General features: G+C 68.1%; 200 protein-coding genes and 3 tRNA genes. 97 read left to right on the top strand and 106 right to left on the bottom strand.

Annotated features, from left to right (window positions below):
• Positions 1-472 precede the first annotated feature (472 nt).
• Genes ACSGC5_RS10075 through ACSGC5_RS10065 form a run of 3 tightly spaced genes read right to left on the bottom strand, consistent with a single transcriptional unit; the run spans position 473 to position 2,947 of the window.
• A complete protein-coding gene (locus tag ACSGC5_RS10075) occupies positions 473-1,168 on the bottom strand; it encodes a hypothetical protein (RefSeq protein WP_434970488.1) in 696 nt (231 codons plus the stop codon).
• A gap of 22 nt (positions 1,169-1,190) precedes the next feature.
• Positions 1,191-2,705: a cardiolipin synthase gene (gene cls / locus ACSGC5_RS10070; protein WP_434970487.1), complete on the bottom strand. Its 1,515-nt coding sequence runs from the start codon at positions 2,703-2,705 to the stop codon at positions 1,191-1,193.
• Between the two features lie 53 nt (positions 2,706-2,758).
• On the bottom strand, positions 2,759-2,947 hold the full coding sequence (locus tag ACSGC5_RS10065; protein ID WP_434970486.1) for a hypothetical protein: 189 nt from the start codon (positions 2,945-2,947) through the stop codon (positions 2,759-2,761).
• 109 nt (positions 2,948-3,056) lie between these two features.
• Here ACSGC5_RS10065 and ACSGC5_RS10060 point away from each other — a divergent pair, with 109 nt between their 5' ends.
• On the top strand, positions 3,057-4,166 hold the full coding sequence (locus ACSGC5_RS10060; RefSeq protein ID WP_434970485.1) for a DUF4192 domain-containing protein: 1,110 nt from the start codon (positions 3,057-3,059) through the stop codon (positions 4,164-4,166).
• Between the two features lie 16 nt (positions 4,167-4,182).
• Here the strand turns inward: ACSGC5_RS10060 and lysS are convergent, their stop codons facing one another.
• From lysS to tilS, 12 genes are all read right to left on the bottom strand, one after another.
• Positions 4,183-5,742, bottom strand: coding sequence for a lysine--tRNA ligase (gene lysS, locus ACSGC5_RS10055; RefSeq protein ID WP_434970484.1), 1,560 nt, complete (start codon positions 5,740-5,742; stop codon positions 4,183-4,185).
• 76 nt (positions 5,743-5,818) lie between these two features.
• Entirely contained in the window at positions 5,819-6,529 is a 711-nt protein-coding gene (locus ACSGC5_RS10050) for a DUF2520 domain-containing protein (protein ID WP_434970483.1), read from the bottom strand.
• Entirely contained in the window at positions 6,511-8,067 is a 1,557-nt protein-coding gene (locus tag ACSGC5_RS10045) for a PH domain-containing protein (protein WP_434970482.1), read from the bottom strand. Before ACSGC5_RS10045 ends, ACSGC5_RS10050 begins: the two co-directional genes overlap by 19 nt.
• Positions 8,064-8,591: a PH domain-containing protein gene (locus tag ACSGC5_RS10040; protein ID WP_434970499.1), complete on the bottom strand. Its 528-nt coding sequence runs from the start codon at positions 8,589-8,591 to the stop codon at positions 8,064-8,066. The genes ACSGC5_RS10045 and ACSGC5_RS10040 overlap by 4 nt, the downstream gene beginning before the upstream one ends.
• 100 nt (positions 8,592-8,691) lie before the next feature.
• On the bottom strand, positions 8,692-9,183 hold the full coding sequence (locus ACSGC5_RS10035; protein WP_434970481.1) for a DUF3180 domain-containing protein: 492 nt from the start codon (positions 9,181-9,183) through the stop codon (positions 8,692-8,694).
• Entirely contained in the window at positions 9,180-9,713 is a 534-nt protein-coding gene (gene folK, locus ACSGC5_RS10030) for a 2-amino-4-hydroxy-6-hydroxymethyldihydropteridine diphosphokinase (protein ID WP_434970480.1), read from the bottom strand. The genes ACSGC5_RS10035 and folK overlap by 4 nt, the downstream gene beginning before the upstream one ends.
• Entirely contained in the window at positions 9,710-10,090 is a 381-nt protein-coding gene (gene folB / locus ACSGC5_RS10025) for a dihydroneopterin aldolase (protein ID WP_434970479.1), read from the bottom strand. Before folB ends, folK begins: the two co-directional genes overlap by 4 nt.
• The gene (folP, locus tag ACSGC5_RS10020; protein ID WP_434970478.1) at positions 10,074-11,039 is read right to left on the bottom strand and encodes a dihydropteroate synthase; all 966 of its coding nucleotides are present in this window, start codon (positions 11,037-11,039) and stop codon (positions 10,074-10,076) included. The genes folB and folP overlap by 17 nt, the downstream gene beginning before the upstream one ends.
• 1 nt (position 11,040) lies before the next feature.
• Positions 11,041-11,625: a GTP cyclohydrolase I gene (gene folE / locus ACSGC5_RS10015; protein WP_434970477.1), complete on the bottom strand. Its 585-nt coding sequence runs from the start codon at positions 11,623-11,625 to the stop codon at positions 11,041-11,043.
• A gap of 9 nt (positions 11,626-11,634) precedes the next feature.
• A complete protein-coding gene (gene ftsH / locus ACSGC5_RS10010) occupies positions 11,635-13,641 on the bottom strand; it encodes an ATP-dependent zinc metalloprotease FtsH (protein ID WP_434970476.1) in 2,007 nt (668 codons plus the stop codon).
• 148 nt (positions 13,642-13,789) lie between these two features.
• The gene (hpt, locus tag ACSGC5_RS10005; RefSeq protein ID WP_300590955.1) at positions 13,790-14,341 is read right to left on the bottom strand and encodes a hypoxanthine phosphoribosyltransferase; all 552 of its coding nucleotides are present in this window, start codon (positions 14,339-14,341) and stop codon (positions 13,790-13,792) included.
• Between the two features lie 22 nt (positions 14,342-14,363).
• On the bottom strand, positions 14,364-15,359 hold the full coding sequence (gene tilS / locus ACSGC5_RS10000; RefSeq protein ID WP_434970475.1) for a tRNA lysidine(34) synthetase TilS: 996 nt from the start codon (positions 15,357-15,359) through the stop codon (positions 14,364-14,366).
• Positions 15,360-15,551: 192 nt separating this feature from the next.
• On the opposite strand from tilS, the gene ppa reads away from it, so the two are divergent.
• Positions 15,552-16,085, top strand: a complete 534-nt coding sequence (gene ppa, locus ACSGC5_RS09995) for an inorganic diphosphatase (protein WP_300590953.1) — start codon at positions 15,552-15,554, stop codon at positions 16,083-16,085.
• A gap of 94 nt (positions 16,086-16,179) precedes the next feature.
• On the opposite strand, the gene ACSGC5_RS09990 is transcribed toward ppa, so the two are convergent.
• Positions 16,180-17,514: a peptidoglycan DD-metalloendopeptidase family protein gene (locus tag ACSGC5_RS09990; RefSeq protein ID WP_434970474.1), complete on the bottom strand. Its 1,335-nt coding sequence runs from the start codon at positions 17,512-17,514 to the stop codon at positions 16,180-16,182.
• A gap of 127 nt (positions 17,515-17,641) precedes the next feature.
• Positions 17,642-19,393, bottom strand: a complete 1,752-nt coding sequence (locus tag ACSGC5_RS09985) for a CocE/NonD family hydrolase (protein WP_434970473.1) — start codon at positions 19,391-19,393, stop codon at positions 17,642-17,644.
• A gap of 174 nt (positions 19,394-19,567) precedes the next feature.
• On the opposite strand from ACSGC5_RS09985, the gene ACSGC5_RS09980 reads away from it, so the two are divergent.
• From ACSGC5_RS09980 to ACSGC5_RS09965, 4 genes are all read left to right on the top strand, one after another.
• Positions 19,568-19,640, top strand: a tRNA-Glu gene (locus ACSGC5_RS09980).
• A 20-nt stretch (positions 19,641-19,660) separates the two neighbouring features.
• Positions 19,661-19,734 (top strand) — tRNA-Asp (locus ACSGC5_RS09975).
• Between the two features lie 67 nt (positions 19,735-19,801).
• Positions 19,802-19,874, top strand: a tRNA-Phe gene (locus tag ACSGC5_RS09970).
• A 269-nt stretch (positions 19,875-20,143) separates the two neighbouring features.
• On the top strand, positions 20,144-20,458 hold the full coding sequence (locus tag ACSGC5_RS09965; RefSeq protein ID WP_434970472.1) for a hypothetical protein: 315 nt from the start codon (positions 20,144-20,146) through the stop codon (positions 20,456-20,458).
• Between the two features lie 352 nt (positions 20,459-20,810).
• Here ACSGC5_RS09965 and ACSGC5_RS09960 read toward each other — a convergent pair whose 3' ends face one another.
• From ACSGC5_RS09960 to ACSGC5_RS09905, 12 genes are all read right to left on the bottom strand, one after another.
• A complete protein-coding gene (locus ACSGC5_RS09960; protein WP_434970471.1) occupies positions 20,811-21,329 on the bottom strand; it encodes a hypothetical protein in 519 nt (172 codons plus the stop codon).
• Between the two features lie 483 nt (positions 21,330-21,812).
• A complete protein-coding gene (locus ACSGC5_RS09955; protein ID WP_434970470.1) occupies positions 21,813-22,943 on the bottom strand; it encodes a hypothetical protein in 1,131 nt (376 codons plus the stop codon).
• 18 nt (positions 22,944-22,961) lie between these two features.
• Positions 22,962-23,195, bottom strand: a complete 234-nt coding sequence (locus tag ACSGC5_RS09950; protein ID WP_434970469.1) for a hypothetical protein — start codon at positions 23,193-23,195, stop codon at positions 22,962-22,964.
• Between the two features lie 73 nt (positions 23,196-23,268).
• Positions 23,269-23,586, bottom strand: coding sequence for a hypothetical protein (locus tag ACSGC5_RS09945; protein WP_434970468.1), 318 nt, complete (start codon positions 23,584-23,586; stop codon positions 23,269-23,271).
• Positions 23,583-24,335, bottom strand: a complete 753-nt coding sequence (locus tag ACSGC5_RS09940; RefSeq protein WP_434970467.1) for a hypothetical protein — start codon at positions 24,333-24,335, stop codon at positions 23,583-23,585. Before ACSGC5_RS09940 ends, ACSGC5_RS09945 begins: the two co-directional genes overlap by 4 nt.
• An 87-nt stretch (positions 24,336-24,422) precedes the next feature.
• On the bottom strand, positions 24,423-24,620 hold the full coding sequence (locus ACSGC5_RS09935; protein ID WP_434970466.1) for a hypothetical protein: 198 nt from the start codon (positions 24,618-24,620) through the stop codon (positions 24,423-24,425).
• Positions 24,620-25,741, bottom strand: coding sequence for a tyrosine-type recombinase/integrase (locus tag ACSGC5_RS09930; RefSeq protein WP_434970465.1), 1,122 nt, complete (start codon positions 25,739-25,741; stop codon positions 24,620-24,622). Before ACSGC5_RS09930 ends, ACSGC5_RS09935 begins: the two co-directional genes overlap by 1 nt.
• Positions 25,731-25,973: a helix-turn-helix transcriptional regulator gene (locus tag ACSGC5_RS09925; protein ID WP_434970464.1), complete on the bottom strand. Its 243-nt coding sequence runs from the start codon at positions 25,971-25,973 to the stop codon at positions 25,731-25,733. The genes ACSGC5_RS09930 and ACSGC5_RS09925 overlap by 11 nt, the downstream gene beginning before the upstream one ends.
• The gene (locus ACSGC5_RS09920) at positions 25,970-27,337 is read right to left on the bottom strand and encodes a replication initiator (RefSeq protein ID WP_434970463.1); all 1,368 of its coding nucleotides are present in this window, start codon (positions 27,335-27,337) and stop codon (positions 25,970-25,972) included. Before ACSGC5_RS09920 ends, ACSGC5_RS09925 begins: the two co-directional genes overlap by 4 nt.
• Entirely contained in the window at positions 27,324-27,746 is a 423-nt protein-coding gene (locus ACSGC5_RS09915) for a hypothetical protein (RefSeq protein ID WP_434970462.1), read from the bottom strand. Before ACSGC5_RS09915 ends, ACSGC5_RS09920 begins: the two co-directional genes overlap by 14 nt.
• Complete coding sequence (locus ACSGC5_RS09910) at positions 27,743-29,161, bottom strand: FtsK/SpoIIIE domain-containing protein (RefSeq protein WP_434970461.1); 1,419 nt, start codon at positions 29,159-29,161, stop codon at positions 27,743-27,745. The genes ACSGC5_RS09915 and ACSGC5_RS09910 overlap by 4 nt, the downstream gene beginning before the upstream one ends.
• Positions 29,161-29,559: a hypothetical protein gene (locus tag ACSGC5_RS09905; RefSeq protein ID WP_058623021.1), complete on the bottom strand. Its 399-nt coding sequence runs from the start codon at positions 29,557-29,559 to the stop codon at positions 29,161-29,163. The genes ACSGC5_RS09910 and ACSGC5_RS09905 overlap by 1 nt, the downstream gene beginning before the upstream one ends.
• Before the next feature lie 153 nt (positions 29,560-29,712).
• Here ACSGC5_RS09905 and ACSGC5_RS09900 point away from each other — a divergent pair, with 153 nt between their 5' ends.
• The 5 genes from ACSGC5_RS09900 to ACSGC5_RS09880 all read left to right on the top strand — a co-directional run bounded on the left by ACSGC5_RS09900 (position 29,713) and on the right by ACSGC5_RS09880 (position 38,534).
• On the top strand, positions 29,713-30,264 hold the full coding sequence (locus tag ACSGC5_RS09900; protein ID WP_137418271.1) for a hypothetical protein: 552 nt from the start codon (positions 29,713-29,715) through the stop codon (positions 30,262-30,264).
• Positions 30,265-30,424: 160 nt separating this feature from the next.
• Positions 30,425-32,392, top strand: coding sequence for a type I restriction-modification system subunit M (locus tag ACSGC5_RS09895; protein WP_434970460.1), 1,968 nt, complete (start codon positions 30,425-30,427; stop codon positions 32,390-32,392).
• Complete coding sequence (locus ACSGC5_RS09890; RefSeq protein WP_434970459.1) at positions 32,389-34,248, top strand: DUF262 domain-containing protein; 1,860 nt, start codon at positions 32,389-32,391, stop codon at positions 34,246-34,248. The genes ACSGC5_RS09895 and ACSGC5_RS09890 overlap by 4 nt, the downstream gene beginning before the upstream one ends.
• On the top strand, positions 34,248-35,597 hold the full coding sequence (locus ACSGC5_RS09885; protein ID WP_434970458.1) for a restriction endonuclease subunit S: 1,350 nt from the start codon (positions 34,248-34,250) through the stop codon (positions 35,595-35,597). The genes ACSGC5_RS09890 and ACSGC5_RS09885 overlap by 1 nt, the downstream gene beginning before the upstream one ends.
• Before the next feature lie 3 nt (positions 35,598-35,600).
• The gene (locus ACSGC5_RS09880) at positions 35,601-38,534 is read left to right on the top strand and encodes a type I restriction endonuclease subunit R (protein ID WP_434970457.1); all 2,934 of its coding nucleotides are present in this window, start codon (positions 35,601-35,603) and stop codon (positions 38,532-38,534) included.
• Between the two features lie 114 nt (positions 38,535-38,648).
• Here the strand turns inward: ACSGC5_RS09880 and ACSGC5_RS09875 are convergent, their stop codons facing one another.
• Positions 38,649-39,200: a nucleotide-binding protein gene (locus ACSGC5_RS09875; protein ID WP_434970456.1), complete on the bottom strand. Its 552-nt coding sequence runs from the start codon at positions 39,198-39,200 to the stop codon at positions 38,649-38,651.
• Positions 39,200-40,342 (bottom strand): helix-turn-helix domain-containing protein, encoded by a 1,143-nt coding sequence (locus tag ACSGC5_RS09870; protein ID WP_434970455.1) that lies wholly within the window; start codon positions 40,340-40,342, stop codon positions 39,200-39,202. The genes ACSGC5_RS09875 and ACSGC5_RS09870 overlap by 1 nt, the downstream gene beginning before the upstream one ends.
• Positions 40,343-40,722: 380 nt before the next feature.
• Here ACSGC5_RS09870 and ACSGC5_RS09865 point away from each other — a divergent pair, with 380 nt between their 5' ends.
• Together ACSGC5_RS09865 and ACSGC5_RS09860 are read left to right on the top strand one after the other, a co-directional pair.
• Positions 40,723-41,262 (top strand): YaeQ family protein, encoded by a 540-nt coding sequence (locus ACSGC5_RS09865; RefSeq protein ID WP_434970454.1) that lies wholly within the window; start codon positions 40,723-40,725, stop codon positions 41,260-41,262.
• Between the two features lie 96 nt (positions 41,263-41,358).
• A complete protein-coding gene (locus ACSGC5_RS09860) occupies positions 41,359-42,360 on the top strand; it encodes an IS481 family transposase (RefSeq protein ID WP_434970453.1) in 1,002 nt (333 codons plus the stop codon).
• A 16-nt stretch (positions 42,361-42,376) separates the two neighbouring features.
• On the opposite strand, the gene ACSGC5_RS09855 is transcribed toward ACSGC5_RS09860, so the two are convergent.
• On the bottom strand, positions 42,377-42,574 hold the full coding sequence (locus ACSGC5_RS09855; protein ID WP_434970452.1) for a hypothetical protein: 198 nt from the start codon (positions 42,572-42,574) through the stop codon (positions 42,377-42,379).
• 94 nt (positions 42,575-42,668) lie between these two features.
• On the bottom strand, positions 42,669-43,097 hold the full coding sequence (locus tag ACSGC5_RS09850) for a helix-turn-helix domain-containing protein (protein WP_434970451.1): 429 nt from the start codon (positions 43,095-43,097) through the stop codon (positions 42,669-42,671).
• 102 nt (positions 43,098-43,199) lie between these two features.
• Here ACSGC5_RS09850 and ACSGC5_RS09845 point away from each other — a divergent pair, with 102 nt between their 5' ends.
• Complete coding sequence (locus ACSGC5_RS09845; RefSeq protein ID WP_434970450.1) at positions 43,200-43,652, top strand: ribonucleotide reductase stimulatory protein; 453 nt, start codon at positions 43,200-43,202, stop codon at positions 43,650-43,652.
• 102 nt (positions 43,653-43,754) lie between these two features.
• On the top strand, positions 43,755-44,615 hold the full coding sequence (locus tag ACSGC5_RS09840; protein ID WP_434970498.1) for an oxygenase MpaB family protein: 861 nt from the start codon (positions 43,755-43,757) through the stop codon (positions 44,613-44,615).
• A gap of 14 nt (positions 44,616-44,629) precedes the next feature.
• On the opposite strand, the gene ACSGC5_RS09835 is transcribed toward ACSGC5_RS09840, so the two are convergent.
• Positions 44,630-46,510, bottom strand: coding sequence for a thiamine pyrophosphate-requiring protein (locus tag ACSGC5_RS09835; RefSeq protein ID WP_434970449.1), 1,881 nt, complete (start codon positions 46,508-46,510; stop codon positions 44,630-44,632).
• A 137-nt stretch (positions 46,511-46,647) separates the two neighbouring features.
• Here ACSGC5_RS09835 and ACSGC5_RS09830 point away from each other — a divergent pair, with 137 nt between their 5' ends.
• Positions 46,648-46,953, top strand: coding sequence for a hypothetical protein (locus ACSGC5_RS09830; RefSeq protein ID WP_434970448.1), 306 nt, complete (start codon positions 46,648-46,650; stop codon positions 46,951-46,953).
• Positions 46,954-46,977: 24 nt separating this feature from the next.
• On the opposite strand, the gene ACSGC5_RS09825 is transcribed toward ACSGC5_RS09830, so the two are convergent.
• Together ACSGC5_RS09825 and ACSGC5_RS09820 are read right to left on the bottom strand one after the other, a co-directional pair.
• Positions 46,978-47,496, bottom strand: coding sequence for a glycine cleavage system protein R (locus tag ACSGC5_RS09825; protein ID WP_434970447.1), 519 nt, complete (start codon positions 47,494-47,496; stop codon positions 46,978-46,980).
• Between the two features lie 9 nt (positions 47,497-47,505).
• Positions 47,506-47,904, bottom strand: a complete 399-nt coding sequence (locus tag ACSGC5_RS09820; protein ID WP_434970446.1) for a (deoxy)nucleoside triphosphate pyrophosphohydrolase — start codon at positions 47,902-47,904, stop codon at positions 47,506-47,508.
• A gap of 96 nt (positions 47,905-48,000) precedes the next feature.
• Here ACSGC5_RS09820 and ACSGC5_RS09815 point away from each other — a divergent pair, with 96 nt between their 5' ends.
• Positions 48,001-49,152: a polysaccharide deacetylase family protein gene (locus ACSGC5_RS09815; protein WP_434970445.1), complete on the top strand. Its 1,152-nt coding sequence runs from the start codon at positions 48,001-48,003 to the stop codon at positions 49,150-49,152.
• A gap of 30 nt (positions 49,153-49,182) precedes the next feature.
• Here the strand turns inward: ACSGC5_RS09815 and ACSGC5_RS09810 are convergent, their stop codons facing one another.
• Positions 49,183-50,334 (bottom strand): glycosyltransferase, encoded by a 1,152-nt coding sequence (locus tag ACSGC5_RS09810; protein WP_434970444.1) that lies wholly within the window; start codon positions 50,332-50,334, stop codon positions 49,183-49,185.
• 118 nt (positions 50,335-50,452) lie between these two features.
• Here ACSGC5_RS09810 and ACSGC5_RS09805 point away from each other — a divergent pair, with 118 nt between their 5' ends.
• The 6 genes from ACSGC5_RS09805 to ACSGC5_RS09780 all read left to right on the top strand — a co-directional run bounded on the left by ACSGC5_RS09805 (position 50,453) and on the right by ACSGC5_RS09780 (position 57,654).
• Positions 50,453-50,719, top strand: a complete 267-nt coding sequence (locus tag ACSGC5_RS09805) for a glutaredoxin domain-containing protein (RefSeq protein ID WP_434970443.1) — start codon at positions 50,453-50,455, stop codon at positions 50,717-50,719.
• Positions 50,720-50,811: 92 nt separating this feature from the next.
• Positions 50,812-52,569: an aldehyde dehydrogenase family protein gene (locus tag ACSGC5_RS09800; protein ID WP_434970442.1), complete on the top strand. Its 1,758-nt coding sequence runs from the start codon at positions 50,812-50,814 to the stop codon at positions 52,567-52,569.
• Between the two features lie 14 nt (positions 52,570-52,583).
• Positions 52,584-54,296 carry a GMC family oxidoreductase gene (locus tag ACSGC5_RS09795; protein ID WP_434970497.1) on the top strand — a complete coding sequence of 571 codons (1,713 nt, stop codon included), beginning with the start codon at positions 52,584-52,586 and terminating at the stop codon, positions 54,294-54,296.
• 48 nt (positions 54,297-54,344) lie between these two features.
• Complete coding sequence (locus ACSGC5_RS09790; RefSeq protein WP_434970441.1) at positions 54,345-55,355, top strand: malate dehydrogenase; 1,011 nt, start codon at positions 54,345-54,347, stop codon at positions 55,353-55,355.
• Entirely contained in the window at positions 55,352-57,106 is a 1,755-nt protein-coding gene (locus ACSGC5_RS09785; protein WP_434970440.1) for a cation:proton antiporter, read from the top strand. The genes ACSGC5_RS09790 and ACSGC5_RS09785 overlap by 4 nt, the downstream gene beginning before the upstream one ends.
• A 53-nt stretch (positions 57,107-57,159) precedes the next feature.
• Positions 57,160-57,654, top strand: a complete 495-nt coding sequence (locus ACSGC5_RS09780; RefSeq protein WP_434970439.1) for a recombinase family protein — start codon at positions 57,160-57,162, stop codon at positions 57,652-57,654.
• Positions 57,655-57,732: 78 nt separating this feature from the next.
• Here ACSGC5_RS09780 and ACSGC5_RS09775 read toward each other — a convergent pair whose 3' ends face one another.
• From ACSGC5_RS09775 to ACSGC5_RS09765, 3 genes are all read right to left on the bottom strand, one after another.
• Positions 57,733-58,308 (bottom strand): DNA-3-methyladenine glycosylase I, encoded by a 576-nt coding sequence (locus ACSGC5_RS09775; RefSeq protein WP_434970496.1) that lies wholly within the window; start codon positions 58,306-58,308, stop codon positions 57,733-57,735.
• Between the two features lie 42 nt (positions 58,309-58,350).
• Complete coding sequence (locus ACSGC5_RS09770) at positions 58,351-59,316, bottom strand: NAD(P)-dependent alcohol dehydrogenase (RefSeq protein ID WP_434970438.1); 966 nt, start codon at positions 59,314-59,316, stop codon at positions 58,351-58,353.
• A 94-nt stretch (positions 59,317-59,410) separates the two neighbouring features.
• Complete coding sequence (locus ACSGC5_RS09765) at positions 59,411-60,337, bottom strand: AraC family transcriptional regulator (RefSeq protein WP_434970437.1); 927 nt, start codon at positions 60,335-60,337, stop codon at positions 59,411-59,413.
• 93 nt (positions 60,338-60,430) lie between these two features.
• On the opposite strand from ACSGC5_RS09765, the gene ACSGC5_RS09760 reads away from it, so the two are divergent.
• Positions 60,431-61,129: an alpha/beta hydrolase gene (locus ACSGC5_RS09760; RefSeq protein ID WP_434970436.1), complete on the top strand. Its 699-nt coding sequence runs from the start codon at positions 60,431-60,433 to the stop codon at positions 61,127-61,129.
• Positions 61,130-61,185: 56 nt separating this feature from the next.
• On the opposite strand, the gene ACSGC5_RS09755 is transcribed toward ACSGC5_RS09760, so the two are convergent.
• The 4 genes from ACSGC5_RS09755 to ACSGC5_RS09740 form a co-directional block, all read right to left on the bottom strand.
• Positions 61,186-63,237: an acyl-CoA dehydrogenase family protein gene (locus ACSGC5_RS09755; protein ID WP_434970435.1), complete on the bottom strand. Its 2,052-nt coding sequence runs from the start codon at positions 63,235-63,237 to the stop codon at positions 61,186-61,188.
• A gap of 167 nt (positions 63,238-63,404) precedes the next feature.
• A complete protein-coding gene (locus ACSGC5_RS09750) occupies positions 63,405-63,956 on the bottom strand; it encodes a gluconokinase (protein WP_434970434.1) in 552 nt (183 codons plus the stop codon).
• A gap of 43 nt (positions 63,957-63,999) precedes the next feature.
• Positions 64,000-65,955: a DNA helicase RecQ gene (gene recQ / locus ACSGC5_RS09745; protein ID WP_434970433.1), complete on the bottom strand. Its 1,956-nt coding sequence runs from the start codon at positions 65,953-65,955 to the stop codon at positions 64,000-64,002.
• 53 nt (positions 65,956-66,008) lie between these two features.
• The gene (locus ACSGC5_RS09740; protein WP_434970432.1) at positions 66,009-68,633 is read right to left on the bottom strand and encodes a DEAD/DEAH box helicase; all 2,625 of its coding nucleotides are present in this window, start codon (positions 68,631-68,633) and stop codon (positions 66,009-66,011) included.
• A gap of 13 nt (positions 68,634-68,646) precedes the next feature.
• On the opposite strand from ACSGC5_RS09740, the gene ACSGC5_RS09735 reads away from it, so the two are divergent.
• The 5 genes from ACSGC5_RS09735 (at position 68,647) to ACSGC5_RS09715 (ending at position 73,492) form a co-directional block, all read left to right on the top strand.
• Positions 68,647-69,060 (top strand): GNAT family N-acetyltransferase, encoded by a 414-nt coding sequence (locus tag ACSGC5_RS09735; protein WP_434970495.1) that lies wholly within the window; start codon positions 68,647-68,649, stop codon positions 69,058-69,060.
• A complete protein-coding gene (locus ACSGC5_RS09730) occupies positions 69,060-70,091 on the top strand; it encodes a pirin family protein (protein WP_434970431.1) in 1,032 nt (343 codons plus the stop codon). The genes ACSGC5_RS09735 and ACSGC5_RS09730 overlap by 1 nt, the downstream gene beginning before the upstream one ends.
• A gap of 39 nt (positions 70,092-70,130) precedes the next feature.
• A complete protein-coding gene (locus ACSGC5_RS09725) occupies positions 70,131-70,676 on the top strand; it encodes an ECF transporter S component (protein ID WP_434970430.1) in 546 nt (181 codons plus the stop codon).
• A gap of 159 nt (positions 70,677-70,835) precedes the next feature.
• A complete protein-coding gene (locus ACSGC5_RS09720; RefSeq protein WP_434970494.1) occupies positions 70,836-72,650 on the top strand; it encodes an ABC transporter ATP-binding protein in 1,815 nt (604 codons plus the stop codon).
• On the top strand, positions 72,647-73,492 hold the full coding sequence (locus tag ACSGC5_RS09715) for an energy-coupling factor transporter transmembrane component T (RefSeq protein WP_434970429.1): 846 nt from the start codon (positions 72,647-72,649) through the stop codon (positions 73,490-73,492). The genes ACSGC5_RS09720 and ACSGC5_RS09715 overlap by 4 nt, the downstream gene beginning before the upstream one ends.
• Positions 73,493-73,585: 93 nt before the next feature.
• Here ACSGC5_RS09715 and ACSGC5_RS09710 read toward each other — a convergent pair whose 3' ends face one another.
• Complete coding sequence (locus tag ACSGC5_RS09710; protein WP_434970428.1) at positions 73,586-74,749, bottom strand: acyl-CoA dehydrogenase family protein; 1,164 nt, start codon at positions 74,747-74,749, stop codon at positions 73,586-73,588.
• A gap of 238 nt (positions 74,750-74,987) precedes the next feature.
• Between ACSGC5_RS09710 and ACSGC5_RS09705 the strand changes: the two genes are divergently transcribed.
• Positions 74,988-76,061 carry an Rv2578c family radical SAM protein gene (locus ACSGC5_RS09705; RefSeq protein WP_434970427.1) on the top strand — a complete coding sequence of 358 codons (1,074 nt, stop codon included), beginning with the start codon at positions 74,988-74,990 and terminating at the stop codon, positions 76,059-76,061.
• Between the two features lie 175 nt (positions 76,062-76,236).
• The gene (locus ACSGC5_RS09700) at positions 76,237-77,637 is read left to right on the top strand and encodes a DUF222 domain-containing protein (RefSeq protein ID WP_434970426.1); all 1,401 of its coding nucleotides are present in this window, start codon (positions 76,237-76,239) and stop codon (positions 77,635-77,637) included.
• A 115-nt stretch (positions 77,638-77,752) separates the two neighbouring features.
• On the opposite strand, the gene ACSGC5_RS09695 is transcribed toward ACSGC5_RS09700, so the two are convergent.
• Entirely contained in the window at positions 77,753-79,870 is a 2,118-nt protein-coding gene (locus ACSGC5_RS09695) for a DEAD/DEAH box helicase (RefSeq protein WP_434970425.1), read from the bottom strand.
• 266 nt (positions 79,871-80,136) lie between these two features.
• On the opposite strand from ACSGC5_RS09695, the gene ACSGC5_RS09690 reads away from it, so the two are divergent.
• Complete coding sequence (locus ACSGC5_RS09690; protein WP_434970424.1) at positions 80,137-81,057, top strand: aldose 1-epimerase family protein; 921 nt, start codon at positions 80,137-80,139, stop codon at positions 81,055-81,057.
• Here ACSGC5_RS09690 and ACSGC5_RS09685 read toward each other — a convergent pair.
• The 3 genes from ACSGC5_RS09685 to ACSGC5_RS09675 all read right to left on the bottom strand — a co-directional run bounded on the left by ACSGC5_RS09685 (position 81,045) and on the right by ACSGC5_RS09675 (position 85,606).
• Positions 81,045-84,731, bottom strand: a complete 3,687-nt coding sequence (locus tag ACSGC5_RS09685; protein WP_434970423.1) for an efflux RND transporter permease subunit — start codon at positions 84,729-84,731, stop codon at positions 81,045-81,047. The genes ACSGC5_RS09690 and ACSGC5_RS09685 overlap by 13 nt on opposite strands.
• Positions 84,732-84,833: 102 nt before the next feature.
• Positions 84,834-85,208: a fluoride efflux transporter FluC gene (locus ACSGC5_RS09680; protein ID WP_434970422.1), complete on the bottom strand. Its 375-nt coding sequence runs from the start codon at positions 85,206-85,208 to the stop codon at positions 84,834-84,836.
• Positions 85,205-85,606, bottom strand: a complete 402-nt coding sequence (locus tag ACSGC5_RS09675; RefSeq protein WP_434970421.1) for a fluoride efflux transporter FluC — start codon at positions 85,604-85,606, stop codon at positions 85,205-85,207. The genes ACSGC5_RS09680 and ACSGC5_RS09675 overlap by 4 nt, the downstream gene beginning before the upstream one ends.
• A 175-nt stretch (positions 85,607-85,781) precedes the next feature.
• Here ACSGC5_RS09675 and ACSGC5_RS09670 point away from each other — a divergent pair, with 175 nt between their 5' ends.
• Positions 85,782-85,943: a hypothetical protein gene (locus tag ACSGC5_RS09670; protein WP_434970420.1), complete on the top strand. Its 162-nt coding sequence runs from the start codon at positions 85,782-85,784 to the stop codon at positions 85,941-85,943.
• A 58-nt stretch (positions 85,944-86,001) separates the two neighbouring features.
• Here ACSGC5_RS09670 and ACSGC5_RS09665 read toward each other — a convergent pair whose 3' ends face one another.
• A complete protein-coding gene (locus ACSGC5_RS09665) occupies positions 86,002-86,775 on the bottom strand; it encodes a MerR family transcriptional regulator (RefSeq protein ID WP_434970419.1) in 774 nt (257 codons plus the stop codon).
• Between the two features lie 134 nt (positions 86,776-86,909).
• Here ACSGC5_RS09665 and ACSGC5_RS09660 point away from each other — a divergent pair, with 134 nt between their 5' ends.
• Entirely contained in the window at positions 86,910-87,761 is an 852-nt protein-coding gene (locus tag ACSGC5_RS09660; RefSeq protein WP_434970418.1) for a DUF4097 family beta strand repeat-containing protein, read from the top strand.
• Entirely contained in the window at positions 87,761-88,375 is a 615-nt protein-coding gene (locus ACSGC5_RS09655; protein WP_434970417.1) for a PadR family transcriptional regulator, read from the top strand. Before ACSGC5_RS09660 ends, ACSGC5_RS09655 begins: the two co-directional genes overlap by 1 nt.
• A gap of 51 nt (positions 88,376-88,426) precedes the next feature.
• Here ACSGC5_RS09655 and ACSGC5_RS09650 read toward each other — a convergent pair whose 3' ends face one another.
• Positions 88,427-88,969 carry a universal stress protein gene (locus tag ACSGC5_RS09650; RefSeq protein ID WP_434970416.1) on the bottom strand — a complete coding sequence of 181 codons (543 nt, stop codon included), beginning with the start codon at positions 88,967-88,969 and terminating at the stop codon, positions 88,427-88,429.
• A 176-nt stretch (positions 88,970-89,145) separates the two neighbouring features.
• On the opposite strand from ACSGC5_RS09650, the gene ACSGC5_RS09645 reads away from it, so the two are divergent.
• On the top strand, positions 89,146-89,331 hold the full coding sequence (locus ACSGC5_RS09645; RefSeq protein ID WP_434970415.1) for a DUF3073 domain-containing protein: 186 nt from the start codon (positions 89,146-89,148) through the stop codon (positions 89,329-89,331).
• A gap of 28 nt (positions 89,332-89,359) precedes the next feature.
• Here ACSGC5_RS09645 and purF read toward each other — a convergent pair whose 3' ends face one another.
• The 5 genes from purF to ACSGC5_RS09620 all read right to left on the bottom strand — a co-directional run bounded on the left by purF (position 89,360) and on the right by ACSGC5_RS09620 (position 96,638).
• Positions 89,360-90,820 carry an amidophosphoribosyltransferase gene (purF, locus tag ACSGC5_RS09640; protein WP_434970414.1) on the bottom strand — a complete coding sequence of 487 codons (1,461 nt, stop codon included), beginning with the start codon at positions 90,818-90,820 and terminating at the stop codon, positions 89,360-89,362.
• 6 nt (positions 90,821-90,826) lie between these two features.
• Positions 90,827-91,939: a phosphoribosylformylglycinamidine cyclo-ligase gene (gene purM / locus ACSGC5_RS09635; protein WP_434970413.1), complete on the bottom strand. Its 1,113-nt coding sequence runs from the start codon at positions 91,937-91,939 to the stop codon at positions 90,827-90,829.
• Positions 91,940-91,962: 23 nt separating this feature from the next.
• The gene (locus tag ACSGC5_RS09630) at positions 91,963-92,367 is read right to left on the bottom strand and encodes a hypothetical protein (RefSeq protein ID WP_434970412.1); all 405 of its coding nucleotides are present in this window, start codon (positions 92,365-92,367) and stop codon (positions 91,963-91,965) included.
• 25 nt (positions 92,368-92,392) lie between these two features.
• Entirely contained in the window at positions 92,393-92,713 is a 321-nt protein-coding gene (locus ACSGC5_RS09625; RefSeq protein ID WP_434970411.1) for a potassium transporter Trk, read from the bottom strand.
• A 67-nt stretch (positions 92,714-92,780) separates the two neighbouring features.
• Positions 92,781-96,638 (bottom strand): HtaA domain-containing protein, encoded by a 3,858-nt coding sequence (locus ACSGC5_RS09620; RefSeq protein WP_434970410.1) that lies wholly within the window; start codon positions 96,636-96,638, stop codon positions 92,781-92,783.
• Between the two features lie 149 nt (positions 96,639-96,787).
• Between ACSGC5_RS09620 and ACSGC5_RS09615 the strand changes: the two genes are divergently transcribed.
• From ACSGC5_RS09615 to ACSGC5_RS09605, 3 genes are read left to right on the top strand one after another with little or no spacing between them, the layout of a single operon-like run.
• Positions 96,788-97,921, top strand: coding sequence for a heme/hemin ABC transporter substrate-binding protein (locus tag ACSGC5_RS09615; protein ID WP_434970409.1), 1,134 nt, complete (start codon positions 96,788-96,790; stop codon positions 97,919-97,921).
• Positions 97,918-98,991, top strand: a complete 1,074-nt coding sequence (locus ACSGC5_RS09610; RefSeq protein ID WP_434970408.1) for a FecCD family ABC transporter permease — start codon at positions 97,918-97,920, stop codon at positions 98,989-98,991. The genes ACSGC5_RS09615 and ACSGC5_RS09610 overlap by 4 nt, the downstream gene beginning before the upstream one ends.
• Positions 98,988-99,764, top strand: a complete 777-nt coding sequence (locus ACSGC5_RS09605; protein WP_434970407.1) for a heme ABC transporter ATP-binding protein — start codon at positions 98,988-98,990, stop codon at positions 99,762-99,764. The genes ACSGC5_RS09610 and ACSGC5_RS09605 overlap by 4 nt, the downstream gene beginning before the upstream one ends.
• Positions 99,765-99,812: 48 nt before the next feature.
• Here the strand turns inward: ACSGC5_RS09605 and ACSGC5_RS09600 are convergent, their stop codons facing one another.
• Positions 99,813-100,166, bottom strand: a complete 354-nt coding sequence (locus tag ACSGC5_RS09600; protein ID WP_434970406.1) for a sterol carrier family protein — start codon at positions 100,164-100,166, stop codon at positions 99,813-99,815.
• Between the two features lie 34 nt (positions 100,167-100,200).
• Between ACSGC5_RS09600 and purD the strand changes: the two genes are divergently transcribed.
• A complete protein-coding gene (purD, locus tag ACSGC5_RS09595) occupies positions 100,201-101,466 on the top strand; it encodes a phosphoribosylamine--glycine ligase (RefSeq protein WP_434970405.1) in 1,266 nt (421 codons plus the stop codon).
• Here purD and ACSGC5_RS09590 read toward each other — a convergent pair.
• Both ACSGC5_RS09590 and ACSGC5_RS09585 read right to left on the bottom strand, forming a co-directional pair.
• The gene (locus ACSGC5_RS09590; RefSeq protein WP_434970404.1) at positions 101,459-102,958 is read right to left on the bottom strand and encodes a DHA2 family efflux MFS transporter permease subunit; all 1,500 of its coding nucleotides are present in this window, start codon (positions 102,956-102,958) and stop codon (positions 101,459-101,461) included. The two genes, purD and ACSGC5_RS09590, sit on opposite strands and share 8 nt — an antisense overlap.
• Positions 102,955-103,578 carry a PadR family transcriptional regulator gene (locus ACSGC5_RS09585; protein WP_434970403.1) on the bottom strand — a complete coding sequence of 208 codons (624 nt, stop codon included), beginning with the start codon at positions 103,576-103,578 and terminating at the stop codon, positions 102,955-102,957. Before ACSGC5_RS09585 ends, ACSGC5_RS09590 begins: the two co-directional genes overlap by 4 nt.
• 187 nt (positions 103,579-103,765) lie before the next feature.
• On the opposite strand from ACSGC5_RS09585, the gene ACSGC5_RS09580 reads away from it, so the two are divergent.
• Both ACSGC5_RS09580 and ACSGC5_RS09575 read left to right on the top strand, forming a co-directional pair.
• The gene (locus ACSGC5_RS09580; protein WP_434970402.1) at positions 103,766-105,049 is read left to right on the top strand and encodes an ATP-binding protein; all 1,284 of its coding nucleotides are present in this window, start codon (positions 103,766-103,768) and stop codon (positions 105,047-105,049) included.
• Between the two features lie 49 nt (positions 105,050-105,098).
• Positions 105,099-105,995, top strand: coding sequence for a phosphoribosylaminoimidazolesuccinocarboxamide synthase (locus ACSGC5_RS09575; protein WP_434970401.1), 897 nt, complete (start codon positions 105,099-105,101; stop codon positions 105,993-105,995).
• Between the two features lie 48 nt (positions 105,996-106,043).
• On the opposite strand, the gene ACSGC5_RS09570 is transcribed toward ACSGC5_RS09575, so the two are convergent.
• From ACSGC5_RS09570 to ACSGC5_RS09550, 5 genes are all read right to left on the bottom strand, one after another.
• The gene (locus ACSGC5_RS09570) at positions 106,044-107,117 is read right to left on the bottom strand and encodes a LacI family DNA-binding transcriptional regulator (protein WP_434970400.1); all 1,074 of its coding nucleotides are present in this window, start codon (positions 107,115-107,117) and stop codon (positions 106,044-106,046) included.
• Positions 107,118-107,163: 46 nt separating this feature from the next.
• Positions 107,164-108,669, bottom strand: coding sequence for a GH1 family beta-glucosidase (locus ACSGC5_RS09565; RefSeq protein ID WP_434970399.1), 1,506 nt, complete (start codon positions 108,667-108,669; stop codon positions 107,164-107,166).
• 1 nt (position 108,670) lies between these two features.
• Positions 108,671-109,579: a carbohydrate ABC transporter permease gene (locus ACSGC5_RS09560; protein ID WP_434970398.1), complete on the bottom strand. Its 909-nt coding sequence runs from the start codon at positions 109,577-109,579 to the stop codon at positions 108,671-108,673.
• On the bottom strand, positions 109,576-110,658 hold the full coding sequence (locus ACSGC5_RS09555) for a carbohydrate ABC transporter permease (protein ID WP_434970397.1): 1,083 nt from the start codon (positions 110,656-110,658) through the stop codon (positions 109,576-109,578). Before ACSGC5_RS09555 ends, ACSGC5_RS09560 begins: the two co-directional genes overlap by 4 nt.
• Positions 110,659-110,727: 69 nt before the next feature.
• Positions 110,728-112,008 (bottom strand): ABC transporter substrate-binding protein, encoded by a 1,281-nt coding sequence (locus ACSGC5_RS09550; protein WP_434970396.1) that lies wholly within the window; start codon positions 112,006-112,008, stop codon positions 110,728-110,730.
• Between the two features lie 251 nt (positions 112,009-112,259).
• Here ACSGC5_RS09550 and purS point away from each other — a divergent pair, with 251 nt between their 5' ends.
• The 3 genes from purS (at position 112,260) to ACSGC5_RS09535 (ending at position 114,285) form a co-directional block, all read left to right on the top strand.
• The gene (gene purS / locus ACSGC5_RS09545) at positions 112,260-112,508 is read left to right on the top strand and encodes a phosphoribosylformylglycinamidine synthase subunit PurS (protein WP_434970395.1); all 249 of its coding nucleotides are present in this window, start codon (positions 112,260-112,262) and stop codon (positions 112,506-112,508) included.
• Entirely contained in the window at positions 112,505-113,212 is a 708-nt protein-coding gene (purQ, locus tag ACSGC5_RS09540) for a phosphoribosylformylglycinamidine synthase subunit PurQ (protein WP_434970394.1), read from the top strand. The genes purS and purQ overlap by 4 nt, the downstream gene beginning before the upstream one ends.
• A 128-nt stretch (positions 113,213-113,340) precedes the next feature.
• Positions 113,341-114,285, top strand: coding sequence for a 2-hydroxyacid dehydrogenase (locus ACSGC5_RS09535; protein ID WP_434970393.1), 945 nt, complete (start codon positions 113,341-113,343; stop codon positions 114,283-114,285).
• A 9-nt stretch (positions 114,286-114,294) separates the two neighbouring features.
• On the opposite strand, the gene ACSGC5_RS09530 is transcribed toward ACSGC5_RS09535, so the two are convergent.
• Positions 114,295-114,858, bottom strand: a complete 564-nt coding sequence (locus ACSGC5_RS09530) for a nucleotidyltransferase family protein (protein WP_434970392.1) — start codon at positions 114,856-114,858, stop codon at positions 114,295-114,297.
• Positions 114,859-115,014: 156 nt separating this feature from the next.
• On the opposite strand from ACSGC5_RS09530, the gene ACSGC5_RS09525 reads away from it, so the two are divergent.
• From ACSGC5_RS09525 to ACSGC5_RS09510, 4 genes are all read left to right on the top strand, one after another.
• Positions 115,015-115,782 carry a nucleoside phosphorylase gene (locus ACSGC5_RS09525; protein ID WP_434970391.1) on the top strand — a complete coding sequence of 256 codons (768 nt, stop codon included), beginning with the start codon at positions 115,015-115,017 and terminating at the stop codon, positions 115,780-115,782.
• A gap of 181 nt (positions 115,783-115,963) precedes the next feature.
• A complete protein-coding gene (locus ACSGC5_RS09520; RefSeq protein WP_434970390.1) occupies positions 115,964-116,797 on the top strand; it encodes an FAD binding domain-containing protein in 834 nt (277 codons plus the stop codon).
• Complete coding sequence (locus tag ACSGC5_RS09515; protein WP_434970389.1) at positions 116,794-119,598, top strand: molybdopterin-dependent oxidoreductase; 2,805 nt, start codon at positions 116,794-116,796, stop codon at positions 119,596-119,598. Before ACSGC5_RS09520 ends, ACSGC5_RS09515 begins: the two co-directional genes overlap by 4 nt.
• Before the next feature lie 2 nt (positions 119,599-119,600).
• Complete coding sequence (locus tag ACSGC5_RS09510; RefSeq protein WP_434970388.1) at positions 119,601-120,185, top strand: nucleoside deaminase; 585 nt, start codon at positions 119,601-119,603, stop codon at positions 120,183-120,185.
• A gap of 28 nt (positions 120,186-120,213) precedes the next feature.
• Here the strand turns inward: ACSGC5_RS09510 and ACSGC5_RS09505 are convergent, their stop codons facing one another.
• Complete coding sequence (locus tag ACSGC5_RS09505; RefSeq protein WP_434970387.1) at positions 120,214-120,927, bottom strand: MBL fold metallo-hydrolase; 714 nt, start codon at positions 120,925-120,927, stop codon at positions 120,214-120,216.
• 70 nt (positions 120,928-120,997) lie between these two features.
• Between ACSGC5_RS09505 and ACSGC5_RS09500 the strand changes: the two genes are divergently transcribed.
• From ACSGC5_RS09500 to ACSGC5_RS09475, 6 genes are all read left to right on the top strand, one after another.
• Positions 120,998-121,522: a TetR/AcrR family transcriptional regulator gene (locus tag ACSGC5_RS09500; RefSeq protein WP_434970386.1), complete on the top strand. Its 525-nt coding sequence runs from the start codon at positions 120,998-121,000 to the stop codon at positions 121,520-121,522.
• 40 nt (positions 121,523-121,562) lie between these two features.
• Positions 121,563-122,168 carry a helix-turn-helix domain-containing protein gene (locus tag ACSGC5_RS09495; protein ID WP_434970385.1) on the top strand — a complete coding sequence of 202 codons (606 nt, stop codon included), beginning with the start codon at positions 121,563-121,565 and terminating at the stop codon, positions 122,166-122,168.
• 114 nt (positions 122,169-122,282) lie between these two features.
• Positions 122,283-122,930 carry a type IV toxin-antitoxin system AbiEi family antitoxin gene (locus ACSGC5_RS09490; protein WP_434970384.1) on the top strand — a complete coding sequence of 216 codons (648 nt, stop codon included), beginning with the start codon at positions 122,283-122,285 and terminating at the stop codon, positions 122,928-122,930.
• On the top strand, positions 122,923-123,684 hold the full coding sequence (locus tag ACSGC5_RS09485; protein ID WP_434970383.1) for a nucleotidyl transferase AbiEii/AbiGii toxin family protein: 762 nt from the start codon (positions 122,923-122,925) through the stop codon (positions 123,682-123,684). The genes ACSGC5_RS09490 and ACSGC5_RS09485 overlap by 8 nt, the downstream gene beginning before the upstream one ends.
• 160 nt (positions 123,685-123,844) lie before the next feature.
• Complete coding sequence (locus tag ACSGC5_RS09480) at positions 123,845-124,408, top strand: hypothetical protein (RefSeq protein WP_434970382.1); 564 nt, start codon at positions 123,845-123,847, stop codon at positions 124,406-124,408.
• A gap of 246 nt (positions 124,409-124,654) precedes the next feature.
• Positions 124,655-125,026 (top strand): hypothetical protein, encoded by a 372-nt coding sequence (locus tag ACSGC5_RS09475; protein ID WP_434970381.1) that lies wholly within the window; start codon positions 124,655-124,657, stop codon positions 125,024-125,026.
• 180 nt (positions 125,027-125,206) lie between these two features.
• Here the strand turns inward: ACSGC5_RS09475 and ACSGC5_RS09470 are convergent, their stop codons facing one another.
• Positions 125,207-125,644, bottom strand: coding sequence for a hypothetical protein (locus ACSGC5_RS09470; protein WP_434970380.1), 438 nt, complete (start codon positions 125,642-125,644; stop codon positions 125,207-125,209).
• Positions 125,645-125,861: 217 nt separating this feature from the next.
• Between ACSGC5_RS09470 and ACSGC5_RS09465 the strand changes: the two genes are divergently transcribed.
• The 8 genes from ACSGC5_RS09465 to ACSGC5_RS09430 all read left to right on the top strand — a co-directional run bounded on the left by ACSGC5_RS09465 (position 125,862) and on the right by ACSGC5_RS09430 (position 135,576).
• Positions 125,862-127,070 (top strand): hypothetical protein, encoded by a 1,209-nt coding sequence (locus ACSGC5_RS09465; RefSeq protein ID WP_434970379.1) that lies wholly within the window; start codon positions 125,862-125,864, stop codon positions 127,068-127,070.
• Between the two features lie 405 nt (positions 127,071-127,475).
• Entirely contained in the window at positions 127,476-128,024 is a 549-nt protein-coding gene (locus ACSGC5_RS09460) for a hypothetical protein (RefSeq protein ID WP_434970378.1), read from the top strand.
• A gap of 317 nt (positions 128,025-128,341) precedes the next feature.
• Entirely contained in the window at positions 128,342-129,193 is an 852-nt protein-coding gene (locus ACSGC5_RS09455) for a hypothetical protein (RefSeq protein WP_434970377.1), read from the top strand.
• Between the two features lie 455 nt (positions 129,194-129,648).
• Entirely contained in the window at positions 129,649-131,151 is a 1,503-nt protein-coding gene (locus ACSGC5_RS09450; protein WP_434970376.1) for an aldehyde dehydrogenase family protein, read from the top strand.
• Positions 131,148-132,575, top strand: a complete 1,428-nt coding sequence (locus ACSGC5_RS09445; RefSeq protein ID WP_434970375.1) for an NtaA/DmoA family FMN-dependent monooxygenase — start codon at positions 131,148-131,150, stop codon at positions 132,573-132,575. Before ACSGC5_RS09450 ends, ACSGC5_RS09445 begins: the two co-directional genes overlap by 4 nt.
• A gap of 324 nt (positions 132,576-132,899) precedes the next feature.
• On the top strand, positions 132,900-133,400 hold the full coding sequence (locus ACSGC5_RS09440) for a thiamine pyrophosphate-binding protein (protein ID WP_434970374.1): 501 nt from the start codon (positions 132,900-132,902) through the stop codon (positions 133,398-133,400).
• Positions 133,397-134,014: a thiamine pyrophosphate-dependent enzyme gene (locus ACSGC5_RS09435; protein WP_434970373.1), complete on the top strand. Its 618-nt coding sequence runs from the start codon at positions 133,397-133,399 to the stop codon at positions 134,012-134,014. The genes ACSGC5_RS09440 and ACSGC5_RS09435 overlap by 4 nt, the downstream gene beginning before the upstream one ends.
• Positions 134,014-135,576, top strand: coding sequence for a GMC family oxidoreductase (locus ACSGC5_RS09430; RefSeq protein ID WP_434970372.1), 1,563 nt, complete (start codon positions 134,014-134,016; stop codon positions 135,574-135,576). The genes ACSGC5_RS09435 and ACSGC5_RS09430 overlap by 1 nt, the downstream gene beginning before the upstream one ends.
• A gap of 117 nt (positions 135,577-135,693) precedes the next feature.
• On the opposite strand, the gene ACSGC5_RS09425 is transcribed toward ACSGC5_RS09430, so the two are convergent.
• A complete protein-coding gene (locus tag ACSGC5_RS09425) occupies positions 135,694-136,161 on the bottom strand; it encodes a hypothetical protein (RefSeq protein WP_434970371.1) in 468 nt (155 codons plus the stop codon).
• Positions 136,158-136,706 carry an RNA polymerase sigma factor gene (locus ACSGC5_RS09420; protein ID WP_434970370.1) on the bottom strand — a complete coding sequence of 183 codons (549 nt, stop codon included), beginning with the start codon at positions 136,704-136,706 and terminating at the stop codon, positions 136,158-136,160. Before ACSGC5_RS09420 ends, ACSGC5_RS09425 begins: the two co-directional genes overlap by 4 nt.
• 116 nt (positions 136,707-136,822) lie before the next feature.
• Here ACSGC5_RS09420 and ACSGC5_RS09415 point away from each other — a divergent pair, with 116 nt between their 5' ends.
• Positions 136,823-136,957 (top strand): hypothetical protein, encoded by a 135-nt coding sequence (locus ACSGC5_RS09415; RefSeq protein WP_434970369.1) that lies wholly within the window; start codon positions 136,823-136,825, stop codon positions 136,955-136,957.
• Positions 136,958-136,973: 16 nt separating this feature from the next.
• Here ACSGC5_RS09415 and add read toward each other — a convergent pair whose 3' ends face one another.
• From add to ACSGC5_RS09375, 8 genes are all read right to left on the bottom strand, one after another.
• Positions 136,974-138,029, bottom strand: coding sequence for an adenosine deaminase (gene add / locus ACSGC5_RS09410; protein WP_434970368.1), 1,056 nt, complete (start codon positions 138,027-138,029; stop codon positions 136,974-136,976).
• Positions 138,026-138,643, bottom strand: a complete 618-nt coding sequence (locus ACSGC5_RS09405) for a helix-turn-helix domain-containing protein (protein WP_434970367.1) — start codon at positions 138,641-138,643, stop codon at positions 138,026-138,028. The genes add and ACSGC5_RS09405 overlap by 4 nt, the downstream gene beginning before the upstream one ends.
• Entirely contained in the window at positions 138,640-139,674 is a 1,035-nt protein-coding gene (locus ACSGC5_RS09400; RefSeq protein ID WP_434970366.1) for an adenosine deaminase, read from the bottom strand. The genes ACSGC5_RS09405 and ACSGC5_RS09400 overlap by 4 nt, the downstream gene beginning before the upstream one ends.
• Before the next feature lie 7 nt (positions 139,675-139,681).
• Complete coding sequence (locus ACSGC5_RS09395; protein WP_434970365.1) at positions 139,682-140,575, bottom strand: ABC transporter permease; 894 nt, start codon at positions 140,573-140,575, stop codon at positions 139,682-139,684.
• Positions 140,576-140,577: 2 nt separating this feature from the next.
• Positions 140,578-141,408: an ABC transporter permease gene (locus ACSGC5_RS09390; protein WP_434970364.1), complete on the bottom strand. Its 831-nt coding sequence runs from the start codon at positions 141,406-141,408 to the stop codon at positions 140,578-140,580.
• Entirely contained in the window at positions 141,398-142,180 is a 783-nt protein-coding gene (locus ACSGC5_RS09385) for an ABC transporter ATP-binding protein (RefSeq protein WP_434970493.1), read from the bottom strand. The genes ACSGC5_RS09390 and ACSGC5_RS09385 overlap by 11 nt, the downstream gene beginning before the upstream one ends.
• Positions 142,181-142,277: 97 nt before the next feature.
• Positions 142,278-143,360 carry an ABC transporter substrate-binding protein gene (locus tag ACSGC5_RS09380; protein ID WP_434970363.1) on the bottom strand — a complete coding sequence of 361 codons (1,083 nt, stop codon included), beginning with the start codon at positions 143,358-143,360 and terminating at the stop codon, positions 142,278-142,280.
• 132 nt (positions 143,361-143,492) lie between these two features.
• Positions 143,493-144,653: an XdhC family protein gene (locus ACSGC5_RS09375; protein WP_434970362.1), complete on the bottom strand. Its 1,161-nt coding sequence runs from the start codon at positions 144,651-144,653 to the stop codon at positions 143,493-143,495.
• Positions 144,654-144,765: 112 nt separating this feature from the next.
• Here ACSGC5_RS09375 and ACSGC5_RS09370 point away from each other — a divergent pair, with 112 nt between their 5' ends.
• Positions 144,766-145,098: a TraR/DksA family transcriptional regulator gene (locus ACSGC5_RS09370; protein ID WP_434970361.1), complete on the top strand. Its 333-nt coding sequence runs from the start codon at positions 144,766-144,768 to the stop codon at positions 145,096-145,098.
• 11 nt (positions 145,099-145,109) lie between these two features.
• Here ACSGC5_RS09370 and ACSGC5_RS09365 read toward each other — a convergent pair whose 3' ends face one another.
• Genes ACSGC5_RS09365 through allB form a run of 6 tightly spaced genes read right to left on the bottom strand, consistent with a single transcriptional unit; the run spans position 145,110 to position 153,194 of the window.
• Complete coding sequence (locus tag ACSGC5_RS09365) at positions 145,110-146,489, bottom strand: amidohydrolase family protein (protein ID WP_434970360.1); 1,380 nt, start codon at positions 146,487-146,489, stop codon at positions 145,110-145,112.
• A gap of 12 nt (positions 146,490-146,501) precedes the next feature.
• Positions 146,502-147,824 (bottom strand): allantoate amidohydrolase, encoded by a 1,323-nt coding sequence (locus ACSGC5_RS09360; protein ID WP_434970359.1) that lies wholly within the window; start codon positions 147,822-147,824, stop codon positions 146,502-146,504.
• 1 nt (position 147,825) lies between these two features.
• Positions 147,826-149,058 carry a pyridoxal-phosphate-dependent aminotransferase family protein gene (locus ACSGC5_RS09355; protein WP_434970358.1) on the bottom strand — a complete coding sequence of 411 codons (1,233 nt, stop codon included), beginning with the start codon at positions 149,056-149,058 and terminating at the stop codon, positions 147,826-147,828.
• The gene (locus ACSGC5_RS09350) at positions 149,055-150,710 is read right to left on the bottom strand and encodes an AtzH-like domain-containing protein (protein ID WP_434970357.1); all 1,656 of its coding nucleotides are present in this window, start codon (positions 150,708-150,710) and stop codon (positions 149,055-149,057) included. Before ACSGC5_RS09350 ends, ACSGC5_RS09355 begins: the two co-directional genes overlap by 4 nt.
• Positions 150,703-151,794: an acetamidase/formamidase family protein gene (locus tag ACSGC5_RS09345; RefSeq protein WP_434970356.1), complete on the bottom strand. Its 1,092-nt coding sequence runs from the start codon at positions 151,792-151,794 to the stop codon at positions 150,703-150,705. Before ACSGC5_RS09345 ends, ACSGC5_RS09350 begins: the two co-directional genes overlap by 8 nt.
• Positions 151,791-153,194: an allantoinase AllB gene (gene allB, locus ACSGC5_RS09340; protein ID WP_434970355.1), complete on the bottom strand. Its 1,404-nt coding sequence runs from the start codon at positions 153,192-153,194 to the stop codon at positions 151,791-151,793. The genes ACSGC5_RS09345 and allB overlap by 4 nt, the downstream gene beginning before the upstream one ends.
• 83 nt (positions 153,195-153,277) lie before the next feature.
• Between allB and uraD the strand changes: the two genes are divergently transcribed.
• Genes uraD through hpxO form a run of 3 tightly spaced genes read left to right on the top strand, consistent with a single transcriptional unit; the run spans position 153,278 to position 155,363 of the window.
• The gene (gene uraD / locus ACSGC5_RS09335; RefSeq protein WP_434970354.1) at positions 153,278-153,808 is read left to right on the top strand and encodes a 2-oxo-4-hydroxy-4-carboxy-5-ureidoimidazoline decarboxylase; all 531 of its coding nucleotides are present in this window, start codon (positions 153,278-153,280) and stop codon (positions 153,806-153,808) included.
• Positions 153,805-154,125 carry a hydroxyisourate hydrolase gene (gene uraH / locus ACSGC5_RS09330; protein ID WP_434970353.1) on the top strand — a complete coding sequence of 107 codons (321 nt, stop codon included), beginning with the start codon at positions 153,805-153,807 and terminating at the stop codon, positions 154,123-154,125. The genes uraD and uraH overlap by 4 nt, the downstream gene beginning before the upstream one ends.
• Positions 154,126-154,184: 59 nt before the next feature.
• The gene (gene hpxO, locus ACSGC5_RS09325) at positions 154,185-155,363 is read left to right on the top strand and encodes an FAD-dependent urate hydroxylase HpxO (protein ID WP_434970352.1); all 1,179 of its coding nucleotides are present in this window, start codon (positions 154,185-154,187) and stop codon (positions 155,361-155,363) included.
• A gap of 17 nt (positions 155,364-155,380) precedes the next feature.
• Here hpxO and ACSGC5_RS09320 read toward each other — a convergent pair whose 3' ends face one another.
• A complete protein-coding gene (locus ACSGC5_RS09320; protein WP_434970351.1) occupies positions 155,381-155,902 on the bottom strand; it encodes an adenine phosphoribosyltransferase in 522 nt (173 codons plus the stop codon).
• 23 nt (positions 155,903-155,925) lie between these two features.
• Here ACSGC5_RS09320 and ACSGC5_RS09315 point away from each other — a divergent pair, with 23 nt between their 5' ends.
• From ACSGC5_RS09315 to ACSGC5_RS09295, 5 genes are all read left to right on the top strand, one after another.
• Entirely contained in the window at positions 155,926-157,578 is a 1,653-nt protein-coding gene (locus ACSGC5_RS09315) for a glycoside hydrolase family 13 protein (RefSeq protein WP_434970350.1), read from the top strand.
• 65 nt (positions 157,579-157,643) lie between these two features.
• Complete coding sequence (locus ACSGC5_RS09310) at positions 157,644-159,740, top strand: APC family permease (RefSeq protein ID WP_434970492.1); 2,097 nt, start codon at positions 157,644-157,646, stop codon at positions 159,738-159,740.
• Between the two features lie 54 nt (positions 159,741-159,794).
• Positions 159,795-161,078 carry a SufS family cysteine desulfurase gene (locus ACSGC5_RS09305; protein ID WP_434970349.1) on the top strand — a complete coding sequence of 428 codons (1,284 nt, stop codon included), beginning with the start codon at positions 159,795-159,797 and terminating at the stop codon, positions 161,076-161,078.
• Positions 161,078-161,527, top strand: coding sequence for a Fe-S cluster assembly sulfur transfer protein SufU (gene sufU / locus ACSGC5_RS09300; RefSeq protein ID WP_434970348.1), 450 nt, complete (start codon positions 161,078-161,080; stop codon positions 161,525-161,527). Before ACSGC5_RS09305 ends, sufU begins: the two co-directional genes overlap by 1 nt.
• Positions 161,528-161,685: 158 nt before the next feature.
• Entirely contained in the window at positions 161,686-162,522 is an 837-nt protein-coding gene (locus tag ACSGC5_RS09295; RefSeq protein WP_434970347.1) for an alpha/beta fold hydrolase, read from the top strand.
• Positions 162,523-162,596: 74 nt separating this feature from the next.
• Here ACSGC5_RS09295 and ACSGC5_RS09290 read toward each other — a convergent pair whose 3' ends face one another.
• The 6 genes from ACSGC5_RS09290 to ACSGC5_RS09265 all read right to left on the bottom strand — a co-directional run bounded on the left by ACSGC5_RS09290 (position 162,597) and on the right by ACSGC5_RS09265 (position 166,389).
• The gene (locus ACSGC5_RS09290) at positions 162,597-163,358 is read right to left on the bottom strand and encodes an ABC transporter permease (RefSeq protein WP_434970346.1); all 762 of its coding nucleotides are present in this window, start codon (positions 163,356-163,358) and stop codon (positions 162,597-162,599) included.
• Complete coding sequence (locus ACSGC5_RS09285) at positions 163,355-164,152, bottom strand: ABC transporter ATP-binding protein (RefSeq protein ID WP_434970345.1); 798 nt, start codon at positions 164,150-164,152, stop codon at positions 163,355-163,357. The genes ACSGC5_RS09290 and ACSGC5_RS09285 overlap by 4 nt, the downstream gene beginning before the upstream one ends.
• On the bottom strand, positions 164,149-164,538 hold the full coding sequence (locus ACSGC5_RS09280) for a DUF1048 domain-containing protein (protein ID WP_434970344.1): 390 nt from the start codon (positions 164,536-164,538) through the stop codon (positions 164,149-164,151). Before ACSGC5_RS09280 ends, ACSGC5_RS09285 begins: the two co-directional genes overlap by 4 nt.
• 2 nt (positions 164,539-164,540) lie before the next feature.
• The gene (locus ACSGC5_RS09275; protein WP_434970343.1) at positions 164,541-164,888 is read right to left on the bottom strand and encodes a PadR family transcriptional regulator; all 348 of its coding nucleotides are present in this window, start codon (positions 164,886-164,888) and stop codon (positions 164,541-164,543) included.
• Between the two features lie 149 nt (positions 164,889-165,037).
• Entirely contained in the window at positions 165,038-166,018 is a 981-nt protein-coding gene (locus ACSGC5_RS09270) for an SRPBCC family protein (RefSeq protein WP_434970342.1), read from the bottom strand.
• A gap of 2 nt (positions 166,019-166,020) precedes the next feature.
• A complete protein-coding gene (locus ACSGC5_RS09265; RefSeq protein ID WP_434970341.1) occupies positions 166,021-166,389 on the bottom strand; it encodes an ArsR/SmtB family transcription factor in 369 nt (122 codons plus the stop codon).
• A 185-nt stretch (positions 166,390-166,574) separates the two neighbouring features.
• Here ACSGC5_RS09265 and ACSGC5_RS09260 point away from each other — a divergent pair, with 185 nt between their 5' ends.
• Genes ACSGC5_RS09260 through ACSGC5_RS09250 form a run of 3 tightly spaced genes read left to right on the top strand, consistent with a single transcriptional unit; the run spans position 166,575 to position 169,598 of the window.
• Positions 166,575-167,399, top strand: coding sequence for a TnsA-like heteromeric transposase endonuclease subunit (locus ACSGC5_RS09260; RefSeq protein ID WP_036294967.1), 825 nt, complete (start codon positions 166,575-166,577; stop codon positions 167,397-167,399).
• Entirely contained in the window at positions 167,392-169,428 is a 2,037-nt protein-coding gene (locus ACSGC5_RS09255) for a Mu transposase C-terminal domain-containing protein (RefSeq protein WP_036294965.1), read from the top strand. The genes ACSGC5_RS09260 and ACSGC5_RS09255 overlap by 8 nt, the downstream gene beginning before the upstream one ends.
• Positions 169,429-169,430: 2 nt before the next feature.
• Positions 169,431-169,598 carry a hypothetical protein gene (locus ACSGC5_RS09250; RefSeq protein ID WP_228179297.1) on the top strand — a complete coding sequence of 56 codons (168 nt, stop codon included), beginning with the start codon at positions 169,431-169,433 and terminating at the stop codon, positions 169,596-169,598.
• On the opposite strand, the gene ACSGC5_RS09245 is transcribed toward ACSGC5_RS09250, so the two are convergent.
• Positions 169,595-170,287 (bottom strand): AMP-binding protein, encoded by a 693-nt coding sequence (locus ACSGC5_RS09245; RefSeq protein WP_228179298.1) that lies wholly within the window; start codon positions 170,285-170,287, stop codon positions 169,595-169,597. The genes ACSGC5_RS09250 and ACSGC5_RS09245 overlap by 4 nt on opposite strands.
• Positions 170,288-170,395: 108 nt before the next feature.
• Between ACSGC5_RS09245 and ACSGC5_RS09240 the strand changes: the two genes are divergently transcribed.
• On the top strand, positions 170,396-171,226 hold the full coding sequence (locus tag ACSGC5_RS09240) for a helix-turn-helix transcriptional regulator (RefSeq protein ID WP_195692599.1): 831 nt from the start codon (positions 170,396-170,398) through the stop codon (positions 171,224-171,226).
• A 232-nt stretch (positions 171,227-171,458) separates the two neighbouring features.
• On the opposite strand, the gene ACSGC5_RS09235 is transcribed toward ACSGC5_RS09240, so the two are convergent.
• From ACSGC5_RS09235 to ACSGC5_RS09215, 5 genes are all read right to left on the bottom strand, one after another.
• The gene (locus tag ACSGC5_RS09235; RefSeq protein WP_228179299.1) at positions 171,459-172,388 is read right to left on the bottom strand and encodes an alpha/beta hydrolase; all 930 of its coding nucleotides are present in this window, start codon (positions 172,386-172,388) and stop codon (positions 171,459-171,461) included.
• A gap of 142 nt (positions 172,389-172,530) precedes the next feature.
• Complete coding sequence (locus ACSGC5_RS09230) at positions 172,531-172,917, bottom strand: RidA family protein (RefSeq protein WP_195692601.1); 387 nt, start codon at positions 172,915-172,917, stop codon at positions 172,531-172,533.
• Positions 172,918-172,972: 55 nt separating this feature from the next.
• The gene (locus ACSGC5_RS09225) at positions 172,973-173,548 is read right to left on the bottom strand and encodes a flavin reductase family protein (protein ID WP_228179300.1); all 576 of its coding nucleotides are present in this window, start codon (positions 173,546-173,548) and stop codon (positions 172,973-172,975) included.
• Between the two features lie 32 nt (positions 173,549-173,580).
• Positions 173,581-174,873 (bottom strand): acyl-CoA dehydrogenase family protein, encoded by a 1,293-nt coding sequence (locus ACSGC5_RS09220; RefSeq protein ID WP_434970340.1) that lies wholly within the window; start codon positions 174,871-174,873, stop codon positions 173,581-173,583.
• Positions 174,874-175,145: 272 nt separating this feature from the next.
• A complete protein-coding gene (locus ACSGC5_RS09215; RefSeq protein WP_195692603.1) occupies positions 175,146-175,802 on the bottom strand; it encodes a TetR/AcrR family transcriptional regulator C-terminal domain-containing protein in 657 nt (218 codons plus the stop codon).
• An 86-nt stretch (positions 175,803-175,888) separates the two neighbouring features.
• On the opposite strand from ACSGC5_RS09215, the gene ACSGC5_RS09210 reads away from it, so the two are divergent.
• The 11 genes from ACSGC5_RS09210 (at position 175,889) to ACSGC5_RS09160 (ending at position 187,815) form a co-directional block, all read left to right on the top strand.
• Positions 175,889-176,356, top strand: coding sequence for a DUF6326 family protein (locus ACSGC5_RS09210; RefSeq protein WP_195692604.1), 468 nt, complete (start codon positions 175,889-175,891; stop codon positions 176,354-176,356).
• An 8-nt stretch (positions 176,357-176,364) separates the two neighbouring features.
• Positions 176,365-177,570 carry a CPBP family glutamic-type intramembrane protease gene (locus ACSGC5_RS09205; RefSeq protein ID WP_228179302.1) on the top strand — a complete coding sequence of 402 codons (1,206 nt, stop codon included), beginning with the start codon at positions 176,365-176,367 and terminating at the stop codon, positions 177,568-177,570.
• The gene (locus tag ACSGC5_RS09200; RefSeq protein ID WP_133177950.1) at positions 177,567-177,749 is read left to right on the top strand and encodes a hypothetical protein; all 183 of its coding nucleotides are present in this window, start codon (positions 177,567-177,569) and stop codon (positions 177,747-177,749) included. Before ACSGC5_RS09205 ends, ACSGC5_RS09200 begins: the two co-directional genes overlap by 4 nt.
• Before the next feature lie 536 nt (positions 177,750-178,285).
• Positions 178,286-178,426, top strand: coding sequence for a hypothetical protein (locus ACSGC5_RS09195; protein ID WP_434970339.1), 141 nt, complete (start codon positions 178,286-178,288; stop codon positions 178,424-178,426).
• Positions 178,423-178,512: a potassium-transporting ATPase subunit F gene (locus tag ACSGC5_RS09190; RefSeq protein WP_434970338.1), complete on the top strand. Its 90-nt coding sequence runs from the start codon at positions 178,423-178,425 to the stop codon at positions 178,510-178,512. Before ACSGC5_RS09195 ends, ACSGC5_RS09190 begins: the two co-directional genes overlap by 4 nt.
• Positions 178,512-180,194 (top strand): potassium-transporting ATPase subunit KdpA, encoded by a 1,683-nt coding sequence (kdpA, locus tag ACSGC5_RS09185; RefSeq protein ID WP_434970337.1) that lies wholly within the window; start codon positions 178,512-178,514, stop codon positions 180,192-180,194. The genes ACSGC5_RS09190 and kdpA overlap by 1 nt, the downstream gene beginning before the upstream one ends.
• A gap of 1 nt (position 180,195) precedes the next feature.
• Complete coding sequence (gene kdpB / locus ACSGC5_RS09180) at positions 180,196-182,352, top strand: potassium-transporting ATPase subunit KdpB (RefSeq protein WP_434970336.1); 2,157 nt, start codon at positions 180,196-180,198, stop codon at positions 182,350-182,352.
• A 21-nt stretch (positions 182,353-182,373) separates the two neighbouring features.
• Complete coding sequence (gene kdpC / locus ACSGC5_RS09175) at positions 182,374-182,982, top strand: potassium-transporting ATPase subunit KdpC (protein ID WP_434970335.1); 609 nt, start codon at positions 182,374-182,376, stop codon at positions 182,980-182,982.
• Between the two features lie 2 nt (positions 182,983-182,984).
• Positions 182,985-185,498 (top strand): DUF4118 domain-containing protein, encoded by a 2,514-nt coding sequence (locus tag ACSGC5_RS09170; protein WP_434970334.1) that lies wholly within the window; start codon positions 182,985-182,987, stop codon positions 185,496-185,498.
• Positions 185,495-186,187, top strand: a complete 693-nt coding sequence (locus ACSGC5_RS09165; protein ID WP_434970333.1) for a response regulator — start codon at positions 185,495-185,497, stop codon at positions 186,185-186,187. The genes ACSGC5_RS09170 and ACSGC5_RS09165 overlap by 4 nt, the downstream gene beginning before the upstream one ends.
• 218 nt (positions 186,188-186,405) lie before the next feature.
• On the top strand, positions 186,406-187,815 hold the full coding sequence (locus tag ACSGC5_RS09160) for a cytochrome ubiquinol oxidase subunit I (RefSeq protein WP_434970332.1): 1,410 nt from the start codon (positions 186,406-186,408) through the stop codon (positions 187,813-187,815).
• A 78-nt stretch (positions 187,816-187,893) separates the two neighbouring features.
• Here ACSGC5_RS09160 and ACSGC5_RS09155 read toward each other — a convergent pair whose 3' ends face one another.
• The 4 genes from ACSGC5_RS09155 to ACSGC5_RS09140 all read right to left on the bottom strand — a co-directional run bounded on the left by ACSGC5_RS09155 (position 187,894) and on the right by ACSGC5_RS09140 (position 190,646).
• On the bottom strand, positions 187,894-188,733 hold the full coding sequence (locus ACSGC5_RS09155) for a F510_1955 family glycosylhydrolase (protein ID WP_434970331.1): 840 nt from the start codon (positions 188,731-188,733) through the stop codon (positions 187,894-187,896).
• 66 nt (positions 188,734-188,799) lie between these two features.
• The gene (locus tag ACSGC5_RS09150; protein ID WP_434970491.1) at positions 188,800-189,504 is read right to left on the bottom strand and encodes a DUF305 domain-containing protein; all 705 of its coding nucleotides are present in this window, start codon (positions 189,502-189,504) and stop codon (positions 188,800-188,802) included.
• A complete protein-coding gene (locus ACSGC5_RS09145; protein ID WP_434970490.1) occupies positions 189,504-189,827 on the bottom strand; it encodes a DUF6153 family protein in 324 nt (107 codons plus the stop codon). Before ACSGC5_RS09145 ends, ACSGC5_RS09150 begins: the two co-directional genes overlap by 1 nt.
• A gap of 180 nt (positions 189,828-190,007) precedes the next feature.
• On the bottom strand, positions 190,008-190,646 hold the full coding sequence (locus tag ACSGC5_RS09140) for a PadR family transcriptional regulator (protein WP_434970330.1): 639 nt from the start codon (positions 190,644-190,646) through the stop codon (positions 190,008-190,010).
• 198 nt (positions 190,647-190,844) lie between these two features.
• On the opposite strand from ACSGC5_RS09140, the gene ACSGC5_RS09135 reads away from it, so the two are divergent.
• Positions 190,845-191,525, top strand: coding sequence for a DsbA family protein (locus ACSGC5_RS09135; protein WP_434970329.1), 681 nt, complete (start codon positions 190,845-190,847; stop codon positions 191,523-191,525).
• Between the two features lies 1 nt (position 191,526).
• Here the strand turns inward: ACSGC5_RS09135 and ACSGC5_RS09130 are convergent, their stop codons facing one another.
• Positions 191,527-192,435, bottom strand: coding sequence for a TerC family protein (locus tag ACSGC5_RS09130; RefSeq protein ID WP_434970328.1), 909 nt, complete (start codon positions 192,433-192,435; stop codon positions 191,527-191,529).
• 73 nt (positions 192,436-192,508) lie between these two features.
• Between ACSGC5_RS09130 and ACSGC5_RS09125 the strand changes: the two genes are divergently transcribed.
• The 7 genes from ACSGC5_RS09125 (at position 192,509) to ACSGC5_RS09095 (ending at position 198,850) form a co-directional block, all read left to right on the top strand.
• Positions 192,509-193,072 (top strand): DUF4395 domain-containing protein, encoded by a 564-nt coding sequence (locus ACSGC5_RS09125; protein WP_434970327.1) that lies wholly within the window; start codon positions 192,509-192,511, stop codon positions 193,070-193,072.
• Positions 193,073-193,183: 111 nt separating this feature from the next.
• The gene (gene purL / locus ACSGC5_RS09120; protein ID WP_434970326.1) at positions 193,184-195,523 is read left to right on the top strand and encodes a phosphoribosylformylglycinamidine synthase subunit PurL; all 2,340 of its coding nucleotides are present in this window, start codon (positions 193,184-193,186) and stop codon (positions 195,521-195,523) included.
• Between the two features lie 9 nt (positions 195,524-195,532).
• A complete protein-coding gene (locus tag ACSGC5_RS09115) occupies positions 195,533-195,664 on the top strand; it encodes a hypothetical protein (RefSeq protein ID WP_267189853.1) in 132 nt (43 codons plus the stop codon).
• Between the two features lie 58 nt (positions 195,665-195,722).
• Entirely contained in the window at positions 195,723-196,658 is a 936-nt protein-coding gene (locus ACSGC5_RS09110; RefSeq protein WP_434970325.1) for a hypothetical protein, read from the top strand.
• A gap of 178 nt (positions 196,659-196,836) precedes the next feature.
• A complete protein-coding gene (locus ACSGC5_RS09105; RefSeq protein WP_434970324.1) occupies positions 196,837-197,217 on the top strand; it encodes a GntR family transcriptional regulator in 381 nt (126 codons plus the stop codon).
• Complete coding sequence (locus ACSGC5_RS09100; protein ID WP_434970323.1) at positions 197,214-198,167, top strand: ABC transporter ATP-binding protein; 954 nt, start codon at positions 197,214-197,216, stop codon at positions 198,165-198,167. Before ACSGC5_RS09105 ends, ACSGC5_RS09100 begins: the two co-directional genes overlap by 4 nt.
• Positions 198,164-198,850: a hypothetical protein gene (locus ACSGC5_RS09095; protein WP_434970322.1), complete on the top strand. Its 687-nt coding sequence runs from the start codon at positions 198,164-198,166 to the stop codon at positions 198,848-198,850. The genes ACSGC5_RS09100 and ACSGC5_RS09095 overlap by 4 nt, the downstream gene beginning before the upstream one ends.
• Before the next feature lie 79 nt (positions 198,851-198,929).
• On the opposite strand, the gene ACSGC5_RS09090 is transcribed toward ACSGC5_RS09095, so the two are convergent.
• From ACSGC5_RS09090 to ACSGC5_RS09075, 4 genes are all read right to left on the bottom strand, one after another.
• Complete coding sequence (locus ACSGC5_RS09090; RefSeq protein ID WP_434970321.1) at positions 198,930-199,847, bottom strand: glycine betaine ABC transporter substrate-binding protein; 918 nt, start codon at positions 199,845-199,847, stop codon at positions 198,930-198,932.
• 94 nt (positions 199,848-199,941) lie between these two features.
• Positions 199,942-200,901, bottom strand: coding sequence for an ABC transporter permease (locus ACSGC5_RS09085; protein ID WP_434970489.1), 960 nt, complete (start codon positions 200,899-200,901; stop codon positions 199,942-199,944).
• A complete protein-coding gene (locus ACSGC5_RS09080; RefSeq protein WP_434970320.1) occupies positions 200,898-202,199 on the bottom strand; it encodes a quaternary amine ABC transporter ATP-binding protein in 1,302 nt (433 codons plus the stop codon). The genes ACSGC5_RS09085 and ACSGC5_RS09080 overlap by 4 nt, the downstream gene beginning before the upstream one ends.
• A 236-nt stretch (positions 202,200-202,435) precedes the next feature.
• Positions 202,436-202,735, bottom strand: coding sequence for a chorismate mutase (locus tag ACSGC5_RS09075; RefSeq protein WP_434970319.1), 300 nt, complete (start codon positions 202,733-202,735; stop codon positions 202,436-202,438).
• Positions 202,736-202,807: 72 nt separating this feature from the next.
• Here ACSGC5_RS09075 and ACSGC5_RS09070 point away from each other — a divergent pair, with 72 nt between their 5' ends.
• Complete coding sequence (locus ACSGC5_RS09070) at positions 202,808-203,971, top strand: AI-2E family transporter (protein WP_434970318.1); 1,164 nt, start codon at positions 202,808-202,810, stop codon at positions 203,969-203,971.
• On the opposite strand, the gene ACSGC5_RS09065 is transcribed toward ACSGC5_RS09070, so the two are convergent.
• The coding region (locus ACSGC5_RS09065; protein WP_434970317.1) for a response regulator transcription factor at positions 203,968-204,691 on the bottom strand (724 nt) is incomplete at its 5' end. The genes ACSGC5_RS09070 and ACSGC5_RS09065 overlap by 4 nt on opposite strands.

Here is a 204,691-nt window from a genome sequence, read left to right as displayed (position 1 = left end):
TGGTGTGAGCGCGTCGGGAAGCGGTGCGGGGCGAGGCATCTGAACACGGTCGCACCTGGTCCGCACGGCGGGCCGCATCGGGTCCCCGCCCACGAAAGGTGTGCACCCGCTGCCCGCTGGGGAGGACACGAACGCAGTCGGCGCGGGCCTGTTCAGTTGCCGCTATCTGCGCGAACGCGATCGGCCCCACGGCGTGTTGCGGCAATCGAACAGAACGCGCCGGACCGGTCAGACCGCTCCGTTGCCGCGAACCGCGCGGCTCGCACCGGCCCCACGGCGTGTTGCGGCAATCGAGCGGATGCGGCAAGACGCCCGTCCGCTCAGTTGCCGGAAACCGCGCGGCTCGCACCGGCCCCACGGCGTGTTGCGGCAATCGAGCGGATGCCGCAATCGAGCGGATGCCGCAATCGAGCGGATGCGGCAAGACGCCCGTCCGCTCCGTTGCCGCACACCGCGCGGGCGGTCGAGCCGGTCAGTCGCTGGTGCCGTAGATCGGGATCGTCGCGTCGATCGAGTCGCCACTGAGCACGAGCTGGACGTCCTCGACGCCCGAGAGGCCGTCGGCGAACGCGAAGTTCGTGCGCGGTGCCATATCGGCTGTGCAGACCTGGTCGGCCGGCGGCTCCTGGAAGGTCACGGTCACTTCCGCCTCGTCGGTGACCTCGCTAGTCTCGACGACCGGCACGCACCCCGAGGACCCCCACGTGAGGATGACGAACTGGCCCTGCTGCTGAGTCCAGCCCGCGGTGGGCTCGTAGTCGGTCGTGCCGCCGGGGCCTGCGAGACCCTCGACGCCCGCGAGAGACACATCGCCGTAGTAGCCGTCGCCGGTGACCCAGATCTCCAGGTCCTCAGAGGGGTCAACCCCGTCTGGCACGGTGACAAGAGTTGCGCGCGGCACGAGATCCCGTGTGCAGGCGGTGTCGGCATCCGGCTCGACCAGTTCCACCGCGAGGGCGCCGTCGGAGTTGATCTCCGCCGACTCCGCCGTGGGAACACACGTGCTGGAACCGGAGGTCACGACCGCGATGATCCGGCCGTCGTCGAGCCAGGCGGCCTCGACGTCGATCTGCTGACCGGAAGGGGCGTCCGAGCTGCTGAGGCATCCGGTGAGGCTGAGAGCGGCTGCGACGCCGAGGACCACGGATGCGAGAACACGGCGCTTCATGATGCTCCTTAGACGAGCGCTGCTACTGGAGTGCAGAGGTGAGACGGGCAAGGTTATCCAACACGGTAGACCTGAGCGGTTGCTTCAACCACTCGTCGAGGGTCAGTTCGCGGCTGAGCGCTCGGTACTCGGCCTCCACGCGGCGCATCTCGGCGACGAACTCCTCGCCACGCACCATCATCGAGATCTCCATGTTCAGCCCGAAGGAGCGCATGTCCATATTGCTCGAGCCGATGACGGCGACGTCGTCGTCGATCGTGAGGCTCTTGGAGTGCAGGATGTAGGGCTTCCGGTACATCCAGATCTTCACGCCCGCACGCAGCAGCGCCTCGTAATAGCTGCGCTGCGCGTGGTACACCATCGCCTGGTCGCCCTCTTCAGACACGAACAGCTCGACGTGGATTCCGCGCTGGCACGCGGTGACCAGCGACAGGAGCAACGACTCCTCGGGCACGAAGTACGGGCTGACGATGATGATCTTCTCGCGGGCGGCGAAGAGCAGCCCCATGAACAGCTTGAGGTTGTTCTGGTACTCGAACCCCGGCCCGGAAGGCACGATCTGGCAGTCGAGGTTGCCGTCCAAGGACGCAACGGATGCCAGGTCGACCTGATCGGCGAGCACCTCACCCGTCTCGGCATACCAGTCCGAGAGGAAGACCACATCGATCGACGAGACGACCGGGCCCTCGACGCGCGCCATCAGGTCGACCCAGTGCAGGCCACGCTTGATGTTCTTCTTCAGGTTGTAGGTGGAGTCGGTGACATTCTGCGAGCCGACGAACGCGACGTTGCCGTCGACCACCAGAAGCTTGCGGTGGTTACGCAGATCGGGCCGCTGCCACTTGCCCTTCAGCGGCTGCACCGGGAGCATGAGCTTCCACGCGGCGCCCATCCGATCCAGGCGCCGGAGAGTCTTCTTGTAGAACGGCTTGCCGCGGTTGGCCCAGTGGTCCAGCAGCACCCGCACCGTGACGCCGCGCGCCGAGACCTCCTCGAGGGCCGCGAAGAAGTTGTCGGTCGAGGCATCCGTCTGCAGGATGTAGAACTCGACGTGCACGTAGCGTTCGGCGAGCCGGATCGCATCGGCCATGGCGTCGAGGCTCGCCTGGTACTCGGAGATGAGGGTGGCCTGGTTGTCGCCCGTGAGCGGCATCGCCCCGAGGTTGGTGTTCAGAGCCACAAGGCTCGTGAACCACGGGGGCGCATCAGGCCGGAGGGTTCCGACCGAGACGCTCTCGCCGTTCTCACGCAGCGCGGTGTTGATCTGCTCCTGTTGCTGACGCCGTTTGCGCGGCAGCCGCGGGTTTCCGATCAGAAGGAACAGCAGGACGCCGACGATCGGGATGAAGTAGATCGCGAGCAGCCATGCCATCGCCGAGGTCGGGCGGCGGTTGCGCGGGATGACGATGATCGCCGTGACACGGATGGTGACGTCGAACAGGAAGACCGCGAGCAGCCACCAGAACGCCAGGTCGGGGAAGTCGATCGTGACGTCGATGTCACCGGAGGTGAACGGAACGAGCTCCGCAGGCCCCATGGGTCCGCTCCCTTCGCCGAGACGTTCTCACGCCAGCGTAGTGGGAAGGGGGGTCACTGCTCGGATGCGGCGGGCGCCGGCGGCAATCCGCGCGCGGCGCGCTCTTCGGCTTCGATGCGCGCGTACTCGCGCCGTTCGTTGCGGTCGGCGCGAATGATGCTGCGGAGCACCCAGAAGAACAGGGTCGTCACGACGATCGTGGGCAGAATCGCCCACAGCGCCGCCACCCAGAAGCTGTCCACCTCTCCAGGATACGCGGCCCTCTCTCCCCAGGCCGCGCCGAGCGCCGCCTATCCCCCTCCGCGGGGAGAGTCGACAGCCGGGGCGCCGCCGACGCGCAGGCTCGTGGCCATGACTCCGATCATCCACGCGACCTCACCCGCCGAGTTCCTCACCGTCGTCCCCCGCCTCCTCGGCTTCCTGCCGCAGCGCAGCGTCGTGCTCGTGCCGTTCCGGCGCGGCCGCAGCCGCGGGGCGCTGCGTCTGGACCTGCCTCCGAACGACGATCGCGCCGACGAGATCGCCGCGACGATGATCGGGCTGGTGTGCCGGGTACCGGAGGCGGATGGGTGCGCGATCGTCGTCTACGGCGACACGGATGCCCCGGCTCGCGCCCTGATCGCGGGGGTCGAACGGCGAGCCGAGGCCTGTGGCGTGCGGATCGTCGAAGCGCTGTGGGTGACCGGCGGTCGATGGGGATCGTACGCGACCGCCGAGACCGGCACGGTTCCGACCTCGGCGCAGCTTCCTCCCGGAATCGAGCAGACCGCGCCGCCCGAGGCCGATCAGTTCTCGGGCGCGGAGCTGGTCACCCTGGACGCGGGCCGATCGGCAGCGGTCGAGACCGCCTGCGAGTCCCTCGACCATGCCGTGCGAGCACTCGCGCTCACCGACCCGGAGAACACGGCCGCGCGTGTTCTCCGGGTCGATCCCCGGGGGTTCGCCGCGGTGTGTCTCCTCGATGATCTCCCGGCGTTCGTCGAGAGACTGCTGAGCGCGGATCCGGCCACGCTCGACCCGTTCGAGATCGCGGTCGCGGCCTGGACGCTGGGGCGACCGTCGCTGCGCGATATCGCGCTCATCTGCTGGGTCGACGGCATCGACGCCGGGGATGAGGCGGCGCAGGCACAGGCGCGGTGGGAAGACGGTGACCAGTACCCGAGCGAGATCGCGATGCGGCTGTGGGGCGAGGGCCCGCGACCGTCACCCGAGAGACTCGGCCGTGCACTGGCCCTGTCGCGCCACATCGCCAGTGCCGTGCCGTCGTCGTGGCGTCCGGGGCCGCTGGCAGTGTGCGCCTGGTTCTCGTGGGCACTGGGCAGATCGACGCACGCCGACCTGTTCGCCCGGCAGGCGAGCGAACTCGAACCCGAACACGGCCTGGCCGAGATCGTGCGATCGTTCGTGGGAGCCGGTCATCTGCCCGATTGGGCGTTCCAGCTGGGCGAGCCCGAGGACTGACCGCGTGCGGTCAGCGCTACTTGACGAGCGGGAACAGGATGGTCTCACGGATGCCGAGACCCGTGATCGCCATGAGGAGCCGGTCGATCCCCATCCCCATACCGCCGGTGGGAGGCATCCCGTGCTCGAGCGCACGCAGGAACTCTTCGTCGATGCGCATGGCCTCGTCGTCGCCTCGCGCGGCGAGCTTCGCCTGCTCCTCGAATCGCTGCCTCTGGATGACGGGGTCCACGAGCTCCGAGTATCCGGTGGCAAGCTCGAACCCGCGAACGTACAGGTCCCACTTCTCGACGACGCCGGGGATCGAGCGGTGCTCGCGCACAAGCGGGCTGGTGTCGAGGGGGAAGTCCATGACGAACGTCGGCCGCACGAGCGTGGGCTTGACGAAGTGCTCCCACAGCTCTTCGACGAGCTTGCCCGGGATCGGATGCGGCGGCAGGTCGACCTCGAACCGTTCAGCGATCGCGGTCAGCTCCTCGAGCGACGTCGACGCATCGACGCGGGGCGCCGCATCCGTTGCTCCCCAGGCAGCCTCGAGCGCGTCGTTGAGGGAGTCATACATCGACATCCGCTCCCACTGGCCGCCGAGATCGTAGACCGTGCCGTCGGCCCAGGTCACCTCGGTCGACCCGGTGACGGCGATCGCGGCGTTCTGGATGAGCTCCTGTGTGAGGTCGGCGATGCCGTGGTAGTCGGAGTAGGCCTGATAGGCCTCGAGCATCGCGAACTCGGGGCTGTGGGTCGAGTCGGCCCCCTCGTTGCGGAAGTTGCGGTTGATCTCGAACACGCGGTCGATGCCGCCGACCACGGCGCGCTTGAGGAAGAGCTCAGGCGCGATGCGCAGGTACAGCTCGGTGTCGAAGGCGTTGGAGTGGGTGATGAAGGGTCGAGCGGATGCGCCGCCGTGCTGCACCTGCAGCATCGGCGTCTCCACCTCGACGAACCCGTGGGCGGCGAACGTGTCACGCAGGCTTCGGTTGACTCCGGCGCGGGCGAGGACGGTCGCGCGGGCCTGGTCGCGAACGATCAGATCGAGGAACCGACTGCGGACGCGGCTTTCTTCACTGAGCTCTGAATACAGGTTCGGCAGCGGCAAGAGCGCCTTGGCGGCGATCTGCCACTGCGCCACCATGATCGACAGCTCGCCGCGCCGGCTGGAGATCACCTCGCCGGTCACCGAGACGTGATCGCCGAGGTCGACGAGTTCTTTCCATCGCTGCAGCGACTCTTCGCCGACAGCTCCCAGCGAGACCATCGCCTGGATGCGGCTGCCGTCCCCGGCCTGCAGCGCCGCGAAGCACAGCTTGCCGGTGTTGCGACTGAAGACAACGCGTCCCGCGACCGAGACGGTCTCGCCGGTCTCCTCGCCGGCCTCGAGGTGCGCGAACCGTTCCCGCACCTCGGCGATGGTTGCCGTCACCGGGACACTCACGGGGTAGGCGCCGCCGGCGGCATCCGCTCGCTCTGCCAGCAACCGCTCGCGCTTGGCCAGCCGCACCGCCTTCTGCTCGAAGACGTCGTCCTCGGGGGCTTCGGAGGAGGCGTCCGCGGGCGCGGCGGAGGGTGTGTCGGTCATGAGGGGGACTCCTTGAAAATCGTCGCCCAGTCTATCCGCGGGTCACCGCCGCCCCCGTCGGCGCCGGACGGAGGCGTCACTCGGCGGGTGGACGAACCGAGTCGGTCCCCGCCTCGACGAGGGCGTGGTCCACGGTGGTGTGCATGAGTGCCGCGAGGTAACGGCCGGGCTCGGTGACCCCGGCGGAGCGCAGCAGGTCGGTGGCCTGACGGATGATCGACCGTGAGAAGTCGGTGGCGGTGGCGATCCCTTCCGCGTAGGCAGCCCGATGCGCCTCCGCGACGACGACCGGTTCGCAGCCGAGCTCGACCGCGAGGGCCTGCGCGATCGGCAGCACGGGCGTGGGCGCAGTGACGGCGGCATACGCCCCGACCAGAGTCCGCAGGTCGATCGAGGTGCCCGTGAAGGCGATCGCCGGATGAATGGCCAGCGGGATCGCGCCGCGCGACATCGCGGGGGCCAGCACATCGGTGCCGAACCACGGGTCGGTGTGCAGGACGAGCTGCCCTGGCTGCCACGCGCCGAGTTCGGCAAGTCCCGCGACCAGCCCCTCGAGTTGATCGTGCGGGACCGCGATCACAACCAGCTGGCTCTCACGCACGACATCCTGCGGGTCCCGGGTGGGGACCCCCGGAAGGATCGCGGCCGTGCGATCGTCATCCGACCCGCCGGTGATCCCCACGATCGCGTGACCTGCTCCCGCGAGCGCCGCACCGATGACAGGGCCGACCCTGCCGGCTCCGATGATGCCGACGCGCAGCCGGTCGCTCACTGCGCCCCTGCCCATCGGTGTGAGCGGTCGGCGGCCGCGGCGTGGATCGCGCCACGCTCGGCGGCGTCGAAGAGCCGGAGCGCGTCATCGCGATCGAGGATGCCGAGGCTGCCCGAGACTCTGCCGACAACCGTGTGGGCGCGCACATTGGCCACCCGCAGCGACCGATCCAGCGGTCCTTGGCTGATCTCGAGACTCTGCATCCGTGCCAACGGGATGACGGCAAGTGTCCGCCAGATCCTGCCGCGACGCAGGAACAACGCATCGGTGCCGAGCCAGAACCCGTTGCGGCGCCACGAGAGCGGTCGCAGCAGGCGGGCGCGGCGCGGCGTCGTCGTGTACGGGTCGTCGGGAACGGGCCCGAGCGCGCCGTTCTCGACGATCATCGGCCAGTCCGCTTCGGCCAGGTCAGGCAGGATGAGCCGGAGCACGCGCTCGACATCTGCTCGGTCGCCCACCGGCAGCACGGTGCCGAACTGGTCGTTGGCGCTGTCGCTCGCGCTGCGTCCCGAGAGCCGGTTGATGCGAATCGCCCACCAGCCGAACGGTCGCCACATCAGCGGCTGCGTGACCTCCACGGCGTGGATGCGGCCCGGCGGGATGATCTCGGTGACCGTCGTCAGCAGGCCATAGGTGATCCGCACTCCGCTGGATGTCGGGGCGATCGAATACCGCAGAGACCGGGTGATCGAGCGGATCCAGTAGGCACCGAAACCGAGGACGGCGGGCACGACCGCGAACAGCAGCCAGCCCGTGGTGGTCACCGCGCCCGTCACGATGGCCGCGATCGCGACGACCAGGACGATCGTCGATCCGGTGAGGGTCTGCGAGGCCACGAGCCGGCCCACCGGGATCGAGACGACGGACTCGGGCTCGGCGACGGGAGCTTCGGCGCCCGCGATCAGGCCGGTGATCCCCGCCGACACCGTCTGGGATGCCGAGGGGCGCGTGCGCGTCTGTCCGGTGGCGGCGAGCTGCCTGCCCGATGCGAGTCGCAGGATGTCGGCGCGAACGGCTTCCGCGTTCGCCGTCGACAGGTACTCGAGCTTGACGTTCGAGTCGAGGCCGGCACCGACCACTTCGAGCTTGGCGAGTCCGAACAGGCGGGCGATCGTCGGGCGGGTCAGGTTCACCCCCTGCACACGGTCCAGCGGTGCGCGACGGTGGGAGCGGAAGACGACGCCGGTGCGCACTTCGACGTCGTCGTCGGTGATCCGGAAACTGTGGAAGCGCCATCCGAGGTAGAACAGTCCCACGAGCACGATCACGATCGCGATGACCCCGAGCGTCGCCACCAGGATCAGGTTGTGCGAGACGACGTAGTCGACGGGATCCCCGGGGATCGACCCGCCCTCGAAGCCGGGGGCGAGCCAGGGCAGGAAGATCGCGATCAGCCGGTCGCGCATGTTCGCGACGATCACGCCGGCGACGATGACGAGCACCAACCCGCCCCGGAACAGGGGCGTGAGGGGATGCATCCGGTGCCACTCGCCGTCGCTGAGCGGCGAGCGCACCTCCGCTGCCGGCGGCGGCGTGGGTGCGGCGTCGGTCACAGTCCGGTCCGTCGCGTCTCGGCGACCGCGATGAGAGTGTCGCGCAGTTGTTCGGCGGCTGCTTGCCGGATGCCGGGGATCGCCACTCCCGTCGTGGCTGCCGCCGTGACGAGCTTGAGCTGCGCGATACCGAATCCGCGATCGAGCGGTCCGTGGGTGATGTCGACGAGCTGCATCCGCCCGTACGGCACGGCGACCACCCGCTGCCAGAGAATGCCCTTGCGGAAGACGAGGTCGTCGTCCCGAAGCTGATAGCCGTATGCGCGAGCCTGTCGCGGGGTGACCGCAATCGTGATCGCGAGGACCACCAACAGGATGCCGGCCGGGATCCACACCCACCACATCCCGAACGCGAGCCAGCCGACCAGCGCCGCGCCGAGCACGAGGAGCAAGCCGATACCGGTGGAGATGAGCTGAACCCACACGTACTGCCGCGCAAGCTGATGCCACGTGCCATCCCCCAGCGGCAGCCGGTTCGGCGACCGGGGCTCGAGGACCTCCGAGAACGTGCCCTGATCGGAGATGGCGTCGTCGGCCGTGTGCGCCGGGCGGTCGGGGGTGTGAACCGGCTCGCTCTCGCCGTGTGCCGTACCGGCGGGCTCGCCGCCGGGGACGCCGGATGCCTCAGTGTTCGTGGGCTCCGAAGCCGGGGTCGACGCCTCCGGGCTGTTCGTCATCGTCGTCCTTCCGGATCGTGCACAGATACTCCGCCACCAGCCCCGCCGCGACCAGGAGGAGCCCGGCGCCCAGCGTTGCCAACTGGGTCGCCATCGAGCCTAACGGCGGGACGACCGGTCGCGTCAGGAGGAACGCCACCAATCCGCCCGCGAAGCCGACGGCAGCCGCGCCGAGCAGGCTTGACGCCTTGGCGAGCATCGCGATACGCAACGCGCGGAAGGGGTTGATGGGGGCGCGGGTGTGCCCGCGGGACGCGCGCCATACCGGGATGGCGAGCGCGACGACGATCGCGCCCAGCGCGATCAGCAGCACGGGAAGCGTGATGAGCGGGGTGAACGTCGCCCGCCCCGTCGCGGTGAGGACCTGGTTGACGAGGAAGCCGCCGCACAGGGCGATGACGGCGGCGACGATCAGGATGCCGGGACCGGTACGTTTCACGGGGTGTCCCGAAGTCGGTCCCGCAGCTCGGCGACGCGCCCCGCGCCGACCAGGTGCGCATCCGGATCGATGCTCAGCCACGGGGTGAGCACGAAGTCACGCGACGCGGCGCGGGGGTGGGGAAGGGTCAGGGTCGGGGTATCGCAGACCACGTCGCCGTACGCGATGAGATCGAGGTCGAGAGTGCGGTCACCCCACCGCTCGCGCCGGACGCGACCGTGCCGGTCCTCGATGGCCTGCAGATAGCTCAGCAGCACCGTCGGTGCGAGGCGTGTGGTGACGATGGCGACAGCGTTGAGATATCCGGGTGCGTCGGGATCGGGACCGTCCACAGTGACGGCGACCGACTCCATCGGCTCGGAGGCGCGGACCGCCGACACCAGCGGAAGCCGCTCCAGGTCGGCGAGCGCCGCCGCGAGGGTCGCGTGTCGGTCACCGAGGTTCGCGCCGAGGGCGATCACGGCCTCCGCGGCGGGCGCCGCCTCCGCGGGCGGGGGTCCCTCGGTCCCCTCGGCCAGCCGCCGACTCATGAGCCGGCCCCCGCATCACCGCGCGTGATCGTGACCGACACGTCCGCGAACTTCTGCGCGATCGGCGCCTGGGGCTTGTGCACCGTCACGCGCACGATCTGCACGCCCGAGAAGGCGAGCACACGGTCGGCGATCCGCTGCGCGAGGGTCTCGATGAGATTCACCGGCTCCCCGGCGACGATCTGGGCGACAGCTTCCGCCACCTCGCCGTAGTGCACCGTGTCCATGACGTCGTCCGAGCGCGCCGCGGTGTCGGCGCGGACGAACAACGTGAGGTCCACGACGAAGTCCTGGCCGTTCTCGCGCTCGTGCGCGAAGACGCCGTGGCGCCCGAACACCCGCAGCCCCTCGAGGCGGATCTCATCGAGCGGGTACATCGGGTCCCCCCCACAGCTCCGCGATCCGCAGGGCGTCGCGGGTCGCAGCGACGTCGTGCACGCGAACTGCCCACACTCCCGCGAGTGCGGCAAGCGCACTCGTCACAGCCGTCGCCGTGTCACGCCGCGCCTCGGTCACGGCACTGGTCTCGGTCGCGGCGCTGGCGTCAGCGCTCGACGGCTCCTGCGGATCGGCTTGTGCGCCCGCTCGTACGGCGCCGGCTTCCGTCCGCTCCGCGAACCGCCGCTGCGCGGTGCTCCGCTCGATGAAGCGCCGCTGCGCGTCGACGGATGCCTCGGCCAGAGCTTCCGCGAGGAACCGCTTCCGGCTCGTGCCGAGGAGGACGCGCTGCCCCGCCGCACCGAGGTGGGGAAGGGCGCGAAGAACGTCCCAGTTCTGCTCGGGGCGCTTTCCGAACCCGATGCCCGGGTCGACGATGATCCGATCGGCGGCGATGCCTGCGCTCCGGGCCGCCGCGACCCGCTCGGCGAGTTCGGCGGTCACTTCTGCGGCGACATCCGCGTACTGGGCAGGCGCGTACATCTCCCGAGACGGGCCGCGCCAGTGGCCCAGCACGATCTCGGCGTCCGTTTCGGCCACCGCCGGGAGCATCGCCGCATCCGCGAGACCGCCCGAGACGTCGTTGACGATCCTCGCCCCCGAGTCGACCGCCGCGAGCGCGGTGGACGCGTTCATCGTGTCGATGCTGATCCATGCGCCACGCTGCGCCAGGGCACGGATGACCGGCACGACCCGGTCCCGTTCGATCGACGGATCGACCCGCTCGGCGCCGGGGCGCGTCGACTCGCCGCCCACGTCGAGGATGTCGGCGCCCGCCGCCCACAGCGCCAGACCGTGCGAAATCGCGGCGCCCGTGTCGAGGTAGCGGCCACCGTCGCTGAACGAGTCCGTGGTGACATTCACCACTCCCATCACCAGCGTCGACATGTCAGCTCGCTCCGATGAGCGCGATCAGTTCCGCGCGCGCGACGGGTTCTTCGTAGGCGCCGCGCGCCGCGATCGTGACCGTTGAGGCATCCGTCTGGCGCCCGCCGCGCATCGTGACGCACTCGTGGGTGGCATCCAGCACGACGAGAACGCCTCGGGCGGCAAGGGATTCGAAGATGGTGTCGGCGATCTGTTCTGCCAGACGCTCTTGCACCTGCGGCCGCGCAGCGAGCACATCCACGACCTTGGGCAGCGCACCGAGCCCCACGACCTTCTCCCCCGGGAGGTAGGCGATGTGGGCGTGACCGCGAAACGGCAACAGGTGGTGCTCACAGACCGAGCGGAACAGGATGTCGCGCACCATGACCGCTCCCGAGGGCAGCGTTTCGGGCGCCGGACCTCGCGAGATCGAGATCGTGTGCGCCAGGGGCGCAGCGGGGTCTTCGCCGATACCGGCGAAGAACTCCGAGTAGGCATCCGCCACCCGCTCCGGGGTCAGCTTGAGACCGGGACGGTCGGGGTCTTCCCCGATCGCCCCGAGCAGTTCGCGCACCAGTGCGGCGACGCGTTCACGGTCAACGGCCACCAGGCGAGCCTACGCGGTCGCGGGACGCGCCTGTCCGGTCGGCCTGCGTCGCGGCGCCTTCTCGGCAGGGCCGGAGTCGGCCTCGGTCGATGCGGCGACGCTGGACGGCGCGGGACGACGCGGGACCTCCACGGGCGGGAGCACCGACACGGGACGCTGCTCGCTCGAGAGCCACTGCGGGCGCTCGGGCAGCTTCTTCACGTCCTTGAAGATCTCCTCGATCTCGAGGTGGTCGAGCGTCTCCTTCTCGAGCAGTTCGAGGGCGAGCTTGTCGAGGATCTCGCGGTTGTCGTTGATCACCTGGTAGGCCTCGTTGTGAGCCTGCTCGATGAGGGCGCGCACCTCGGCATCCACCCGCTCGGCGATCCGTTCGGAGTAGTCGCGACCGTGACCCATGTCACGACCCATGAAGACCTCGCCGGAGCTCTGGCCCAGCTTGACCGGACCGACATCCGTGGTCATGCCGTACTCCGTGACCATCTTGCGCGCGATGTTCGTCGCCTTCTCGATGTCGTTGGAGGCGCCGGTCGTCGGGTCGTGGAACACGATCTCTTCGGCGACACGGCCGCCCATGGCGTAGGTCAGCTGGTCCTGCAGTTCGTTGCGGGTCACGGAGTACTTGTCGTCAAGCGGCATGACCATCGTGTAGCCGAGGGCTCGCCCGCGCGGCAGGATCGTGATCTTGGTGACGGGGTCGGTGTAGTTCATCGCCGCCGCCGCGAGCGCGTGACCGCCCTCGTGGTAGGCCGTGATGAGCTTCTCTTTGTCTTTCATGACGCGCGTGCGGCGTTGCGGGCCGGCCAGTACGCGGTCGATCGCCTCGTCCAGCGCACGGTTGTCGATCAGCTGCGCGTTGGAGCGGGCGGTCAGCAGCGCCGCTTCGTTGAGAACGTTCGCGAGGTCGGCGCCGGTGAAGCCGGGCGTCTTGCGGGCGACGACTTCGAGGTCGACGCCGTCGGCGAGCGGCTTTCCGCGGCCGTGCACCTCGAGAATGCGCTTGCGTCCCTGCAGGTCCGGCGCGTCCACACCGATCTGGCGGTCGAAGCGTCCAGGGCGCAGCAGCGCGGGGTCGAGGATGTCGGGACGGTTGGTCGCGGCGATGACGATGACGTTGGCCTTGGGGTCGAAGCCGTCCATCTCGACGAGCATCTGGTTCAGCGTCTGCTCGCGCTCGTCGTGACCGCCGCCCATGCCGGCTCCGCGGTGACGGCCGACCGCGTCGATCTCGTCGATGAAGATGATGGCGGGGGCGTTCTCCTTGGCCTGGTTGAACAGGTCGCGCACGCGGCTCGCGCCGACGCCGACGAACATCTCGACGAAGTCCGAGCCCGAGATGGAGTAGAACGGCACGCCGGCCTCGCCGGCCACCGCACGGGCCAGCAGTGTCTTGCCGGTTCCGGGAGGGCCGTACAGCAGCACGCCCTTGGGGATGCGGGCGCCGACGGCTTGGAACTTGGCCGGCTCCTTGAGGAAGTCCTTGATCTCCTGCAGCTCTTCGATCGCCTCGTCGGATCCGGCGACGTCCTCGAAGGTGACGGTCGGGGTCTCCTTGGTCACGAGCTTGGCGCGCGAGCGACCGAACTGCATGACCTTGCTGCCGCCGCCCTGCGCGGACGAGAGCAGGAACCAGAACAGCACACCGAGCAGCAGGATCGGCAGGAACAGGGAGAGGAACCCGTCGAACCACGTGGCCCGCGGGACGACGTCGTTGTAGCCGTCGACGGGGTTGGCGGCGTCGATCGCGTTGACGACCTCCTCGGCGCGAGCTGTCACGTAGTAGAACTGCACGTCGGTCGCGCCCTCGTAGGGCTCCGAGAGCGTCATGTCGACACGCTGATCACCGTCGGTGTTCACGACCTCCGTCACGGTGTTTCCTGCCAGCAGGTCGAGTCCCTGCTGGGTCGTGATCTGCTTCGCGCCACCGAGGCTCGAGATGAGCGTGAATCCGATGATGAGGAACACCGCGATGAGCGCGACGTACAGCAGCGGGTTGCGAGTGAGCTTCTTGAAATCCATGGTTCGGGGTGAACCCGGTCCCTCCGTCGATCAGGCGCCGCGCCGCGCGGGAACGCGGGAACGGTGGACTCAGGGTATCGCGGGCTTGCTATGCCACGACTGAGCATTCGCCCACGGCGTACCGGGAACAGACCGCGCGAAGGGCCCGTCAGCTGTAGACGTGAGGGGCGAGGATTGCGACGTCGCGGAGGTTTCGGTACTTCTCCGCATAATCGAGACCGTAGCCGACGACGAACTCGTTCGGGATGTCGAATCCGATGTAGCGGCAGTCCACCTCGACCTTCGCGGCATCCGGTTTGCGCAGCAGCGCGAAGACCTCGACGGATGCCGCGCCGCGCGACGCGAAGTTCGTCAGCAGCCAGCTGAGCGTGAGGCCCGAGTCGATGATGTCTTCGACGATCAGGACGTGCTTGCCGTGCAGGTCGGTGTCGAGGTCCTTACGGATCTGCACGACACCGCTCGATCGCGTGCCGGTGCCGTAGGACGAGACCGCCATCCAGTCCATCGTCATGTGCGACGGCAGCGCGCGAGCGAAGTCGGCCATGACCATGACGGCGCCCTTGAGAACGCCGACGAGCAGGAGTTCCTTGCCCGCGTAGTCCGCCGTGACCTGCGCGGCGATCTCCTCGAGTTTGGCCTGGATCTGCTCCTCCGTGACCAGAACGCGGGTGATGTCGGACTGGACCTCCTCGGCACGCATGCCTCCGAGTGTACGGGGACGGTCAGCGGGCGGTGAACTCGATCCGTCCACTGACACGGGCCGCGCGGCATCCGGGCAGATCGATCGGTCCCTGCCCGCGCCAGCCGGTCACGAGGCGTGCGACATCGAGGGTCTGCGAACGCGTGAGGCTCTGGCCGAACTCGGCGGCGACGACATGACGGATGAGGCGATGCCGCAGCGCCGCGGGGTTGGCGGCCAGCGCGCCGACCGACAGCGAGATCCCCGCCTCGGCGTGCTCGACGACGTCTTCGATCATCTCGTCGATCATCTCCGCGAACGCCTCGGCGTCCTCGCGCAGCTGGCTCGCCGTGCGCGCGAGCGCCTCCGCAACCCCCGGTCCGAGCTCCCGTTCGAGCACGGGAAGCACCCGCTCGCGCACCCGCACGCGCGCGTAGCGGGGGTCGGTGTTGTGGGGGTCGGCCCAGGGTGCGAGGCGCTCCGCCGCGCACGCGGCCTGAGTTGTCGTGCGCCGCACCTCGAGGAGGGGACGCAGGATGACACATCCGTCGTCCCGTTCGCTGACGGGCGCCATGCCCTGCAGGCTCGCCGTCCCGGACCCGCGGGCAAGGCCCAGCAGCACCGTCTCGGCCTGATCGTCGAGAGTGTGGGCGACGAGGATCGCGGCTGCGCCGGCCTCTCGGGCGACGGCATCGAGGGCACCGTATCGCGCGTCACGAGCCGCAGCCTCAGGTCCTGCGCCGTCACGCACGACGACGCGCACGACGCGGGCGGGGAGGCCGAGCGCCTCGGCTGTCGCCGCGGCGCGGGCCGCGACCTCTGCCGACCCGTCTTGGAGGCCGTGATCGACCGTCACCGAGATCGCCGTGACACCTCGCTTCGGAGCCTCGAACGCCACCGCCGACGCGAGCGCCAGCGAGTCCGCTCCGCCCGAGAGCGCGACGATCACGGTCCCGCGCTCGGGAACAGTCTCGAGTGCGCCACGCACCGCCCGGCGCACCTCCGCGACGGCGGGATCCAAGCCCGGGCGAACGTCCACGCCGCAACGCTACCGGGCCGCCCGCGTCTGCTCACCCGTCACTTTCCGTCTCCCCCGACATCGGCGCGGCCGGGCACCCCGCCGAACCGGTCTGGCGAGGGGAGTCGGCTCCGTCGCGACAGGCGTGGGAGCGCGGAATCCGGCGCACTAGGCTGGTCGCGGCACCCCGTCACCGACAAAGGAGCACACAGTATGGGCGCGTACGACGCCGTCATCGAGATCCCCCGCGGCAGCCGCGTGAAGTACGAAGTCGACCACGGCACCGGACGGGTCTTCCTCGACCGCATCCTGTACACCGTCTTCGGCTACCCGGCCAACTACGGCTTCTTCGAGAACACCCTCGGCGAGGACGGCGACCCGCTCGACGTGCTCATCCTCCTCGACCGGGACCTCTACCCCGGCATCCTGGCGAAGGTCCGCCCCGTGGGCGTCCTCAAGATGAGCGACGAGGCCGGCGGTGACGACAAGGTCGTCGCGGTCCTCGCGAAGGACCCGCGCTGGGACCACATCCAGGACGTCGCCGACATCCCCGACTACACGAAGAAGGAGATCGCTCACTTCTTCGAGCACTACAAGGACCTCGAGCCCGGCAAGTGGGTCAAGGTCGATGACTGGGCCGATGCCGCCGAGGCGGAGCGCCTGATCGCCGAGGCCGTCGAGCGCTTCGACGAGCACGAGGGCGAAACCCGCACGCAGGGTGAGGGCGAAGCGCCCAACACGCTCTGACACCCGCGCCCCTTTTCACGGAAGCCGCGGTATCCGAGACGGATGCCGCGGCTTCCTTTGTTCTCGACCGGCGTGACGCGCGTGAGCGGCCGGATCAGAAGTACACGCCGCGGGCGGCCATGAACCCGGACGGGTTGACGGCGGCGCCGTTGACGTAGGTCTCGAAGTGCAGGTGGCAGCCGAAGGAGTTGCCGGTGTTGCCGACGCTCGCGATGACCTGACCGGCCGACACCTGCTGACCGTAGCCGACGAAGATGCCGCCCTGGCGGATGTGGGCGTAGCCGGTGCCGATGCCGCCGCCGTGGTCGATCTTGATGTAGTAGCCGTAGCCGCCGTTGTATCCCGCGTAGACGACGCGACCGGATCCGGCAGCGTAGATCGCGGCGGAGCATCCGGGGGCGAAGTCATAGCCGTAGTGCCAGCTCGAGGAGCAGTAGTTCGCGTTACAGACACTCGAACGGGGGCCATAGCCCGAGGAGACGTACCCGGAGGACGGGCGCGCCCATCCGCCACCCGTGACGGCGCCGCCGTTGCCGCCCCCCGCGGCTGCCTGCTCGCGCGCGATGCGCTCCGCTTCTTCACGCGCCTTGCGCTCTGCCTCTTCGCGCGCCTTGCGTGCCGCCTCCACGCCCGCCTGGTAACCGGCGACCGTCTTCGCGGTTTCGTCCTTCAGCGCAGACAGCTGAGCCTCGAGCTCGCCGAGGTGCGCGGTCTGATTGTCGAGTGCGACCTGTGCAGCTGCGGCGGCTTCTTGCGCTGCCACCATCTTCTGCTCGGCCTCCTGCTGCAGGCGGTCGCGCTCGTTGCGAGCCTGCACAGCCTGGTCGCTGAGGCTCTGCGCGGAATCCCGCGCCGTGACAGCCTCGGCATAGACCGTCTGGTTCCGCTCCAGGAGCTTGTCCATCGTTCCGAGCCGCGCCAGCAGCTCATCGGCGCCGACCGCCGAACCGGAGAAGAACAACTGCATCGCGGTGTCATCGCCGCCGTCGCGGTAGAGCTGCGCGGCGATGCGTCCCGCCTTCTGCGCGGCCTCATCGGCGGCAGCGGCCTGCGCGTCCGCCTGGGCCTGCAGGTCGTCGGCACGTTTGGCGGCGTCGAAGAAGGCCTGCTGGGCGACGTAGAACTCATCGGACAGCCGCTGGGCCTCGGCCTGGGTGCGCTCGACTTCGGCCGTGAGGTTCTGAATGAGCCCCTCGATGCGGGTGACTTCACGCGCCTTGGCGGCTTCGTTCGCCTTCGCGTTCTGCACGTCATCCCAGCTCGGATACGACTGGGCAAACGCCGGCGCGAGGCTGAACGCCGAGACACCGCCGAAGAGGGCCAACCCGCCCGCGATTCCGATTCCGAGGGCGGACCGGCGCGAGAGCACGCGGAGCTCACGCGGCGTGGGCGCGCAGCCGCACTCTTCCGGGCTCGAGTCGAGCTCCACCAGATCCTCCTGTCACGCGGGACGTCTTCACACTAACAACACCAGTCACAGAAGCAACAGGTTTCTCGCGGGTGTCGATACTGGGCATCCGTCGCCGCGACAACAGCGCGCCGCCCCGCGACGCCGCTCACGGGGCCTCCCCGAGCCACGGCTCGTCGAGCGATCCGGCCGGCGGGCGGTGCCCGAGCAGGAGCGCCGACGGATGCTCCGGGCCGGTGTGCACGATCGCAACGCCGCCCCGGCGGCGGGCGTATCCAGCGGGGAAGCTGCCGGTGACGGGATTGCGGCTATGGACCCACCGTCCCCGCAAGACGAGCCTCAACTCATCCCCGGCGCGGAAGCGGGTCGCCTGCTCGCGTAGCTCGATGTCGACCGGGCGAACCTCGCCGGGCCGCAGTGGCGAGAGCTGCGCGAACGTGTGCACGGGATGCAGGTCGCTCGACAGGTCGGCATCGAGGTCGCGGAATCCCACCCGCTGCCACCCGTACGACATCCAGGCGCTGTCGAAACCGTACGAGCCCTCGAACGGCACGACAGCGCCGTCCGAGACCTTCCGGATGCCGACGAACAGCGTGAGGTCGTCAGCCCCGCGCGCTGCCACATGAAGCCGCAGCGCCATCGGCCCGATGATGTCAGTGTCTTCAGGGATGCGCCACCTCCACTCGAGTCCGGGACCATCCACCGCGAACCCGGTCTGCACCGTCGCCCTCGGCACGGCGTCGGTGAGGCATCCGTCCATCCCGTCCAGGTGCAGTCTCCGCATCCGCAGATCCGGCGGCGGCCATTCCGGCTCCGCAGTCACCGCGACCGGCACCGGCCCGCGCTCGTAGACGGCCAGGCGGACCGGTGCGAGCGCGTCCCAGCCGTTGTCGATTCCCCGCAGCGTGTGATCGAAGAAGCGGGCACGGATGCGGGCAGCATCCGTGCTGTAGTAGGTCGACCACTTGCCGCCGCGGTGGGTATAGAGCCAGCGGGCGGGACGCTCCGGAAGCGCCCGCCCGGCTCTGCGGAAGACCTCGAAGGAGCCTCGCGTGTGGAGGTTGTGGTCGGAGAAGCTGCCGCAGACCAGTACCGGCACGCCGATGCGGTCGATGTCGGGGGTGCGGTCGCGGTACCACTGGCCGCGCGTCGCGTGCCTCGCCAGCTCGCGGCGCAGCGGCGGCGGGGCGAGTCGGGCGGCGCGGGATGTCATCGTCGTCCACAGCACCGCGAAGCCGTTCTCTCGGATGCCGCCGGGCCAGGCGAAGTCGCGGTAGAGGTCGCTGAACCCTTCCCACGGACAGATCGCCGCCAGGTGCTCCGGGCGACGGGCGGCCACGGCGTACTGCGAGATCGCCAGGTACGAGACGCCGTCGAGACCAACCCTGCCGCTTGACCACGGCTGCGTCCCGGCCCACGCGATCAGGTCTTCGTAGTCGTCGGCTTCCTGCGTCTCGAACAGACGCGCCACGCCTTCGGAGGTTCCGCCGCCCCGGGCATCCGCGTTCACGATCGCGTATCCGCGCGGCACCCAGAACGCGGGGTCCGGCGCCTCCCATCCGGTCCACGCGGAAATGCGGACGGGACTCGGCTGCGGGATGATGCGATGCTGCGGGTTGACGGCGCGGCGGTTCTTCGCCCGCGCCGGGATCTGGTCTTTCCCATAGGGATGGGCCGACACGATGACAGGCACCGGATCGTCGCTGCGCGGCCGGAAAACGTTGACCCGCAGCACTGTGCCGTCCCTAACGGTGACAGGGACGTCGTGTTCGATGATCCACTCGGGTTCGTCGGTCGCGATCTCGAGGCGGGGCTTGGCGAACAGACGGATGCGGCGCACGACGCGACCGAGGAACCACGCGGGCGAGTGGCGGAATCTCTGCGGGGACGGCACCGGCACGGGGCCGACGCTACCGCCGACGCCGCTCCGCTGAAGGCAGACCCGCGCGGGGAGGGCAAGGTCACCATCCGTGTGTCGCGCCGTCGATTGGCGCATCCCTCGGGTATTGCGTATGCTTGACCGTCGGTAAGCGTGAGCGCCCGCGGTCCTCTCGAAGGATGCTGGAGTTCATCCGGCCCCATCGTTTAGCGGCCTAGGACGCCGCCCTTTCACGGCGGTAGCACGGGTTCGAATCCCGTTGGGGTCACCCTACAATTGAATAAGCATGGCCCTGTAGCGCAGTTGGTTAGCGTGCCGCCCTGTCACGGCGGAGGTCGCGGGTTCAAGTCCCGTCAGGGTCGCTCCGAGCGACGGGCCCTTTTTCGAGAGGGCCTTTCGTCTAGGACGCGGCATTCACGGATGCCGTGAGGCTCTGTAGCTCAGTTGGTAGAGCGCACGACTGAAAATCGTGAGGTCACGGGATCGACGCCCGTCGGAGCCACTGGGACCCTCGTGTGGCTTCTACACACGGGGGTTTCTTCTTTCCCTGGTAGAACGTCGTTTCTCTCTAGGCCGTTTGACGAACGGAGCATTGAGGGAGAGCTGATGCCGGTGCCAGCTCGCGATTCCGCTCCGCAGCTGGGCCGGTCTGGGGCCGGTCAGGACAGAGTGGAGCACGGGCTGAAAGTTTGCAGGGTCAGCACATCCCCCAATAGATTCTCCCTCAATCGCGACAGCGCCCGCTCCGTTGGACTCCGGGAGAGGTTTCAAATGCCTAGGCCGTATCAGACGTGGACGCGAGCACAGATCGCGGATAGGACGCTGGAGATCGCCACTGCCAAGACAGAGCTCGACGCCCACATAGCCCGAGTCAAGTCCGGAGACATCGACGTAAGCGACCTAGCAGGCAGAGGACACTCCCCTGAGATGCTCGAGACGATCAAGAGTATGCGCCGGTCGAACATAATCATTGAGTTGACCAATCAGCACATCTCCTACTCGAAGGAGCAGCAGGCGTTGAACTTCGAGCTTCACGTTCGGGACAGTCCCGACCTCGTCCGAGAGTTCGGTCCCGGAGCGGACTGATCACACGCAGAGGAGCATTATGTCGACACCGAAAGAGCAAGCGCAGGCCACGCTAAGGCGGCTCGAAAGTGAGCTCGCGGCGGCGAAGCTCGTTCTCGAAGGCCATCTGCGCACGGAGAAGCAAGACCTCGAGCGAGGCTTCGATAAAGTCGGCCCAGCGCGGGCCGCGGTCAGAAATGCGGAACGCGCGGTCGACACGGCTAGAAACGACCTCAGAAGACTTAATTAGCCTGCCTATCCGGGTTTGAGGGGATCCCAGGCGCCACGAAGGGAGTCGCGCCCAGGCAATGAGATCCTCACACATTGGCTGCAGACGTCGGAGCACGCCGAAAAAGCCAAGGCGGCATAGATGTCAGCGGCGAAGTTCGGCATCGCGCGTGAAGATCGGCGGCAAGACGCCGCTCCCCACCGCGACTAGGCTTCGCGCTAGCACATCCACCATTGGTTCTTGACCTGAGGGTCCTTCCCAAGCTGGACGATCTATGACGAAGGATCCATCCGCCTCTCCACGAACGACCCATTGAACGAAGAACGACGGCCCGATGTCCGTCGATGTGGCGTCGGCATCCGGACCAAGGCGTGGCGTCTCGATTTCCATCTCGCCGTCCTCGTCGATCAGAAAGTGTGAGTAGGTGCCGTCTTCTTCAAGCATCAATGTCGATCTGTAGTCGCCAAGCTGTCCTTGGCCGACGCCATAAAAGGACAGTGGCCACGCGCCCAATCCCCGCGTTGAGCGGTATGGACCACCCTTTTGCCTGAGATGAGGATTCATTGTCCAGACTGCCTGCAGGAAGGTCCGTGTCAATGCTGCCTGTTCGCTTCCGCCCTCGAGCAGGAAGTCTCGCGCACTTTCATTCGTAAGACTAGCCACGTCACCTAACCCCGGTTCCGTAACCGCCGAGCAATGTCAGCTTCGATCTCTCGCTGCTGACTCACGCCGTACTCGCGGGCAAGGCTTGCGGCGGCCGACTGAATCTGCCCCTGCGTTACGTTAGTCGCGAGGCCTGCCGCGAAGATGAGCGCCTTGACTACCTCACTTATCTTGAAATCTGGAACGCTAGCCATCGGACCTCCCCCGGTCAAGGCAGCACACAGAGTTTCGGTGCCGCCAGATACTTTCACGGACTCGTTCACTCTTGAGACCGACACCCCAAAGCACGGGCGATTGTTACGATATCGAACCCATCCGACCGACGGTAGACCGAAGATAAACCTATCGATCAGCGTCGACGACCCGAAAAGGTCAACTTCGGTATCACGCCGTCCTGACATGAACACCGTAGAGTTGTGGCGCCTGACGAGCAGGCTGAGCCAGCGTGTGGTCGTTTCCTACGGCGGCCTCGTTGCGCGACGGTCAGCCTGTCCGAGAGTGAACGCACCCCGGCTCGGCGCATGCAGGAAGAGGTCCCGCCGGGCTGTTGAACGCGATCGTTCGATGTGCCCGCCAGACGTTTCCAAGATCCACTTTCGGGAGCGCCTCCTTGAGCGCTCGCAACGCGTTGTCGGAGTACCTACGGTGCTTCGACCTACCAAACACAAACTCGTGAGAGTAGGTGTCGTCGTCCGCATCGAGCCCAAGGTGACGACGCAACGCGAGTGCGTGATTCTGCTTGAGGCCGGCACGAGCAGCGAGGTCAAGTGGCCCCATATAGAACTTCTTCTGCAGGTCCACCGTCCGGATGGCCGCAGGCTCCATGGCGGGATCGGTCGTGTAGCTCACCGGCAGCCCGCCTGACCTCACGACCCGGACTTCAACCGTGAGGCCAGCACCGCTCGTACTCGTCGAGTAGCCGCTCAGTTTAGGGAACACCTGCTCCCTGGTCTTGCCCTCACGGATACCTCGTGCCACACGGCGCACGTCGGTTTCGCTAACTTCTGCCGCGCCTGGGTCAGCGAGCGCTTCGGTTGCGAGCAGCGCTCGAATGCGGGCGTCCGCTTCAGCCGAGGCTCGACGGCCCGGGCGCAAGAGGCTCGCTACCCGTTCATATTCACGATCAACCAGGATGCTCAGCTCCTGCGGGGGCTCCGCGCTGATCGGCAGCACCCTGCTTGGGAGGTGGTCAGACAACCGAACGTCGAACACCCGCATGAGGAGATCGTCGAACAACGTCACAGCAGCCCGAACGTACAGGTAGAGCATGCCCTCGTCCACGACGACATACCAATGTTGCTCGGCGTCGCGCAGCGCATCGAGCGCCCGTATCGTGCCGGCCTCGTCGTCCGTGAGCTTGATGCCGTCCGTCTGCTGAGCGAGATTGATTGCTCTTTCGAGGCCGATTGACTTGCCCGATCGACGGTCGAACACCTGGACCTTCTTGGAGTCGAGCGCGCCCTTCAAGAGCATTTCGAAGGCGTGCTGAAAACTGAGCAGCACGGTGGTCAAGCGGCCTGCGTCCTCAAGGCTGTTGAACGCCGTGACGCCGTTCTTGAGCGAGGCCACGGCTTTCCCCCGCAGCACCCGAACGTTGTAGGGCTCCCTCGGCATAGGAGCAGAGTACTGATGTCACCGTGCGGGGTGAACGTCGGGACAATCGGCGAGGCAGCAGCCGCACATCGGATGCTCGACGGATCCAGCGTCCGCGTCGTTCTCGCAGACGCAAACCGCACAGGTGCAACGCGTGCCGCGGGTGGGGAGATCGAGTTCGATGCGCTGCTCGTCGTCGATCTCGGACGCGAATACGATGTCGTACTCGATCCCGCCGAGCACCACCAAACGATCTTGTTCCTGATTTTTCATAACCTGCCAGGATAGCGCCACCCTGACCTGAGTGAATGAGCGGTCTGCGCCCGGTGGGGCACCTCAACTGAACTCAACGACTCCCGTCCGCTTCGTCCAGCCGTCGAGCGATCGCCTCGTAGGTGTCCTCGTCAATCAGGTCCGAAACGAAGGCGTGGTAAACGGCATCGAAGCTGTTGGGCCGGCGCTCTCCCCAGTCGTCCAACAGGCCCACCGTCCTGTGCTGCGGCTCGTACTCCCACGACTGCAAAATCCGGGCAAGCTCTCTGCGCGAGATGTCACCGCGCGCGGCGGCCCGAACCGCGTCCATCGCATTGGCGAACCGGTCATCCCCGTGGGCACGTGACGCCTCGGCACCCCTCCCGCTCGCCCCATCAGCTCGCTGATTCACGTCTCGCTCCGAAAGATGCTTAGTGCCCAGCCGGGAAGCTGAACGTCCTCCGCCAGAGAATCATGAATGGATGACAGCGGAGGAGGGACAAGCCAATCGCTCCACCTCTCTGTCTCCCCCCGATCGCCAAATGCAAACCTGTCAGGACGCTCCCACGCGTCCCATGCGAGATCGAGCACGTGATGCTCGATGACGAGTGCGGCCCATCTGTTCGCGAGGGTCATGCGGTCGACCACGACAGCGGCCGCGCCGCCCACCGCAGATATTCGCTTGCTGCCGACTCGGGTCAGACCCACCTTGTACTGCGCGAACTGAGGCAGATGGAGCAGGTAGACCTGATGCGGCTCCCACCACCCAAGCTCGACGTGCGGGTCGTCGTGAGATCGCGGCGGGTGCGTCAGGGATGTTCTGGCGTACCCTAGCCAGCTGGATCGAATTTCCTGGATGCGCTCGAGCGGGTTGTTCCGGGCGAAGATCTCCCAGACGAAGGTGACCGTTTCCGCGGAGAGGTCGACTTCAGCCCGACGATCGGCGCGGAGCCATGCCCTGCTCTGCGGCTGGCGGGGAATGGACTCCCACCAGTAGGGCTTCACCCGCGCCTGGTCAGGCAGTGGCCGACCGATCACGGCTTCGATCTCAGCGAACGACAGGACGGCGTCCTCTACCGGATCTATGCCGCGCAAGTAGTCGCCGAGCGGCGTGTACACGAGTTCGAGCCGGGACAACGGCTGAGGGGATTCTGTAGTCATGCTGTTTTCCTCTCCGCGTTGGCGCGATTGCGCCTCATACGTATAGGCCTCGGTTTCGCTGCTTCGCGGACATACCAATTTCGAGAATCATGGCCACCGCTCGAAAACGTCGTCGAGCGCATCGATGTGCGCGACCGAGCGCTCGATGTGCGCCAGCTCGAACTCGTCGGCAAAGTCGTCGGCGTTGCGGTGCAGCAGGCTGCGGTACTCCCCCAGCGCGTTCACGAGGATGGCGTGGCATTCCGGGTTGGCAAGCAGCTCGTCGAGCTTGCGATGGACGTCCATCACTCCCCCTCACCGAAGAGCGAGTCGATCGCCGCAGCCGCGCGACGGGCGACGTCGGAGCGGGCGCGGCTGTAGCGCTCGGTCATCTGCATGCTCGAGTGCCCAAGCACGGCCTGGACGTCGTTGGCAGAGGCGCCGGCATCGAACAGCATCGTGGCGAGCGTGTGGCGCAGGTCGTGGAGCCGCAGGTCATCGCGGTGCAGCTTGGTTCGGAGCGTCTTCCAGTCGATCGCGCGACGGACGTTCGAGGCGTTGATCCGCCCCCCGCGAGGACCAGTGAAGACGAGGTCGCCGCGGTGCTTGCCGGCCATGGCCTCGGTTAGCGGCGCGACGAGCGGCGTGGGGATCGGCACGTCCCGTTCTTTATGGCTCTTCGGCGTCAGCTCAACGCCGCGCCCGTCCGCGCCGATGCTGAATGCGCGCCGCACGTGGATCGTCCGATGCGCAAGATCGACGTCTTCCATGCGCAATGCCGTCGCCTCGTTGGCACGCATACCGGTGTAGACGAGAGCGGCGATGTAGCGCCGATAGTGCGCATCATCGATCGCTGAAAGCAGCGTCGGCACCTCCGCGGCCGTGAGCGCGCGCGAGCGCAGGCTCGTCGTCGACTCGGGCTTCGGACGACGAGCGAGACGCGCCTGGTTCAGCGGCACGAGATGCGCGCGGACAGCGCCATCGAGCAGGCGACTCAGCACCGAGAGCGCATCGATGCGCGTGGAGGTGCTTCCGTCCCATCCGATGATCGCCTCCTCGATGACGCCCGCCGTGAGCTTCTCGAGCTTCACGTGACCAAGCCACGGCTTCACCCGCAGCCGCCATCCGCGCTCGTATGCACGCGCCGTCGACGCACGCACGCTGCCCTCGATGACCGGCCAGTGGCGCGAGTGCCACTGGGTCAGCGTCATGTCGCCATCGGGATACCGGCGAGTGAGCGTCTCCGCACGGAGCTTCTTGGCTTCGGCGAGCGTCTCAACGTAGGTCGAGCGTTCGCGCTGCTCGCCGTTCAGACCGATCGCCCAGATGCGCACCTGGTACTTGCCGCGGTCCTTGCGGAAACGGATGCCCTCGGGCAGCGGACGCCGGGTCTTCGGGTCGATCCGCTCGCCCCGTTCAGCCGACACCGCGGGTACCGCCGGCCTCGAGGAACGCAGCGACCGTCGACGCCCGCCAGAGCATGTGCTTGCCCATGTGCGCGTCGGGGAACGGGAACCGGTTCTGCCGCCGCAGCGAGTCGAAGGTCGACAGCGGTACGCGGCAGAGCGCGGCCGCCTCGCGGCGAGTCAGGTAGTCGTTGTGCTCGGAATGATCGGCGACGTCGGTCTCGGGGTCGTCGGCGAGCGTGTGAGTGGTCATGTCGTGCTCCTTTCGGTGGGTGGAGTGTTGCGATCTCGTGCTCGATCGTGGCGCCACTGGCGGGCGGCATCCGCGGCTTCTCTCGCGAGTGCTTTGTCGCCGTCGGTGAGCCAGCCCATGCCGGCATAAGCCCATGAGCCGATGACGAGTACCTCGTCGGGGCTGATCTCCTCGGTCGGCTTCGTCCGTGCGAGCAGGTGCTTGAGGCGCCAGATCCGTCGTGCGCCACGGAGCGATCCGAGGGTCACGGAGTAGCGCCGTGACTTCGTGGAGAAGTGCCCTCGGAAGCCGAGCATCCCGTCCCAGCGATGCAGTTGCTCGTACGGTCCTTCGGGATCGACGACAGCCGCCAGCTCGCGAACGGTCGCCTTGATGCGCTTGATGTGATCACGGCCGGCACCCGTCGGCTCGAGGTCTTCGGTCGCTTTGGTGGCGTACTTCGCGATGTAGGCGGCCACAGCGCGGTCGGACAGTGCACCGTCAAGACCCTCGCGACGCACGATCGGCCGCACGTCGAACTGCTTGCCCCAGGTGAGTGTGCGAGTCCTCGCGTCGCCAGGAAGTGGAGCCGCAGCGACGCTCGTCTTCCTCACGGCGAACTGGATCGCGGTCACCAAGTGATCGGTCGTCACTGCGGCCGGCGGCGCCGGGAAAGGGAGCTCGGGATGGATGCCGTCGAGCCGGATGATCGCGTGGAAGTGCACGACTCCTCGACGCTGGAACTCGGCGACCTTCGCGAACTGCAGTCGCACGACGCGGGCCGCTGCGCGCTGCGTCATCCCCAGCGAGCGAGCCAGCTCACGACGCAGCCGGATTGTGAACCGTCGCCACAGCTCGGGCGCGTGGTACTGCCAGACGACGTGACCGACGTAGTCGTAGCACTCGGCGCACACCGCATCGCCGCGCTGCGGGTCGTCGTCGTCGTGGTGGCAACGGCATCCTCTCGGCTTACCGTGCTCGCAGACGCCGGTGCGCCGGTCGACGGCGGTCGTGTGAACGGCTCCGAACGACGGGGCTGTGAGCGTGAGGAAGACCATGGGATGCTCGGCGACCTCCTCTGGCACCTCCTTTATCCCTCCCGCGGCGCCGGCCATGATCATGTGCCAGGTGTCGCCCTTGTACTCGTGACTGCAGGACTCGCAGCGTGTGGCGCGTCGATTGCCGCATCGAGTGAAGGTGACGCCGTCTGGTTCGCTCGTCGACGAGTACTCCGAGAGGATCTCGCCGGATGCCTCGTGGAGCGTCGTCGAGGATCCGACGAGACGCACCGGGTTGAGGCAGTAGCCCGTCGAGGCGACGTTGTGCATCCAGCGGTCGTATTCTTCGCTGCGGAGCCGCCGCGCGACTGACTCATCGAGACGCATCGGTCACCACCATCACGGGCACCGCGCAGCCGATCGGGGAGACGCGCCCCATCGAAGTGTCGTACTCATAGACGACGCGGCAGATCTCATCGCTCTCGCCGTTCTCGCGGCGGAGCTGCTGCCAGGCGAGCACTTGAGAGTCTGTGCACGACTCATTCGCGACCCAAGGCCCGTAGTGCTCGAGGTAGTAGTCGGCGCTCACGGGAGCGTCGTACCGCGCCACCGTGGTCATCGCGTCGTGGTCGAATTCTTCGCCCAGGTTGCACTGTGGCTCTGATGTGGGGGCCGCGCCCTCTACTGAAGACGAAGCGACGGGCGCCGACGGCGCAGAACATCCCGACAGCGCGAGCACAGTGGCGGAGGTGACGGCGATTACGGAGACGATTTCGAGGCCATAGATGCGGTTCATGATGCGGTTTCCTTTCGTGACGAGCGACGCGGAGATCGCGGTGTGCGACGTGCTCGAGGCTGGCGTTCCTCGGGCAACGGCGGTTCGGGGATGACGACAGGCACCTGCCGCGGTGCGGCATATCGGGACGCGACGTCGCGGATCATGTCGTCGGTGATCAGTCCGGCGCGGACACGCTCGGGAGGGCGGCCATCTTCGGGCAGGACATAGGCAACGCCGGGTGTCGTGGGCGAGATCTCGTGGCAGCGTGCACCCGCCGCCACGGCTCCGTCGCCGAGGACCATCGCGGTCTCCATGCGGTCACGCAGTCGGAGCCCGACCGTCTGAGTGAAGAGGCCGCGCGCCGGCAACGTCTCCTTGCGCGGATCTTGGAGACAGGCGAACACGATGAATCCGACAGCGCGGCCCTGTGAGGCGAGAGTCGCGAGCGCGGAGTTTGCCCGGCGGAGCAGATCTCGATCGGTTTCGTACGCGGTGAGCGCCGCGAGCTCGTCGATCAGCACGACGATCGTCGGGCTGTCGAGGGTCGCGACGTGCTGTCGGGTCGTGCCCGCGAGATCCTTCGCTCGCTGTTGCATCGCGGCGACGGCAGCCTCGAGCAGAATTACCGAGCGCTCAGCGTCGGCGGCAAATCTCGTCAGCAGCGAGCGCCCGAGCGCGAGTTCCATGCCGCCCTTGCGGTCGATGCCCCAGACCTCGACGAGGCCGCTGTGGATGGGTTCGGCGAGTCCGAGGAGCAGACCCCACACCAGCGATGCTTTGCCGCTGCCCGATGCGCCGGCCACGAGGGTGTGGGGACCGAGGCGAAGCGACCAAGGTTCGCCTGTTGCGTCTCTGCCCATCGGGACCGTCTTGCCGTCCCACGCCACGGGCAGGTCGAGGGAGAACGCGAACTCGAGCGCATCCACGAACTCGAGCCGCAGCACCATCGCGCCGATGTGCTCACCGTGGACCGTCGCGCGGCGTGCGCCGAAGGCCTGCGCGAGTAGATCTGCCTGCGCCTGCAGGTGCTCACGGCCGAGTCCTTGCGGGAGGGCAATGGCGACGGCGCAGGCCCACCCCTCCCACACAGGCGCGCTGATTGCGGGGACCACCATGCCGCGCGTTCCGTAGCCGGGGACTCCGAGGCCGACGCGCATCGCTACCCCGGGCCAGTTCGCGAGGATGTTGCGCGAGACATCGCGCCTCCACTTGTCCTCGGCACGGCGCGGCATCCGCAGCGCCGTCACCGTCAGCCAAAGGCCGAGCATGAAGACAAGCGCCAGGCATCCGACGTTGAACGCAACCTGCACGGCCGGCACCGGCGGCAGCCATGAGACGACAACCACAAGCGCTGCAGCCCACCACCACCGGCGCAGGAGAATGGCGATCTCGTCACCCCAGCTCCGCAGCTCACGCGGTACGGCGGTTCGCATTACTCGGCACCCCGCGGCTTGGGCGCCGGCTTCATTTCGCGGGCGCGGAGCGAGTATGCGACGCGAGGACGCCCCTGCCCCTCCTTGACGTACGGCGTCACGGTGAGCCCCTCGAACACAGCCGGGCGGAACGGCAGGCCGTTCAGCTCGGGCGGCAGCTGCGGCTCGGAGATGCTCGCGATCTTGACAGTGACCTCGCCCTGGCCCTTCTTGGCGTCGGGGTCGGCGTCGATCACGCGGACCTGCCAAAGCGGGTGACCGGAGTTCTTGTCGAGATCCTGCCCCTGCCGCTCGCCGTCGTCGGACCACTTGACGATCGGCTCGACCTCGCCGACGACGAACGCACCCCGCGGGAAGAACGCGTCGAAGCTGACCGGGATTGCTGACTGGATTGCCATTACTAGTTCCTCTCAACTGGTGAACTTTTTGCTCACAGGAACAGCATCACACTTCCTACTCATGCAGTCAACCTTTTTCTCACTTAGTGCTTCGGTGTCTCTACGCGCAGAAAAACGGCACACGAGTAAGCTCGGAGCCGTGGAGGGGTCACCATGAGCGAACTGCCGGCACTGCCGACGTGGGGCGTTGTCCCCGACCCGGTTCGCAACGTCCTCCAGCGACTCAAGGAGCGAGCCGCTGCCGGGGTCGAGGCAATGGACACTCAGAAGATCAGCGGCGAGACGCCGCAGAACCACGACGAAGCGTTCCTGCAGATGTCGTGGGCAGCCGAAGCCGCCGATCGAGCCACACGGGACTATCGCAGCGTCTTCAACGCTTACACGCACAAGTTCCACCAACCGAAGCCGCCGATCGGCGAACTCGCTGCAATGCAGGGAGCGATCACACAGTCATTCGCGAAGCGGTACACGCCGAAGACCGTCGAGGCGATCGAGGCATTGCTCTCGGAGGAACCCAACCTTGACGCGATCCGTTCGGGCATCCGCGCCCTCGGCTTCGAGGATCTCCGCGGTATCTCCGACGCGCTCGACCGAGCGATGGCAGCCGCCGAGTCTGAGCGTGGCTTTCACCCATGGCTGCCGGCTGCCGACAAGGCTCGTGCCGCGAGCCGCGCCCTACAAGACCTCGGCGACGACGAGCTGTGAGAACTTTCTTTACTCGTTCAAGGCCGGCCTCCGGCCGGCGGTGCGGCAACCCACTGCGGTGCGTGCGGTCCTCGCTGCGCTGCGGTCCGCGCGCTCCTCGTGGGCGGCCGCACCCGCGCCAGGTCGCCCAAGTCCTCGTTACAAGATCGCTCGGTGAGAAGTGAACCAATCTAGCTACGCCCGCATCGTTTCCCTCATTTGGGCTATTGCTGACGATGTCCTGCGCGACCTTTACGTGCGCGGCAAGTACCGCGATGTCATCCTCCCGTTCACGGTCCTCCGTCGGCTTGACAGCGTGCTGGAGCCGACTCGCGACAACGTGGTCGAGACCAACAAGGCGCTCACGGCGGCCGGAATCGTCAACAAGGACGCCGCGCTGCGCCAGGCCGCCGGCGAGGACTTCTACAACACTTCCGGCTTCACGCTGCGGGACCTGCGCTCGATCAGTAGCGCCGCGCGGCTCAAGCTCGACTTCGAGGCCTACCTCGACGGCTTCTCACCGAACGTGCAGGAGATCCTCGACAACTTCGAGTTCCGCAACCAGATTCCACGGCTGACTAAGGCTGATGCCCTCGGCACACTAATCGAGAAGTTCCTCGACCCCAGCCTCGACCTCTCCCCCCGCGGGCTCGACAACCACGGCATGGGCACCGTCTTCGAGGAACTGGTCCGCCGCTTCAACGAGGAGAACAACGAAGAAGCCGGTGAGCACTGGACTCCTCGCGACGCAGTTCGGCTGATGACGCGGCTGATGTTCGAGCCGATCGCCGACAAGATCCAGTCCGGCAGCTACCTACTCTACGACGGCGCCATGGGCACCGGCGGCATGCTGACCGTCGCGGAGGAGACGCTCCAGCAGCTGACCTCACAACGAGGCCACAAAGTCAAGACCCACCTGTTCGGGCAGGAGATCAACGCCGAAACGTACGCCATCGCCAAGGCGGACCTGATCCTCAAGGGCGAGGGCGAGGCCGCCGACAACATCGTCGGAGGGCCGGAATGGTCGACGCTTTCGAACGATGCGTTCGCTAGTCGCGAGTTCGATTTCATGCTCTCCAACCCGCCCTACGGCAAGAGCTGGAAGACCGACCAGGAACGCATGGGCGGCGCCAAGAACATCCGAGACCCGCGGTTCGTGGTCGAGCACGCCGGCGACCCCGAGTACTCGCTGGTGACACGGAGCAGCGACGGCCAGATGATGTTCCTGGCCAACCTCATCTCAAAGATGAAGCACAACACCGCCCTCGGGAGTCGCATCGCGGAAGTCCATAACGGCTCGTCGCTCTTCACCGGAGACGCCGGCCAAGGCGAGAGCAACATCCGCCGCTGGGTCATCGAGAACGACTGGCTCGAGGCGATCGTCGCATTGCCGCTCAAGATGTTCTACAACACCGGCATCGCGACGTACGTGTGGGTGCTGAGCAACCGTAAGGAGGAGTGTCGCAAGGGCAAGGTGCAGCTCATCGATGCCACTGAGTGGCACACCCCACTGCGGAAGAACCTCGGTGAGAAGGCAGTCGAGCTCAGCGAAATCGACAGCGATCGCGTGCTTGAGACTTTCCTTGCGTTCGACCAGGCCGACGACCCGGAACACTCCAAGATCTTTGACAACCGCGACTTCGGCTACTCCAAGATCGTGGTCGAGCGGCCGCTGCGGATCGTAGGCGCCGACGAAGGCCGGGTGTACAAGGCTGCGGAGATCAAGAAGCTGAAGGAGGAGGGAAAGCGCGACGAGAACGCGCCGGCCATCATCAAAAAGGTCCTGCCGTACTCCGCCCAGCCAGATCCCCTCCACGGCCTGTTCGAGGCGGTGATCGACGGCAAGACTTGCGTCGTCCAGTACGAGCCCGACACCGACCTCCGCGACTCCGAACAGGTCCCTCTGAACGAGCCGGCGGGTGAGTACGCCAACGGCATAGAGGCCTTCTTCCGCCGCGAGGTGCTTCCCTACACACCCGACGCGTGGATCGACGAGACGAAGACCAAGATCGGCTACGAGATCTCCTTCACCCGCCACTTCTACAAGCCGGCGCCGATGCGGACGCTCGCCGAGATCCAGGCCGACATCCGCGCTCTCGAAGCAGAGACCGAGGACCTCATCTCCGAGATCGCGGGAGGAGCGCAGTGAGCAACATAGAGCGCAGCATCGATGGTGTCGCCAAGACCGTGGCGGGGGTCCTAGCGAACCAGAAGTACTCCATTGACTACTACCAGCGCGAGTACAAGTGGGAGTCGAAGCAGATGGCGGAGCTGGTCGCCGACCTCACCACGAAGTTCCTCGACCTGTACGAGCGCAATCACGCGCGCAAGGACGTCGCGAAGTACCCGGGCTACTACCTTGGGTCCATCATCATCTCCCAGAAGGGCAGCGAGCCGTTCGTGGTCGACGGCCAGCAGCGCCTGACCAGCCTGACCCTGCTGCTGACGTTCCTGCGCCGACTGCAGCAGGACCGACCTGACAAGGTCGACGTCGACCCGCTGATCTTCTCGGAGAAGTTCGGCGAGAAGTCCTTCAACCTCGACGTCGCCGACCGCAATGACTGCATGAGCGCCCTCTTCGAAGACGGCAACTACGACCCGCAGCCCGACGACCCCGAGTCGGTCCATACCCTCGTCGCCCGTTACGAGGAGCTCGACGGGCTCTTCCCCGCCGAGCTTCGCGAGGCGGCACTGCCGTTCTTCATTGACTGGCTCAAGGATCGAGTCCAGCTTGTCCAGATCACCGCGTTCGCCGATGACGACGCGTACGCGATCTTCGAGACCATGAACGACCGTGGGCTGAAGCTAACCCCGGCCGACATGCTGAAGGGCTATCTGCTCGCCAACATCGACGACGGCGCCCCCCGCACCAAGGCGAACGAGCTGTGGCGCAAGCGGCTGCGAGAGCTCGAGGAGAAAGCGGATGAAGCGAGCTCCGACTTCCTCAAGACTTGGCTGCGAAGCCAGTACTCCACCAAGATCCGCGAGCGCAAGAAGGATGCCCGCCCCGAAGACTGGGACCGCATCGGCACCGAGTTCCACCGATGGCTGCGCGGCGACCACGAGCGCGTCGGCCTGACCAGTCGCCAGGCGTACTACGACTTCGTGACGGTCGACTTCGACTTCTACAGCCGCCAGTACGAGCGAATCATCGACGCCACGCTCGGCGCCTTCGACCCGGCCAGCTCGTTGCGGTTCATCCGCTACAACGCTGATCATCGGTTCACGCTCCAGGACCAACTGCTTCTCGCCCCCCTGCGCGTCACCGACGACCAGGCGACGATCGAGCGCAAGTTCGAGCTCGTCGGGCGCTTCGCCGACATCCTGCTGGCTTGGCGGATCTGGAACTTCCGGGCCACCGACTACTCGACCATGCAGTATGCGATGTTCAACGTCATGCGCGACATCCGCGGCCTCAAGGTGCCAGACCTCGCAAAGGCCCTGCACAAGCAGCTCGGCAGCATTCCCGAGACGTTCGACAGCAACGACGATCTCTACGTCCACCAGCAGAACCGCGGCCAGCTCCACAAGATCCTGGCTCGGATCACCGACTACATCACCGTCGCCTCGGGCCAGGCGTCCAACTACATCGAGCTCACCAACGGCACCGGAGTGAAGTACGAGGTCGAGCACATCTGGGCCGACCACCCCGAGCGTCACACCGACGAGTTCAGCCACGAGGCCGACTTCGCCCGTCACCGGAACCGGATCGGCGACCTGCTTCTGCTGCCAAAGCAGTTCAACGCCAGCTATAACGACGACCCCTACGAGGCGAAGCTTCCGCACTACTTCAGCCAGAACCTCCTCGCGGCCAGCCTCAACTCGCTGAGCTACGAGAAGAACCCCGGCTTCCTCGCCTTCACCAAGTCGAGCGGCCTCCCGTTCAAGCCGTACGACGAGTTCAAGGCAGCCGACGTGGTCGAGCGCGGGAACCTCTACCGCGCGATCGCCAAGCAGGTCTGGAACCCCGATGACCTGCTTGCTGTTGCGCAGGGTGAGGCGTGATGTTCACCGGTCTTCCGAAGTACAAGGCGACCCGACCAGTTGAGTTCTGGTCGACGGCAGTTCCAGCGCACTGGCAGGTCGTGCCGGGAATCGCGGTCATCGCCGAGAACAAGGCACGCAACACGGGGGTCGCTGAATCTCAGGTGCTGTCCCTCAGCCACGGGCGCGTGATTGTGAAGCCGGTCGAGAAGCAGCGTGGCCTCGTCCCTGACTCCTACGAGGGCTATCAGATCCTCGAGCCGGAGGACATCGTCATCCGCCCGACCGACCTTCAGAACGACCAGAGGAGCATCCGTGTCGGACGGGTGCGTGACCGCGGCATCATCACCTCCGCGTATATCGGCCTCCGTTCCAAGCACCCGTGGACCACTGACTACGCCTACCACTATCTCGCGGCCGTCGACTCGACGAAGCGCATCTACGGGATGGGCAGTGGACTGCGGCAGCAGCTCGGCTGGCCAGATCTGAAACGCATGCCGTGTCTGGTCCCGCCGGTCGACGAGCAGGCAGCCATCGTCAAATACCTCGCCCACGCCAGCGCCCGCATTGACAAGGCCATCGCCGCCAAGCGTCGGCTAATCGCACTTCTCGAGGAGGAGCGCTCTGCGATCACGGGTGCGCTCATGGATCTCCCGAGCGCTCCGCTCCTACGCACCAAGGACGTCTGCCTTCGGATCGTTGACTGCAAGAATCGAACGCCTGAATTCGTTGAAGACGGTGAATTCCACGTTGTGCGCACAACGTGTGTTCGAGGAGGTCAATTTACGATGGAGGGCAGCTACCCAACGGACCACGACAACTTCGTGACATGGACGGAGCGAGGCGCGCCAAAGCACGGTGACGTCTTCTTCACCCGCGAGGCGCCTGCTGGCGAGGCCGCTCTCGTTCCAGCCCGCCAGGACCTCTGTATGGGGCAGCGGATGATGTACTTCCGCCCGAATCTGAAAACGGTCCTCCCTGAATACCTACTGCTGGCGATCTACGCGGAGCCGGCGCGTAGGTTCATTGCTGTCGCGACAAACGGCAGCACCGTCGGCCACCTCCGAATCGGTGACGTCGGCGCGCTCCCTGTGCGTGTGCCGTCACTTGACGACCAGCGGCGAATTGTCTCGACCCAGCGTCGAGAGACGAGTGCGATCGTCGCGGCCAAGCGACGCATCGAGAGTGAAATCGAACTGCTCCGCGAGTTCCGCACCAGACTCGTCGCCGACGTGGTGATCGGTCAGTTGGATGTGCGCGACATCGCGAAGTCCCTGCCCGAACTCGAGGTCGACGCGTCTGGGGCGGACGAGTTCGATGAGATCGAGGGCTTTCCGGTCGATGACTTGATGGAGATGAGCGAGGTCTGAGTTATGTCGCTGATGAACGAGGAGAGCCTCGAGGCTCTGATCGTCAGCCAGATGGTGGAGGGCGGCTGGGAGCAAGGCGCTGCGACTGACTACGAGCCGGCGTACGCGATCGACCTGCCTCAACTCACTGCGTTTATCCAGGCAACACAGCCGGATATGGCCGAGGCGCTGTCACTCCGAGAGGCGACGGCGACTCGGCACGAGTTCCTCTCCCGGCTGCAGGGTGAGATCACGCGCAACGGTGTGGTCAACGTACTGCGTAAGGGCGTGGACCACCGGCAGCACCACATCGACTTCTTCTTCCCGACTCCCACGCTAGGGAACGCGAAGGCGGCCCAGCTGTTCGCAGCCAACCGCTTCACGGTCACCCGGCAAGTGCACTACAGCCTGACCGCCACCGGTCTCTCCCTGGACCTGGTCGCGTTCGTCAACGGGCTCCCGGTCCTCACGTTCGAGCTGAAGAACAACATCACCAAGCAGACCTACGATGATGCAGTCGAGCAGTACAAGCGCGATCGCGATCCGCGGGAGCTGCTGTTCCAGTTCGGGCGCTGCATCGCCCACTTCGCTCTCGATGACCAACAGGTCCGATTCTGCACCCATCTCAAAGGCAAGCAGTCGTGGTTCTTGCCGTTCGACAAGGGCTGGAACGACGGCGCCGGCAACCCGCCCAACCCGGACGGCCTCAAGACCGACTACCTCTGGCGGCAGATCCTTGCCCCGGCCAGCCTGGCCAACGTCGTCGAGAACTACGCCCAGATCGTCACCACAAAGAACCCGCGCACTGGCAAGAAGTCCTCCAACCAGATCTTTCCTCGCTACCACCAGCTCGACGTCGTACGGAAGCTCCTCGCTGATGTCCAAGGGCATGGTGCTGGCCGGCGCTACCTGATCCAACACTCAGCGGGTAGCGGCAAGTCGAACTCGATCGCCTGGCTGGCGCATCAGCTCACCGAGGCCAAGCACGATGGCAGCAACGCCTTCGGGTCCGTCGTCGTAGTGACGGACCGGGTCATCCTCGACAGCCAACTGAAGGAGACCATCAAGTCCTTCATGCAGGTCGGTTCGACCGTCGTACATGCTGACCGCTCTGGTGACCTGCGCAAGGCGATCGAGGCCGGGCGCAAGATCATCATCACGACGGTCCAGAAGTTCCCCTACATCCTTGACGACATCGGCAAGGATCACCGCGACCGGACCTTCGCGATCGTCATCGACGAGGCCCACTCCAGCCAGGGCGGCAAGGCCGCGGCGGCGGTCTCGATGGCACTCTCTGCCAGCGGCGCGGCAGAGGATGACGAGACGGTCGAGGACACGATCAACCGGATCATCGAGTCCAAGAAGATGCTGCCGAACGCGAGCTACTTCGCCTTCACGGCTACCCCGAAAAACAAGACGCTGCAGATGTTCGGCGAGCCATTCCCGCACGAGGGCGGCACCGGCTACCGGCCCTTCCATAGCTACACGATGAAGCAGGCCACTCAGGAGCGGTTCATCATCGATGTGCTTGAGAACTTCACCCCGGTCCCCAGCTACTACAAGCTGATGAAGACCATCGAGGACGACCCCGAGTTCGACACCAAGCGCGCTTCGAAGAAGCTCCGCGCCTTCGTCGAGGGCAATGAGCACGCCATCCGTCTCAAGGCCGAGATCATGGTCGACCACTTCCACAGCCAGGTCATCGCAAAGCACAAGATCGGCGGCCAGGCCCGAGCGATGGTCGTTACCAGCACGATCCCGCGCTGCATCGAGTACTTCCACGCCATCAGCGCCTACCTCGCCGAGCGCAAGAGCCCCTACAAAGCGATCGTCGCGTTCTCCGGCGAGCACGAGTACAAGGGCATCGAGGTCACCGAGGCCAGCCTCAACGGATTCCCTAGCAAGGACATCGCCGACCAGATCCGAGAGGACTCATACCGGATCCTCGTCTGCGCCGACAAGTTCCAGACCGGCTACGACGAGCCGCTGCTGCACACCATGTACGTCGACAAGACCCTGTCGAGCGTCAAAGCGGTGCAGACGCTCTCACGCCTTAACCGCGCGCACCCTGCGAAGCACGACGCGTTCGTGCTCGACTTCGCGAACACCGCTGAGAACATCGAGCGCGCGTTCGCGCCGTACTACCGGACCACGGTGCTCAGCCAGGAGACCGACCCGAACAAGCTCCACGACCTGGTTAACGAGCTGAACAGCTACGGTATCTACGTACCTGATACCGTCGATAAGTTCGCCGAGCTCTATCTCGCCGGTGTTGAACGCGACCAGCTCGACCCGCTGCTCGACGCCTGCGTCGCCGAGTACATCGAGATGCCCGACGAAGACGATCAGGTCGCCTTCAAGGGGCTGGCCAAGGCGTTCACCCGTACGTACAACTTCCTCTCCACGGTGCTGCCATTCGGCAACCCGGGGTGGGAGAAGCTATCGATCTTCCTCGACCACCTGATCCCGAAGCTGCCGGCGCCGCGTGAGGACGACCTGTCCGCAGGCATCCTCGAGACGATCGACATGGAGTCCTACCGAGTCGAGAAGCGAGAGTCGATGAAGATCGCGCTCGCCGACGACGAGGGCGAGCTCGCCCCGGTGCCAGCTGCTGGCGGCGGTCATGTAACGGACCCCGAGCTCGAGCGGCTCTCGAGCATCCTCCAGACCTTCAATGACCAGTTCGGCAACATCGAGTGGACCGACGCCGACCGTGTTCAGCGCCTCATCACCGAGGAGATCCCGCGCAAGGTCGCCGAGGACGAGGCCTACCAGAACGCCCAGAAGAACAACGACCCAGCCAACGCCCGCGTCGAGCACGACCGAGCCCTCGGCCGCGTGATGATGGCGGTTCTCAAGGACGACACGGAGCTGTTCAAACAGTTCAGCGACAACGACGGCTTCCGCCGTTGGCTGTCCGACGCAGTTTTCCAGAGCACGTACAAGAAGAGCGCCTGAACTTCGAGAGACAGAGTCCGGGCGCTTCGCAGACGCAGCTACGTAAATCCAAGATGCCCGAATGTCATCGACCCCCCAGGACGGCAGTCGGGAACGAAACATGCGTCGCTACGGCTACAAGTCCTCCCAGTCGAGCAGGCCATGCTCGAGCACGTGACTCCGGAAACCCCCCGGACCGAACGGTAGGAAGTAAGCTCCACTCAAAAGGTCATCTGCGAGGCTCTCTACCATCTGCGTCGTCAGCTTCTTGGCACGGATTGCAGCACAAAGCACCGGAACAGTGGCGGTGACTTTGAGCCCAAGCTCCTCGGCGATATTGCGCGGAGTGCCATCGTCAATGACCATCTCACAGCCGTAGACGGCCCCCATTGCAAGAACACCACACTCGCCCGAGTTCTTACCACCCGCTACTAGTCGGTCGAAGAATGTCCCAAAAGCTCTCACATAGTCAGGGTCGGTAGACCGGAACACCTTGATCCAGTCCGCATCGAGCACACTGTGCAGCACCGGCAGTTCGACCGCCATCTCAAGCAACTCTCGTTCGACTGAGTCCGGTATGTAAACCTCACGGCCGTCGGCCAGGAATCTGAGAACGCCAATCCATCCCTGGAGCGCAAAATGGCGAATCGGCCCCGTGTCGAACACCCACGCGTTCGGGCCAGGCATCACGCGACGAAGTTCCAGATCTCGTCAGCGCGACGCTCCCGTACAGCGGGGAGATCGGATTCCTCAAAGGTACCCCTCAGTAGGTCGAGTGCACGCTCACGACTAATCCGCTCATCGCGAACCAATCGAAGAACGGCTAGTGCGAAAGCGCGTGGCACCGATGTTGAGGCGAGTTCTTCGAGCGGCAGATGGAGGTCAAACTCCAGGATGTCTGCCTGCGTCGTGCGGGCAAGGCGAATGAGTGTCGAGACCTCGCTATCAACTTCACCCAGTTCCCGTAACCGACGGGAAAGAGTAGCCATGTCGACCCGATACGCGCTCGCAATCCGAACTGCCGCGGCACGCTCATCGACGTGCTGGAGGTACTTTCGCCACAGCGCGACAGTCGGCGCGGCGGGGAGCAGGAGTGCCCGCGCGAAGCGGTCAAGCCGAGACTCGAGCGGAACCGATTGAGCTGAATGGTTATCGATCCGCCAGTCCACCGTGTAATCGTCTGCTACCAAGTAGTGACCAAGTTCGTGGGCTAGCGCGAGCCTGCGTCGGCCAACTTTCGTGTGACTGTTCACAAGACAGACGCCACCGTGTCGCAAGATCACGGTTCCTGCGTCAGCGGTGTCAGAGCCGATATCCCGCGTGAATGCGAGGAGCCCTAGCCTCTCCACAGCCGCCGTAAGCACCTTGATCGGACCTTCATCATCCAGGCCCATGAGCTTTCTAGCTCTCGCAGCCAAGTCATCCGCTTCGGAATTGGTTTGGGGATGACCTATCGAGGCGCTCTCTATTTCTGCGACAGCGTCGAAAGCGAGCTCCGGGACGCCGAGCTGCTGAAGAAATTCGACATCGCCCGCAGCGGCAGCCAGGAGAGCATCAATCTTCGAGTCGACCGTGTCCAGGCCCTGACTGGATCGATGTGAAACCAAGGCTGGGGTTGGATCCTCGAAGAACGACGTCATTCGCACACCCAGAGCGACGGCTATTTCTGATAGTTCGAGCGCCGTGACTTTGCGAACACCACTCTCAATCTTGTTGACCACCGTCCGATCGAGACGGACGGCGGTCGCCAGGTCTTCTTGACTCAGCGACGCTCGCTTACGAAGGTCACGGATACGGTTCCCGAGGTCGACTTCGGCACTGGCCACCATGTGTGCGATTCTCGCACATCCCGGACAGCGGGCACTACCCGACCTACACAGGCACCCCGACCGCTGGGCCGGTCCCGGGCCGGGAACCCGGCTGAGCCCACCGACGACCAGCCATCACCAACGAGCACAGATCTTGCGGAATCATGCGGCAAACGAGCACTCGTGAGCACCCACAGACACCGCGAACACAACTGAAAATCGTGAGGTCACGGGATCGACGCCCGTCGGAGCCACAAGGGTGATCGTTACAATCACCCCAGAAACCCTCGCGTAGCTTCTACATCGCGGGGGTTTTGCTTTTCCCCCGGATGACCGAGGGCCGGTCGCGCCCCGTTGATCCGCCAGGACAGCATCGAGCGACAACGCCATAGGCTGGCGGAATGGCTGCCGGCGCGACGATCCACACGTTCACCGTCACGCTCGCGGATGTCGATCGCGGTGTGTACGAGGATCTGTCGCTGCGGGTGGCGCGGCATCCGTCCGAGACCGACGTGTACATGCTCACGCGCGTACTCGCCTACTGTCTCGAGTTCGGGGAGGGCATCGCCTTCACCGAGGGGATTTCGGCGACGGATGAGCCGGCGATCGTCATCCGGGATGCCACGGGCGCGCTGACCGGCTGGATCGAAGTGGGCGCTCCGGATGCCGCGCGTCTGCACGAGGGCAGCATGAAGGCCGGTCGTGTGGCGGTCTACACGCATCGCGACCCCGCGAAGCTCGTCGCGAACTGGGACGGGAAGCGGATTCACCGCGGCGATCAGATCCCCGTCATCAGCTTCGATCGCGGCTTCCTCGAGGCGGCGTCGACCGGAATAGAGCGTCGCAACGTGCTGAGCATCTCGGTCATGGAACGGCACGTGTATCTCGAGGTCAACGGGCAGACCTTCGCATCAGACATCCACTCCGTCCCCGCCGTCTAGCTGTACTTCCCCGGCAGGTTGTGAACGGCTGAGGTAGCGAAGACCTCCGTGCAGGATGTGGGTTACCACACTCGCATCCTGACCACGGAGGTCTTCGTGTCTCACGCTAACGCGCCTTTGACGCCGGAGGGGCGTCGTCGTCTTGCTGTTCTCGTCGTCGATCACGGCTGGTCGCTGCGGCGCGTAGCGGAACGGTTCCAGTGCTCGCCGGCGACGGCGAAACGGTGGGTCGACAGGTACCGGGCGGGGATCCCGCTGATCGATCGCAGCTCGAAGCCGCACTCGTCCCCGGGCCGGCTGCTGCGGAAGACGGAGCATCGGATCGTGTCGCTGCGGTTCACACGCCGGTGGGGTCCGCACCGGATCGCGTACCACCTCCGGTTGCACCGCTCCACGGTCGGACGGGTGCTCGCCCGCTACCGCATGCCGAAGCTGGCGAACATCGACCAGTCGACCGGGCTGCCGGTCCGCAAGCCGAAACCGAAGCGGTACGAGGCCGCCGCGCCCGGTCAGCTGATCCACGTCGACATCAAGAAGCAGGGCCGGATCCCTGATGGCGGCGGCTGGCGCGCCTTCGGCCGCGGATCGGCGCAGGACCGTGCCGCGGGATCCGTCCGTGACAAGGCCGCACGGGCAGGAGCGGCCGGCTCCCGCGGCTACCGGTATCTGCACCACGCCGTCGATGACTTCTCGAGGGTCGCGTACTCGGAGATCCTCGACGACGAACGCAAGGAGACCGCGGCCGGGTTCTGGGAACGCGCGAACGCGTTCTTCGCCGGCCTGGGCGTCACGGTCACCGCCGTGATGACGGACAACGGCGCGTGCTACCGGTCACACGCCTTCGCGGATGCGCTCGGCGACACCGTGAAGCACAAGCGCACCCGGCCCCACCGGCCGCAAACCAACGGCAAAGTCGAGCGGTTCAACCGGACCCTCGCCGCCGAGTGGGCCTACGCGACCACCTACGCCAGCGAAACGGAGCGAACCACGGCCTACGAGACCTGGCTGCATCACTACAATCACCACAGACCCCACACCGGCATCGGCGGCCAAACCCCCTCAGCCCGCGTACACAACCTCACGGGGAAGTACATCTAGCCAGGCCTCCCGGGTCTCAGTGGAGCTTGGCCCGGGCCGCATCGGAAAACTTCGGAACCCCGGCTCGAGTGAGCGCGAGCAGGAAGTCATCTACGTTCATCGACGGTGAGTCGTACCCCTCGACGAACTCGACCAGAGCACGGAGGGTCGGCGCATGGTAGAGGTCGAGCTGGTCCAAGAGGAAGTCGTCGGGATGAAGACGTTCTTCGACCACAACGGGCGGAACAATCCGCGATCTGCGAGTTCGAGGATGAAGTCGTTGAACAGTGCCCCATAAAGCACGTTGGTGTCGAAGAACGCGGGGAAGCTCACTTCGCGTCCGGCTCCGCAAGCCGCTCCACCTCAGCCGGATCTCCGACCTGCACCTTCGCTCCCAGGCTCGCGCGCTGCAGCTCACGGAGGGCCGCGCGGCGCTCTGCCCGAAAGCTCGCCTGATACTCGACCAGGTCCTCCAGCCGGACACGGCGATGACGGCCCGGCTTGTCGTAGGCGATGTCGCCGGCTTCCAAGAGGCGAACGAGCGTCGGCCGGCTGATACCGAGAACGTCCGCGGCCTGCTGCGTCGTCATAGCCATTCCCTGCGGCACGACGGTGATCCCCTCACCAGCGGCGAGCGCGTCCGTGACCTGGTCGAGGATGCGGAAGATCTCGTCAGGGATGGGGCGCGCGTTGCCCTGGGGATCAATGAGCGCGGCCTTGGAAGAGTTCTGCGCGATGAAGACCTCAAGTTCACGCATCAGTTGGGCGAAGTCGAGGATCTCGTCTCGCGCGTTGGCACCTACGGCTTATCTCCGGCGGCATCCGGCCCACCCTGCCGCCCCCGGCGAGACACTGGATGGGTGGAGAAGACTCCGGTCTACTACTACTCGTCGACCTCGAACCTGACGGGGCGGTTCGCCGAGCATCTCGCCGAGGCGACGGGCCGCGCCGTGCACAACCTCGCCGATGCCGAGGTACGCAAGAGCGAGGCATCCGGCCCCTGGGTTCTGCTGACCCCGTCCTACAAGGCGGGCAACGCCGACGAAGTGACCCTTCCCGCAGGCGTCCGCAGCTTCCTGCGCTCTCCCACGAACCGCCGCCGCATGGTGGGGATCATCGGGTCGGGCAACCGCAACTTCGGCGTCTACTACCAGGCCGCCGCCCGCGAGCTCGCGACGACGTCGGGCCGGCCCGTGCTGTTCGAGTTCGAGCTGGCCGGCACACCCGAGGACGTCACCCACTGCGCGCAGATCCTCGACGAGGTGGATGCCGCGATCGCCGCCGCGCACCCGAGCGACCCGGCTGCGCCCTGATCCGGAGCCACCCCTCTGCAGCGATGGCATCCTGAGAGAGTGACCCCCCGCCCCGGACTTCGCGCGCGCCTGCTGGTGCCGCTGTCGGGGGATCCGGACGGGATGCCGCCGTGGGTGCAACGGCTCGAGCGGGGCGATGACGCCGGCCTGTTCGCCGAGGACGGTACGGCCTGGACGGTGCACGCGGGCATGCCGACGCTCGTCGCCGGCATCCGGGCCCTGCTCATGCAGGCCCTGCACCCGGGCGCGATGGCGGGCGTGCACGACTGGTCGCGCTACCGCGAGGACCCTCTCGGTCGCCTCGCGGGTACCGTCCGCTGGGTGATCTGCGTCACGTTCGGCTCCAAGGAGCAGGTGGATGCCGAACTCGGCCGCGTCGCCCGCTTCCACGCCGACGTCTCGGGGGAGTACCGCGACGGCACCGGCGCGAGCCGGGCCTACTCCGCCGCGGACGCCGACCTGGTCGAATGGGTGCACCTCGCGTTCACGGATGCCTTCCTCACGTGCCACGAGACCTGGGGCGAGCCGATCCCCGGCGGCCCTGACGCCTACGTCCGCGACTGGGCGACGGCCGGCCGACTCATGGGGGTCACCGATCCGCCCGAGACGGCTGCCGGCCTGCGCGCTCGCATGCACGGATACCTCGACCGCGGCATCCTGCGCGGCGACGAGCGTGTCGAAGACGTCGTCCGCTTCCTTCGCTCGGTACCCCTCGACGGCTCCCTGCGATGGGCGTACCGACTCCTGTTCGCCGGCGCGGTCGCCACGATCCCGCGCGAGTACCGACGGATGCTGGGACTGCGGCGGTCATGGCTTCCGGTCGTCACGATGACGAGGTTCGCGCTGTTCGTCGCGGGGCGAAGCCTCGGCAGCGGACCCCGAGCGCACGATATGGCCCGGCGGCGACTGCGGCGGCTCGAGGCATCCGGAATCGACGCGGGCGACACGGCCGACGCGGCGTGAGCGCACGCTAGTCGTCACGACGACGCGCGGCTCCCCGATCCAGCCCCGTCGCCCGAACCAGCCCCGTCGTCCGACCCGCGGTCGCCGAGGTGCAGCGCGCCCTTGACCCGCTCCACGGTCTGCGTCGCGAGGGCGATGGCCGAGTCCTTCACGACCTCGGCGGTGAAGGGGTCGCCCTTGGCCAGGGCAAGACCGACGTTCTTGGCGTAGTCGGCGGAGATGTGCGGCGGAAGCGGCGGGACGTGACGGCTCACGATCGCGTCGATGACCGTGACGCCGTCGTGGGCGAACGCGGCATCCATCGCGGCGGCGACCTCGTCGTCGGAGTCGACCCGAACGCCGCGGAACCCAAGCAGCTGCGCGAAGCCCGCGTAGTCGATCGACTCGACATCCTGCGCGGCCCGCCACAGCGGGTTGGCATCCTCGGTGCGCATCTCCCACGACACCTGGGCGAGGTCATCGTTGTGCATCACGAGGATGACGAACTGCTTGTTCGCCCACTGCTTGCCGTACTTCTTGAGCGTGATGAGCTCGTTCATGCCGAGCATCTGGAACGCGCCGTCGCCGATCGTGCAGACGACCGGCCGGTCGGGGAAGGCGAACTTCGCGGCCATCGCGTAGGGCATCGCCGCCAGCATCGTCGCGAGCCGACCCGACAGGTCGCCGCGCATGCCGCGCCCCAGCCGAACGTGGTGGCCGTACCAGTCGGCGGTGGTCCCCGCATCCGCCGTGACGATCACGTCCTCGGGAAGGCGCGCATTGAGTTCGTGGAAGAAGCGGCGCGGGTTGGCTCCGTCGTCGTAGGACGCCATCGCCTGCGCCTGCATCTCGCGCTCCCAGCCGGCCATCTCGTCGGCGAGCCGGTCTTGCCACGACCGGTCGGTGGTCTGCTCGAGCATCGGCAGGAGGGCCGAGAGCGTCGCCCCGACATCTCCCCACAGGTTCACCTCGGTCGGGTAGCGCACCCCCAGTTGCTCGGGCCGCAGGTCGATCTGCACCGCGCGGGCGGCATCCGAGTCGGGGAGGAACTCGCCGTACGGGTAGTTGGTGCCCAGCATCACGAGCGTGTCGCAGTCCTCCATCTGGTGCAGGCTCGGCAGCGAGCCGAGCAGGCCCAGTTGCTGCGTGTGGAACGGCACCTCGGCGGGGATCACGTCCTTGCCGCGCAGGGTCGTGATGATGCCCGCTCCCGCCAGGTCCGCCGCCTGCAGCACGAGATCGGTCGCGCCGGTCGCCCCCGCGCCGACGAGGAACGTGACGCGTTTCCCGCTGTTGATGACCTCGGCGGCTTTGCGCAGCTGGTCGACGGGCGGGGTGAGGGCGATGGATGCCGCGACCGGGCTCGATCGGGCGACCCAGTGCTCCTTCGCCGGGGCCTCGGCATCCATCGACTGGACGTCGTGGGGCAGGACGATGACCGCCGGCTGCAGACGGGTCTGCGCCGTCCGGAACGCGGTGTCGACGACGGCGTTCAGCTGATCGGGGCTGACGATCGTCTGCACGTAACAGGCGACATCCGCAAAGACCCGCTCGAGGTGGCTCTCCTGCTGGCCGGAGCTTCCCAGGGCGGCAAGGCCTTGCTGTCCGACGATCGCGACGACGGGCTGATTGTCCATCTTGGCGTCGTAGAGTCCGTTGAGCAGGTGGAAGGCCCCCGGGCTGGATGTCGCGACGCACACGCCCACCTCGCCGGTGAACTTGGCGTGCGCGGTGGCCATGAGCGCGCAGATCTCTTCGTGGGTCGGGCGGACGTAGTGAAGCCCTTCGTCCTTCCCGTCGACGCGGCCGAGGGCGCCGTCGAACGCGCCGATGCCGTCGCCCGGGTACCCGAACACGCGGGTCACCCCCCACTGCCGAAGGCGGTCGATGAGGGCTTCGCTGACGGTTGCGGTCACGAGCGGGTCCTTTCGTCGGGGCGACGCGACCCACGATCCTCCCGCGGGCTGCCCGGGTCTGCCCCCTTACCCGACGGCGCATCCGCGCCTATGATGGGCGCCTGGGCCGATGCCGCGCGGTCCCGTAGGCTTCGGGCATGGAGCCGTGGGTGGACGACGCAGCCGAAATGCTCGAGAAGATCACGCGGGATCCGCTGGCGGATGCGGTACGCGGCGCGGTTCGCGTCGTGTCGGCATCCGAGCGGGTGGGTCGCGCCCGCTACCAGGCCTGTGAACTCGAGGTCGTCACGACGACCGACGGCATTCCCGAGACGCGAATCAACACCGAGGTCGTCACGACCGCCAAGTACTGGCCGCGAGTTGGATCAGTGCTGCCCGCGCTCATCTCGCGCAGCGACCCGACACGCATCGAGGTGAACTGGGACGCGCTCGCCCGCCAATGATCGACGCGCCGAGCCCCGGCGCAGTCAGCGATCGGCGACGGTGATCTCCACCTGGAGCTCGGCGGCCAGTCGCTCGAGATCATCCCGAACAGCGGCAAGATCGGTTGACGGGGCCGCGTGAGCGAGGGCGGATGCTTCGAACAGCCGCCCTCCGGCCATCGCGGCGTCGCGGACCTCGGTCGTGAACTCATCGATGCTCAGACCGTGTGCGGCAAGCGCTGCCGAGACGTCGCGGACAATGCCGGGGCGATCGTTGGCGACGAGCGAGATCACGAGCCGGCGCTCGGAGGTCCCCGCCGAGTCTTGCTCGGCGCCGGCGACGGCGGTCACCGTGAGGCGGTCATCGAGTGCCCGCAGCGCCGCCCAGAGCCCCGGCGCCGAATCCGCCGTGACAGAGATCTCGATGACGCCGGCGAACACCCCGGCCCGTTCCGCGAGCTGACTTCCCTCCCAGTTGCCGCCGTGGGCGCTGACGGCATCCGCGACCGCAGAGACAAGACCCGAGCGGTCCTCTCCGACGAGCGTGATCACATAGCGGGGCACGCTCGCATGCTACTCCGCGGTCAGCAGGCGCACAGCGGGAAGGTCGGGTTCGGCCCACCAGAAGCGGTCGAGCTCCCGGGCGGTCACCCACTGCACTTCGTCGTGATCGGTGCTCGCCTGAGGGCGATCCCCCTCCAGCTCAGCGAAATAGCAGGCGAGCCGGATGACACGATCCCCGACATGCGTGTCATCGGTCGAGAGGTGCTCCGTGACACGGATGCCGACACCGAGCTCTTCGCGCACCTCACGGACGAGGGCATCCACCGGGTCCTCGCCCATCTCGACCTTGCCACCGGGGAATTCCCAGCGACCGGGCTGGCCGATATGAGGTCCCCGACGGCAGACGAGGATCCGGTCACCGTCCCGGATGACGGCGGCGACAACCTCAAGGGTAGGGACGACATTCACGAATACAATCCTCCTATCGCGCGTGATGGTGCGCGTCGGACGCCGCGCCGTACGCGGTGCGCGGCACGGGCCGCGGGGGTCTGACTGGGGATGCGAATGAGCGGGCACGAGTCTGCGGAGCAGGGGCATCGCGCGCCCGCGCACGCACGTCCACACAGCCACCTCGTGGCGTGGTCGGCGCTGGTGGCGGTCGCCCTCGTCGCGCTGATCGTGGGCGCGGTCGCGACTGTCACCCTCGGCACGCCGCCGGGGTCCGCCGCACCAGCACCGACACCGACACAACCTGCAACGCCGCCGCCGCTGAGTGTCACGCAGCAGATGCTCATCGACAGCGGGGACCCGACGACCTGCGCGGTGTCCTTCGCCGGTGCGGATCTGGACGTGCCGCCGATGCTGCAGCACGAGGGTCAGCTCTACACCGCCCTGCCGATTCCGGTTCGCGAGGGAGCCGTGTTCGCGGGGTGGTACGCCACACCCGCCGGCGCCGAGACCCTGGCGATCTCCGACCGCGTGAACGGGTCGGAACTCGTCGCCTGCGAGGAGCGGGAACGCACGCTGTACGGCGCCTGGACGGCCCCCGAGGCCAACGCGGCGGAGGATGCGCAGATCCCGATCCTCATGTATCACCAGTTCACGACCAAGCCCGAGGGGGAGTCGGGATGGTTGCGCCTGAACTACGCCTACATCGGGGACTTCGAACAGCAGATGGCGTACATCGCCGACCAGGGGTTCTATCTGCCGACGTGGGATGAGCTCAGCGCGTTCATCGACGGCCGGCTCTTCCTTCCGAACCACTCCGTGATCGTGACGGATGACGACGCCGACGACACCTGGTATCAGCTCGCGGTCCCCGTCGTCGATGCCCACCAGGTGCTGACGACCTCGTTCATGATCACCCGGGACCGGCGGGATCTGCATCCGTCACCGTACGTGATCATCCGATCCCACACGGAAGACATGCATCGGGCCGGCGCGAACGGACAGGGGCGCATGGTCAATGAACCCGTCGAGGTGATCGCTGCCGATTTGGAGGCCTCTGCCGCATACATCGGCACCAAGGAAGTCATCGCCTACCCCTTCGGCCACTACAACGACACGGCCAAAGCCGGCGTAGCGGCGGCGGGATTCGAACTCGCCCGCACAATCGAGCACGGGTACGTGCACATCGGCAGCGACAAGCTGGCACTCCCGGTCATCCGCATGAACTACGGGATGACCGTCGAGAACCTCGCCGCCCAGATCGGTTGAGCGCAGCGGCGCTGACCGTGAGGGGACGCCTCAGAGCTCGCCGGGCGCCATGACCTGCTCGTCCAACTGCTCCAGAACTTCGCGCGTGCGCGTCTTGACGCCCTTGCGCCGGCTGCGCGAGGGCGCGTACACGACGAGCGCATGGAAGAGGAACCGCGCGACGAACGCGAGCGCGAGCGTGATCGCGGTCGCGATCACGACCGAGATGTGCCACGTCGAGACCATGAGCGCTGTCAACGGGATGCGCAAGACGGCCTCGGCGTTGTTGAAGCCGAACGACTTCGCAAAACGGGTCCAGACCCCGGATGCCTCGGCCTTCACATCCTGGAAGACGAACCGCTCCTGCAAGAGGAAGTTGGCGATGATGGTCGTCTCGGCGGCGATGATCATCGCCGGGACGTCGTCGACGCCCCACCGCGTGAGCACCCAGACGATCGCGATGTTGGCGACCGCCCCGAGCCCGCCGATGACCGCGAACATCGACATCTTGCCGAACCGCAGCATCGTCAGCTGCGTCAGGAAGTACAGCCCCTGCCGCAGCGAGGCCTTGGATTCGCCGGCGTTGCGGTCGGCGAAGTCGAACGGAACCTCGGCGACCCGAAGGTTCGTCCGTGCAAGGATCTCGAGGAGGATCTTGAATCCGCGCGGCTTCAGCGTGCGCAGGTCCAGGCGGCGGCGATCGATCAGGAAGAACCCGGTCATGGGGTCGGTGACGCCCTTGAGCCGGCCGGGGAACATAGCCTTGGTGAGCATCGTCGCCGCCTTGGACACGGCCACGCGCGACGCGCCGGCCAAGCCGCCGTTGGTTCCCTCACCGCTGTAGCGCGAGGCGACGACGACGTCGACATCTCCGACCTCGTACCGACGCCACAGCCGCGGGATGTCCTCCGGAGGATGCTGGAGGTCGCCGTCCATGACCACACAGATATCCGAGGTGGCGGCGTCGAATCCCACCATGACGGCGCCCCCGAGACCGCCGGTGGCGATGTCGCGGTGGATCAGCCGCACGGGAACGGTCGCGTCAGCGGCGACCCTGCGGATCTCATCGGGGGTGTCGTCGGTGCTGTCGTCGACGAACACGATCTCTGCGCGGATGCCCTCCATCGCGCCGGCGATCCGTGTCACCAGTTCAGCGATGTTCGGCGCCTCGTTGTATGTCGGGACGACAATGGAGAGATCCATGGATCAATGCTGGCATGCCGCACCGGAATCGACGCACGGCTGTCCACCGATCCATAGCGCATCCACAGCCTGCGCGTAACCCTGACGCGGAGCCCGACGGCGGCCATACGCTGGATCCATGACTTCGCAGACCACTGGCACCCTCACGATGTTCGGCGCCGACTGGTGCCGTGACTGCCGGCGCACGAAAGCACAGCTCGACGGCTTGGGCGTGGCGTACGAGTACGTCGATCTCGAGGCGGATCCCGCCGCAGCGGACATCGCCCGCGACATCTCCGGCAGAACCAACATCCCCGTCGTCGTGTATCCGGACGCGACACACCACGTCGAGCCGAGCAACGCCGACGTCGAAGCGAAGCTGCGGGAGCTCAACCTCATCTCCTAGTCGCGGCTCGATTCCGACGCTGAGACGGAGCACCACCAGAGGCGAGACGCCGTGCCGACATATGCTGGAGGCCCGTCCGAAGGAGCGCGTCCATGCCGTCATCCGCTCGCCCCACCTCCGCGCCTCGCGCGACAGTGACCACGTCGGGAGCGTCGGACACGATGGCGCTCGACGCCGCCCTCGACGAACTGCGTGAGGGGGCGCGCACGTGGAGTGCACTCACCCTCACCCAGCGGATCCGGCTGCTCGGCTCCATCCGGACCACGGCCGCGGCGGAAGCCGAGGAGTGGGCGATCACTGCGGCCCGCTCGAAGGGATTGGAACCAGACCATCCGCTTGTCGGCGAGGAGTGGCTGACCGGTCCGTACGCGACGGTCGTCGCGCTCGATGCGTACGTCGACACGCTCACGAGCCTGCGCATCGGGGCGAGTCCCCTCGACCAGGCGCGCGTAGATCGCGCGTGGGGTGACAGAGTGCGCATCCACGCGTTCCCGACGACCAGCGTCGATCGTATGCTCGTTTCGGGATACACCGGCGAAGTGTGGCTGCGCCCGGGTGTCACGATCGCCGACGCGCAACGCAGGGCCGGGCTCGGTCAGCTCTCGCCGGGGGCATCTGGCGGTGTCGGCCTCGTGCTGGGCGCCGGGAACATCACGTCGATCCCGGTGCTCGACGTGCTGTACGAGCTCATCGCGCACAACCGTGTCAGCGTCCTCAAGATCAACCCCACGCAGGACCCCCTCGCGCCGGTGCTCGGCCGGGCGCTCGCTCCCCTCGTGTCCCTCGGCCTGCTGCGCATCGTGCGAGGCGGTGGCGACGTCGGCGCGTACCTCACCGAGCACGCGGGCATCGATCACGTGCACATCACCGGGGCGGCGCACACCTTCGACACGATCGTGTTCGGCCGCACCACAACCGGCAAGCGGCGCGCGCGACCGCGCCTGAAGGTTCCCATCACCGCGGAGCTCGGCGGTGTCTCCCCCGTCATCGTCGTTCCCGGTCACTGGTCGGATGCGGATCTGCGGTTCCACGCCGAGCACGTCGCCACCATGAGGCTCCACAACAGCGGGCACAACTGCATCGCGGGGCAGGTCGTGATCCTCAGCGCCTCGTGGCCGCAGCGCGAGCGCTTCCTGGCAGAGCTCGAAAGCGCCATGGCTCGGGCGCCCCACCGGCCTGTCTGGTACCCCGGCGCACCGGCCCGCCTCGCGGAGGTGGCCGACGCGTACCCGCAGGCGCACTGGGTCGCCGGCGGGACCCGCGCCGTCATCGACCTGGGCACGGATGCCGAGCCGTCCCCGATCGAAACGACTGAGTACTTCGCTCCGGCACTGGGGATCGTGACGCTGACCGGCGGCGGCCAGGAGTTCCTCGACGCTGCTGTCTCGTACGCGAACGAGCGACTCACCGGCACGCTGGGCGCGAACCTCATCATCGATCCCGAGACGGAGTCAGCGCTCGGTGACGGACTCGAACGCGCGATCGCCGAGCTGCGCTACGGCACCGTTGCCGTGAACACCTGGACCGGTGTCGCCTTCGGCATCACCACCATGCCATGGGGTGCATATCCTGGCGGAACGCTCGACGACGTGCAGAGCGGCATCGGCATCGTGCACAACGCCCTGCTGCTCGACGACGTCGAGCGGGGGGTGATGCGCGGTCCTTTCCGCCCCTTCCCGCGCTCGACGAGTGCGCTGTGGGGCCCGGGGGCGTTCTCGGTCCTGCCCCGACCGCCGTGGTTCGTCACGAGCCCCGGAAGCGCGGACGGTGGGCGACTACTGACGCGGTTCCGCATCCGCCCCCGGGTGAGGACGCTGCTGGGCATCCTCGAGTCGGCGTTCCGGTCGTGAGCGGCAACGGGCGGATGCCGCCACCCGGCGCCCGCGAAGACGCCCGACGGTTCGCCAGCCGCCGTCGCGGGCTCGGGGCCCGAGGCGGGCTCGAAGCCGACTACATCATCGTCGGCTCCGGATCTGCGGGAGCGGCCCTCGCCGCCCGCCTGAGTGAGGACCCGAGGGTCTCGGTTCTGGTCCTGGAGGCGGGCGGCCCCGATCGTGCGCTCGAACTGCACGTGCCCGCGGCGTTCAAGAAGCTGTTCCGGGGGCCATACGACTGGGGGTACGACACTGTCCCCCAACCCGAACTCGAGGGGCGGCGGATCTTCTGGCCCCGCGGACGAACGCTCGGAGGATCCTCATCGCTGAACGCCATGATGTGGGTGCGGGGATTCGCCGCTGACTACGACGAATGGGCAGCGCGCACGGCGGACCGCTGGTCATGGGATGCCGTCCTGCCGGTGCTCCGCCGCATCGAGAGCGTGCAGGATGCCGTCGATCCGTCGCTGGGGCGCTCGGGACCACAGCCGGTGGAGCAGCAGCGCGATCCGAGGCCGCACACCGCGGCGTTCCTCGCGGCGGCGCGCGAGCTCGGCTATGACATCACGGAGGCGAACATCCCCCGCGGACAAGGCTTCTCCCAGACGATGGTGACGCAGCGGCGCGGTGCCCGCGCGTCGACGGCCGACACCTACCTGCGGCCCGCGGCAGCGCGTGCGAACCTTCGTGTGATCACGAACGCCCATGTGCGGCGAATCACCTTCACCACCGACTCCGACGCCCCACCGCGAGCGAACGGCGTCTACGTCGACATCGACGGGACGACCCGCCACGCCCGCGCGCGCCGGGAGATCGTGCTGTGCGCCGGTGCCATCAACACGCCCCAGACCCTGATGCTCTCGGGAATCGGCCCCGCCGATCACCTTCACGAGCTGGGCATCCGCACCCTCGTGGACTCACCGGACGTCGGCGCGAACCTGCAGGACCACCTCGTCGCGGGGCTCGCGCCCGGCGCCGCAGGGGGCACTCTGTACGGTGCGGAACGTCCGGGCGAGCTCATCCGCTACCTCGTGTCCCGTCGCGGGATGCTCACCTCCAACGTCGCCGAGGCCTACGGCTTCGTCCGCACCGACCTCGCCGCTCGCGCCGGCGTGCCCGACGGACTCCCCGACATCGAGATCATCTTCGCGCCGGCACCGTACGTCGGGGAGGGCCTCACCCCCCTTCCCGCGGAGGGCATCACGGTCGGCGCGATCCTGCTGCGGCCGCACAGCCGCGGCAGCATCCGTCTCGTCTCGAGTGATCCGTACGCCCATCCCGTGATCGACCCCGCGTACCTGAGCGACACGGCCGGTCTGGATGCCGCAACGATGCGCGCCGGACTCGAGGTGTGCGAGCAGCTCATCGCGACGTCGTCGCTGCGAGCGGTCACGACAGGCAGCTGGGTGCAGCCGCAGGGCGGCGAGCGCATGAGCGCCGGCGAACGGATCGAGCTCTCGCTCCGGCGCTTCTCGCACACCCTCTACCACCCGGTCGGCACCGCTCGCATGGGGACGGATGACGATTCTGTCGTCGACCCCGACCTGCGCGCGCGCGGCGTGGCGGGGCTGCGGGTCGCCGACGCGTCCGTCATGCCGACGATCATCCGGGGGCACACGCACGCGCCGGCGATCGTGATCGGCGAGGTCGCGGCCGACCTGCTTCGCGCCGACTCCGGGAGCGGCATCCAGGTCGCCGACTAGGGACGAACGGGCCGTCGGCCCGCGCGGCCGAAGACTACGCTCTGCATCATGGCTCCCGAAACGACGCCCACCACCGTCACGATCACCGGCGCAGGCGGCCAGATCGGCTACGCCCTCCTCTTCCGCATCGCCGCCGGCGACATGCTGGGTCCGGGCCGGCCGGTGCGGCTTCGGCTGCTGGAGATCCCGCAGGGGATGCGGGCCGCCGAGGGGGCCGCGCTCGAACTGATGGACGGCGCCTTTCCGCTGCTCACCGACGTCGAGGTGACCGACGACGCCCATACCGGCTTCGACGGCTGCAACATCGCCCTCCTGGTCGGTGCCCGCCCCCGTACCGCGGGGATGGAGCGCGCCGACCTTCTCGAGGCCAACGCCGGGATCTTCGGACCGCAGGGCGCCGCCATCGGTGCCGTCGCGGCAGATGATGTGCGTGTGCTCGTGGTGGGAAACCCGGCGAACACGAACGCGCTCATCGCATCGGCATCCGCCCCGGACGTGCCTGCCGAACGGTTCGCCGCGCTCACCCGACTCGACCACAACCGCGCCCTCGCACAGCTGGCTCAGGCCCTTGAGCGCCCGTCGGCGAGCATCGAGCGGATGACGATCTGGGGCAACCACTCCGCGACCCAGTTCCCCGACGTCGACCACGCGCTCATCGACGGCGCACCCGCGCGCGCCGCTCTTGCTGCCCGGTTCGGTGGTCACGAGGCAGCACGGGCGTGGCTGGACGATACGTTCATCCCTCGCGTGGCGAAGCGCGGGGCGGAGATCATCGAGGTGCGCGGATCGTCGTCAGTCGGGTCGGCCGCGGCCGCCGCGATCGACCACGTCCGGGACGAGGCGACCGGCGTCGGCTGGACCTCCGCCGCGGTGGTCTCCCACGGCGAGTACGGCATCCCGGAGGGTCTGATCTGCTCGTTCCCCGTCGCGTCCGACGGCACCGGATACCGTGTCATCGAGGGCCTCGAGCTGGACGCCCGGGCCCGGGCCCGCATTGACGCGTCAGTTGCCGAACTCGTCGCAGAACGGGATGCGGTGGCCGCCCGGGGACTGCTGTGACGACGACCGAGGCGTTCCTCTTCGTCATCATCGGGGTCCTCGTGGTCGCGATGACCGCGAGGGTGGCGCCGCGCATCAAGGTCGCGGGCCCGCTGCTGCTCGTGCTGATCGGCATCGTCGCCAGCTACCTCCCCTTCCTTCCCGACATCACGGTCAACCCGGAGTGGATCCTCGTCGGGGTGCTACCGCCGCTGCTCTACTCCGCGGCCGTGTCGCTGCCGGCCGTGGAGTTCCGCCGCGACCTGCTGCCGATCGCAGGGCTCGCGGTCGTGCTCGTGTTCGTGAGCTCGTTCGTGCTCGGCACGTTCTTCTTCTTCGCGATCCCCGATCTCGGATACCCGCTCGCGCTCGCCCTGGGCGCGATCCTGAGCCCGACGGATGCCGTCGCCACGGCGGTCGCCAAGCGGCTCGGTGTGTCACGCCGTGTCGTGACGATGCTCGAAGGCGAGAGCCTCCTCAACGACGCGAGCGCACTCGTGATCTTGAACTCGGCGGTCGCGGCGTTCGTCATGATCTCGGCCACCGGGCAGCCGCCGCCAGCCATCGACGCGGTCGGCGGGTTCTTCTGGGCGGTCTTCATCGCGATCGTCCTCGGCGCGATCGTCGGCTACGCGAACCTCAGGCTCCGTGCGTGGCTGCGCAGCTCGGCCGCGACGACAGCTGCCGGATTCATCGTGCCATTCGTGGCGTACATCCCCACAGAGGAGCTCGGCGGCTCCGGGCTCGTCGCCGCCGTTGTGGCGGGAATCGTCACGGGTCAGGGCGCGACACGGTGGTTCACTCCCGAGCAGCGCATGTCGGACCACGTGACGTGGCGCACCGTCGAGCTCATCCTCGAGGGCGGCGTGTTCCTGATCATGGGTCTCGAAATGAGCGAGATCGTCACCGGTACCGCCAACGGCACCCACGGCATCGGCCACGGCCTGTGGATCGCCGCGGCCGCCCTGGGCATCCTGCTCGCCGTGCGGGCAGGTTACGTCACGCTGCTGGTCTGGGGGCAGGGACGGCGACTGCACCCCCGACGCATCGAACGGCTCGATGCGATCTCCGACCGTGTGGACGCGATCGCCGCGGGCGGTCCCGAGCAGTTCGGCCATCGCGGCGGCCGGTTCACCGAAGAGGGATGGAACCGTCGCGTCGCCTCGTTCCGGCGCCGCATCTCGCGTGCGATGTCGGATCTGAACTACTACCGCTCCTCCCCTCTCGGGTGGAAGCACGGCACCATCATCGTGTGGTCGGGCATGCGCGGCGTCGTCACCCTCGCCGCGGCGCAGACGCTGCCGGCGGACGCACCCTCCCGGCACTTCCTCATCTTCGTCGCGTTCACCGTCGCGCTGACCAGCCTCATGCTGCAGGGCTTCACGCTCCCGTCCCTGGTGCGTCTGCTGCGGGTGTCCAACGAGGACGACGAGAACCTGGTGCGTTCCGAGCAGCAGCGCATCGCTCGCGAGATGCACCAGGCTGCCCTCTTGGCGGCGGAGGAGGGAGCCCTCACGCGCCGCGACGGCACCCCCTTCGAGGCTGAGTTCACTGCCCGTGTCGGTCCGCTGTTCCTGCGGGCCGGAGAGGCCGAGGATGACGAAGCCCGCGACATCCTCGAGCTGCGGCTCGCACTGATTCGCGCGCGCCGCGAACGCCTTCTCGAACTGAGCGCGGGAGGGCAGTACGGCAGCGCAGCCCTGCGCCGCGCGCTCGCTGAGCTCGACGCCTCGCAACTGAACGTCGAGCTCAGGCTGGAGAGCGCCGACTGATCGCGGGGGCGCGCGTTCCCGAACCGTCAGGCACAATAGCCGTGGAGGCCTCCATGACTGACGATCACGGCGGGCCCGTCGAGGCGTCCTCCGCTGCGCACCAGGCGGCGGAGTGCCCGACGTGCTTCGCGCCGCAACGCGCCGACAACGCCTGGTGGCGGGCGCGACCGTCAGACGCGCGTCTGGTCGGCGTCGTCGTCTCTCGCGAGGACATGCCGCCGGTAGTCAGTCAGCGCGAGGCGCTTGCCCGCTTCGGTGTGCCCATCGAAGGGTTTCGGCATCCGTCGCCTGAGACGCTCGAGTCCTGGGAAGACCGCCTCGCGCGGCTGTTCGGCCGCCTGCGCCGCGGCGATGTCGTCGTCGTCGCGACCGTCCGCGCCCTCGGACGCAACGTCGGCGAAGAGATCCGGACCGTCGCCGAGCTCGGTCGGCGCGGTGTGATCGTGAAGGTCGTCGACCACGAAGCTTCCCACCTGGTCGAGACGGGGATCGCGCTGGCCACACCCGAGCTCACGGACCCGGACGCCGCAGCGGGCCCCGCGCGGTAGGCCGCCCGGCATCGCTCGCCCGTCTCACCGGTCAGGGCAGGCGCGACGTTCTCCCCGGCGTCGGAGTTCTGCAAGGCGTCAGAGCGTGCGCCAGCAGCCCTCGATGTGGTCGTCGACCATTCCCGCGGACTGCATGAGGGCGTACACCGTCGTCGGCCCGACGAAGCGAAAGCCTCGCCGCCGCAACTCACGGCTCAGCGCCTCGGATTCCGGTGTCGTCGCGGGGAGCTCGCTCATCGTTCTGGGGCGCACTCGGGCGCGGTCCTGCGTAGCGAAGGACCAGAGCAGGGCGTCGAAGTCTCCGTCGGCGAGCTCGGCCACGAGCCGCGCGTTCGAGATCGTCGCTTCGATCTTGGCGCGGTTGCGGACGATGCCGGCATCCGCCATGAGTCGCTCGATGTCGGATGCATCGAACCGGGCTACGGCGGACGGATCGAAGCCCGCGAAGGCCTCGCGGAAACGGGGGCGCTTGCGCAGGATCGTGATCCACGACAGACCCGCCTGGAAGCCTTCGAGGCTCATCTTCTCGAAGAGTGCGCGATCGCCGTGAAGGGGCGCCCCCCACTCCTGGTCGTGGTAGCGCATGTACTCGGCATCGGCACCGACCCACCCGCAGCGGGCACGACCGTCGGCATCAATGGTCAGATCCTCGATCACTCCGCCACTCTATGGGCCGCCATCGACACTGACGGCAGCTCAGACCATCGTCAGCACGAGCTGCCCCGCCCGGCCACGCTCCAGATGAGCGTGAGCTGTCGATGCCGCATCGATCGGATACGTCGCCTCCACCACCGCACGGAGCTGACCGCGTCGCACGAGATCGGCCGTCGCCTCCAGATCCGCCTGCTTGCGAGAATCACCGCGCAGTCCGGTGAAGGCAAAGCGGGAGCGACGGCCGCGCGAGCCGAGCGTGACGATGTGCCACCAGAGCGCACCCGGTGTGAGGACGGTGATCAGGTACCTGCCGTGCGGTGTCAGAATCCGACGCGCACGCCGATAGCCGAGGTTTCCCTTGACATCGAAGACGACATCGAAGCGGTCTTCCTGACCGGCGACGTCGACGGCGCGGTAATCCCACACCCGCGAAGCACCCAAGCCCCGCACCACGGCGGCCCGCTCGGCACTGCACACCGCCGTCACCTCGGCTCCCCAGGCGAGGGCGAGCTGCACCGCGAGGGTTCCGACCGCACCTGATGCTCCGTTGACGAGCACCCGCTCACCAGGCTTGAGCCCCGCGGTGTCGCGGAGGAACGCCATGGCGGTGGCGTCGACGAGCGCGGCAGCATCCACGGCGGACAGACCCTCGGGCCGCTTCGCGATCACTCCCGACGCCCTCACCCGAATCAGATCCGCGTGGCATCCCATGGCTGCGCCAGTGGCACCCCACACCCGGTCACCGACGCGCACGTTCGTGACACCATCGCCCACGGACTCGACTGTTCCCGCGAAGTCAGATCCCTGCACCTGTGGCCGCGGGCGCCGAAGACCGGTGAAAAGGCGGGCAGCGAACGGTTCACCGGCGCGGAACGCCGCATCGGACGCGCCCACCGCACTGGCCTCGACTCGCACGACCACCGTCCCCGGTTCGGCGACCGGGATCGGTCGCTGCTCGACCACGACGACTTCCGGGCCCCCGTATGCCCGATTGACCACTGCGCGCATGACGCCTCCTCGTGTAAAGAATTGTTTACACGAGGCTACGCAGCCCTCACTGGTGTGTCAAGAATTTTTTACACCCCGGATGTCGAGGCCGCCGCTACGGCCCGTCCGCCGCGGGGCTGATGCCGAAGCGGGCACGATAGGCCCGGTGGAACGTCCCCGTGTCCGCGAAACCGCACTCCCGCGCGATGGCGGCAATCGTGCGCGTCCGCGGTGCCGCCGCCAGGAGCAGGTCCCGCGCGCGATCGAGGCGCGCCGTCCGCAGGTAGGCCCCCAGGGTCGTTCCCTCGCGTGCGAAGCGCTCATGAACAGTGCGTACCGAGCAACCGAACGCCCTCGCCACATCGGCTGCGTTCAGCGTTGGATCGGCGAGCCTGGAGTCGACGTACGCCTTCATCGTCGACACCCGATCGGGCGGGGAGACCCCGCGCGAGGCGGCGTCCAGGATCTCGATGACGGTGTCGACCATGGCGCGCGCGACCTGGGGCAACCCGCCCCGAACGGCGGAGGTGAGCAGGCCCACCTGGGTCCCCAGAACCGACCCCACCGCAGCCCGGGCGAGGACGTCATTCAGGACACCGGGTGTGGCCAGTCGAGGCTCCACCAACGCGCGCGGGATACGCAGGGAGGTCAACCGCAGCCGCCGATTCGGACTCACCGTCACCGTGAAGGGCCGAGCGTTGTCGAGGACGAGCGCAGCGCCCCGTGTCGCTGCCCACTCCAGGCCGCCCTGCCGCAGCCCCCACGGCGTCGCACCATGGTTGATGAACAACGCATCGTCGGGGACCTGCGTGATCGAGTGCTTCGTGCGATCGGCCCAGACGCCGGGGGTGTCGATCAGGCCGAGCGCCGCGCCACCGAACTCGTAGGTCGCGAAGTCCGCGTCGAACCCCGGACGTTGCGGACGCCGGGGCAGGACTCCGACGTACACCTCGGCGATCGCCTCGCAGAACCTATCGTGACCGCTCCACCCGGGCATGCCCCTGGTCGAGCCACGGAGGGTCGGACCCCAGACTGCACCCATCGCCACTCCTTTGCACGGGATGCCACTGACCGCGGGGCTCGCCCCTCACTATCGTCGGGAACCTCACACGGAAGTTCAAGAGAAAGGACACCGATGTCCCGCCCCACTCTGCTCCTCGTTCACGGCGCGTGGCACGGCTCGTGGGCCTACGAGCCGCTCGCCGAGATCCTTGCCGCACGAGGCTGGACCGTCGAGACGGTCGATCTGCCGACGGTCCACGCGCCCGACAAGGCTGAGCGCACCCTCGCCGATGACGCCGGCGCCGTCGCGGACGCGATCGACCGGATCGAGGGCCCCGTCGTCGTCGTCGCTCACTCCTACGGAGGCGTTCCGACAACGCAGGCCGCGACCGACCCGAAGGTGGCGCACATCGTGTACATCGCGGCGTTCGCCCTCGACGAGGGCGAAACGCTCCTCGGTGCAGTGGGAGGCGTGGCACCGGACTGGTGGCAGATCGAGGGTGCGTTGTCGACGGCGGGCAACGACGAACTGCCGCCGCGCACGCTCTTCTTCCACGACCTCAGCGAAGAGGAGTCCGAACGCGCCAGCGCACGACTCCTGTCGCAGGCGGTGCAGCCGTTCAGCGCCCCGCTCACGGCAGTCGCCTGGCGGGACCGCCCGACGACCTACCTGATCACCGAGGAGGACACCGTGTTCCCGGTCGTCGCCCAAGAGGCGCTCGCTGCCCGGGCGGGATCGCAGACGGCACGACTGCGATCGAGCCACTCGCCCTTCCTGTCGCAGCCGGATGCAGTCGCCGACGTGATCGAGCGCGCGGCGCGGAGCATCTGACAGCCGGACTCACGAGCCGGTGAGGCGGGGCATCGTCTGCGGTGACGGTCCCCGTCTCACCGGTTCGAGCGCGCGACCTTCTCGGGAACCGGCGCCGACCCCTCGGCCGCCTGCCGGGCGTAATACTCCGCGGCCTCGTCCTGCCGCTCCTGCTCGGCACCGGAGGCGATGGGGGCGCGCACATGCTCGGGCTCATAGCCGAACGCATCGACGAGCTCTTGCGCGTGTGGGCGGAGGCGCCGCAGCAGCCTGTCGATATAGCGGGTCACCGCCGCCCCGCGCTGGTTGGAGAGCCGCCCGTTGATGAGGTACCAGGACAGGTGCTTTTCGATGAGGGTGAGACCGAACAGGTCCCGAAGCCACGTCAGCACCTGCTTCGTATCGGCGTCGTCGACGCGGTTGACGGCATCCGTGAAGGCTTCCCACTGCAGCAGCTCGCCGTGCGCGCGCCCCGCCTCGATGAGCTCCGCCTGATTCTCGCTGAAGAGGGCCGCGGCGTCGGCCTTCGACATCTTGGATGCCGGACGCAGGCGCCCCGCGATGTCGGCGACCATCTGCTGCACGCGGTCGCCGAGCAGCTCATGCTGCTGGTCGGCGCGGAGACCGCGCTCGACGGCACGGGCCGTGGAGCCGAAGTCCGTGACGACTTGACCGAACTGGCGCAGTCCCGCGCCGTGGACGACGTTGCCGGCAGTCTGCCCCACCGCGAACCGAGCGAGCGATGCGGCATCCTTGCCCTTGAACTGCTTCGCGTAGTCCGAGAGCAGGCGCTTGCCGACCAGCTGGAGGAGGACATTGTTGTCTCCCTCGAACGTGACGTAGATGTCGAGATCGGCGCGCAGGGCAGTGAGTCGGTTCTCGGCGAGGAACCCCTGGCCACCGCAGGCCTCTCGCGCCTCCTGGATCGTGTCGAGCGCGTTCCACGTCGAGAGAGCCTTCAGCGCCGCGGCGAGGGTCTCGAGGTCCTCCCGCTCGTCGGGGGTGTCGGTGCGTCCGCTGAAGACGCCGTCGAACATCTGCAGGAGCTCGTCGTGAGCGAACGCCTGCGCGTAGACCTGCGCGAGTCGCGGCAGGAGCCGGCGCTGGTGCTTGCCGTAGTCGAGCAGGACGACCTCGGGCGTTCCCGCACCGTTGTCGAACTGCCGGCGCTGGTTGCCGTAGGTCACGGCGATCGTGAGCGCGAGCGCGGATGCCCAGGTCGCGGCACCGTCGAGCGAGACGCGACCCTGAACGAGAGCACCGAGCATCGTGAAGAAGCGGCGTCCGGGACTGTCGATCGGGCTGGAGTACGTGCCGTCGGGCGCGACATCGCCGTACCTGTTGAGGAGGTTCTCGCGCGGGATGCGCACGTTCGTGAAATGGAGGCGACCGTTGTCGATGCCGTTGAGTCCGCCCTTGACTCCGTCATCCTCACCACCGACGCCAGGCAGGAAACTGCCGTTGTCGTCGCGGATCGGCACGAAGAAGCAGTGCACGCCGTAGTTCACGCCGCCCGTGATCAGCTGCGCGAACACCGTCGCGGCCTTGCCGTGCAGCGCCGCGTTGCCGAGGTAGTCCTTCCACGCCCCGCGGAACGGAGTGTGGATGACGAACTCCTCGGTCTCGGGGTCGTATGTCGCGGTCGTGCCGATCGCCGAGACATCCGAACCGTGTCCGGTCTCGGTCATGGCGAATGCCCCCGGCAGGGCCAGCGAGATCACATCGGGAAGCCAGCGGTCGTGGTGCTTCTCGGTGCCCAGCTGATAGATCGCGGAACCGAACAGGCCCCACTGCACGCCGGACTTGATCTGCAGGCTCGGGTCGGCGAGGACGAGCTCCTCGAAGCCGGCGAGGTTGGCGCCGTTGTCTTCCAGGCCGCCGTACTTCTTGGGGAACGCGCGGCGGGATCCGCCGGCGTCGACGAGCAAATGCAGCTGGCTGAGGACCCGCTCGCGGTGCTCCTCCATGGGAAGCCCGTTCACCTGCCAGAAGGCGGGGTCCTTGATGAGCTCACGAGCTTCGCGCCGGGTATCTGCCCAGGTGCCCAACAGCATCCGTGACACCAGGTCCCGGTCGATGCAGGGTTCGACAGTGCGGGTTTCGGACGGACGGACGACAGCGTCAACCATGCGATCACCTCTCGATGAGGGGGAAGGGAACGTCACTGCCCACGGTAGGCATCCCACAAACACAGCCCAAATCACTTCACGATGCGCACAACGACGGCGGAGTGGCACCCCCGGCGTGATTGTGGCGTTGCGACAGGGCGCTCAGGATGCTGTCAGGGAGGCCCGCATTACGCCGCTCGATTCCGGGAAACCCACGCGACAGCACGGCTCGCGATCGTCGCCACGTCGTCGGCAACGTCGATCACGACGCCGTCCTCGTCGCTGCCGAGCGGCTCGAGAGTGGCAAGCTGCGACTGCAACAGCGCCGGCGGCATGAAGTGGCCGGTGCGCGCGAGAGCCCGGTCACTCAGGAGCTCGGGATCCCCGGCGAGGTGCACGAAGACCGTATGTGGGGCGTGAGTCCGGAGGCGATCGCGATACGACCGCTTCAATGCGGAGCACGCGACGACGACTCCGGATGCCTCCGCGGCAGCACCGTGGGGCACCTGTCCGCCGGCGGAGCGCAGCGCCAATCGCTCGCCGACCAGGTCGAGCCACGGCATCCTGTCGGCGTCCGTCAGCGGAATACCCTGCGACATCTTCGCGACGTTCTCAGGCGGATGCAGATCGTCCGCGTCGACGAAGGGGAGGTGCAGACGACGGGCGATCTCGATCCCGACCACCGACTTGCCACTCGCGCTCACTCCCATGACGACGATCGCGGTGCCGGGTCGGGTCATGCTGCCAGCCTAGGGCGGACGGCACCGCGATGTCGCAGCAGCGTCAGGCGTGGGCAGCGACGACAGCCAGGACGGCGTCGCCGTAGGCGTCCTTCTTCTTGGCGCCGATGCCGGTGATGCCCTCGAGGCCCGCCGCCGAGGTCGGGCGAGTAGCGGCGAGCGCGCGCAGGGTCGCGTCGCCGAAGACGACGTACGCGGGAACTCCCTGCTCGCGAGCGGTCTCGGCGCGCCAGGCGCGCAGCGCCTCGAAGAGGTCGCGGTCGGCGGGAGCGACATCCGCCGCCGCCGTCTTGCGAACCCGGGCGGCGCCCGCGCGCCCGGCGACGTCGCGGCGTAGCGGCACCGCCTGCTCGCCCTTGAGGACAGAGCCGGCAGCGTCACCGAGCGCGAGCGTGCCGTACTCACCGCGGGCGACGAGGATGCCGCGGGCAAGGAGCTGGCGCACGACGCTGCGCCAATCCTGGTCGGAGAGGTCGGATCCGATGCCATAGGTCGCGAGACTCTGATGGCCGAGCTGACGGATGCGGTCGGTGTCGGCCCCGCGCAGGATGTCGATGAGCTGGCCCGCGCCGTAGGCCTGCCCCCGCTCGCGCTGGAGGCGCACGATCGTCGAGAGGAGCTTCTGGGCCGGAATGAGACCGTCCCAGGTCTCGGGCGGCTCGAGGCACGTGTCGCAGTTGCCGCAGGGCTGTGCAGGCTGGCCGAAGTACCCGAGCAGGTTCACGCGGCGGCACTCGACGGTCTCGCAGAGGGCGAGCATGGCATCCAGGTGCTGGTGCTGCCGGCGTTTGCGCGCGAGATCGCCCTCGCCCCCGTCGATGAGGCGGCGCTGCTGCACGACATCCGCAAGCCCGTACGCCATCCACGCGATCGACGGGTCGCCGTCGCGGCCCGCACGACCGGTCTCCTGGTAGTACCCCTCGACCGATTTCGGGAGGTCGATGTGGGCGACGTAACGCACGTCGGGTTTGTCGATGCCCATGCCGAACGCGATCGTGGCGACCATGACGACGCCGTCTTCGCGCAGGAACCGCTGCTGGTTCGCGGCACGGATGCCGGCATCCAGCCCCGCGTGGTACGGCAGCGCGTCGACGCCCTGCGTGCGCAGGTAGGCGGCGGTCTGCTCGACGCTCTTGCGACTCAGGGCGTACACGATGCCCGAGACGCCGGGCGGTTGCGCCTTCACGAACGCGGCGAGCTGGCGACGGATGTCGACCTTCGGCTCGATCCGGTACTGGATGTTGGGGCGGTCGAAGCTGGCGACGAAATGACGCGCGGCGGGCAGACGCAGCCGGTCGGTGATCTCGCGGTGGGTCTCGCGTGTCGCGGTGGCCGTCAGCGCCATGCGCGGCACCCCGGGGAACCGCTCGCCGAGGTCGCCCAGCGCAAGGTAGTCGGGACGGAAGTCATGCCCCCACTGCGAGACGCAGTGGGCCTCGTCGATCGCGATGACGCTCAGCCGGCCGCGCTGCAGGAGTGCCGTCGTCGCGGCGCCCGAGAGGCGCTCGGGGGCGACGTAGAGCAGATCGAGCTCACCGGCGAGGTACGCGCGTTCGGTCTCGGCCCGCTCGGGCGCGGACTGCGTCGAGTTCAGCGCGGCGGCCCGCACACCGTTGGCCCGGAGGGCCTCGACCTGGTCGTGCATCAGGGCGATCAGCGGCGAGACGACCAGGCCCGTGCCCTCCCGCACGAGCGCCGGCACCTGATAGGTGACGCTCTTGCCGCCGCCGGTGGGCATGAGCACGACGGCGTCCCCACCCGCGATGACGTGGTCGACGATGTCGGCCTGATCGGCACGGAACGACTCGTAGCCGTAGACCTCGCGCAACACCGCCACAGGGTCGGCATCCGTGAACGACCGCGCCGGCGACGGGGCGGCGCGGCCCGGCGGGGCGATGAGCGGCTCCCAGTCCTCTGGCGGTTCCTCGTCCTCCGGCGGCGGGGCGAGGTCGTCGGGGTCCCACGCCACGTCGGCGTAGGGATCCTCGGGCGTGCTCACCATCCCACCGTAGCCCGCCCCCTCGACGCGGCGAGGGCCGCCTTGGGCCCTGCTCACAGCCGCACGACCTCGGTGACGCGCACCACCGCGGTGCCCTCCTCGACGGATGCCGCGAGATCCACCTCCGCACGGATGCGCCAGTCGTGGTCACCCGCAGGATCGTCGATGACTTGCTCGACACGCCAGGTGTCGTCATCCGTCGTGTCGATGACGCACAGCTGCGGCGAGCGCGCGGGGCCACCGGTGAGGATCTCGTCGTGCTCGTCGTAGTACCGATCCATCGCCGCGGACCAGTCGACGCCCGGATCGAGTTCTGCCAGCGCGTCGTCGTCCTGGAGTGCGGCCAGCTGCACCCGGCGGAACAGCTCGTTGCGGACGAGCACCGTGAACGCGCGGCGGTTGGTCAGCACAGACGGCGGCGCGGGCGGCACGACCGGCGCCTCGGGGTCGGGTGCCGGATTGACGAGCGCCGACCACTCATCGACCAGCGACGAGTCGACCTGACGGACCACTTCGCCCAGCCACTCGATCAGATCGAGCACCTCATCGGTGTGCGCCTCGGAGGGAACGGTCTGGCGCAGCGCGCGATAGGCATCCGAGAGGTAGCGCAGCACGAGCCCCTCGCTGCGGGCGAGTTGATAGAAGGAGACGTACTCGCCGAACGACATCGCCCGCTCGTACATGTCGCGCACGACGGACTTGGGCGAGAGCTCGAAGTCGAGCACCCACGGCTGGCTCGATGCGAAGACCGCGAACGACTGCGCCAGCAGTTCCGCGAGCGGCTTCGGATATGTGATCTCTTCGAGCAGCGCCATCCGCTCGTCGTACTCGAGGCCGTCGCGCTTCATGGCGGCCACCGCCTCGCCACGCGCGCGGAACTCCTGCTGCGACAGGATCGCCCTCGGGTCGTCGAGAGTGGCCTCGATGACGCTGACGACATCCAGCGCATAGTGTCCCGTGCCGGCCCCGCCCGCGCTGGCACGCGCATCCGAACTCCGCAGGATCGCGCCATCTTCGGAGGATTCCGGCTCAGAAGTGCGGAGTTCGCGCGATTCTGCGGAGTTGGCGGGGGCGGCAGGGGTGGGAGCAGGGGCGGGGGCAGGGGTGGGGTCGAGCAGCGAGATGGCGGCGAGCGCGAAGGGCGAGAGCGGCTGGTTGAGGGCGAAATTCGGCTGCAGGTCGACGGTGAGACGGATGCCGTCAGCGCCGGCATCCACGATGCCTGCCGTCACCAGCGTGCGGAAGATCGCAAGCGCGCGCCGGGCGAGCTCGTACTGCCTGCTGCGGGGCTCGTGGTTGTCGAAGACGAGCGAGCGCACGTTTCCGAAGACGTCGCCCCCGCGCCCGATGACGTTGATGAGCATCGCGGCCGTCAGCTGCAGGTGCGGCGTGAGCGGTTCCGGTTCGGCGGCGATCAACCGCTCGAAGGAACCCTCACCCCAGTTGACCTGGCCGGTGGGCGCCTTCTTGCGGACGATCTTCTTGCGCTTGGCGGCATCGTCCCCGGCTTTCGCGAGCGCGACGGCGTTCTCGATCTCCCACTCCGGCGCCATCACGACGACATTGCCGTAGGGGTCGAATCCGGCGCGGCCCGCGCGACCGGCGATCTGGTGGAACTCTCGGGCCGTGAGTTGACGCATCCGGGTGCCGTCGAACTTGGTCAGCGCCGTGATCAGAACCGTGCGGATGGGGACATTGATCCCCACCCCGAGCGTGTCGGTGCCGCAGATGACCTTCAGCAGCCCGCGCTGGGCCAGGGTCTCGACCAGCCGCCGGTAGCGGGGAAGCATGCCCGCGTGATGGATGCCGATGCCGGCGCGCACGAGGCGCGAAAGTGTCTTGCCGAATCCGGTCGTGAAGCGGAATCCCCCGATCTCGGCGGCGATCGCGTCGCGCTGCTCTCGCGAGGCGATCTTCGTATTGATCAGTGCCTGTGCCCGCTCGAGCGCGGCAGCCTGCGAGAAGTGGACGACGTAGACCGGCGCCTCCTTCTCCTCCAGAAGCCGTTCGAGTACCTCGTGGACGGGGCGGCGCTCGTACGAGAAGTGCAGCGGGACGGGCCGCTCGACGCCGGTGACCAGCGCAACCGCCCGATCGGTGCGCCGCTCGAGGTCGCTCACGATCGGTGTGACATCGCCGAGCGTCGCCGACATCAGCAGGAACTGCGCCCGCGGAAGCATCAGTAGCGGGATCTGCCACGCCCAACCCCGCTCCGGATCGCCGTAATAGTGGAACTCGTCCATGACCACCGCGTCGATGTCGGCATCCGCGCCCTGCCGCAGGGCGATGTTGGCGAGGATCTCGGCCGTGCAGCACACGATCGGCGCATCGGGATTGACCGCGGAATCGCCCGTGACCATCCCGACCCGCTCGGCACCGAAGATCTCGACCAGGGCGAAGAACTTCTCGGCAACGAGAGCCTTGATCGGCGCTGTGTAGTACGAGCGGCCACCCCGCGCGAGCGCAGCCGCGTGCGCCGCGATCGCAACCAGCGACTTGCCCGTTCCCGTCGGGGTGGACAGCACGACATGCGCACCCGACACGATCTCCATGACCGCCTCGTCCTGCGCGGGATAGAGACGGATGCCGCGCCCCTCGGCCCACGCGACGAACGCGTCATAGACGGCATCCGGGTCAGCGCCGCTCAGGGCATCCGGAAGCGATGGGCGAGTCGTCACCCCCCGAGTCTGCCTGACCGACGCGGACGGACGGCGCGTTCCGCGACGTCTCGCGGAACACGGGGGCCGCCGCCTACGTTGGGAGGAAGCGACGAAAGGACAGGCGATGGCCGACACCGATGTGACCCCCGAGGTCGTGCGCAACGACGACAAGGGACGATACGAGATCAGCCTCGACGGAGTCCTCGCGGGCTTCACCGAGTTCGCAGCCGACGATCAGGGCCGGCTGGTCTTCCCGCACACCGAGATCGATCCCGAGTTCTCGGGGCGCGGATTCGGTTCCGAGCTCATCGGGGAGGCGATGACGGATGCCGCATCGCGCGGCGAGACCGTGGTTCCGCAGTGCTCGTTCGTCGTCCGCTACCTGCAGAAGCACGAGGTGAACGGGCTCGATATCGCCTGGCCGAACGAGTCCGCGTCGGCCTGATGACCAGGCTGGATGCCGACGCCGCGGTCGCCGAGGAGGGCGCGGCCGATTGCGACGGGCCGCGGCTGCTGAGCCTCGAGGTGCGCGACGTTCCCCTCGGGGGACTGCGCGGCATGCAGGTCTCACGCGCACTGCCGCAGCGCGAGCTGCCGATGGTCGGAGCATGGTGCTTCCTCGATCGCTTCGGGCCCCAGCGGACGACGATGCGGGTCGAACCGCACCCGCACATCGGGCTGCAAACCGTGACCTGGCCGATCCTGGGCGAGGTGCGTCACCGGGACTCGGTCGGCAGCGACGTCACGGTACGTCGCGGCGTGCTCAACCTGATGACCGCGGGTGCGGGGATCGCGCACTCCGAATACTCGGTGGGCGAGACGGATGTCGACCTGGACGCACTGCAGCTGTGGGTCGCTCTGCCCGATGCGACCCGCTTCGGGCCGGCATCCTTCGAGCAGCACGACGGGCTGCCCGTCCTCGACCTGCCCACCGCCGCCGGGACAGCGAGCGCGACGGTCGTGCTCGGCAGCCTCGGTGACGCATCGTCGCCCGCGACCGTGCACACGCCCATCGTGGGCGCCGAGCTGGAGCTGGGACCCGGGACGGATGCCGAGGTGCCGCTGCGCCCGGAGTGGGAGCATGCGCTTCTGCTTCTGGGCGGCGACACGACGGTGGACGGCAGGCACGCCTCAGGAGCGCAGAGCAGAGCCGGGTCCGAGAACAGCGCTGGAACCGAGAACGTCGCCGCTCTGGATCCGACGCGACTGCTGTATCTGGGCACGCAGCGCGATGCGATCACCCTCCGCAGCGAGGCGGGAGCGCGACTGTTCCTGCTCGGCGGCGAGCCGTTCCCCGAAGAGATCGTGATGTGGTGGAACTTCGTCGGACGCTCCCACGACGAGATCGTCGCCGCTCGCGAGGACTGGGAGAACTCGGCCGCCCGTTTCGGGCACGTCAGGGACCACGGGCCCGAGCGGGTCCCAGCGCCTCCGCTTCCCGGGGTGCGCCTGACGCGTCGCCGGCGGCGGATCTGACACAGACTTTGGTCCCGAACGCGGGACTACGCTGATACCGTGGCCCGAACCTCCGTCCTGACGACGCGCGTGCTCCTCACGACCGCCGCGATCGGCGTGGCGACGGGTCTGCTCGGGGGCATCGCGGGCTGGGTCACTCCCGTCATCCTCGTGACCGTGCCGATCCTGTACGGCGTCGTGCTGGGCGCCCACGTCCTGCCCGGCATCATCGCGCAGGAAGTCATCCGGCTGCCGTGGGTCGCGCTGCTCACCCATGTCTTCGCGGCGCTGGTCGCCAGCGCCATGGCGCCGCAGTGGGCGCTGCGATTCCTCGGCACGGCGATCCTGTTCGGCGGCATCCAGGAGCTGGTCGCGGCGCTGACCCGCTACCGCGTGTGGGACGCGTGGCGCTTCTTCATCTCGGCGGTGGTCATCGGCGTGCTGGTTGCCGTTGTCGTCGCGTTCGCCGCCGACCTCGCTTCGCTGCCGCTGTGGGCACAGATCGTCTACCTCATCGTCGCGGTGCTGGGCCCCGTCGCGTGGACGGCCGCGGGACTCGGAATCGGCGTGGCGTTGCGGCGCGCCGGGGTCGCCCGCCGCCGATGACCTCGGTCACTGCACCCTCGGAACCTTCTCGTTTCCGGGGCATGTCGAGTAAGGGTCAACTAAGTTAGGGAATACTTCCCTTTCCGACGAGGACCCGTGACCACACCCTCCGCATCCGCAGCGCGCCCCGCAGCCGTCGCACCCGCTCGGGTGGACGCGATGCCCGGTGACGGGTCGCGCGGGGTCGAGCCTCCCGACCCGCGTGCACCGCTGCTGCGCCTGCGCGATGTCGCGATCACGCACGAGGGCGAGGATGCCGCCACTCCCGCATCCGTGTCGTTCGAGGTCGCGCGTGGCGACGTCGTGCTGCTACTCGGGCCGAGCGGCTCCGGCAAGTCGACGATCTCGCTCGCGATGAACGGCCTCATCCCGCATGCGGTGCCCGCCGCCATCGCGGGCAGCGTGGAGGTGGCCGGAATGGACACCGCGACCCACACTGTCGCGCAGCTGTCCACGCACGTGGGAATCGTGTTCCAAGATCCCGACGCGCAGCTGGTGACCGGAACACTCCTGGACGAAGTCTCGTTCGGCCCCGAGAACCTGCGGCTGCCGGTGCCCGAGGTGCTTTCGCGCGCCGAGTCGGGACTGCGTCGCATGGGGCTGTGGGACCGGCGATCCGAGAACCCGGACCGCCTCTCGGGCGGGGGCCGCCAACGCCTGGCGATCGCGTGCGCACTCGCGATGGGCGCACCGCTTCTCGTCCTCGACGAGCCGACCGCGAACCTCGACCCGCAGGGTATCGACGATGTCTACGCGGCGCTGGCCGAGCTCGCGGCATCCGGCGACCGGGGCATCGTGCTCATCGAGCACAACCTCGACGCCGCCGTCGCGTTCGTCAATCGCGTCGTCGTCATGGATGCCGAGGGCGTCGTCGTCGCGGACGGGTCGGTCGATGACATCCTGCGAGATCGAGCCGACGAGCTGCTCGAGCTCGGTGTGTGGCTTCCCACCTCGACGCTCGCAGCTCTGCGGCTGCGCTCGGCCGGCTACCGGTTCGACCCGCTGCCGGTCACTCCCGATGAGCTGCGCGCCGCCCTCGACAGCCAGCCCTCGCCCGCGGCCCGTTCCGCCGAGCAGAGGAGGCTCGGCTCAGCCGAGGACTCCGCCGCCCCGGGGCCCCTCGTGTCAGCCGATTCTCCTCACGCCGGCGTTGCGGGAGGCCGCACGGGCGCTCCCCGCATCGAGGTGCGCGGGCTCACCCTCCGGCGACGCAAGACCGCAGTGCTCAGCGACGTCTCGCTCGACGTGCGCGACGGCGAGTTCCTCGCGATCGTCGGCGCCAACGGTGCCGGCAAGACAACGCTGATCCAGGCGGTTGCCGGCGTCCTCACGCCGCCACGGGGGACGGTCCACGTGGATGGCCTCGATGTCGCCCGCCTCGACGAGCGCGCACTGTGGTCTCACGTGGGCTTCGTGTTCCAGAATCCGGAGCATCAGTTCATCGCGGCATCCGTGTTCGACGAGATCGCGCATGGCCTGCGCCGCCAGCAGCTCGACGAGGCCGAGATCGAAACCCGCACCCTGGCTCTGCTCGACCGGTTCGGGCTGCGGGAGCGGGCCCACGTGCACCCGTTCCTGCTGTCGGGAGGACAGAAGCGGCGACTGTCGGTCGGTACCGCACTGGTTGCGGGAGCCCCCGTTCTCGCGCTGGACGAGCCCACCTTCGGTCAGGATCGCGCGCGGGCCGAGGAGCTGCTCACACTCCTGCGCGACCTGAACCGGGACGGCACGACGATCATCGTCGTCACCCACGACATGCAGCTGGTGGCCGAGCACGCCGATCGCGTCGCGGTGATGGAGGCGGGCCGCGTCACCGCGACCGGGTCGCCGGCGGAGATCTTCGCGGATGCCGACCTCATCGCCCGGGCAGGGTTGCGGCTGCCTCCACTCGCCCGCGCTCTCGCGCCGCTCACAGCGCACCCATCCCTGACGGCGATCACGCGCGTCGCCGACCTTCCCGGGGGCGAGCCGTGACGACCGCATCGACCGTGATCCCGGCATCCGTGGCCGAGGACCCCTACGCCGCAGCGCCGCGTACTTCCGCACTGCGGTTCCTGTACGCGCTGAATCCGCTCGCGAAGATGGCCGCCATCCTGCCCGCGATCGTGCTGCTCGTGTTCGTCCGCGATCTCGCGACGCCTCTGGCCTTCCTCGCCCTGGCCTACGTCGTCCTGCTGGTCGGCATCGCCCTCAGCATCCGCGCCGCCGCCGTGCTCACCCTCGCGATCCCGGGCGCGATCCTCGTGCTGGGCGTCGGCTTCTCACTCTGGACGGATGCCGCGCTTGTCGCCGACACTCCACCCGTGCTGCAGATCGGTGCATGGACCCTCCACAGCGACGCGCTCCAGATCGGGTTCGCGACGGGGCTGCGTCTGGGAGCGATCCTCGCGCTGTCGCTCATTCCCGGGCTCAGCACCACCGGCCCCGACCTCGTGCGCGCGTGTGTGCAGCAGCTCCGCGTGCCCTACCGCATCGGCTACACCGCGCTTGCCGCCTTCCGCTTCGTGCCCCGCTTCGGACACGAGCTCGAGATCATCCGCCAAGCACACCGGGTGAGAGGCGCGCATCGCGGGCGCGGTCCGATCGCGAGCGTGCGCCGGTGGGCGAGCTACATCGTCCCGCTCCTGGCGGGCGCGATCCGTCACGCCGAGCGGGTTGCCCTCGCGATGGATTCTCGTGCCTTCGGCGCCTACCCCGAGCGCACCGAGCGCCACCTCGTACCCTTCCGGGCCCGGGATGTCGTCTTCATCGCCGCCTTCTGGGTTGCGTCAGCCGCGCTGTTCGTCGCGTTCTTCCCCTGGGCGCCGCCGATCTGACCCGAGGTGCCGTGGCCGGCACCGACACGACGGATGCCGTGACCCCGGCCCGGTGGGAAGCGGCGGTCACGGCATCCGTGTCGACGTCGTCGATCAGCGCTTTCCGGCGAGATCCCGTCCGACGATCTCACGCATGATCTCGTTCGTGCCGCCGTAGATGCGGTGGACGCGGGCGTCGAGGAACGCGCGGGCGATCGGGTACTCGGTGATGTAGCCGTATCCCCCGTGCAGCTGTACGCCGAGGTCCAGGACCTCCCACTCGCGCTCGGTCGCCCAGAACTTGTACTTCGCGGCCTCTTCGGCGCTGAGCTTGCTGTCCTTGTAGGCACGCATGACGCGGTCGGTGTATGCCCACAGCGCCTCGACGTTCGCCGACATGTCGGCCAGGCGGAAGCGCGTGTTCTGGAAGTCGGCGATCCGCTCGCCGAAGGCCTCGCGGTCCTTCGTGTAGGCGAGGGTCCAGTCGAGCGCCGCCTGTGCGGCCGCCGCGCCTGCGACCCCGATCGACATGCGCTCCAACGGCAGGTTCATCATGAGCTGCACGAAGCCCATGCCCTCACGGCCGCTGATGAGGTTGGCCTCCGGAACGAAGACGTCACTGAACGAGAGCTCCGCGGTGTCGTGCCCGTGGAAGCCCATCTTGTGCAGCTTCTTACCGTGGTCGAATCCCTCCATGCCGTTCTCGATGAGCAGCAGGCTGAAGGCATCCGGGCGGTTACCCTCGCCGGTCTTGACGAAAGTGACCACCAGGTCGGCGGTCTTGCCGCTGGAGATGAACGTCTTCGCACCGTTGACGATGTAGCCACCGTCGACCTTCTTCGCGGTCGTCTTGATGCCGCGCAGGTCGCTGCCGGCGCCGGGCTCTGTCATCGCGAGAGCGCCGATCACCTCGCCGGTCGCCATCCCGGGGAGCCACTTCTCTTTCTGCGCCTGCGTGCCCATGTGCACGAGGTACGGCACGGCGAGGTCGTCCTGGATGCCGAACGCGCCCGCGAGCGAGCCGGATCCCGCCGCGATGACCTCTTCCATGACGATCGCGCGGAAGCGGTAGTCCTGCAGCATTCCGGCGCCGCCGAACTCCTCCGGCACCGACAGGCCGATGAGCCCGGACTCGCCGGCGGCCTTCATCGTGTCGCGGTCGATCTCGCCCTCGGCATCCCACCGGGCGATCGCCTCATTCGTGACGTATCGCTTGACGAACTCCTTGACGACGTCGCGGAACGCCTCGTGGTCCTCGTCGTAGATGTCGCGCTCCATGTGAGCCCTTCCTTCTCCATCGATGGTGTGGGTCTGCCGCGGAATCGGCCGATCGGCGCCCTCGCCGTCGCGATTCTATGCCCCGCCACCACACGGGATTCGAACCGGCTGTGGGATTGCGGTTCACGGTCCGCGGTACTGAGTCCCGCATTTGTGGGATGCCTCCAGCTTCGGCATCCGGTTCGAATCAGAATATCGCCTGCTTGACTTGGCATCGTATTTTTGTTCGACTATGGCGATGCGGTGGAACGGACAGGCAATCGGCGCGATCGACGACGGTGCACTCCCCGGCATGGAGCACCTCGGCGGATTCGTGCGATCGGTGACGACTCCGGAGTTCGCGGGCATGACCTTTCACGAGGTCGTCGCCAAGAGCGCGCTGAACCATGTCCCGGGCGCGTCGGCGATGCCGTTCGACTGGACCGTGAACCCGTACCGAGGATGCAGTCATGCATGCTCCTACTGCTTCGCCCGGGGGACGCACGAGTACCTGGAGCTCGATTCCGGGCGCGACTTCGACTCGCAGATCGTCGTCAAGGTCAATGTCGCAGACGTGCTGCGTACCGAGCTGGCCCGACCGTCGTGGACGGGCGACGCGGTCATGCTGGGTACCAACACCGATCCGTATCAGCGTGCGGAGGGACGCTACCGGCTCATGCCCGGAATCATCCAGGCGCTCACCGACGCCGGCACCCCGTTTTCGATCCTTACCAAGGGCACTCTGCTGCGCCGCGATCTGCCGCTGCTGACGGAGGCCGCGCGCGAGGTCGATGTGTCGCTCGCGATGTCGATCGCCGTCTTCGACGACACGCTGCAGCGCGCACTCGAGCCGGGCACCCCGAGCGCGTCTGCCCGCCTCGAGACGGTGCGGGCGGCGACGGATGCGGGATTTCGGGTGACGGTCTTCCTCATGCCGATCCTCCCCCACCTCACCGACTCCGTCGCGGCGCTCGATGACGCGCTCTCGCGCATTCGAGCCGCGGGGGCGCATCGGGTCGTGTTCGGCGCCCTTCATCTTCGCCCGGGTGCGAAGCAGTGGTTCTGGCAGTGGCTCGAGCGGGAGCATCCGGAACTGGTCGGTGCGTACCGCGGGCTGTATCCGGGCGCCTCGGCATACGCACCGAAGCCCTACCGGCAGTGGCTCGCCAAGCGTGTACGACCGCTCCTGCGGGTGCACGGCCTCAACGGTCATGCCGAGGAGGAGGCGCCGCCCCGCGAGCCGGTTCCCGGGCTGGCCGCGCGGCGCGCTGCGGCATCCGTCGTCACCACCTCGCGCGGGCGGCGGGCGGATGCCGCGGCCATGCTGTTCTGAGGGCGGTCGGGCGCTCCCGCACGCCGCCCGACGGGACGGGCTGCGACAGGTGCGACAGGGAGGTGCGCGCCCCTGCTGTGCGTGGGACACCTCCCCTCCGGTGGCGGGCACGACAGCTCCCAGCGGCTCGCACGACGCTCCGGACAGTGTCGGAACCCCCTGTCAACATGGGAACATGCATTCGAACGCGGTCATCGACTTCAGCGACACCGACGTCGCTGAGCTGTCGGCGATCGTCACCGCGGTCGAGCGCGCGAACGCCGACCGCGCCGCGGCAGAGGTCGCGCAAGTGCGTGCGCTCGCGCGTGCGGGAGCGCTGGCCGCCCGGCAGGCTGCGGGGCAGGCGAGCCGGGTGCGCGCGCACGACATGGCGTTGCGGGGCATCGCGGCCGAACTCGCCGGTGTCTCGCGCACCAGCGACCGCTCGATGCAACGGCAGATCGACGAGGCCCGCGTGATCGTCGACGACTACCCGACCTCCCTGTGCGCGTGGGAGCGCGGCGAGATCACCCGCGGGCACGTCCGCGCGATCACGGATGCCGGAACTCCCCTCCCGCCCGAAGCCCGCGCCGAGTTCGACCGGCGCGCTGTCGCCCTGTGCCTGGACCAGACCCCGAACCAGGCCCGGGGGCCGCTCGAGATCCTCGCCGCACGCCTGCACCCCCGCACTCCGGTCGAACGGTACCGGGACGCGCACGAGAACCGCACCGTCCGGGTCGTGCCCCTTCCCGACGGGATGGCGGACCTGTGCGTGACCATGGCCGCCGTCAAGGCCCACGCCGTGTTCGACCGCATCACCCAGATGGCACGCACCATCACGGATGCCCGAACCCCCGACCCCGCCACCGGCCGCGTCCCCGACCCGATCATCGCCACCGACACTCGCACGATGGACCAGATCCGCGCCGACGTCGTCGCCGCGATGCTGCTGGCCGGCGACCCGCTCGCCGACACCACGATCGACGGCGACGGGCCGGGCGAACTCGGCGCCATCCGCGCGAAGGTCCAGATCGTCGTTCCCGCCCTCACCCTCCTGGGCACGGATGCCGAACCCGCCGAACTCGTCGGCCACTGCCCCATCGACGCCGAAACCGCCCGCGAACTCGCGTTCGGCGCATCCTGGTGGGAACGACTGGTCACCGACCCGGTCATCGGAACCGTCCTCGAATGCGACGGCTACGCCCGCCCCGCAGCGCTGGGCCGGTGGCTGCGCGCCCGCGACCGCCGGTGCCGGTTCCCCGGATGCACCATGCCCGCCATCCGCTCCGAGGTCGACCACACGATCGACTACGCCCTCGGCGGCACCACCGAAGCCACGAACCTCGCTCACCTGTGCCAGCGACACCATTCGATGAAGCAGTTCACCGCCTGGAAGGTCCGACAGCTCGAACACGGCGTCCTCGAATGGACCTCACCCACCGGCCGCGTCTACCTCGAGAACCCGCCCCCGATCTCGGTCGCCTTCACCGTCGACGACCCACCCGGCGATAGGTCCGGCGCGCCACCAGGTGTGCCACTCGCTGAGAAGCGCGACAATTCACACCTCTCGGCAGATCACGGCCCCGCCCCGTTCTGAGTCGGCGTACCCCCGCTTGACTCTGGGAATCCCGATTCTTGGGCTACCAGGCGCCCGCGCGCCTAGCGTCACATGGCGAGCCACGTGACGCTAGGACGCGTCGGTCCTTCGCGGTTCAGGCGTCGACGTCGGCGAGCTGGCGGCCCGCGATCTCCTCCAGCAGGTCATCGCCGATACGAGCATCCTCGAACGGCGCCTCGATCTCGGCCCGATCGAGCAGTTCCGTCATCCGGCGGCGACGCTGGCGTGTGATCAGCGTGACGACGCGACCCTCGCGCCCCGCGCGGCCGGTGCGGCCCGAGCGGTGCAGGTACGTCTTGTACTCGTCGGGCGCGTCGGCCTGCACCACCAGGTCGATGTCGTCGACATGGATGCCGCGCGCGGCCACATCTGTCGCCACGAGCACGCGCACCCGGCCCGAGGTGAGCTTCTCGAGGTTCCGCGAGCGCTTGGCCTGGTTCAGGTCTCCGTGCAGAGCGAGCGACGGGATGCCGGCATCGTCGAACTGCTCCGCGAGCATCTCCGCGTAGGCACGGGTCCGCGCGAACACGAGGGTCTTGCCTCCGCGGTCCACGAGCGAGGTGAGGATCTCGGCCTTGTCGCGGTGATCGATCACGAGAACGCGGTGCTCGATCGTGCTCGAATCCTGGTCCTCCCCGGCGACCTCGTAGACCGCGGGCTCCACGAGGAATTCGTCTACGAGCGCGGCGACCTCGCGGTCGAGCGTCGCCGAGAACAGCAGCTTCTGGCTGCCGTCCTGCGTCAGGCGCAGGATCCGCTGCACGGGCTCGAGGAAGCCGAGCTCGCACATGTGGTCGGCCTCGTCGAGGACGGCGATGCGCACCTCCGAGAGATCGAGCTTGCCCTGCTCGATGAGATCCTCGATGCGTCCGGGGGTGCCGACGATGATGTCGACGCCCTTCTTCAGGGCACCGACCTGCCTCGCCTGCGGGACACCGCCGTAGATCTGGGTCGTGAACAGGCCGACGCTGCGGGCGATCGGCTGAATGGTCCGGTCGATCTGCAGCGCGAGCTCGCGGGTCGGAGCGAGCACGAGCGCCTTCGGCGCGCGACCGAACTCGCGCCGGCTGCCGGCCTGGGACCGCAGGATGCTCTCCACGAGCGGGGCGCCGAACGCGATGGTCTTTCCCGAACCGGTCCGGCCGCGGGCGAGCAGGTCCCGACCCTCGAGGATCGGCGCAACGGTCGCCGCCTGGATGGGGAACGGCGTGGCCGCGCCGAGGTCCGCGAGAACGCGGACGATGTTCTCGCCGAGACCCAGGTCGCCGAAGCTCACTCCCTCGACGGCATCCGCCTGAACAGCGTCGGCCTGGAGGCGCTCGTGCACGACGTCGACACGCTCTTCGTGCGCTGCCGTGCGCGCCGGGGTGTCCCAGCCGGAACGGTTGGGCGCGTCATCGCGACGGGGACGGTCATCGCGACGGGGACGGTCATCGCGGCGGGGACGTTCGGAGAATCCACCGCGCCCCTCACGCCGATCGCCGTAGCCACCGCGGTCGGCGCGGGGACGGTCCTCCCGGACCGGTCGGTCGTCACGGCTCGAGCGACCCTCGTAACGGGGACGGTCATCGCGCGCCGGGCGCTCATCCCACCGCGGGCGGTCGTCGCGGGCGGGACGGTCATCGCGACGCGGCCCACCGTCATACCGCGGTCGATCATCGCGCGCCCCGCGGTCGTCGCGGCTCTCGTAGCGAGGGCGATCACTCCGAGCGGGACGGTCTTCGTAGCGAGGGCGATCACTCCGAGCGGGACGATCCTCATAACGGGGGCGATCACTCCGAGCGGGGCGATCCTCATAACGGGGGCGATCACTCCGAGCGGGGCGATCCTCGTAACGCGGGCGGTCATCGCGCTGCGGACGATCCTCCCAGCGACGGCGATCATCGCCCGCGGGACGCTCGCCGCGCGCGGGACGCCCCTCGTAGCGGGGCCGGTCATCGCGACGCGGACGGTCATCGCGCGAGTGGGTACGGATCGCGCGCGCCTCGTCGCGGCCGGCGCGCTCCTGCGCCGTCCAGCGGCGCTTGGGCTGGGCCGCGGCATCGGCGGTCTCGGGGCGGTAGCCGCGGTGGTTCGGGCTCTTGCTTCCCGGCTTTCCGGCTGACGACGCTCCGGGGCGACGCTTGCGATCCTGGAAGGCGGTCTTCTCGCCATAGCGCGGTTCGAAGTTCTTGGCTGCGCGGCCGCCGGCGGGCTTCTTGCTCTTGGGCATGGTGATCTTTCCTGGGTTCTCTCGCACGAGAACAGCAGTCGAGACGCGCTCGACAGGCCCGGACTCTCTTGGCCGGGGGCCATTCATGTGATGGTCATGTGCGCCGATCGGCGCTCACCATCGGCCCCTCAGAACTCACAAACCCACTCCGCCACAATCGGCGGCGTCCAGAGCCGACCGATCCAGCGTACAGGGTGAGCCTGGGAAACCCCCGCCCGGTGCGCCGAGCGCCCTAGCATGGGCTCGACGCCCGCCCAGGAGGACCCATGCCAGACATCCGTCACGATCCCACCGGAGAGCAGTTCCACCTCGCGAGCGCGGATGGCCGGGTCACCGCCCACCTCACGCAGGTCGGGGCGACCATCCGCGGTCTCACTGTCGATGGGATCGACCTCATCGCGCCGTACCCGCAGGGAATGCCGGCGCCCGCGGCATCCGGAACCGTGCTCGTCCCGTGGCCCAACCGCGTCCGGGACGGCAGGTGGAGCCACGGCGGCACCACCTACCAGCTGTGGATCACCGACCCCTCGGTCGGTGGCGCCTCGCACGGCCTCCTGCGGTTCATGCCCTACGCGGTTGCGCAGCGCGGTGAGGACCGACTGACGCTCGCTGCGACGGTGTTCCCGCAGAGCGGCTACCCGTTCCAGCTCGACACGACGGTCACGTACGCCCTGACCTCCGACGGCATCGAGGTGACCCACACGATCGAGAACGTCGGCACGGATGCGGCTCCCGCCGCCCTCGGCACCCACCCCTACTTCACGATCGGGGACGTGCCCACAGCCGACCTCGTGCTGACCTCGCCGGGGGCCAAGATGCTCGTGCTGGACGAGGCGCTGATCCCCGTCGACGAGGTGCCTGTCGACGCGGCATCCGACCTGCGCTCCGGCGCCCGCCTCGGTGACGTGTCGCTGAACACCTGCTACACCGACATCGCCCGCGACGCGGACGGGATCCTGCGCCACCGCCTGCGCGCGCCCGACGGCCGAACCGTGACCATCTGGCAGGGCAAGGACCTCGACTACGTCCAGGTGTACACAACGGACCGGTATCCGAACCGCGAACTCGCTGTCGCGATCGAGCCCATGAGCGCCGTGCCGGACGCCCTCAACTCCGGCCGCGGTCTGCGCTGGCTTGCACCCGGCGAGACCTGGACCGTCAGCTGGGGTATCTCCTACTCGGGCTGACGGCCGGTCTCATCCTGCGCGTCGGACCCGTCGCTTCCGGTCTCGTCCGGAGCGGTGCCGCCGTCCGGGGTCTCACCGGGCTCGATGTCCGCGCGCTCGATCTCGCCAGGCTCGGTCTCACCGGGCTCGATCTCGGCATGCCCGGCCTCACCACGCACAGTCTCGGCATGCTCAGTCTCGCCGGGCTCGATCTCACCGGGCTCGATCTCCGCGCGCTCGGCCTGCTCCGCGGAGTCCGCACCGGATGCGGCGTCTGCGGGTTCTCCGATCTCGGAACCCTCGGACTCCGGGGTCTCGGCCTCGGTCGACTCCGGGCTTGCCGATTCGGCCAGCTCCCGGGCGTCCGGTTCGGCGACGTCACCGGCCTGCGGCTCCGAACCGTCCCGCTCGACGCTCTCAGCGTCGTCGGTTGAGGACTGCACCGGGATCTGGCCGGTACGAACAGCTGCCTCCCGCTCACGGAGTTCGCGGCGCGTCAGCGGCACCTCGTCGGCGCCACCGGCGACAGTGCCGCCTCCCGCAGTGGCCCCCGCTGTCGCGACACCGACACCGGCGAGCACCAGCGCGCCTTCGGCATCCGTCTGCCCCGACCGCGCGGCGCGCTTGGCCTGACGACGCTCCTTCGCACCCTCCACGAGGTTGTAGAGCGTAGGCAGCACGAGCAGTGTGAGCACCGTCGACGAGATCAGGCCGCCGATCACGACGATCGCAAGCGGTTGCGAGATGAAGCCGCCGCTGCCGGTGATGCCGAGGCCCATGGGCGTGAGCGCGAGGATCGTCGCAAGGGCCGTCATGAGGATCGGGCGAAGTCGCCGTGTGCCGCCCGCGATCGTCGCGTCGTGCGCGCTCAGTCCCTTCTCGCGGTACTGGTTGACCAGGTCCACGAGCACGATCGCGTTGGTCACGACGATGCCGATGAGCATGAGCACACCGATCAGCGATGCGACACCGAGCGGGATGCCGGTGACGACCTGGAGCAGGATCGCGCCGGTGGCGGCGAAGGGCACCGAGATCAGCAGCAGCAACGGCTGGCGCAGCGACTTGAAGGTGGCCACCATCACGACGTAGACGATCAGGATCGCCGCCAGCAACGCCAGACCCAACTGGGTGAAGGCCTCTTCCTGATCCGTGGCGACGCCGCCCAGGCTCGCACGGGCCGCCGACGGCAGGTCTGCCTCATCGATCGCGTTCGTGACAGAGGCCGTCGCCTGCGTCAGATTGTCGGTCGACGGAGTGACCGTCACGGTCGCGGTTCGCGTTCCACGCTCCGTCGTGATCGAGGTCGGCCCCTGAGCTTCCTCGACAACGGCGACATCCGACAGCGGGACAGGTCCCTGCGCCGTGAAGACCTGCAGTTCGCGCAGCTCCTGGATCGTGGCGGGCGGGTCGGTCGCCGCGAGGTAGACGGTCAGCGACGTGTCATCGACTTCGACGCTGCCGATGCTCTGGGGCTGCATCGTGCTCGACACGAGGGCGCCGACGGCGACCTCCGACAGCCCGAGCGATGCGGCCTTGTCGCGGTCGACCTGCACCGAGATGAAGGGCAGGGATGCCGACAGATTGCTCGTGACCTGGCTGACGTCATCCAGGTCGCGGAGGCTGGCGACGACGGCATCCGTCGCCTCCTGCAGCGTCGATGCGTCGGGCGCCGTGACATCGACCTCGATATCGGTCGAGCCGAATCCGCCGTTGCCTCCGGAGACGGTGATCTCGCCGACGTCGGGGAGCGCGTCGACGGTGCGCTGCACCTCTTCGCGCAGCGCAACCTGGTCGACGCCTTCCTGCGTCGTGATCGAGTACGTGATCCCGCTGCCGCCGCCGGTGAACGCATCCCGCAGCGCATTGCCACTGGAGCCGATCGACACCTGCACGGTCTCGATTCCTTCGATCCCGATCAGTGCGTTCTCGACGGGCTCGGCGGCAGCCGATTCCGCCTCCAGGCTCGGCGCTGCGCCGATATCCTGCGTCATGGTGAACGTGTTCTGGCCCGAATCCCCGAGGAAGTTGGTCTTCATGAAGGGCGCTGCGGCAACGGTGCCCACGAGCACCAGCGCGGCAAGGCCCAACGTGACCCACGAGTGACGCAACGTCCACCGCAGAATCGGGGTGTAGCCGCGCTGCAGGCGGTCCAGCGGCGCTGCGGGATCCTCCGGATCGATCTCGGCGCCGGTGGCATCCCGCAGCGGCTTGCCGGGCTTGAGGAACCAGTAGGCGAGCACCGGCACGATCGTGAGGGCCACCAGGAGCGACGCCAGCAGGGCGATCGTCACCGTGAGTGCGAAGGGACGGAACAACTCTCCGGTCACATCGCCCACGAAGGCGATCGGCAGGAACACCGCGACCGTCGTGATGGTCGACGACGTGATGGCAGCGCCGACTTCCTTGACGGCGCGCACGATCGAGGTCATCTTGTCGGCCGTGCCGACGTAGTGGCGCCGGATGTTCTCGATCACGACGATCGAGTCGTCCACGACGCGCCCGATCGAGATCGTGATCGCGCCGAGCGTGAGGATGTTGAGCGAGTACCCGAACGCCTGCAGCCCGATGAACGTGATGAGCACGCTCGTCGGGATCGAGATCGCCGTCACGAGCGTTGCCCGCACCGAGAGCAGGAAGAGCAGGATGACGAGGACGGCGAAGAGCAGCCCGAATCCACCCTCGACGGCGAGGGTCTCGATCGACTGCTCGATGTAGGGCGCCTGGTCGAACACCACGGTGAGGGTGACGCCGTCGAGCTTCTCCTCGAGGTCGGGAAGGATGTCGAGCACAGCGTGCGAGACCTCGACCGTGTTGGCCGCCGGGAGCTTGGTGATCGCGATCGTGACGGCCGGTTCGCCGTTCACACGGGAGATCGTCGTCACGGGGTCCTGCCCCTGCTCCACGGTGGCGACGTCCGCGATCGTCACGGTTCCCGCCTGGAACTGCTCGGCATCCGTGGGCACGAGCGGGAGCGCGGCGACCGCGTCGACGGACGTGATCTTCGATCCCGTCTGGACGGTCAGGGTCTGCTCGTTCTCGGTGATCTCTCCGCCCGGGAAGAGCACGCCGTTCTGGTCAAGGGCGTCGCGGATCGCCTGCTGCGAGTAGCCCGCCGCAGCCAGGGCCGCCTGATCGGGGGTGATCGTGATGCGTTGGCCGGTGCCTCCGACGATCTGCGCGGCGTTGACGCCGTCGAGGTCTTCGATGTCGGGGATCGCGGTGGACTCGAGGGTCGCCTGGATGGTCTGCTCGTCCTCGAACCCGGTCACAGCGATCTGAATGACCGGGAAGTCGTCGATGCTCGCCGACAGGACGTTGGGCTCGACATTCTCGGGCAGCTGGCTCTTGATGCGGTTTATCGCCTGTGTGATCTTCTGCTCGGCGGTGCCGAGGTCGGTGCCATAGGCGAACGACGCCTGCACGATGGACGCGTTCGTCGTGCTGGTCGCTGTCGTCGACTCCAGCCCCGGCACGGCCTGGATCGCGGTCTCGATCGGCGTGGACACGTCGTTCGCGACGACCTCGGGCGATGCCCCGGGGTAGGTCGAGACCACGATGAGGGCCGGGAACTCGATCGAGGGGATCAGCTCCTGCTTCAGGCTGGTCAGCGCGAGGCTGCCGAACAGCGCGGCGACGATCGTGACCAGCGCGATGAGGGCGCGGTTCTTGAGGCTCAGGACGGCGAGTTTCGACACGGTGGCCTTTGCTGTGCTCGGTGCGGTCGGGACGCGACGATACGCGGGTGTATCGTCCCCATCTTCGCACGGTGATTCCGGGGGATATCCCGAAAGAACGGATCAGGAAGCGAGTGCGGGGAGTGCGCCGCCGAGCGCGACGCCGGCCGCCGCCGCGCCGAGCGCGAGCACGAACGTCCCGAGCGCGTTCATGATCGACATCCGGGTGCGCTTTTCCTCGGCCAGCAGAACCGACGTCACCGACACCGCACTGAAGGTCGTGAACCCGCCGAGCAGCCCCCCTCCGATCACCAGCTGCAGGCCGGGCCCGGCCGCAGACCCGGTCAGGATGCCGAGAGCGAAGGACCCGATGACGTTCACGATGAGCACTCCCCACGGTGGCTCCAGCCAGCGGGAGATGACCACGTCGGCGCTGTAGCGCAGTGCTGCGCCACCCCCGCCGGCGAGCACACCGAGTGCAAACAGCAGCGGGGTCATGCGGGGTGTCCCGAGGGATGCGTCGACCGGGGGCGAGTGATCCACAACCCCGCGACAGCTGCCGCGAGACCGGCGAGCACGGTCGCCGCCGCGAGCGGCAGCAGGGTCGGATCCAGAACGAGCACCGCGAAGCTGGAGTACGTGGTGAACCCGCCCATGGCACCCACTCCCCAGAACGTGCGCAGTCGGGCGGCACGGGCGGGGTCGGCGACGCGCTCCGCCCAGCCCGTCACGATTGCGAGCAGGAAGGAGCCCACGACGTTGATCAGAGGGATCGAGAGCCACTGCGTCGAGGGGTCTTCGATGAGAAGGATGGCAAGGCGCGCGGCCGAGCCGACCGCGCCGCCCGCGAACACGAGCCCGAGGTGCGCCCAGGAAAACGTCGGTCTGATCGCCACCGCCCCAGGCTAGCGCCGGGCCGGGCCACCCCGTCCGCGTTCGTCCATAGCGGGTTCAGCACCCGGAAACAAGCCCGTTGCCCGGGCGCTCACCCGGGTGCGATCGTCGCGGCGTGGCGGTCATGCGTGGCGTCCCGTCGCGTGTGCTCGCAGACATCCAACGAAAGGTGCCGACATGAACATCGCACTGCTGATCATCATCATCATCGCCGTCATCCTGGCAATCGTCGGCGGCCTCAACACCGCGTTGAACTGGCTGCTGTGGGTCGCTCTCATCGTCGGCGTGATTGCGCTCATCGCGTTCCTCTTCAGGGTCATCAGCGGCAGCCGAAGCTGACCGCACGAAGAACGGATGCCGCGTACCTCGGGGGAGGGCACGGCATCCGTTCTTGTGCTCAGAGCGTCGATTCGGCATAGATCGTGAGCGCGTCGCGCACGAACTCGGCACCAGCGGTTCCACCCGCCGGCGTGGCGTAGTTCGCCGCGAACCTCGGATCGGATGCGTACATCTGCGCAATCCCGAGCACGTAGGGCTTGAGCGCCTCGCCCCCGTCGTGCGCCGGGGTTCCGGGGATGGCTCGGAGCCACGCCACGTGGCGCTCGGCAAGCGCGTGCGCGTCAGCCGAACTCGGCGAGACGCCGGCGTGGGCGGCCGCGGCCCAGTCGGCCGCGAGCGCGGCGGACTCGCCCTTCCACGCGTTCCGCTGATCGGGATCGAGCCCGCGCCACCACTCGTCCGAGCGCGCGTACGCGGCCGCGCCCCAGCGCTGCTCGACCTCCTCCTTGTGGACGGTGTGGTCGAAACCGTCGAACATGTCATCGGTCATCGTCAATTCACCTCCTTCCCATGATGTGATCGTGGACTCGACAGCGGCGATCTGCCGGGCGAGTCGGTCCTGCTCCGAACGGAGCCACCCGATGTGGGCGCGCAATGCGGCCACGGGGTCCTGCTGCGCTTCGAGGACCTCGGCGATGTCACTCAAACCGAGCCCGAGGTCTCGCAGCAGCAGGATTCTCTGCAGTCGCACGAGCGCCTCCGCGCCGTAGTAGCGATAGCCGTTCGCTCCCGTGCGCGTCGGGCGCAGGATGCCGATGGCGTCGTAATGCCGCAACGCGCGGGTCGTTGTTCCCGATCGTCGCGCGACCTCGTGGATGCTCCATTCCGTCATGTGTCCCACGCTAGAAGTTGACGTTGCGTCAATGTCAACCCGGTCGTCGATGATACTTGCCAAACGCGATATAGCGCGTTATCGTGTATTCGCGTTATATCGCGTCTCGCAGGCCCTGAGAACGGAGCAAGACCATGACCCTCGAGAAGTGGCTCATCCACCCGGGAGAGACGCGCGTCATCGATGTCGACGACGTGCGTACCCTCAAGATCGGACTCGTCGGCGGTCAGGTCGATGTCATCGCGCACGACGAACCCGGGGTGCGCATCGAGGTCCACGGCGTCACCGTCAAGGACCTTCGGATCGAAGCGACCGGCGATGCACTCGAGATCGACCACCCCCAGTTGCGCTGGGACAACTTCCTCGAGGCCTTCCGCAACTTCGGCTCGGGGGGACCGAAGGCGGAGGTCAGCGTCGCGGTGCCACGATCTGTCGCGCTCACGCTGGGCGTCGTGAATGCCAGCGCCCTCGTCTCGGGACTCGAGTCCGGTGCGCGCCTGAACACCGTCTCCGGCGACATCATCGTCGACGGTCTCACCGGCGATCTCACCGTCAACGCCGTGTCGGGGGACGTGCAGATCCGCAATCTCACGGGCACGCTGTCGGCCAACAGCGTCTCGGGAGACGTCGCGGCAACCGGCAGCATCCGCAAGGCGACGATCGATACCGTCTCGGGCGACATGCTGGTCGACACGACCGGCAACGCCCACGCGATCAGTCTCAACACCGTCAGCGGCGGAGCGACCATCCGGCTGGATGAGGGGCTTCCCGCCAACTTCGTCGTGCGCAGCGTGAGCGGCCGTGTCCAGATCGATGGCGTCACCCGCTCGGGCAGCGGGGTCACCAATTACACGGGATCGACCGGTGAGCTCAGCGGCTCGTTCGTCGACGTCCGCACGAACTCGGTCGCGGGAGGTCTGACGGTGCTGCGCCGCTCCCCCACCGCGGCGTCGGCCGGCACATCCAGCGACGGAGAGGAGTTGTGATGGCACCCGTCTTCTCGCACGGCGACCTGCGCCTGTACCTGCTGTATCTGCTCGATGAGGGGCCGCGGCACGGCTACGACATCATGCAGGCCCTTTCGGACCGCACAGGCGGGACGTACACCCCGAGCGCCGGCACCGTCTACCCGCGGCTTGCCAAGCTCGAGGAGGAGGGCCTGGTGACCAAGACGGTCGACGGGCGCAAGACGATCTATGAGATCACGGATGCCGGCCGGGCCGAGGTGGCCTCCCGTTCCGGAGACCTCGAGAGCATCGAGGCGGGACTCGCCGATTCCGTGCGACTCATTGCGGACGAAGTGCGGGGGTCGGTGCGCGAGGCGATGAAGAGCCTGCGCGCGGACTTGGCCGCCGCGAGCCGCGCCGAGCGCGAGAGCCGGAACGAGCAGGTCCGCGACGTCACCGATGATCTGCGCTCGCTCTCACGCGAGCAGCTGCACCGCGCCGAGGTAGCGGTGACGGAGTTCCGCGCCCACGTCCGCGCAGACCTGCGCACGCACGTCGCCAAGGGCGGAACGCTCACGGCATCCGTCGTCGATGAGTTGACGGCCGGTCTCGACGAGGTCGCCCGCGCCATCACCCGTTCCCTCCGCGGCTGACAAACCGGCCCCGTCCAGCCGGGTGGCGTCACCGATGTCAGCGGACAGGGATCAGCTGACGGGCCAGAGCTCCTCGTCGTCGGGTGCCGGCTCGCCCAGAGGAACCACGAGAATCGGGCGCGCCTGGCGATGTGCCAGCCGCGCAGCCACCGATCCGGTGAAGAACTCGCGAATCGACTCGCCGATCCCGCGTTTGCGGGTGCCGACCACGAGCAGGCGCGCGTCGATCTGGTCCGCGAGGTGCTTGAGCGCCAGAGCGGGGTCACCGACGAGCTGATGGATGCGCCAGTCGACGTCCATACCCTCCAGCGCGTGCGCGACTGACGCGCGCACCAGATCGAGGTCGGTCTCACCGGGAGCGATGTTGACGTCGATGGGCGCCGAGTGCACGTAGCCATCCGGATCCTCGTACGTGACGAAGCGCGTGACGTCGACGTGTGCCACGACAAGGGGAGCCTTCATGATGGCGGCGAACTTCGCGGCTTCCTTCACGACCCGCGGATGCTGGTCGGGCACCACCCCGACGATCACGGCCCCGCGGACCGCCTCTACCTCCAGGGGCGCGGTCCTGAGCTCCGGCCGTTCATCCGCCATCTGCATTCCCTCCTCGACATGCGGAGCCGAGGGGCGCGCAGCCGCGGGTCCCTCGAGGGCTCCGTGATATTCTGAATGCTACTCTTCCCGGCGAAAGACCGGATTCGTGAATGCACGGGCTGCGGAGTGCGGAGACCCGCGCTTTAGCCCGCGGGTCAGAAATGAGGGGGTCTCGCATGGGGCGTGGCCGTCAAAAGGCGAAACACACCAAGATCGCCCGCGAACTCAAGTCGTACAGCCCGAGCGTCAACTACGCGGCGCTCGAGAAGGAACTGGGTCATCAGTCCGACGACGACCTGTACGTCGACAAGTGGGCCGACCAGTTCGACGACGAAGACGACGAACTCGACGAGACAGCCTGAGAGCGACTCGTCTCTTCGCCGACCCCGCTCAGGACTCCTGGCTGCTCTCGACCCAGTCGAGATACTCCTCCGTCACCGTGCCCGTGACGTAGCGACCGTCAAAGCAGCTCATGTCGAGGTCGTCGACGTCCGACCCCTCGAGGATCGCGGCCTTCAGATCTTCCACCTCCTGGTACACGACGTAGTCGGCTCCGAGTTCTTCCGCGATCTCGGGAATCGAGCGACCGTGCGCGACCAGCTCGTGCCGCGTCGGCATGTTGATCCCGTAGACGTGTGGGTAACGCACGGGCGGAGCCGCCGACGCGAACGTGACCGACGCGGCGCCGGCATCCCGAGCCATCTGGATGATCTGCTTCGACGTCGTCCCGCGCACGATCGAATCATCGATCAAGAGCACGTTCTTGCCCTTGAACTCGCTGGACATCGCGTTGAGCTTCTGCCGCACGCTGCGCTTGCGGGCTGACTGCCCCGGCATGATGAAGGTCCGGCCGACATAGCGGTTCTTGTAGAAGCCCTCGCGATACTCGATGCCGAGCTTTCGCGCGACCTGCATCGCGGCGGGCCGGGACGAGTCGGGGATGGGCATGACGACGTCGATCGCCCCCTCCGGCGTGTACTTGGCGATCGTGTCGGCAAGGCGGTCGCCCATGCGCAGCCGCGCCTCGTACACCGAGATCCCGTTCATGATCGAGTCCGGACGCGCGAGGTACACGTACTCGAACGAGCAGGGAACGAGCCGTGGGTCATCCGCGCACTGCTTGGTGTGCAGGTGGCCGTCGAGATCGACGAAGACCGCCTCCCCGGGCATGACATCACGGACGACCTCGAATTCGCCGTTCTCGAGCACGAGCGACTCGGAGGAGACCACCCACTCGTACGATCCGTCGGGAGCTTTCCGCGTGCCGAGGATCAAGGGACGGATGCCGAACGGGTCCCGGAAGGCGAGCAGGCCGTGGCCGGCGATGAGGGCGATGGCCGCGTAGGAGCCCTCCACGCGGGCGTGGACCCGGGATACCGCTTCGAAGATCTCGGCGGGCTCGAGGTCGAGTCCCGAGACCGTCGCCTGCAGCTCTCCGGCGAGGACGTTGACCAGCAGTTCGGTGTCAGAGCTCGTGTTCAGGTGCCGACGGTCCTTGTGGAAGAGCTCGTCGGTGAGTTCGCGGGTGTTCGTGAGGTTTCCGTTGTGCACCAGCACGATGCCGTACGGCGCGTTGACGTAGAACGGCTGCGCCTCTTCCTCACTGGAGGCCGTTCCCTTGGTCGCGTAACGGACGTGCCCGAGCCCGATCGTGCCCAGCAGTGACCGCATGTCGCGCGTGCGAAACGCCTCGCGGACCTGACCGCGCGCCTTGGTGATGTGGAAGACCCCGCTCGGTTCTGCGGTGGCGATTCCGGTCGAGTCCTGCCCGCGGTGCTGCAGCAGCAGAAGCGCGTCGTAGATCTCCTGGTTGACCGGGCCACGCCCGACCATGCCGACGATTCCGCACATGGGTGGTTACTGAGCTCCTTCGGCGAACGATCCGACCAAGCGCACGGCACCGCCGTCGACACCCTTCGCGCCCTCGACGTATGTCCCGCTCGGCCGCGGCCCGTCCGAGACGACACCGATCTGCCACGACGCGATCCCCTCGGCCCTCAGCGCGGATACCGCGTCCTCCGCCTGATCCGCCGCCACGACGGCGATGAAGCCGACGCCGAGGTTCCACGTCCCCTCGGTGTCCGCGAGGGCGATGCCGCCGCGGCTTGCGAGGACCTGGAAGACTGCGGGCGGAGTCCACGTCGCGCGGTCGACATCGACCCACGTGCCTGCCGGGAGCACGCGGGCGAGGTTCGCCGCGATCCCCCCGCCGGTCACGTGGCTGAGGGAATGGACCCCGCCTCCGGACTGCGCGATCAGGCGCAGCAGCGGGGCGGTGTACAGGCGGGTGGGCTCGAGAAGGACCTCACCCCAGGACGCGCCGCCGAACTCGGCCGCGGCGTCGGAGTACGACAGCCCGGATGCCGAGACGATGTGGCGCACGAGCGAGTAGCCGTTGGCGTGGAGTCCGCTCGACGCGAGCGCCAGGACGACGTCCCCGGACTCGACGCGATCGGCGCCGAGCACGGCATCCGCTTCGACGACACCGGTGGCTGCTCCCGCGACGTCGTAGTCATCGACACCGAGCAGGCCCGGGTGTTCGGCGGTCTCGCCGCCGACGAGGGCGGTTCCGGTCTCTTCGCAGCCGCGCGCGATACCCGCCACGATGTCGGCGATGCGCTCGGGGACGACCTTTCCGCAGGCGATGTAATCGGTCATGAAGAGCGGCCGCGCACCGACGACGACGATGTCATCGACCACCATGCCGACAAGGTCCTGGCCGATCGTGTCGTGTTTGTCGATCGCCTGGGCGATCGCGACCTTCGTTCCCACCCCGTCTGTGCTCGTCGCGAGCAACGGCCGCCGGTAGGCCCGGAGCGTAGAGGCGTCGAACAGGCCTGCGAAGCCACCGACTCCGCCGAGGACCTCGGGACCCTGCGTGCGACGAACGGCCGCCTTCATGAGTTCGACGGCGAGGTCGCCGGCTTCGGTGTCGACGCCCGCGGCAGCATAGGGATTGTGGGACTCCACCCGAACAGCCTACCGGCGCGTCCTCAGCTCTCGTCGCGCATCCAGGGCGGGAGCTGATCGGTCATGGGTCGGGAGAGGTCGTCGACGAAGGTGACCTCCTGCGCAGCGCGCGCGGCACGGATGCGACGCAGGTTCCGCCGTTCGACCGTCAGGATGATCCCCGCGCTGACGAGCAGGCAGATCGCCACGCACACCATCGCGTTCAGACCGAAGGCCCACACGATCCCCGCCTCACCGGATGAGGCGACACCCCGACCCGAGGTACTGCCGACGACGGTGAGCGCTGCCGCAATCAGTACCCCCGCGACGATGCCGGCGCCCAGAATCCGCCCGTAGCGGGGTGACCGGCGAACATGCACCGCCTGCACCTGGATGTCGATGACGTGTTCGTGTTCATCGGGTGAGGACGACGCGTGTCGGACTGCCATTGGACTGCCCCTCACCCTGTGCCGATCAGTCGCTCGTGATGATGCGTTCGTGGTCTACCCGGAGGGTGCGAGCGCGGCGCGCGTAGACCCGGTCCAGGATGAGTGCGACCGCGCCCCCGAGAGCGACTCCGGCCGAGACGAAGATCAGCAGCAGGAAGCCGAAGACCTGCATCTGCGAGTACACGAGGCCGGTGTTCGGACTCACCTGCGTCGTGCCGTCGAACGCGAACGTCAGAATCATCGCGACGATCATGCCGACCGCGCCGCCCAGCAGCAGGAACACGGCGTACTTGGGACTGCGCCGCACCGTCACCTGCTCGAGGCGCTGGTCACTCGTCGGGGACATGCCACCATTGTCGCACCCTCTCGCGCGGCGGGACTCGTCGGCGAGAGGGTGCGAGCGCGCTCACGCGTCAGTTGTCGTCGACGCCCGTTCCGGATGCCGCGCCGCCACGGCGACCGATCAGCACGCCTGCCACGACGATCACGGCGAGTAGCCCGACGCCTCCGGCGATCCATGGCCACACCGGCGCGGGGTCGCTCGTCGATGCCACGTCCTCTGCTGCCCCCTCGACTGCCGCGACAGGCTCGTCGGCCGCGGCCGGGGCCCCGGTGAGACAGTCCGCGGTGACCGGGATGATGGCCGAGATCGGGTCGAGCTCTTCGCCACGGGGATACGTGCCGAAGGCGGCGGCTCCGGCATCCGTGAGTGTCGCCGGCACCGCATCGAGCGTGATCGCACCGTCCACGACCTCGAGCGAAGGCACCGTGAACTCCGCAAACCGCACGCCCGGCTCGGCGACCGACGCGCCACCCTGGGTTTGCCCGGCAACGTCGAAGACGAGATACCCCGTCTCCCCGGCCAACTCAAGCCGCGCGTTCGACAGCGTCGTGTCGAGAGCACCGTCGTGCCCGGTGAAGCGGATGCTGCCACCGTATGTCACGAGCCCCGTCATCGTCTCGGGATCGATCGATCCGGTTCCGTCGGCCCACACGTAGTCGGGGTAGACGTACTCGACATCCGTCAGCTCCCAGCCGCCAGCCGCGATCCCCTCGACATAGACGCGGAACGACTCCTTGAAGCCCCACGAGAGCGTCGCACCGTCGACAGCGCACGTGCCGATCGCGGCAGCGCGGGTAAGCGTGAATACGACGCCGCGGTCAACCGAGCCCTGCAGCGTGAGCGTGTGCTCGCCGTCGGCGAGGCTCGCCGGCAGGGAGCCGGTCCATCGCACGACGCCCTGCTCATCGGCGGTGAGGTCTGTCGCGATCACCGTCGGTGTGGAATACACGACGAGGGCGATGTCGGTTTCATTCGGCTCGAATCCCGCGGCCTCGATCGTGAAGACACCGCCGGACTGGAGGGCGGCCAGGCTCTGCTCATCCAGATCGATGCCACTCGTGGCGGGAGGCGCCGACGGGATGCCGTTGGTCGTGGTGGTCGTGGTCGCCGACGCGGCAGCTACCGTGCCTGTGGCGCCGAGCGGCGCGGCGGCCGGCACACCGATCGTGAACGTCACGGGTGCGAGGGTGGTCGAGAAACCGCCGAGCACCTGCGAGATCCCGGCGGCGGTGAGCGTTGCCGGGGCGTTCGTGAAGGTCACAGCACCGTTCACGTCCGACCGCTGCGCCGCACCGAGGCCCAGCGTCGCGAACTGCACCTGGCGGCCACCGCTGGTGACATAGAGGGATGCGGAGCTCGGCGAGGTGATCCGCACCTGCGGGTTCGCAATCGTGACATCCAGAGCGCCCTGGTGCCCGAAGTACCGCACCGAGCCCCCGTAGGACACGGTCCCGGTTCCCGTGGCCGGCGAGAAGGTTGACACTTCAGCCTGGCCGAACCAGAAGGTCCCACCCGAGCGGGTTGCGCCGTTGCCGACCGAGATCGACCCCTTCGCAATGGTGCCCGTGACATAGCTGTTGAAGCTGGGCGAGATGGCCCACGACATCGATCCCCCTGCCACCGGCGCCACCGGCTCACGCGGAGTCGGTGTGGGCGTGGTCGGTGTGGGCGTCGGGGTGGGCGTCCCGCCACCGGGGAAGAGGATGCGCCAGTCTGCGTCGGTGAAGGCGATGTCGGCGCGAGCGTAGATCGTCTCGGCAGTGGGCATCGTGTGTCCCTGCCACACGATCACCTCGTACTGCGTGGTCGCGTCGAGCTTCGCGGTCGGCGCGACGATCGTCTTCTCGAACGCGCCGTCGACGATCGCGCCCGGGGTCATCCAGAACCCGAACTCGACGTACCCGCCCTCGCCGGTCACCTGAGACTCCGTGCCCTTCTCGATGATCGCCGCGTACGCCCCGGTGACGTCACCGAAACCAGACCCGATGATCGACACTGTCGCACCGTCTTCGGCATCCACCGACACCACCGACGTCTCGATAGTCGGCACGGGTTCGGGGGCCGCGATCGTGATCGGGACCTCGAGTTCCTGCGCGGAGTTGGTCACACCGCCGGCGGCGTAGGTGAAGACACCGTAGTGCCCGTCGTTCACGAGCGCGGACGGTTCGGTGACCGAGAGCTCGGCGGTGAACGATCCGTCGTCAGCGAGGTCGACCCACTGGGACCGGACGAGGTTCTGATAGTCCGACGGAACCTGGTTCAAGACGGACTCCGCGAGCGCCCACTTCTGGGAGCCGATCTTGCGCAGGCTGCTCGCTGCACCTGTGGAGGGCTGCCACTGCTCAGCGAAATGCCCGAACACGACGTAGGTGCCCTGCGGCAGGGTGTTGGGGATCGGTGCTCCGCGACCGCCGACGTTCGCCTGCGGGTCGAACCCGGTTCCTCGGACGATGAGTGTGTCACCGAGAGCGACCGGGGTGTCACCGACGGGCGTGACACCGTCGGCAAGGAACACGTCGATGGCGGGCGCGGGCGGGAACAGGGTGTTCCAGTGGGCGTTCGTGAAGGCGATGTCGGCGCGAGCGTAGATCGTGTCGGCAGTCGGCATCGTGTGTCCCTGCCACACGATCACCTCGTACTGCGTGGTCGCGTCGAGCTTCGCGGTCGGCGCGACGATCGTCTTCTCGAACGCCCCGTCGACGATCGCGCCCGGGGTCATCCAGTAGCCGAACGCGACGTAGCCACCGCCGGCGTTCACCTCGGATTCGGTGCCCTTCTCGATGATCGCCGCGTACGCCCCGGTCACGTCACCGAAACCAGACCCGACGACCGCGACCGCCGCGCCGTCCTCAGCATCCGCCGACACGACCGACGTCTCGATGGCGGGGTGCTCGAATGAGATCGGCGTGAACGTTTCGAACGGCGCGTACACGGCGCCGCCGCCCGCGTAGGTGTAGACGCCCCAGTTCCCCTCGAAGTCTTCGTTCTCGGAGACGTCGAGCGTCACCTCGAACGTGCCGTCCTCCGCGATCACGGCGGCACCGCGGGCGGGTCCGCCGATCGCTGCGACGCTGTCGGCGTGCACCCCCCAGCGAGCTGCAACCGTCTGGATCCGGGCCGCGGAGGACGCGCCAGCAGAGGGCCGCCACTGATCGGGGAAGGCCCCGACCACGATGTACGCACCGGTGAACACACCGCTCAGGGGCTGGCGGGTCCCCGACGTCGCCGGCGGCGAGGGCACGAAGCCCGATCCGCGCACGACGATCGTGTCACCCTCCGGGTTCAGTTCTGCAGTCTTCGAGACCGTGACCGCTGGCACAGGGGTCGCAGATGCGGTCTCGGTCGGCTCCGGACTCGCAGACTCCGTGGGGTCCGGGGTTGCGGTCTCGGTCGGCTCCGGACTTGCCGTCTCCGTGGGCTCGGTCGAAGGCGTTTCCGTCGGCTCCGGTGCGGGCTCGGCGACCGTTACCGCCGCGAACGTGTCCATCGTGCGGTTGGTAGCAGAGAGCGCATGAGCGGCGGATGTCGCAACGTGATACGCGACACCGGTTGCGAGCGACCCTGCCGGCACGGACAACGTGGTCGTGAACGCTCCGTCAGTGATCGCCGACGGCTCAACCCACGTCTGGACGATCCAGCCGGATCCCGCGAGCGGACCGCCACCCGACCAGACGGAGGTCGCACCGAACAGGACGTAGACGCCGTGGGCAGCGCCGTCTCCCACAAAGCCGGTACCCGTGACGGTGAGCGTATGAGCCGCCTCGGGATCGAGGTCCGTCGACGGGCTCACGGAGATGTGCGGACCACTGTCCGCCACCGCCGGCGAGGCGGTCACGGCTCCGGCAAGCACGAGAGCGAGCGCGATCAGTGCCGCGAGCGCGGCACGGATGCGGTGGGGCGGGGCGAGGTCGATCACACGGTCGGTCACAGGATTCTCCGGGTGGGCAGCGGCCTGGAGCTGCTGCAGGCATCGGTTTGAGGAGGTCGGTAAGTAAGGTTAGGGTTTCCTTACTACTTCACTCCGACGCTACGGGCACAGGCCTCATCCCGTCAACTTTTAGGCAAGCCTCACCTAACATGATTCTCTTTCGACGACGTGCACTCACCGCGCTGGTGGCTGCCGGAGTTCTCGCCGGCGCACTGACCGGCTGCAGTGCAGCACCCGGATCGCAGGTCGACCCCTCATGCCCGGATGCTGCCACGGCACTGTCCGCGCTGGAGCTCGTCGATGACGTGCGCGCGGCGACGGGCCCGTCGACTGCCTGCCTGGCCTCGAACGGGGTCGTCGCGGTGGCCGACACGACGGCGCCCGCGCTTCCGGTGACGGTCACCGACGCGGAGGGCACCGAGGTGACCATCACGGATGTGAGCCGCATCCTGCCTATCGACATCTCGGGCACCATCGCTGCCACGGTCTTCGCCTTGGGGCTGGGCGACAACGTCGTCGGCCGGGACTCGTCGACCGACCTCGCCGGCACCGAGGACCTTCCCGTCGTCACCAACGCCGGCCACACGCTCAATGCGGAAGCGATTCTCCAGCTCGCCCCGACCGTCGTGCTCACCGACACCAGCCTGGGCCCCAAGGAGGTTCGGCAGCAGCTTCGAGACGCCGGCATCGCCGTCGTCGTCGTTTCGGACGACCGACGCCTGGACACCACCGATGACCTCGTCGCCGAGATCGCCGCCGCCCTCGGAGTCCCCACCCGCGGTGCCGCTCTCATTCGGCAGGTGGATGGCGAGATCGACGCCGCGCGCGAGCAGATCGGGCAGGTCGCCCCGCCTGATGAGAACGAGAAGGCGCGGATGCTCTTCCTCTACGTGCGCGGCAACGCGAACATCTACTACATCTTCGGCGCGGACTCCGGGGCCGACTCGCTCATCGACGCGGTCGGCGGCATCGACGTGGCAAGCGAGATCGGGTGGCAGGGAATGAGGCCGATGACCGCCGAGGCACTGATCGCTGCGCAGCCGGACGTCATCGTCATGATGACCCTCGGTCTGGAATCGGTCGGCGGCGTCGACGGGCTGCTCGAGCGCATCCCCGCTCTCATGCAGACACCCGCCGGTCAGCACCGGCGCGTCATCGACATGGCCGATTCGCAGATCCTCTCGTTCGGTCCCCGCTCGCCCGAGATCATCCTGGCGCTCGCCCGGGCGCTCTACGCCCCGGACGGCGCCGCCGCGGGCGCCACCCCGGTGCCTGTGCCGTGAGCCAGGAGGTCGTCGTTCCGACGCCGGCCCGGTTCCGCGCGTCTCGCTTCGCGGTCGTGACCGCGCTGCTGGTCGTCGCGCTTGTCGCGACAGTGATCGTCTCGCTCGGCTCCGGCCAGTACCCGCTGTCACCGGCCGAGGTGGTCGGCATCCTGCTCCGCGCGGTCGGGATCGCGGGCGACGGGGCCCCGGATGCCGCACCCGCCGCGGGGGTCGTGCTCGAGATCCGTCTGCCCCGCATCGTGCTGGGCCTGCTGGTCGGATGGGCGCTGGCGGTCTCGGGCGTCCTGATGCAAGCGATCTTCGGGAATCCCCTGGCAGATGCCAGCGTCGTCGGGGTCTCGTCCGGCGCTGCGGTCGGGGCTGCCGCGAGCATCACCTTCGGTCTGGTGACGCTCGGCGCGTGGACGACTCCCCTGTTCGCGTTCGCGGGCGGTCTCATCGCCGTGTTCTCGGTGTACCTCATCAGCCGCTCGGGGGGCCGCACCGAGGTCGTGACGCTGCTGCTGACCGGCATCGCGATCAACGCGATCGCGGGCGCCGGGCTGGCGCTTCTCACCTTTGTCGGCACGACCTCCACCCGCGAACAGATCGTGTTCTGGCAGCTCGGCAGCCTGAACGGGGCCCTCTGGCAGAACATCGCCCTGGTCGCCCCGCTGGTCATCGCCGGCTCGATCGTCGCCCTCGCCGTCGCGCGCTCGCTCGACCTCTTCGCGCTGGGCGAGCGCACGGCCCGTCACCTGGGAGTGCGTGTGGAGGCGCTGCGGGTCGTCGTGATCGTCACGGTCGCCCTCCTGGTGTGCGCGGCCGTCGCGTTCGCCGGGATCATCGCGTTCGTGGGTCTTGTCATCCCCCATCTGCTGCGGATGGCGATCGGCCCCGCGCACCTGCCGCTCGTGATCACGAGCGCACTCGGCGGTGCGCTGCTGATCGAAGTCGCCGACCTCGTCGCCCGCACCGCGGTGCCGCTTGCCGACCTGCCGATCGGTATGCTCACCTCGCTCATCGGGGGGCCCTTCTTCCTGTGGCTGCTGCTGCGAGCGCGCCGGAGCGCCGGAGGGTGGGCATGAGTGCGCGACTGGTCGCGCGGAGCGTCACGGTACAGCCGGATGCCGCCGTCTCGCCGATCCTGGAGGACGCCGGCCTCGAACTGCGCTCGGGAGAGGTCCACGCGCTCGTCGGACCCAATGGCGCCGGCAAGTCGACACTGTTCGGAGTGCTTTCGGGGGACATCGTTCCCGCATCCGGATCGGTCGAGCTCGACGGAAGGCCCGTCGGCGCGATTCCCGCCAAGGATCTGGCACGACAGCGGGCGGTTCTCCTGCAGCAGAACGACGTCGCCTTCGCCTTCACCGTCGAACAGGTAGTGCGGATGGGGCGCGCTCCGTGGGCGCGCACACCGCGAGAAGACGCTGACGACGACCTCGTCGATGCGGCACTCGCTGCGACCGACATGTCCGCTCTGCGCCACCGCGCCGTGCGCTCGCTCTCGGGCGGTGAGCGCGCGCGCGTCGCTCTGGCGCGCGTGCTGGCACAGGATGTCGGCATCCTGCTGCTGGACGAGCCCACGGCCGCCCTCGACCTGCGCCATCAGGAGGACGTCCTGCGGATCGCCCGCGAGCGCGCGGACGCGGGAGCGACCGTGGCGCTCGTCCTGCACGATCTGAACGCCGCATTGGCCTACGGGGATCGCGCCACCCTGCTCTCCCGGGGCCGGGTGGTCGCCACAGGGACTCCCGCGGAGGTCGTGACCGCGGAACGGATCGGGGAGGTCTACGGCCAGGCCGTCGACATCCTGACCCACCCCGTCACCGGGATCGGCGTGGTCGTGCCGCGGCGGTGAGCGGGCGCAGCGGGTCAGGCCGGCCCGGGGTGGGTCCGGATGCTTCGCTCACGGCCTCAGCGGCAGCAGGTGCGAGAAGTCGGCGCGAACGCCAGAGGCCCGCAGGGAACCTCCGGTCTCGGCATCCGTCCACCCGATCCTGCCCGTCGCGAGATCGATCCACGTCGCCGCGTCCATCTCGACGACGTTCGGCGGAGTGCCCCGCGTGTGACGAGGACCCTCGATGATCTGCGTCGCACCGAACGGCGGCACCCGCACCTCCACCGTGGCCCCCGGAGCTTTCTCGGCGAGCAACTGGAGCAGGTATCGCACCGCGGTCGCCGTCTCCGGGCGGCCCGCGGTGCCGTCGGTGACCGCACCGAGTGCGGCGCGTCCGGCTTCGGTCGTGATCTTGGGGGGCACGCTCCCACGCTACGCCGCTCGGTAGGCTGACCGGGTGCGAATCCTCGTCCTCGGCTCCGGTGCCCGTGAACACGCGATCATCACGTCGCTGCGCAGCGAAGCGGTGGCGCACGATATCTTCGCCGCTCCCGGCAATGCCGGCATCGCCCGGGATGCCACCCTGGTCGCGATCGATCCCAACGACCCCGTCGCTGTCGCCTCGTTCGCGCAGGACGCGTCCATCGGTCTGGTCGTGATCGGGCCCGAGGCGCCGCTGATCGCCGGCGTCGCCGACGCGCTGCGTGAGCGCGGCATCCCGACCTTCGGCCCGGGCAAGGCGGCAGCGCAGCTCGAGGGGTCCAAGGCGTTCGCGAAACGCATCATGGAGTCCGCCGGCGTCCCCACCGGCCGCGCGACGCATGCTGCCACGCGTGACGAGGTCGCGGCGGCGCTCGACGAGTTCGGCGCACCGCACGTCGTGAAGGCCGACGGCCTTGCCGCGGGCAAGGGTGTCATCGTCACCGACGACCGGGAGGCCGCGCTGGCCCATGCGGCAGAGTACCTCGGCGCCGGTGGCGTGCTGGTCGAGGAGTTCCTCTCGGGCCCCGAGGTGTCGCTCTTCTTTCTCAGCGACGGCGACACGGTCCGCGCACTCAGCCCCGCGCAGGATTTCAAGCGCCTCCGTGACGGCGACGAAGGCCCCAACACGGGGGGCATGGGCGCGTACTCCCCGCTCCCCTGGCTCGACGACGGGTGGGGCGGCGAATCCGCGTTCGTCGCGCAGGTGACCCGGGAGGTCGCGGAACCCGTCATCCGGCAGCTGGATGCGGAGGGCACCCCCTTCATCGGCCTGCTCTACGCGGGACTGATCCTCACCGACCGCGGTGTGCGAGTCATCGAGTTCAACGCACGGTTCGGTGATCCCGAGACGCAGGTCGTTCTGCCCCGGCTCGTGGAGCCGCTGTCGGGACTGCTCCTGGCAGCGGCATCCGGCACCCTCGAGGACATCGCCCAGCCCACGTTCCGCGACACAGCGGCAGTGACGGTGGTGCTCGCGAGCGAGGGATACCCCGCGGCGCCCCAGGTAGGTCGACCGATCACGGGAACGGATGCCGCGGCATCCGTCGACGGCGTGCATCTGGCGCATGCGGCGACCGCGGAGGGGCCGGAGGGCCTTGTCGCGACCGGCGGGCGGGTGCTCAATGTCGTGGCGACCGGAGACGACTTCGCCCAGGCCCGCGCGCGTGCCTACGACGCGCTGTCAGAGATCTCGCTTGAGGGCGGGCAGTTCCGCACCGACATCGCGGCGCGCGTCAGCTAGTGCGCTCCCGCGGCGTGCGGTGAATGAACAGCGACGCCGCGACCGCGATCAGGATGACGGCGGCCGGCAGCATGAGCGTCTGCGCCATGGCCGTCGAGAAGCCCTCAGCCACCGGGGCGGGCAGCACACCGCCCCCGAAGCTCTCGGTGCTGTCGGCGGCACCCGGGAGGTTGGCCTCGAGCCGTGACTGCATGAACGCGGCGATCGCCGCCGAGCCGATCACCGAGCCGACGGTGCGCGTGGTGTTGTAGATGCCCGCGCCGGCGCCGGCCTCGCGTGGCGGCAGGTTGTGGGTCGCCGCCGTCGCCAGCGGTCCCCACATTCCCGCGTTACCGATTCCCATGAGGGCGGACGGGAGCAGGAACATCCAGATCGGGGTATCGACGTTCAGCAGCGCGGCATACCACCAGAGCGACACTGACACCGACAGGATGCCGGGAACAAGCAACCAGCGGGCGTCAGTGCGGTCCAGCCATCGTCCGGCAAGCGGGGCGAGCACTCCCGAGAGCACCGCCATGGGGATCAGCAGCAGCGCGGATTCGGTCGGCGTGAGCCCGCGCGCCAGCTGCAGGAAGAACATCAGCGGAAGCGCCATGGTCGTGACAGCGAACCCGACGGCGGCGATGGCGAGGTTCGCGAGGGAGAAGTTGCGGTCGCGAAAGAGAGGGAGCGGCACAAGGGGCTCGCTGCGGGTGCGCGACTGCGTCCAGAGGAAGATCCCGAGCAGGATGACGCCGACGATGATGAGTCCCCACACCGAGATCGGGCCCCAGATCACCCCCCAGTCGTATGCCTCTCCTTCTTGCAGTCCGAAGACGATGCAGAACAGCGCTGCCGCGCTGAGGATGACGCCCACGATGTCGAACCGGTGGCGGTGTGTCTCGAGCCGGGGCACCAGAACCGCGGCCAGCACGAACGCGATGACGCCGACGGGGACGTTGATGAAGAAGATCCACTCCCAGCCCAGTGCGTCGACGAGCAGGCCTCCCGCGAGCGGGCCGACGAGCGTTGCGACTCCTGCCGTCGCACCCCACAGACCCATCGCGGCGCCGCGGCGGTGGGGCGGGAATGTGCGGGTGATCACCGCCATCGTCTGTGGGGTCATGAGGGCGGCCCCGAGCCCCTGAACAGCACGCCACGCGATGAGTGCGTCAAGTGTCGGCGAGAGCCCGCACGCGAGGGAGGCGCCGGTGAAGATGACCAGTCCGATGAGGTAGATGGTCTTGGGTCCGAACCGGTCGCCGAGGCGGCCGGTGATCAGCAGCGGTACGGCGTAGGCCAGCAGGTAGGACGAGGTGACCCACACCACGTTGTCGAGGTTGGCCGTGTCGGGGTCGAGCGCCGCTTTGATGGCGGGGTTGGCGACAGCGACGATCGTCGTGTCGACGAGGATCATGAAGAACCCGATGACGAGCGCGAACAGGGCGGGCCATGGGTTGCGAGCCGGCGAGGTAGAGGCAGGTGGCGCCGCGGGGCGGGTGATCTCGGTCATGAGCGTGCTGCTTCTCTCTGTGCGCGATACGCGGATTCGGGGGGTTTCGGGCCGCCGCCCCAGGCGTAGCCCGGGTCGGCGAGTCGGTCGATCGTCTGATGGAGCCACCGCGTCTCGGCGGCAAGCAGCGCTTCCTGTCGCTCGACCTCGATCAGGTACTGCTCGGGAACACCCTCGGCGCGTGCTGCCGCGAGCCCGGTCCGGTGCTGGGCGTGATCAGCGTCGAGCTGGGCGGCGCGCTGCCGAAGGAGTGCGATCACCTCGTCACGCTCGAGGTTGTGCGCCTCGGCCAGGGCGACGCGAAACTCGATCGGGTGATCGACGCGCGGGAGTTCGGCCCGCAGCCACGTCTGAACCGCGTCGGCACCCGCGGGAAGGAGAGTGTACGTGGTGCGCTCGGGGCGATTGCCGTCACGGTCGTTGCCGACCTCATCGATCAGACCCGCCCGCTGGAGGCGCGCGATCGTGTGGTAGAACGTGCCGTTGGTGATGGTCACCATCCGATCGTCGCGGCGGTGACGCAGCAGGCGGATCATCTCGTACGGATGCATGTCGTCCTCGCGCAGCAACGCCAGCGCCATGATCGCGATGGGGGTGAGGGCGGGTTTCGCGGCGTTCACAGGTCGTCCGTCTCGGGAGTAGTCCAGGCAGGTTAGTCCACATGGACTATATGCCCGTGAATCCTCGGCGGCAACCGGCAGATGCCTCCGATCATCACCGCGGTAGACAGCCAGCGCGGTCACCCGCGAAGATCGGCTCAGGACCGCTCGGCGACGGGCGGTCCCCTGACTCGCTGGGGAGGTCACGATGGTCCGAATACGCCAGCACCCGCGTGTGCGAGAGGCTCACGCCGATGACATCGACGGCGTCGTGCAACTGTGGCAGTCGGTGGCCGGCTCTGGCGGCGCGGTCTATTCCCTGGCCGAGGTCATCGCGTCGTGCCGCGAAGACGTCGCCATCGTTGCCGTCGTGGGCGAGGAGGTGGTCGGCGCCGCTGTCGGTCGGGCAGCGCACGCGCAGGGCTGGCTCGTCTTCTTCGCTCTTGACGACGAGGTCGATCCGGGCGTGGCGGGCGAGCTCCTCGACGCGCTCGAGAGACGGATGGCCCCCCTCGGACTGGGAACGCTGTCGGCCCTCGTGTCCGAGGAGGGCGGCGGGGCTCACCACCTGGTGCAGAACGGCTTCCACGAGCAGCGTCACCTGCGCTATTTCGAGCGGCGGCTCCCGGTGCAGCGGCGGGAGCTGGATCTGCTGAAGGAGGTCGGCGGCCGCGTCCTTCCCCGGGACCTGTGGAATGCGGTTGCCGGGATGCGGCAAGAGAAGAACCTGCTCGAAGAGCGCCTCGTCGCCCCGCTCGCACAGCCCGAGTTGGCCGCCCGGTTCGGTGTCGTCGCACCGCGTGCGGTCATGCTGTTCGGTCCGCCGGGGACAGGGAAGACCACCTTTGCGCGCGCCGTTGCGTCCCGCCTCGACTGGCCATTCGTCGAGCTGTTCCCGTCGCGGCTGGGCGATGCTCCCGGCGGCATGGCCAGTGCCCTGCGCACCTCTTTCGAGAAGATCGGCGAGCTCGAGCACGCCGTCGTGTTCATCGACGAGGTCGAAGAGATCGCTTCCCGCCGCGGTGGCACGCCGCCGTCGCCGACACAGGGCGTGACCAACGAGCTGCTCAAGCTCATCGCCGAGTTCCGTGATCGCCCCGGCCGGCTGCTGGTGTGCGCGACCAACTTCGTGCGGGCGCTCGATGCCGCCTTCCTCCGGCACGGGCGGTTCGACTACGTGCTGCCGATCGGATTGCCCGATGCTGAGGCCCGCGAAGCGATCTGGACGCGCTACATCCCGTCCGACTCCCTCGGCGACCTCGATCTGCCGCTGCTCGTGCAGGCCAGTCAGGGCCTGACGCCGGCGGATATCGAGTACGCGGCACGGCGCGCATCGCAAGAGGCGCTGGGTCGCGCGATGCGCGAGGGTGACTCGGCGGCGGGGCTGCGGACCGAGGACTACCTCTCGGCGCTCGCATCCACCCGCGCGACAGTCTCGCCCGAGGCGGCGGCGGAGTTCGGCGAGGACATCGAATCACTCGCTCGCCTGTGACCGACCTCCCGGCACCGGGGTCCACGAGGGGACCTGCGAGAATGCTCGGGTGACAGATCACGGCGCTCCCGCTTCGCTGCCCGGATGGCATCCCGTCTATTCCGGCAAGGTGCGCGACCTGTACCTGCCCGACGATGACACCGACCAGCGCATGCTCCTGGTCGCCAGCGACCGGGTCAGCGCCTTCGACCACGTGCTCGAGCCCGGCATCCCCGGAAAGGGAGAGCTGCTGACCACCCTCAGCCTGTGGTGGTTCGCGCAGCTGGCCGGCGCCGACGGGGGCGCGCCGGTTCCCAACCATCTCGCCGGGGACCAGACCGACATTCCGGATGCTGTCCGCGGGCGCGCGATGATCGTTCACCGCCTGGAGATGCTGCCCGTGGAATGCGTCGTGCGCGGCTACCTCACCGGTTCGGGCTGGCTCGAGTACCAGGCGCACGGCACCGTGTGCGGCATCCCCCTGCCCGAGGGACTGAACGACGGCGACCGGCTCCCCGAGCCGCTGTTCACACCCGCCTACAAGGCACCGCTCGGGGAGCACGACGAGAACATCACCTTCGCCCAGACCGTCGAGCTCGTGGGCGCGGACCGCGCCGCTCAGCTGCGCGAACTGTCGCTGCAGACCTACCGTCGCGCTGCCGACACCGCCGCCGCGCGCGGACTGATCCTCGCCGACACGAAGTTCGAGTTCGGCATCCGGGATGGTGTCCTGACCGTGGCCGACGAGGTGCTCACGAGTGACTCATCCCGGTATTGGGACGCCGATGCCTGGCGTAACGGCGCGACGCCGGCGGAGCGCATGGCCAGCTTCGACAAGCAGATCGTGCGCGACTGGCTCGCCTCCGCGTGGGACAAGACCGGCACACCGCCCGAGCTGCCCGCCGAGATCGTGGCGCGGACCGCCGCGAAGTACCGCGAGCTCATCGACCGGCTCACCACCGACTGACGAGCCGTCGCCCCGCTCGGATACGCGCCGCGGCGTGGATGATGCGGCCTATGCGCTGTCTCGGACGATCAGTTCGGTCTCGAGGATCGTCGCGTGCGGCGGCGTCCCTCCCGCGAGGAGTTCGAGCAGCACCGCGACCATCCGTTCCCCCTGCTGGAACGAGGGCTGACGGATCGTCGTGAGGCGGGGGCTCACGGACTGCGCCACCGGGGAGTCGTCGAAGCCGATCACCGCGACATCGTCCGGCACCTTCAGGCCCGCCGCGGCGAGCACCGAGAACGCGCCCTGCGCCATCAAGTCGCTGGCGATGAACAGTGCCCGCGGCGGGGGGCCGGCATCCAGGATGCGGCGCATGGCGCTCGCTCCGCCGTCTGGCGTGAACCCGCCGTCGGCGTTCGCCCCCTCGGGCAGACCCGCGTCGGCAAGGGCGCGTCGATAGCCCACGAGGCGGTCCACACCACCGGGCATCGTCAGGGGACCGGTGATCGTCCCGATGTCGGTGTACCCGCGCTCGATCAGGTACCGGGTCGCGTCATATCCGGCCCGGACGTTGTCGACGTCGACGTAGTAGTCGGTCTCGCGCTCGCGCACGGGGCGGCCACCGTAGACAACGGGAACCGCGGCGGCGATGCGATCGATGAAGGTGTCGCTCGTGTGGTGAGAGGCGATCAACGCGCCGTCGACGCTCCCGCTGCGCAGGTACCGCGTCGTCTTGTCACCCGGATCATCGCTTGCGATGAAGAGGTTCAGCACGTAGTCGGAGGAGCGCAGGCCGGCGTTGATGCCCGAGACGATCGACGCGAAGAACGGGTCGCCGAAGAAGCGTGTCGTGTCCTCGGGCACGACCAGTGCAAGCGCACGGGTCTGCCGACTCGCGAGCGACCGGGCGGCGCGATTGGGAACGTAGTTCAGTTCCGCGATCGCGCGGTTGACGGCATCCAGCGCCGCGGGGCTCACCGCTGTTGAGCCATTGACGACGCGCGAGACCGTGGACCGGGACACCCCGGCCGCGGCCGCGACCTCCTCGATCGTCACCGCACCGCGTAGCGGGGTGCCGTGCAACGCGGTGCCGTGCAACGCGGTGCCGTGCACCTGCACTTCGCCCACGACGGCATCGCTCATCGTTCCACCGTCCACGTGGGTAACCTCCCTCGGCGGGGCGTCTCGCCTAGGGCGAATCGGGTAGGGCCCGCGCTGCAATGATCTCGCGATATCGAACGCCGCTGTCCTTGACGACGCGCTCCTGCGTGTCGTACTCGACTCGTACGATACCGAAACGCTTGGCGTATCCCCATGCCCACTCATAGTTGTCCATGAGCGACCAGTAGAAATAGCCGCGCACATCCACGCCGGCGTCGGCAGCGTCGAGGATCGCAGCCAGGTGCTCCTCCAGGAATGCGGTGCGCGCCTGATCATGCACGCGCGGCACACCGTCTTCGTCCACGCGGACGTCGTCGAAGGCCGCCCCGTTCTCGGTGACGTACAGAGTGACACCGGCGGGCTGCGCGTACTCGTCCCACACGCGACGGAGCAACGTCGTCAGCCCTGACGGCTGGATCTCCCAGTTCATGGCGGTGCGCGGCAGTCCCCGATCGTGCCAGAAGATGCCCTCGTGGGAGGGGAACGGCGACGCCGTCTCGCGATCGGTCGGGGCATCCCCGCCGCCCGGGTTGACCAGCGGCGGCGTCCCGCCGACCAACTCACCGTGGTAGTAGTTCACGCCGAGGCTGTCGATCGGCGCCGAGATCGTGGCGAGATCGGCATCCGTCACCGCACGTTCCCACTGCGCGACCGCGTCAGCGTCGACCGCGCGGATGTCCGCCACGATGTCTGCCGGGTACGCACCACGGAACAGCGGATCCAGGAACCAGCGGTTGAACTGACCGTCGATGCGGCGCGCCGCGTCGAGGTCGGCGGGCGCGTCCGAGACGGGATCGGCGACCGTCAGGTTCAGGGTGATCCCGAGGTTCAGCGACTCGTCCCGGGCGCGCAGTTCCCGGACCACCTGGCCGTGCCCCAGCAGCAGGTAGTGGGACGCGAGCATCCCCTCCGCGATGCTGAACCTTCCGGGCGCGTGGATGCCGGCGGTGTAGCTGAGGAACGACGAGCACCAGGGCTCGTTGAGCGTCGTCCACACCTTGACGCGGTCACCGAGCGCATCGTGCACGTCGAGGGCGTACTCGGTGAACAGGTCAGCTGTTTCGCGCACCGCCCAGCCGCCGCGTTCCTGCAGCGCCTGCGGCAGGTCCCAGTGGTAGAGCGTCAGCCACGGCAGGATGTCGGCGTCGAGCAGCTCATCGACGAGGCGCTTGTAGAAGTCGAGCCCGGCGGGGTTGATCGCACCACCGTCGGGGCGGATCCGCGACCACGACGTCGAGAAGCGGTAGGTCTGCAGACCGAGGTCGCGCATGAGCGCGACATCCTCGCGGTACCGGTGGTAGTGGTCGCAGGCGACATCCCCGTTGTCGGCGTTGATCACGGCCCCGGGCACACGGCTGAAGGCATCCCAGATCGAGTCGCGGCGGCCGTCTTCGTGGGCGGCGCCTTCGATCTGGTACGCCGCGGTCGCTGCCCCGAACAGGAAGTTCGTCGGGAACGGTCGCCCCACCCCCGACGCTGCGGTCTCGGGTGCGTGCGCCGCTGCCACGGTCTGGGTCGAGAAGTCGGTGGTCATTTCAGCCTTTCACTGCTCCTGCCATGATGCCGCTCACGAGCTGCTTGCCCGCGAAGATGAACAGGATCAGCAGGGGGATCGTGGCGAGGATCACCCCGGCGAGCACGATCGAATAGTCGACGAAGTAGTTGGATTGGAGGAGGGAGAGCGACACGGGAAGCGTCGGGTTCTGCCGGTCGAGCACGATGAACGGCCAGAAGAAGTTGTTCCACGCCGTGACGAACGTGAACAGCCCCAGCATCGCGGCGGCAGGGCGAGCCGCCGGCATCCCGATCGTCCAGAACGTGCGGAACGAGCTCGCGCCGTCCACCCGCGCGGCTTCGATCAGCTCATCGGGAACGGCCTGCTGCAGGTACTGGGTCATCCAGAACACCCCGAACGCCGTCACGAGAGCGGGAACGATGATGGCACCGATCTGGCCCGTCCAACCGAGGTCGGCGAACAGGATGTACAGCGGGACGACACCCAGCTGCGTGGGAACCGCCATGGTCGCGATCACGAAGACCAGCAGCCAGCGGCTCCCCGCGAAGCGCAGCTTCGCGAAGGCCCATCCGGCGAGTGTCGAGAAGAACACCACGGATGCCGCGATGACCACCGAGCTCCAGATGCTGTTCCACAGCGCCAACCAGAAGTTGACGGCGGGGTTGGAGACCACGGCAGCGGCGTTGGCGAAGAAGTTGCCGCCGGGGATCCACGACATGTTGGGGTCGCGGATCGTGCTCGAATCTCCCGAACCGATGAGGATCGACCAGTAGTAGGGGAAGAAGCACCCGAGCAGGAAGACACCCAGGATGGCGTAGGTGATCCACCCGGGACGCTGGCCACGGATGCCACGGCGACGGCGGGGCTTCCGCTCCTCGGGCGGGTACTCGTCGCGCGGGGCGACCGGGATCGGCTCGACGGCGGTCATCGCACGTCCTCCTTGGGTGTCGATGCTGCTGCGGAATCGGCAGCCAGCCGTTCGCGCGCCGCGCGGGCCTGTGCTCGCCTGTCACGGCGACTGAGTCCACCTCGGGTGCCTTCGGTGCGAACGACTCGCTGCGTGACGAGAAGGTTGATCACACCGATCACCAGGATGATGAGGAACAGAATCCAGGCAAGGGCGGCAGCGCGGCCGAAGTTCCATTCTCCCCAACCGATGTTGTAGAGCCAGAGGGTGATCGTGAGCCACTGCGAGTTCGCGCCACCCGTGCCGTACTGGTCGTACATGCGGGGCTCGTCGAAGATCTGCAGGCCACCGATGGTCGAGGTGATGATGACGAAGATCAAGGTCGGGCGCAGGCTCGGCACCGTGATCGAGAAGAACTGTCGGATCTTGCCGGCGCCGTCGACGGTCGCCGCCTCGTAGTAGTCCCGCGGAATGGCCTGCATCGCGGCGAGGAGGATGAGGGTGTTGTAACCGGTCCATCGGAAGTTCACCATCGTCGCGATCGCGATGTGGCTGGCGAAGGCATCCGAGTGCCACGGCACCGGGGGGATCCCGATCGAGGCGAGGAGGTTGTTCACCAGGCCGTACTGGTCGGCGAACATGTTGCTGAAGATGAGGGCAACGGCGACGGGCGCCATGACGTAGGGCACGAGCACACCCATGCGCCAGAAGGTCTTGGCACGGATGTTCTGATCGAGCATCGCCGCGATGAAGATCGCGATGATCAGCTGCGGCACGCTCGAGAGCAAGAAGATGCTGAACGTGTTGCGCAGCGCGATCCAGAACTTCGGGTTCGACAGAACCCATGTGTACTGCTCGAAGCCGATGAACTCGCCGGAGTTGCGGACCAGATCCCAGTCCATGAACGAGATCACGGCCGTGTAGGCGATCGGGAAGAGGCCGACCACGAAGAAGAGGATGAAGAACGGCGAGATGTAGAGGTAGGGCGAGAGCTTCAGGTCCCACCGGCTGAGCCGATGCCCGAAGCCGATGCGCCGGGGCGAGCGGCCGGGGGTCTGCGCCGGGGCATCGGATGCCGGGCGGGCAAGTGTGCTGGTCACGAGAGCTTCCTGAGATCGGGGGGGATGTGCTGCGGACCCGGCGGGGTCGCCGGGTCCGCAGCCGGGTTATCAGCCGATCAGATCGACTTCAGACACCCACTGGTCCCACGACTGCTGCGCGGTCTGCGTGCCGTCTTCGACACGGGTCAGCGCCTGCTGCATCGCGTCGTTGATCTGGAAGTAGTACTGGCCCTTGAACGGTGCGACGTCGACCGCGTTCGCGCGGTCGGTGAAGATCGCGCCGACGGGGGCGTTGTTGAAGTACTCGTTCGTCGAGTCCAGCAGAACCGGGTCAGCGAGAGCCTCGACCTGGCTCGGGAAGGTGCCGGCGTTCTCGAACGCCTTGATCTGCTGCTCAGGAGCGGTCAGCCAGTCGGCCAGCTGCTGAGCTGCGGCGACGTTCGCACCGCCCGCGGGAACGGTCAGGTACGAGCCGCCCCAGTTGCCACCGCCGCCGGGGAAGACGTTGGCGACGTTCCACGTGGTGACGTCAGGCGCGTTGCCCGAGATGACACCGAGCATCCAGCCGGGGCAGAGCATCGTGGCGTAGTCACCGTTGGCGAGGCCTGCGAACCAGTCGTCGCCCCACTGCTGGAGGTGAGCGGACTGCGTCGCGCTGGCGTCGAGAACAGCGTTGTAGATCTCCTGGACCTCAGGGTTGGTGGTCGCGATGATCTCGCCGGTCTCGGGGTCTTCGTACGCAGCCTCGACCTGGTTGATCATGCCCTGGTAGGTGGCCCCGGCGGAGTCGAACCAGGCCTTGCCGGTGGCGTCGACATACTGCTGGCCGACCGAGAAGTAGGTGTCCCAGTCTCCCGTGAGGAGCTCTGCGACGGCATCCGGGTCAGTGGGCATACCGGCGGCCTCGAGCAGGTCGGTGCGGTAGCACACGGCCTCGGGTCCGATGTCGGTGCCGTAGCCGATGAGATTGCCCTCGGGGTCGGTGGCCGCCTCGACCTTCCAGTCGAGCCAGCGGTCCGTCAGGTCGGCGGGAACCGGCGCGAGCAGGTCGGCGTACTCCATGACCTCGGGCAGCCAGTCGACCTCGATCGCCTCGATGTCGGCCAGGCCCGTGTTGCCGAGCTTCTGGAAGTAGTTCGCGCGCGCGTCGTTCGAGGTGGCAGCGATGTTGTGGACGATCGTGACGTTCGGGTTCTCGTCCATGTACTCCTGCAGGAGCTCATCGGTGTAGCCGAAGTCGTTGAAGCTCGAGATGGTGAGGGTGATCGGCTCGTCGGGGTTGACGGTTTCCGATCCCCCGCCGCTGCCCGAGCAGCCCGCGAGGACGAGCGCGGAGGCGCCGAAAGCGGCGGCGACGATCGCGCTGCGACGGAAGGCACGTGATGACACAGTCACTCCTTTGTGTGGTGGATGCCGGGACGGCACCCGATGGCGTGTGCCTGGGAACCGAGGGAGGGCGGAACCCTGGCCGTCGTGGGAACGCTCCCACGACTGCGGAACACGGTACGGGAGCGCTCCCATCGTCGTCAAGGGAGCGCTCCCACGAAATCAGATAACGGTTCGGTCACGACGGGTCGAGTCCGGTCTCGCGGGCGTCGATAGACTGTCGATCACCCCTCCCTCGACATCCGGAGCGCCCCATGCCGACCATCGTCGTAGACGTCATGCCCAAGGCCGAGCTGCTCGATCCGCAGGGGAAGGCGGTCGCCGGCGCTCTGACGCGGTTGGGGATCGACGGCTTCGCGGGTGTGCGCATCGGCAAGCGCTTCGAGTTGACCGTCGAGGGGGAGGTCGATGATTCTCTTCTCGAGACGGCGCAGCGGATCGCCGACGAGATCCTCTCGAACTCGGTGATCGAGGATGTCGTGGGGATCGAGGTCATCGAGTGACCGTCCGTATCGGGGTCATCACGTTCCCCGGTTCGCTCGACGACCGCGACGCACAGCGGGCCATCCGGGCAGCCGGCGCCGAGCCTGTCGCGCTGTGGCACGGTGACCACGACCTCGCGGGGGTCGACGCCCTCGTCCTGCCCGGCGGCTTCAGCTACGGCGACTACCTGCGCGCGGGAGCGATCGCGGCGCACGCCCCGATCATGCGCGAAGTCGCGGATGCCGCGGCGAAGGGGCTGCCGATCCTCGGGATCTGCAACGGCTTCCAGATGCTCGTCGAGGCTCACCTCCTGCCTGGCGGCCTCATCCGGAACGCCCACCAGCAGTTCATCCGCCGGGACCAGCGCCTGCGCGTGGAGAACGCCGACACGGCATGGACGAGCGGTTTCGAGGCCGGGCAAGAGATCGTCATCCCGTTGAAGAACGCGGATGGGGGCTACATCTGCTCTGCCGAAACGCTGGAGAGGATCGAAGGCGAGGGTCTCGTCGCGTTCCGCTACCTCGGAGTCAATCCGAACGGCTCGCTCGATGACATCGCCGGACTCACGAATGAGCGGGGCAACGTGGTCGGTTTGATGCCGCATCCAGAGCACGCCGTCGAGCCCGGATTCGGCCCCGACACGCGCGCGGCGATGCGCTCGGGCACCGACGGCCTGACGTTCTTCACCTCCGCGATCTCGGCCGTCGTCGGCGCCGCTGCCTGACCTGCCGTTTCGTCTCGTCGCTGCGCTCCTCGCTCAACGACCGGGATGTGACGGCACGCCTACCCGGTCGTTGAGCGAGCGAAGCGAGACGAAACGCGGTCAGCCGCGGCGCTCGGTAGCGTGGAGAGGTGACCTCCGACGCGCGCACCATCGTCATCTCCGTTCCCGACGACCGCCTCGAAGCAGACCTGACCGGGCTCCCCGGCATTCAGCTCGTGCGCTGGGAGATGGGCGATGCGGCGCCGCGCGCGTCGTTCGACATCGTCGTGCCGCCGTACCTGCGCAGCCCGCGCGTGCTCGCGCGCCTCGAAGGCGTTGACGTCGGACTGGTGCAGAGCCAGTCGATCGGGTACGAGGCAGCCGCGAAGCACCTGCCCCCGGGAATCGTGTTCGCGAACGCGGCATCCGTTCACGAAGGGTCGACGGCAGAGCTCGCGCTCGCCCTCACGCTCGCGTCACAGCGTCAGATCCCCCGCTTCGTCGCGGCCCAGAGCGAGGGTCGGTGGGCAGGTCCGCGCGAGGGGGATGAGGCGATCCCCAGTCTCGCTGACCGCCGGGTGCTGATCATCGGATTCGGAGGTGTCGGAAAGGCCATCGCGGCTCGGCTCCAGGGATTCGAGGCGAAGGTCGAGGCTGTCGCCACGCGTGCGAGGACAGAGAACGGCACGGTCGTCCACGCTCTCGAGGACCTGCCGCACCTGCTGCCCGACACCGACATCGTGATCCTCGCGCTGCCGGGCGGGGACGACACAGCGGGGCTGGTGGACGACGCCTTCCTTGCTGCGCTCCCGGATGACGCGCTCCTGGTCAACGTCGGCCGCGGCAGCCTCGTCGACACGGATGCGCTTCTTCGTCACCTGCACGCGGGCCGCATCCGCGCGGCGCTCGACGTCGTCGATCCCGAACCGGTGCCGGCCGACCATCCGCTCTGGGAGGCGCCCGGGCTGCTTCTGACCCCCCACGTCGGTGGCGCGTCGACCGCGATGCGCCCCCGCATCGCGGCGCTCGTGCGCGCACAGGCCGACCGGATGCGGCGGGGCGAGGAACCGTTGAACGTCGTGCTGCGCACCTGAGGCCCCGCGTCAGCGGCGGGTGTCGGTGTCGGCACCGTCCCAGAGGTCGGCGCACTCGACCGGGAGGGTGCCGTGGGTTTCCAGGTACCGGTTCGCTCCCGAGTCGCCCTGAACGGATGCCGCGACCGCCGCCCAGTGCTCGCGGCCGATCACGACCGGGTGCCCGGGACGGCCGTCGAAGACCGCTCGGGCGAGCATCGCAGGGTCCGATGCCGCCCGCAGCACACGGGTGACCACGGTGCTGGGCATGCCGGGCACGTCGACGGGCGCGATCACCGCGGTGTCGGCATCCGTGGCCGCTGCTGCCGTCAGCCCCGCTCGGACGGATGACGACAGCCCGCCCGCCCAGTCGACGACATCAACCGAACGCGCGCCGTCGATGCCGGCAACGATCCCCCGCGCGCGGTCGGCGTCGGCGCCGATGACCACCAGCACCTCGTCACATCCCCCCGCGCGCAGCGCCGCAACGACCCTCTCGAGCCACAGCCGGCCGGTCGTGTCGGTCGCGAAGACCTTCGGCTGCCCGTACCGTCGCCCCGCCCCGGCGGCCAGCACGATTGCGCACGAGATCATGACCGGGAGCGTAGCGATGGCGAGCCTTCGGCGGGTAACAGTCGCGAAACAGCGCCTTGCTACGCTCGCCCCACAGCACGTCCTATCACCATGACCTGCGCGGCTCAGGGCGGGGACTGCGACGACCCGTATCGTCTCAGAACCCAGGAGGTCCCCATGCCCGCCGTCGTCGACAAGTCCGCAGCCGGACTCAACGCCCGCCAGTACCACATCGCCATCGCGCCGGGCGAGGTCTCGAGCGTCGCACTGTTGCCGGGCGACCCGTTCCGCGTCCCGCTCGTCGCGGAGTTCCTCACGGACGTGAAGGAGGTCGCCCACAATCGCGAGCACCGCACGATGACCGGCTGGTACAAGGGTCGCCACATCACCGCGACCTCGACCGGGATGGGATGCCCGTCCACCGCCATCGCGGTGGAGGAGCTGGCCCGGGTCGGCGTGACGTCCTTCATCCGCGTCGGCAGTTCCGCCGGGTTGCAGCCGGGGATCGCGCCAGGTGACCTGCTGGTGAGCGAAGGCAGCTTCCGCAACGATGGCACGACGGATGCCTATCTCCCGAAGGGGTTCCCCGCGGTCCCGGACCTCGAGCTGACGACCGCGCTCAGCCGCCACGCGAAGCGCATCGCCGAGGGCGTCGGAACACATTCCTTCAGCGGCATCAGCGTCAGCGACGACGCGTTCTATGCGGAGACGCCCGAGTGGATCGGCCAGCTGAACCAGATGGGGATCCTGAACGTCGAGATGGAAGCATCCGCCCTGTTCATCGTCGCCCGCCTCCGTGGGCTGCGCGCGGGCATGGTGTGCGCATGCTCGAGCAACCTCGTCGACGGCGCCTCGCTGTACGACGAGCGCAACGCCGCGCTCAAGGACGGGTGGATGCGCTCGATCGAGGCGGCGCTCGAGACCGCCGTCGAGCTCGAACTCTGACGCGGGTCGCGCCAGGCTCTCAGGGGCGCAGCATCACTGTGCCGACGCGTCCGGGCGCGGGCATTCGCCCGTAGCCTGGCACGAGCCGGGCGAAACACTCACGAAATCCTCGCCTGCTTCACTCAGGTTGTTCACCTGGTTGTTCACTGAGTCAACATCGGATGCCGCGGAGGGAGGGCGCGTGGACATCACGACCGTCACGTCGTATCGGTTTGCCCGCACCCGCGCCGACCTGGCGCTCACGCCTGGTGAGAAGGTCCTGGCGGGCGGAACCTGGCTCATGAGTGAGCCCCAGCCCGACGTGACCGGTTTTGTGGACATCACCCGCATGGGCTGGCCCGATGTCGAGATCCTTCCCGACGGTCTGCGCCTCGCCGCGACCTGCACGATCGCGAGGTTCGTCGCCTGGTCTCGAGGAGAGGTAGCGCCGGCGGCCCCCGACGAGTGGCGCGCGACGGCGGCGATCCCGGATGCTGCACACGCCCTGCTCATGTCGTTCAAGGTCTGGAACACCGCGACCGTCGGAGGCAACGTCTGCCAGTCGTTCACGGCGGCGGCCATGGTGTCGCTGCTGGCCGCCCTGGACGGGGTCGCGGTGATCTGGACGCCGGACGGCGGCGAGCGCCGTCAGCTCGTCGCCGAGTTCGTCACGGGGCAGGCGGCGAACACGCTCCAGCCGGGTGAGGTGCTGCGTGCGCTGGAGGTGTCCGCACCGGCGATGCGGGCCCGCGTCTCGCTGCACAAGATGGCCCTGGCCGAGCTCGGCCGCTCGGGCATCGTCGTGAGCGGCCGGCGTGAAGAGGACGGCTCAACGGTCGTGGCAGTGACGGCATCCACCCTCACCCCGCACGTGTTCCGCTACCCGGGCCTGCCCGCCCTCGCGCAGCTGCAGTCGGATGTCACGAGCCCGTCCGACTTCTTCACCGACGCCCTGGGCGAGGCCGACTGGCGCCGTGCCGTCACCGCTGTGCTCGCCGAGCGGGTGCGTGCCGATCTCGCGGAGGAGGACGCATGAGACTCACCGTCGACGGCACCGAGCTGCACGGCGATCCCGCTCCGGGCCAATGCTTGCGCACATTCCTGCGCGAGCATGGACACACCGAGGTCAAGAAGGGATGCGACGCCGGCGACTGCGGGGCGTGCGCCGTGATCGTGGACGGCGAGCCCGTCCACTCCTGCATCGTTCCGGCCCGGCGGATGGACGGCGCGACCGTCACGACCGCGGGCGGGCTCGCTCCCGGCGATGACCTGCATCCCGTGCAGGAGGAGCTCGTCGCGCACTTCGGCTTCCAGTGCGGGTTCTGCACGCCGGGGATGGCAGTGACAGCATCCACTCTGACCGAGGACGACCTGCCCGAGCTCGATCGCCGCATGAAGGGGAGCCTGTGCCGCTGCACCGGCTACCGCCCGATCCGGGAGGCGATCACGGCGGCTGTGCTCGGCCCTGTGCGCGAGACCGGGCGTGAGACCGGCGGCGCCCGCCGGCCCGAGCCGGTCACCTCGGGCGGCATCGGCGCCTCGGTCACCCCCGAGCCGGCCCGCCGCATCGTGCAGGGCCGCGAGCCGTTCACGCTCGACGAACCGGTCACCGGCTCCCTCGTGCTCCGCGTCGTCGGCTCCCCGCACGCGCACGCCCGCATCCTCTCGATCGACACGGATGCCGCCCTCGCCGTCCCCGGAGTCGTCGCCGTCCTCACACACGAGGACGCCCCCGCGACCCGCTTCTCGACAGCACGCCACGAGCACCGCACCGACGACCCCGACGACACGCGCGTGCTCGACGACACGGTCCGCTTCATCGGGCAGCGGGTCGCCGCGGTCATCGCCGAGACCGCGGCTGCAGCGGATGCGGCAGCCCGGCTCGTGCAGGTCGAGTACGACATCCTGCCCGCCGTCTTCGATCCCGAGCAGGCCCGCACCCCCGGAGCCCCGGTGTTGCATCCGGAGCGCACCCCCGAGGACCGGGTGATGGATGCCGCGCGCAACGTCGTCGCGGCCCTGCACGAGGGCCACGGCGGTGACATCGACGCGGCGCTGGCCGCGAGCGCCGTCACCGTCAGCGGCACGTGGCAGACCTCGCGCGTGACGCACGCGCAGCTCGAGACCCACGGCGCGGTCGGCTGGCTCGACGAGGACGGCAGGCTCGTCATCCGTTCGAGCACCCAGGTGCCCTTCCTCACCCGCGACGAGCTCGCGCACATCTTCGACCTGCCACGCGAGCGGATCCGCGTGTTCGCAGCCCGGGTCGGCGGCGGATTCGGTGGCAAGCAGGAGATCTTCACCGAAGACCTCGTCGCCCTCGCCGTGCTGCGCACCGGGCGCCCCGTGACCTATGAGTTCAGCCGCACCGAGCAGTTCACGCGGGCGTCGCTGCGGCATCCGATGCGGGTCGAGGTGACGCTCGGGGCGGATGCCGACGGCACCCTCACCGCGATGAAGCTCGATGTGCTCAGCGACACGGGCGCGTACGGCAACCATGCGATCGGCGTGATGTTCCACGGGGTCGCTGAGTCGACGACCGTGTACCGGACGCCGGTGCGCCACATCGACGCCGAGGTCGTCTATACGAACAACGTGCCATCGGGAGCGTTCCGCGGGTACGGGCTCGGGCAGGTCATGCTCGGGATCGAGTCGGCGATGGACATGCTCGCGGAGCGGCTCGATATCGACCCGTTCGAGCTGCGCCGCCGCAACGTCGTGCGCGCCGACGATCCGCTGCATCCGGATGAAGACCCGTACGAGCGCGACCTCATCATCGGCAGCTACGGCCTCGACCAGTGCCTCGATCTCGCACAGGACGCGCTCCGCCGCGGCAACGGGGTGGCGGCACCCGAAGGCTGGGCGGTCGGTGAGGGCATGGCGGTCGCGATGATCGCGACGATCGCCCCGTTCGGGCATGTCTCCCGCTCGCGGGTGGCGCTGCGCCCCGACGGCACGTTCGTCGTGCGCGCCGGCACCGCCGAGTTCGGAAACGGCACCACGACCGTGCTGCGGCAGATCGCGGCATCCGTGCTCGAGGCACCGTTCGAGCGGCTGCACCTGTGGACTGCCGACACCGACGCCGTCGCCCACGACACCGGCGCCTTCGCCTCGACGGGTATCACCGTGGCGGGCAAGGCTCTCGCGGCGGCCTGTCAGGCGCTGCGGGCACGGATGCTGGAGCTCGCCGCCGCGCAGACGGGGACCGACCCGGGCGCTGGGCTGTTGACGGATGCGGGAGTCGCGACGCCCGCGGGGGTCGTGTCGTTCGCGGATCTGGTCGCCGCGGCGTCGGACGAGGAGCGCGACGAGAACGGCTTGTTCGCCACCGGGGACGAGGAGGGGCACCTGCGGTCGGTGTCGTTCAACGTGCACGCCGTGCGCGTCGCCGTGGAGCCTGAGACCGGCGTCGTGCGGATCCTGCAGTCGGTGCAGTCGGCGGATGCCGGAACCGTGATGAACCCGGCGCAGCTGCGCGGACAGATCGAGGGCGGCGTCGCGCAGGCCGTCGGGAGCGCGCTGTACGAGGAGGTGCTCGTCGAAGACGGCGCGGTGCTGAACCCCGTGTTCCGCGTGTACCGGGTGCCGCAGTTCGCCGACGTTCCCGAGACCGAGGTGTACCTCGCCGACACGTCCGACACTGTCGGCCCGTTCGGGGCGAAGTCCATGAGCGAGTCGCCATACAACCCCGTCGCACCCGCGATCGGCAATGCGATCGCCCGGGCGCTCGGACAGCGGCCCTTCCACCAGCCCTTCACCCGCCAGCGCGTGTGGCGCCTCGCGCAGAGCGGCGGCGCGCAGCATCCTGACCCGACCCCAGCCCGAACCCCGGAGTGACCATGACGATCGCGACTTCCTTCACCATGACCCTGCCCGCGTGGCTGGCCGACGAGGCGGACGCTCTGCCCGCCGTGCTGCCGACGCTCGAGGAACGGATGGCGCTGGTCAACCGGCTGGCCGACCGCAACTGGCGCGAGGGCAACGGAGGGCCGTTCGCCGCCATCGTTGTGGATGACGCCACGGGCGAGCTCGTCTCGGCGGGCGTCAATGTCGTGCTCTCGACCGGCAAGTCGTCGGGGCACGCCGAGGTGATGGCTCTCGGGCTCGCGCAGCAGCGCCTGGGCCGCTGGGACCTCGGCGCGGAAGGAGCGAACCTTTCGCTCGTGGTCAACTGGCGTCCGTGCGTGCAGTGCTACGGCGCGACGATGTGGAGCGGCGTGCGGTCGCTGGTCGTGGCAGGGTCCGGTCCCGAGCTCGAGGAGCTCACCGGGTTCGATGAGGGGCCGATGGTCGCCGACTGGGCCGAGCAGTTCGAGGCTCGCGGCATCCGGGTGACCCAGGATGTCGGCCGCGAGGAGGCCCTCGAGGTCTACCGCGCCTACGGCGCCAGCGACGCCCTCGTCTACAACGCGCGGGGGGAGTAAGACCCAAGGCGCCTGACGCTCCCGGCTGCTACGCCTGTGCCGCCTCGCGCACGGCCTCGACGGCAGCCGACGGTGAGCCGTGGAACGCGGGGCCGTGTCCCGGCAGCACCCACTCGGCATCCAGGTCGGCGAGGCGATCGAGCGAAGCGAGCGCCTCAGCTGCGTCATCCGTGAACGGGGCCGGGCCAGGACCCGTGCGCCCGGTCAGCACATGGCGGGTCGTGAGGGCGTCGCCCACGAAGACGGCGCGCACGTCGGGCGAGAAGATGGCGATGCTCCCGGGCGAGTGGCCGGGCATCCCGATCACGCGGGGCCGTCCGGGAAGGTCGAGCATGTGGCCGTCGGCGACCTCGCGCACCTCGGTGAGCCAGGTCGGCCGCATCCCTTTCCGGATGCCGTACGCGGCGAACTGCAGCAGGGGACCGATCCGGGTGGGACCCATAGGGGTCTTGGGCTTGTCACCGCCGCGAGCGCGGTCAGCGTCGGCGGCGTGCACGAACACCGGGATGCCCCGCTCCGCGCGCAGGCGCTCGGCGAATCCGACGTGGTCGCTGTCGCCGTGGGTCAGCACGATGCCACGGATGTCGTCAAGGGAGCGCCCGATGGCATCCAGCTCTCGCGTGAGATCGGTGTACATGCCGGGAAGGCCGGCGTCGACGAGAGTGATGCCGTCGGGGGTGACGATCAGATAGGCGGCGACGATGTCGTTGCCTATGCGGTGCAGGGACGGCGCGAGTCTCATGACTGACCTCTCAAAAGATGGCTACGAACGTTAGCCATGATAGCTTATGTTCGTAGCCATGGGAGGTTCGATGCCGACACCGGAGAGAACATCGCTCGACGAGATCGTCAGCGCGGCCGCGCGCCTGCTCGAATACGGCGGGCTGGCGGCCGTCACGATGCAGGCCGTCGCGCAGGAGGTCGGCGTCAAGGCGCCCTCGCTGTACAAGCGCGTGCGAGATCGCGAGACGCTGCTCGGACTCGTCGGTGGCGCCGCGGCGGATGACCTCACCGGGCGCCTGGATGCGGCATCCGGGATCGAAGAGCTGTTGCTCGTGTTCCGCCGTTTCGCACACGAGCGACCCGAGGCCTTCCGGCTGCTGTTCACGACCACGGTGGATGCTGACAAGCTCGCCGCCACGAGCGCGCCGGTGTTGCGCGCGACCACGGCGGCCGTCGGCGCGGATCACGCGCTCGATGCCGCGCGGCTGCTGACCGCGTGGGCGACCGGGTTCGTCACGATGGAGCTCGCCGGGGCCTTCCGCCTCGGCGGTGATCTCGACGACGCGTACGACTACGGCATCGCCCACCTCGTGAACTCCCTCGGCTCCGACTAGCCGCGCGGGGCAGCTTCGGGCAGCGCCGTATCCTGGAGCCGTGTCCACTCCCGCCCGCGCCACCGCCGACGGGCCGAGTGCGGCATCCGACGAAGCACAGATCGGCGTCGGTATCGGGCGGCAGGTGCGGCAGGCGCGCACCGAGAAGAAGCTGTCGATGCGGGCGCTCGCGTCGGCTGCCGAGATCAGCCAGCCGTTTCTGAGTCAGATCGAGTCGGGCCAGACGATGCCGTCGCTGCTGACCCTGTACCGCATCGCGAACGCCCTCGACATCTCGCCGTCGGCGCTCCTGCCCGCCGACCCCGACCCCGAGGTCGTGCACGTGTCGCGGGCAGCGGATGCCACGTGGGTGCCGGTCTCGGAGGCATCCGACACCGCCCACACCCGCGTCATCCACGCCGGTGAAACCTCACTGCAGGAGTACGTCATCCGCCCCGGCGAGCAGGTCGGCGACTGGTTCGAGACGGATGGCGAAGTCATCCACTACGTCATCGAAGGCGCCATCGCCCTCGAGATCGAAGGCCTCGGGATCTGGGAACTCGGCGCCGGCGACGCCGTCGCCCACCCTGGGGCGCTCCGGAACCGGTGGCACCTTCGCGGCGACGGCTCCGCCCGCGTCGCGTTCGTGTACACCGGCGGAGCCTGAGCCCATCCAACGCCCGGCGCGAGGATCCTCCGCCTGCCGCGGGTGGATGCGTCACCAATTTACTCATCGTAAATAGACGCTCGGCGTATACTTCCGATGAGGAGAGGAGGAAGTATGGCCGCGGACGTTGACATCGTGCGCGCTGTCGCGCGGGCACCGCTTCGCACCCTGCGCCTGAAGGAGGTCCCCGAGCTGGCACGGAACACCTGGCGGACAACGGACCGGCTGGTCGAGCAGGGCGCGCTGGTGCGGCTAGCTCATGGCGTCTACACGGCGGTTCCTGATGGCCGCGATGGTCGGACATGGAAGCCACCGTTGGAGGCGGCCGCTCTCGCGCTTGCGACGGCGCGATTCGGCGCGAGAGAAGTCGCCCTCATGGGAGTCAGCGCCGCGCGCCACTGGGCTGCCATCCCACGGGCTATCGGCGTCGCCACGGTTGCGGTGCCTCGACGCGGCTACGCACCCGTCACCCTTGAGGGAGGTGGGCTCGTCAAGTTCGTTCCTCGCAACATGGACGCCCTTGAGCTCGTACTGGAACGCACGGGACTCGGTGAGGGACTCGTCACGACACCCGAGCAGACCCTGTTCGACCTCCTGGGCCGCATGGATCGCGATGGACTCGGTCGAGAAGTCGCGGGCGCCGTTGAGAACCTTACGCCCCAGGTCAAGCCAGATGAGTTTGCCAAGATCGTCGCGCGCGCTCGTATCGTGCCAGCCGGCGCACGGGACATGCGCAAGCGACTGGAGACGGCGAATGGCTAAGCCTGTCCCCGGGGTCCTCGATGACGGTGAACGAGAGCAGATCGAGGCCACGTTCGGAGTTGACTCAGAACAGGTCGCCCGGGACCACGTCATCTCACACGCGCTCGCCGCCATCAGCAGCCTGAGCACCGACGACGTCGTCTTCTTCGGCGGCACCGCGCTCTCGCGCACACACCTCACGGAACTACGTCTTTCGGCGGACATCGACCTCATCGCACTCGGCGACAGGTCAGCAATTGCCGACGAGATCGAGGAGGCTGTCGCCCGTCAACTGCGCCGTAGCTTCGGCACAGTGACGTTCACGCCGCGGCTGAGGGAGGCGAGACACCCGCATCCGTCCGTGATGCAGGTAGGGGATGTGCGCGTGCAGATCCAGTTGCTGTCGTCAGAGGGCTATCCGCAGTGGCCCACCGAGATCGTCGATATCGAGCAGCGCTACAGCGACGCTCCACCCGCGCGCCTACGAGTACTCACCCCCGCAGCGTTCGTCGCGTCGAAGCTGTCTTCGTGGAACGACCGGGAAGCCCCACGAGACCTTTACGATCTCTGGGCACTCGCCGAGGCCGGCTACATCGATGCGACCGCATCCGAGGTATTCGGGCGGTGGGGTCCGTACACGAGAGCTTCCAAGGTGTCCTTCGCGCACCTTCCATCGGCCGCCGAATGGAGTGCATCGCTTGACCACCAATGTCTCCCGGCCGTTACCCCCGAGGAAGCAGCCAGCAGGGTGCGCGACGCATTGCGGAACCTCTGACCGACGGCGCTCACGTGCCACTTGACATCGCGAGTTGCGAGGCCATCGGCGATCGAACCACGAGCAGACAAGGATCCACGACCTCGCGGGCAGCATGTGTCACTCCGGTTCAGTCTTTGATGGCGACGGACCTTCCTCACATGCGCAGATAATGGGACCGATGCTCCTTGATGTGAGGCGGGTGGTCGCGAGCGCCACGATCGTCGGCGCGATCGTAGTATGCGCGGCATGCGCGCCCTCACCAATCGACTCCAGGCTCTGGTTGCAGCTCGATCGGCAGGAGAACGTCGTCTACGAAGTCATCGGTGACCGCGATCTCGCGGGATCTGGCCCGAAGAGCTTCATCGAGTCGCTCGGGGGTGTTGCGGACTACTGGGATGGAGTCTCGAGTCCCGACTTCCTCGATCCTGCCGTCGGCGCGACCGTCTTCTACAACGTGTCCGAAAGCTCCGATAGGTTCGATGACCCGGTCGTGGGGTTTGATCTGTTCGTGACCTCCGGGCACCGTCCGGGCGGCAGCTCAGACACAGGCGGATGGTTTGCGCCGTCCCAGTCGTCCGTTTACACCTGCTACCGGCTTTCGGTGACCTTCGTGGCTAGCAGCGTGTGGGATCACAGCCGCTCCCATGACTATGGCGAGGACAGACTCGTCTGTCCCCAAGAGCTTGTGGATGCGTTGGGTGATGGCGCTCAGTATCGGGAGCCGTGGGAGTTTGACGGATGACACCAGAGCCCCGCGGTTGACCAGCTAGTCAATCAACAGCCGGTCGGCACCTCGGGCTTCGACAACGCACGTCCGAGCAGTCCGGATGAGCAGCGCGCGCGGGCTGCGCCAAGTGAGACACCTCATCGAGATCGTCACCATCGAGCATCGACCGGATGCTTAGCGCCGCCTCTCACCAGCGACTGTCACTCGCCGCGCGAGAATGGCCCCGTGCGACCGCGGCGGTGATTGCGGCACCGAGCGAGTGTGCGTCTCGATTACCTCGAAGCCTGCGGCGGCGATGCGTTCCGCGAGCGCCTCCGGCGACCAGTGCCAGGCGCGGGCAACGGCGTGCTCAAACGGCTGGGACTCGTTCGACTGCTCGACAACGCCGTGGACATCGCCTCCGGAACGGAGGAGAAGTACCCCTTCCAGATGGACGAACCGCTGCCGGTGCTAGCAACACAGTTGACTTCCGAGGGGATCGAACTCATGGGCGCGTATCTCCGCGGGGAGGAGTACTCGAGTTCTCAGCGGGACTTTCTGGAGCTCGCCGCATCCCGCGCCAACGAACTCGAAGTCTGGATGGACGATGTCATGCGGGATCAGGCCGAGGATCACATGTTTGGAACGCACTGACTGGCAGCGCGTCCAACGACCCGGCGCAGCGCCTTGGCTTCGGACACGCACCGCCGCCCGCTGGAAGGTCCTCAATCGGGCATCGCACGCAAGCGGGACGTTGGCGTGCGCGCTGATCGCTTGCGTCCGAAGGACGTTGACGGGTGAATTGGCTTGCACAACGCGGAAGCAATCGCGTTCTCAGTCGAGGTAGTAGATGGCGCTGAATCGCCGTTGCCTAAACCGCCTACCAGATGGGCCCTCCTGCCAGGTGACTCGGATAACGGTGGGATACCCGCTAGACAGGCTCCGGCTGTGATTGAAAGGCAACCACCCAGATGGTTCGACGACGGCAGGCAGTATCAAATCGCCTCGGAGCGCGTCCTGCAGGCCGTCACCGGTGGTGTTCTCGAAGCCGAGAACGCGCGCGCGGACGCCGGAGGTGCCGTTGATCAACCGCCAGTTCTCGGAGCGACGCCCATCCGGCTTCGGCTCATTGCTCAGTTGCCACTCGACATGACGTGCCTCGGACCGTATCGCACGGTAGAGCGCGTACCCCGCTATCAGGGCGGCGATCACTCCGCCGATGCCGCCAAGCCATGCAGGGCCGGTGTCGGCCCAAGTAGTGATCAGGTCCACACACGCACCCTACTGATCCGATCCGCGGGTTTTAGCAGCGAGGAGCCGACCAACACTCCGGATCGCGAGCGCGACCACGGTCGTCGACGACAAAGGACACCGAGATCTAGAGCAAACCGCCCACGGGTAGCGAACGTTTGACTGAGCCAGCTCGGCTGCGGGCGAACCTTCGGAGCGGCAGGCCACCGGCGTGCATGCCTCGCCCTACGGTGGTGATGTGGCCAACCCCGACTTCACTCGCCGCCTCGATGAATATCTGGGCGACTGTCTCCAGAGGGCGCGAGCCGCCGTTGCGCAGCTTGACCCCGACTACTTGCTCTCGGAGAACGAAGACTTGCTCCTCGGCGGTCTTCTTCGGGACAATCTCCCGCGACCCGTCTCCTTGGCTTGGGACGCAATTTCGCAGACGGGGATCGAGGAAACCCAAGTCCAAGTGAGGGATCAGTTCTATCCAGATCGTGAGTATACGCGACCGGCGAGCCGCATCCGGATCCGCGTACCAATCGATGGTGATCCGATGCTCCTCACGCTGAGGGCCACCACCTACATCCCGAGTCCGCTGGATGCCGACGTGGCGGGCTCTCTACTCCAGATCGAGGTTGTCGAACGTCAGCTATCCGCACACCTAGTGCAGGCACGAATCGCACGGGTCCGCGAGCGAGTCGAGAAGCAGGTGGAGTGGGCGAACGGCGATCTCGCCACATTCGCACGTCAGGCGAGCGCGACCCTTCAGCGCGACTACAGCGAACGAAAGCAGCGTATCTTGAACGATCGCGCGCTTAGCGAAGCCCTCGCGATTCCACTCTCGGCCACGGGACGCCAGGTCGCTCCCGTGCCCGCTCGCCGCAAGCATGTGTCGCTTGAACAGCGACGAACTCAGTCGCGATTCGTTCCCGAACCCGAACTCGATGAAGCAACTTACCGAGACATACTCGACCAGGTCCAGTCGTGGGCGAGAAGCCTCGAGCGCACACCAGGCACACTCTCCGCCCTCGGAGAAGAACAGCTGCGAGACCTCTTACTCGCCCACCTGAACGCCTATTGGCAAGGAGCGGCGGGCGGGGAGCTGTTCAACGGGGCTGGAAAGACAGACGTCCTCATCCGTGAGAAGGATCGCAACGTCTTTGTGGCAGAGTGCAAGATCTGGTCAGGGACCAAGGCAGCCGGCGATGCGGTCGATCAGTTGCTGCGATACCTGGTCTGGCGGGACAGCAAGGGTGCGCTCATCGTTTTCGTGCGCACGCGTGATCCCGCAGCGACCATCGATCGGCTCCACGCCGCGGTGACAGCGCACCCTGCTCATGCGATGACCAAGGCATCGCATGAGGCATCACGGCAAGTCGATTACCTGCTGACCGCCGATGATGAAGGGCGCCGGATCAACCTGGCAGTCATTCCCGTCATCCAAAGGGTCATGGACCACTGAGGTCGCGCCTGAGGTCGAGGCTGAATCCTCTATGGTGCGATGCACGAACGGGGCCGAACCGGAGGCGGGACCCAGCAGCGCACTGGCTGGAGTAGCAGTCTTCCAGATCGGCATTGTGGGGTCGTGTCCCGGTAGGCAGTCCCGAACGTGCGCGGCCCTATCGGGGTCACTCCGTTTGCCACTGCTCGCGGTGCCGACAGGCTGACAGGCTGACAGGCTGACAGGCTGACAGGCTGACAGGCTGACAGGCTGACAGGCTGACAGCGAATCAGTAGCAACTGCTCCAGACTCGTGTCGTCGGCGCCGATACAACTTCCAAACGGTCCTGACTGGCATCGACTTCGATCTCGTCGGAGGGTGCGGTGCTACGGACTCAGTAGTACCAATGCGGGTTAGGCTCGCGCCATGGATGCGCTCGTACCCGTTGTCGTCGGCGGGCTCCTCGCGTTGGGCGGCGGGCTCCTCGGTGCATGGATCCAGGGGCGGCGCGAGCACCGCAGATGGATTCGTGAGCAGCGCTTCGACGCGTACCAGCGCGCGCTCCGCCTCATCGAGCACATTCGAGGGCTCGGCTTCGATCCGGTGGACGACGTAATCGAGGAGTTCATCGCACGGGACATGGCGGATTCGCACGACGCTGAACGGGACGAGATGCGAGAGCGCATGCGTCACCGGCTTGGCGAGGATAACCGTCGCGACGAGAAATTCCGCGCCATGCGCGCGTTGGAAGTGGAGCGCGTCGAGGTGACGACGCTCTTGGCGCTCGTCGGGCCGAGCGATGTCGCCGTACACCTGTCCGCGGCGATCTCCGAGATGGCTGACGACGACCGCTACGACGCCGCCCTCGAACGCCTCGTGGGCGCGATGTGGAAGCCGCTGGGGATCATGAAGCCCTATCGCCTCACGCTCTCGACCACAGCCCGTCAATCTCGACAGCCAACCCTCGACGTCTGAGCGCGGCGAGCACGACGTGGCTGTGGCCTGCTACGGCCTGAGGCCAGTGCTCTCGATTGCGGGCGAGCGTCGAGCGCTGTCCGTCAGCCTCGGCCCTCGCGCGCAAGCCGGTCGTTCAGCGCGCGTCGCTTTGAGTTAGCCTCGCCCTATGACCACCAAGCCGACGATCGGTGACGACGTACTGCTACCGATCGCGGAGGCGAATCGCTAGTCGTACCGACAGCTATCGGTCGCCACGCAATCACTATTTCTCACCGCGGGCGCGATCTTCCTCGGCTTTGGTGATCGGCTGCCCTTCCTCATCGTTCGCGATTGCGATGATCACTGCTTGGTACATCTTCTTTGCGGTGGTGTTCGCACGAGCCGCGACCGTTGACTTGTGCATCATCGTGGGATGGCGGGCGCGAGTCGAGACCGGTGTGTGCGCCCGGTGGATGCTCGGCTATAGCCGCGCTTCGCCCCGACGCTACATTCGCATGGTGGATGTACCGAATAGCGCCCCGCAGCCCGCCGAGACGACACCCTCCCGCGAACCGCTTGAATCCCTGGCCGCCCGTTATCGGTCGGCCATGAGCGATCTGCAAGATGCGCACGTCGCGCTGCGTTCTACTGATGGATGGAAGAGCGAGGAGCAGCAGGTAATCGCGCTCTGTTTCGACTTCATCGAACTTGTTCGCACCACGGCCCACGCCTTCACCCGCTATCCGGATGCCGAGAGCTGGCTTCTTCAGTCTGCGATGGACGAGTTCGTCGAGTCCGCCATCGCGATCTGGCAGCTCACTGACAGCGGGATCTACAACCCGGCGTACCGAGAGCTTCGCTATCTCCTTGAGTCGGCGATCAAGTTCTCATACGTCGACCAAAAGTTACCAGGTCCTACCCCTCTACCCGATCGTCAACGATGGCTCCACGCAAACGTTCCGCGAGGAAGCATCAGCGTTGTTACCGATCTGAGCTGGTACGATCTGACGCGCCGCACCACCGACTTGACCGGCCTCCGATGTCACCCCCTACAGTCAGAGTCAGCAACACCAAACGAAGCCCCCGGCCCTGGTGCACCGGGGGCTTCCGCGTTGCCCGAGGACCGGCCACAGGCGGAGGACCTCACAGCTCCAACCAGCCCAACCCGGCCGGTGGACGCTGGTCGAGACCGGCGCCGCGACACGTAGGCGATGCCCCCCGAAGCGCCCCCAAAACGCGTCCGCCACGACCGGGCTGGGGGCGCGATATGGACGACCGGGGGCGCGAAGGAGCGCGATCACCCAAACCCCCACGCCAGAGTCGCGCTGACGCGCGAGCAGAACGCGCCCACCGTTTCTGATCACCGCGGTGATTGTCGGAAGCAGTAGCAGGTCGTGCCCGACGCGCGCACGGAGCTCGGCAATGTAGGGGGAGATGGTCACGCACTCGGACCAACCGAGCGTGTCCGAAAGCCGGTCCCCTCGCGGGCCGAAGACGAGCGAAAGTAGGACGCGGCACACTCCACGCACGTGCAATGCCCGCACGACCAGCCCGTTCAGTTTGCGAGGACAGGGTGCGCCAACAGGAGTACAGCGCGACCACCGAAACACCCGCGAAACGTGATAGCCATGAGCAATCAATGATTGCCTCCTAGCATCGCGGTGTGACGACAACTGACGAGTTCACCCTGCGCCCGCGCGTGCAGGAGTTTCTGGCGTCGGGCCGCACGGAGCTGCTGATCGACGGCGACTGGCTCCCGGCATCCGATGGCTCGACCTTCACCACGATCGACCCGGCCACCGGATCCGCCCTCGCCGAGGTTGCCCGCGGCACAGCACCGGATGTCGACAGAGCGGTCCGCGCCGCGAAGGGCGCGCTGCGCTCCTCGGCCTGGCGGGCGATGCGACCCGCCGACCGCGGCGCGCTGCTGTGGCGCATCGCCGACCTCTTGACCGAACACCTCGACGACCTCGCGCAGCTCGAGACGCTCGACCAGGGCAAGTCGCTGCGCACCTCGCGGTTCGGGGAGGTTCCGGCGGCGATCAACCAGTTCCGCTACTACGCGGGCTGGCCGACGAAGATCCTCGGCGACACGATCCCGACGTCGCTGTCGCGCACTCCTCCCGGCAAAGAGGTCTTCGCCTACACGCGCCGCGAACCGGTCGGCGTCGTCGGGGCGATCGTGCCGTGGAACTCGCCGCTCATCATGACGGCCATGAAGCTCGCCCCCGCCCTCGCCGCGGGCTGCACGATCGTGCTCAAGCCCGCCGAGAACACTCCCCTCACCGCGATCTACCTCGGCCAGCTCATGCTCGAGGCGGGCCTGCCCGCCGGGGTGCTCAACATCGTCACCGGGTACGGTCACGAGGCCGGACAGGCTTTGGCGGAGCATCCGGATGTCGACAAGATCGCCTTCACCGGCTCGACCGCCGTCGGCAAGCGCCTCGTGCAGTCGGCTGGCACGCGCCTTGCCCGACTCACCCTGGAACTCGGCGGCAAGTCGCCGTCGATCATCATGCCCGACGCCGACCTGCCCGCCGCAATCGAAGGCGTCTCGCGCGGCATCTTCGACAACGGCGGCCAGGTGTGCGTCGCCAGCGCCCGCATCTACGCGCACCGGGATGTCTACGACGACGTCCTCGCCGGGATGGCCGACTTCGGCAGCGGCCTGAACCTCGGGCACGGCCTCGCCGAGGATACCGACCTCGGGCCGCTCGTCAGCAAGGCCCAGGCCGATCGGGTCGCAGGCTACGTCGACGAGGGCCGCGCCGAGGGTGCGCGGGTCGTGAGCGGCGGCATCCGTGACGGCGACACCTTCTATACGCCGACCGTGCTCACCGACGTGACCCCGCAGATGCGCCTCATGCGCGAAGAGATCTTCGGTCCCGTCGCCGTCGTCACCCCGTTCGACGACCTCGACGAGGTGGTCGGGTGGGCCAACGACTCCCCCTACGGCCTGGCCGCGAGCGTCTGGACCGAGGGCCTCAGTAACGGCCACCGCATCGCCGCGCAGCTCGAAGCCGGCACGGTGTGGGTCAACTGCCACTCCTTCCTCGGCCCCGAACTCCCCAAGGGCGGGCACAAGGAGTCGGGCTGGGGCTACGAGAACGGGCCGCAGGGCCTCGAGAACTATCTGGAGACGAAGACGGTGGTGATGGTGCTGTGAACGCAGATTCCCCGAGGCGCATCCTGTTGGGTGCGTTCGAGATGATGACACCCAACAACGGGATGCCGACCTGGACCGACCCGCGCGGCCGCGGCGACGACTGGGACGACCTGGGCTACTGGCTCGGCCTGGCACGAACCCTCGACGAGGCGGGCTTCGATTTCCTCTTCTTCGCCGACACCTACGGCTACGCCACCCTCGGGGGACGGATGCCTGACGAGGTCGCCGCTCACGGCATCCAGTTCCCGGCGCTCGACCCGATGCTCACGATCCCGGCGCTCGCCCACGCGACCCGCGACCTGGCTTTCGTCGTGACCTCGCCGACCACCGTCGAAAAGCCCTACGGCACCGCGCGCCGCTTCGCGACCCTCGACCGGCTCACCGGCGGACGCATCGGCTGGAACGTCGTGACCGGCTCGTCGCAGGCCACCACCGACGAGCTGTTCGGCGTGACGCAGAAGCTCTCGCACGATGAGCGCTACGACGCTGCCGACGAGTTCCTCGACACGTGCCTACGGTTCTGGGAGCACTCCTGGGACGAGGATGCCGAGGTCCGCGACCGCGCGCGCGGAGTGTATGCCGATCCGAGCATGCTGCACCGTGTGGAGGTCGAGGGGCGCTATCAGCGGGCCGCCGGGATCTTCGCCGTGCCTCCGACGCCGCAGCGCACGCCGGTGCTGTTCCAGGCCGGCACGAGCGACCGCGGCCGGGCGTACGCCGCCCGCAACGCCGAAGCCGTCTTCATCCAGGGGCAGTCGATCGCGACGGCGGCGGCGCATGTCGCCGACATCCGGGAGCAGGCCGTGCGGCAGGGGCGTCGGCCCGAAGACGTCAAGGTCATCAGCGGCATGACGGTGACCGTCGCGCCGACCGAGGCCGAGGCGCGGGCGCTGCGCGAAGAGTACGAGAACGTGCTGGGGCTGGATGACGCGGCAGTGATGTTCGCCGGGATCACGGGGCTCGACCTCACGGGCCTCGACCCCGACACCCGTGTCGCCGACCTGCACACCGACCTCGGGCAGACCCTCATCAACCGGTACGCGCGAACCGATCCCGACATCCGGGTGCGCGCGGTGCTCGACCAGTTCCGGACGAAGGCGATCCGGGGCTTCCAGATCACCGGCTCGCCCGAGCAGGTCGCCGACGAGATCATCGCGACTGTGGACGGATCGGGGCTGGACGGCCTCATGCTCGAGCCGACCTTCGGCGGACCCGCGTCGTACGAGGCGTTCATCGAGCTCGTGCTGCCGATTCTCATCGAGCGCGGTCGCGCGGGGCGTCCCTCGGGCGCGACCCTGCGCGAGCGCGTTAGCGGATCACCGCGCCTTGCCCCCACCCACCGCGCGCACGGCCTCACCGCGAGCGCCGCGGATGCGTCGGCCGAGGCATCCGTCGGGGCCCGACTCTCGAGCGCCACGACATGACCCCCGTTCGTTTGCCCCAAAACGTACCGTGCCCTACCGGCGACGGCGTGTTGCGGCAAGTGAAGGGGAACGACAGAGGCCCCAAACCAGACAACCCACCTTCATTTGCCGCAAATCGTCGGCGCACCCACCGGCGCACGGCGTGTTGCGGCAAGTGAAGGGGAACGAACGGGAACGACAGAGACCCCAGACCCGACAACCCACCTTCGCTTGCCGCAAGACGTCGGCGCACCCACCGGAGCACGGCGTGTTGCGGCAAACGAAGGGGAACCGCAGACGCACCACCCCACCCAGACGCCACCCCCACCACGAAGGACTCCACGTATGAAAGCCGATGCTGTCGAGGCGGTGATCCGCGGGCTCAAGCGAGCCGGCGTGAGCGTCGCGACCTACCTCCCCGACTCGCTCCTCAAAGAGCTGTACCCCGCGTTGGATGCCGATCCCGACATCCGTACGATCCCTGTCACCAACGAGGGCGAGGGCGCGGCGATCGCCGGGGGCGTGTTCCTCTCGGGCAAGCGCGCCGTGCTCGTCATGGAGAACTCGGGACTGCGCGCCGCGACCGAGCACCTCGCGCGCCTGGGCCTGGGCGCCGGCATCCCGGTCGTCATGATCATGAGCTACCGGGGCGAGCTGGGCGAGAACAACTGGTGGGCCATCCCGCACGGCATCACGATGGAGCCGCTGCTGTCGGCCCTGCGCACCCCGTACCGCATCGTGCGGGAGGTCGATGAGATCGAGCAGGCAGTCGTGGATGCCTATGAGACCGCCTACTCGTCGTATTACCACGCCGCCATCGTCCTGGGAGGAGGGCTGGTGCGATGAGCTACAGCCGATTCGAAGCCATGCAGCTGCTGGGTGCGCGTCTGAGCGACGACGCCCTCGTCATCCTGTCCCTCGGCGGTTCCGTCGACGAGTGGTACAACGCGGCCCCGCACATGCGGGAGGCGAGCCTGTTCCAGCAGCAACTCGGGTGCGTCACCGGCGAGGCGTTCGGACTCGCCGTCGGGCTGCCCCACCGCCGCATCGTGTCGCTCGACACCGACGGCGGCCTGCTGTTCAATCTCGGCATCCTCGCGACCCTCGGCAACGAGCAGCCGCAGAACCTCTTCGTCGTCGTGTGGGACAACGAGCAGTACCAGTCGATCGGCGGGCCGGCGACCCACACCGCGAAGGGCAACGTCGACCTCGCCGCGATCGCCCGCGGCGCCGGGGTGCGCAACGCCTACACGGCCACGACCCTCGAGGAGTTCGACGGGCACTGCGAGGTCGGGCTGGCAAGCGACGTGCCCTACATCGTCGTGGCCAAGACCGACGGCATCCTGCAGCCCGGCATCAAGCGCAAGCACTCGGACGGGCGTGAGGACAAGTACATCTTCGTCCGCCACGTCGAAGAGCTCGAGGGCATCACGATCATGGGCCCCAGCGAGCACAACTGATGGGCGTCGTGCGGGCCCCGGGCGGCGGCTACGACATCGTCATCGTCGGGGCGGGCGCGGCCGGCTGCGTGCTGGCCGCGCGCCTGAGCGAGAATCCCGACGCACGGGTGCTGCTGATCGAGGCGGGTCCCGACCATCGGGAGCTGCGCGAGATCCTGGATGCCGCGCACTGGGACTCCCTCATCGGCGGCCCGTACGACTACGGCTACCGGTCGGCGCCCACCCCGCACGTGCTGGGCCGGTCGATCGCGATGCCCCGGGGCCGCGTGCTCGGGGGCAGCTCGTCGACCAACGCGATGCTCTGGTACCGCGGGGCCCGCGCCGACTACGACGCGTGGGCGGATGCCGGTGCCACCGGCTGGGGCTACGACGACCTGCTCCCCTACTTCCGCCGCTCCGAGGCCCGGCCCGGCGGTGACCCCGCCTACCGCGGGCTCGACGGCCCGATGCGGGTCGCGCCGCTCACCCGCGTCCACCCGATCGCGACGGCGCTGCTCGCCGCCGCCGCCAACCGGGGGCTCCCCGTCCTGGATGACGCGAATGCCGCCTCGAACGAGGGTGCGGTGTACGCGGACTACAACGCGATCGAGAACGAGGACGGGTCGTTCGAGCGCTGGAGCACGGCCCGCGCCTACCTCGAGCCCGCACTGTCACGACCGAACCTGCATGTGCTCACCGACTCGCCGGTGCACCGCATCCTGCTGGAGGGCACCCGCGCGACCGGTCTCGTGCACCTCGTGGCCGGTGCGCCCGTGACCACGGAGGCGGACCGCATCGTGCTGGCCGCCGGGGCCATGGACACCCCGCGCCTGCTGCAGCTGTCGGGGATCGGGGATCCGGCGCGGCTGGCTGCGGCCGGCATCCGTGCCCACCACGCCCTGCCCGGTGTCGGCGAGAACTTCCAGGACCACCCGCTCGTGCTGGGCGTGAACTTCCGCGCCCGCGAGGGGCTCGGCCCCGTGATCGGCAACGGCGGCGGCACGATGCTCAACTGGCAAAGCTCCTACGCCGAGCGCGGACCCGATCTGCACACCGTCATCGCGCACGGCTCGCGCGGCGACGAGGCGCTGCACGCCCGCTACGACCTCGGCGGCGACCGCATGTTCGCGCTTGTGCCGGGGCTCTACGGCTCTCGCTCGGTCGGGTGGGTGCGGGTGCGGTCGGCCGATCCGGATGCGGCGACCGAGTTCCAGCCGAACTACCTCGCCGATCCGAAGGATCTCGTCGCGATGGTCGAGGCGATGGATGTCGCGCAAGAGCTCGTCGCGGGGCCCGCGTACGCCGACCTGCATCCCGAGCCGCTGACCCCGCCGCTGTCGATGGACCGCGCCGAACGCGTGCAGTTCGTGCGCGAGAACGTCGGCAGCTTCTTCCACGGCGTCGGCACCGCCCGCATCGGGACCGACGAGCTCGCGGTCGTCGACCCCGCGCTGCGGGTACGGGGCCTCGAGGGGCTGTGGGTCGCGGATGCCTCAGTCATGCCGACGATCCCCACCGCCAACACGCAGGCGCCGACCGTCGCGATCGCCGAACGGGGCGCCGAGCTCATCGCCGCGGGCTGACGCGCCCGTCGCGCGGAAGTGCGCGGCATCCCTGTCGCGTGCGCGTCAGTGCCACCGAACGGATTGACTCGGGCTCGGCCTCGCCACGCAACACGCACGGATGCCGATCGCAACGGCTCAGTCCGGCGGCCGGAGGCCGAGGTCCTCGCATGTGACGCCGTCGGTCTGCGGGAAGACCGCGAGCGTGTCGTCGCGCTGCACGCAGACGAACAGGTCGGGCACCGGGTAGGTCCGTCCATCGTTCGGCGGCGGCGCGTCCAGGCCCGCACCGAGCAACCCGATGCTCCAGACGGATGCGCACAGGTCGATCGCTCGGGCGACCCGGTCGCCTCCACCCGCCGACGGATCGCCCACCTGCTGCACAACACTGTCCACGGATGCCGATTCGAAGCACGAGGCGGAGTTCTGACGCAACTCCGCGGAGGCCAACGCGAGAAGCGTCCCCGCCGTGGTCGCGGCGACCAACACCCCGGCGCCCACGAACGCACCGACCTTCTTGCGCACCCGAGACCGCGCCCGCAGTCGTCGCACGTCCTCCATGAGCGCTGCCCGCATCCGGTCGTAATCCGGCTCCCTTGCCGTCATCGCCCGCTCCGCTCCGCGAGGACATCCCGCACTCGGCGGGCGGCCTGTCGATAGCTGAGTCCCTCTTCGGTACAGAGGCGGAGAACCTCGCGATCGGCCCACGGAAAGGTGGCCATGATTCGCTGCGCCTCGCGCCAGCCGTCCGACCGACGACCCTCCGCGGCGTCATGTGAGGCATCCGGCCCGGGGACTGTCCGGCGAGCGCGCTGCCTGCGGCGCGGTATGTCGGTGCGCGCCAGCCCCCTGGCAAGGGAATCGGCGGTGACGAGCAACCACGGCAGGCAGGAGGTGCCGGCGAGCGTGATCCGTCGGCTCTTGCGCCACAGCGTCAGGAAGACATCGTGCGTGACCTCCTGCGCCTCCGGTTCTGCGCCGAGCCGATCGACGACCACGCCGTACACGACCCGCACGTGCCGCTCGTGCAGGGCGCTCAGCGCCGAGTCGTCACCCGACCGGAGCCGATCCAGCAGGGCGGTGTCGTCCCGGGAGTAGTCGCCCGACCGGCGACCCCACGCGCTGGAGAACGCCTGCGTGGAATCGACCACCCGATGCTCCCTCCGACGCGCGACTGTCAAACGCGTCCTATTCTCCCCCGCGGTGGATCCGAACTCGCTGGTGGTGTGGGAGGCGGGCATGGCCCTCGACGGCCGATCTGGGTCTGGTGAACGGATGGTGCCGGACGGCGATCTTCGCGAACACCTCCTACGGCGGCGCCTCGTACGGCTACTACACGAACTCCTCGTATGTCGGAAACGCCATGAACGACCAGGCCTCGTCGATCCGCTGGGCGGCCTGAACCGGGAGCGCCGGTCTCACGCGGGCCGGCGCTCGGGGTCGAGGGCGGCATCCAGCGCGAGGAACGCGCCCCGGAACTCGGCGCGCAGCCGCTCCTTCTGCGCCTCGTCGCAGAACGCCGCGTCGATGCCGTTCAGCGCGATGCGCTTGGCCTCGTCAGGAGTCACGCCCATGAGTCGCAGCCCCTCGGTGTACTCCCGGCCGATGTCGGTGCGGAAGAACATCGCGTCGTCGGTCGACACGTTCACGGCAAGGCCCGCGTCGATCATGCGACGGATGCGGTGCTCCGGGGTGATCTCCCACCCCGAGCAGATCGTCGTCGACAGAGGGGTCGCCGCGAAGCCGATCCCCCGCTCGCGGGCAAGGGCCACGATGGCGGGATCGTCGACGATGCGGTAGCCGTGGTCGAGGCGGTCGCACCCGAGTTCCTCGATCGCGACGCGCACGGCATCCGGGGTCGCGTGATCGGTCTCGCCGACGTGGGCGGTCAGCAGGAACCCGTGCGCCCGGGCAAGCGCGTATGCCTCGGCGAAACGCGCCGGATCCTCAGTGTTCTCGGGGGTGAGGTCGTCCTGTCCGAGACCCACGACCTCGGGCCGCGGATGCGCGATCATCTCGCGGACGAGCTCGACGGCGTCGTCCGCGCCCGCACGCCGATTGATCGCGACGACCACCCGGAATCCGACGCCGAAGTCACGCTCCGCGCGCGCGAGACCCGCGATGATCGGGTCGATCACCTCGGGGTACGACAGCCCCCGCTCGGCGAAGTACTGCGGGTTGACGTAGTACTCGCGGTAGCGCAGGTTGCCGTCGGCGACGGCCTCGGCAACACCGTCATAGGCCACACGCTCGAAGTCCTCCGGGTCGCGCAGCACATCATGCGCATAACGGAATGCCACGAGGAAGTCGACGAGGTGCGCGAAGTCGAACAGCTCCTCCGGATCGGTCGTGGGCAGCTCGACACCGTGTTTCGCGGCAAGCTCGATGAACAGGTCCGCGCTCATCGTCGACGCGAAGTGACAGTGCAGCTCGGTCTTGGGCAGTAACCGCAGATAGTCGACGTACGAGATCATGCGTCTTCCTCTCCCGAGGCCCGCGGCGCCGTGCGTCCCGGAACCTGCTTCACCACGAGCAGACGGTAGGGCTGCCCGTCCGCCGACCACCACCGGTGCGTGGTGCCGCCGGTGTAGTAGACGGATGCCCCCGGGTCCAGATCGCACGTCTGATCGCCCAGTTCGATCCGCACGTGCCCCTCGATCACGTAGAGGAACTCGTCTTCGGCGTGGACGAATCGCTCGCCCGGTTCGAGGCTGTCGGAGACAACCTCCATCGGGTGGAACGTCCGCGCGCGCTGCGCCAGCATCCGCGCCGTCCCCGAGGCGAACCCGTCGGGGATCTCGCCCTCGCCGGGGCGACTGACCTCGACGAAGGACCCGGACTCATCGGGTGTGTCAGCGGCGGCGATGAGCTCGATCGGGCTGGTCTCGAGGGCGAGAGCGATCCGCCGCAGCGAGCCCAGACTCGGTTGCGCGAGCCCCCGCTCGAGCTGACTGAGGAAGGGATGCGAGAGCTCGGTGCGCTCGGCCAGTTGCACCAGCGTCAGCCCGCGGGTCTTGCGCAGCATCCGGATGTGGCTTCCCAGGCGAGCGCCTGCGGCACGCTCGTCGAGACCGTCGGGCACGCTCATGCGGCCGAGCGTACCCCTCCGGCGCGAGCGTACTCGTCGACCTGCGCAAGATAGGCGGCCCGGCGCGCGGGGGTGAGCCACGAGGCGTGGAACGAGTTGCGCGCAAGTTCCACGAGATCGGATGCCGAAAGCCCGGCCTGCTCGGCGAGAGCGACATAGTTGTCGCCGACGTAACCGCCGAAGTAGGCGGGGTCGTCGGAGTTGATGGTCACGCGAACTCCTGCCCGCAGGAGCGACACGATCTCATCGGATTTCATCTGCTCGGTGACGAACGAGTTCGACACCGGGCAGCACGTGAGGCCGATACCGCGCTCGAGCACCGTGGCGACGAGGTCGGGATCTTCGACGAGATTGGTGCCGTGGTCGATCCGGTCGACGCCGAACTCCAGCGCCTGACGGAGGTGGTCGATCGAGCCGGGCTGGTCGATGTCGCAGTGCATCGTGACCAGGAACCCTTCGGCGCGCGCCCGTTCGAAGACGGCGGCGAACTTCGCCGGTGGGTTGTCGCGCTCGTCCGAGTCGAGCCCCACCCCGATGATCCAGTGGCGGTAGGGCAGCGCCTCGAGCAGCGTCGACATCGCGTGCTCGGCCGAGAGGTCACGCAGGAAGCACAGGATGAGCTCGGCGGAGATTCCGAGCTCGGCCTGAGCGCGCACGATGGCGCGGCGGTAGCCACCGATCACCGTCGCAAACGGGATGCCGCGTCCGGTGTGAGCCTGCGGATCGAAGAACAGCTCAGCGTGAACGACGCCCTGCTCCTTCGCCGTGCGGAGGTATGCCCACGCAAGGTCGTGGAAGTCATCCGCGGTCTGCAGCACGGCCATTGCCGGGTAGTACACCGCGAGGAAGCTCGTCAGGTCGGTGAAGTCGTAGGCAGCCTTCACCGCCGCGATGTCGCTGTAGGGCAGGGTCAGACCGTTGCGCTGCGCAAGAGCGAACATCATGTCGGGCTCGAGCGTGCCCTCCAGGTGCAGGTGCAGTTCGGCCTTGGGAAGCCCGCGGGCAAAGCTCGCCAGCTCGGATGGTGCCATGGTGCGCTCACACGCCCTTCTGCGGGTGCATCGCCATGCGGGCCAGCACGACATCCTCGACGATCTGAATGAGGTTGTAGAGCACGAGCGAGGCGGCGGTGACCGCCACGACGGATGCCCAGAGTGCCGCGAACTGCGCCTGCGGGATGAATCCGCCGATCGACCCGCCGATCCCGCCGCCGACAGCCAACCACTCCGCCAACAGCGCACCCGTGATCGCACCCGGAACCGAGATGCGCACGGCGGCGAAGAACGCGGGAAGCGACGAGGGGAAGGCGACCTTGCGGAGCTTGGTCAGCGCGCCCCCACCGTAGACGTCTACCAGGTCGTTCATCTGGGGCGGCGCGGACTTGAGCCCGAACGAGATGTTCACGAGTGCCGGGAAGAGCACGACGATGCCGCCGATGACGGCGACCGTCCAGAAGTCGCGACCGAAGATGAGGATGATGACCGGTGCCATCGCGATCAGGGGAACCGACCGTAGCAGCATCGCGACCGGCATCAGCGCGTGCTCGATGCCCTTGTTCAGCTCGAACGCGATCGCCGCCAGAAGCGCGACGACAAGACCGGCGATGAAGCCGATCGCCGCGTCACCGAGCGTCACCATGAGGTTGCCCATGAGCGTCGCGCGGTTGGTCTCGGCAGCAGGCACCGTGAACAGGTAATTCCAGACGTCGATCGGCCCCTTGGCGATCAGGGGAGACAACTGGAGCGCCCAGAGCAGGCCGACCCAGATCCCGAGAACCGCGACAAGAGTGAGAACGAACGTGAGACTCGACCAGCCGAGGGCGCGAAGCGCGGCGCGGGTGGACTGGGCACGAAGATTCGCGGCGAGCTTGGTCTCGGCTCCTGCTCCCGTCGGTGTGGTGGCGGAAGGCTGTGACGTCATCACGGTGGCCATCGTCAGGCTCCCTTCGACCAGGGGGCGATCGCCTTGGCGATCCACCCGACCGCGGCGAAACCGAGCAGTGCGACCGCGCCGGACAGCAGCGCGAGTGCCCACACTTGCGGGCCGTTGGACGACTGCTGGGCGAGGATCATCGCGAGGCCGACACCGACCTCGATCTTTCCGAAGAACTCCCCGAGCACGGCGCCGAGAAACGCGGCGGGTACCGCGATCTGCAGAGCACTGAGGGTGGCGGGGAGCGCCGCGATGAGACGGACCTTCACGAGCTGGGTGAACTTCGTCCCGCCGTATACGGTGACCAGGTCAAGGCTCGCCTTGTCCGCCGACTTGAGGCCGAGCAGCGCCCCCACGACGGTCGTGAAGAACACCGAGAGGGCAGCGAGCAGGATCGCCGTGCCGCTGGGCTCCCCGACCTTGGGCGGGGTGATCACGACGACCGCGAGCATCCCGATCGCGACGATCGGCACGCAATAGGTGAGGATCGCGAGCTGCATCGCGACGCCCTCCAGCCGCGGCACGATGAGCACGAAGGCCGACAGCAGCAGCGCGAGTCCGTTGCCCCACAGGTACCCGATCCCTGCTTCGGCGAGGGTCACGGCGAAGTTGTTGAGGTAGTACTGCGGCCCCGTCTCGATGACGGTGGCCACGACCTGGAACGGGGTCGGGATCGCCTGGGCGCCGGAGGGCCCGACGTTCGAGAACACGGTCGCCGCGAGGATCCACCACAGGAGGATGATCCCGATGCCGCCGATCACCCCGATCAGCCACGGGGGGAGGCGGAAGTCCTCCCACTCGATCGCGCGAGTGCGCGTGGTGTCAGTGGTCATCCGCCGCGGCTCCTCCGGCCCCGAACAGCAGCTCGGAGGCCTGGTCGACGTAGGCGTGGAACTCGGGGGTGCGCATCATCTCGGGGGTCCGCGGCCGCGGCAGGTCGATCGTCATGACCTCCTTGACCCGGCCGGGCCGCGGGCTCATGACCGCGACCTGGTCGGAGAGGAAGATCGCCTCCGAGATGCCGTGCGTCACCAGCAGTGTCGTGGCGGGCTTCTCGGTCCAGATGCGCAGCAGTTCGAGATTGAGCTTCTGCCGGGTCATGTCGTCGAGGGCGCCGAACGGCTCATCGAACAACAGGACCTCGGGCTTCATGATGAGCGACCGCGCGATCGAGACGCGTTGGCGCATGCCGCCCGACAGCTGAGCGGGCTTTGCCTTCTCGAAACCCTTGAGCCCGACCAGGGCGATCATCTCGTCGACGTACGCCTTGTCGACAGAGCGCCCGGCGATCTCGAACGGCAGACGGATGTTGGACATCACGCTGCGCCACGGCAGAAGCGCGGAGTCCTGGAAGGCGATGCCGAGCTTGTTCTCTTTGCGCAACTCCTTCGGGCTCTTGCCATCGACCCGGGTCGTGCCACTGGTGGGCTGTTCGAGGCCCGCGAGGATGCGCAGGATCGTCGACTTGCCGCATCCCGACGGCCCCAGCAGCGACAGGAAGGTGCCCTGTTCGGTGTGCAGGTTGGCATCCTGCAGGGCGGTGACGGTCTTGCGGCCGGTGGTGAAGACCTTGTTCAGACCGGAGATCTGCAGGCCGGTGCCCAGGGACTCGCCCTGGGCACCGGACTCGGCAGAGCCCGTCGTGAGAACAGAACCGGATGCGGCGGGTTCGGTCACGATGGCGTCTCCTCGGTTCGTCTGATCAGCCCGCGTAGGCGACCAGGTCGGGGTTTTCGGCGTAGACCTCTTCGAGCAGCGACAGGTCGAACAGGTCGGCTGCCTCGAGCTCGATACCGGCACCGGCGAGGCTCGCGATGGTCGCTTCCTGCAGCTCCGGAGTGACCCAGAACAGCCCGAACTCCTCGGTGTCCGGCGAGACGACGAGCTGCTCGGACTGCGCGATCGAGCCGGCGATCGAGTTCTCGGGGATCAGGTCGAGGTCAGCGCCGTACACCTCGTACGCGAGCCGCGCGCCCTCTTCGGGGTCGTTGACCGCGTCGGTCCAGCCCTTGATCTCGGCGACCAGGTAGGCCTTGAGCATCTCGCGGCTGCTCGCGATGAGCTCATCCGTCGTCGTGATGGTCTCGGCCACGAACGGCAGACCGTTGTCGGCGAAGGGGAGGTTCGCGACCTCGAAGCCCGCGGCGGCCACGGTGATCGACTCGTTGGTCAGGTAGGCCATGAACCCATCGACCTCGCCGTTGGTCAGCGGAGCCGGGTCGTACTGCACGGGAACGATCTCCAGCTCGGACTCGTCGATGCCGTTGGCGGCTAGGAGCGCCTTGAACAGCGCGGTGTTCGAGTCCTGCACGCCGATCTTCTTGCCCTTGAGGTCTTCGGGCGTCGTGATGTTGCCGCCGTCTGCGAGCGAGAGGATCGTGAACGGGTTCTTCTGGTAGACCGAGCCGATGATCTTCAGCGGCGCGCCTTCCGCCGCGACGACCGAGCCGATCGACACGGCATCCGAGAACGCGATGTCGGCCGTACCGGAGATGAGCTCAGCGGCGCCGGTGGACGGTCCGGGGGTCATGATGACCTCGCTGAAGCCGGCCTCCTCGTAGTAGCCGTTCTCGAGGGCGAAGAAGTCGCCGGCGAACTCCTCGTTCTTGATCCAGCTGAGCTGCACGGCGAGCTCGCCGAAGCCCTCCATGGCCTCGCCGCTGGTGGACTCGGCCGGGGTCGACTCGCCGCCGCTGGCGCAGGCGCTGAGCGCGAGCGCCGACACGGCGACGGCGGCGACGGCCATGGCGGACCGGCGCGCGATTCGAGAGGAAAGGAATGTCATGTGCTGCGTCTCCTGATCACGGGTGGGGGGTGGGACACTCAATGACGCGCGACTACGGGACTCTCCGCGCCGTCTCCACCGACCGTAGGAGATGTAGATTTCATGAACACTCGCCGGACTGTTTCGTCCGCGTTACCGAATCGGTCGAATGTCCGCCTGCTCACGGACACCGCACGACTCGCCCACCATCGGAGACAGATCGTCGTGATCGGCGCGCTCCGCCGGGTGGACGGGGCCGGTCGTCTCCCGAAGCGGCAGCCCCTGGCCGCCGGCGCGGACCATGACGATCTCGGCGAGGATCGACAGCGCCGTCTCTTCAGGGGTACGACCGCCGAGGGCCAGTCCGATGGGGGAGCGCAGGTGCGCGGTCTCGGCATCCGTCACCCCCGCCTCCCGGAGGCGGCGCACGCGATCCTCGTGGGTGCGGCGACTGCCCATCGCACCGACGTAGCCGGCGGGGCTGCGCAGCGCGATCGCGAGGGCGGGCACGTCGAATCGCGAATCATGGGTGAGGATGCAGATCGCGGTGCGCGTCTCGATGGGTGTGCGTGCGAGGTAGTCGTGGGGCCACTCGTGCACGACGTCGTGCGCGTCGGGGAAGCGCGCGGGCGCCGCGAAGGCGTCGCGGGGATCGCACACGGTGACCTCGAACCCGGATGCCGCACCCAGCCGGCTCAGGGCGACGGAGAACTCGACGGCGCCGATGATGATCAGCCGCGGCGCGTGCGGGAACGGAAGGCCGAGCACCTCGAGAGCGTCGGCATCGGTCCCGTATCGCAGGGTGATGGGGTGAGCATCGGCGCGGAGCCGCTCGAGGTCCGCGGCGAGGGCGGGCCGGATCGCCGCATCCGCGTGCTCGCGCTCGCGCGTGAGAACGAGATCGCCGGCGCCGGGCCCGTCGATGACGACGCCGAGAGCGCAGGGCTCGCGCCGCACGATCGCGGCGTGGAGGTCGGCGAGCACCGCCGCCCCGTCCGTGCCGGGCAGGATCGGGATGACCAGGACGTCGATGATGCCGCCGCAGCTCAGTCCCGCCTCGAAGGCGGTCTCGTCCGAGATGCCGTAGCGGGTGCGCGTCGACCGTCCCGACGCGATGGCCTCGAGGCACAGATCGTGCACCGCGCCATCGACGCAGCCAGCCGAGACGTTGCCGAACACGGAGCCCTCGGCATCCACGATCATCGCGGCACCGAGCTCGCGCGGGGAACTCGCCCGCGCCGCCACGAGCACCGCGAGCGCGAACGGTCGCGCCTCCGCGACCCACGTCGCTGCCGGATCGAGGATCTCTCGCATGCGCACCTCCCGGTCTCCTGCCTATCATCCGGGTGTTTCCCCGAGATTGCGGCTCGGCAGCCGCGGCGCCGCGCGAGGCCGCGGCGTCCCGTGCTCGGCGTACGCTCGGGGCGTGGACCGGACCGTGCTGACCGAGCGCCTGCGTGCGCTGGAGGATCAGCTTGCCCGGTTGGATGCGGATGCCGCATCGCTGCGCGCCGACCGCGCCGATGCCACCGCCGACGACGAGCACGATCCCGAGGGCTCGACACTGTCGGGCGAATGGCAGCGGGTCGAGGCTCTTCGCGAGGGCGCGCTGCGGGAGCGGGCCGCGGTGGTCGAGGCGCTCGCTCGCCTCGACGCGGGCACCTACGGCATCTGCGCCCGCTGCGGCTCGCCGATCCCGGCCGCGCGGCTGGAGGCCCTGCCGATGGCGACGATGTGCGTCCCCTGCGCGTCGAGATAGGCCGGGTCAGCTCAGCGCGGGTGGCCGAACTGCGCGGCGCGGGCGGGCAGGTCGGCATGGATCCGGGCTGACGCCTCGGTAGCGAGCGGGTTCGTCGAGACACCGTTCTCGCTGGCGAGCACCCCGCCGACGTAGACCTGGCGGAGGTTGCGCAGGCTCATCGACAGGACGTAGCTGCGCACCGGATGCCACAGCGGGCCGACATCCGGCGTCCGCGGGTCGACGACGACGAAGTCGGCGAACTTGCCCACCTCGAGGCTGCCGACCCGGTCGGCGACGCCCAGGATCTCAGCACCCCCGAGGGTGTGCAGCCGAAGGACGGTCTCGGGCGTCATCGACAGCGGGTCCTTCGTGCGGGCCCGCTGCATGAAGATGCCCGCACGCATGTTGCCCCACGGGTCGGCGATGTCGGTACAGGCCTGGTCGTCGAGGCCCATCCCGACACGGATGCCGAGATCGAGCATCTCGGGGACCAGAGCGACCCCCGACGCGAGACGCCCGTTCGAGGCGGGCTGCCACGACATCGACGCGCCGCCCTCGGCGGTGGCCTGGATGATCTCGGGGGTCGTCTGGATGAAGTGGCCGAACATCATGTCGGGGCCGAGGGCACCGGCATCCCGGTACATCGCGAATTTCGCCTGCTGCAGCGGCACCGCCTCGGGCGACTCGAGGAAGTGCGCCTGGTTCGTGACGCCGAACCGGCGCATCGCCTCGACCTCGAGCTCGGCGGCCTCGGTACGCGGCGACCACTGCACCTGGCCCATGATCGAGACGCCGAGCGCGAGGCGCGGGTCGAGGGCGCGGGTATGGGAGACCTCGGCAGCGAAGCGGTCGAAGATCTCGTCATCCGTACCGGTGGAGACGTCCATCCCGATCGCGTCGACGAACCGGATGCCGGCATCGCGGCATCCGTCGGCCTGACGCGTGTGGTACTCGACCGGTCGCAGCGGCGCGTTGCCGCCGAGGCGCTTACCGTCGACCATCGACTCCCACGCCTGCAGCGGGTCGGTGAAGTTGTAGGCCGTCGTAACCCCGTTGGCGAGGAAGTCCAGCGACCCGTGCAGGGTCGACCAGTACATGTCGTCGGGGGTCATGTGCGAGGTGAACCCGAGCATCGAGTCGCACCAGCCGTAGAGGGTCTCGCTGACGCCGAGCCCGCGCAGGCCGCTCGTGAACAGGTGGGAGTGGCTCGAGACGAAGCCGGGGGCGACGAACGAACCCGCGACGTCGAGAGTCTCGTCGGCCGTGGTGCCGGCCGGCGGCTTGCCGGAACCGGTCGCGGCGATGAGCCCGTCCTCGACGAGCATCCACCCCTCGTCGAGGTAGCCGAGGTCTTCGGCGCCGGCGGCGACGGTGAGGAGTCGGGCGTTGATGACGAGCAGTGAGGTCATGGGGGCTCCTGGTTACGGGCGGGCGGCGTGGGCCAGCTGCAGAACGGCTTCGGTCAGGGCACGGATGCCGAGAGCGACGTCGGCGGCCGACACCGCCTCGTCGGGGTGATGGCTCACGCCGTCGGGGTTGCGCAGGAACAGCATCCCGACGTCGGTGATCGCGCCGACCGCCATCGCGTCGTGGCCGGCGCGACTGAAGATCGTGGGCACCGCGTGTGACACCGACCGGGTCTCGGGGGCATCGAGCCCGACGGTGGCGGCGATCCCCTCCGCGACGACATCGCGCAGCAGCGGTGCGCAGGCGACGGCTGGCGCGTTGTGCACCTCGACGGCCCGCCAGCGCAGCCCGCGGCGGCCCATGATGGCGTCGAGCTCGCGACCGAGCCGGTCCCACACGCGGTCACGGGTCTCGTCGAGCTCGCCGCGCAGGTCGAGACTGAACACCGCCTCGCCCGGGATGACGTTCACCGCACCGGGGAAGGCCTCGAACTGGCCGACCGTACCGACGATGTGGTGCTCGGCGGCGCAGATCCGCTCGACCGCGAGCGCGGCCTCGCTCGCCCCGAGCAAGGCGTCGTGGCGCATGTCGTAGGGAGTCCCGCCGGCGTGGCGGGCTTCGCCCTCAACCGTCACCTGGAAGCGTCGAGCGCTCGCGATCGAGCTGACCACCGCCAACGGGGATCCGGCGCGATCGAGCTCGGGACCTTGCTCGATGTGGGCCTCGAGGTAGCCGACGAGCTGCTCCGGCCGGCGCCCCGCCTCGCCGACACGGCCAGGATCCAATCCGAACTCGCGGAACGCCTGCCGCAGCGTCACGCCGTGCTGATCGGTGAGTTCCCACCAGTCGGCGTCCCAGGTGCCGGCGAGTGCCGACGACCCAAGCAGCGCCTTACCGAACCGCGTTCCCTCCTCGTCCGAGAAGGCGACGACCTCGATCGCGAACGGCAGGGGGACGGATGCCGTTTCCGACCCGGGATCGCGCAGCAGGCGCACGACCTCGAGGGCCATGAGCACACCCAGGATGCCGTCGAACCGGCCCGCGTCGATCACGGTGTCCAGGTGCGAGCCGATCATCAGGGCCGGCGCCGCAGGGTCGGGATCGACGGTCCGCTCGATCCGCCCGAGCTGGTTGCCGGCGGCATCCTGCCACGAGCGCAGCCCGGCCTCGCGCATCCAGGCCGCCGCGAGCCGGTTCACCCGCGCATGTTCGGGCGACAGGTACACGCGCTCGATCGAGCCGGGCGCAGCGGTCACCCCCGCCAGCTCGTCGCAGCGCATCATGACGCGGCGCGCGGCGGCGGCGATGCGGTCAGGGCCTGCCTGCAGCAGGGGCATATCAAGCCCCCGCGTAGGCGTCGGTCGCCGCCTCGACTCCGCCGCCCGCCGGGACTGCTACGCCGAAGCGGCGCAGGACGGTCTCGAGCGCGGCGAGCGTCGTGAGCACGGCGTCGCGGCGGGCGTTGTAGCCCATCGTGCCGATGCGCCACACCTTGCCCGCCAGCGGGCCGAAGGAGGTGCCGATCTCGATGCCGAAGTCCTCGAGCAGCGCCGCTCGCGCGGCATCTCCCGGTACCCCGTCGGGAATCGCGACGGCAACGATGTTGGTCATCTTGTGCGCGACGTCGCCGAAGACCTCGAGCCCGAGCGCCTGCACGCCGGCAAGCATCGCCTCGCCCGCGACCCGGTGCCGTTCGATGACGGCCTCGCGCCCTTCGAGCAGCAGGAGCCGCGCGCACTCCCGCGCGGCGTAGAGCATCGACGCCGCCTCGGTGTGGTGGTTCAGCCGGCGCGGCCCCCAGTAGTCGAGGATCATCCCGAGGTCGAAGTAGTTCGAGCGCACGAAGTCGGGCGCCGACGGGTCGCCGGGCTCACGGATGCCCGCCTCGATCTTCTTGCGTGCCGTCACGACCTCGACGGCACGGTCGCTCAGGGTGATCGGCGCCGCCCCCGAGGGACCGCCGAGGCATTTCTGGAGTCCCGCGGTCGCGGCATCCAGTCCCCACTGGTCGGCCTCGAACGGGTTGCCGCCGAGGGATGCGGTGGCGTCGGTGTAGAACAGCACGCCGTGGCGGCGGCACAGTTCACCGATCTCGTCGAGCGGCTGCAGCATCGTCGTGGAGGTGTCGCCCTGCACGATCGCGAGCAGCGTCGGCTTCACGCGCACGATCGCCTCCTCGATCGCGGCGGTCGTGAACACCTGCCCCCAGTCGGTGTGGATCGTGTGCACCTCGGCCATGGCACGCTCGGAGATCTCGGCCAGCAGATGCCCGAACCGGCCGAAGATCGGCACGAGCACGCGATCGCCGGGGCGCACGAGCGAGACGATCGCCGCCTCGATCCCGGCGCGCGAGGTGCCGTCGACGACGACGGTCGCGTCGTTCGCGGTGCCCCACACGCCGCGGTACAGCTCCTGAGTCTCGGTCATCGTCGCCGTCATGAACGGGTCGTACTGCCCGGTCAACGGTGCCGACAGGGCTCGCAGCACGCTCGGGTAGGCGTCGATGGGGCCGGGCCCCATGAGCAGGCGACGAGGCGGATCGATCGGTCCGGGCAGAGCGGCGACGGTCATGAGAGCGGGTGTCCTTCGTGGGAGTGAGCGTCGTTCAGTCGCGGGGGGACGAGGGCGGCGAGGCGGCGTGCGGTGCGCACGAGGGCGATGTCGGTGCCGGCGCGCGACACGAGGCAGACTCCGACGGGTGCGGCGCCGAGCGGGGAGGGCACGGTCAGAAGCGGAACCGACACCGCCGGCACGCCGGCCACGGCGGCGGGGGTGGTCATGCGCAGCGTCGCCTGACGAGTCCGGTCGACGGCGGCGGGGTCGCCGGTGCGCGCCGGGGCGGGCCCCGGCACCGTCGGCAGCAGCAGGACGGCGTCGCGCACGAGCTGCGCGACGTGCTCGCGCAGCGGCTCGAGCCTGTCACGTGCGGATGCCTCCGCCTCCGCGGTCACCTCCGAGGCGATGCGGAAGCGCTCGGCGACCGCCGGACCGACAGCACCCGGGTGTTCGCGCAGCCACGCGGAGTGGTTGCGCCAGGCCTCCGCGCCCTGCACGGTGCGGAACGGCTCGTAATACTCGTCGAGGTCGCCAAGCGAAACCCGCGCGAGTCGTGGCGGGTGATCGGATGCCGCGAGGCGCACGAGCAGTGCGTCGAAAGCCGCCCGGGTCGCCGGGTCGGCGGCGTCGAGGATCTCGTCGGGAACGAGGAAGCGCCACGGCAGGTCTTCGTCGGACTCGCCGTAGACGCTCTCGGTCGAGGCGGAGCCGTCGTAGCTCAGGCACCAGTCCGCGACGCGCTGCAGCGTGGCCCCGTCGCGGGTGAGCCACCCGACGGTGTCGAAGCTCTGCGCGAGGGGGAGCACACCCTGCCGCGGCACGAGACCGTGCGTCGTGCGCAGCCCCCACAGCCCCTGGTACGAGGCGGGGACCCGGATCGACCCGGCCGTGTCGGTGGCCAAGCCGATGTCGGCGTGGCCGGCGGCAACGGCGCTGGCCACGCCGCTGGAGGAGCCGCCCGGCAGCGCTCCGGGGAGAGCGACATTGGGCGGGGTGCCGTAGTGGACGTTGTCGCCGGCGATCGAGTAGGCGAACTCGTCGGTGCGGGCGATGCCCCGCACCGACGCCCCCGCGCGCAGCAGGTCGGTCAGCGCGGGAGCTGTCGTCGTCTCGGCTCGTGCACTGTTGAGGTGCGTCGGGTTCCCGGCACCGATGCGGTAGCCGGTGAGCGCGAACAGGTCTTTCACGGCGACGGTCAGTCCGGCCAGTGGGCCCTGCCAGGCGCCCTGCCACAGCGGCTCACCGACGTTGCGCCAGATCGACCGGTCCATCGCGGGGGTGCGCGGCGTGACGTGCGCGGCGGTGATGAGCCAGCGCCCGTCGAGGCGCTGCCACACCTGCGTCTGGATCCCCGTGCCGCCTGCGGCGTAGCGCGAGACCGCGACCAGCAGCGCGACATCCGGTCCCAGCGGGCGGTACTCGAGCCGCTCGATCGTCCGGGCCCCGACTCCGCCGCGCAGCGACCGGAACGCGCTGATCGCGTCGTGGCCGACGAGCAGACCGGCGGCGTCGGCACGCAGAGTCTCTGAGCCCGGCGCGAATGCGGCATCCAGGGCGTCGAGGTCGTTGGCGAGGATCGCCCGTTCGTACGCGTCGAACGCCGTGAACAAGTCAGCCGGGATGCCGTCCGGGATGCCGCTGGGAGTGCCGCCCGCCGGTTCAGTCACGATCGACCCCCGAGAAGTCGGCCTCACGGATCCGGGCGTGGACGCCGCAGACGATGTCGACGACCTGGGAGATGTCGAAGTCGGTCGCCGCCGACAGGTACGCGTAGGCGATGTGCTCGTCCAGTCCCCAGCGCGCCTCGATGAGGTCGACGGCGGCGCGCACGCAGTTGCGCATCGCGATGTCGAGGTCACGGTCCATACCCGTCGGCACGAGGTACTCGTCGGTGCGGACGAGGGGTCCCGCGAGTTCGCCGAACTCGGCGAGCGCGACATCCTTGGGCACGACCTCGAAGCGCAGGGTCGCGCGCAGGGATGCCTCCAGTGCGGTGAGAGCGACCTCCCCGTCGCCCTGGGCGAAGTGCGGGTCGCCGACGTAGGCCAGCGCGCCGGGCACCTGCACGGGCAGGTAGAGCACCGACCCTTCGGTCAGCAGCTTGATGTCGATGTTGCCGCCGTGCGCACCGGGCGGCACCGAGTGGGGGCGTTCGTCATCGGCCACGGCGACGCCCATGATCCCCAGGAACGGATCGAGCGGGAACTCGATCGCGCCAGGCCCGCCCTCGGTGACCGGGAGCACACCGACCAGGCCCGCGGCGCGCTGCTCGACCGGGGTGAAGACGCTGACGTTGCGGGCATCGCGGGGAAGCTCGCCGACGAGGGCGCCCTTGCCGTGACGGTTCGAGATCACCCCGTACGGCACGCGCGGGGCGAGGGAGACGACGGTGATCTTCAGCAGGTCGCCGGGTGCGGCATCCGTCACGCGGATGGGACCGGTGACCACGTGAGGTCCGTCGTCCGCGCCGCGAGTGACCGATGCCGCGATCTCGACCGCGTCGCGCAGCACGGCATCCTCGGGCACGCCATGGCCCCCGAAATAGGCCCGCGGGTCGGTGCCGTGGTCGTCGAGGATGCCCTCATGACTGACGGTGTCGATCGTGACGGTCTGGCCCGACGCGATCGTGAGCACGGGCGCATCGGTCGCACACGGCAGCCGACCCCACATCACGGTGTCGGGGGTGGAGGGCAGGTAGTGCTCGCCGGGGATCTCGCCGATGCCCGGCTGCAGGATGGGGAACGGGGTCATCGGGCTCCTTCGTCCGAAGCGGCGGGAACGGTCGGGGCGGAGTGCACGGCCAGAGCGGGGTGCACGGCCAGAATCTCACGGCCGACGCGGGCACGGATGCCGACCTCGGCGTTCCAGGCCACCTCACCGTGCACCCAGGTCGTGTCCACCACACCACGAAGACGGGCGCCGTGCCACGGCGAGAGCTTGTTGCGGTACTCGAGCGTCTCGGCGTCGACCAAGGCTTCGGCATCCGGATCGAACGCGACCAGGTGCGCGGGGTGGCCGGCGGCGATCTCGCCGAGCCCGTGCAGCCCCGCGATGCGGGCGGGGCCGGTCGTGAGCCACGGCAGCACCGTCTCGAGCGGGATGCCGCGGCGCGACGCCTCAGTCCAGACCGCACGCAGTCCGGTCTGCAGACCCGAGATACCGCCCCACGCGAGCCCCAGATCGCCGTCCTCGCGCTCCTTGAGCTCCCGGGTGGCAGGCGAGTGGTCGCTCACGACGGCGTCGATCGTGCCGTCCAGCAGTCCCGCCCACAGCAGGTCCTGATTGGCGCCGTCACGCACCGGCGGGCAGCACTTGACCGTTCCCGACCCGTCGGGCAGGTCCTCGGCGCGCAGGGTGAGGTAGTGCGGGCAGGTCTCGACGGTCAGGCGCACGCCGGCGGCCTTGGCGTCGCGCACAAGGTCGAGGCTCTCGGCATCCGAGACGTGCACGATGTGGGCGCGCGCGCCGGTGCGACCAGCGGCCTCGATGACCTGCGCGATGGCGGATGCCTCGCTCACGCCCGGGCGCGAGGCGAGGAAATCGGCATAGCGCGGGCCGAGCGCGCCGTCCGGCGTTGCCGGCGGGTGCAGGTGCGCGGGGTCTTCGGCGTGGACGATGAGCAGGCCGTCAAAAGCCGCGATCTCGGCGAGTGCCGCCTCGAGGCCCTCCGGATCGAGGTGGCCGAACTCGTCGATGCCGGACGGCGAGAGGAAGCACTTGAATCCGACGACGCCCGCGGCGGCGAGGTCGGCGAGTCCGCCGCGGTTCTCGGGCACGGCCCCGCCCCAGTACGCGAGATCGACGGCGAGCTTGCCGGCCGTCGCCGCGCGCTTGGCGGCGAGCGCCTCGACGGTCGTGGTGACGGGGACGGAGTTCAGCGGCATGTCGACCACCGTCGCAATGCCGCCCGCGGCCGCAGCGGCGGTGCCTGTTTCGAAGCCCTCCCAGGCGGTGCGTCCGGGTTCGTCGAGATGCACATGGGAGTCGACCAGTCCCGGGAGCAGCACGAGGTGGGCGGGAAGGATGAGCGCGGCATCCGGGTCGAACGGACCGACCGCGGCGATACGACCCTCCTCGACGTGCACCGTCGCCGGACGGAAGCTCCCGTCGACGAAGACGCGCTCGGAGGCGATGGTGGACGCGGCGGTCATGCCGCCACGGTAGGACGCCCGCATTTCTCGCATGTTACCTCTGTCAACATTCTGGACACATTCGAGACGTTACGGTGATGCCCATGGATGTGCGCGCGTTCAACGACCTGAGTCCCGCCGAAGCGACCGAGATCGTCGGGGTGTGGGCGGCGATTCCGGCGTGGGTGGGCGGCGTGGTCGCCGGGCGGCCCTACGCGAGCGCGGCCGAGCTCGAGGCATCCGCCGCTGCAGCCGCCGGGGACTGGACCCGCGCCGACCTCGACGCGGCCCTCGCGCATCACCCCCGCATCGGCGAGCGCCCCGGCGGAGCCGGGGCCGAGGCCGACGCCTCCCGGCGCGAGCAGGCCGCGATGACGGATGCCGCCGCCGACGTCGCCGCACGGATCGCCGCGGGTAACGCCGCCTACGAGGAGCGGTTCGGCCGGGTGTTCCTGATCCGGGCCGCCGGCCGCTCGCCCGAGGAGATGCTCGCCGAGCTGGAGCGGCGCCTCGGCAACGACGACGAGACCGAGGCGCGCGAGGCGATCGAGCAGCTGCGACAGATCGCGCTGCTGCGCCTGCGCACGAGCGTGACGGACGCGTCCGAGACCGATCCCGAGGGAGACTCCGCATGACCCACCTGACCACCCACGTGCTCGATGCGGCCCGCGGCATCCCGGCAGCCGGCGTCGCGGTGTCGCTCAGGGCGGCATCCGGCGACCAGATCGCGGCGGGCCAGACGGATGCCGATGGCCGCCTCGCCCTCGGGCCTGACCTTCTCGCCCCCGGGGACTACGCGCTGACCTTCGCGACCGGCGCGTACTTCGATGCGCAGGGCGTGGACAGCTTCTACCCGGAGGCGACCGTGACCTTCCGCATCCGTGACGACCGGCACTATCACGTGCCGCTGCTGCTGAGCCCGTTCGCCTACTCGACCTACCGTGGCAGCTGAGACCCGACGCGCGCCGGCTCGTAACGCGGTCGTGACACGACATCCCTAATGTTCACCACATGAAAATCGTCATCATCGGCGCCGGGATCGGCGGAGCAAGCGCCGGGATCGCGCTGCAGCGGCTCGGTCACGAGGTCGTCATCTACGACCGGATGCGCGAGAACAAGCCCGTCGGGGCGGCGCTGTCGCTGTGGTCGAACGGTGTCAAGGTGCTCAACTGGCTGGGGCTTGCGGACGAGGTCGCGGCCCTCGGCGGACGCATGGACGACATGGCCTACCTCGAGGGGCGCACCGGCGAGATCATGTGCCAGTTCTCGCTCGAACCCATCACGGCGCAGACCGGCCAACGCCCCTACCCCGTCGCGCGCGCCGACCTGCAGGCCCTGCTCATGGAGCGGTTCGGGCCGGAGCGGATCCACCTCGGATGCACCGCTGTCGGCATCCGGGATGACGGCGAGACGGTCACGGTGACCTTCGAGGACGGCTCGACCGACACCGCCGACCTCGTGATCGGCGCGGACGGTGCCCGATCGATGGTGCGCGATCACGTCACCGGCGGTGGCATCGAGCGCGTCTACTCGGGCTACACGAACTTCAACGGACTGGTGGCCCAGGACCCCGCGATCGGCCCCGCGACCCAGTGGACGACGTACGTCGGCGAGGGAAAGCGCTGCGCCGTCATGCCGGTCGCCGGCGACCGCTTCTACTTCTTCGTCGACATCCCCCAGCCCGCGGGCCTGCCCTACGACCGCGCCGACGGCATCGCCCCGTTGCGGGAGGCGTTCGGCGGCTGGGCTCCGGGCGTGCAGGCGCTGCTGGCGGCGATCGACCCCGAGGTCTCCTTGAACCGGGTCGAGATCTGGGACATCGACCCGTTCCACACCTGGGTCAAGGGACGCGTCGCGATCCTCGGGGATGCCGCCCACAACACCGCACCCGACATCGGACAGGGCGCCTGCTCGGCCCTCGAGGACACCTTCGCGCTCGCGATCGCCCTGTCGACCAACACGATCTCGGTCGAAGACAGCCTGCGCCGCTACGAGAAGAGCCGCACCACTCGCGCGGGGGAGCTCGTCTCGCGAGCCCGCAAGCGCGCGCACGAGACGCACGCGTTCGACCCGGCCGCGACGGATGCCTGGTACGAGAGCCTGCGCGGCACCGACGGCAGCGACATCATCCGCGGCATCGTCGGCAACATCGATGGCAGCCCCATCAACCTCGGCGCCGGCATCCTCTAGGCCCGACGGCCGAACCCTCAGCCGTGGAAGACGGCGTGCGCATCGCCGACGAGCCTGCGGCCCCCGAGGGCGTCGAGCTCCATGAGCACAGAGATTCCCGCGACCTGCCCGCCCAGCTGCGTCACCAGATCGCGGGCGGCGGCAAGGGTTCCCCCGGTGGCCAGAACGTCGTCGATCAGCAGCACACGCGCCCCGACCGGGATGTCGTCGTGCGCTTCGATGACAGCCTGACCGTACTCGAGGGCGTAAGCGACGGATGCCGCGGGCCGGGGGAGCTTTCCCGCCTTACGGATCGGCACAAGACCGGTCCCCGATGCCGTCGCCGCCGCGCCCGCGAGCAGGAACCCGCGCGCCTCGACCCCCGCGACCAGATCGAATCCGCCCGCGAAGGGTTCGATGAGAGCGCCGATGACCGCGCGCAGGCCCGCGGCATCCGCCAGCAACGGAGTGATGTCGCGGAACAGCACCCCCGGCTCGGGATAGTCGGGGATGGCACGTATCAGCGACTCGGCACGAGTGAGCTCAGGGTTCGCGGGCACGGGCTCAGGATACGGTGGACGGCGTGAGTTCTCCCGAGGCACCCGGCAGCGAGTGGTGGCGCACCGCCGTCATCTACCAGATCTACCCCCGTTCCTTCGCCGATCGCTCCGGTGACGGCATCGGAGACCTCCCCGGAGTGACCTCCCGCCTCAACGACCTCTCTGCGCTCGGTGTCGACGCCATCTGGCTGAGCCCATTCCAGCGCTCGCCGCAGAAGGATGCCGGCTACGACGTGTCGGACTACTGCGACGTCGACCCGATCTTCGGCACGCTCGCCGACTTCGACGAGATGCTCGCGCAGGCGCATGCGCGCGGCATCCGTGTCATCGTCGACCTCGTCCCGAACCACTCGTCCGACCAGCACGTGTGGTTCCGCAACGCGCTCGCGGCGGCACCGGGCAGCCCCGAGCGCGCCCGCTACATCTTCCGTGACGGCAAGGGCCCGCAGGGCGAGGAGCCTCCCAACAACTGGGAGTCCGTGTTCGGCGGGCCGGCCTGGACCCGGGTCACCGAGGCCGACGGCACGCCGGGCCAGTGGTACCTGCACCTGTTCGACACCTCGCAGCCCGACTTCGACTGGACCAACGACGAGGTGCGCCAGGAGTTCCGCCGCATCCTGCGATTCTGGCTCGACCGTGGCGTCGACGGCTTCCGCGTGGATGTCGCGCACGGCCTCGTGAAGAAGGAGGGGCTACCCGACTACACGCCGCCCACCGACGCCGGCTCCATGGGCGGCGGCGAGACTGCGGTGCCGTACTGGGGGCAGGATGGCGTGCACGAGATCTACCGCGACTGGCACGAACTGCTGGCCGAATACGACGGCGACCGCGCGCTGTGCGCGGAGGCGTGGCTGCCCTCGGTGGCGCAGACCGCGCTGTGGGTGCGCCCCGACGAGATGCATCAGGCGTTCAACTTCGAATACCTCGAGACGCCGTGGGATGCCCAGAAGCTGCGGCTGGTCATCGCCGACTCGCTCGCGGGCTTCGGCGCCGTGGGCGCACCGAGCACGTGGGTGCTGTCCAACCACGACGTCGTCCGCCACGCGTCGCGCCTCGCACTGACCGTCGAGAACCCGCAGGGCTACGGCATCGGCCCGAGAACGCCCGGCAAACCCGACCCCGTCGTCGGTCTGCGCCGCGCCCGCGCCGCGACGACGCTGATGCTCGCCCTGCCCGGCTCCGCCTACCTCTACCAGGGCGAGGAGTTGGGTCTTCCCGAGGTCATCGACCTGCCCGACTCAGCGCGCCAGGACCCCACATGGTTCCGCACCCACGGCGAGCGCTACGGCCGTGACGGATGCCGCGTGCCCCTTCCCTGGACCGCGGATGGCCCCTCCTACGGATTCAACGACACTGGCGAGTCGTGGCTGCCGCAGCCCACCCAGTGGGCGGCGTTCGCCCGGGACGTCCAACGCGACGACCCCGACTCCACGCTGACGCTGTACAAGACTCTCCTGGCTGAACGGCGCGCGCGGGGGCTGGGGGCCGGGCAGCTGGAGTGGATCGACAGCCTGCCGGAGCATGTCGTGGCGTTCCGCAACGGGTCCATCACCGTCGTCGCGAACGTCGGCACGGAGCCGGTCCCCCTCCCCGGCGGCACCGTCGTCGTCTCGAGCGGACCCGTGGCAAGCGGCATCCTTTCCCCCGATCAGACGGTGTGGCTCGCGGGCGACTGACCCACTGACGTGGCACGCGGGGCCGCGCGTGAGCCGGATCTTGCGCAGGCGACGCAACAGGCGTAATCTCGCCCGCCGTGACCACCGAGGGGCGTGATCCCGCCCTGCCCGAGACTCCTGCAGCCAAACGCATCCTGCTGGGCGAGCCGTTGTCGTCCGACGCAATGGACGAGCACCTCCTCGCCAAGAAGATGGCCCTGCCGATCTTCGCCTCGGACGCCCTGTCGTCGGTAGCCTATGCGCCGCAGGAACTGCTGATGATCCTGTTGACCGGCGGTCTCGCGTTTCTCGCGTTCTCGCCGTGGATCGCCGCCGCCGTCGTCATCCTGCTGACAGTGGTCGTGCTCAGCTACCGGCAACTCATCAAGGCGTACCCCTCGGGGGGCGGCGACTACGAGGTCGCGCGCACCAATCTCGGAGAGGTGCCCGGTGTCGTGGTCGCCGCGGCGCTGCTGGTGGACTACGTCCTCACCGTGGCCGTCTCGGTCGCCTCCGGGGTGGACAACATCATCTCGGCGTTGCCCTTCCTCGATCCCGCGCGCGTCGAGATGGCCGTCGGGTTCGTCATTGTCATCGTGCTGATCAATCTGCGCGGCGTGCGCGAGGCCTCGCTCGTGTTCGCGATCCCCACGTACGTGTTCATCACGTCGGTGGTGATCATGATCGGTGCCGGTCTCGTGCGCACCGCGCTCGGCGACCCACCCGTGGCGTCGTCGGCGGAGTTCGCCGTGCAAGCCGAGAGCCTCACGCAGGCCGCCGTCATCCTGCTGGTGCTGCGGGCCTTCTCGAGCGGCTGCTCCGCCCTCACCGGCGTCGAGGCGGTCTCCAACGGCGTGCCCGCGTTCCGCCGACCCAAGGTGCGCAACGCGCAGCTGACGCTCACGATGATGGGCGGGATCGCGATCTTCCTGTTCGCGGGCCTCACGACCATCGCGCTGGTCGCCGGCGTCCACTACGCCGAAGACCCCTGCACGCTCATCGGGTTCGACTGCGAGAACCAGCCGCAGCCGAGCCTCATGGCACAGGTCGCCGCCGCAACCTTCGGCATGGGCTCGGTGCCGTTCTACATCATCCAGGCGGCCACCGCGCTCGTGCTGCTGCTGGCGGCCAACACCGCGTTCAACGGGTTCCCGCTGCTCGGTGCCGTGCTGGCCCGCGACGGGTACGCCCCGAAGGCACTGAACACCCGCGGCGACCGCCTGGTCTTCTCCAACGGGATGCTCGTGCTCGGCCTCGCTGCCGTCGCCGTGCTCGTGATCTATCAGGCAAACCTCACGACACTCATCCAGCTGTACATCATCGGTGTCTTCGTCTCGTTCTCGCTCGGTCAGCTCGGGATGGTGCGCCACTGGCGCGGCATCCTTCGGGCAACGACGCGGATCGAGGCGCGCCGCGACCCGGCATCGGCGGTCGAGCGTCGCGGCGCCTTGACCGGGCTGGTCATCAATTCGACCGGGGCGACCTTCACCGCGGCGGTGCTCGTCATCGTGACCGTCACCAAGTTCACCCACGGCGCGTGGCTCGTCTTCCTGGCCATCCCGATCCTCGCGACCCTCATGCTCGGGGTGAATCGCTACTACCGCGACGTCGAACACGAGATCCGGATGGACGACGATGTGCACTTCGGCTCCTCGGGGGATGTCGCCCTCGTCATGGTCAACCGGCTGCAGAAACCTGTCGCCAAGGCGATCGACTATGCGCTGGCGGCCCGACACGACACGACGATCGCTCTCCATGTCGCCACGGACCCGCAGGAAGCCGACGCACTGCAACGGGAGTGGGCACAGCACAGCATCCCGCTGCCGCTCGTGATCATCGACTCGCCGTACCGCACCTACGGCGGGCCCGTCGCAGAGTTCATTCGTCGGTATCGCGAGAAACACGGCTCGGCCGTGGTCACCGTCTATCTGCCGCAGTACATCGTGGGGCACTGGTGGGAGACGCTGCTGCACAACCGTCGGGCGCGACGCCTGGCCCAGCAGCTCATGCTCGTCCACGGCGTCTCGATCACTCTCGTGCCCTGGCTGCTCGACTCCTCCGAACTCATCTATGGCCGGCGCTCCCGCCCGCTTCCCGGTCAAGAACGCGCCGGGCGCCCGTTCGACCCGGTCGAGCACTTCGAACACGCCGAGCACTCGAGCCTCGAGCGCCCCGACCTGTAGCGGCAGCATCCCGCGCCCCGAACCGCCCGCCTCCACGGCGCGTACGCTGGAGGGGTGACCGTTCCCGCCGTGACCCCGCTGGATCTCGACGCCATCCGCGCCGATTTCCCCCTCCTCGCGCAGGAGGTGAACGGCCACCCGCTCGCATACCTGGACTCTGCCGCGACCAGCCAGAAGCCGCAGCAGGTGATCGATGCCGAGGTGGAGTTCCTGAGCCGCACCAACGCCGCCGTGCACCGCGGTGCCCACACGCTGGCAGCAGAGTCGACGGATGCCTTCGAGGACGCCCGGGCGGCGGTCGCCGCATTCGTCGGCGCCGGCGAAGGTGAGCTCGTGTGGACATCCGGGGCGACCGCCGGCATCAATCTCATCGCATACGCCATCGGGAATGCGACGCTCGGGCGAGGCGGCGAGGCGGCGAGGCGCTTCGCGCTGCGTCCGGATGACGAGATCGTCGTCACGGAGTCCGAGCACCACGCGAACCTCATCCCGTGGCAGGAGCTCGCCGCCCGCACCGGCGCGCGCCTGCGCCACATCCCGGTGCTCGACGATGGCCGGCTCGACATGGCGGCCGCGCGCGAGCTGATCGGCGAGCGCACCCGCATCCTCGCCTTCCCCCACGTGTCGAACGTGCTCGGCATCATCAATCCGATCGACGACCTCGTCGCCCTCGCCCGGAGCGTGGGCGCACTGACAGTCATGGATGCCTGCCAGTCGGTGCCCCACCTGAGCATCGACATGCCATCGACCGGCGTGGACTTCGCCGTGTTCTCCGGACACAAGATGCTCGGCCCGTACAGCATCGGCGGACTCTACGGCAGGCGCGAACTGCTCAACGCCCTGCCGCCGTTCCTGACCGGCGGATCGATGATCACGACCGTCACGCTCGACGAAGCCCAGTACCTCCCATCCCCCCAGCGCTTCGAGGCCGGAACACAGCCCGTGTCGCAGGCGGTGGGCCTGGCGGCAGCTGCCCGCTATCTGCAGGCATTCGGAATGGATGCCGTGCACGCACACGAGGTCGAGCTCGAGCGGCGAATGCGCGACGGGCTGCGCGAGATTCCCGGCATCCGTCTGCTGGGCGATACGGATGCCGCGCCCCGCGTGGGCCTTGCCTCGTTCGCCGTCGAGGGGGTTCACGCGCACGACGCGGGCCAGTTCCTCGACGCCCAGGGGATCGCGGTGCGCGTCGGCCATCACTGCGCCCAGCCGCTGCATCGCCGATTCGGGTTGACCGCGTCGGTGCGCGCCTCCGCCGCGCTGTACACGACCCCCGACGAGGTCGATCGATTCCTGGATGCCGCCAGCGGCATCCGTTCCTACTTCGGAGCCGCCTGATGAGCCTCGAGTCCCTGTACCAGGAGCTGATCCTCGACCATTCCAAGCGCCCGCACGGGTTCGGCCTCGCCGAGGCCGACGACCACAGCGGCACGAGCTACCAGCGCAACCCGATCTGCGGCGACGAGGTCACGCTGCGGGTGCGCGTGAGCGATGACGGGCAAACGATCCGCGACGTCACGTGGGAGGGCCAGGGCTGCTCGATCTCGCAGGCCTCGGCATCCATGCTCGTCGACCTCATGGACGGCCTGCCGCGCGAGCAGGCAGCCCAGCTGATCGACGGGTTCCGTGAGGCGCTGCGCTCCCGCGGCACGATCGAGCTCGACGAGGACACCTACGAGGACGCCGCGGCACTCTCGGGCGTCTCGAAGTTCAGCGCCCGCGTGAAGTGCGCGATGCTCGCCTGGGTCGCCCTCGAAGAGGGCCTGGCCCAGACCGCGGTGAACTGATTCCGCGCCGTCGAGTGGTCACGCCGTCCGCCGCAGGACCGTCCGTGCCCCGATACGCGCTGGGGGATGTGCGGGTCCGGGTCAGGCGAGTGGGGCCGCCAGGTGCCTACACTCGTGTTTCGGAGGTACGGGGGTTCGGCCCCGTCGACTTCGTACTGGTGCCCGGCATCGGGATGAGCGTCGGCGTGTTCGAGCGCCTCGCACCACGGCTCCTTCCGTATGGGAGCGTGTATGCGCTCGATCTGCCCGGGTTCGCTGGCACCCCCTGCCGCGCGCGCGATCTCGACATCGTCGGCTACGCGCATCTCGTCGGCGCCGCTGTCGACGCACTGGGTCTTGCCGCTCCTGTCGTCATCGGGCACTCGATGGGTGCCCAGGTGGTCACCGAACTCTCCGCCGGGCGGCCTGACCTCACCCGGCTCGTACTCGTGAGCCCGGTTGTCGCTCCCGCGCAACGCTCTGCAGTCCGGGTCGCACTCGCTTTCGCGCTCGCGGCTTCAAAAGAGCCGGTCGGGGTCGCCCTCTTGGCCGTGATGTCTTACCTGCTGACAGGTCTGAGACCGTTCTTCGCGAGCATGCCCCGGATGATCGCCTTCCGCCTGGAGCAGCGCATATCGGATGTCGAGGCCGACGTGCTCGTCCTTCGGGGAGAGCTCGATGCGGTGTGCCCGCGGGGATGGACGGCGCTCATTGTCAGCCGTGCCAGAAGCGCCCGCGCCGTGACCATCCCGGGCGCCGCGCACTCGATCGTGCATCGCAACGCTGGGGAGGTGGCGCGACTGTGTGCCGAGCACGCAGGGCTGACACACCCCTCCCGCGCCTCGATTCCACGTGCTCGGTCCCGCCGGAGCCCTCGGCTATCGCTGCTGGCAACGGTGGCACGAGCTCGAGAGTTCCTCGCCATCCTTTGCCGCGACGATGTCGCGCTCGCTCGCGCCAAGACCTCACGGATGAGGGTAGCGATCGTCTCCGCGGAGGGGATGTCCAGCGATTGAGCGGTCGCAGCGCGGTGAGTCGCACTTTGCTCGCGGCGGGATCGCCCCTCGGCTGATCGCCCGCGCCCCCGCCGTCAGCGGATCCGGCGGCGGTACTGGAGCATGGCGAGGACGTAGCCGACGACCAGGATGGCGAGCATCCAGGCCAGGGCGATCCAGATGTCGGCGTCGACGGGCTGCCCCGCCAGCAGCGCACGGATCGTGTCGACGATCGGGGTCACCGGTTGGTACTGCGCGAACCAGGCCACCGGGCCGGGCATCGTGTCGGTGGGCACGAATGCCGAGCTGATGAACGGCAGGAAGATCAGCGGGTACGAGAACGCGATGGCTCCGTCGGCCGTTTTCGCCGACAGCCCCGCGAGCACGGCGAGCCACGTCAGGCTCACGGTGAACAGGAACAGGATGCCGACGACCGCCACCCACGCGAGGATCCCCGCACCCGAGCGGAAGCCCATGAGCACGGCAGCGCCCACGACGAGCGCGAGGGACACGCCGTTGGCCACCAGAGACGTGAGGACGTGGGCCCACAGGGCGCTGGAGCGCGCAATGGGCATCGACTGGAACCGCTCGAAGATTCCCCCCTGCAGGTCGAGGAAGAGGCGATACGCGGTGTACGAGACCCCCGAGGCGATCGTGATGAGCAGGATGCCGGGAAGCAGGTAGTCGATGTAGGACTGGCTGCCCGTCTCGATGGCTCCCCCGAGCACGAAGACGAACAGCAGCAGGATGCCGATCGGCATCACCGCTGTCGTCATGATCGTGTCGGGGCTGCGCAGGATGTGCCGAAGCGAGCGGCCCGTGAGCGCCGCCGTGTCGGTGAGAGTGTGCATGCTCATTGCTCGTTCCTCTTCGTGATCGCCAGGAAGATCTCCTCCAGGGTCGGCTGCTTCTCGACGTACTCGACGGTCGCCGGCGGCAGGAGCGCCTTCAGTTGCTCGAGGGTCCCGTCGGCGATGATCCGGCCCTCGTGGAGGATCGCGATGCGGTCGGCAAGATGCTCCGCTTCGTCCAGATACTGCGTCGTCAGCAGCACCGTCGTGCCGGCTGCCGCGAGTCCTCGCACCGCGTCCCAGACCTCGAGGCGCGCCTGCGGGTCAAGGCCCGTCGTGGGCTCATCGAGGAAGACGACCCGCGGGTCGCCGATGAGGCTCATCGCGATGTCGAGCCGGCGGCGCATCCCGCCCGAATAGGTGCCGGCGGGGCGGCCCGCGGCATCCGTCAACGCGAACCGCGCCAGCAGCGCGTCGGCGACCGATCGCGGATCGGGCAGGTGCCGCAGCCGCGCGACGAGGGTGAGGTTCTCTCGCCCCGTCAGCACGTCGTCCACCGCCGTGAACTGCCCCGTGAGGCTGATCGCCTCGCGCACCCGTCCGGGCGCGGACGCCACGTCGTTGCCGGCGACCTCGGCAGTCCCGGCATCCGCGTGCAGCAGGGTGGCAAGGATGCGGACCAGGGTCGTCTTGCCCGCGCCGTTGGAGCCCAACAGGGCGACGATCGACCCGGCGGGAACGTCCAGATCCACCCCGCGCAGCACCGCCAGCTCTTTGTAGGCCTTCGTGATGCCGCGCGTGCGGATCGCCGGGGGCGTCGCGGTGCGCGGGGCGACGGACGTTACCGACGCGGCGCTCATGGCGCGACCTCGCCGGCTCCGGAGGCGGCCTGCGTGTCGGCTTTCGCGATGGCATCGGCGAGCCGCTGCTGCTCCTTCGAGAGCCACTTGCCGAGGCCGTAGTTGCTCTTGAACTCCTCGACGAACGCGACGGGGTCCTCGCCGACGATTTCGCGCACCGGGGTGCCATCGATCGCTGCGCGCTCGAACAGGTCACCGAGGTCGTCGAACATCGCCATCAGCCGGGCGCCGCCATCGGGGCCTCCCGTGTACATGAGGTAGCGCTCGATCCCCTCGATCGCCGTGCGATACGGAGTGGGCAGCTGCTTGACGCGCGCCTTGTACGCGCGCCAGCGGCGTTTGTCATCCAGCGAGCCGGTGACCAGCTCGATCCAGTTCGCGGCCATGGTCAGTTGTTCCCTTCGTCGGATCCGTCGTGCGTGTGGAGCTGTGCCAGGCGCTCGGAGAGGAAGCCCCAGGTGCGCCAGAACTCGTCGAGGTCCTCGCGGCCCCGTTCGTTGAGCGTGTAGACCTTGCGCGGCGGCCCCTTCTCGGAGGGAACCTTCTCGACGTCGACGAGACCGCGCTGTTCGATGCGCACCAGGAGGGCGTAGATCGTGCCCTCGGCGATGTCGGTGAAGCCGCGCTCGCGCAGCCTCGCCGTGATCTCGTACCCGTAGGCCGAGCCGGTCGCCAGCAGCGCGAGGACGATGCCCTCGAGCGTGCCCTTGAGCATCTCGGTCATCTGCTTGCCCATCGGCATCCTCACTACTCAGTGTTATTGACTACCGGTAGATAGTAACACTGAGTACCGCGAACGCAAACCCTCGGCATCCGGATGCCGTCACGCAACGACGAAGAGGGGGCGGATGCCGCCGCATCCGCCCCCTCTTCGTTGCGTGCCCCTCAGCCGGCGAGCACCTCGCGCTCGAGCCGCGCGTAGCTCGTCTCCATGCCCTCGGTCATCCCGGTGGCCAGGACCATGTCGCGCGTGTCTTTGTCGGGATACTCGATGAGCACCGTGATGAGCGTCGCGCCGTCCTCCTCGTAGAGATTCAGGTCGTTGACGGTTGACGGATAGTCGGTGCCGGTCATGTGCTCGGTCGTCACCGCACGCACCGGCGGCACGCTCACGAGCGTCTCGCCGTCGAACCCGAACCCCTCCCCCTCAGTGCCCTCCAGCGGCTCCCACGCGTAGCGGTAGCGACCTCCGACTGCCGGGTCGATCTCGCACACCGACATCCGCCATCCGTCGGGACCGAGCAGCCAGCGCTTCATGAGCTCGGGCTCGGTGTGGGCGCGCCACACCAGCTCGCGGGGGCCGTTCACCAGGCGCGTGATGCGCACGTGCGTGTCGCTGAGGATCTCGGTCTGCGTGCCCTTGCCCTGCGCATACTCGCGCAGATCCTGCAGCACGCGGTCGAGCTGGTTGATCGCGAGGGTCGACCCTTCGATCGCGCCCATCGCGATGACCTGCTCGAGCGCCTCGGAGGACGTGAAAGAGGTGACGTTGGTCAGCCGCGAGCCGGTCTCGGTCGCCTCGAACCGGAACACCATGCGCTGCAACGGCATCTCGTCGTTGCGCGCCCCGCTCTCGTCGGTGAAGTAGTCGAGCACGCTGAACGAGACCGGCTCGTCGATGTCGATGAACTCCCACCCACCGCCGTAGCGGTCGCCCTGGGGGCTGGTCATGACGTAGGAAGCCCGCCCTCCGGGGGTGAAGTCGAACTCGCTGAAGGTCGCGGGGTACCCGGGAGGCCCCCAGAACCGTTCCAGCTGGGCCGGCTCGGTGAGCGCCTTCCACAGGCGCTCGACCGGCGCCGCGAAGTCGCCGACGAGGGTCATCGTGAGCGCTTCGGGGTCGGTGGTGACAGAGGTGACGGGCATCGTCAGGTCCCTTTCGTGGGGGTGGGGGGGAGGTCGGTCGGTTCGGCGAGCAGGTCGTCGAGGCGCTGAATGCGGGCGCGCCAGAGGTCTTCGTAACGCGCGAGCAGGGCGCGAGCGCGGGCGATCATCTGAGGATCGGCGCGCACCAGTCGCTCGCGCCCCTCCGCCCGCTTGATGATGAGCCCGGCCTCTTCGAGGACGGCGACGTGCTTCTGCACCGCCGCGAAGGACATGTCGTACTCACGGGCGAGTTCCGAGACGGAGTGCTCGGACGCGATCGTGCGACGCAGGATGTCGCGCCGCGTCGCCGCAGCCAGTGCGTGGAAGACACGGTCGACCTCGGCATCCGTCAGATCACTTTCTACAACCATTTGGTTGTAGATTAGGCTCTCGAGACAGCGGAGTCAAGATGCGCGTTGTCGGGAACGGGTTTGCGTGACACAACGGCTCTTTACCTGACATACGGCATGAGCTCGATGACACGGAATGTCACTTACTCCGCGAGTCGCGCGTGTCACCCGCCTCTCCGCATATAGACCGGTGCCAGGAGGTCCCGGTGCGTCCAGTCGAAACTGCGAAGCAGATCACGGTGCGGCGTCGCTCGCCGTACACGGAGGCCCACTGGCTGCCCCGCTCAATCGACGACACGGTCCGATCCCCCGTTCGCCAGGACTACGCGATCGTCACACGAGACGTTGGAGAGCGGGACTGGGCGTCGATAAATCCGAGGCGTGTTCGCACATCGAAGGGTGTCCGGCACCGCTTCACCAACTCGATGTACTTCTGGCAGCGGACGCGTAGCCATGTCTGGTGCGAGTCTCAGGAGGAGCGCTGGGAATTGCTATGGCTCGACTTCGGTGCACAGGTGGAGCGCCTTTGGGCGCAGCCGATGGCGATCGCCTTTGGGCACGGTTCGCGCCTAGCGGGATATTCGCACGTTCCCGACTTCCTGGCTCAGTTCACAGACGGTAGCTACGGGCTGTTCGATGTCCGCCCGGAGGAAAGCCTGAAGCACGCGACGCGTCTACAGTTCGACGAAACTGCTAAGACCTGCGAGACGCTCGGCTGGCACTACCGAGTTCTCACCGGTCACGACACGCTTGCGACGCGGAACCTCGACTGTTTGTCTGCATCGCGCCATGAGCGCTGCGCGCCGGTCCCTGAGATCGAAGCGCTGATCCTCGATGCCGCCCGGGGCGGGCGCACTCGACGCGAGTTGTGCGAGATCGCGTCTCCGGAATGCCCACCGCTGGCGGCAGCTTGGGTCGACAACCTCGCGTGGCGCCGTCTTCTCCACCTGGATCTAGGAGCTGTCTTCAACAGCGACACCGTGTTCACGTCGTCGGAGCGCGTTCTGGAAGGGGGGAGATCCAATGCCTGAAGAGCACAAGCTGCGGCTGGGCGACATCGTTGAGATCGACGGGGAGTCGTGGGCGTGGGAAGGAGTGCGTCGGGGTACCGAGGCCAAGTTGCGCCGCGAGGGAACCGCCGACGACTGGATGGTCATCTCGGTTCCCGAGTTACTTGCTCATGCGGGCAGCTCGAAGCGTGATGTGGATCTTCCGCTGCGGATCGCTGGCGGCGATTGGCCAAGTGACGTACTCGACATGGAGAGGCACTTGCTGGAAGCATTTCGGGGTATCCCGATGGCCCCGACTGCAACCGGGCCGCGCCCGCAGTATGACCCTGCCATTACGACACAGGAGCAGCGGATTGCGTCGAAGATCGCGGAGACGGCCGGCACGTCATTGGCCCGCTCGCGGAAGGCGCTGTTCAACTTCTGGAAGGTCTATCAATCGCACGGTGTGGCGGGGCTGGACGCCCGGATGCACAGACGGGGCAAGCGAAGACTTGTGATCGCGAGGGCAGATCCGCGACTGGTCGCCGTCATCGACCGTGCGCTGGACGATCGCAGGGATATGCCGACTACTACTCGACGCCACTGCGCGTTGCTGGTGCGTCGGATGCTGGAGAGCATGTACCCGGGCGACCCGGTCTGCGATATCACTGACACCACGCTGCAGGGTTACATCAATGAGCGAGACGCGGGTCGGTACAGCTTCGATAAGGCCACCACTCGGCGCACGGCCGCGAACAGTCCGGATCGCCAACACTTCTCCGGCAGCGCCTTCCGACTCGGAGCGGTGTGCGAGATCGACTCGACGCTGCTGGATGTGCAGGTGTGGGATGACAGGGGCAACACCTACCGCCCCACTGCGACCGTGCTTTTCGATGTCGCGAGTCGAGTGCCTCTCGCATGGGCGATCCACGCTAACTCGCCGAACGGATTCGATCACTCACTTCTGCTGGCTCGTGCCATCGTGGGGCGCCGTGCGATTCCAGGGTCCGCTGCCGCGGTGCTTTCCGGATCCGCAACTCTTCCCATTGAGCTGATGAAGAGAGTGAATCCGTACCTCGACGACGACTCGTTGGCTGTGCCCTGGATCTTCCCTCACGCGATCACGATCGACGGAGGCGCCGACTTTCGCTCTGCGACGTTTGAGGCTGCGTGTCGCGCGTTCGGCATCACCCTGGTGCTGGCGCCCCCGAACGCCGCTACGGTGAAGCCGCATGTCGAGCGCAACTTCGGAACCACATCGACCAGCTTTGCGACCTGGCTGGCCGGCGCGACTGGCAGTTCGGTCGCGAACAGGGGTAAGCGGGATAACCCGACGCTGACGCTTGACTCGGTGCGGCTTGCGTTCGAGACATGGATCACGACGGTCTACTTGAACACACATCACGGCGGGTTGAAGTCGCCGCTGTTCCCGGGGCGGGAGTGGACTCCCAACCAGATGTACGCAGTACTGTTCGAGGTCGGCCCGGGCGTGCAGTTGCCGTTCCGCGCGGAGGACTTCTTCGCCCTCCTGCCTACAAAACCCCGCGTGATCAGCAGCGAAGGCATCGAGTTCAACAACCGGACCTACGACTCGCCGTTGCTGGCCGAACTGCGCGACCGCTCGTTGACAGGTGCGGCCACCGGCTCAACCCGGGCGCGGAAGTTCGACATCAGTTACGACCCTTACAACTCCAACGCCGTGTGGGTGCGCCACCCAGAGACCGACGAGTGGATCGAGTGCTGGGACACCGCGCTCGACGACAAGGCGGCGTGGATGGTCGCCGAGGCTGCAGTCAAGCTGGTCGAACGATTCGGCTCCGGTGACCCAGGCGAGACCCCGAAGAGGACGGAGCTCCTGGATGTCATGGAGAGGCGGGAGCGCAGCGACAAGCGCGCCCGCAATCGCAACCTTCGCGACAGGGCCACCGGCGCAACGGCGCCCTATATGTCCGATTCCGGCGCGACGGACCCGGAGCCGATCGACCTGGACGGATGGACCGACCCTGCCGATGTCGGTGACATCGACTGGGACTCGCCGGAGTACGACATCGTCACGGTGAAGGAGTTCTGAAGGTGATCGTCCAACCTCTGGTGCTACACCACGCGCGCAAGACCACCCTGCTCGGACTGCGTGAGGCGTTCACCGCTCTTCCGCCCCCGCCTCCCCCGCTGTCGTTCGCCGAGTACTCCACCCTGCCGACGAGAGGGCGGGCTGCGTACGATCAGGCCCGGGACGACTAGAGCGGCACCGGGAGGCAGAGGCGATCGTACTCCGTGTAGTGCAGACCTTCTCCAACGGAGTACCCGTTGTTGAGAATGTTGTGGTGTGAGAGTGTCGCACCTTTGGGGAAACCGGTCGTTCCCGATGTGTACTGGATATTGATCGGCTGGTCGAACGTGAGTTCCGCGGCCCGGTCGCTCAGCCGGCCGACGTCCTCGGTGGTGCCGGGTTGGAGGAGTCGCGTCCAGCCGGGTGATCCAACGAATACGACGTCGTGGTAGTTGATCTCGGCGAGCATGGCGGCGTAGTCGGTGTCGCGGAAGTTGGTCGCGCTGATCATCAGCCGCATGGTTGATTGCTTGATGACGTAGTCCAGCTCTGTCGTGCGATACGCCGGGTTGACGTTGACGAGAATGGCGCCGATTTTCGCGGTTGCGTACTGGACGAGAACCCACTCTGCGGAATTGGGCGACCATACGCCGACCCGATCGCCTCTTGCGATTCCAGCCTTGATCAGGTTGGCAGCCAGCGCCTCGACATCGTGGAGCAACTCTGCGAACGTCCAACGCCTCCCACTGAAGGTCTCGACAAGCGCTTCTCGCTCAGGGAATTCCTGTGCAATCTGGTCGAGGAGTACCCCGATCGTCTGCCCGAGCAAAGGTGAGGTGCCGGTGCCGGACGCGTAAGAGATGAGTGCTTCATTGCTCATTCGCACATCATCGACGGACTCTCGCGACCTCATCACCCCCATACAGGGGTGGATTACCGATCTCAAAACTGTGACAGTTGACCGCAGTAGAGAACGGGAGTATTCAGAGTGGAATCCGTCCTATCGTCATCCCTCGCGTCGATGCGGCGCGAGACCGGATTGCCTATCGCCTTCGGGGGCGAGGTCTCCGCGAACGGCACACGGATGGTGATCAACGAGTCTGTGGGAAACGCGAGTCGCGCGCTCAACGGGCTCGTGATTCGTGCCGGGCACGGACTTGGAGGCAAAGCGCTGCGCGGGGCGAAGATCGCGGCCGTCGCCGACTACCTATCGGAACCCAGCATCACCCACGAGTACGACCACGCCGTCGCTGCTGAGCGCTTGCGATCCATCGTCGTAGTGCCCGTTGTCGTCAACGGAACGGTGCGGGCAATGCTGTACGGGGCACTCCGTGTGCCAGCGGAACTGGGCTCGTCCGTCTTGCGTGGAGTGCGCGAGATCGCTCGCAGGGTCGAGTTCGATATCGCCGTCGCCGACGAGGTCGCCCGGCAACTACGCACTCTTGAGGCTGCGACGATCACGGAAGCGGCGCGTTCCTCACCGGCCGATCCCGACCGGGCGGCGGTCAGCGCCGCTTATGCGGAACTGCGTGCTCTTGCCCGCGAAACCGATGACCGCGATCTACGCGTTCGCCTCGCGCGAATCTCGCACGGTCTGTCAGGCGGGCAGGCAGTCCATCGCTCACGCGTGTTGTCTCCCCGTGAGATCGACGTGCTCTCCCTCGTTGCGGTGGGCTACACGAACAAGGAGATCGCGGACCGCCTCGGAATCGAGGCAGAGACGGTCAAGAGCTATCTGCGGTCGATCATGCACAGACTGTCCGCGCACAATCGCACGCAAGCCGTCGCGCTCGCCCGGGCAATCGGCGAACTCCCCTAAGCGGACTACTTCGGTGCATCTCGCCACGGCGGAGGGACTGGACCACCTGCTGGCCCGGCCCACGCCGGCCCGGTGCAACAAGAGCGAACCCCCAGCGATCGCCGACGCTGGGGGTTCGCTCCTTCATCCTGGCGCGATCAGGGCGTGCTCGCACCGTCGTGCTGATCGGCTCCCTGCGGCTTGCGCGGTAGCGCCTTTCGAACTCCGACATTGCCACCGACCCGCGGCTTGTTCATCCCGTCTTCACGAGGGAGGCCATGAGCGCGGCCTGAAGCTGCACACCGACGAATCGGCGCGCGCTGTTGCCGCCATCGATGACTCCCGCCATGTAGAAGAAGCCGTGAACCAACCCGTTGAATCGGACTGAAGTTACCGTGTTGCCTGCCTCCGCCATTGCCTGTGCGTAGGCCTCGCCCTGGTCCCGCAACGGGTCATACCCCCCTGTGATCACTGTCGCGTCGGGGAGGTTGCTCAGATCTGGGTTCAAGCCCGGCGACGCCAACACATCGCGCCGGTTTTCGCCTGCGTATGTCGAGTAGCAGTACTCGCTATCGCGGGCCGTGAGGAAGTAACCTTCCGCGAACTCCTCGAAGCTTCCGGTGAGGTCAGTCGATAGCTCGGTCGTGGGGTAGATCAGCGCCTGGTGCACGAGCGCGGGTTGGTGCCCTCGAAGCTGCTGCGCAGTGACTGCTGCGAGAGTGCCGCCGGCGCTGTCTCCCGCGACGGCGACGCGCGAGACGTCTATCGGCAGCGCAGAGTCTCCACGAAGCACGGCCTCAGTTACCGCGAGAGCATCCTGAATCGCGGCGGGGAATGGCGCCTCCGGCGCCCTTCGGTAGTCAACGCTGACTACGAGGGCACCTGAGTACTTCGCCAGGTCGCGTGCGGTCGTATCTGCGATTTCGAGATCGCCGAGAACAAAGCCTCCGCCATGGAAGTAGATCACGGCTGGCGCGTCATGCTCCACAGGGGTAGCGCTGTACAGCCGCACGGGAACGCCGGCAATCGTCGTGTCCTCGACATATGGAAGTTCCGTTGTCGCACCTGTGAGTGGGAGCGCGTTGCTGAGGGCGGCGCGGTTCTGTTCAACTGTCTGAGTGTCCGCCGGCGGTGAGCCTGCGACGATGTCGAGGAACCTTCTGGCATCAGGGTGCACTGTCATTGTGTCTCCTTCATTTTCATTTGCGCGAGTCGGCAACCGACGCTAGCAGGTTTTCCCCTGAATAGCAGGGCTTGTGTTCGCCGGATACCCCGGCGGCGGGTGAGTTTGCTGTTGGGTGAGATTCGGCAGTGCGCACCTATGGCTAGACCGCCGCGATCGCGTCGATCTCGATTGTTGCTCCGTTGTACAACGAGTGCACACCGATGACGGTGCTCGCTGAGGGCTCGGCCACTTGCACAATTGCGTTTCGAGTCCGGCGCCACATGGCGAGCTTGTCTTGATCGAGCTGTGTGATGTAGACGTTCACGCGAACGAGGTCTTCGTAGGTCGCTCCGCCTGCCGCGAGTGCGCGCTCGAGTTCTGCATAGGTGAGCTCGATGGCGCGAACGAAATCGCTGGGGACCGAACCGTCCGCTTCGAATCCGACCTGGCCGGAGATGAAGAGAAGGTCACCTGCGGTTACTCGGACACTGTCCGAGATGCCAGGTACGACGGGCGCTCTCGTATGCGCAATTCTTCCGTTCGCCATTCATTTCTCCTTTGGATGCGGTCGAATGGGCTCGATCTTGGGTAGCGCGGATCGCCTAGTCTCCACGGCCATATACGACGTAGAACGGAACCAGCGATTCGGGCAGCATCGACTTTCTGTCGAGCACGAACCATTTTCGGTTGTGGTACACGAGCGGGTTCGGCTCCTGGCACGGTCCGTCCGCCCTACGTGGACTTGCCCCGATGGCTTCTACGACGACGAGCGTGGCGTCCCTCACTTCGAACCGGTCCGCGACTCGTCCCCGTATCCACGAGTTGGCTCGCGGGTAGTATGGTTCCCCCGATGGGAGCCTGTCCCATTCGATGTCTTCACCAAAGCGCTCAGCTCCGCTGCGAGCGCCCAGTTTGGCAAGCTGAACCTGGTCCGACGCCAGCATGTGCACGATCAGGGTCTCGGCGCGCGCGATGGTGGGGGTGCTCGACGAGCGCGCCGAGGCGGAGAAGACCAGCGTTGGCGGATCGATCGAGACGGAGGCTACCGAACTGACGGTCATCGCTACCGGTCCGTCACCTGCGTCGGCGGTGACAATTGCAACCCCGGCGGGGTGGTGGCGAAAGGCGTAGGTGAACTCCTCCGCGGAGATGTTCTGATCGGCTCGTTCTCGGGACATCGATTGTCCTTCTCGCTGGGTCCGCGCGCCGATTAGACGATCGGAAGCACGAATCGTGCTTCCTCTTCGCGTCCGCACAGCACCTTTCCGTATGCTTCGTACCCACTCATCCCGAGGGTGTGTCCATGGCGACTCGCCGTTGCCTGATCCCGCCATATGCGCTGGAGAACGGACGCTTCAGCGAAGCCCGCAGACCCGTGCGCGGTCATCAGTTCGTGGATCATGGTGGTGATGGTCTCGACCACCCACCCGGCCTTCGCGCGCATCTCGATCCGCTCGGCATACGGCGCATAGTAGCCTCGCTCGGCGGCATCGTAGATCTGATCCGCCACCTCCTCCGCCACCCGTTCGGCTGCGTCCAACTGGAGCGCGGCCTTCGCGATCTGTACCTGGAAGGAGGCGGAGTCTGATTGCTTCTCATAGCCGGTGTAGGCGATGGCCTTCGTGTCCGCCTTCGCGATCACAAAATCGAGTGCCGCGCGGCCCATCCCAAGGTGGGGTCCAACCAGCTTCATGAACAGCGACGGAACGAACACCGTCTGGTAGGTCTGTTCGGGATTGTCGCCAAGGTGTTGGCCGTCGACGGCGGCAGTGAGCGGCAAGATGCGATGGTCTGGGACGAAGACGTTCTCGGCTACTTGGATGACGCTGCCGGTTGACTTCATCCCAGCGACGAACCAGTTGTCCTCCAACGTCAGGTCAGTGGTCGGGATCAGCGCGAGGCCAGCATCGACCACTTCCCCCGCGTCATTCTTCAGAGGGATGCCGAGCAGCGACCAACCTGCGTGACGGCTCCCGGTCCCGTACGCCCATCGGCCGGTGACTTTGAGCCCGCCGGGCACCTGCTCCGTGTCGGATGTCGTCGCGAGAACGATCGATATGAAGGAATCCACACCGCCCTCCCCGCCCCAGACATCCTGCTGCGCCTGCTCGCTCATGAGGCTCAGAACCCAGGCGCCCGAGTCCAAGATTCCGCAAACCCATGCCGTGCCGCCGTCGCCCCGTCCGATCGCCCGCGCCACGGCGTTGCACTCCCGCGTGTTTGCCGCAAGACCGCCGAACTTGGTCGGGGCGGAAACGCTGAATGCGCCGGTCTTCGCGACGGCAGAGAACATCTCGTCGGGGATCCGCCGCAAGTCCTCGCCGGCCCTACCTCCAGCCGCAAGCGCCGCACGCATGTCATCAATGCGGTCGATAACAGCGGCAACTTCGGGCCGAATACCTGCGTCTGACATCAAGTGACTCCTTCGTGGTCGACACTGGTCGCTGACAATCTCCAACTCATTGCCTGCTCGCTCATCATCGAGGGAGTGCAGCGACGTCATCACCCCCATTCAGGGGTGGGCCGCTGATCAGGTGCGTCCGCTCGGCGAATGCGCGAGGGACACCCTCGGAGGCGAGATGGCCAGACATGATGTCGTCGGAAGGCCGGACACGGTGCGCCGGTCCAATCAGGCGCGTGAGGATCGCGCAAACAGAACACTGCATGTGAACGGGCGCGACGCGGCAGTCGAGTGGGTGACCGAGGCGAGACGAATTCCGTGCCCACGCCGTGCCCACAACTGAAACGATCCCTGACGGCCCCTCTCCGGCGGTCCTATGCGACTCGGGTGGCGTCGAGCTGAGCCTGGATGGCGTCGAGGATGAGGGTGAGGCCGTTGTCGAATTCGCTCGGATAGGTGTAGTCGCCGCTGCTCAGCAGTTCGGTCAGCGACCGTGAGAGGTTCGGGTAGGCGCCCGGGTCGGGTGAGACGGTTGCCGCGAAGTCAGCTTCTGCGCCCGGGTTGGGCTGGAACGGGAGATTGGTCTCACTGAGCGCAAAGCCGTAAACGAAGGCGTCCACGGTTGAAAAAGCGAGCGTCGCCAGTGGAGCGGTGAAGCCGGCGGCGAAGAGCCATCCGAGGACCCTGTCGTGATGAGTCAGCAGGGCCGCGCTCGGCGCAGGCCGTGATTCGATCATCGCGATCGACCACGGGTGTGCGACGAATACGGCGCGGGCGGATCGAGCGCGCGTTTCCATTGCCTCTCGCCATGGCGCATCTGGCGGAGGAAGATCGATCTTGGCGATGGCCCATTCGGCGAGCGCGTCGAGGAGAGCGTCTTTGCTCGATACGTGGTGATAGAGCGACATGCCCTCGACTCCGAGCTCGCCGCCCACGCTGCGCATCGAGACACCAGCGAGACCGGACCGGTCGGCGACGGCAGCCGCCGCGGCGATCACGCGTTCCCTTGTCAGGGTCCCTCGTCGGCTCACTGTGACATCTTTGCGTAACTTACGGTCGTAAGAGTAGGATCGGGCGGCAAGTCTTACATGTGTAAGTTTTATCGCTGGGAGCCCGCATGATCGTCGATCCTTCTTCCCCGTTCCGGCCGCTCGACCCGAGAGTCCGGCTCGCCGCGCTCTGGACGAGCGTCATGTTCCTCGTCGCGTTCGTCGACATCTTCGCGTTCTACCGCGCTGACCTCCGAGAGCAGATCGAGGCAGGACGCGCTTTCGTATTCACCATCAACGAAGCCTTCATGTTGGGCATCGTTCTGTACGTCGCAGTGCCCTCACTGATGATCGCCGCGTCGGTACTGATCCCGCGCACGGTCAATCGGTTGATGCAAATCGTGGTCGCGGCAGTGTTCGCCCTCACGATCATCGGCGCTGCGATCGGCGAGTGGAGCTACTACCTCGTTGCCAGCGGCATCGAGCTCGCACTCCTCGCAGGGGTCATCGCCGTCGCGGTCCGATGGAAGGACACTCCACTGGTCGCGGCGCGAGACCTCGCGGCAGCCCGAACCTCCCGGGACGCGCGAGGGTGAGCCCGCGAGTGACCCGCTCACGACAAGCGCGCACGTTCCTCACCATCACCTTCAGCGCTGTCCTGCTGCTGTGCCTCCCGGCGCTGCTCGGCGTCGATGCCGACTACCTGGGGGTTGCCACGCCTCTTGCGCAGTGGATTCCCGCACTTGCGGTCATTCTTGCGGTCAGACCCGTGCGCGGCAGCCGAGCCCTACGAAGCTTGTGGCGCGCCTCACCCTTCGGCGGGGCACGCACCTGGATTGTCATCGGGCTCACCACGGCCGCCATCCTCGTTGTCGCCGCGGCGCAGATCGTTGTGGGCGTCGCCGTGGGCGTCGTCTCGTGGTCACCCGATCCCGCCCTCGGCGAAACCGCTTTGCTTGTTCTCCCCGTGGCGCTGCTCGCCTTCCTCTCCGCAACAGGTGAGGAGTTCGGCTGGCGGGGATTCCTCTGGACCCGCGTCCGAGGGAATCGTGGGTTCTGGTGGACCGCCCTCGCTGTCGGTGCCGTCTGGACGGCCTGGCATCTCCCACTGCTCGTCGCATACGGCGCTCAGGGGGACCTGTCCTGGCGAACCGTGCTCGGAACGACGGTCGACCTCTTGGTGGCCTCACTCGTCCTCGGCGCCGGGCGCGAGCTTTCCGGGAGCGCGTGGCCGGCTGCATGGGGCCATGCACTGGTCAATTCCGTCCTCGTCTTCGCGTCGACCGCCTTCGTCACACCCGCGACGCAACTTCCCGATCCAGCGTTCTGGGTGTATAAGGCTCTCGGCTGGGCGGCGTGGGTGGGCGCGGCGGCGGGGATGCTCGCTCTTCGAAGGCGCCTCCTTATCGCACCCGCGCGAGACGTCACCGGGCGCAGCCTCGACGAAACCGAGGATGCGCTGCTGGAAGCGCTGCGCACGAGCGATGTCGACGCCCTGCGCGCTTTGCTTGCCGAGGATCTGCGTTTCCGCCTGCCCGACGGTTCGGTGGTCGATCGCGCAGCCGATCTGCACGCACACGCGTCCGGAGCACTGAGGTTTCTGCAGATCGACGAGACGCACCGAACGACGGACCAGCAGAAAGGGAAGGGAAGCACAGTGTCGAGATCACGCGTTCACGTTGTCGACCGCGGGCGCTTCGCGGAGGCGACGATGACCTATCGCCGTTCGTGGGCGATCGTCGGGGGCCGCTGGCAGGTCGTCGCGGGCAGCGCCGAGGTTGTGAACGACGAGGAAGCGGTGGCACTGTGACTACTTACGCTGAAACAACTCCTCCACCCACTGCGAGCAACTCCGATCTCCAGTACACGGTGCGGCAGGTGCTGGGGATCTGGGCCGCTGCGGCGATCCCGATGGCATCACTTGCGGCAGAGTGGGCGAACGACTTCATTCAGCGAATCGACGCGGCAATGACCAACGAGACAACCTGACGTCGGGCCCCTCGCGAGACAACATCCGCGGCCGCGGCCGCTGCCTCGACATCCGCCTCCGCGGCATTCTCCTCCTCGTCTTCGGCCGCATCCCCGGCGTTGACGTCGTCTGCGGCGCCTTCCTCGGCCCACGGCGCCCTCCGCGGCGTCTTCGCTCTCCCCGGATTCCTTCACATCGCCCGCGGGCAAAGAGCGGATCGAAGTGACCGTCGTCGACGAACCACTCAAAGCCAGGTCTATAAAGCGCGTCGGACGCGGGTCGCTCTACGCCCGACTCGAGTTCGAGCAAGGCGTCTCGGGAAAGTGTCACGACAAGGGCGGCTCGATGCTCTCAACGCATGCCCGTTACGCGTGACATCCAGTGTCATCCCACCGCGTTACCGACACGCGTGTGCACCCCGTCGGGATCGACGGGTCCGCCCGTATGGAATCCGTGAGGACCGTCGACCTAGGGGGGACGGAGCGGTTTCCTCGTCACGTGCCCCGGCACCCGCACGGATTCCCCGCGCGGGCCTCGACGCTCCGAAAGAGACACCGTGCTCGACATCCTCGTCGTGGCCGCCACCGTCGCCCTGTTCGCGCTGGTCGGCCTCCTCATCCCCGGCCTCGAAAGGCTCAGCCCGCGCCAGACCCGACCCGCTCGTCATCACGTGACCGACGGAGGCGACCGGCCGTGATCGTCATCTCGCTCCTGTCGCTGCTGCTGGCCATCGGCGCCGTTGTGTACCTGGTCGCCGCGCTCCTGGCACCCGAGAAGTTCTGATGGACGCTGCCGACATCTGGTCCGGGGTGCTGCAGTTCGCGACCGTGGTCCTGCTACTCGCCCTGCTCTACAGGCCGCTGGGCGACTACATCGCGTTCGTCTACACCTCGCCCCGCCACGCCCGCGTCGAACGCTGGCTGTACCGCGCGACGGGGGTCGATGAGACCTCCGAGCAAACGTGGCAGGCGTACGCCCGCAGCGTGCTGTCGTTCTCGCTCATCGGCGTCCTGTTCGTCTACGCCCTGCAGCGGCTGCAGGAGTTCCTGCCCTACGCGCTGGGCCTGCCCGCCGTCCCCGAAGGGCTCGCCTTCAACACCGCGGTGTCGTTCGTGACGAACACGAACTGGCAGTCCTCCTCACCCGAGCTGACCCTCGGCTACACCGTCCAATTCGCGGGTCTCGCGGTGCAGAACTTCGTGTCGGCCGCCGTCGGGATCGCCGTCGCGATCGCCCTCGTGCGGGGGTTCGCGCGCCGCGGCTCCGCCACGATCGGCAACTTCTGGGTCGATCTCGTGCGCGGGTCCGGCCGAATCCTGCTGCCCCTGTCGATCGTGGCTGCCATCGCGCTGCTCACGGCGGGAGTCGTCCAGAACTTCTCGGGGTTCACGGCGGTCGACACCCTCGCCGGCGCGACGCAGACCATCCCGGGCGGTCCCGTCGCCTCCCAGGAGGCGATCAAGGAGCTCGGCACCAACGGCGGCGGGTTCTTCAACGCCAACTCGGCGCATCCGTTCGAGAACCCCGCCCCGTGGACGAGCGCCTTCGAGGTCCTCCTGCTGCTGGCGATCCCGTTCGCGATGCCTCGCGCGTTCGGCAGGGTGGTCGGCGACAACCGGCAGGGCTACGCGATCGTCGCGGTCATGGGGTCGATCTTCGTCGCCTCCATCGCCGCCGTCTCATGGCTCGAGAGCCTCGGCCTGGGCACGGCACCGCACCTGGCCGGCGCCGCCATGGAGGGCAAAGAGACGCGGTTCGGCATCCTCGGCTCCACCCTCTTCGCCGGCGCGACGACCCTCACCTCCACTGGCGCGGTCAACTCGATGCACGACAGCTACACGGCCCTGGGCGGCATGATCCCCATGATCAACATGATGCTCGGCGAGATCGCGCCCGGCGGCGTCGGTTCCGGACTGTACGGGATGCTGGTGCTTGCCGTCATCGCGGTGTTCGTCGGCGGCCTGCTGGTGGGGCGGACGCCCGAGTACCTGGGCAAGAAGGTGGGCCCCCGCGAGATCAAGCTCGCGAGCCTGTACATCCTGGTCACTCCGCTCCTGGTACTCGCGGGCACGGCACTCAGCTTCGGCATCCCGGCCATCCGCTCGGATGTCGAGAACGTCTCGATCTGGAATCCCGGGGTGCACGGCCTGAGCGAGGTGCTCTACGCCTTCACCTCGGCGGCCAACAACAACGGCTCGGCCTTCGCCGGGCTGACGGCCAACACCGTGTGGCTCAACAGCGCACTGGGCGTGGCCATGCTCCTCGGGCGATTCGTCCCGATCGTCCTCGTGCTGGCCCTGGCCGGATCCTTCGCGGCACAGCAACGGATGCCGGTCAGTGCCGGCACCCTGCCCACCCACCGACCGCAGTTCGTCGGCCTCCTCGCGGGAGTCGCCGTGATCGTGACGGCCCTGACCTACTTCCCCGTTCTCACGCTGGGTCCCCTGGCGGAAGGGCTCCTCTGACATGTCCACCCTCGCCTCCCCCTCACCCCGCGCACGCTCCCCCCGCACTCGTACGGACCGCGCCCGAGCCTTCAGCGCACAGGCGCTCGTGCGCGCCCTGCCCGGGGCTCTGCGCAAGCTCAACCCCGCGTCGCTGTGGCGCAATCCGGTCATGCTCCTCGTGTGGGTCGGGGCTGCCCTGACGACGCTGATCGCAATCGCAGAACCGTTCCTCGGCGGCCCCGAAGCCTCGGGCGGTTCGGCGGTTCCCGCCGGTTTCACCTGGGGGATCGCGGTCTGGCTGTGGCTCACGGTGCTGTTCGCGAACCTGGCCGAGTCTGTCGCCGAGGGCCGCGGCAAAGCGCAGGCCGCCTCCCTGCGCAAGATCCGCACCCAGACCCTCGCCCACCGCGTGGCACAGTACGACGGGACGTCGGATGCCGCCGCCGAGCACGCCGCCGTGATCGACGTCGCCTCGAGCGACCTGCGCCTCGGAGACGTCGTCGTGGTCGGACCCGGCGAGCTGATCCCCGGGGACGGCGACATCGTGGCGGGCATCGCGACCGTCGACGAGTCAGCCATCACGGGCGAGTCCGCACCGGTCGTCCGGGAGTCCGGCGGCGACCGCTCGGCCGTCACCGGCGGCACCCGGGTGCTCTCCGACCGCATCGTCGTACGGATCACCTCCCAGCCCGGGCAGACCTTCGTCGACCGGATGATCGCACTCGTCGAAGGAGCGGCGCGCCAGAAGACGCCGAACGAGATCGCGCTCAGCATCCTGCTGGCGAGCCTGTCGATCGTGTTCGTGGTCGTCGTGGCGACGATGAACCCGATCGCGTCGTACGCCGCCGCTCCCGTGAGCATCCCCGTGCTCGTGGCGCTGCTGGTGTGCCTCATCCCCACCACGATCGGCGCGCTCCTGTCGGCGATCGGCATCGCGGGCATTGACCGACTCGTCCAGCGCAACGTCCTGGCGATGTCGGGTCGCGCCGTCGAGGCAGCGGGCGACGTCACGACCCTGCTGCTGGACAAGACCGGGACGATCACCTACGGCAATCGCCGCGCGGTCGAGGTCATCCCGGCACCCGACGTCCCGGCCGAGGAGCTCGCCCGGATCGCCGCGCTCTCGTCGCTGTCGGACCCCACCCCCGAGGGCAGCTCCATCGTCGAGCTGGCGGCTGCGCGCGGCATCCGCGTCGACCTGCCGTCCGATGCCGTGCCGGTGCCGTTCACTGCCCAGACGCGCATGAGCGGGATGGACCTGGCGGACGGCACGCAGGTGCGCAAGGGCGCGGGGTCGGCGGTCATGGCGTGGCTCGATGAGGCAGGAGCCGGTCCCGAGCCGGCGGTGCGCGCGGCGATCTCCTCGGCAGCGGATGCGATCGCGGCCGATGGCGGGACGCCCCTGGTGGTCGCGACCCTGGATGCCACCGGCCGGGCCGCCGTCCACGGGGTCGTGCACCTGAAGGATGTCGTCAAAGAGGGCCTGCGCGAGCGATTCGACGAGCTGCGCGCGATGGGCATCCGCACCGTCATGATCACCGGCGACAACCCGCTCACCGCCCGCGCCATCGCGGCCGAGGCCGGTGTCGACGACTTCCTCGCCGAGGCGACGCCCGAAGACAAGCTCGCGCTCATCCGGCGAGAGCAGACCGGCGGCAACCTCGTCGCCATGACCGGAGACGGCACGAACGATGCACCCGCGCTGGCGCAGGCCGACGTCGGGGTCGCGATGAACACCGGCACCTCGGCGGCGAAGGAGGCCGGGAACATGGTCGACCTCGACTCGGATCCGACCAAGCTCATCGACATCGTCCGGATCGGCAAGCAGCTGCTCATCACGCGCGGGGCGCTCACGACGTTCTCCCTCGCGAACGACGTCGCCAAGTACTTCGCCATCATCCCGGCGATGTTCGTCGGGATCTTCCCGGGGCTCGCCGCGCTGAACATCATGCAGCTGAGCAGTCCGGCATCGGCGGTCACGAGCGCGATCATCTTCAACGCCCTCGTGATCATCGCGCTGATCCCGCTGTCGCTGCGAGGCGTGCGCTACCGCGCCGTCAGCGCCTCGGCCCTGCTCGGGCGCAACCTGCTCGTCTACGGCCTCGGCGGCATCATCGCGCCATTCGCCGGCATCAAACTCATCGACCTCGTCGTCAGCATCCTGCCCGGATTCTGACCCGCACTCCGGGAGAACCTCATGTCTTTGCGGATCCTCGCTCGCACCCTCGCGGTGTCGCTTCGCGCCATGGTCGTCGCCACCGTCGTGCTCGGCATCGGCTACACGCTTCTGATCACCGCCGTCGGCCAGCTCGCCCTGCCCTGGCAGGCCGGCGGCTCCCTCGTCACCGACTCGACAGGTCGCGTCGTGGGCAGCGCGCTCATCGGGCAGTCCTTCGCGGATGCCGAGGGCGTGCCCCTTGCGCAGTACCTCCAATCACGCCCTTCGGCAGCCGGCGACGGGTACGACGCGGGAGCCTCCGGCGGCAGCAACGAGGGGCCCGAGAACGCGACGTTGATCGAGCAGATCGCGCAGCGTCAGGCGGCGATCGCGACCCGCGACGCGGTGGCGGTCGCCGCGATCCCTGCTGACGCCGTGACCGCGTCGGCGTCGGGCCTTGACCCCCACATCAGCCCCGAGTACGCGTTGCTGCAGGTCCCCCGCATCGCCGCTGCCCGGGACCTGGACGAGGCCACCGTGCGCGAGATGATCGAGTCTAGGATTCAGTCACGCGACCTCGGCTACCTCGGCCAACCCAGGGTGAACGTCCTCGAGGTCAATCTCGCGCTGGATCGTCTGGAGGGCTGACCATGGGCGCAGGGCGGCTCCGGGTCCTGCTCGGCGCAGCGCCCGGGGTCGGCAAGACCTACGAGATGCTCAGCGAGGGCCGCCGCCTGCGCGACGAGGGCCGCGACGTCGTCATCGCCGTCGTCGAGACGCACGGGCGCGCAGCCACTCTCGCGCTGACGCACGGACTCGAGGAGGTCCCGCGCCGCGTCGTCACCCATCGCGGGGTCGAGCTGCGCGAGATGGATCTGGATGCCGTGCTCGCCCGCCGACCGCAGCTCGCCCTGGTCGACGAGCTCGCCCACACCAACGCCCCCGGCTCCCGACACGCGAAGCGCTGGGAGGACGTCGACGAGCTGCTGGCGGCAGGCATCGACGTGATCGCCACCGTGAATGTGCAGCACATCGCGTCCCTGGGCGCGGTGGTCGAGCAGATCACCGGGGTCCCGCAGCGGGAGACGGTGCCGGATGCCGTCGTACGCGCCGCCGATCAGATCGAGGTGGTCGACCTGGCGCCGCAGGCGCTGCGCGACAGGCTGGCGGCGGGCCTGGTGTACCCCGCCGAGCGGGTCGACGCGGCACTGTCGAACTACTTCCGGCTCGGAAACCTCACGGCGCTGCGGGAGCTCGCTCTACTCTGGCTCGCCGACGAGGTCGACTCCGCGCTGCAGCAGTACCGGCGACAGCACGGCATCGAGGGCACGTGGCAGGCCCGCGAGCGCGTCGTCGTCGCTCTCACCGGCGGACCCGAAGGCGATACGCTGCTGCGCCGCGGAGCCCGTATCGCCGCCCGGTCGGCGGGCGGCGAGCTCCTGGCCGTCCACGTCGCCGGCCAGGACGGTCTGCGCTCGGCCGCACCGGGCTCGCTCGCTGACGCGCGCGCTCTGGTCGAAGCCCTCGGCGGGACCTATCACCAGCTCGTCGCAGACGACATCCCGCGCGCGCTCGTGGATTTCGCGCGGTCGGTCAACGCGACCCAACTTGTGATCGGGGTGAGCCGCCGGAACCGGCTGTGGTCGGCCCTCGGCGATCCTGGGATCGGCGCGACCGTGATCCGGGAGTCCGGCGATATCGACGTCCATATCGTGACGCATGCCGCAGCCGGCAGAGGCTCGGTCCTTCCCCGTCTGCGTGGCGGTGCGCTCAGCGTCAAGCGGCGCATCCTCGGCTTCGTCGTCGCGGTCGTCGGCGGACCCCTCCTGTCATGGTTTCTCCTGAGCTTCCGCAGCGCGGACTCGATCACCGCCGATGTCCTCGCGTATCAGCTGCTCGTCGTGATCGTCGCGCTCGTCGGGGGGATCTGGCCCGCGCTGTTCGCCGCCGTCCTCTCCGGTCTCACCCTCGACTTCCTCTTCGTGGAGCCGTATTTCACCGTCACGATCGCCGATCCCGCCGAAGCGGTCGCGCTGGCGCTTTACGTCGTGATCGCAGTGTTGGTCAGCTACGTCGTCGATCAGGCAGCCAGGCGCACGCGGCTCGCCCAGCGCGCGTCGGCGGAGTCGGAACTGCTCGTGACGGTCGCGGGCAGCATCCTGCGCGGGCAGAGCGCGTTGCGTGCCCTCGTCACGCGCGCCCGCGAGGCCTTCGGGATGACCGGCGCGCGCCTGGTCGCCGCCGACGGCACGGTCCTCGCCACCGACGGCGAACCCGTCCCCGACGGCAGGTTCACGACCCTCGAGGTGCGCCGGGGCGGCGAGACCCAGGCCGTGCTCGAACTGCACGGAGGGGACCTGGATGCCACGACCCGGCGCCTGGCCGACGTCATCGTCGCGCAGCTGGGCGCGGTTCTCGAGCAGACCGAGCTGGCCGAGTCGGCACGGGAGGCTGATGTGCTCGCCGAGACCGATCAGGTACGCTCAGCGCTCCTCTCGGCAGTCAGCCACGACCTTCGCCGACCGCTGGCGGCCGCCGTGGCCGCGGTCGGGGGACTGCGCGCCCTGGGCGTCGAGCTCTCGGCTGCGGACCGCGGCGAGCTGCTGGCCACAGCCGACGAGAGCCTGCGAACCTTGACGCAACTCGTGACCGACCTGCTCGATGTAAGCCGGGTGGAGGCGGGCGTCCTGGCGGTGTCGCTGTCGCCCGTCGACGCCATGACGGCCATCTCGGCGGCGCTGGACGAGCTCGGCGCCGGTCCGGACGCGGTCGAGCTCGCCATCGACACAGACCTGCCTCCGCTGCGCGCCGACCCCGTGCTCCTGCAGCGCGTCATCGTCAACGTCATCGCCAACGCGCTGCGTCACGCTCCCGCCGGAACGCGCGTGCGCATCTCCACGAGCGGGCTGGCCGAGGCGGGCGAGATCCGTATCATCGACCACGGGCCCGGCATCCCGTCGGATGCTCGCGATCAGGTGTTCGTCCCGTTCCAACGCCACGGCGACAGCGACAATGCCGTCGGGCTGGGCCTCGGTCTCGCCCTCTCGCGCGGGTTCACCGAGGGCATGGGCGGAACTCTCACCCCCGAGGACACTCCCGGAGGCGGACTGACCATGGTCATCTCGCTTCCGCTCGTACGCCCCGTAGGCACGGAGGAGTCGTGAAGATCCTCATCGCCGACGACGATCCCCAGCTCGTCCGGGCGCTTCGGATCACCCTGACCGCCCACGGCTACGACGTTGTGACGGCGGGGGACGGGGCGGCCGCTGTCGTCCTGGCCGCGCAGACTCATCCGGATGTCGTCCTGCTCGACCTCGGGATGCCGAACCTCGGCGGTGTCGAGGTCATCGCGGCGCTGCGAGGCTGGACGCAGGCGCCGATCATGGTCGTGTCGGGCCGGACGGGGTCTGCGGACAAGGTCGAGGCGCTGGATGCCGGAGCCGACGACTACGTGACCAAGCCGTTCCAGATCGACGAGCTGCTCGCGCGGTTGCGCGCCCTGGCGCGCCGCAGCGCCTCGGTACCCGGCGATGCGCGCGTCGCGTTCGCCAACGTCGAGGTCGATCTCGCGGCCAGGTCGGTCCGCCGCGCCGGCGAACGCGTGCATCTGACACCCACCGAGTGGCGCATCCTCGAGTTCCTCGCGCGCCACCCGGGCGCGCTCGTGACGCGTCAGACACTGCTGAAGGAGATCTGGGGCACCGATCAGGTCGCCGACACCGGCTACCTTCGCCTCTACCTGTCGCAGCTTCGCAAGAAGCTCGAGGTCGACCCGTCGCATCCGGTGCACCTGCTGACCGAGTCGGGCATGGGCTACCGGCTGGTGCTCGACGCCGACCAACGCGAGGGGTGACGACAGTCGCGACGGGGTGCGCGCACTCTGCGAGCAGCCTCCGCGCCGCGGTGATCACCGCCGGCTCGCCTCTGTGGTCTGACCACGTGTTAGTCTGTGGTCTGACCACTCTGGTCGTCACACCTGCACCGTGACGACATCCCTGCTCGCGCCGACCGCGCCCTGACCAGCGCACCCGTCGACAAGCGTGGGGACCGCACCGAGACGGAGACCACCTCGTGGACCTTCTGGACCCGCTACTGCTTGCCCGGTGGCAGTTCGGCCTGACGACGCTCTATCACTACCTGTTCGTGCCGCTGACCCTGGGGATGGCGCCTGTCGTCGCGATCTTCCAGACCGTCTGGTACCGCACCGGAAACGTGAAGTGGCTGCACCTGACGCGCCTGTTCGGGAAGATCTTCCTCATCAACTTCGCGATGGGCGTGGTCACCGGCATCGTGCAGGAGTTCCAGTTCGGCATGAACTGGTCGGCCTACTCCCGCTTCGTCGGCGACGTCTTCGGCGCACCGCTCGCATTCGAAGGACTCATGGCCTTCTTCTTCGAAGCCACCTTCGTCGGCCTGTGGATCTTCGGCTGGGATCGCCTCCCCCGCCTGCTGCACCTCGCCTCGATCTGGATGGTCGTGCTCGGCTCGACCCTCTCGGCCTACTTCATCCTCGCGGCCAACGCGTTCATGCAGAACCCCGTCGGCTATCGCCTCGCCGAGGACGGCAGTCGCGCCGAACTCACCGACATCCTTGCCCTGTTGACCAATCCGGTCGTCCGGGCGGCGTTCCCGCACACCGTGTTCTCGGCGTGGATGTTCGCCGCAGCCGTCGTCGTGGCCGTGTCGGCCTGGCACCTCTCGCGCGGTCAGCACCTCGACACGATGCGCGCGTCGCTACGGGTGGCGCTATGGGGCGTGGTCGGATCTTTCGCGCTCGTGGCACTCTCGGGCGACCAGCTGAGCCTCGTGATGGTCGAGACCCAGCCGATGAAGATGGCCGCCGCCGAGGCGATGTGGAACACGGCCTGCGGGGCGGATGCCTCCTTCTCGGTCTTCTCGCTCGGTACGCCGGATGGCAGCGAAGAGATCTGGTCGCTGCGCGTGCCGTACCTGCTCTCGCTGCTGTCGACCCATTCGCTCGACGGGTGCGTCGAGGGCATCAACGATCTCCAAGCCCTGTACACCGCCGAGTTCGGCGCCGGCGTCGACTACACCCCGATCATCTGGGTGACCTACTGGTCGTTCCGATGGATGATCGCGCTCGGCGGCCTGGCGGCCCTCGTCGCGGTCGCCGGTCTCTGGGTGACCCGGGCGAAGGCGACCCGCCCCGTCGCGCCGTGGATGTGGAAGGTCGCGGTCTGGTCGGCGCCGCTGCCGCTGCTGGGCGCCCTGGTGGGCTGGGTGTTCACCGAGATGGGCCGCCAGCCATGGATCGTGTTCAGCCTCATGCTGTCCGAGGATGGCGTGTCCCCGAGCGTGCCGGGATGGACGGTGCTGATCTCGCTGCTCGCGTTCACGCTCATCTACGCGTCGCTCGCGGTGGTGGAGTTCGGCTTGATCGTGCGGGCCGCGCAGAAGGGACCGGTCGAGGAGGCAACGGATGCCGAGGGCAGTCCCCAGGTCGCGACGACGGTCTACTGAGCCGCGGCCGCGGCATGCGTCTCCTGCTGCGGTAGAACGGCACCGGTGTTGACCGAGGCCGTTGCCGATCGATCGGAGTCAGGGTCCGGCCGGCAGCAGGGTGAGGCCGCTGTCGTCGGCGACGAGAATGCTTCCGGTATCGGTGATCGCGGTCGCTTGAGCGGCGCCGTGCACGGTGCCCACCTCATTCCACGCGCTCGCCCCGACCGCATGGACCCAGATCTTCTCATCCGCATCCACGCCCGCGATCAACTCACCGTTCGGCGACACAGACAATGCGTAGAGCATGGGCGCACCTGGCCATGGCTGGAACGACCGCGCCCCATCCGTGCTGACCCGCAGCCCGTCTGGTGTTGCGGCGACCACGTTCCCGCCACTAGTGACCACAAGGCCGACCGCCATCAGCTGGCCACCCGTCGGAGCCCACGAATCGCCCCCATCCGTACTGGCCAGTATGTCGATGGCGTCGGTGGCCAGACCGTACACGGTGCCGTCGCCGCCGGCAGCGAGAGCGTGGAAGTCCTTCTCGCCGGTAAACGCCACCGGCTCCCAGCTCTCCCCGGCGTCTGCGCTACGGATGATGCCGAGATTGTGATCGCCGAGCTCGGTAGGGGTGTCTGGTCGGGGGTGCCCCGAGGCGATCAGATCCTCGCCCACGACAGTGAGTCCCATCGCATCGAAACCGTAGGCGCCCACCCGCGAGAGCAGTTCTCCGTCCGCGCTGGCCGCGAAGATGCCGTCGTGAGTGCCGAGGAGAAACCCGTCGCGCTCGGGATCAGGAACGATGGCGTGTACATGGGATGCCATCGCGGCGTGAGCGGTGCCCGTCGACGGTGGTCCTCCCGTTGCGCATCCGGCCAGCACGAGCAGCCCGGACAGAGCAAGGGCGGCCGTGGTCGCACGCAGGTGAACTGGCATATGCGTCCCTTTCAGGTTGCGGCAGGGGAGCCACCGGAGCAGGCCCGATGACACCCCTGCCGAGTGTCAGATCTGCGCCAGCAGATCCCGCATCAGGGCGATCTCGGCCGTCTGCGCATCGGCGATCGTCTGCGCCAGAGCAATCACGTCCGGGTGTCGACCTTCAGACAGTTCGACCTGCGCCATCTCGATCGCGCCCTCGTGGTGAGTGATCATCTGCTCCAGGAACAGCCGGGCAGCCTCCGCACCTTCGGCGGCGTCCAGCGCCGCCATGTCGTCGGCGGACATCATGCCGTCGCCCATGTCCATGCCATCCGTGCCACCGGCATGCGACATCCCCCATGCCTCGAGCCACGACTGCATCAGCTCGATCTCCGGGGCCTGCGCATCTTTGATCTGTTGCGCAAGCTCCCGTACGCGCGGATCGACGCCGGACTTCGCCAGCACCATGTCGCTCATCTCCACCGCCTGCTGGTGATGCGGAATCATCATCATCGCGAACATCGAGTCCGCCGTATTGAACTCCGCCTGCGCCTCTAGCGAGGATGGCGCGGAGGGAGACATCCCCTCGCCGTGATTCATGCCCGGCATCGAACCCGATCCGGCCTCGGTGCACCCGGCAAACACCAACGCCAGTGCGAGCGGCGCCGCCGACAGCGCGACCAAACGAGACTTCTTCATGACAAACCTGTCCTTCTCATCGAACGTGAAATGCGCCCGCATGCGGGCATGACTCAGCTCCCCACCGCAGGGGTGGAGGACGAGTCCCATCACGTACGACTGATCGACAATTCGAGAAGAGACGGCGGTCTCGGGCGTACCGGAATCGGGGGCCGGATGGCGAGGGCGACAATGCCCGGTCGACCGAACCTGCGGACCACCCCTGGCCCGGTCCGAGCGACCAGCATGACCGTGACGAGCAGACCGAGCACGCACGCCAGCATCATCGCGCCGTGCTCGCCGCCGCCGCAATCGGCACAACCGACCTCGGGGGCCCCGGAGGGCGCTGCCATCGCATTGTGATCGTGCCCGCCTCCATGCTCGACGGCCGAGACAGGCACCGGCTCTGAATGACCGACGGAAAGAGTATGCATACCCAAGAGGCCCACGACCACAAGAGCGGCGAACACCACCGACATCGCCCACTGCCAGAACACTGGCGGGCGAAGCTCACGAGCGACGGGACCCAGCATGATGTACCGATCTCAGAATACCCCGCCCCGGTATGCATCCGATACGTGAGGCGGAGGACCTATGCCCGACCGATTCCACCCTCACGGACTGGCGTTGACGGGACCGGTCTTGACGGGGTCGGTCTTGACGGAGTCGGTCTTGACGGGGCGGCCGCGCTTGGGTCGCTGGGTGGCGATCTCCAGCGCCATAGTGTGCGAAGGATGCCTCGCCAGGCGTTCCTGCGCTTGATCGAGCCAGCGCACCTCTGCCTCGGCGGCGAAGATCATCGCGTCGAGCACCAGCGACCAGGCGAACTCCTCGGGACCGCCCGCGGTGCCGCCCGAGAACGCGGTGCCCCGCAACGACGAAAGGTGCGCGAGCGATGCGTCGCGCTGAGCTCGGATGAGCTCCGCGACATCCACCCCGGGAAGAGTCGCGGCCACCGCGAGTTTGATCGCAAGTTCGTCACGGGTGCCTTGGCTCCGCGCGACGGGCGAGGTGAGCCACTCCGCGGCAGCCGCCGAGCCGGCATCCGTGATCTCCCAGTACGTGTGGCCGTCCTTGTCGACCTCGCGCCGCGACACCAGGCCATCCCGTTCCAGCCGCTCGAGGGTGCTGTAGATCTGGCCGACGTTCAGAGGCGAGGTCGACCCCGTGCGGCGATCGAACTCGGACCGCAGCTGATACCCGTAGCAGGGTCCTTGATCGAGGATCGCCAGCAGGCTCTGCCTCACCGACATCCGCGCCTCCCTGGCGGCGATGTGCATACCGGGTAACCCATCGCTCACTCCATGGATACCGTCCGATGACGGGGCGGCGCAGCTGCGTATCGCGCGTTTGGCGAAATCCCCTATATGGTCTGACCACAGACAGGCTCCGATCGTCGGGATCCACCGAAGGATTGGGCCCCGCGGGCATCGCGGGCGTAGAACGGCATCGTGTTCGGTTCCCCTCGGCAACGCCTCCTCGGATGCCTCACCCTCCTGCCGGTCCTCGCCGTTGCCGCTGCAGCCTGCTCCCCGGCGGCGGCCACCGCCCCCTCGCCCGCGTCGGTCGATCCGGTCGCGGGCATCACGGTCGGCGAAGGAGAGGTCGACATCCAGCTGTGGAGCGATCCGTCCTGCCCCCACTGCATGACCCTGGACGACGCGATCGGAGACGAGCTGGCCGACGTCATCGCGAACGGCACTGCCACGTGGACGCTGCATCCGATGACGTACGTGAGCGCCAAGCGCGGCGACACGACCGACTACTCGACGCGCGCCGCAGCACTCCTGTTCGGGGTGGCCGCGGCGGGGGATGCCGACGCGGTCCTTCCGCTGTATGAGCTGATCCAACAGAACCAGGTCAGCGCCGAGGGCGCACCGACCGACGCGGACCTGGTCGGTTTCGCGGCCGCAGCGGGCTCGTCATCCGACCTGTCGACGGCGATCACGGACTACGCGGCTATCGCGACCGCCGCCAACGAGGCGTGGTTGTGCGCGGCGATCCCCGGCACGGATCAGGTCGTCGACCATGTGCCCTTGCTGGTCATCGACGGCACTGTGTTCGAGGTTCGCGAAGACGGGACGGATGCCGCGCGCTTCCGCGCCGCGGTCACCGACGCGACAGCGGACTGATTCAGCCCAGCCCCTCGCGGTGCGGCACGTCGGAGCCGACGGTCTCGCCGGCGACGGGCTTGCGCGAGAGCCCGACCGAGCCGGACGCCGGATCCTTCGACAGCGCCGCGGCCACCGCAACCGATTCGTCGACATCCGGATACTGCGGCCGCAGCTGCACGGCCTGACGCTTCTTCTGCTCGCGCTTGGCTTTGCGCGACGAGTACGTGAGATTCAGCGCCTCGACAAAGATCGCGAACACCATCGGTCCGTAGATGAACGCCTTGTCGATCTTGATGTGGAAGCCCTCGGCGATGAGGAAGACGCCGATCAGCAGCAGGAACGACAGCGCCAGCATCTTCACGGTCGGGTGCGCGTTGACGAACGCGAAGATGAACCGCGACGCGAAGAGCATGATGCCGAACGAGAGCACCACGACGGTGATGATGATGACCATGTTGGAGGTCATTCCGACGGCGGTGATGACCGAGTCGAGCGAAAAGACGATGTCCAGCAGCAGGATCTGTGCGATCACCGAGCCGAAGGTCACGCCCTTGCGCCCGCCGGCGCCGTCGCCGTGCTCCTCCTCCGACCCCTCGAGCTTGTGATGGATCTCGGTGACCGCCTTGTAGACGAGGAACAGGCCACCCGCGATGAGGATGAAGTCCTTCCACGAGAACGAGATGCCCCACAGGGTCACGACCGGCTCGGTCAGGGTGATGATCCACCCCGCCGCGAACACGAGGCCGACGCGGATCAGCATCGCAAGCGTCAGCCCGAGGTTGCGCGCCCGCGCCTGTTGCTCCTTCGGAAGCTTGGAGGCGAGGATCGAGATGAAGATGACGTTGTCGACGCCGAGCACGACCTCGAGCACGAACAGCGTCACGAAGACGGCGATGAGGTCCGGCGTGAAGGCAAAGGAGAAGTCCACGGGGACAGCGTAGGGGGTGGATGCCGAGAGCCTGGCATCTTCCCCTTATACCCCCACGGGTATTATGGACGGCATGTCCTCGCCCTCCCCGGAACGCCTCACCAGACCCGTCATCGGCGAATGGGTCGACGGCATCGACATCCCGGTCATGAATGAACGTGTCGTGCGCGCCTCGGCCGGCATCCTGTTCCTCCTCGGCTTCGCCGCGTGGCTGTCGGGCGCGATCACCGGCGATCTGCAGTACATGCGCGGATTCGGCATCCTGTTCGCGCTCGAGATGTTCCTGCGCCTGTTCATCGGCACCCGCTTCACCCCGACGCTGCTGCTCGGCGCCCTCATCACGCGTCCCCAACGGCCCGAGTGGGTGGATGCCGTCCCCAAGCAGTTCGCCTGGGGATTGGGGTTCGTGATGGCGCTCCTGGGCTGCCTGTCGCTGGGGTGGCTGGGACTGCCGGCGGTCATCGCGCAGACGATCTGCGCCGGATGCCTGCTGCTGCTGTTCGCCGAGTCGGCCTTCGGCATCTGCGTGGGCTGCGAGCTCGCACGCCGGTTCAGCAGGCGCAAGCCCCAGCTGTGCGCCGGCGACACCTGCACCTACACCCCGCCGCGACGCGGCGAGCGCCACTCGATCCACTGACTCCGCTCCCGGTGAGCAGGGACACGGATGCCGAAAGCGCCCGCCGCATAGACTGGACGTGCCCGCACGCCGGCGCCGGTCTCGGCACATAGACCACTGGAGTCCCCCCTCGTGAGCACCCCGAACACTCCCGCGCGGCCCGCCGCAGATACCGTCGAGAACGCCGCCGCGACCCCGGAACGGGAGCAGCCGTACGGTGCGCTCGGGCTGAAGGATGACGAGTACGCGCGCATCCGCGAGATTCTCGGCCGGCGTCCCACGAGCGGCGAACTGGCGATGTACTCGGTGATGTGGAGCGAGCACTGCTCCTACAAGTCCAGCAAGATCTACCTGCGCCGGTTCGGGCAGAAGGTCAGCGACGAGATGCGCGAGCGCCTCATGGTCGGCATGGGACAGAACGCGGGAGTCGTCGACATCGGCGAGGGCTGGGCGGTGACCTTCAAGGTCGAATCGCACAACCACCCGAGCTACATCGAGCCCTTCCAGGGGGCAGCAACCGGCGTCGGCGGCATCGTCCGCGACATCATCTCGATGGGCGCGCGCCCCGTCGCCGTCATGGACCAGCTGCGCTTCGGCGCGATCGACCACCCCGACACCGCGCGCGTCGTGCACGGCGTCGTCTCGGGTATCTCGTTCTACGGCAACTGCCTGGGCCTGCCGAACATCGGCGGCGAAACCGTGTTCGACGCGGTCTACCAGGGCAACCCCCTCGTCAACGCCCTCGCGGTCGGTGTCCTCCGTCACGAGGACCTGAAGCTCGCCAACGCCTCCGGCGCCGGCAACAAGGTCGTGCTCTTCGGCGCCCGCACCGGCGGCGACGGCATCGGCGGGGCATCCATCCTCGCCTCCGACACGTTCGCCGACGGCGGCCCCACCAAGCGCCCCGCCGTGCAGGTGGGCGACCCCTTCGCCGAGAAGGTGCTCATCGAGTGCTGCCTCGAGCTGTACCGTGACGGCCTCGTCGAAGCGATCCAAGATCTCGGCGCCGCCGGCATCTCGTGCGCCACGAGCGAGCTGGCCGCCAACGGCGGCAGCGGCATGCGGGTTGACCTCGACAACGTGCTGCTGCGCGACCCCACGCTCACTCCCGAAGAGATCCTCATGAGCGAGTCGCAGGAGCGGATGATGGCGATCGTCGCGCCCGAGAAGCTCGACGCCTTCCTGGAGGTCACCGGCCGCTGGGAGGTCGAGACGAGCGTGCTCGGGGAAGTGACCGGCGACGGCCGTCTGCAGATCTTCTGGCACGGCGAGCAGATCGTGGATGTCGACCCCGCGACCGTCGCGGTGGACGGCCCGGTCTACGAGCGGCCCGTGGCGTACCCGACCTGGATCGATGCCCTCCGCGATGACTCCGCGAGCGCGCTGCAGCGCCCGAGCGAGCCCGATGACGTGCGCGAGCAGTTCCTGGCCCTCGTGGCCAGCCCCAACCTCGCCGACACCTCCTGGATCACGAACCAGTACGACTACTACGTCCTGGGCAACACGGCGCTGGCCTTCCCCGACGACGCCGGCATGGTGCGCGTGGATGAGGAGTCGGGCCTGGGCTTTGCGATCGCGACCGACTGCAACGGCCGCTACTGCCAGCTCGACCCATATCAGGGAGCGCAGCTGGCCCTCGCCGAGGCGTACCGCAACGTCGCCGTCACGGGCGCGAAGCCCGTCGCGGTCACCGACTGCCTGAACTTCGGCAGCCCCGAGAACCCCGAGGTCATGTGGCAGTTCGGTCAGGCGGTCGACGGCCTCGCCGACGGATGCCTTGAGCTCGGCGTCCCGGTCACCGGCGGCAACGTGTCGTTCTACAACCAGACCGGCGATCAGCCGATCTTCCCCACCCCCGTCGTCGGCGTGCTCGGCATCATCGATGACGTCGCCCGCCGCATCCCGTCGGGGTGGCAGGATGCCGGCGAGAACATCTACCTGCTCGGTGTCACCGCGAACGAGCTGAGCGGATCCGCGTGGGCCCAGACGGTGCACGGGCACCTCGGCGGCCGTCCGCCGGCGGTGGACCTTGCCGCGGAACGGCGCCTGGCCGACCTCCTGCACGCGGGGGCGCTGCAGGGCCTGATCTCGAGCGCGCACGACCTGTCCAGCGGTGGCCTGGCACAGGCCCTGGCCGAGAGCGTGATGCGGTTCGGGGTGGGCGCGCGCGTGTGGCTCGATGAGATCATCGAGCGCGACGGCGTGGATGCGGCATCCGCCCTGTTCTCGGAATCGACCGGGCGCGTGATCGTCTCGGTGCCTCGCGAGGACGACGTGAAATTCCGGGGTCTGTGCGAAGGGCGAGGCTATCCGGTGCTGCGCATCGGCGTCACCGATGCCCCTGGCGACGGTGCCGGCCCGAGCCTGGAGGTGCAGGGGCTGTTCACCGTCTCGGCGGCTGAGCTGCGCGACGTGGCCAGAGCGACCCTTCCCGCCGCCTTCGGGCCGACGATCGTCGAACCTGCCCTCTAGACTGATCGCATGTCCGACGACGACACCAACGTCTACAGCGAGACCCGACAGCGACGCATCAAGATCGTCGCCTGGGTCGTGATCGTCTCGCTCATTCTCGTGGGCGGCGGCGCCACCGTCCTCGCCCTGCTGTTCGGCTGAGCCCCTCTTCCGGCTTCCCCCCGTGCCCGGCGGGGGATGACGCGGTTAGCATGAGGGCGTGGAACCGATGTTCCAATTCCTCGGCAGCTACTGGTGGCTCGTCTTTCCGCTCATGGGAGTGATGGCCTCGATCGGTAGCGCCTGGGAGCGATCGGCCCGCCGCCGGCACAAGCGGCGGCTCGAGATCATCGCAGCCAAACGCGAGTTGCGCGCCGCGCAGGCAGCCGCGCGAGGCCGACCACTCATCGGTTTCGTGCCGCCCGGCGCGAGGGCTGGCGCCTCTCGTTCGACGGGCCACGACGGTGCCTCCGAGGCGGCCGCGGCGCAGACGGCGGGCCCGCCGGCGAGCACCAGTACCTCGGCGACACCGCTGCAGAAGCTGATGGCGACGCATGATGCGGTGACGGCGCGGTGGCTCGAGTACGAGCTGGATGTCGCAAAGCTCATCGCGTTCCCCGCCATGAGCGATGGCCGCCAGCCGCTGACGGCCGCGTTCCTGCGCGCCAAGAAGATCGCCGACCGGGCGCGTCCGGAGTCCGCTACCGCCCGCGTCAGCGCGGAGCAGCTCGCGGAGTACCGGGCTGCCGTCACCGACTACGAGGTGGCCTTCGAGCTCGCGGAGCGGGATGCGCGCCGCATCCGTGACTCGTCCTTCAGCGCGGGTGAGCGCAAGCGGCTCACCACCGCGAAGCAACTCCTGACGGTCGCCGTCGACCAGGCCGCGACCCCCGCGGAACGACAGCTCGCCTATCGGCGCGTCCGCGAGGAACTCGACGGGCTGCTTGCCCTGTCGGATGACGCCATCACCGTGCTCGAGAAGCGCGTCGCTCTCGAGTTGGCGCCGGGCAGCGCGACGACCTCGGGCGAGCCGGATGCCGCGGCGTCGGCGCCGTCGTCCGAATCCGCTCCCGGCGGCGCGGCCGACCGGCCGGCTCCCCCGACCGCACCGACGCCCCGCGTGTGGCCGGTCCCTTCCCGCACGCCGCGCTCCTGACCGCCTGACACGAGGGTCTCGCCGCGGCACGAGTTCCTCGCGCGCGCATCGCTCCTCGCCTCGGCGGACTCCCCCCCCCCCCCCGGGGCAACCTCGCACGACCACGACACTTGACGCATCTCTCGTTCTATGGTTACCTACTTGAGTAACTAACCCAAGGACATCGCCGGAGGCGCGGATGATCGAAGAAGGCAAGGCCCTCTTCCTGCAGATCGCAGAGAGCGTGGAGGACTCGATCGTCGACGGCAGCCTGCCCGAACAGACGCAGGCACCATCGACGAACGAGCTCGCCGCCTTCTACCGCATCAACCCGGCCACGGCCGCGAAAGGAGTGACGATGCTCGTCGACAAGGGCGTGCTCTACAAGCGACGGGGGATCGGCATGTTCGTGGCCCCCGGGGCCCGCGAGAGCCTGCTCGCCGAACGGCGTGCGGCGTTCCGCGAGCGGTACCTCACCCCCCTCCTGGCCGAGGCCCGAAAGCTCGGACTCGGCACCGAAGACCTCGCGCAGCTTCTCCGTGAGCACGCGCAGACCACAACGACGGAAGGCACACAATGACCATCCCTGACGCCGCAGGTGCGCACGAATCGGTGATCGAGGTGACAGGCCTCACGAAGCGATACCGAGACGCCGTCGCCGTCCAGGACGTGAGCTTCTCGATCCGCAAAGACACGATCTACGGCCTGCTCGGACGCAACGGCGCCGGCAAGACGACTGTCATGTCGATCCTCACGGCCCAGAACTTCGCCACGTCTGGTGAGGTGCGGGTCTTCGGCGAGCATCCGTACGAGAACGCCCGCGTGTTGCGCCGAATGTGCTTCGTGCGCGAAAGCCAGCGCTACCCCGACGATGCGAAGCCCATCCACGCGTTTGCGACGGCGAAGCTGTTCTTCCCGAACTGGGACCAGGACCTCGCCTACCGGCTCATCGCCGACTTCCGGCTGCCGGTGCGCACGAGGATCAAGAAGCTCTCGCGGGGGCAGCTCTCGGCGGTGGGCGTGATCATCGGCCTCGCCTCTCGCGCCGAGGTCACGTTCTTCGACGAGCCGTACCTCGGACTGGATGCCGTCGCCCGGCAGATCTTCTACGACCGGCTGCTGGAGGACTACACCGAGCACCCCCGCACCGTCATCCTCTCGAGCCACCTGATCGACGAGGTCTCGAACCTCATCGAGCGAGTGCTGGTGATCGATCGGGGACGCATCATCATGGATGCCGCGACCGACGACGTCCGCGATCAAGCGACCGCGATCGTCGGCGATGCCGCTGCCGTCGATGCCTTTGTCGCTGGGCGCGAGGTGCTCCACCGCGAGAGCCTCGGCCGCGTCGCCTCCGTCACTGTCGCGGGCGCACTGTCTGCAGACGAGCGCTCCCGCCTGACCGCGGCCGGGCTGGAGATCGGTCCGGTGTCGCTGCAGCAGTTGATCGTGCGCACAACCCAGCACGCCGATGAAGCGGATGCCGCAGCATCCGATGCCCGCATCACCACGAAGGGAGGCCCGCGATGAACCGGGTCGGAAACGTCGTTCGCATGCAGCTGGTCAACAAGCAGACGTTCATCTGGGTGCCGCTGCTCGTGCTCGGGGGCACGCTCGCGGTCACCCTTCTGATCTGGGCGATGCTCCCCCCGGAAGCAGTGAAGTACGGCGGCGGTGCTCAGGCGCCGATGTGGTACTTCTTCGCCGTAGGCATCATGGGCATGACACAGACGTTCCCGTTCTCGCAGGCGATGAGCGTCACGCGACGTGAGTTCTTCCTCGGCTCGCTGCTCACCGCCTCTTTGACCTCGGCCATCCTGACGGCGATCTTCGTCATCGGCGGGTTCATCGAGAAGGCGACCAATGGGTGGGGCGTCAACGGGTACTTCTTCTACCTGGACTGGATCTGGAGCGCGGGGGCGGTCGTCGCGGCAGCGGTCATCCTGTTCATGACGATGACCTTCTTCGTCACCGGCTTCGCGATCGCCACGATCTACAAGCGGTTCGGCCCTACCGTGCTGACGATCATCCTCGTCGGGCTGGGTCTTCTGCTGGTCGGAGCGTTGTGGCTCATCGGGCGCCTGAACGCCTGGGGTCAGGTGTTCGGCTGGATCGTGACACAGGGCCCGCAGGGCCTCGCGGTCGGGCTGCTCATCGCCCTCGTCGCCCTCTCCGGCATCGGGTACGGCCTCCTCCGACGCGCGACCCCCTGATCGGCCCCGCTGATCGCAGGGATGACAGAAGGGGCTCCCGGCCATACGGCCGGGAGCCCCTTCTGTCACGCTGAGCAGGTCACTCGACGATGATGGTGCTGAAGGCGTTCGGGTTCTCCGAGATCCACGCCTCGACGGCCTCGGCCTCGCGGCCCTCACCGTACTCGTTCACGACCATGTCCTCGAGCGAGGCGTAGTCGGCGTCATCCAGCTGGATGCCGGCGATGAGCTCCGCAGCCTCGGCGCAACGCTCCGAGAATCCGGTGGTGCCCAGGAAGTGCAGAGCCTCCGGCTCGCCCATGGCGCCCATGGGGTCTTCGAGGTCCTTCAGACCGTAGGCCTCGTTGGCCCAGAAGGGACGCCAGGAGGTCACCACGATGTCCTCCTGCGCGTCGACGGCGTTGCCGAGCTCGGTGAGCATGGCGGCCGTCGAGGAGGTGACGAGCTCGTACTCGCCCTCCAGGCCGTACTCCGGGATCATCACGTCCTGCGTCTGGGCCGTCAGGCCCGCGCCGGGCTCGATACCGACGATGCGGCCACCGAAACGGTCCGCGTTGCCGGCGAGGTCCTCGATCGAGGTGATGTCGACATACTCGGGCACGGCGATGGTGAGCTTCGCGCCCTCGTAGTAGGCACCGAGGTCTTCGATGTCGTCGCCGTACTCGTCCATGTAGTCGGCGTGCGTGAGCTCGGGCCATGCCGACGGGTAGATGTCGACGTCGCCCTGTGCAAGCCCCGCGTAGAGGGGTCCCGCCTCGGTCAGCGTCTGCATCTGGACGTCGATCCCGAGCGCGCCCAACTGGTTCTCCAGCAGGTATGCGGTGCTCAGGCCGTCGGTCCACGAGGGGAGGAATCCGAGCGTGACGGTGTCGCAGGTGACATCGCCGGCGGCATCGGTCTGGCCGTCGTCCGTGTTCGCGGTGCCGCTGCAGCCCGCCAGCGCGAGCGAAGCCGCCGCCCCGAGGACCAGTGCTGTGCTGAGGTGTCGCTTGTTCATGTGAAACGCATCCTTCATGTATGTCTCGTTCGTTCCGTATCTTCTTCTCTTGGTGGGAAGCGGCATGAGGTGCACGCTTCCGTTCAGCCGGTAGTCACCGGCTGCCCGCGGGGCGGAGATCCTCCGCCCGCGCGTGGTTCTGGGAGTCCTCGTTCGACGGCTGCTCCGGTGTGGCCGAGCGGGCGCTGCGGCGTCGCGCGAGAACGCCCAGCAGCGACGAACGGTAGTCGGCGGGATTGCCCAGCGCGGCGGTCACCCGGTCCAGGTAGACGGCGATGATCACGACGCCCAGACCCGCTTCCACACCCAGCGCCAAGTTGACCGTCGACACGGACTGGACGACGATCTTGCCCAGCCCATCCGCACCGACGATTCCGGCCAGCACCGCCATCGACAGCGCCAGCATGATGACCTGGTTGACGCCGGCCATGATGGTCGGCGTGGCAAGCGGGAGCTGGATCCCCCGGAGGATCTGCGACGGGGTCGCGCCGAACGCCTGTCCCGCCTCGACCGTCTCCGAATCCACCCCTCGGATGCCGAGCTCCGTCAGTCGCACGCCCGGAGGCAGCGCGAAGATCACGGTCGCGACCAGACCCGGCACGACACCGATGCTGAAGAAGGTGATCGCGGGGATCAGGTAGACGAAGGCCGGCATCGTCTGCATGAAGTCCAGGACGGGCTTGAGGATCGCGCGCACGGTGTCGTTGCGCGCGGACCAGATCCCGAGCGGGATGGCGATGGCCAGGGCGACCACCGTCGCCACGAGCACGAGGGAGAGCGTCTGCATCGTCGCGACCCACAGGCCCATCGCGACGATCAGCAGGAACGCGACTGCGGTGCCGACGGCCATCTGCCAGGAGCGCACCAGCCATCCGATGAGCGCGAAGATGAGGATCATGGCCGGCACCGGGACGGCCAGGAGAATGTCGGTGAGCCCATCGACGAGGAAGCGCACGACGACGGTGATCACGTCGAACAGGCCGCTCAGGTTGTCGCGAAGCCAGTCGACGGCGGTCTCGACCCACTCGCCCAGAGGGATGCGGAAATCCATCAGACCACCTCTTCCGTGTCGCTCGACCGGGCTTCGTCATGGGGCAGCTGTGCGAGCACCTCGTCGATCTCGGCACCGGGGACGGGCAGCACCGGGATGGTGATCTCACCGGTGGCGCCGGGCCCCGGCCCGAGCGCGGCCAGCAGCGTCACGCGGGGGATCACCCCGGTCAGCCGCCCGCGGTCGTCGACCACGGCAAGCGGCAGGGGGGACTCCACAGCGGGGACGAAGAGGTTGATGAGGACCTCGTCCTCCCGAACGCTCTGGGGAACGCGCTTGATCACCGAGGCGATCGAGTTCTCTCCTGCCCGGACGAGCTTGATCGCGTCGCGGTCGCTGACGACACCCAGGAGCGTGCGATCGCGCCCCACGACGTAGGCAGCAGCCGAGTATGCGTCACGCATCTGTCGCAGTGCGGTTCGCGGCCCGGCGTTCTCGGGAACCACGGCGCGGGCCCGTTCCATCACATTGGCGGCCGTGAGCACCCGAGCCCGGTCCACGTCCTGCACGAACTGCTCCACGTAGTCGTTGGCCGGGTCGGTGAGGATGTCCTCCGGTGTGCCGATCTGCACGATCCGACCGTCCCGCATGACGGCGATGCGGTCGCCGAGGAGCATCGCCTCGTTCAGGTCGTGCGTGATGAAGACGATCGTCTTCTGCAGCTTCTGCTGCAGATCGAGCAGTTGTTCCTGCATCTCTCGGCGGATCAGCGGATCCAGGGCACTGAACGCCTCGTCCATCAGCAACACATCCGGATCGGCGGCCAACGCGCGCGCGATTCCGACACGTTGCTGCATGCCGCCGGACAGGGCGGAGGGGAGCTTGTCGCCCCATCCCTCCAGGCCGACCAGCGCGAGAATCTCCTCCGCCTTGGCCAGGCGCTCGGCGCGCGGCACCCCACGCAGCTGCAGCGGATAGGCCACGTTGTCGGCGACCGATCGGTGCGGCAGCAGAGCGAAATGCTGGAAGACCATCGAGACCCGGTCTCGGCGCAGCTCGCGAAGCTTCGTGGGCGTGGTGTCGGTGACCGACTCGCCGCTGACCGTGACGGAACCGGCCGTCGCCTCGTAGAGACCGTTGAGCATCCGGATGATGGTGGACTTGCCCGAGCCGCTGAGGCCCATGATCACGAAGATCTCGCCCTTCTGGACGGAGAAGCTCGCGTCGATGACAGCCGCGGTGCCCTGATCCGACACGTCTGCGCGCGATTCACCCGCACGCAGACGTTCGACGACATGACGAGCGTTCTTGCCGAAGACTTTGTAGAGCCCTCGCGCTTCCAGAGCAGGAGATGTGGTCACTGTGCACCTTGGCAGCCGCTGCAGCTGGCTGCATCGGTCACGCCCGGGTGGCGATCACGGGCACGCGGAATCGGGCACGCATGCGCTGGCGTCGAATGTCGGATCCGAGCACGATCACCGACCGTACGCTCGCCGGCACCTGGGCCGACAACCGCGGACTGGGTCGAAGGGTTCGGGAACCCAGCGGCCCAACCTAGCAGGCTTCGCGGGCGATCTCCACCCCGTGGCGCCTCCGTTCAGCGCCCGTCGGCTGCCTCGGTGTGGTGGCGGATCACCTCGGCGACGACGAAATTGAACCACTTCTCGGCGAACTCCGGATCGAGATCCGCCTCGATGGCAAGCCGCCGCAGCCGGCCGGTCTGCTGCTCTTCCCGAGCCGGATCGGAGGGCGGCATGCCGTGCTCCGCCTTCAGCACTCCGACCTGCTTCGTCGCACGGAATCGCTCCGCGAGCATGAAGATCAGGGCGGCGTCGATGTTGTCGATCGTCGCGCGCAGGCGCATCAGGTCGGCGACAGGATCGCTTCGCTCGGACATCACCACTCCCTTCGAACTGTGTCGAGAGTATCGCCTCCCCTTCGGAGAGACGGCGGGCCATAGAGTGTGACCATGAGCGACCAGAGCCAGACCCCGTCGTCGCCGGCGGAGCCCGATGCGGACACTCCTGCGCAGGACGTTTCGGCAGCCGACAGCGCCCCCGCCCAGGTCCCCGAGCGGCGGTCGTTCTGGGTGGGTCTGAACCAGCCGTTCGCGGTCGGGTTCGCGGTCACCCTCGGCGGGTTGGCTGCCGTTCTGCTGGGTCTTGCAGTGTCGAACCTCGCGACGGTCATCATCTACATCAGCTTCGCGCTCTTCGCCGCGCTGGGGCTGGATCCGATCGTGCGGGCCCTTGAACGCAAGGGGGTCAAGCGGGTCTGGGGCATGGTGATCGTCTACGTCGGTTTCTTGCTCGCGATCGCGGGGGTGCTCCTGCTGATCATGCCGACTGTCATCGCCCAGGTCGCGCAGTTCATCCGCGACATCCCGACGATGATCGGCGACTTCGAGAAGTCCGACGCTTTCGCCTGGCTGCAGGCGAACTTCGGCGACCAGATCGGCACGATCCTCAACGACGTGGAGAGTTTCATCCTCAATCCCGCCAACATCGCGTCGATCACCGGTGGTGTGTTGGCGGTCGGTGCCGGGATCGCCACGGCGCTCTCGGGCATCGTGATCGTGATCGTCTTGAGTCTGTACTTCCTCGCGTCGCTGAACACGATCAAGGCGAGCTTCGTCCGCCTGACGCCCGCGAAGACACGCGCGAAGGTCGCCGCGATGACCGAGCAGATCACGGACGGCATCGGCGGCTACCTCATGGGAATGGTGATCCTCGCCTTCTTCAATTCGGTGGTCGCGTTCTTCCTGCACCTGTTCCTCGGGCTGCCGTTCCCCGCGCTGATGGCCGTGATCGCGTTCTGCATCACCCTCATCCCGCTCATCGGTCCCGTGCTGTACTGGGGCATCGCCACCGTGATCGCTTTGTTCTCCGACCCGATTTCGGCCCTGATCTTCGCCGCGCTGTATCTGATCTACATGCAGCTGGAGGCATACGTGCTGACGCCGCGCGTCATGAACAGGGCGATCTCGGTCCCGGGGTCCCTCGTGGTGATCGGGGCGCTCGTGGGTGGGACGCTTCTCGGTCTGCTGGGGGCCCTCGTGGCGATCCCCATCACCGCATCGATCCTTCTCATCATCAAGCAGGTCGTGATCCCGCGACAGGACGCCAAGCTCTAGGAGGCGTGCTCCGCCGCGCGCCGGGATCGTTCGAGCAGTCCCAGGCGGTAGGCGGCGGGCAGCGCATGGCGCCGCGAACTCACACCGAGCTTGCGGTAGATCCCGGACAGCTGCGTCTTGACCGTACTCGGCGACACCGACAGCGCCTTGGCCACGTCCGAGACCGATTCATGGCGCTCGAGCGCCTTGAGCACGATCGTCTCGCGCGGCGTGAGGCGGGGAAGATCGGCGACGACGAGGACGGCTGCAACGCGCTCCACGGCTGCCTCGAATCCCCCGCGCACCGATCGCTCCGCCCTGTCGGCGATTTCGTCCATCAGCCAACCCGGCAGGTGCGCGATGATCCGGACGAGTCCGGCCGCGACGACCATCCGACTGATCACTGCGCTGTCCCCGGTCGTGGGCGACCGGCCCAGGACGGCATCCGCCCAGATCCGAATCAGAAGCGCCTCCGCGCGTTCCACAAGGCTGCTCGTCGACAGGCCCAGGATGCCTGCGGCGATGCTCCTTGCCTCCGCCGCCCGACCGGACCGCATCTCGAGGTGAGCGGTTGCCAGCCGCACGAGCGGCCCCTGAGGCGCTCCGGTCAGCACCTCGCGCGCGCGCTCGGGTTCGGAAAGCTGCGACAGCGCGTGCGCCTTCATGGACGCCACGACGTCGCGCGCGAACGCGCTGTGTCGTCCCGGATGCGTCACCTCAGCGAACTCGACGATCTCTAGC

This window comes from Microbacterium sp. bgisy207 (assembly GCF_965345035.1).
Classification (GTDB): Bacteria; Actinomycetota; Actinomycetes; order Actinomycetales; family Microbacteriaceae; genus Microbacterium.
This window is presented reverse-complemented; position numbering and strand designations above follow the sequence as displayed.

Coding starts and splice junctions, on each gene's coding strand:
- ACSGC5_RS10075 (WP_434970488.1), bottom strand. CDS start 1,168: ATGAAGCGCCGTGTTCTCGCATCCGTGGTCCTCGGCGTCGCAGCCGCT.
- cls (WP_434970487.1), bottom strand. CDS start 2,705: ATGGGGCCTGCGGAGCTCGTTCCGTTCACCTCCGGTGACATCGACGTC.
- ACSGC5_RS10060 (WP_434970485.1), top strand. CDS start 3,057: ATGACTCCGATCATCCACGCGACCTCACCCGCCGAGTTCCTCACCGTC.
- lysS (WP_434970484.1), bottom strand. CDS start 5,742: ATGACCGACACACCCTCCGCCGCGCCCGCGGACGCCTCCTCCGAAGCC.
- ACSGC5_RS10050 (WP_434970483.1), bottom strand. CDS start 6,529: ATGGGCAGGGGCGCAGTGAGCGACCGGCTGCGCGTCGGCATCATCGGA.
- folK (WP_434970480.1), bottom strand. CDS start 9,713: ATGAGTCGGCGGCTGGCCGAGGGGACCGAGGGACCCCCGCCCGCGGAG.
- folB (WP_434970479.1), bottom strand. CDS start 10,090: ATGTACCCGCTCGATGAGATCCGCCTCGAGGGGCTGCGGGTGTTCGGG.
- folP (WP_434970478.1), bottom strand. CDS start 11,039: ATGTCGACGCTGGTGATGGGAGTGGTGAATGTCACCACGGACTCGTTC.
- ftsH (WP_434970476.1), bottom strand. CDS start 13,641: ATGGATTTCAAGAAGCTCACTCGCAACCCGCTGCTGTACGTCGCGCTC.
- hpt (WP_300590955.1), bottom strand. CDS start 14,341: ATGCGTGCCGAGGAGGTCCAGTCCGACATCACCCGCGTTCTGGTCACG.
- ppa (WP_300590953.1), top strand. CDS start 15,552: ATGGGCGCGTACGACGCCGTCATCGAGATCCCCCGCGGCAGCCGCGTG.
- ACSGC5_RS09965 (WP_434970472.1), top strand. CDS start 20,144: ATGCCTAGGCCGTATCAGACGTGGACGCGAGCACAGATCGCGGATAGG.
- ACSGC5_RS09955 (WP_434970470.1), bottom strand. CDS start 22,943: ATGCCGAGGGAGCCCTACAACGTTCGGGTGCTGCGGGGGAAAGCCGTG.
- ACSGC5_RS09950 (WP_434970469.1), bottom strand. CDS start 23,195: ATGAAAAATCAGGAACAAGATCGTTTGGTGGTGCTCGGCGGGATCGAG.
- ACSGC5_RS09940 (WP_434970467.1), bottom strand. CDS start 24,335: ATGACTACAGAATCCCCTCAGCCGTTGTCCCGGCTCGAACTCGTGTAC.
- ACSGC5_RS09935 (WP_434970466.1), bottom strand. CDS start 24,620: ATGGACGTCCATCGCAAGCTCGACGAGCTGCTTGCCAACCCGGAATGC.
- ACSGC5_RS09925 (WP_434970464.1), bottom strand. CDS start 25,973: ATGACCACTCACACGCTCGCCGACGACCCCGAGACCGACGTCGCCGAT.
- ACSGC5_RS09920 (WP_434970463.1), bottom strand. CDS start 27,337: ATGCGTCTCGATGAGTCAGTCGCGCGGCGGCTCCGCAGCGAAGAATAC.
- ACSGC5_RS09915 (WP_434970462.1), bottom strand. CDS start 27,746: ATGAACCGCATCTATGGCCTCGAAATCGTCTCCGTAATCGCCGTCACC.
- ACSGC5_RS09910 (WP_434970461.1), bottom strand. CDS start 29,161: ATGCGAACCGCCGTACCGCGTGAGCTGCGGAGCTGGGGTGACGAGATC.
- ACSGC5_RS09905 (WP_058623021.1), bottom strand. CDS start 29,559: ATGGCAATCCAGTCAGCAATCCCGGTCAGCTTCGACGCGTTCTTCCCG.
- ACSGC5_RS09900 (WP_137418271.1), top strand. CDS start 29,713: ATGAGCGAACTGCCGGCACTGCCGACGTGGGGCGTTGTCCCCGACCCG.
- ACSGC5_RS09885 (WP_434970458.1), top strand. CDS start 34,248: ATGTTCACCGGTCTTCCGAAGTACAAGGCGACCCGACCAGTTGAGTTC.
- ACSGC5_RS09880 (WP_434970457.1), top strand. CDS start 35,601: ATGTCGCTGATGAACGAGGAGAGCCTCGAGGCTCTGATCGTCAGCCAG.
- ACSGC5_RS09875 (WP_434970456.1), bottom strand. CDS start 39,200: ATGCCTGGCCCGAACGCGTGGGTGTTCGACACGGGGCCGATTCGCCAT.
- ACSGC5_RS09870 (WP_434970455.1), bottom strand. CDS start 40,342: ATGGTGGCCAGTGCCGAAGTCGACCTCGGGAACCGTATCCGTGACCTT.
- ACSGC5_RS09865 (WP_434970454.1), top strand. CDS start 40,723: ATGGCTGCCGGCGCGACGATCCACACGTTCACCGTCACGCTCGCGGAT.
- ACSGC5_RS09850 (WP_434970451.1), bottom strand. CDS start 43,097: ATGCGTGAACTTGAGGTCTTCATCGCGCAGAACTCTTCCAAGGCCGCG.
- ACSGC5_RS09840 (WP_434970498.1), top strand. CDS start 43,755: ATGCCGCCGTGGGTGCAACGGCTCGAGCGGGGCGATGACGCCGGCCTG.
- ACSGC5_RS09830 (WP_434970448.1), top strand. CDS start 46,648: ATGGAGCCGTGGGTGGACGACGCAGCCGAAATGCTCGAGAAGATCACG.
- ACSGC5_RS09815 (WP_434970445.1), top strand. CDS start 48,001: ATGAGCGGGCACGAGTCTGCGGAGCAGGGGCATCGCGCGCCCGCGCAC.
- ACSGC5_RS09810 (WP_434970444.1), bottom strand. CDS start 50,334: ATGGATCTCTCCATTGTCGTCCCGACATACAACGAGGCGCCGAACATC.
- ACSGC5_RS09805 (WP_434970443.1), top strand. CDS start 50,453: ATGACTTCGCAGACCACTGGCACCCTCACGATGTTCGGCGCCGACTGG.
- ACSGC5_RS09800 (WP_434970442.1), top strand. CDS start 50,812: ATGCCGTCATCCGCTCGCCCCACCTCCGCGCCTCGCGCGACAGTGACC.
- ACSGC5_RS09795 (WP_434970497.1), top strand. CDS start 52,584: ATGCCGCCACCCGGCGCCCGCGAAGACGCCCGACGGTTCGCCAGCCGC.
- ACSGC5_RS09790 (WP_434970441.1), top strand. CDS start 54,345: ATGGCTCCCGAAACGACGCCCACCACCGTCACGATCACCGGCGCAGGC.
- ACSGC5_RS09780 (WP_434970439.1), top strand. CDS start 57,160: ATGACTGACGATCACGGCGGGCCCGTCGAGGCGTCCTCCGCTGCGCAC.
- ACSGC5_RS09770 (WP_434970438.1), bottom strand. CDS start 59,316: ATGCGCGCAGTGGTCAATCGGGCATACGGGGGCCCGGAAGTCGTCGTG.
- ACSGC5_RS09765 (WP_434970437.1), bottom strand. CDS start 60,337: ATGGGTGCAGTCTGGGGTCCGACCCTCCGTGGCTCGACCAGGGGCATG.
- ACSGC5_RS09760 (WP_434970436.1), top strand. CDS start 60,431: ATGTCCCGCCCCACTCTGCTCCTCGTTCACGGCGCGTGGCACGGCTCG.
- ACSGC5_RS09755 (WP_434970435.1), bottom strand. CDS start 63,237: ATGGTTGACGCTGTCGTCCGTCCGTCCGAAACCCGCACTGTCGAACCC.
- ACSGC5_RS09750 (WP_434970434.1), bottom strand. CDS start 63,956: ATGACCCGACCCGGCACCGCGATCGTCGTCATGGGAGTGAGCGCGAGT.
- ACSGC5_RS09730 (WP_434970431.1), top strand. CDS start 69,060: ATGACCAGGCTGGATGCCGACGCCGCGGTCGCCGAGGAGGGCGCGGCC.
- ACSGC5_RS09720 (WP_434970494.1), top strand. CDS start 70,836: ATGCCCGGTGACGGGTCGCGCGGGGTCGAGCCTCCCGACCCGCGTGCA.
- ACSGC5_RS09710 (WP_434970428.1), bottom strand. CDS start 74,749: ATGGAGCGCGACATCTACGACGAGGACCACGAGGCGTTCCGCGACGTC.
- ACSGC5_RS09705 (WP_434970427.1), top strand. CDS start 74,988: ATGCGGTGGAACGGACAGGCAATCGGCGCGATCGACGACGGTGCACTC.
- ACSGC5_RS09700 (WP_434970426.1), top strand. CDS start 76,237: ATGCATTCGAACGCGGTCATCGACTTCAGCGACACCGACGTCGCTGAG.
- ACSGC5_RS09695 (WP_434970425.1), bottom strand. CDS start 79,870: ATGCCCAAGAGCAAGAAGCCCGCCGGCGGCCGCGCAGCCAAGAACTTC.
- ACSGC5_RS09690 (WP_434970424.1), top strand. CDS start 80,137: ATGCCAGACATCCGTCACGATCCCACCGGAGAGCAGTTCCACCTCGCG.
- ACSGC5_RS09680 (WP_434970422.1), bottom strand. CDS start 85,208: ATGACCCCGCTGCTGTTTGCACTCGGTGTGCTCGCCGGCGGGGGTGGC.
- ACSGC5_RS09670 (WP_434970420.1), top strand. CDS start 85,782: ATGAACATCGCACTGCTGATCATCATCATCATCGCCGTCATCCTGGCA.
- ACSGC5_RS09665 (WP_434970419.1), bottom strand. CDS start 86,775: ATGACGGAATGGAGCATCCACGAGGTCGCGCGACGATCGGGAACAACG.
- ACSGC5_RS09660 (WP_434970418.1), top strand. CDS start 86,910: ATGACCCTCGAGAAGTGGCTCATCCACCCGGGAGAGACGCGCGTCATC.
- ACSGC5_RS09655 (WP_434970417.1), top strand. CDS start 87,761: ATGGCACCCGTCTTCTCGCACGGCGACCTGCGCCTGTACCTGCTGTAT.
- ACSGC5_RS09650 (WP_434970416.1), bottom strand. CDS start 88,969: ATGGCGGATGAACGGCCGGAGCTCAGGACCGCGCCCCTGGAGGTAGAG.
- ACSGC5_RS09645 (WP_434970415.1), top strand. CDS start 89,146: ATGGGGCGTGGCCGTCAAAAGGCGAAACACACCAAGATCGCCCGCGAA.
- purF (WP_434970414.1), bottom strand. CDS start 90,820: ATGTGCGGAATCGTCGGCATGGTCGGGCGTGGCCCGGTCAACCAGGAG.
- ACSGC5_RS09630 (WP_434970412.1), bottom strand. CDS start 92,367: ATGGCAGTCCGACACGCGTCGTCCTCACCCGATGAACACGAACACGTC.
- ACSGC5_RS09625 (WP_434970411.1), bottom strand. CDS start 92,713: ATGTCCCCGACGAGTGACCAGCGCCTCGAGCAGGTGACGGTGCGGCGC.
- ACSGC5_RS09615 (WP_434970409.1), top strand. CDS start 96,788: ATGATTCTCTTTCGACGACGTGCACTCACCGCGCTGGTGGCTGCCGGA.
- ACSGC5_RS09605 (WP_434970407.1), top strand. CDS start 98,988: ATGAGTGCGCGACTGGTCGCGCGGAGCGTCACGGTACAGCCGGATGCC.
- ACSGC5_RS09590 (WP_434970404.1), bottom strand. CDS start 102,958: ATGACCGAGATCACCCGCCCCGCGGCGCCACCTGCCTCTACCTCGCCG.
- ACSGC5_RS09580 (WP_434970402.1), top strand. CDS start 103,766: ATGGTCCGAATACGCCAGCACCCGCGTGTGCGAGAGGCTCACGCCGAT.
- ACSGC5_RS09570 (WP_434970400.1), bottom strand. CDS start 107,117: ATGAGCGATGCCGTCGTGGGCGAAGTGCAGGTGCACGGCACCGCGTTG.
- ACSGC5_RS09565 (WP_434970399.1), bottom strand. CDS start 108,669: ATGACCACCGACTTCTCGACCCAGACCGTGGCAGCGGCGCACGCACCC.
- ACSGC5_RS09560 (WP_434970398.1), bottom strand. CDS start 109,579: ATGACCGCCGTCGAGCCGATCCCGGTCGCCCCGCGCGACGAGTACCCG.
- purS (WP_434970395.1), top strand. CDS start 112,260: ATGCCGACCATCGTCGTAGACGTCATGCCCAAGGCCGAGCTGCTCGAT.
- ACSGC5_RS09530 (WP_434970392.1), bottom strand. CDS start 114,858: ATGATCTCGTGCGCAATCGTGCTGGCCGCCGGGGCGGGGCGACGGTAC.
- ACSGC5_RS09525 (WP_434970391.1), top strand. CDS start 115,015: ATGCCCGCCGTCGTCGACAAGTCCGCAGCCGGACTCAACGCCCGCCAG.
- ACSGC5_RS09515 (WP_434970389.1), top strand. CDS start 116,794: ATGAGACTCACCGTCGACGGCACCGAGCTGCACGGCGATCCCGCTCCG.
- ACSGC5_RS09510 (WP_434970388.1), top strand. CDS start 119,601: ATGACGATCGCGACTTCCTTCACCATGACCCTGCCCGCGTGGCTGGCC.
- ACSGC5_RS09505 (WP_434970387.1), bottom strand. CDS start 120,927: ATGAGACTCGCGCCGTCCCTGCACCGCATAGGCAACGACATCGTCGCC.
- ACSGC5_RS09500 (WP_434970386.1), top strand. CDS start 120,998: ATGCCGACACCGGAGAGAACATCGCTCGACGAGATCGTCAGCGCGGCC.
- ACSGC5_RS09490 (WP_434970384.1), top strand. CDS start 122,283: ATGGCCGCGGACGTTGACATCGTGCGCGCTGTCGCGCGGGCACCGCTT.
- ACSGC5_RS09485 (WP_434970383.1), top strand. CDS start 122,923: ATGGCTAAGCCTGTCCCCGGGGTCCTCGATGACGGTGAACGAGAGCAG.
- ACSGC5_RS09480 (WP_434970382.1), top strand. CDS start 123,845: ATGCTCCTTGATGTGAGGCGGGTGGTCGCGAGCGCCACGATCGTCGGC.
- ACSGC5_RS09460 (WP_434970378.1), top strand. CDS start 127,476: ATGGATGCGCTCGTACCCGTTGTCGTCGGCGGGCTCCTCGCGTTGGGC.
- ACSGC5_RS09455 (WP_434970377.1), top strand. CDS start 128,342: ATGATCACTGCTTGGTACATCTTCTTTGCGGTGGTGTTCGCACGAGCC.
- ACSGC5_RS09440 (WP_434970374.1), top strand. CDS start 132,900: ATGAAAGCCGATGCTGTCGAGGCGGTGATCCGCGGGCTCAAGCGAGCC.
- ACSGC5_RS09435 (WP_434970373.1), top strand. CDS start 133,397: ATGAGCTACAGCCGATTCGAAGCCATGCAGCTGCTGGGTGCGCGTCTG.
- ACSGC5_RS09430 (WP_434970372.1), top strand. CDS start 134,014: ATGGGCGTCGTGCGGGCCCCGGGCGGCGGCTACGACATCGTCATCGTC.
- ACSGC5_RS09425 (WP_434970371.1), bottom strand. CDS start 136,161: ATGACGGCAAGGGAGCCGGATTACGACCGGATGCGGGCAGCGCTCATG.
- add (WP_434970368.1), bottom strand. CDS start 138,029: ATGATCTCGTACGTCGACTATCTGCGGTTACTGCCCAAGACCGAGCTG.
- ACSGC5_RS09405 (WP_434970367.1), bottom strand. CDS start 138,643: ATGAGCGTGCCCGACGGTCTCGACGAGCGTGCCGCAGGCGCTCGCCTG.
- ACSGC5_RS09400 (WP_434970366.1), bottom strand. CDS start 139,674: ATGGCACCATCCGAGCTGGCGAGCTTTGCCCGCGGGCTTCCCAAGGCC.
- ACSGC5_RS09395 (WP_434970365.1), bottom strand. CDS start 140,575: ATGGCCACCGTGATGACGTCACAGCCTTCCGCCACCACACCGACGGGA.
- ACSGC5_RS09390 (WP_434970364.1), bottom strand. CDS start 141,408: ATGACCACTGACACCACGCGCACTCGCGCGATCGAGTGGGAGGACTTC.
- ACSGC5_RS09380 (WP_434970363.1), bottom strand. CDS start 143,360: ATGACATTCCTTTCCTCTCGAATCGCGCGCCGGTCCGCCATGGCCGTC.
- ACSGC5_RS09375 (WP_434970362.1), bottom strand. CDS start 144,653: ATGCGAGAGATCCTCGATCCGGCAGCGACGTGGGTCGCGGAGGCGCGA.
- ACSGC5_RS09365 (WP_434970360.1), bottom strand. CDS start 146,489: ATGACCTCACTGCTCGTCATCAACGCCCGACTCCTCACCGTCGCCGCC.
- ACSGC5_RS09360 (WP_434970359.1), bottom strand. CDS start 147,824: ATGCCCCTGCTGCAGGCAGGCCCTGACCGCATCGCCGCCGCCGCGCGC.
- ACSGC5_RS09355 (WP_434970358.1), bottom strand. CDS start 149,058: ATGACCGTCGCCGCTCTGCCCGGACCGATCGATCCGCCTCGTCGCCTG.
- ACSGC5_RS09345 (WP_434970356.1), bottom strand. CDS start 151,794: ATGACCCCGTTCCCCATCCTGCAGCCGGGCATCGGCGAGATCCCCGGC.
- allB (WP_434970355.1), bottom strand. CDS start 153,194: ATGACCGCCGCGTCCACCATCGCCTCCGAGCGCGTCTTCGTCGACGGG.
- uraD (WP_434970354.1), top strand. CDS start 153,278: ATGGATGTGCGCGCGTTCAACGACCTGAGTCCCGCCGAAGCGACCGAG.
- uraH (WP_434970353.1), top strand. CDS start 153,805: ATGACCCACCTGACCACCCACGTGCTCGATGCGGCCCGCGGCATCCCG.
- hpxO (WP_434970352.1), top strand. CDS start 154,185: ATGAAAATCGTCATCATCGGCGCCGGGATCGGCGGAGCAAGCGCCGGG.
- sufU (WP_434970348.1), top strand. CDS start 161,078: ATGAGCCTCGAGTCCCTGTACCAGGAGCTGATCCTCGACCATTCCAAG.
- ACSGC5_RS09290 (WP_434970346.1), bottom strand. CDS start 163,358: ATGAGCATGCACACTCTCACCGACACGGCGGCGCTCACGGGCCGCTCG.
- ACSGC5_RS09285 (WP_434970345.1), bottom strand. CDS start 164,152: ATGAGCGCCGCGTCGGTAACGTCCGTCGCCCCGCGCACCGCGACGCCC.
- ACSGC5_RS09280 (WP_434970344.1), bottom strand. CDS start 164,538: ATGGCCGCGAACTGGATCGAGCTGGTCACCGGCTCGCTGGATGACAAA.
- ACSGC5_RS09275 (WP_434970343.1), bottom strand. CDS start 164,888: ATGGGCAAGCAGATGACCGAGATGCTCAAGGGCACGCTCGAGGGCATC.
- ACSGC5_RS09270 (WP_434970342.1), bottom strand. CDS start 166,018: ATGCCCGTCACCTCTGTCACCACCGACCCCGAAGCGCTCACGATGACC.
- ACSGC5_RS09265 (WP_434970341.1), bottom strand. CDS start 166,389: ATGGTTGTAGAAAGTGATCTGACGGATGCCGAGGTCGACCGTGTCTTC.
- ACSGC5_RS09255 (WP_036294965.1), top strand. CDS start 167,392: ATGCCTGAAGAGCACAAGCTGCGGCTGGGCGACATCGTTGAGATCGAC.
- ACSGC5_RS09245 (WP_228179298.1), bottom strand. CDS start 170,287: ATGAGCAATGAAGCACTCATCTCTTACGCGTCCGGCACCGGCACCTCA.
- ACSGC5_RS09235 (WP_228179299.1), bottom strand. CDS start 172,388: ATGACAGTGCACCCTGATGCCAGAAGGTTCCTCGACATCGTCGCAGGC.
- ACSGC5_RS09230 (WP_195692601.1), bottom strand. CDS start 172,917: ATGGCGAACGGAAGAATTGCGCATACGAGAGCGCCCGTCGTACCTGGC.
- ACSGC5_RS09225 (WP_228179300.1), bottom strand. CDS start 173,548: ATGTCCCGAGAACGAGCCGATCAGAACATCTCCGCGGAGGAGTTCACC.
- ACSGC5_RS09220 (WP_434970340.1), bottom strand. CDS start 174,873: ATGACGTCGCTGCACTCCCTCGATGATGAGCGAGCAGGCAATGAGTTG.
- ACSGC5_RS09210 (WP_195692604.1), top strand. CDS start 175,889: ATGATCGTCGATCCTTCTTCCCCGTTCCGGCCGCTCGACCCGAGAGTC.
- kdpA (WP_434970337.1), top strand. CDS start 178,512: ATGGACGCTGCCGACATCTGGTCCGGGGTGCTGCAGTTCGCGACCGTG.
- kdpB (WP_434970336.1), top strand. CDS start 180,196: ATGTCCACCCTCGCCTCCCCCTCACCCCGCGCACGCTCCCCCCGCACT.
- kdpC (WP_434970335.1), top strand. CDS start 182,374: ATGTCTTTGCGGATCCTCGCTCGCACCCTCGCGGTGTCGCTTCGCGCC.
- ACSGC5_RS09170 (WP_434970334.1), top strand. CDS start 182,985: ATGGGCGCAGGGCGGCTCCGGGTCCTGCTCGGCGCAGCGCCCGGGGTC.
- ACSGC5_RS09155 (WP_434970331.1), bottom strand. CDS start 188,733: ATGCCAGTTCACCTGCGTGCGACCACGGCCGCCCTTGCTCTGTCCGGG.
- ACSGC5_RS09150 (WP_434970491.1), bottom strand. CDS start 189,504: ATGGGACTCGTCCTCCACCCCTGCGGTGGGGAGCTGAGTCATGCCCGC.
- ACSGC5_RS09145 (WP_434970490.1), bottom strand. CDS start 189,827: ATGCATACTCTTTCCGTCGGTCATTCAGAGCCGGTGCCTGTCTCGGCC.
- ACSGC5_RS09140 (WP_434970330.1), bottom strand. CDS start 190,646: ATGTCGGTGAGGCAGAGCCTGCTGGCGATCCTCGATCAAGGACCCTGC.
- ACSGC5_RS09125 (WP_434970327.1), top strand. CDS start 192,509: ATGTCCTCGCCCTCCCCGGAACGCCTCACCAGACCCGTCATCGGCGAA.
- ACSGC5_RS09115 (WP_267189853.1), top strand. CDS start 195,533: ATGTCCGACGACGACACCAACGTCTACAGCGAGACCCGACAGCGACGC.
- ACSGC5_RS09105 (WP_434970324.1), top strand. CDS start 196,837: ATGATCGAAGAAGGCAAGGCCCTCTTCCTGCAGATCGCAGAGAGCGTG.
- ACSGC5_RS09100 (WP_434970323.1), top strand. CDS start 197,214: ATGACCATCCCTGACGCCGCAGGTGCGCACGAATCGGTGATCGAGGTG.
- ACSGC5_RS09095 (WP_434970322.1), top strand. CDS start 198,164: ATGAACCGGGTCGGAAACGTCGTTCGCATGCAGCTGGTCAACAAGCAG.
- ACSGC5_RS09090 (WP_434970321.1), bottom strand. CDS start 199,847: ATGAACAAGCGACACCTCAGCACAGCACTGGTCCTCGGGGCGGCGGCT.
- ACSGC5_RS09075 (WP_434970319.1), bottom strand. CDS start 202,735: ATGTCCGAGCGAAGCGATCCTGTCGCCGACCTGATGCGCCTGCGCGCG.
- ACSGC5_RS09070 (WP_434970318.1), top strand. CDS start 202,808: ATGAGCGACCAGAGCCAGACCCCGTCGTCGCCGGCGGAGCCCGATGCG.